Source organism: Psychrobacter sp. AOP7-C1-14, assembly GCF_052376135.1.
Taxonomy (GTDB): domain Bacteria; phylum Pseudomonadota; class Gammaproteobacteria; order Pseudomonadales; family Moraxellaceae; genus Psychrobacter.
Genome location: NZ_JBQSVH010000003.1, coordinates 1 through 210,982, shown reverse-complemented (window position 1 = coordinate 210,982; position 210,982 = coordinate 1). Strand labels below are relative to the sequence as shown.

Annotated in this window: 167 protein-coding genes and 7 tRNA genes; 87 read left to right on the top strand and 87 right to left on the bottom strand. The window is 42.5% G+C overall.

The window, feature by feature from the left end; translation table 11 throughout:
* Positions 1-70: 70 nt before the first annotated feature.
* Positions 71-274: a CsbD family protein gene (locus tag ACT3QN_RS04590; RefSeq protein WP_444519895.1), complete on the bottom strand. Its 204-nt coding sequence runs from the start codon at positions 272-274 to the stop codon at positions 71-73.
* Positions 275-709: 435 nt separating this feature from the next.
* Complete coding sequence (locus tag ACT3QN_RS04585; RefSeq protein WP_444529073.1) at positions 710-1,951, bottom strand: NADH:flavin oxidoreductase/NADH oxidase family protein; 1,242 nt, start codon at positions 1,949-1,951, stop codon at positions 710-712.
* A gap of 210 nt (positions 1,952-2,161) precedes the next feature.
* On the opposite strand from ACT3QN_RS04585, the gene ACT3QN_RS04580 reads away from it, so the two are divergent.
* Together ACT3QN_RS04580 and ACT3QN_RS04575 are read left to right on the top strand one after the other, a co-directional pair.
* Positions 2,162-2,860, top strand: a complete 699-nt coding sequence (locus ACT3QN_RS04580; RefSeq protein WP_444529072.1) for a TetR/AcrR family transcriptional regulator — start codon at positions 2,162-2,164, stop codon at positions 2,858-2,860.
* Positions 2,861-2,924: 64 nt separating this feature from the next.
* The gene (locus ACT3QN_RS04575; protein ID WP_444529071.1) at positions 2,925-5,123 is read left to right on the top strand and encodes a molybdopterin oxidoreductase family protein; all 2,199 of its coding nucleotides are present in this window, start codon (positions 2,925-2,927) and stop codon (positions 5,121-5,123) included.
* 109 nt (positions 5,124-5,232) lie between these two features.
* Here ACT3QN_RS04575 and ACT3QN_RS04570 read toward each other — a convergent pair whose 3' ends face one another.
* Together ACT3QN_RS04570 and ygfZ are read right to left on the bottom strand one after the other, a co-directional pair.
* Positions 5,233-6,558, bottom strand: a complete 1,326-nt coding sequence (locus ACT3QN_RS04570) for a D-amino acid dehydrogenase (RefSeq protein WP_444529070.1) — start codon at positions 6,556-6,558, stop codon at positions 5,233-5,235.
* A gap of 93 nt (positions 6,559-6,651) precedes the next feature.
* Positions 6,652-7,404: a CAF17-like 4Fe-4S cluster assembly/insertion protein YgfZ gene (gene ygfZ, locus ACT3QN_RS04565; RefSeq protein ID WP_444529069.1), complete on the bottom strand. Its 753-nt coding sequence runs from the start codon at positions 7,402-7,404 to the stop codon at positions 6,652-6,654.
* A 299-nt stretch (positions 7,405-7,703) separates the two neighbouring features.
* Between ygfZ and ACT3QN_RS04560 the strand changes: the two genes are divergently transcribed.
* The 3 genes from ACT3QN_RS04560 to ACT3QN_RS04550 all read left to right on the top strand — a co-directional run bounded on the left by ACT3QN_RS04560 (position 7,704) and on the right by ACT3QN_RS04550 (position 11,482).
* The gene (locus tag ACT3QN_RS04560; RefSeq protein WP_427566095.1) at positions 7,704-8,057 is read left to right on the top strand and encodes a zinc ribbon domain-containing protein YjdM; all 354 of its coding nucleotides are present in this window, start codon (positions 7,704-7,706) and stop codon (positions 8,055-8,057) included.
* A 137-nt stretch (positions 8,058-8,194) separates the two neighbouring features.
* Complete coding sequence (gene hemL / locus ACT3QN_RS04555) at positions 8,195-9,496, top strand: glutamate-1-semialdehyde 2,1-aminomutase (RefSeq protein WP_444529068.1); 1,302 nt, start codon at positions 8,195-8,197, stop codon at positions 9,494-9,496.
* 264 nt (positions 9,497-9,760) lie between these two features.
* Entirely contained in the window at positions 9,761-11,482 is a 1,722-nt protein-coding gene (locus tag ACT3QN_RS04550; protein WP_444529067.1) for an AMP-binding protein, read from the top strand.
* 120 nt (positions 11,483-11,602) lie between these two features.
* On the opposite strand, the gene ACT3QN_RS04545 is transcribed toward ACT3QN_RS04550, so the two are convergent.
* Entirely contained in the window at positions 11,603-11,938 is a 336-nt protein-coding gene (locus tag ACT3QN_RS04545; RefSeq protein ID WP_444529077.1) for an Mpo1-like protein, read from the bottom strand.
* Between the two features lie 459 nt (positions 11,939-12,397).
* On the opposite strand from ACT3QN_RS04545, the gene ppx reads away from it, so the two are divergent.
* From ppx to ACT3QN_RS04520, 5 genes are all read left to right on the top strand, one after another.
* Positions 12,398-13,963, top strand: a complete 1,566-nt coding sequence (gene ppx / locus ACT3QN_RS04540; protein ID WP_444529066.1) for an exopolyphosphatase — start codon at positions 12,398-12,400, stop codon at positions 13,961-13,963.
* Between the two features lie 177 nt (positions 13,964-14,140).
* Positions 14,141-14,944: an acetyl-CoA carboxylase carboxyltransferase subunit alpha gene (locus ACT3QN_RS04535; protein ID WP_444522629.1), complete on the top strand. Its 804-nt coding sequence runs from the start codon at positions 14,141-14,143 to the stop codon at positions 14,942-14,944.
* 231 nt (positions 14,945-15,175) lie between these two features.
* Entirely contained in the window at positions 15,176-16,753 is a 1,578-nt protein-coding gene (gene tilS, locus ACT3QN_RS04530) for a tRNA lysidine(34) synthetase TilS (protein ID WP_444529065.1), read from the top strand.
* A gap of 177 nt (positions 16,754-16,930) precedes the next feature.
* Positions 16,931-17,764: a pyrroline-5-carboxylate reductase gene (proC, locus tag ACT3QN_RS04525; protein ID WP_444529064.1), complete on the top strand. Its 834-nt coding sequence runs from the start codon at positions 16,931-16,933 to the stop codon at positions 17,762-17,764.
* Between the two features lie 119 nt (positions 17,765-17,883).
* On the top strand, positions 17,884-18,453 hold the full coding sequence (locus ACT3QN_RS04520) for a YggT family protein (RefSeq protein WP_444529063.1): 570 nt from the start codon (positions 17,884-17,886) through the stop codon (positions 18,451-18,453).
* A gap of 108 nt (positions 18,454-18,561) precedes the next feature.
* Here the strand turns inward: ACT3QN_RS04520 and ACT3QN_RS04515 are convergent, their stop codons facing one another.
* Complete coding sequence (locus tag ACT3QN_RS04515; protein ID WP_444529062.1) at positions 18,562-19,356, bottom strand: hydroxymethylpyrimidine/phosphomethylpyrimidine kinase; 795 nt, start codon at positions 19,354-19,356, stop codon at positions 18,562-18,564.
* Between the two features lie 351 nt (positions 19,357-19,707).
* Between ACT3QN_RS04515 and ACT3QN_RS04510 the strand changes: the two genes are divergently transcribed.
* The 3 genes from ACT3QN_RS04510 (at position 19,708) to ACT3QN_RS04500 (ending at position 20,962) form a co-directional block, all read left to right on the top strand.
* Positions 19,708-19,797 (top strand) — tRNA-Ser (locus tag ACT3QN_RS04510).
* Between the two features lie 181 nt (positions 19,798-19,978).
* A tRNA-Arg gene (locus ACT3QN_RS04505) sits at positions 19,979-20,055 on the top strand.
* Between the two features lie 244 nt (positions 20,056-20,299).
* On the top strand, positions 20,300-20,962 hold the full coding sequence (locus ACT3QN_RS04500) for an RDD family protein (RefSeq protein ID WP_444519881.1): 663 nt from the start codon (positions 20,300-20,302) through the stop codon (positions 20,960-20,962).
* 61 nt (positions 20,963-21,023) lie between these two features.
* On the opposite strand, the gene ACT3QN_RS04495 is transcribed toward ACT3QN_RS04500, so the two are convergent.
* The 10 genes from ACT3QN_RS04495 to ACT3QN_RS04450 all read right to left on the bottom strand — a co-directional run bounded on the left by ACT3QN_RS04495 (position 21,024) and on the right by ACT3QN_RS04450 (position 30,007).
* Complete coding sequence (locus ACT3QN_RS04495) at positions 21,024-22,049, bottom strand: calcium/sodium antiporter (protein ID WP_444529061.1); 1,026 nt, start codon at positions 22,047-22,049, stop codon at positions 21,024-21,026.
* Between the two features lie 188 nt (positions 22,050-22,237).
* Complete coding sequence (gene panD / locus ACT3QN_RS04490; RefSeq protein ID WP_010196068.1) at positions 22,238-22,618, bottom strand: aspartate 1-decarboxylase; 381 nt, start codon at positions 22,616-22,618, stop codon at positions 22,238-22,240.
* Between the two features lie 99 nt (positions 22,619-22,717).
* Complete coding sequence (pth, locus tag ACT3QN_RS04485) at positions 22,718-23,299, bottom strand: aminoacyl-tRNA hydrolase (protein ID WP_444529060.1); 582 nt, start codon at positions 23,297-23,299, stop codon at positions 22,718-22,720.
* A 176-nt stretch (positions 23,300-23,475) separates the two neighbouring features.
* Positions 23,476-24,159, bottom strand: coding sequence for a 50S ribosomal protein L25/general stress protein Ctc (locus ACT3QN_RS04480; RefSeq protein WP_444519878.1), 684 nt, complete (start codon positions 24,157-24,159; stop codon positions 23,476-23,478).
* A 420-nt stretch (positions 24,160-24,579) separates the two neighbouring features.
* Positions 24,580-25,527, bottom strand: a complete 948-nt coding sequence (locus tag ACT3QN_RS04475; protein ID WP_444519877.1) for a ribose-phosphate pyrophosphokinase — start codon at positions 25,525-25,527, stop codon at positions 24,580-24,582.
* 109 nt (positions 25,528-25,636) lie between these two features.
* Positions 25,637-25,712, bottom strand: a tRNA-Gln gene (locus tag ACT3QN_RS04470).
* A 239-nt stretch (positions 25,713-25,951) separates the two neighbouring features.
* Positions 25,952-26,027: transfer RNA gene (locus ACT3QN_RS04465), tRNA-Gln, on the bottom strand.
* Between the two features lie 151 nt (positions 26,028-26,178).
* Positions 26,179-27,159 carry a 4-(cytidine 5'-diphospho)-2-C-methyl-D-erythritol kinase gene (gene ispE / locus ACT3QN_RS04460; protein WP_444529059.1) on the bottom strand — a complete coding sequence of 327 codons (981 nt, stop codon included), beginning with the start codon at positions 27,157-27,159 and terminating at the stop codon, positions 26,179-26,181.
* Between the two features lie 82 nt (positions 27,160-27,241).
* Positions 27,242-27,874 carry a lipoprotein insertase outer membrane protein LolB gene (gene lolB, locus ACT3QN_RS04455; protein ID WP_444529058.1) on the bottom strand — a complete coding sequence of 211 codons (633 nt, stop codon included), beginning with the start codon at positions 27,872-27,874 and terminating at the stop codon, positions 27,242-27,244.
* 192 nt (positions 27,875-28,066) lie between these two features.
* Positions 28,067-30,007, bottom strand: coding sequence for a tetratricopeptide repeat protein (locus tag ACT3QN_RS04450; RefSeq protein WP_444529057.1), 1,941 nt, complete (start codon positions 30,005-30,007; stop codon positions 28,067-28,069).
* Positions 30,008-30,555: 548 nt separating this feature from the next.
* On the opposite strand from ACT3QN_RS04450, the gene hemA reads away from it, so the two are divergent.
* The 4 genes from hemA to ACT3QN_RS04430 all read left to right on the top strand — a co-directional run bounded on the left by hemA (position 30,556) and on the right by ACT3QN_RS04430 (position 34,655).
* On the top strand, positions 30,556-31,965 hold the full coding sequence (gene hemA / locus ACT3QN_RS04445) for a glutamyl-tRNA reductase (protein ID WP_444529056.1): 1,410 nt from the start codon (positions 30,556-30,558) through the stop codon (positions 31,963-31,965).
* A gap of 365 nt (positions 31,966-32,330) precedes the next feature.
* A complete protein-coding gene (locus tag ACT3QN_RS04440) occupies positions 32,331-33,467 on the top strand; it encodes an aminotransferase class V-fold PLP-dependent enzyme (RefSeq protein ID WP_444529055.1) in 1,137 nt (378 codons plus the stop codon).
* Between the two features lie 235 nt (positions 33,468-33,702).
* Entirely contained in the window at positions 33,703-34,140 is a 438-nt protein-coding gene (locus ACT3QN_RS04435; RefSeq protein ID WP_191114580.1) for a YeeE/YedE family protein, read from the top strand.
* Positions 34,141-34,235: 95 nt separating this feature from the next.
* Positions 34,236-34,655 (top strand): DUF6691 family protein, encoded by a 420-nt coding sequence (locus ACT3QN_RS04430; protein WP_444529054.1) that lies wholly within the window; start codon positions 34,236-34,238, stop codon positions 34,653-34,655.
* A gap of 109 nt (positions 34,656-34,764) precedes the next feature.
* On the opposite strand, the gene ACT3QN_RS04425 is transcribed toward ACT3QN_RS04430, so the two are convergent.
* Complete coding sequence (locus tag ACT3QN_RS04425; RefSeq protein WP_444529053.1) at positions 34,765-36,429, bottom strand: AMP-binding protein; 1,665 nt, start codon at positions 36,427-36,429, stop codon at positions 34,765-34,767.
* 391 nt (positions 36,430-36,820) lie between these two features.
* Here ACT3QN_RS04425 and ACT3QN_RS04420 point away from each other — a divergent pair, with 391 nt between their 5' ends.
* Positions 36,821-38,956 (top strand): FAD-dependent oxidoreductase, encoded by a 2,136-nt coding sequence (locus tag ACT3QN_RS04420; RefSeq protein WP_444529052.1) that lies wholly within the window; start codon positions 36,821-36,823, stop codon positions 38,954-38,956.
* Positions 38,957-39,101: 145 nt separating this feature from the next.
* Here ACT3QN_RS04420 and ACT3QN_RS04415 read toward each other — a convergent pair whose 3' ends face one another.
* The 4 genes from ACT3QN_RS04415 to ACT3QN_RS04400 all read right to left on the bottom strand — a co-directional run bounded on the left by ACT3QN_RS04415 (position 39,102) and on the right by ACT3QN_RS04400 (position 42,312).
* Positions 39,102-39,959 (bottom strand): lysozyme inhibitor LprI family protein, encoded by an 858-nt coding sequence (locus ACT3QN_RS04415; RefSeq protein WP_444529051.1) that lies wholly within the window; start codon positions 39,957-39,959, stop codon positions 39,102-39,104.
* A gap of 34 nt (positions 39,960-39,993) precedes the next feature.
* Positions 39,994-40,410, bottom strand: a complete 417-nt coding sequence (locus ACT3QN_RS04410) for a VOC family protein (protein WP_444529050.1) — start codon at positions 40,408-40,410, stop codon at positions 39,994-39,996.
* Positions 40,411-40,619: 209 nt separating this feature from the next.
* On the bottom strand, positions 40,620-41,624 hold the full coding sequence (locus ACT3QN_RS04405; protein ID WP_444529049.1) for a lipoate--protein ligase: 1,005 nt from the start codon (positions 41,622-41,624) through the stop codon (positions 40,620-40,622).
* A 274-nt stretch (positions 41,625-41,898) separates the two neighbouring features.
* Entirely contained in the window at positions 41,899-42,312 is a 414-nt protein-coding gene (locus ACT3QN_RS04400; protein WP_444529048.1) for a hypothetical protein, read from the bottom strand.
* A 605-nt stretch (positions 42,313-42,917) separates the two neighbouring features.
* On the opposite strand from ACT3QN_RS04400, the gene ACT3QN_RS04395 reads away from it, so the two are divergent.
* Together ACT3QN_RS04395 and ACT3QN_RS04390 are read left to right on the top strand one after the other, a co-directional pair.
* On the top strand, positions 42,918-43,847 hold the full coding sequence (locus ACT3QN_RS04395; RefSeq protein WP_444529047.1) for a DMT family transporter: 930 nt from the start codon (positions 42,918-42,920) through the stop codon (positions 43,845-43,847).
* Between the two features lie 244 nt (positions 43,848-44,091).
* On the top strand, positions 44,092-45,195 hold the full coding sequence (locus ACT3QN_RS04390; protein ID WP_444529046.1) for an alkene reductase: 1,104 nt from the start codon (positions 44,092-44,094) through the stop codon (positions 45,193-45,195).
* A gap of 85 nt (positions 45,196-45,280) precedes the next feature.
* On the opposite strand, the gene ACT3QN_RS04385 is transcribed toward ACT3QN_RS04390, so the two are convergent.
* Together ACT3QN_RS04385 and ACT3QN_RS04380 are read right to left on the bottom strand one after the other, a co-directional pair.
* On the bottom strand, positions 45,281-46,282 hold the full coding sequence (locus tag ACT3QN_RS04385; protein ID WP_444529045.1) for a pirin family protein: 1,002 nt from the start codon (positions 46,280-46,282) through the stop codon (positions 45,281-45,283).
* A gap of 241 nt (positions 46,283-46,523) precedes the next feature.
* The gene (locus ACT3QN_RS04380; RefSeq protein ID WP_444529044.1) at positions 46,524-47,807 is read right to left on the bottom strand and encodes an NAD(P)/FAD-dependent oxidoreductase; all 1,284 of its coding nucleotides are present in this window, start codon (positions 47,805-47,807) and stop codon (positions 46,524-46,526) included.
* Positions 47,808-48,261: 454 nt separating this feature from the next.
* On the opposite strand from ACT3QN_RS04380, the gene acs reads away from it, so the two are divergent.
* From acs to pgsA, 3 genes are all read left to right on the top strand, one after another.
* Positions 48,262-50,223, top strand: a complete 1,962-nt coding sequence (gene acs / locus ACT3QN_RS04375) for an acetate--CoA ligase (RefSeq protein WP_444529043.1) — start codon at positions 48,262-48,264, stop codon at positions 50,221-50,223.
* Between the two features lie 274 nt (positions 50,224-50,497).
* Positions 50,498-51,694: an NAD(P)/FAD-dependent oxidoreductase gene (locus ACT3QN_RS04370; RefSeq protein ID WP_444529042.1), complete on the top strand. Its 1,197-nt coding sequence runs from the start codon at positions 50,498-50,500 to the stop codon at positions 51,692-51,694.
* Positions 51,695-52,232: 538 nt separating this feature from the next.
* A complete protein-coding gene (pgsA, locus tag ACT3QN_RS04365) occupies positions 52,233-52,916 on the top strand; it encodes a CDP-diacylglycerol--glycerol-3-phosphate 3-phosphatidyltransferase (RefSeq protein WP_444521132.1) in 684 nt (227 codons plus the stop codon).
* A gap of 133 nt (positions 52,917-53,049) precedes the next feature.
* On the opposite strand, the gene ACT3QN_RS04360 is transcribed toward pgsA, so the two are convergent.
* Positions 53,050-53,544, bottom strand: a complete 495-nt coding sequence (locus ACT3QN_RS04360; RefSeq protein ID WP_444529041.1) for a pyridoxamine 5'-phosphate oxidase family protein — start codon at positions 53,542-53,544, stop codon at positions 53,050-53,052.
* A 127-nt stretch (positions 53,545-53,671) separates the two neighbouring features.
* Positions 53,672-54,166, bottom strand: a complete 495-nt coding sequence (locus tag ACT3QN_RS04355) for a pyridoxamine 5'-phosphate oxidase family protein (RefSeq protein WP_444529040.1) — start codon at positions 54,164-54,166, stop codon at positions 53,672-53,674.
* A 393-nt stretch (positions 54,167-54,559) separates the two neighbouring features.
* On the opposite strand from ACT3QN_RS04355, the gene purL reads away from it, so the two are divergent.
* Positions 54,560-58,570, top strand: coding sequence for a phosphoribosylformylglycinamidine synthase (purL, locus tag ACT3QN_RS04350; protein ID WP_444529039.1), 4,011 nt, complete (start codon positions 54,560-54,562; stop codon positions 58,568-58,570).
* 221 nt (positions 58,571-58,791) lie between these two features.
* Here purL and ACT3QN_RS04345 read toward each other — a convergent pair whose 3' ends face one another.
* The 13 genes from ACT3QN_RS04345 to ACT3QN_RS04285 all read right to left on the bottom strand — a co-directional run bounded on the left by ACT3QN_RS04345 (position 58,792) and on the right by ACT3QN_RS04285 (position 75,445).
* The gene (locus ACT3QN_RS04345; RefSeq protein ID WP_444529038.1) at positions 58,792-60,987 is read right to left on the bottom strand and encodes a DEAD/DEAH box helicase; all 2,196 of its coding nucleotides are present in this window, start codon (positions 60,985-60,987) and stop codon (positions 58,792-58,794) included.
* Positions 60,984-62,444, bottom strand: coding sequence for a Hachiman antiphage defense system protein HamA (locus ACT3QN_RS04340; RefSeq protein WP_444529037.1), 1,461 nt, complete (start codon positions 62,442-62,444; stop codon positions 60,984-60,986). The genes ACT3QN_RS04345 and ACT3QN_RS04340 overlap by 4 nt, the downstream gene beginning before the upstream one ends.
* Entirely contained in the window at positions 62,441-63,574 is a 1,134-nt protein-coding gene (locus tag ACT3QN_RS04335) for a ComEC/Rec2 family competence protein (RefSeq protein WP_444529036.1), read from the bottom strand. The genes ACT3QN_RS04340 and ACT3QN_RS04335 overlap by 4 nt, the downstream gene beginning before the upstream one ends.
* 273 nt (positions 63,575-63,847) lie before the next feature.
* Positions 63,848-64,873, bottom strand: coding sequence for an L-threonine 3-dehydrogenase (tdh, locus tag ACT3QN_RS04330; protein ID WP_444529035.1), 1,026 nt, complete (start codon positions 64,871-64,873; stop codon positions 63,848-63,850).
* 58 nt (positions 64,874-64,931) lie between these two features.
* Entirely contained in the window at positions 64,932-66,122 is a 1,191-nt protein-coding gene (kbl, locus tag ACT3QN_RS04325) for a glycine C-acetyltransferase (protein ID WP_444529034.1), read from the bottom strand.
* Positions 66,123-66,515: 393 nt separating this feature from the next.
* Positions 66,516-66,707 carry a hypothetical protein gene (locus ACT3QN_RS04320; protein ID WP_444529033.1) on the bottom strand — a complete coding sequence of 64 codons (192 nt, stop codon included), beginning with the start codon at positions 66,705-66,707 and terminating at the stop codon, positions 66,516-66,518.
* Positions 66,708-66,736: 29 nt separating this feature from the next.
* Positions 66,737-67,612: an N-acetylmuramoyl-L-alanine amidase gene (locus tag ACT3QN_RS04315; RefSeq protein WP_444526672.1), complete on the bottom strand. Its 876-nt coding sequence runs from the start codon at positions 67,610-67,612 to the stop codon at positions 66,737-66,739.
* Between the two features lie 94 nt (positions 67,613-67,706).
* Positions 67,707-69,071 carry an APC family permease gene (locus ACT3QN_RS04310; RefSeq protein WP_444529032.1) on the bottom strand — a complete coding sequence of 455 codons (1,365 nt, stop codon included), beginning with the start codon at positions 69,069-69,071 and terminating at the stop codon, positions 67,707-67,709.
* A 156-nt stretch (positions 69,072-69,227) separates the two neighbouring features.
* On the bottom strand, positions 69,228-70,004 hold the full coding sequence (locus tag ACT3QN_RS04305) for an MOSC domain-containing protein (protein WP_444529031.1): 777 nt from the start codon (positions 70,002-70,004) through the stop codon (positions 69,228-69,230).
* A gap of 209 nt (positions 70,005-70,213) precedes the next feature.
* Positions 70,214-70,627 (bottom strand): ribosome silencing factor, encoded by a 414-nt coding sequence (gene rsfS, locus ACT3QN_RS04300; RefSeq protein ID WP_444521143.1) that lies wholly within the window; start codon positions 70,625-70,627, stop codon positions 70,214-70,216.
* A 131-nt stretch (positions 70,628-70,758) separates the two neighbouring features.
* A complete protein-coding gene (locus tag ACT3QN_RS04295; protein WP_444529030.1) occupies positions 70,759-71,718 on the bottom strand; it encodes a nicotinate-nicotinamide nucleotide adenylyltransferase in 960 nt (319 codons plus the stop codon).
* Positions 71,719-71,926: 208 nt separating this feature from the next.
* Positions 71,927-74,074 (bottom strand): phosphate acetyltransferase, encoded by a 2,148-nt coding sequence (gene pta / locus ACT3QN_RS04290; RefSeq protein WP_444529029.1) that lies wholly within the window; start codon positions 74,072-74,074, stop codon positions 71,927-71,929.
* 138 nt (positions 74,075-74,212) lie between these two features.
* Positions 74,213-75,445 carry an acetate/propionate family kinase gene (locus ACT3QN_RS04285; protein WP_444529028.1) on the bottom strand — a complete coding sequence of 411 codons (1,233 nt, stop codon included), beginning with the start codon at positions 75,443-75,445 and terminating at the stop codon, positions 74,213-74,215.
* 809 nt (positions 75,446-76,254) lie between these two features.
* Here ACT3QN_RS04285 and lptM point away from each other — a divergent pair.
* The 4 genes from lptM to ACT3QN_RS04265 all read left to right on the top strand — a co-directional run bounded on the left by lptM (position 76,255) and on the right by ACT3QN_RS04265 (position 80,394).
* Positions 76,255-76,569, top strand: coding sequence for an LPS translocon maturation chaperone LptM (gene lptM / locus ACT3QN_RS04280; RefSeq protein ID WP_444529027.1), 315 nt, complete (start codon positions 76,255-76,257; stop codon positions 76,567-76,569).
* A gap of 212 nt (positions 76,570-76,781) precedes the next feature.
* Complete coding sequence (lysA, locus tag ACT3QN_RS04275) at positions 76,782-78,158, top strand: diaminopimelate decarboxylase (RefSeq protein WP_444529026.1); 1,377 nt, start codon at positions 76,782-76,784, stop codon at positions 78,156-78,158.
* Between the two features lie 279 nt (positions 78,159-78,437).
* Positions 78,438-79,325, top strand: a complete 888-nt coding sequence (gene dapF, locus ACT3QN_RS04270) for a diaminopimelate epimerase (RefSeq protein ID WP_444521149.1) — start codon at positions 78,438-78,440, stop codon at positions 79,323-79,325.
* 46 nt (positions 79,326-79,371) lie between these two features.
* Positions 79,372-80,394 carry a tyrosine recombinase XerC gene (locus tag ACT3QN_RS04265; protein WP_444529025.1) on the top strand — a complete coding sequence of 341 codons (1,023 nt, stop codon included), beginning with the start codon at positions 79,372-79,374 and terminating at the stop codon, positions 80,392-80,394.
* 33 nt (positions 80,395-80,427) lie between these two features.
* Here ACT3QN_RS04265 and ACT3QN_RS04260 read toward each other — a convergent pair whose 3' ends face one another.
* Positions 80,428-81,297 (bottom strand): nitrilase-related carbon-nitrogen hydrolase, encoded by an 870-nt coding sequence (locus ACT3QN_RS04260; protein WP_444529024.1) that lies wholly within the window; start codon positions 81,295-81,297, stop codon positions 80,428-80,430.
* Between the two features lie 287 nt (positions 81,298-81,584).
* Between ACT3QN_RS04260 and rpoN the strand changes: the two genes are divergently transcribed.
* On the top strand, positions 81,585-83,210 hold the full coding sequence (rpoN, locus tag ACT3QN_RS04255) for an RNA polymerase factor sigma-54 (protein WP_444529023.1): 1,626 nt from the start codon (positions 81,585-81,587) through the stop codon (positions 83,208-83,210).
* Between the two features lie 358 nt (positions 83,211-83,568).
* Complete coding sequence (gene hpf / locus ACT3QN_RS04250) at positions 83,569-83,949, top strand: ribosome hibernation-promoting factor, HPF/YfiA family (protein WP_444529022.1); 381 nt, start codon at positions 83,569-83,571, stop codon at positions 83,947-83,949.
* A 206-nt stretch (positions 83,950-84,155) separates the two neighbouring features.
* On the opposite strand, the gene thiS is transcribed toward hpf, so the two are convergent.
* The 4 genes from thiS to ACT3QN_RS04230 form a co-directional block, all read right to left on the bottom strand.
* Positions 84,156-84,356, bottom strand: coding sequence for a sulfur carrier protein ThiS (gene thiS / locus ACT3QN_RS04245; protein ID WP_444521154.1), 201 nt, complete (start codon positions 84,354-84,356; stop codon positions 84,156-84,158).
* A gap of 128 nt (positions 84,357-84,484) precedes the next feature.
* Positions 84,485-84,859 (bottom strand): DUF423 domain-containing protein, encoded by a 375-nt coding sequence (locus tag ACT3QN_RS04240; RefSeq protein ID WP_444529021.1) that lies wholly within the window; start codon positions 84,857-84,859, stop codon positions 84,485-84,487.
* Between the two features lie 24 nt (positions 84,860-84,883).
* Positions 84,884-85,747, bottom strand: coding sequence for an RNA polymerase sigma factor RpoH (rpoH, locus tag ACT3QN_RS04235; protein WP_444521199.1), 864 nt, complete (start codon positions 85,745-85,747; stop codon positions 84,884-84,886).
* 239 nt (positions 85,748-85,986) lie between these two features.
* Complete coding sequence (locus ACT3QN_RS04230; protein ID WP_444529020.1) at positions 85,987-86,442, bottom strand: sulfurtransferase TusA family protein; 456 nt, start codon at positions 86,440-86,442, stop codon at positions 85,987-85,989.
* A 549-nt stretch (positions 86,443-86,991) separates the two neighbouring features.
* On the opposite strand from ACT3QN_RS04230, the gene ACT3QN_RS04225 reads away from it, so the two are divergent.
* A complete protein-coding gene (locus ACT3QN_RS04225) occupies positions 86,992-88,563 on the top strand; it encodes a M48 family metalloprotease (RefSeq protein WP_444529019.1) in 1,572 nt (523 codons plus the stop codon).
* A gap of 150 nt (positions 88,564-88,713) precedes the next feature.
* Here the strand turns inward: ACT3QN_RS04225 and ACT3QN_RS04220 are convergent, their stop codons facing one another.
* Both ACT3QN_RS04220 and rpsU read right to left on the bottom strand, forming a co-directional pair.
* The gene (locus tag ACT3QN_RS04220; protein WP_444529018.1) at positions 88,714-89,163 is read right to left on the bottom strand and encodes a GatB/YqeY domain-containing protein; all 450 of its coding nucleotides are present in this window, start codon (positions 89,161-89,163) and stop codon (positions 88,714-88,716) included.
* Positions 89,164-89,366: 203 nt separating this feature from the next.
* Positions 89,367-89,582 carry a 30S ribosomal protein S21 gene (gene rpsU, locus ACT3QN_RS04215; protein ID WP_010195908.1) on the bottom strand — a complete coding sequence of 72 codons (216 nt, stop codon included), beginning with the start codon at positions 89,580-89,582 and terminating at the stop codon, positions 89,367-89,369.
* A 371-nt stretch (positions 89,583-89,953) separates the two neighbouring features.
* On the opposite strand from rpsU, the gene ACT3QN_RS04210 reads away from it, so the two are divergent.
* The 4 genes from ACT3QN_RS04210 (at position 89,954) to crcB (ending at position 92,685) form a co-directional block, all read left to right on the top strand.
* Positions 89,954-90,328 carry a hypothetical protein gene (locus ACT3QN_RS04210; protein ID WP_444529017.1) on the top strand — a complete coding sequence of 125 codons (375 nt, stop codon included), beginning with the start codon at positions 89,954-89,956 and terminating at the stop codon, positions 90,326-90,328.
* 109 nt (positions 90,329-90,437) lie between these two features.
* On the top strand, positions 90,438-90,968 hold the full coding sequence (locus ACT3QN_RS04205) for a c-type cytochrome (protein WP_444529016.1): 531 nt from the start codon (positions 90,438-90,440) through the stop codon (positions 90,966-90,968).
* A 242-nt stretch (positions 90,969-91,210) separates the two neighbouring features.
* The gene (gene tsaD, locus ACT3QN_RS04200; protein ID WP_444529015.1) at positions 91,211-92,269 is read left to right on the top strand and encodes a tRNA (adenosine(37)-N6)-threonylcarbamoyltransferase complex transferase subunit TsaD; all 1,059 of its coding nucleotides are present in this window, start codon (positions 91,211-91,213) and stop codon (positions 92,267-92,269) included.
* Positions 92,270-92,313: 44 nt separating this feature from the next.
* Complete coding sequence (gene crcB / locus ACT3QN_RS04195; protein WP_444529014.1) at positions 92,314-92,685, top strand: fluoride efflux transporter CrcB; 372 nt, start codon at positions 92,314-92,316, stop codon at positions 92,683-92,685.
* A gap of 177 nt (positions 92,686-92,862) precedes the next feature.
* On the opposite strand, the gene ACT3QN_RS04190 is transcribed toward crcB, so the two are convergent.
* The 5 genes from ACT3QN_RS04190 to potA form a co-directional block, all read right to left on the bottom strand.
* Positions 92,863-93,243: a hypothetical protein gene (locus tag ACT3QN_RS04190; protein ID WP_444529013.1), complete on the bottom strand. Its 381-nt coding sequence runs from the start codon at positions 93,241-93,243 to the stop codon at positions 92,863-92,865.
* A gap of 261 nt (positions 93,244-93,504) precedes the next feature.
* The gene (locus ACT3QN_RS04185) at positions 93,505-94,395 is read right to left on the bottom strand and encodes a LysR substrate-binding domain-containing protein (RefSeq protein WP_444529012.1); all 891 of its coding nucleotides are present in this window, start codon (positions 94,393-94,395) and stop codon (positions 93,505-93,507) included.
* Between the two features lie 104 nt (positions 94,396-94,499).
* On the bottom strand, positions 94,500-95,306 hold the full coding sequence (potC, locus tag ACT3QN_RS04180) for a spermidine/putrescine ABC transporter permease PotC (protein ID WP_444529011.1): 807 nt from the start codon (positions 95,304-95,306) through the stop codon (positions 94,500-94,502).
* On the bottom strand, positions 95,306-96,184 hold the full coding sequence (gene potB, locus ACT3QN_RS04175; protein WP_444529010.1) for a spermidine/putrescine ABC transporter permease PotB: 879 nt from the start codon (positions 96,182-96,184) through the stop codon (positions 95,306-95,308). The genes potC and potB overlap by 1 nt, the downstream gene beginning before the upstream one ends.
* A complete protein-coding gene (gene potA / locus ACT3QN_RS04170) occupies positions 96,184-97,425 on the bottom strand; it encodes a spermidine/putrescine ABC transporter ATP-binding protein PotA (RefSeq protein ID WP_444529009.1) in 1,242 nt (413 codons plus the stop codon). Before potA ends, potB begins: the two co-directional genes overlap by 1 nt.
* Before the next feature lie 390 nt (positions 97,426-97,815).
* On the opposite strand from potA, the gene ACT3QN_RS04165 reads away from it, so the two are divergent.
* From ACT3QN_RS04165 to ACT3QN_RS04155, 3 genes are all read left to right on the top strand, one after another.
* Entirely contained in the window at positions 97,816-98,454 is a 639-nt protein-coding gene (locus ACT3QN_RS04165; protein ID WP_444521168.1) for a carbonic anhydrase, read from the top strand.
* 172 nt (positions 98,455-98,626) lie between these two features.
* Positions 98,627-99,190: a lactoylglutathione lyase gene (gene gloA, locus ACT3QN_RS04160; protein ID WP_444529008.1), complete on the top strand. Its 564-nt coding sequence runs from the start codon at positions 98,627-98,629 to the stop codon at positions 99,188-99,190.
* A 72-nt stretch (positions 99,191-99,262) separates the two neighbouring features.
* Positions 99,263-100,240, top strand: a complete 978-nt coding sequence (locus ACT3QN_RS04155; protein WP_444529007.1) for a mechanosensitive ion channel family protein — start codon at positions 99,263-99,265, stop codon at positions 100,238-100,240.
* 144 nt (positions 100,241-100,384) lie between these two features.
* Here ACT3QN_RS04155 and ACT3QN_RS04150 read toward each other — a convergent pair whose 3' ends face one another.
* The 3 genes from ACT3QN_RS04150 to ribA all read right to left on the bottom strand — a co-directional run bounded on the left by ACT3QN_RS04150 (position 100,385) and on the right by ribA (position 102,997).
* Positions 100,385-100,861: a c-type cytochrome gene (locus ACT3QN_RS04150; RefSeq protein ID WP_444529006.1), complete on the bottom strand. Its 477-nt coding sequence runs from the start codon at positions 100,859-100,861 to the stop codon at positions 100,385-100,387.
* A gap of 389 nt (positions 100,862-101,250) precedes the next feature.
* Positions 101,251-102,261 (bottom strand): oxygen-dependent coproporphyrinogen oxidase, encoded by a 1,011-nt coding sequence (hemF, locus tag ACT3QN_RS04145; RefSeq protein WP_444529005.1) that lies wholly within the window; start codon positions 102,259-102,261, stop codon positions 101,251-101,253.
* Between the two features lie 7 nt (positions 102,262-102,268).
* Complete coding sequence (ribA, locus tag ACT3QN_RS04140) at positions 102,269-102,997, bottom strand: GTP cyclohydrolase II (protein WP_444529004.1); 729 nt, start codon at positions 102,995-102,997, stop codon at positions 102,269-102,271.
* A 633-nt stretch (positions 102,998-103,630) separates the two neighbouring features.
* On the opposite strand from ribA, the gene dxs reads away from it, so the two are divergent.
* Positions 103,631-105,700 carry a 1-deoxy-D-xylulose-5-phosphate synthase gene (gene dxs / locus ACT3QN_RS04135; protein ID WP_444529003.1) on the top strand — a complete coding sequence of 690 codons (2,070 nt, stop codon included), beginning with the start codon at positions 103,631-103,633 and terminating at the stop codon, positions 105,698-105,700.
* Positions 105,701-106,054: 354 nt separating this feature from the next.
* Positions 106,055-106,882 (top strand): inositol monophosphatase family protein, encoded by an 828-nt coding sequence (locus tag ACT3QN_RS04130; protein ID WP_444521175.1) that lies wholly within the window; start codon positions 106,055-106,057, stop codon positions 106,880-106,882.
* Between the two features lie 100 nt (positions 106,883-106,982).
* Here ACT3QN_RS04130 and ACT3QN_RS04125 read toward each other — a convergent pair whose 3' ends face one another.
* Both ACT3QN_RS04125 and ACT3QN_RS04120 read right to left on the bottom strand, forming a co-directional pair.
* Positions 106,983-108,410: a WS/DGAT/MGAT family O-acyltransferase gene (locus ACT3QN_RS04125; protein ID WP_444522232.1), complete on the bottom strand. Its 1,428-nt coding sequence runs from the start codon at positions 108,408-108,410 to the stop codon at positions 106,983-106,985.
* Between the two features lie 173 nt (positions 108,411-108,583).
* Positions 108,584-109,405, bottom strand: coding sequence for a thiazole synthase (locus ACT3QN_RS04120; protein ID WP_444522231.1), 822 nt, complete (start codon positions 109,403-109,405; stop codon positions 108,584-108,586).
* A 328-nt stretch (positions 109,406-109,733) separates the two neighbouring features.
* Between ACT3QN_RS04120 and gspE the strand changes: the two genes are divergently transcribed.
* Positions 109,734-111,287 carry a type II secretion system ATPase GspE gene (gene gspE, locus ACT3QN_RS04115; RefSeq protein ID WP_444529002.1) on the top strand — a complete coding sequence of 518 codons (1,554 nt, stop codon included), beginning with the start codon at positions 109,734-109,736 and terminating at the stop codon, positions 111,285-111,287.
* 104 nt (positions 111,288-111,391) lie between these two features.
* Here the strand turns inward: gspE and ACT3QN_RS04110 are convergent, their stop codons facing one another.
* Together ACT3QN_RS04110 and ACT3QN_RS04105 are read right to left on the bottom strand one after the other, a co-directional pair.
* Complete coding sequence (locus ACT3QN_RS04110; protein WP_444529001.1) at positions 111,392-111,865, bottom strand: RidA family protein; 474 nt, start codon at positions 111,863-111,865, stop codon at positions 111,392-111,394.
* A gap of 43 nt (positions 111,866-111,908) precedes the next feature.
* Complete coding sequence (locus ACT3QN_RS04105; RefSeq protein ID WP_444529000.1) at positions 111,909-112,634, bottom strand: DUF4442 domain-containing protein; 726 nt, start codon at positions 112,632-112,634, stop codon at positions 111,909-111,911.
* A 427-nt stretch (positions 112,635-113,061) separates the two neighbouring features.
* Here ACT3QN_RS04105 and ACT3QN_RS04100 point away from each other — a divergent pair, with 427 nt between their 5' ends.
* The 22 genes from ACT3QN_RS04100 to ACT3QN_RS03995 all read left to right on the top strand — a co-directional run bounded on the left by ACT3QN_RS04100 (position 113,062) and on the right by ACT3QN_RS03995 (position 137,261).
* On the top strand, positions 113,062-114,579 hold the full coding sequence (locus tag ACT3QN_RS04100; RefSeq protein WP_444528999.1) for an McrB family protein: 1,518 nt from the start codon (positions 113,062-113,064) through the stop codon (positions 114,577-114,579).
* Positions 114,580-114,594: 15 nt separating this feature from the next.
* The gene (locus tag ACT3QN_RS04095) at positions 114,595-116,124 is read left to right on the top strand and encodes an McrC family protein (RefSeq protein WP_444528998.1); all 1,530 of its coding nucleotides are present in this window, start codon (positions 114,595-114,597) and stop codon (positions 116,122-116,124) included.
* Between the two features lie 238 nt (positions 116,125-116,362).
* Positions 116,363-116,439 (top strand) — tRNA-Pro (locus tag ACT3QN_RS04090).
* 105 nt (positions 116,440-116,544) lie between these two features.
* A tRNA-Arg gene (locus tag ACT3QN_RS04085) sits at positions 116,545-116,621 on the top strand.
* Positions 116,622-116,662: 41 nt separating this feature from the next.
* Positions 116,663-116,738, top strand: a tRNA-His gene (locus tag ACT3QN_RS04080).
* A gap of 436 nt (positions 116,739-117,174) precedes the next feature.
* On the top strand, positions 117,175-118,110 hold the full coding sequence (locus tag ACT3QN_RS04075; RefSeq protein WP_444528997.1) for an AraC family transcriptional regulator: 936 nt from the start codon (positions 117,175-117,177) through the stop codon (positions 118,108-118,110).
* A gap of 321 nt (positions 118,111-118,431) precedes the next feature.
* Positions 118,432-119,493: a hypothetical protein gene (locus ACT3QN_RS04070; protein ID WP_444528996.1), complete on the top strand. Its 1,062-nt coding sequence runs from the start codon at positions 118,432-118,434 to the stop codon at positions 119,491-119,493.
* A gap of 97 nt (positions 119,494-119,590) precedes the next feature.
* Positions 119,591-120,793, top strand: a complete 1,203-nt coding sequence (gene gspF, locus ACT3QN_RS04065) for a type II secretion system inner membrane protein GspF (RefSeq protein ID WP_444528995.1) — start codon at positions 119,591-119,593, stop codon at positions 120,791-120,793.
* A gap of 515 nt (positions 120,794-121,308) precedes the next feature.
* Positions 121,309-121,746, top strand: coding sequence for a type II secretion system major pseudopilin GspG (gspG, locus tag ACT3QN_RS04060; RefSeq protein ID WP_444529076.1), 438 nt, complete (start codon positions 121,309-121,311; stop codon positions 121,744-121,746).
* Positions 121,747-121,991: 245 nt separating this feature from the next.
* Positions 121,992-122,540, top strand: coding sequence for a protein-disulfide reductase DsbD N-terminal domain-containing protein (locus tag ACT3QN_RS04055; RefSeq protein ID WP_444528994.1), 549 nt, complete (start codon positions 121,992-121,994; stop codon positions 122,538-122,540).
* A 47-nt stretch (positions 122,541-122,587) separates the two neighbouring features.
* A complete protein-coding gene (locus ACT3QN_RS04050; protein WP_444528993.1) occupies positions 122,588-124,717 on the top strand; it encodes a cytochrome c biogenesis protein CcdA in 2,130 nt (709 codons plus the stop codon).
* A 385-nt stretch (positions 124,718-125,102) separates the two neighbouring features.
* Entirely contained in the window at positions 125,103-126,551 is a 1,449-nt protein-coding gene (locus ACT3QN_RS04045) for a phospholipase A (protein WP_444528992.1), read from the top strand.
* A 58-nt stretch (positions 126,552-126,609) separates the two neighbouring features.
* Positions 126,610-127,446, top strand: a complete 837-nt coding sequence (locus ACT3QN_RS04040) for a ComF family protein (protein ID WP_444528991.1) — start codon at positions 126,610-126,612, stop codon at positions 127,444-127,446.
* Between the two features lie 325 nt (positions 127,447-127,771).
* Complete coding sequence (locus ACT3QN_RS04035) at positions 127,772-128,254, top strand: pilus assembly FimT family protein (protein ID WP_444528990.1); 483 nt, start codon at positions 127,772-127,774, stop codon at positions 128,252-128,254.
* Positions 128,254-128,817 carry a type IV pilus modification protein PilV gene (pilV, locus tag ACT3QN_RS04030; protein ID WP_444526629.1) on the top strand — a complete coding sequence of 188 codons (564 nt, stop codon included), beginning with the start codon at positions 128,254-128,256 and terminating at the stop codon, positions 128,815-128,817. Before ACT3QN_RS04035 ends, pilV begins: the two co-directional genes overlap by 1 nt.
* An 11-nt stretch (positions 128,818-128,828) precedes the next feature.
* Positions 128,829-129,920, top strand: coding sequence for a PilW family protein (locus ACT3QN_RS04025; RefSeq protein ID WP_444528989.1), 1,092 nt, complete (start codon positions 128,829-128,831; stop codon positions 129,918-129,920).
* Positions 129,921-129,964: 44 nt separating this feature from the next.
* A complete protein-coding gene (locus ACT3QN_RS04020) occupies positions 129,965-130,906 on the top strand; it encodes a pilus assembly PilX family protein (protein ID WP_444528988.1) in 942 nt (313 codons plus the stop codon).
* Between the two features lie 41 nt (positions 130,907-130,947).
* Positions 130,948-134,934: a PilC/PilY family type IV pilus protein gene (locus ACT3QN_RS04015; protein WP_444528987.1), complete on the top strand. Its 3,987-nt coding sequence runs from the start codon at positions 130,948-130,950 to the stop codon at positions 134,932-134,934.
* Positions 134,927-135,529: a type IV pilin protein gene (locus tag ACT3QN_RS04010; RefSeq protein WP_444528986.1), complete on the top strand. Its 603-nt coding sequence runs from the start codon at positions 134,927-134,929 to the stop codon at positions 135,527-135,529. The genes ACT3QN_RS04015 and ACT3QN_RS04010 overlap by 8 nt, the downstream gene beginning before the upstream one ends.
* A 2-nt stretch (positions 135,530-135,531) precedes the next feature.
* Positions 135,532-135,978, top strand: a complete 447-nt coding sequence (locus ACT3QN_RS04005) for a type IV pilin protein (protein WP_444528985.1) — start codon at positions 135,532-135,534, stop codon at positions 135,976-135,978.
* Positions 135,979-136,271: 293 nt separating this feature from the next.
* Positions 136,272-136,727, top strand: a complete 456-nt coding sequence (locus ACT3QN_RS04000) for a pilin (RefSeq protein WP_444528984.1) — start codon at positions 136,272-136,274, stop codon at positions 136,725-136,727.
* Between the two features lie 132 nt (positions 136,728-136,859).
* Positions 136,860-137,261, top strand: a complete 402-nt coding sequence (locus ACT3QN_RS03995) for a pilin (protein ID WP_444528983.1) — start codon at positions 136,860-136,862, stop codon at positions 137,259-137,261.
* A 100-nt stretch (positions 137,262-137,361) separates the two neighbouring features.
* Here ACT3QN_RS03995 and fdxA read toward each other — a convergent pair whose 3' ends face one another.
* Together fdxA and mutS are read right to left on the bottom strand one after the other, a co-directional pair.
* The gene (fdxA, locus tag ACT3QN_RS03990) at positions 137,362-137,685 is read right to left on the bottom strand and encodes a ferredoxin FdxA (RefSeq protein ID WP_131656275.1); all 324 of its coding nucleotides are present in this window, start codon (positions 137,683-137,685) and stop codon (positions 137,362-137,364) included.
* 205 nt (positions 137,686-137,890) lie between these two features.
* The gene (mutS, locus tag ACT3QN_RS03985) at positions 137,891-140,992 is read right to left on the bottom strand and encodes a DNA mismatch repair protein MutS (protein WP_444528982.1); all 3,102 of its coding nucleotides are present in this window, start codon (positions 140,990-140,992) and stop codon (positions 137,891-137,893) included.
* A 453-nt stretch (positions 140,993-141,445) separates the two neighbouring features.
* Between mutS and secA the strand changes: the two genes are divergently transcribed.
* Both secA and ACT3QN_RS03975 read left to right on the top strand, forming a co-directional pair.
* On the top strand, positions 141,446-144,229 hold the full coding sequence (secA, locus tag ACT3QN_RS03980; RefSeq protein ID WP_444528981.1) for a preprotein translocase subunit SecA: 2,784 nt from the start codon (positions 141,446-141,448) through the stop codon (positions 144,227-144,229).
* Positions 144,230-144,458: 229 nt separating this feature from the next.
* A complete protein-coding gene (locus tag ACT3QN_RS03975; protein WP_444528980.1) occupies positions 144,459-144,989 on the top strand; it encodes a hypothetical protein in 531 nt (176 codons plus the stop codon).
* Between the two features lie 135 nt (positions 144,990-145,124).
* Here ACT3QN_RS03975 and ACT3QN_RS03970 read toward each other — a convergent pair whose 3' ends face one another.
* The 5 genes from ACT3QN_RS03970 to ACT3QN_RS03950 all read right to left on the bottom strand — a co-directional run bounded on the left by ACT3QN_RS03970 (position 145,125) and on the right by ACT3QN_RS03950 (position 151,122).
* Entirely contained in the window at positions 145,125-145,727 is a 603-nt protein-coding gene (locus ACT3QN_RS03970) for a YsnF/AvaK domain-containing protein (RefSeq protein WP_444528979.1), read from the bottom strand.
* Positions 145,728-145,968: 241 nt separating this feature from the next.
* The gene (locus ACT3QN_RS03965) at positions 145,969-146,817 is read right to left on the bottom strand and encodes a DUF2382 domain-containing protein (RefSeq protein WP_444528978.1); all 849 of its coding nucleotides are present in this window, start codon (positions 146,815-146,817) and stop codon (positions 145,969-145,971) included.
* Between the two features lie 401 nt (positions 146,818-147,218).
* A complete protein-coding gene (locus ACT3QN_RS03960; protein WP_444528977.1) occupies positions 147,219-148,400 on the bottom strand; it encodes a thiolase family protein in 1,182 nt (393 codons plus the stop codon).
* 110 nt (positions 148,401-148,510) lie between these two features.
* Positions 148,511-149,866, bottom strand: a complete 1,356-nt coding sequence (locus ACT3QN_RS03955) for a homoserine dehydrogenase (protein ID WP_444528976.1) — start codon at positions 149,864-149,866, stop codon at positions 148,511-148,513.
* Positions 149,867-150,267: 401 nt separating this feature from the next.
* Positions 150,268-151,122, bottom strand: a complete 855-nt coding sequence (locus ACT3QN_RS03950; protein ID WP_444528975.1) for a DsbC family protein — start codon at positions 151,120-151,122, stop codon at positions 150,268-150,270.
* Between the two features lie 405 nt (positions 151,123-151,527).
* Between ACT3QN_RS03950 and ACT3QN_RS03945 the strand changes: the two genes are divergently transcribed.
* The gene (locus tag ACT3QN_RS03945) at positions 151,528-152,460 is read left to right on the top strand and encodes a DUF808 domain-containing protein (protein ID WP_444528974.1); all 933 of its coding nucleotides are present in this window, start codon (positions 151,528-151,530) and stop codon (positions 152,458-152,460) included.
* 168 nt (positions 152,461-152,628) lie between these two features.
* On the opposite strand, the gene ACT3QN_RS03940 is transcribed toward ACT3QN_RS03945, so the two are convergent.
* Complete coding sequence (locus ACT3QN_RS03940) at positions 152,629-156,690, bottom strand: Rne/Rng family ribonuclease (RefSeq protein ID WP_444528973.1); 4,062 nt, start codon at positions 156,688-156,690, stop codon at positions 152,629-152,631.
* A 1,189-nt stretch (positions 156,691-157,879) separates the two neighbouring features.
* On the opposite strand from ACT3QN_RS03940, the gene ACT3QN_RS03935 reads away from it, so the two are divergent.
* Both ACT3QN_RS03935 and ACT3QN_RS03930 read left to right on the top strand, forming a co-directional pair.
* The gene (locus ACT3QN_RS03935; RefSeq protein ID WP_444522199.1) at positions 157,880-158,890 is read left to right on the top strand and encodes an RluA family pseudouridine synthase; all 1,011 of its coding nucleotides are present in this window, start codon (positions 157,880-157,882) and stop codon (positions 158,888-158,890) included.
* A 126-nt stretch (positions 158,891-159,016) separates the two neighbouring features.
* Complete coding sequence (locus ACT3QN_RS03930; RefSeq protein ID WP_444528972.1) at positions 159,017-159,724, top strand: HAD family hydrolase; 708 nt, start codon at positions 159,017-159,019, stop codon at positions 159,722-159,724.
* A 124-nt stretch (positions 159,725-159,848) separates the two neighbouring features.
* Here ACT3QN_RS03930 and yihA read toward each other — a convergent pair whose 3' ends face one another.
* A complete protein-coding gene (gene yihA / locus ACT3QN_RS03925; protein ID WP_444528971.1) occupies positions 159,849-160,604 on the bottom strand; it encodes a ribosome biogenesis GTP-binding protein YihA/YsxC in 756 nt (251 codons plus the stop codon).
* A gap of 404 nt (positions 160,605-161,008) precedes the next feature.
* On the opposite strand from yihA, the gene ACT3QN_RS03920 reads away from it, so the two are divergent.
* The 4 genes from ACT3QN_RS03920 to ACT3QN_RS03905 all read left to right on the top strand — a co-directional run bounded on the left by ACT3QN_RS03920 (position 161,009) and on the right by ACT3QN_RS03905 (position 164,163).
* Positions 161,009-161,344: a c-type cytochrome gene (locus ACT3QN_RS03920; protein WP_444528970.1), complete on the top strand. Its 336-nt coding sequence runs from the start codon at positions 161,009-161,011 to the stop codon at positions 161,342-161,344.
* A gap of 307 nt (positions 161,345-161,651) precedes the next feature.
* Positions 161,652-162,320: a c-type cytochrome gene (locus ACT3QN_RS03915; RefSeq protein WP_444521019.1), complete on the top strand. Its 669-nt coding sequence runs from the start codon at positions 161,652-161,654 to the stop codon at positions 162,318-162,320.
* A 350-nt stretch (positions 162,321-162,670) separates the two neighbouring features.
* Complete coding sequence (locus ACT3QN_RS03910; RefSeq protein WP_444521018.1) at positions 162,671-163,804, top strand: hypothetical protein; 1,134 nt, start codon at positions 162,671-162,673, stop codon at positions 163,802-163,804.
* The gene (locus ACT3QN_RS03905; RefSeq protein ID WP_444521017.1) at positions 163,792-164,163 is read left to right on the top strand and encodes an RnfH family protein; all 372 of its coding nucleotides are present in this window, start codon (positions 163,792-163,794) and stop codon (positions 164,161-164,163) included. The genes ACT3QN_RS03910 and ACT3QN_RS03905 overlap by 13 nt, the downstream gene beginning before the upstream one ends.
* 34 nt (positions 164,164-164,197) lie before the next feature.
* On the opposite strand, the gene ACT3QN_RS03900 is transcribed toward ACT3QN_RS03905, so the two are convergent.
* Entirely contained in the window at positions 164,198-164,617 is a 420-nt protein-coding gene (locus tag ACT3QN_RS03900; RefSeq protein WP_444521016.1) for an outer membrane protein assembly factor BamE, read from the bottom strand.
* A 317-nt stretch (positions 164,618-164,934) separates the two neighbouring features.
* Between ACT3QN_RS03900 and fur the strand changes: the two genes are divergently transcribed.
* Entirely contained in the window at positions 164,935-165,369 is a 435-nt protein-coding gene (fur, locus tag ACT3QN_RS03895; RefSeq protein WP_444521015.1) for a ferric iron uptake transcriptional regulator, read from the top strand.
* 151 nt (positions 165,370-165,520) lie between these two features.
* Here the strand turns inward: fur and ACT3QN_RS03890 are convergent, their stop codons facing one another.
* Together ACT3QN_RS03890 and ACT3QN_RS03885 are read right to left on the bottom strand one after the other, a co-directional pair.
* Positions 165,521-166,642, bottom strand: a complete 1,122-nt coding sequence (locus tag ACT3QN_RS03890) for a PilT/PilU family type 4a pilus ATPase (RefSeq protein ID WP_444521014.1) — start codon at positions 166,640-166,642, stop codon at positions 165,521-165,523.
* Positions 166,643-166,769: 127 nt separating this feature from the next.
* Positions 166,770-167,825, bottom strand: a complete 1,056-nt coding sequence (locus ACT3QN_RS03885; RefSeq protein WP_444521013.1) for a type IV pilus twitching motility protein PilT — start codon at positions 167,823-167,825, stop codon at positions 166,770-166,772.
* 338 nt (positions 167,826-168,163) lie between these two features.
* Here ACT3QN_RS03885 and ACT3QN_RS03880 point away from each other — a divergent pair, with 338 nt between their 5' ends.
* Complete coding sequence (locus ACT3QN_RS03880; protein ID WP_444521012.1) at positions 168,164-168,880, top strand: YggS family pyridoxal phosphate-dependent enzyme; 717 nt, start codon at positions 168,164-168,166, stop codon at positions 168,878-168,880.
* Between the two features lie 46 nt (positions 168,881-168,926).
* On the opposite strand, the gene ACT3QN_RS03875 is transcribed toward ACT3QN_RS03880, so the two are convergent.
* A complete protein-coding gene (locus ACT3QN_RS03875; RefSeq protein WP_444521011.1) occupies positions 168,927-170,201 on the bottom strand; it encodes a hemolysin family protein in 1,275 nt (424 codons plus the stop codon).
* 214 nt (positions 170,202-170,415) lie between these two features.
* Positions 170,416-172,107, bottom strand: coding sequence for an NAD+ synthase (locus ACT3QN_RS03870; protein WP_444528969.1), 1,692 nt, complete (start codon positions 172,105-172,107; stop codon positions 170,416-170,418).
* A gap of 882 nt (positions 172,108-172,989) precedes the next feature.
* On the opposite strand from ACT3QN_RS03870, the gene ACT3QN_RS03865 reads away from it, so the two are divergent.
* The 3 genes from ACT3QN_RS03865 (at position 172,990) to epmA (ending at position 176,428) form a co-directional block, all read left to right on the top strand.
* Positions 172,990-174,117, top strand: coding sequence for an AI-2E family transporter (locus ACT3QN_RS03865; protein WP_444521009.1), 1,128 nt, complete (start codon positions 172,990-172,992; stop codon positions 174,115-174,117).
* 66 nt (positions 174,118-174,183) lie between these two features.
* The gene (locus tag ACT3QN_RS03860) at positions 174,184-175,335 is read left to right on the top strand and encodes a 4-phosphoerythronate dehydrogenase (RefSeq protein WP_444529075.1); all 1,152 of its coding nucleotides are present in this window, start codon (positions 174,184-174,186) and stop codon (positions 175,333-175,335) included.
* 49 nt (positions 175,336-175,384) lie between these two features.
* A complete protein-coding gene (gene epmA, locus ACT3QN_RS03855; RefSeq protein ID WP_444528968.1) occupies positions 175,385-176,428 on the top strand; it encodes an EF-P lysine aminoacylase EpmA in 1,044 nt (347 codons plus the stop codon).
* Between the two features lie 157 nt (positions 176,429-176,585).
* On the opposite strand, the gene ACT3QN_RS03850 is transcribed toward epmA, so the two are convergent.
* The 6 genes from ACT3QN_RS03850 to ACT3QN_RS03825 all read right to left on the bottom strand — a co-directional run bounded on the left by ACT3QN_RS03850 (position 176,586) and on the right by ACT3QN_RS03825 (position 181,862).
* On the bottom strand, positions 176,586-177,227 hold the full coding sequence (locus tag ACT3QN_RS03850; protein ID WP_444528967.1) for an NAD(P)H-binding protein: 642 nt from the start codon (positions 177,225-177,227) through the stop codon (positions 176,586-176,588).
* A 235-nt stretch (positions 177,228-177,462) separates the two neighbouring features.
* Complete coding sequence (locus tag ACT3QN_RS03845; protein WP_444528966.1) at positions 177,463-177,912, bottom strand: YaiI/YqxD family protein; 450 nt, start codon at positions 177,910-177,912, stop codon at positions 177,463-177,465.
* On the bottom strand, positions 177,912-179,276 hold the full coding sequence (locus ACT3QN_RS03840) for a 5-(carboxyamino)imidazole ribonucleotide synthase (RefSeq protein WP_444528965.1): 1,365 nt from the start codon (positions 179,274-179,276) through the stop codon (positions 177,912-177,914). Before ACT3QN_RS03840 ends, ACT3QN_RS03845 begins: the two co-directional genes overlap by 1 nt.
* Before the next feature lie 197 nt (positions 179,277-179,473).
* Positions 179,474-180,025, bottom strand: coding sequence for a 5-(carboxyamino)imidazole ribonucleotide mutase (gene purE / locus ACT3QN_RS03835; protein WP_444522186.1), 552 nt, complete (start codon positions 180,023-180,025; stop codon positions 179,474-179,476).
* 99 nt (positions 180,026-180,124) lie between these two features.
* Positions 180,125-181,090, bottom strand: a complete 966-nt coding sequence (locus ACT3QN_RS03830; protein WP_444528964.1) for a metallophosphoesterase — start codon at positions 181,088-181,090, stop codon at positions 180,125-180,127.
* Positions 181,091-181,253: 163 nt separating this feature from the next.
* Positions 181,254-181,862: a rhomboid family intramembrane serine protease gene (locus ACT3QN_RS03825; protein WP_444522184.1), complete on the bottom strand. Its 609-nt coding sequence runs from the start codon at positions 181,860-181,862 to the stop codon at positions 181,254-181,256.
* A 420-nt stretch (positions 181,863-182,282) separates the two neighbouring features.
* Here ACT3QN_RS03825 and ACT3QN_RS03820 point away from each other — a divergent pair, with 420 nt between their 5' ends.
* Positions 182,283-183,905 carry a hypothetical protein gene (locus ACT3QN_RS03820; protein WP_444528963.1) on the top strand — a complete coding sequence of 541 codons (1,623 nt, stop codon included), beginning with the start codon at positions 182,283-182,285 and terminating at the stop codon, positions 183,903-183,905.
* A gap of 285 nt (positions 183,906-184,190) precedes the next feature.
* Positions 184,191-185,777 carry an OmpA family protein gene (locus ACT3QN_RS03815; protein ID WP_444528962.1) on the top strand — a complete coding sequence of 529 codons (1,587 nt, stop codon included), beginning with the start codon at positions 184,191-184,193 and terminating at the stop codon, positions 185,775-185,777.
* A 128-nt stretch (positions 185,778-185,905) separates the two neighbouring features.
* On the opposite strand, the gene nagZ is transcribed toward ACT3QN_RS03815, so the two are convergent.
* A complete protein-coding gene (nagZ, locus tag ACT3QN_RS03810) occupies positions 185,906-186,997 on the bottom strand; it encodes a beta-N-acetylhexosaminidase (RefSeq protein WP_444522181.1) in 1,092 nt (363 codons plus the stop codon).
* Between the two features lie 448 nt (positions 186,998-187,445).
* Between nagZ and ACT3QN_RS03805 the strand changes: the two genes are divergently transcribed.
* Complete coding sequence (locus tag ACT3QN_RS03805) at positions 187,446-189,656, top strand: carboxy terminal-processing peptidase (RefSeq protein WP_444529074.1); 2,211 nt, start codon at positions 187,446-187,448, stop codon at positions 189,654-189,656.
* A gap of 495 nt (positions 189,657-190,151) precedes the next feature.
* Here ACT3QN_RS03805 and ACT3QN_RS03800 read toward each other — a convergent pair whose 3' ends face one another.
* Positions 190,152-190,637: an FKBP-type peptidyl-prolyl cis-trans isomerase gene (locus tag ACT3QN_RS03800; protein WP_444528961.1), complete on the bottom strand. Its 486-nt coding sequence runs from the start codon at positions 190,635-190,637 to the stop codon at positions 190,152-190,154.
* A 324-nt stretch (positions 190,638-190,961) separates the two neighbouring features.
* Here ACT3QN_RS03800 and ACT3QN_RS03795 point away from each other — a divergent pair, with 324 nt between their 5' ends.
* Entirely contained in the window at positions 190,962-192,992 is a 2,031-nt protein-coding gene (locus ACT3QN_RS03795; RefSeq protein WP_444528960.1) for a M61 family metallopeptidase, read from the top strand.
* 148 nt (positions 192,993-193,140) lie between these two features.
* Here the strand turns inward: ACT3QN_RS03795 and copM are convergent, their stop codons facing one another.
* Both copM and ACT3QN_RS03785 read right to left on the bottom strand, forming a co-directional pair.
* Positions 193,141-193,986 (bottom strand): CopM family metallochaperone, encoded by an 846-nt coding sequence (gene copM / locus ACT3QN_RS03790; RefSeq protein WP_444522179.1) that lies wholly within the window; start codon positions 193,984-193,986, stop codon positions 193,141-193,143.
* A gap of 212 nt (positions 193,987-194,198) precedes the next feature.
* A complete protein-coding gene (locus ACT3QN_RS03785) occupies positions 194,199-194,813 on the bottom strand; it encodes a pseudouridine synthase (RefSeq protein WP_444522178.1) in 615 nt (204 codons plus the stop codon).
* Between the two features lie 437 nt (positions 194,814-195,250).
* Here ACT3QN_RS03785 and icd point away from each other — a divergent pair, with 437 nt between their 5' ends.
* A complete protein-coding gene (gene icd, locus ACT3QN_RS03780) occupies positions 195,251-196,510 on the top strand; it encodes an NADP-dependent isocitrate dehydrogenase (RefSeq protein WP_444528959.1) in 1,260 nt (419 codons plus the stop codon).
* Between the two features lie 248 nt (positions 196,511-196,758).
* Here the strand turns inward: icd and ACT3QN_RS03775 are convergent, their stop codons facing one another.
* Positions 196,759-198,978, bottom strand: coding sequence for an NADP-dependent isocitrate dehydrogenase (locus ACT3QN_RS03775; RefSeq protein WP_444526589.1), 2,220 nt, complete (start codon positions 198,976-198,978; stop codon positions 196,759-196,761).
* Positions 198,979-199,585: 607 nt separating this feature from the next.
* Between ACT3QN_RS03775 and ACT3QN_RS03770 the strand changes: the two genes are divergently transcribed.
* The 4 genes from ACT3QN_RS03770 to ACT3QN_RS03755 all read left to right on the top strand — a co-directional run bounded on the left by ACT3QN_RS03770 (position 199,586) and on the right by ACT3QN_RS03755 (position 205,194).
* Positions 199,586-200,935, top strand: coding sequence for a GNAT family N-acetyltransferase (locus ACT3QN_RS03770; RefSeq protein WP_444528958.1), 1,350 nt, complete (start codon positions 199,586-199,588; stop codon positions 200,933-200,935).
* Between the two features lie 86 nt (positions 200,936-201,021).
* On the top strand, positions 201,022-201,522 hold the full coding sequence (locus ACT3QN_RS03765) for a chorismate--pyruvate lyase family protein (protein ID WP_444528957.1): 501 nt from the start codon (positions 201,022-201,024) through the stop codon (positions 201,520-201,522).
* A gap of 449 nt (positions 201,523-201,971) precedes the next feature.
* Positions 201,972-203,228, top strand: coding sequence for a serine hydroxymethyltransferase (glyA, locus tag ACT3QN_RS03760; RefSeq protein WP_444520992.1), 1,257 nt, complete (start codon positions 201,972-201,974; stop codon positions 203,226-203,228).
* A gap of 430 nt (positions 203,229-203,658) precedes the next feature.
* A complete protein-coding gene (locus ACT3QN_RS03755; RefSeq protein ID WP_444522172.1) occupies positions 203,659-205,194 on the top strand; it encodes an alanine/glycine:cation symporter family protein in 1,536 nt (511 codons plus the stop codon).
* Positions 205,195-205,308: 114 nt separating this feature from the next.
* Here the strand turns inward: ACT3QN_RS03755 and ACT3QN_RS03750 are convergent, their stop codons facing one another.
* The 5 genes from ACT3QN_RS03750 to ACT3QN_RS03730 all read right to left on the bottom strand — a co-directional run bounded on the left by ACT3QN_RS03750 (position 205,309) and on the right by ACT3QN_RS03730 (position 210,174).
* Positions 205,309-206,007 carry a ZIP family metal transporter gene (locus ACT3QN_RS03750; RefSeq protein ID WP_444528956.1) on the bottom strand — a complete coding sequence of 233 codons (699 nt, stop codon included), beginning with the start codon at positions 206,005-206,007 and terminating at the stop codon, positions 205,309-205,311.
* A 201-nt stretch (positions 206,008-206,208) separates the two neighbouring features.
* Positions 206,209-207,483, bottom strand: coding sequence for a sodium/glutamate symporter (locus tag ACT3QN_RS03745; RefSeq protein ID WP_444520989.1), 1,275 nt, complete (start codon positions 207,481-207,483; stop codon positions 206,209-206,211).
* A gap of 162 nt (positions 207,484-207,645) precedes the next feature.
* A complete protein-coding gene (locus ACT3QN_RS03740) occupies positions 207,646-207,996 on the bottom strand; it encodes a barstar family protein (protein ID WP_444522169.1) in 351 nt (116 codons plus the stop codon).
* Position 207,997: 1 nt separating this feature from the next.
* Positions 207,998-208,750, bottom strand: a complete 753-nt coding sequence (locus tag ACT3QN_RS03735; RefSeq protein WP_444528955.1) for a ribonuclease domain-containing protein — start codon at positions 208,748-208,750, stop codon at positions 207,998-208,000.
* A gap of 122 nt (positions 208,751-208,872) precedes the next feature.
* Complete coding sequence (locus tag ACT3QN_RS03730) at positions 208,873-210,174, bottom strand: glutamate-5-semialdehyde dehydrogenase (RefSeq protein WP_444528954.1); 1,302 nt, start codon at positions 210,172-210,174, stop codon at positions 208,873-208,875.
* Between the two features lie 424 nt (positions 210,175-210,598).
* On the opposite strand from ACT3QN_RS03730, the gene ACT3QN_RS03725 reads away from it, so the two are divergent.
* Positions 210,599-210,904: a hypothetical protein gene (locus ACT3QN_RS03725; protein ID WP_444528953.1), complete on the top strand. Its 306-nt coding sequence runs from the start codon at positions 210,599-210,601 to the stop codon at positions 210,902-210,904.
* Positions 210,905-210,982 lie beyond the last annotated feature (78 nt).

The window sequence follows — 210,982 nt, the reverse complement described above, 5'->3', positions numbered from 1 at the left end:
ATAAAAAAGCCGCATATGTTGTTATACGGCTTTTTATTCCACTCAATAAGATAGGTGTTAAACAAGCCGATTAGTATTTATTTTCTACACGCCAATCATCTACTTCACGCTCTGCGTCTTCTTTGCTATGACCATAGCGTTCTTGTACGCGGCCTACTAGTTTATCGCGGCTACCTTCGATGTGAGTGAGATCATCATCTGTAAGTTCAGCCCATTTCTGTTTAACTGAACCTTTCATTTGGTTCCATTCGCCTTTTAGAGTATGTTCGTTCATTATATTATTCCTTTTGTTGAACTTGTTGCGTGTGGTTTATTTCTTAATAATTATCTTAGTTTCTATTTCGCAATATCAACTAATAGCAATACTATTTAATTTTTATTCTGTTCATATTACACAAGGATAATTAATTAGTTCTCAATTCCTTGTGATATTAAATATAGGATTTTTTAATCTAGCTGTCTGTATATGCTATGTTTATAGTGTTACTTAATTATAGTGAGCGTTTACTAAGTGTTATATATAGAGCTACTGTAGTAGTACCACGTAAAACGCGTTTGCTATATGTGATAGTAATTTCCTTTAGCTAGTTGTTTTCTTATAAATATTAAGAAAATATATTATTTTATAAAAAGTATTTAGAAAAATAAAAAAGCAGATACTCAATTTTTGAGTATCTGCTTTTTTATTAATTTTTAAATCAGTTAAAATTCATCTCGCTGAATATTTATTTAAGTAGTAATGATAGCGCTTAGTCAGTTTTCTTATTCGTATACGATCAGAAATTAGTGAGAAAATTGGTGAGGTATTTGGTTTAGACGATTTTCCTTGGCCCATATGCTGTAGTTGTCGTTTGATGACGGCCATTGTAGCAACCGCACTTAAGGTCTTATCCTTCCAGCGTACCACAGGGTTATGAGCACTGAGCGAACTATCATTCTTCCAGTCATTTGGTAGAGAAGGGTTCATGGCCAATGCTGTTCCCATACCGACCACGTCAACTCCTTGAGATAATACTTCTTCCGCAACAGCCAACCGTCTAACGCCACCTGTCGTCATGATAGGCATGGTAGCGACTTGAGCAATCTCTTTTGCAAAGTCTAAAAAGTACGCTTCTCGTTGCAACGTGCGACCATCTGCTGTACTTCCTTGCATGGCTGGGCTTTCATAGTTGCCACCTGATAGCTCAACCAAATCTACCGCTAATTCATTCATCGCTAAAACAACCACTTTAGCATCATCTGCATCAAACCCTCCACGCTGAAAATCTGCTGAGTTTATTTTCACAGCAACTGCAAAGGTAGGCGCAACTTGAGCGCGAATGGCTTTGATTACTTCAATCAACAGTCGCATACGATTTTCGATTGAACCGCCGTATTCATCTTTACGTCTATTGGTGAGCGGTGATAAAAATTGAGAAATCAGATAGCCGTGGGCTGCATGAACTTGCACACCATTGAAGCCAGCTTGTTCTGCTTTTACTGCGCTATCAGCGAACCGCTGTATCAGTTGCTCGATATCTTGCCGTGTCATCGCACGTGGTTTGCCGAATAGACGAGAGTGCTTGCCCAAGTCGACAGCCACATCTGAAGGGGACAGCACATCACCGCCCATGGCAGCATACACTTGACGGCCAGGATGGTTAAGCTGCATCCAAACCTGCGTATTATTATATTTGGCAGCATTTGCCCATGCCTTAAAAGGCGCTATCTCACTGTGTTTGTCTAATACGACACCACCAGGTCCTGTCATAGCACGGCCATCGATCATCACGTTTCCAGTGATTAACAGACCTGTCCCGCCTTTTGCCCAGTTTTTATACAGACGGAGTAGAGTAGGGCCAGGGATTTGACCAGCATCCGCCATGTTTTCTTCCATAGCAGCTTTCGCTAAGCGGTTGGGTAATATGGCGTTACAAGGCAGCGTTAAAGGGGAAAAAACAGGTGAAGTCATGATAGCGGCCTAAAAATTATTGTTTTGTGAAGCACGAGTTCTACTATGGGTTTGGCTATAGACATATGGTTTAAATGACTATAACCTTATAGCTAAGATGATAGCTGTCGTTAATTGACCGTCATCATCACATTTTTTTGGCACAATAGCACCTAAGGTAAATTACTGGTGTGTCGATTTAATTATCTATCGAATAGGAACATCTCTGCATTGAATGTATTGACGCAAAATTTGACAGTCCCAGTAGAGTCCAAACGTGAGATGGCGAAGGCCAAGACTCGGCGTGCGTTGTTAAAAAGTGCCTTGCGATTATACAGCTTGGAAGGTGCTCAAGGCATGAGTATGAATAAAATTGCCAAAGGTGCAGGTATTGCACAGCCGAGTTTTTACAATCATTTTGAGAGTTTAGAAGCGTTACAGAATGAATTGAGTGCCCAACTAAAAGACAACTATCTGTCACCGATGCGACTGGCATGGGTCAATATGCTCAAAGATTATGATGTCTTGAGTAAAGATCAGTTTAATCAGCAATGTCGACAATGTCTGATTATGATTTTTGATTCTGCATTTGAGAATATCGCGCTGTTTCAGCACTTGCTTGAAGATCGTCCTAGGTTTAGTGACAGTATCGAAAGCCAGTCTTCACTAAACAATGGACTGGGCAATCTGATTACTGAAATACAAAAAGAATGGACAGAGATATTTATTCAAGGATTGCAGTTATCTAATCGTTCTTGCGAGCGCAGTGCTGTCAATCTATGCGTTGACATGGCGGCAGCACAAGTACATGAGTTGATATTGGGCTGTCATCAGCAGCGTTACTCAAGACAACAAGCGATTGCCACATTGAGTATCAGCTTTGATGCACTGTTCGCCAATTTTTTGCACGGAAGCAATACTGGTCAGTAGTGATAATAAGTAAAAAATATTGTCATGAAATCTAGAATTAAAAAACAACACAGGGAGAGTGACTATGGCCACAACCACGGCTGCACCAACGTTAGGCGAAACGCAAACGCATTTTAGAACGTGTACATTGTGCGAGGCAATGTGCGGTGTCGAAATAAAACATGATGGCGAAAAAGTCTTGTCGATCAAAGGGGATAAAAATGACCCCTTTTCACAAGGTTATATTTGTCCGAAAGCCACCGCTCTGCAAGATTTGCATGAAGATCCTGACCGTTTACGTCAGCCTGTAGAGAGAACGGCAGATGGTTGGAAGTCTATCAGTTGGTCAGAGGCGTTGGATAAAGTTGCTGCAGGTATTCAGTCCATACAGCAAAAGTACGGCCAAAATGCGTTGGGCGTTTACTTGGGTAATCCTAACGTACACAACATGGGTGGTATGTTGACCATCAAACATCTGCTTAACAGCTTAAAGACGCGCAGTCGTTTTTCTGCCACCTCCATTGACCAGTTGCCACATCATATTATTAGCATGCATCTATTTGGTCACATGCTACGTATTCCAGTTCCTGATGTAAACAACACGCAATACATGCTTATCATCGGTGGCAATCCGTTGGCTTCTAACGGCAGTATTATGACTGCGCCAAACATGCGTCAAAAGCTAAAAGATATCAAGGCTCGCGATGGTAAGGTGGTAGTAGTTGACCCAAGACGCACAGAAACCGCAGACATCGCTAGCGAACACCATTTTATTCGTCCAGCGACAGACGTATTGCTACTCTTGGCTATGCTCAATGAAATCTATGCGCAAGGCTATGCCCAGCTCGATAGCAGAGCGGCCGCCTTGGCACCAGAGATAGATAGGCTTGCTTTGTTCGCTGAACAATATACGCCTGAGTCAGTAGCAGATATCACGGGCATTACCGCAGCCGAAATCAAACGTATCGTCAAAGAGTTTTGTGAAGCAGAAAGCTCAGTTTGTTATGGCCGTATGGGTATTTCAGTACAAGAATTTGGTTTGCTTAGCCAGTACTTATCTATGGTCATTAATATCGTCACGGGCCGTTTAGATGAAGTGGGCGGATTGATGTTCCCTAATCCTGCTGTCGATGTTGTGAATAGCTCAGGCCCAGGCTATCTGGGGAAACGTCATAGCCGCGTGAGTAACTTGCCAGATTTTAATGGTGAATATCCAGTGGTAGCGATGGCGGATGAGATGCTGGTAGAAGGGGAAGGCCAACTAAAAGGTTTTGTCACAGTCGCAGGTAATCCTGTCCTTGCGACGCCAAACGGTGAAAAGCTGGACGAGGCATTATCACAACTAGAGTTTATGGTTTCACTGGATTACTTTGTGACTGAGACCAGCCGCCATGCCAATATCATTTTGCCACCTGTATCACCATTAGAGCGTGACCATTATGACATTACCTTTAACGGTTTTGCTGTGCATAATGTCGCCAAATACTCTCCTGTTTTGTTTGATAAAACAGACGATACCAAACATGACTGGGAAATTTATCTAGAGCTGGCAGACCGCTTAGACAAAGATGCGCCAGAAGCAACACAAAAAGAGCGTGCCGCGACAAAAGCATTTGGTCCTAAATTTTTGTTAGAGCAAGGTCTAAAATATGGACCTCATAAAGATGTGACATTTGAAGCACTTGTCGAAAATCCGCATGGTATCGATTTGGGTCCGTTGCACCGTATGTTGCCGAAGGCTATCAAGCACGCCGACAAACAAATTCATCTTCATGTTGATTTTTATCAGTCAGATTTGGTTCGTGTTAAAGAAATGGTGCAACAGTACAATAGTGATGAGATTTTGCTAATTGGTCGTCGTCATGTACGTAGTAATAACTCATGGTTGCACAATAGCCATCGTTTGGTAAAAGGTAAGTCGCGCTGTACGTTGATGCTGCATCCAAAAACGGCAGCGCAACATGGCATTGCAGATGGTCAAGATGTTAGAGTGACTTCTCGAGTGGGTAGTGTTGTCGTTGCAGCAGAAGTGACGGATGAGCTGATGCCAGGCGTGGTCAGCATCCCGCATGGTTTTGGTCACGGACGCAAAGGGGTTAAACAAAAGATTGCCCAAGCGCATGCAGGTGTCAGCGTTAATGATTTGACCGATGAGACGTTAATTGACCAATTGAGTGGTAATGCTGCAGTCAATGGTGTACCTGTACAACTAGAAGTATTGAATATGAGTGCAGATAGTGTATCTGCTGCTACAGAGACCATAGCGGAAGGTGCACTAGCATAAAGGTAAATTAATTTTTGAGAAACAAAAAAGAAGGTGCTTATATAAAGTGAGCGCCTTCTTTTTTATAGATAATCTTAGAGTATGTTGTTTTCTCTACTATCTTATTAGATTAAATACTCGTACCCACGAAATCAAAATCCACGTTAGGGGTTTCACCTTGGATTAACAAGCTCAGGGCTTTTGCAGAGCCGCAAGAATGCGTCCATCCTAATGTACCATGCCCCGTATTGAGCCATAAATTGTCAAAAGTGGCTGAAGCGTTATGACTACCGTGCTTGACTTGACCGCAGTGTGCGCGACCAATCAAGGGTACGTTTGACGGGGTCATAGGGCGCAGTCCTGTCCAGTATTGCACAGAGTTTGCGATGATGCCTTTTGGAAATAACTGCTGCACACGGCGAGTAATGGCCTCACAGCGTGTGGTATTTAAGTCTAGGTTATAGCCATTGAATTCTGCTGTACCAGCAACTCGCAATTTGTCACCCAGTCGTGAAGTGACCAGTTTAAACTCATCATCAATCAGACTGACAAAGGGTGCTAAGTGCGGCGCACGCGGATTTACCGTATACGTAGCCGAGTAACCTTTTGCTGGAAAAATAGGCACATGGATGTCTAATGGTCTTAGTAGAGGTACGCTATAGCTGCCAAGCGCGACCACATGGCTATCGGCAGTAAAGGTCTGCGCGTTTTCACCTTTTGGACGGATGGTAATGCTATGTACATGCGGACGGGCAGAGGCAGCATCAGTATTGAGCGCTAAAATCTCGGTATCATATAAAAACTGTACGCCAGCATCAATACAGCGCTGTGCTAAACGCTGGGTAAATAAATGCGCATTGCCAGATTCGTCACGGCTGGTATAGGTCGCTCCAGTGAGCTTATGCGCAATTGGGTAGAGCGCTGGTTCTAAGTTGACAGCATTATTAATATCAATCACATGACGCTCACAACCAAGCACTTGCATGCGTTCAGTTGGCTCGATAGCGGCATTAAACTCTGCCTGATTAGTATAAAAATGCATAATACCGCGTGTTTGTTGCTCGTAGTCGATACCGATATCCGCGCGCAGTTGTTGTAAAGTATCTCTGGAATATAGACCTAAGCGCACCATTTGTACGAGATTGGCATCGGCTCTATCAGCGCGGCACTCTTGCAGAAATTGCATGGCCCATTTGAGCTGTGCTTTATCTGCCCGCAATCGGTAGAGTAGAGGAGCATCTTCTTTAAACAGCCATTTGAGCGCTTTCATCGGGGTCGCAGGATTGGCCCAAGGCGTGGCATGTGAAACAGATACTTGACCGCCATTGGCAAATGACGTCTGCATACCTGCTGCTGACTCACGCTCAATCACAGTCACATCATAACCTGCTTGACGTAGATACCATGCGGTGGTTACGCCCACCACGCCTGCTCCGAGTACCGCAATATGTGCCATAGGATTCTCTATGCTCATGTTAATTATGACGGTAGCTCTATATTAAACTACCCCCACCTTTGCTGCGTCACTTGCTTGATTTGATTTCTATTTTTACTTAGGACGCGCAACATCTACCTGTAGAGCAGCTGGCAAGTCCAATATGCTCAATTCGCTTTCTGCCAATTGTTCAGGACGTGCCACGACCAAAGCGGTGAAGCCTTCATCATTTTTCATCGCATTGACCACTTGGATTTTATCGATCTTGTCACCTGCGCTTGGTGCTTCACCGGTGCCTTGCACATAATGCAAAAATGCTTTGGGCGCAGATTTAAAGTAGATGCGAGCGATGACTTCTTGACCCAAATAGCAGCCCTTATCATAGTCCATACCGCCGCGCTGATGTAGACGCAGCTCTTGTGGTTGGAACTCGCCTTGAGTCGCGGCCACGATCCAATAATTACCAGTGGCTAGGCTGCACGCTATCCAAGCCTGTGTATCTTCATCGGTATTATGGTCATCTTTATGACTAAAAGTTGGCTCATCTGCTAGCACGCAAGGATAAATTGCTGCTGGTGCACTGGTTTTAAATTTAGAAAACGCTCCGTACTTATTAAGATGTGCTTGTAGAGAATCAGCACAATCAGCACTAATAACCACATCATAATGTTTTTCTGCCCGTTTTTTGATCCAGATACCAAACTCGATACGGCCTTTTAGGTTACCGATGGCGGCTGCCTGATAGCTGAGCCCGAGCTTGGTAACGTCACAAGTTAATTGCCCTTGCAAGAATTTTTCGGCGTCCTCGCCTTGGATAGTTAATTGCGAAAACTGCGGTACGGCTGATAGATTTGAAGACTGAGTCATTGTTATTATCCTTCTGATAAGAGCTTACTTATTAATAATATAGTGGGTAAATCGAAGTGATAAAAATTTATATGGTCGCTTTTATCATTGACAGTATTTATGTACATAAATCTAAATGAGGCTAAGAAGAGTACCACAAAAAACCCTGCCATAAAAAACGTCACTAATAAGCGATGAGTTAAGTGTTAAATTGGGCATAGGGTTTGATTTTCAACCGTACAAATTGGTTAAAGATGGTGAGTTACGGTACAATATCAGCTCTACAATGAACTTAATATACAACGGCTGCCGAGGAAATAATGAGCTTACCAAATTGCCCTAAATGTGATGCTGAATATACGTATGAAGATGGTGCGTTACTAGTATGTCCTATGTGTGCTCATGAATGGACGGCGGCTGAGACTGATGCAGCACTAGCTGAAGAGCAAGATGCAGTTATACGTGATGCCGTTGGCAATGAACTGCAGGATGGTGATGCGGTGACTGTGATTAAGGACCTAAAAGTCAAAGGCTCTTCAATTGTGATTAAAGTAGGGACAAAAGCGAAAAGTATTCGCTTGTTGCCAGATGCGACTGACGGTCATGATATTGACTGCAAACTTGATGGCTATGGCCCAATGAAGCTTAAATCGTCTGTCGTCAAAAAAGCTTAATAGCAAAACCTGCTTGAAAGATTTGATAATAAACAAATATAAAATCAACGACAGTATAAAAATACATCAGCTATAAGATATACAATTTAGCAAACATAGCGTTTATAAAACATATAACCTACAAGTAGAGAATAACTATGAGCACTAAAAATGACCAGCTCTTTGCGCAAGCCCGTAAACATATCCCAGGTGGTGTCAACTCGCCAGTTCGCGCCTTTGCAGGAGTTGGTGGTACGCCAATCTTTATGCATCGTGCCAATGGCAGCAAGATTTATGACACCGAAGACAATGCCTATATCGATTATGTTGGTTCTTGGGGTCCAATGATTTTGGGTCATGCGCACCCAAAAGTCATCGACGCGGTAAAAAAAGCAGCTGATGACGGTTTGAGCTTTGGCACACCAACGCCGTTTGAAACGACTGTCGCTGACAAGATTTGTGACATCGTGCCGAGCGTGGAAATGATTCGTATGACCAGCTCTGGTACAGAAGCAACTATGAGTGCGATTCGCTTAGCACGTGGTTATACTCAGCGTGACAAAATCGTTAAGTTCGAAGGCTGCTATCATGGGCATTCAGATAGCCTGCTCGTAAAAGCGGGCTCTGGCATGCTTGATATTGGTGAGCCAACGTCAAAAGGTGTTCCAGCTGACTTTGCCAAACACACAATTACGATTCCTTATAATGATCCGCAAGCGATTAAGGACTGCTTTGAGAAATGGGGTGAAGAAATTGCCTGCGTTATCTTAGAGCCTATTGCTGGTAACATGAACATGGTTATCCCAACACAAGAGTTTCATGATACGTTGCGTGCAGAGTGTACGGCTAATGGCGCAGTATTGATTTTTGATGAAGTGATGACAGGCTTCCGTGTTGGTCTGGGCGGCGCACAAGCCCACTTCGGTATTACTCCTGACTTGACTTGCTTTGGTAAAATCATTGGTGCAGGTCTACCCGTTGGTGCTTTCGGTGGTAAAAAAGAAGTCATGTCTTGCATCGCCCCACTTGGCGGTGTCTATCAAGCTGGTACGTTATCAGGTAATCCGCTAGCGATGCGTGCTGGTATCGCCATGTTTGAAGACTTAACCGCAGAGGGTTTCTACGATAAGTTAGCAGCGAAAGTTGATCGCCTAGTAGACGGTTTCCAAGCAGCAGCTGACAAACATGGTATTCATCTACGTACCAATAAGCTTGGCGGCATGTTTGGCATGTTCTTTGTTAAAGACAGCGCAACCGAAACGCCAAAAAACTTCGATGACGTGACAGAGTGTGATATGGACGTATTTAATACTTTCTTCCACGGTATGCTAGATCGCGGTATTTATTTGGCACCGTCAGCTTATGAAGCGGGCTTTATGTCTATCAAGCATAGCGATGAAGATATTGATGCGTCAATCAAAGCAGCTGATGAGATATTTGCAGAAATGGCAAAAGCATAGCTTAGCCACTTAAGCTATTAGCTCGTTGAAAAGTTGCAGTCTAAAAAACCAGCAAGATCTTCCTGTGGTCTTTGCTGGTTTTTTTGTTTATTGATCTCTTGTTTATAATCATATTAGAAATGAGATAAAGTATTTTCGAAGATTGTTTGTATAGCGTTTAACGTGACTGATACTTATACAGTTCTTGCCTGGGCGTCCGAAAAATAGACAATAAGTTATGATATTCTGAGATAAACTCGGACAATCAAGCAAGGATGCAAACGAATGAATACCAGCACTTCTAGCAGTACCACGCCACTATGGCAAGCCACTTACGACCAATACGGCCTAGACAACAATTTAGATGTATTAGACGGTAAGCAGAATCTTCTTGACCTGCTGCAACCAAAGATTGAGCAACATAGTGAGCTACCAGCTTTTAGTATGGGTGCGGCGACGCTCACTTTTGGGCAGCTAGATATTGCCAGTCGACGTTTTGCTGCTTTTTTACAAGCGCAAGGTATCGAGAAAGGCGATCGCATTGCGGTACAACTGCCAAATATATTGCAGTATGCCGTAGTGCTATTAGGTTGCTTACGTGCAGGTGTGGTACTGGTCAATGTCAATCCCATGTATACCCAATACGAATTGGCACATCAGCTCACCGACGCTCAAGCCTGTGGTCTAATTGTGCTAGATGGTATGAGCACTGCTTATGAGCAGCTAGATAACACAGTTAAAGCGCAGTTAAAATGGGTGGTCAGATGTTCTATAGATCCTAGCGTTGCTGGTAATGACATTGCCTTGCTTAGTCAAATTGCCTCAGTACAATCTGCGAACACAGATGAGCAAACACGTGCTTCAGCTGAATCGACAACTGAGTCATCAAAGCACAACATAACGTTTGCGCATATTATGCAAGCTTATGACTCAGAAGCGTTCAAAGTCGTTACGATTGAACGTGAAGATTTGGCTTTATTGCAATATACAGGCGGTACCACTGGTAAGCCAAAAGGCGCCATGCTTACTCATTACAATGTCATGGCCAATGTCTGCCAGTGCTATGCGATGTTTGGTACAACGATTGAAGCCAATCGTAGCGAGCAGATTAAAATACTCAATCCTTTGCCGCTTTATCATATTTTTTCATTTACGGTCTGCGGCTTGCTTGGTCTTTATGGTGGCTGGGAAGATATCTTGGTCACCAATCCACGCGATATCGATGGTTTAGTAAATACCATTGAACAGCACCGACCTCACATTATCCCTTCAGTGAATACATTATTTATTGGCATGCTGCATCATCCAAAATTTGCTAGTCTAGATTTTAGTCGTTTAGCCTTATCTATCGGTGGCGGCACAGCAATTATCAAAGCAGTCTCTGATCAATGGCAACAAGTCACTGGCATGATTATTAGTGAAGGCTATGGAATGTCTGAGACGGCGCCCGTTATTTCTTTTAATCCGTCTGGCATTACAGAGTTTAATGGCAGCGTTGGATTGCCGCTTGCTTTGACAGATATTCATATCATTGACGAAAATGGGAACACGTGCCCAACAGGTACACCGGGTGAGGTCTGTATAAAAGGGCCGCAGGTCATGCAAGGTTATTGGCAGCGAGATAATGCGGATACTTTTACTTCAAATGGTTACTTTAGATCAGGTGATATTGGTGTTATGAATGACGAAGGTTTTTTGACGCTCGTTGACCGCAAAAAGGATATGATATTGGTGTCAGGATTTAACGTATATCCCAATGAAGTAGAAGCTGCGTTGACTGAACATCCTAAGGTGCTCGAAGTCGCTGTAATCGGGGTAGCAGATGACCATAGCGGAGAAGTGCCAAAAGCATTCGTAGTAAAAAAAGATGCGAATCTCACCGTAGAAGAGCTACAGGATTTTGCGAGCAAGCGTCTAACTGGTTATAAGCGTCCACAGTCCTATGAGTTTATCGATGAGCTCCCTAAGACGGCGGTCGGCAAAATTTTGCGTAAAGAACTGCGATAAATGAGCAGTGTATTTCACTTATAAGAGTGACATCGAGATAATTCTTAAAATAAACAAAAACAGGGCTGCTATTTTTAGCAGCCCTGTTTTTGTTTATTTAACTTATATGATGGTTAATTTTTATCGCGCTTTATCAAATTTACGATCTCGCAAGCTTAGATTGCCTCGTAGCACATCGCTATACATACGAAAATCGCTGATAAAGCTTTTCAATGGAAATTTAAAAGAAGCGGGTTTGTTCTTTTCAAAGAAAAAATGTCCAACCCATGCACAGGCATATCCAGCGGCAATGCCCTTTACCAAAGGCTTAGCTGAGCCAGCTTTGACAGACTTTGCCAGTCCTAATAAGCCAAAACTACTGCCTGCGAAGTGCAATCGTCTGCAAGCCATATTTTGATGCTCATCTAAGTAAAAATCATAAAATGCTTGCTTAGACGATGTTTCAGTTTTTATCATGTCTTTTTTAGCGCTACTGGTAGGGGTTTCAGTATTTTGGGTAGCGTCTTTTGTGGTGGTCTGATTCATGTGACTAGCTTCCTTGCTGGTGAGTTTAAGAGCCATCAATCACAGATATTTTCAACCAAATAGTTAACGGTTTATAAGGTCAGCTATACGGGTAAAAATTCTGTAAATAACGGTTTTTTATGATGATATTGACAGCTTTCAATGTAGCAAACCGATATGAGTAACACAAGCGCTAGATGCTGAGGTGATGCCTGTCAGCTCATAGGTTACTTCCTGATGTTTCCGCTACAGTTTTGCATTGCTTGCGAGTGGTTGGTATAAATGCTTTAATGACGAAATTGCCCTGATTTTTGTGGTTACTACTTTTTTCTATACATGTGATTTTATAACTATATAGCACGTGATTTTGGTAAACTATCCACTCTCTCTAACACGGTGACGACTTGTCCTATGCCTATTGACTACCTTACGAATCCGCCAATTGGCGATGATGAAATGATGGCAGCCATCGATATTGGTTCCAACAGTTTCCATTTAGCTATTGCTCGTCTTGACCATGGGGAAGTGCGAAAAGTAGTCTCGATGTCTGAAAAGGTACAGCTCGCTGCAGGCTTAGATGAAAATAATATTCTAAGTGCAGCCGCTGAGCAGCGTGGTCTCGATTGTTTGAGCCGCTTTGTAGCGCGTTTGGATTCAGTACCACCAGAGCGTATTCGTGTGGTCGCGACCAATGCGTTGCGTCAAGCCAAAAACGCCAACGACTTTATTTCTCATGCCAATAAAATTCTACCAAAACCTATTGAGATTATCGCTGGACGTGAAGAGGCGCGATTGATTTATTTAGGTGTGTCGCATACCAATGAGAGTAGTGATAAACGCTTGGTTATGGATATTGGTGGCGGTTCTACAGAGTTCATTATTGGTCAAGAGTTCAACCCATTATTGACTGAAAGCTTACAGATGGGCTGTGTTTCTTTTACGCAGAAATTCTTCGCTGACGGCCTGATTACCAAAGAAGCTTTTAGTAGCGCGATTTCAGGTGCGCGCAAAGAAGTCTTAGCAATCAATGGCCGCTATCAAAAGACGGGCTGGAGCAGTGTGGTTGGCTCAAGCGGCACAATCAAAGCAGTGCGTAATGTCCTCGTATCTAAAGGTTGGGCTGATGAGCAAGAACGCATTACTTATAAAGGCGTTAAAAAATTAGAGAAATTGCTGATTAAGATTGGCAATATTGATGACATCGATTTAGAAGGCGTCAAAGAACATCGTAAAGCGGTATTTCCTGCTGGCGTGGCAGTACTGCGCGCGGTGATGAAAGTGTTGGGCGTTGAAACCATTACTTATTCAGATGGCGCGTTACGTGAAGGTGTTATGTACGATATGCTTGGCCGTTTTGCTAGCGAAGATGTGCGTGACCGTAGTGTATTGGCACTAATTAAGCGCTATTCAGGGGACAAAAAGCAAGCCAAACAAGTGGTAAAAACCAGTCGCCATTTATTTGAACAAGTGAAAGATCAGCTGAGGCTAACCAATGATGATTGCGACTTGCTCAGACGTGCTGCCTTTTTGCATGAGATAGGGCTAGCGATCAGTCATAGCAGCTATCATAAGCATAGTGCGTATTTGCTTGAGTATTCTGATATTCCAGGATTTTCGCAAGTCGATCAAAAACGTATGGCGCAACTGATGCTTAATCATCGTCGCAAGCTCAAAGCCGATATGTTAGATCAAACCTGTCAGATCGGTGGCGATCAGTTGGTTTATCTCTGCTTGCTGTTGCGTCTCGCTGTACTGGCACATCATAGCCGCAGTGATTATGCGCTACCAGAGCTAGAACTAAAAGTAGTTACTGAAAACAGCTGGCAAATAACTTTAGCCGATAGTAGTGAGCATTACGCGTTCTTGCTCGCAGATTTGCGCACTGAGATTGACCAGTTTGCCAAATGGGGCATACAGCTTAGCGTTATTGAAGCTCAAGAGGCTGAGTCACAAGAGGTTGAGCAGTTACCATTGTAAGTATCGAGTTAAAGATTAACGTAACAAAAGCGGCGTTGTCGATAATGTCATGCCATATAAGATGTGCTACTATAGCTCCTATTGAGTTTACAACTGTACTTTCATTATCTGAACACGGATAACGATATTATTCTTAAACATAAATACATTAAGTATAATTATTAAAGGGAAGCGTCTATGAGCACTGTCTGGGATAGTGTGCAGCTTGCACGACACGCCAAGCGTCCATTATTTATGGACTATGTTAATCAGCTTTTTACCGAATTTGACGAGTTGCATGGCGACCGTGCTTTTGCCGATGACAAGGCCATTTTAGGCGGTCTTGCGCGTTTTGATGGTCAGCCTGTAATGGTAATTGGTCAGCATCGTGGTCGTAGCACCCGTGAGCGTATTGCTCATAACTTTGGTATGGCCAACCCTGAAGGCTATCGTAAAGTGATTCGTTTGGTCAAAATGGCTGAGCGTTTTAATATTCCGGTGATGACCTTTGTGGATACCCAAGGTGCTTATCCTGGTATTGGTGCAGAAGAGCGCGGACAAGCGCAAGCGATTGCAGAGAGCATCGCTGTATTCTCTAGCCTGAAAGTGCCTGTGATTGTGACTATCATTGGTGAAGGCGGTTCAGGTGGCGCATTGGCAATTGGTGTTGGTGATAAAGTAAATATGCTACAAAACAGCATTTACTCAGTGATCTCGCCAGAAGGCTGTGCTTCTATCCTATGGAAAACCGCTGAAAAAGCGCAGGATGCCAGTGAAGCGCTGAAACTAAACGCCATTAACCTTTATGAATTGGGTTTGATTGACGCTGTTATCGAAGAGGGTGAGGGCGCACATGTGCAGCCACAACCTGTGATGAATGCCTTAAAAGCACTGATTACTGAACAACTTGATGAAATCAAAGATTTAGACCCTCAAGAGCGTTGTGAGCTACGCTACGAAAAGCTAAAGTCTTTTAACTCAGAAGTGATGTTGCCTGCTTAATTAGTTGCTACGGCGCCTTTATTGTTAAGCCACCTAATAATGGACTTTTCATATTAGAGTCTAAATCTTAATGCTAAAATAAAAACGTGTCATTTAATGGCGCGTTTTTTTATGGCTGTTACTATGTAAAGCTCTTAATATAAAACTTTTAACGCAAGGCAGTAATTAACACAGGTGCTCACACATCGGCATAGTAATGAATATATTATCACCTAATGACTAAGGTTAGTTATGACCAGCAGTGCAATCATTTCACATCCTATTAAATCAATTGCCGATTTGCCAGTTGATGAGACACTAGCAACCGCATTGTTGAGTAGTATGTCTGAGTATATTGATCAGATGCATGGTCGTCGTCTTTGGCTAGCATGTAGTGGTGGGCGTGATTCATTAGCGCTTGCGGCGCTGTGTGTGCAGCTCTATCGACAAGGTAAATTACTATGTTTGCCGCAGCTGTTACATGTCGATCATGGGCTACAAGCGGATAGTCAGCACTGGGCCAAGCATGTTGCCAATTGGGCGCAAGCGCAGCAGATATCTTGTCAGATTTTACAGGCACAAGTGAACGGACATGATGAGCAGGCCGCTCGGCAAGCACGCTATAATATTATGCGGGCTTATATTAACCAAGACGATGTATTGCTATTAGCACATCACGCTGATGACCAAGCCGAAACGGTGTTAATGCGCTTGATTCAAGGCGCTGGGGTTAACGGTCTTTCAGGTATGCAGACATGGCGAGTGCAAACGCAAAGTGATCGGCGCAATGTGCTGTGGCGACCTTGGCTCACTGTCAGGCGCGCCACTATCAGCGCCTACGCCAAGCGCTTAGAGTTACCTTATATAGATGATCCTACTAATGACAGCGGCGATAACGTACGTAGCGGTTTACGCCGCGATATTATGCCGGTATTGGCTACGTATAACCCCAATGCCATTGACAATATTGCTCGAAGTGCGCAGCTATTGAGTGAAGCACAGTCAAGTGTCAGCGCTCAAGCCGCTACAGATTTGAAGCAGACAGCAGTTATTTCATTACAGTTATCATCTGCTCAGCAAGTCCTAAATATTGATGAGCTACACAAACTACCACTGTATCGTCAACGTCAATTATTACATTACTGGCTCGGTCAAGATGAGCCGTTACCACCGACTAAGCAACTCGTCGATGACGTACTAACTCTCAGTCAACGTGATGACCAAGATCATCAAACAGAACTGTTTTGGCAAGGTCGCAAGCAATCCTATACCGTTCGTCGCTATCGTCAGAAGCTCTATCGTCTGAGCAGCGAGTGGCTATCTTGGCTCAACGTACCGCTGATCGAGCAGGTGCTACCATTATCTAAACTGACTTTATCTAACAATTTATTTAGTCATTCAGCTGATAATAGTCCAATCTCACTCATCGTACGTAGTAGCGATCGTTATATTTGGAACTTGCAAATAAAAGCAGGTGCGCTGAAACAAGTGCTAGAAAACAGGGCGGACGGTATAGCACAGCAGGCAGTGTTGAAAATAGCGCCGCTAGACCGTACGCAACGGTTAAAAACTGAGATGGCTACGCGCCCACAAGCAGGTAAGAAGCTGTATCAAACGCTCGGGATTCCATTATGGTTACGAGACAGCTTAATGGTGGTCAGCATCGCTTTTATAAACGACTTCGAGGGTGAAAGTGACATACAAACTGATACTCCTCTGTTAATAGTATCGCCATTTGAAAGTTGGCTTTTGAATTCTGAGCAGATGGATAGCCATATTAAAAACGAACAATTGGCTGAGTACATTAAGAGCGAGCTTGCTCTAAAATAGAAAGTATCAAAATTTTGATATTTGTTTACTGACTCATTGATTTTTATCAGGTTGATGTCAGTTATGACATTTTGAATTTATCAAACGGCGGTAGTAGCAGTATGATAAACTGAGTGTCGTTTTACATATCAGTATGTTAAGTTGAATACCTTTGAATTTTGTGACTAGGAGACAAGTATGTCGGTATTAGATAATAAAAAAATCAGTTTTATTGGTGGCGGAAACATGGCACAGGCGCTCATTAGTGGGCTTGTGGGTTGTGACATCAAGCCAAATCTAATCACGGTCGCCGATCCTAGCAGCGATGTACGTGAGCAATTAGCTGCCAAAGGTTTAAATACTGTTGATCCAATGGCTGATCCAAAATCTGCTGTAATCGATGCGGATATCGTGGTGCTAGCAGTCAAACCACAGATGATGAAAGTGGTGGTAAGTGCTTTTGCTGACGTACTAGACACTCAATTGGTCATTTCAGTAGCGGCAGGCTTATCGACTGATCTTTTGTCAAACATGTTAGGCGGATATAGCAATATCGTCCGTGCAATGCCAAACACGCCTTCTATGATTCAGATGGGTGCGACGGGCCTTTATGGTACAGATAATATCTCAGCAGAACAGAAGCAGCTAGCAACGGCCGTTATGGAAGCATCAGGTTTGGTCATGTGGGTCGATGATGAAGAGCATATGCATGCAGTCACAGCCGTCTCAGGTTCAGCACCAGCGTATATGTTTTACTTCATTGAATCGATGGTCGATGGGGCAGTTGCACTAGGGCTAGATAAAGAGCAAGCTTCAGCGCTTGCTATGCAGACTATGTTGGGTGCTGCAAAAATGGCGATGAACAGTGATGATGCACCAGCTGAACTGCGCCGTAAAGTGACTTCACCGAACGGTACGACTCAGGCAGCAGTTGAGTCAATGCAAGCCAATGAAATTGGTCGTCAAATCGGCGAAGCCATGCAAGCTTGCTATGATCGTAGCCAAGCGTTAAGTGAAGAGATGAGTAAGTAAACACTGACAAGGTGTGTTGTGAGTGATAACTGACGTCACGCCTTATGTAATCATCAGCATCTGATAATGACATTTGTCATCCTAGAATCTGTTAATATTGTCACATTGAGTAGCACTTCATGAACAACATGTTATTTCAAGTTTTTGATCTGGTCACCACATTCGCTATGATGCTGGTGTTTATTCGTTTTATGTTGCAGTTTGCGGGAATGGATGCGAGCAATCCGATGATTGCGCCTGCTTATAAAGCGACGCATATTGTCGACGTATTCGGGCGTATTTTTCCGACTGTTGCACAGGGCCGTATTAGTATTGCTGCTATCGTGCTGATGTTTTTGATTCGTCTGATTGATATTTCTGGAAAGGCAGCCTTGACGCATAAAGGTATTGCGCCTGTACCGCTATTTTTTACAGGTACGACTAGCCTATTGTTAGACTTTTTACGCATGTGTCGCTATTTGGTGATTGGTTCTATCATCGTTAGTTGGATTGTGGTGTTTACCAGATCTGAGCATCCGATTATTGGTATCATTATGAGCTTAGCAGAGCCGATACTAGAGCCGTTTCGTCGCATTACCCCAAATTTAGGTATGCTCGACTTATCACCAATGGTTGCTTTCTTCGCATTTTATTTACTAGAGATATTCATCGGTGGTTTGGCTGCGAGTGTGTTACCAACGTTGGGTTAAGCCTAATATAATCAAATTTAAACACTGTCACAAAAAAGGCGTTCTATAAAAATATAGAGCGCCTTTTTTGCATCTGCTACTTAGGTAAGCTATAGCTTGTTAGATATGCTAAAAACGAACAAAGCGATTGGGTATGAGTTGAGCTTGCGCATCATCAGGATGCGGTATATCAGCTGCCCGCAATGTTTGGATAATCCAACTATCTGCCGCTTGTACAGCATCGATAAGAGCATCGCCCATTGCCAAGCGTCCAGCGATAAAGCTGGCGAGTGAACATCCTGAGCCATGGAACTCACCATCTAAGCGCGGCAAGGTACTTTTATGGACCATTTCGCCCTGTATATATAAGTATTGCTCTATGTCACCACTATCAAAATCATGTGAGGTTTTTACCAGTACAGCATGAGCACCTTGAGCGCATAGCTTTTGTGCACCAGCATGTAAGTCTTGCTCTCTGCTTAGGGCACGTAGCTCATGAGTATTTGGGGTGACTAAGGTAGCATAGGGCAGTAGTTTCTTGAATGCGCTAACTAGCGTCTCTTCATCGCCCAAACTACCACCGCTATTCGCGACCAATACAGGGTCTAAAACAAATGGCGTATTATTATCGATGATTTGATCAGTAAATAGGCTAGTCAACATTGCAATGTTATCAGTGGTACCGAGCATACCTGATTTGATAACACTAACAGGCAAGTCATCAAGGACTGCAGTAGCTTGAGCTTTTACCAATGATGCCGCACAAGCCTCAAAACCAAACACCTGCTGTGAGCTTTGGATAGTGACTGCCGTACACGCGATGGCCGCATGTGCCCCTGACTGTCCAATGGCCTCGATGTCTGCTTGTAATCCAGCACCGCCTGAAGGGTCTAATCCTGAAAAACATAGTGCGACAGGTCGCATAACAGCTCCTTTTGAGAGATTTTAAAGTAAGTGATAAATACTATAGCCACCTATTACTAAAAAATCTATCATAGTCTCATACTTGTGGATTGGGTATAAGACGTCAGAACGAGTAGGCCTAAACTTAATAAGCAGTTTGATCACTATATTTAGCAATAATATGACGCAATTTCCCATATAAAAATGCAATATAAGTGCTTGTATCTATAATTTTGATAAAAGCCGCATTAAATCTGTAGACAACGCTTGCAATTCGTTTTGGCTTTGTTATAATACTCGCCCACGACATGAGACGTATTGTTAGCATCAATACTATGTTTATAGAAATTTTATAAATGTCTTGAATCGTTAGGTGAAGTGGGTGAGTGGCTGAAACCAGTTCCCTGCTAAGGAACCATACGTGTAAGCGTATCGAGGGTTCGAATCCCTCCTTCACCGCCATTTATTCAGTTGTTATTAGAGTAGTAACGCAATATTCTGCGTTAAACATTTTAATAATTAATTCAAAAAATAATTTGTTTTAATTAAAAAATATGTTGACACAAGCGATATTATCTATATAATGACCAACCTAATTTACTGTAAAAGATATTATCTTCGCAGTGGATAAAGTGCAAAATACGCGCCTGTAGCTCAGTTGGATAGAGCACTTGGCTACGAACTAAGGGGTCGGGAGTTCGAATCTCTCCAGGCGCACCATTTGCATAATAGCTTAATATAAGCTAAAAATTATTAAAATAATCGCCTGTCTTATGACAATTGGCGGTTTTTTTATGTCTATAGCTTTTACCCTTCTACTTATCTATTCTACGACCAGCTCTTATGTTTACTATGATTGGATAGTCATTCATGATATTGGATAGTCATCTAGGATAATGTACGATAGCCCCACCATTTACGGTACAATAGCGTTACTATTCACTGCTTGCTATGAGCTTGTACCATGTCAAAAAGTCCATCTAAACGCCCGTCAAAAACGACTCATAAATCAAAATCTCAACCGAGTACGCCTGTACAGACAGATCCTAACGAAGAACCGACCATCGCTAAGCCTATGATTCGTGTCGTGGCGATTCTGTATGATGGTATGCTGATTTTAGCGTTATTATTTTTGGTAGGAACGATACTAACTGTAGTTGGTACGCTGTTGACTATGGAGACGGGTACTGAGTCCTCACAAGCACAGTCGCTGCCGCTTTGGTATCAGAATGTCATCATGACGCCGTCGTTTGTACTGACACTGGTAGCATTCTATGGGATATTCTGGCGCCGCGGTGGTCAGACATTGGGGATGCAGACGTGGCGATTAAAAACGATCAATGATGCGGGTCAGTGGCTAACGTGGGGACAGTCGTTTAAGCGTATTTTGGCTGCTTGTTTGATGCCGCTGATTTTCGGCATTATTGGCAGTCTTATTGATGGATCACGCGCCGCCTTATTGGCCAGTGCATTTCTTGGTTTGGTATTCAACTATGTGTTCTGTCTGTTCAACCCTCGCGGTCTGGCAGTACAAGACATGCTATCCAACACCATTACCCTAAAAATGCCGAAAGTGGCACATGAAGGGCTATGGCGCGGTTTTAAAAATCGTAAGAAAAAATCGTAGTCTGATCTTAGTTAGGTAATCATACAGCTGTATCATTACCTAACTGGCTCAACTCACACAGTTACATACTAACGCTTTGAATCAGCCATGCGGTATAGCCCACAAAAAACAGTACCAATGTGGCACCTGACGTACGACCGAATTGACGTTTTGTTGCAAAGGCAAACACGCACAGTGCAACCAGCAATATCGTTAATAGTCCCATTGCCATCACATCACGCGATAGAATGACTGGGTCAGCGGCAATAGGAGCGATAACGGTTGCCAAACCGACAACTGCTAAAGTGTTGAAAATATTAGAGCCGATGATATTACCAAGTGCCATATCATGCTCGCCCTTACGGGCTGCTGACAAACTCGATACCAGCTCGGGCAATGATGTCCCAATTGCGACAATCGTTAGACCAATGATTAACTCACTAAGCCCCCATAGCGTCGCCAACTCGACAGCGCCCCAAACGATAGCGCGTGAGCTGACTACTAGCATCAGCATACCGATAAATAAGCTCACCAGACCACGCGTTACGCTTGGTTCTAGCTTTTCTAAGCTCTCTGAGTTATTTAAGTGCTCTAAGTTATTTAAGTGCTCTGAGTCAGCATTAACCACGACCACATCGTCTTCGTGCTCATGATAGCCTTCGCGTATACTCATGATGATCTGTAGCCCTAAGACGGCGACCAATAATACTAATAGTACGATACCATCAGTTTGGCTCAACGTCCCATCACGTAGCTGCCAAGCGGCGATGACAGTAATCAGCAGTAGTAGAGGTAAGTCACGCTTTACGATGCCTTTACGGATGATAATAGGGCTAATTAATACAGTTGCACCGAGTACCAATGCGATATTGATGATATTTGAGCCATAAGCGTTGCCTAGGGCCAGCTCAGGGCTGCCTTCTAGCGCTGCTAGTACCGATACCACCATCTCAGGCGCTGACGTGCCTATACCTAGTATTAAAACACCAATTAGGAAGCTGGGCACACTAAACTTCTTTGCTAGTGCTGTCGCTCCATCAATGAAGACATCGGCACTCCAAACTAAAATTGCTAACCCAATCAGTATTGCAAGCGCGGCCAACCACATCAGTATGTTTCCTTGTATATGATGAAAAATGCGAATTTGATAAATAAAAATGGCATAAAAAAAGCCGAATCTTAATTTAGATTCAGCTTTCCCTTTAGCATCGAGATTTTTAGTAATAATAGCAGCTAATTCAAAGATGTAACTTTGTGTTTATCTTAAATTTACCAAAACCTCACCATCCTGTCATATTAAGCAACTTGTACAGGAATGATATTTGCTGTGTCTTTAACGGTATTGTCTTCGTTGCAATAGACCAGTTTTGGCTGATACGTTGACGCTTCAACTTCATCAAAATGCGCGTAAGCACAAATGATAACGATATCGCCCAAATCTGCCATATGAGCCGCAGCACCATTCAATGAAATAATACCAGAGCCCGCCTCAGCACGGATAGCATAGGTGCGAAAGCGCTTACCATTAGTCACGTTATAGATATCAATAGATTCATTTTCGCGTAGACCAGCAAGATCTAATAGATCACCGTCGATACCGCAAGAGCCTTCATAATGAAGCTCAGCGTGGGTCACACGAGCACGGTGTAATTTGCATTTAAGCATATTAAGTAGCATAGGTTGGTTCCTTGGCGTAACTGATATTAATTAACTAAATCAAAAGGTTAATGGGGATAAAACTACCAAAATAAAAGGTGGTTATAATTGACCATCATATTATTCTGGTAATTTAAAGCCATTAATTTGTGAACGTGCTTTTTCGACATCACCATCTAACAATAATGGGAGTGCTTCAAAAGCAGTTGTCAACGCGCTATCAATCGCAATCTGCTCATCAGGAGATGCTTTCGAGAGAACGTGTCCACTAACTTTAGACTTGTGACCAGGATGGCCGATACCCACACGCAGGCGATGAAAATCATTGCCAATATGCGGCGTGATATCACGTAGGCCGTTGTGACCACCATGTCCACCGTCTGTTTTGAGTTTGATACTACCAGCTGGAATATCGAGCTCATCATGAGCAATCAACAATTCATCATTTTTGATGCCATAGAAATTTACCATAGGCACCACTGACTGACCAGATTTATTCATAAACGTCAGCGGCATAAGTAAACGCACATCAGACCCATGAATCTGCCCACGCCCTGTCACTCCATGAAATTTCTTATCAGCGGAAAGCGTGATATTAAACTGCTGAGCCAAATGATGGACAAACCAAAATCCTGCATTATGACGCGTAAATATATACTGCTGACCAGGGTTACCAAGACCGACAATAAGCTTTATGGCCATAAAAACACCTTGCTTGAGTTTGATAAATAGGAGTAGGGTTTGAGATACTGATAGACAGTTTATTTTCAAACCTTACTTACAAAAACAGCAGGAGATATTCATCACCTGCTGTCTTATTGACTAGACGAGTGTGTCGATACGTGACATCAAATCAGATGCGACGTACCGATGGTATATTACTCGCTGTCTTTGTTTTCTTCAGTACCGTCGTTTTGCTCAGTAGCTGGTACTTCATCAGCATCAACATCGTCAGCATCTTCATCAACTTCTTCTACTGTTGGTGGCTGCATGTTAACGATAGTACGGTCATGGCCGTCTTCTAGCTCAAGCTCATGAATTACTACGCCTTCAGGAAGTTTGATGTCTGATAGACGGAACAAATCACCGATTTCCATGCCAGATACATCTACTTCTAGGTATTCAGGAAGTAGTGATGGAATGCAAACGATTTCGATATCAGATACTAGCGTAGATAGTACACCAGCAGCAGCAGTACCAGGCGCATCTTCACGACCAGTGAAATGCACAGGAACGTTCATGTGGATTTTCTGACCTTTTACAATGCGCTGGAAATCAGCATGCATTGGGAAGCCTTTAGCTGGATGGCGCTGCAAGTCTTTGATAACTGCTTGATGCTCTTCACCGTCAACATTGATAGTCAAGACGTGTGAGAAAAACGCTTCAAACTCTAGTGATTTTACTAGTTCGTTAAGCTTGATAGAGATAGCTGTTGGCTCTTCGTTACCACCATAGATGATAGCAGGAACTAAGTTCTGCTTACGTAGGCGGCGGCTCGCACCTTTACCTTGTAGTTCAGCAGCACGATCAACGGCGTTTAGTTCAAAATGATTAATGCTCATGGATATAATCCTATAAAAAAAATGATGAAGTGTCTGGTCATAAAAAAGTGGATTTGCGACCAATCCACTAATACGTGATGATAGCTAATATTATGGTCACGAATAAAACTCGCAATGTCTAAACTTAGCCATTTGCTTATAGCAGCGCTCGCTATGATAATTACCATAACGATGATTGCTTTTAAGCATGATCAGCACTTTTGATAGCGCTAGCCTAATAAAAACCACTAAAAGGTCAGCACAGGTGCGCATTATACGTGATTCTGTAGCAATAATAAAGACCTACGCAAAATGCCTACACAAAACAAAGCGCCAAGTAAGAATACTTGACGCTCTTTTTTTAACTATCCAAGATGTCTTACTACAGTCATTGCTATTCAAAAATACCGCAACGGCTGTTCAAAAAATAACCGTATCAAATTAGGCGTCAAACATTGCACTAATAGATTCTTCGTTATTGATACGGCGTAAGCTCTCAGCAAGCATCGGTGCAATACTTACCTGGCGAATTTTGCTACAAGCTTGAGCTTCGACTGATAATGGAATCGTATCCGTAACAACCACTTCATCCAGTGCAGATTCGCTGATGTTTTTCAGTGCGTTACCTGATAGAACAGGATGTGTGATATAAGCTAAGACGCGACGGGCACCGTTTTCTTTTAGTGCTTCGGCGGCTTTACACAATGTGCCTGCAGTATCGACCATATCATCAACAATAACGCAATCACGGTCACGAACATCACCAATAATGTGCATGACTTGTGACTCATTGGCACGAGCACGGCGCTTATCGATAATTGCCATGTCAGTATCGCCTAATTGCTTGGCCATCGCACGTGCACGAACCACACCGCCTACATCAGGTGAAACAACCATGATGTTGTCATAGTCTTGCTTTTGTAGGTCGTTTAGCAATACAGGTGTGCCGTAGATATTGTCTACAGGGATATCGAAGAAGCCCTGAATCTGATCTGAGTGCAAATCAACAGTCATTACGCGATCGATACTGACGATGTTTAGCATATCAGCGACCACTTTAGCCGAGATAGGTACACGAGCTGAGCGTGGACGACGATCCTGACGAGCATAACCAAAATACGGCATGACAGCTGTGATACGGCCAGCACTAGAGCGACGCAAAGCGTCAGCCATCATCATGATTTCCATCAAGTTGTCGTTGGTCGGTGCACAAGTAGGCTGCATGATAAACACATCTTTACCACGTACGTGTTCTTTGATTTCCACGGCAATTTCGCCATCAGAAAAACGCGTGATGTCAGCTTTACCAAGAGGTATGTGAAGATGATCGGCTACGGTTTTTGCTAATTCTGGGTGGGCATTACCCGTAAAAATCGCCAAATAAGGCATGACAGAAGTCCTATTGATTGACTCAAGCAGCGACCGCTAAGCAGTGACAAACTGCTCAAATTAAGAAAAGAGTGGTGAAGGTGTTGAAGTATACTATTAAAGTAATAAATGGCAGGGGTAGCTGGACTCGAACCAACGGATGTCAGGATCAAAACCTGATGCCTTACCAACTTGGCTATACCCCTGTAATGTCTAGATTGTGAACAACCGATAGCTAATAACAACTAACGAGCTGTTTTTAGCATGCTGTCACGACCTGTCAGTTATCTAAAAACGGATAAACCGTTTAAAACATAACTTTTCCCTAGCGGTGTCCATTGCGAACTATACCGAAACTGGGATAACGTTGTCAATGACAATAAGATAAGTGGCTGTTTATAAACCGCTTATGCTCAATGTATCTCTAACGCTTCGTACTAAAAAATGGCAGGGGTAGCTGGACTCGAACCAACGGATGTCAGGATCAAAACCTGATGCCTTACCAACTTGGCTATACCCCTATTGTGGCGACCTATTATAAGTAAATTTTCAGATTTTGCAAGTCATTTGCAGCTTTTTCTGGTATTTATTCATCATAGGTTGATGCTAGCGCTATTTTAACAAACTAAAATAGGCGGTCATACCGTTATCATTGTTTAGATAATAAGAAATTTAAAGGTCATATGTCTTTTTTAAGTTGCCAACGATATACCCTGAACAAGGCGCATCTTCAATCCATTTTGCCAACAGCTTTTTATCAGTGATAACGCTTGCATCCAATGGCAAAAACACTGCACTACCAGAGCCAGTCATGCGCGCTGTGCCCATTGCTTTTGCCTCTAACCCCTGTAAGTAACTCAAAGCATCTGTAACAGCAGGAGCAAGGCTCGTGACTACAGGCGTAAAGACATTATGATAGGGTGCAGTGAGCGTTTGTACATAATCAGCGTATTGGCTTCGAATAGTATCAATCGACAGGGGCGTGATATCTCGCTGTAGTTTTGGATGCGCGAAGAGCTTGGCAGTACTTACATGAGCGTCAGGTGTTAAAACTAAATAGTGCTGGTCAGGCAGCTCAATCGTAGACAGTTCCTCCCCAATACCCATGGCAATAGCGTCTTGACCAAAGATAAATATAGGTACATCGGCACCTACAGTCGAGCCAATCTTTATAAGCTCATCAGAAGTAAAATTAAGCTGCCAAATCTCATTGAGCACAAGCATAGTCGTTGCTGCATTAGATGAGCCACCACCCAATCCTGCGCCCATTGGCAAGTGCTTGTCTAAAGTAACATGCACTTGTGCTAACTGCTCAGGTAAAGGGTTTGACTGTATGGCAGACGCTAGCAGTGCGCGCGCTACTTTGAAGATTAAATTGTCTTCTATACTAGCAGTGATAGTTTCTGCACCATCTAGTATCAGTAATTGATGACAAAGTCGATCTGCATTTGAATCGTTATCAACCGTAGAAGTCACGGCGTTAACGCTGACCGAAAAATGTAAGTAGTCACCCCAGTTGAGCAGGCGGAAGACCGTTTGCAAATTATGATAGCCGTCGTCACGTTTGCCAGTGATGTGCAAAAACAAATTGAGTTTTGCAGGTGATAAACGGGTAATCGTAGAAGCAGATGATGCAGCTATGTTTTTAGTCATATTTTTTCATCGTAAGGTACAGTCATAAACAGCTATTTTAGCTAACACTGATGAGCAATTACCGATATTAATAAAGGACAGTTTAGTGATTAATGGTCATCACCACTTTATTGCCTTGAGGCTGTACGGCGCTGATTTTACTAGGCAGCTTGTCAGTACCCTTATAGGTGAAGCTGGCTGTCCACTCACCATTGACTGAGCTAATTAAGCGGCTTTGATCATCTAATTGTGGCGCACTGTCTGAAGGTGCTGGGCGACCAGAAATCCAATAAGGCATTTGTGAGATTGGTGCTTGCCAACCAGTTGCTTTCTTTAGCAAATTTTCGGGATCGTCAGCGGTCAATGTGCCTGTTTTTTCGCTGACTAACGTTGCTGTTTGACCATTATATTCGATGTTTGTTTTACCAATGCCGAGTGCTCCAATGAGCTCAATAGCAAATCGGTCGTTTTGCTGCCCCCATGCATAAAACGCACTACCACCTTGGGTACCTGTTGAATCATTCGCAGGTGTTGTTACCCCAATTTTACCCGTGATATTAAAGCTCTCTAGCTTTTTAGGTTGATCAGCGTTTTGACCTTGTACAGTAGACGTTGGCCGGTTGGTCGCGTTGGCTGTTTTTAATGACTGACAGCCAGAGGTGATGACCATCGTTGCAGTTATAGCAGTAAACAGAGCCAATTTATTTGGTTTATAAGAAGCGATTGATACTGACATGAGAGTTCCTCAAAAATGGAAATATAAACAAAGATATTAGCTTAAGCGTTATTTGTTGCTCGGTTATGCACGGCTGTTAGCTTCTTATAACGACCTTGTAATTTATAAATGCTTCGTTATTTATGGGAACCTTGTTACTCATCATGTCTCTATAATAACAAAGCCTAAATCGCAGCTCCAAAATAACTACCATCAATACAGCTGTATGCGATCATTGATATTATGCTGTCCAAACGAGAAGCGCTGCTGTAAGTCGGCGAGCAACGTCTCAACTTTATTATTATCGCCTAATCCTTGATAGCCGCGCAGCAAGAGCGAGCCTGAACGTAAGGTCGGTAGCACATCATAAGGTGTCTGTAGGTAGTCGATGACCTGCTGATAGTTTTCTTTGGCCAGCGCATTACTTGCCAACACATTTAGTGCTTGTAGATGTAGGTCGTTATCATAACGTGGGTCATCATAGCGAATCTGAATAATCGCTGTCGCCAATGCCAGACCCTGCTCTGAGCTGCGCTCATTTGCCAATAGCAATTGTGCATAGCTCAATTGATAGGACAAGTTGCTAGGATCCAATGCTTGCAGGTGGTTGAGCAAAGTGCGTTTAACGACATAGTCTTCTTTATCATCTAAAAGCTGAACTCGTGCAAAGAGTAGCATCTCATTATCAGGATATTTACGAGCGGCACGTGTTAGTAGACGCAGCGCTTCATCAGACTCGTTTTGCTGCCATAAGATATCGGCTTGCATAACAAAAGTATCAGGCGCGAAAACAGTGAAGTCTTTACGCAGCTTTTCTAAAGTCGTCATTGCAGCATCAACATTGTTATCAAGCAGTTCAAATGCCACTACTTTTCTACGTGCCTCTAACACCAAATCCTCTTGCATAACACTATTGAGATAGTATTTAGCTTGATCGTATAACTGCTGACGCTCAGCACTGATACCAAGGTAATAATAGGCTTGGTCAAGATAAGCTGGGCTCTTGGCAAGCATATTGAGTAGCTCATCGGCACTAGCGTACTCTTCAATATCTAGACTGACTAAGGCTGCGAGTAGAGTAATTTCAGAATCATCACTAAAGCGGCTATGCGCCTCAAGCAGTAATTCCCAAGCTTGCTCGCTTTGCTTTAAGTCTAATAGATATCGAATTTCGTACAGATATAAACTTTTGCTATCAGGGTTACGCAAGCGAGCTTGACTGACATAATTGATAACAGTCTCTGCGGTCACGATTTTGCGCAATATATCTGCTTTTAATGTAATAAAAGGCACATAGTCTGGCTGACGCTCTAGTGCTCGATTGATATGAACGATAGCGACTTCAGGTTCATTAAATTGATAGAGTAAACCTGCTTTTAATACCGACAATGAAGCATTTTGCTCGCTATCTAGTGGCTGCAACGCGGCAAGAAGCTCACGTTTGTCGTCATCGTTATTTGGATAGATACCTATGAGGATTTCGCTTAGGTCCGCACGTGGGTCATAACGTAAGATACGGTTTAGAGTTTCACCTGCTAATATATAGTCATGGGCGCGTAAGGCCAAATGCGCAACATAAAACCAAGCAGGCACGTGGTCAGGGTTTTGATCCTGCCATGTCTTGGCAAATTGCAATGAGTCTTCAACCCTTTCATTACGCAAAGACAAACTAAGTGCCCTCTCAAACACTGCTGTGGCATCTTCTTTGAAAGACTGCTGCTTATAGATAGTGACCGCACGCTGTTTGTCATCGCGATCGGCAGCAAACTCGGCATCTAATAGAGCATATAAACTTGGTTCGCTAAGTTCAGTCTGCCATAGGCTGGCTGGCGCTAAGCCATTAATGTTTTTTACGTTCTCTATGGTAAGTGTATCTTCGTTATAAGGTGTCTCAGTCTCAGCACTATTAATATTTGCTTTGTTATCAGCTACCTTATTATCAGTAGTAACAGACACTTTAGGAATCTGTGCTTCCAACAATGTGTCAGGGTGACTGGCATGAACAGGTGTCGTCAAACACAGGCACACGGCTAGAGACAATGCTAGTTTGTACCGTTGACGTAGGCGCTCAATAGCGACATGCAATAAAGCACGCAAGCTAGAGTATTCGCTATAGGAATGTGGTGACTGAGGTAATGAGCCAAAAAAAATCATAGATAGCCGTATTCGCCCGTGGTTTACCTACACAGATAAGGCAAGTTTGTTTTAATCATTGTAAGTTAGATACTGGCATATGTATCCATGACAAACATTATAAGAGTAGACGGATGATATAAACAATAGCATCCGTGTTACTCAGATATTGGCATGTCTGTTTTTAAGGACATGCTACTGGTAACGGTTATGTCGCCAAAGAATGATACTAAATATGATTAAAAGTAGATGTGTATGTTGAACTGAATATTATAGAAATATAACAAGTTAAGATAGAGTAAGCGAGTGATTTAACGTCGTATTGTTGATGATAGATCAAAATTCAGCTATTGATTTTATAAATCATATGAGTAGTTGATTTGTTACATTTTCGACCAGATACAGAGATATGGTTATCATAGATGGGTGAGTGTTAATTAAAGCCCGCAATAATGATATAATAGGCGGTTTTTAGGGTCTTCCTTTTTAGCGCTGTCGTCAAAAACTGTCTTTTAAAAAATAAGATAGCGTAAAGGGCAACTGAGCGTCATGTTTATGGTCTATCGATAATGAGATTAGTGGTCATTGGGGTCAATCACAAAACTGCACCAGTCGCTCTGCGAGAGCGCTTGGCACTTGTGGGTGACGATGTAAATGTCGCACTCAACCAAATAGAAGCCTTTACTGATGGTAGCGTGATTGTCTCTACTTGTAACCGCACGGAAATCTATGCGCTAGTGCCGCAAACATCAACGTCTCAGCACGCTAATAGCCAGTCATCTAATTTACAGTCACCCACTATGCAGGATGTCAAAGCTGCAGGACAGACATCCAACAATGCTTTTAGTAGTAGCATGAATATTTCATCTGCTGCGTTTAGTGCGCATATTACCAAAATCAAAGCGTGGTTAGCTGACTTCAAGCAATTGCCACTTATTGATATTGATCCTTATCTCTATGTACATCGTGACACTCATGCATTGACCCATTGGTTAAGAGTAGCTGCTGGTCTCGACTCTATGATACTGGGTGAGCCGCAGATTCTTGGTCAAATTAAAAACTCTGTGCATCTGGCTCAAGACCAAAAAGTACTCAGTAATCAGCTAGGCTGGATTATCGATCAAGTATTCGCTGCTGCCAAACGAGTGCGTAACGAGACACAGGTTGGTGCACAAGCTGTGTCGCTCAGCTTTGCCGCAGCCAAATTGGTCACACAGATATTTGATGATTTACCCAGTCGCACTTTATTGGTCGTTGCAGCAGGCGAGATGAATCGCTTAGTTGCCACCCATATCGCAGGGCTAGGGGTAGGGCGAGTCATTATCTGTAACCGTAACCCCGAACGTGCCGAAGCGTTAGCGGCTGAGCTACGTGGCCCTAATCGCCGCGTAGACGTTAGACCCTTACAAGAATTACCGCAAGTATTGGCAGAAGCCGATATTGTCAGCAGTTGTAGTGGCAGTATGAATTTGTTGATCGATAAGACAATGACCATACAAGCGTTAAAACGTCGTCGTTATCAGCCAATGCTTATGATAGATTTGGCCGTACCGCGCGATATCGATTCGGCCATTAGCCGGATTGATGATGTTTATCTGTATTCTGTCGATGACTTGCAGCATGTCATTGCAGGTAATATTGAGCAACGTCGCCAAGCCGCAGTTGACGCTGAGCTGCTAGTGAGTCAACTGGTTGTTGAAATAGATCGCCGTTTTCAGGTTCGCCAAGTCGGCAAAGACATTCAGCAGTACCGCGCGTGTACTCAGGGTCAAGTCGATAAATTGCTGCATGAGTCTATTGCCAAACTGCAACAAGACGATGTCAGTCCAGAAGATATCATCACTGAGCTATCACGACGTCTGACTCAAACACTGACCCATGCACCTTCAAAACTGATGCGCAAAGCCGCACGCGAAGGCGATAGTGAACTGCTAGACTTCGTGGTGTCAGGGTTACAGGATGCTCATCGCGGGCATTGATGTTTTTATCATGACTTTATAAATCAAAACTTATCAATCAATCTATATCAGTAAATCTATACCAATAAACGCTCGATAGCACAAGTCATATCGTTGCCTGAGCGTATCGTTGTCAACCTTCAGTATCAGTGCTAATATCGAACTCTCATAGATGGCTTAGGTCAGGATATGTGCTGGTGTTTGCTCGTAATATGACTATAAATATATTAACTTAATGTTAGTAAACTTCATCAGTGTTCGTTGTTTGTTTCAAAACAAGAAAATTCTAGACAGCGCAAGACCTCACCATCACAAATAATAGCATTTGATTATAGTGCTATCTAATCAATGCTGCATATTATCTAACCATACACTAGGAGTGTTCAATGCCTGCATTACGTCAAGATATCGATCCAAACGGCTTATTAGAGTATTCAGTGGTTTACACCGATCGCGCGCTGAACCATATGTCAAAAGCCTTTCAGCAAGTGATGAACGACCTATCTAGTGACCTAAAATCTGTGTATAACGCTGACGCAGTGGTGATCGTTCCTGGTTCTGGCACTTATGGCATGGAAGCAGTCGCCCGTCAGTTGGCAAATGACGAAGACTGCCTAATCATTCGTAATGGTTGGTTCAGCTATCGTTGGACGCAAATCTTAGAAAAAGGCAAAATCGCCAAATCATCTACAGTACTCACGGCTAACCGTGCCGATGATAGTGAGTCGCCGAAGCCGTTTGCACCAGTCGATATCGATACGGCTGTTGCCAAAATTAAAGAAGAAAAGCCAGCAGTCGTATTTGCGCCGCATGTCGAAACCTCATCGGGTATTATCTTATCAGACGACTATATCAAAGCGTTGGGCGAAGCTGTACATAGCGTTGGTGGGTTATTAGTCATTGACTGTATCGCTTCAGGCTGCGTATGGTTAGATATGAAAACATTGGGTGTTGATGTGCTGATTAGCGCACCACAAAAAGGCTGGAGCAGTACACCGAGCGCTGGATTGGTCATGCTCAGCGATGCTGCTATCAAAAAAGTAGACAGCACTGAATCTGATAGCTTTAGTATCGATCTAAAACAATGGCTAAACATCATGCGTGCTTACGAAAATGGCGGCCATGCGTACCATGCGACTATGCCAACAGATAGCTTGCGTCAGTTCCGCGATGCTGTGAATGAAGCCAAAACAATCGGTTTTGATAAATTGTGTGACGCGCAGTGGACACTTGGTAAACGTATCCGTGAAGTACTAGAAGCCAAAGGCGTTGAGAGCGTTGCTGCTGAAGGTTATAAAGCGCCTGGCGTTGTCGTTTCTTATACCGATCGTGATGACATACATAAGGGTAGTGCGTTCGCTGAAATTGGTGTGCAAATCGCTGCTGGCGTGCCATTAAAAGTAGGTGAGCCTGATAACTTTAAAACCTTCCGTTTAGGTCTGTTTGGTTTGGATAAATTGACTGATATTGATGGCACAGTAGAACGTTTTGAAGCGGCGCTTGATAAAGTGCTGAGCCAGTAATCATAGCAATTAAGAGGGCTGATAAAGATATTGATGTGATAGTTTATTAAGTATTCTTCAGCTTCCTTTTTAAAGCCTCTGCAGTACAGTCTTTACAGTTATAAAAAATACTGAATCACTAGTGTCATGCTAGGTTCAGTATTTTTTTACCCTTTTATTATATTTTACAATATAATGTATTTTTATAATATAATACTTAAGCACGTATTCAATGAACTTAATTAGGTAGTCCGTTATGAGTATACAAATAGACTGGCAAGCATTTACGCCGATTTCCTTAGTTGGGGGTCTAATGTTAGGTGTAGCGACGGTTATCTTACTGCTGGGTATCGGTCGTATAGCAGGCATCAGTGGTATTTTTTCAAGCTTGCTAAAACCTAAGCGTGTAGAGATGTGGCAAGTGCTATTTATACTGGGCTTGGTCATCTCACCGCTACTATATCAGTTGGCAAGACCGTTACCTGAAGTAGCTATTAGTACCTCTTTGCCACTATTGATTGGTGCAGGGTTGTTGGTCGGCTTTGGCACGCGTTTAGGTTCAGGATGTACGAGTGGACATGGTATTTGTGGTAATGCACGCCTGTCTCCACGGTCATTGGCAGCGACCGTCACCTTTATGCTGTTTGGGATTGTGACCGTTTATATCGGTCGTCACGTACTGGGCTTGCTATAGCTCATTCATGACAAATTGCGGAATGAAGACTGATAGTCGGGCTACTGCGCGAACAACATACAATGGTTAATAGAAGATAATAGCGAGATACAACGATGCTAAAAAATATAATCGGGTTACTAGCAGGATTGCTGTTTGGACTTGGACTACTGGTGTCAGGTATGACCGATCCTGTGAAAGTACAAGGGTTTTTGGACGTATTTGGCAAATGGGATATCTCCCTTGCACTGGTGATGGGCGGCGGTCTGATAGTCGCGTTTTTCGGTGTGCGATTGGCAAAGCGTCAACAGAGCAGCTGGATTGGCACACCGATTGATATGCCAAGCAAAACCGTCATTAATAAAAAGCTGCTTATTGGTGCGATGTTGTTCGGTATCGGTTGGGGGCTGGTTGGTATTTGCCCGGGACCGGGAATTGTATTGCTCGGTACGGGCCAGTGGCAAGCATATGTGTTTATTCCTGCTATGGTTATAGGGATGCTAATTTATCAGTGGCTTGAGCCTAAGCTTGGCTAATATGATTGGCTCTCTATAAATAGAAGAGTGCTCAAAAAAAAGGTCAGCTACATATAGCTGACTTTTTTGATGGATGGTAATTGATGATAAGACTTAATAAATCGCCGCTTTATTTGGCACTGGCGGTTACTTTCGGCGTTTCGTGTGCCAATGATTTAGCCGCTTGGCGTAGCTCAAACTTTTGCACTTTACCGGTACTGGTTTTCGGTATTTCGGCAAAGACAATATACTTCGGCACTTTAAAACCTGCTAGGTGCTGACTGCAGTGCTCCATCACCGTGTCACGTTGCAGGGTGCTACCAGCGTGAATCTCGATAAAGGCAACGGGCATTTCACCCCATTTGTCATGTGGCGCGGCGACGACAGCACAGCTCTCAATCGCAGGTAGTTTATATAAGACGTTTTCTACCTCGATACTAGAGATATTCTCACCGCCTGAGATGATAATATCTTTTAGTCTGTCCATGATTTTGATATAGCCATCAGGATATTTGACACCCAAATCGCCCGTACGGAACCAGCCATCAGCGAATGCTTCTTCGGTAGCTTTGCGACTTTTTAGATAGCCTTTCATCACCATATTGCCACGTAGCGCCAGCTCACCCATCTCTTCTCCATCAGCGGCAACGGGTTCAGTCGTACCTTGCTTAAATACTTCAAACCCTGCCATCAAATGAGAAGTCATACCTTGACGTGATTTCATTTGAGCGCGTGTGGCCACATCGAGCTCATTCCATGCTTCTTGTTCAGCGCAGACCGTTACTGGCCCATATACTTCAGTGAGACCGTAAACATGCGAGATATAAAAGCCCATCGCTTCCATCGCTGCCAACATGGTCTCAGACGGCGGTGCACCAGCGACCCAGCCTTTGACTGTATGGGTAATGGCTTCTTTATACTCTGGTTTGCCGCCAGCAATCATATTGTGCACGACTGGTGCAGAGCAGTAGTGGGTAACTTGATGCTTGGCAATCAGCTGCAATATCAAATCAGCATCAATCTTTCGCAAGCATACATTGACCCCAGCACGCTCGGCGATGGTCCACGGAAAACACCAGCCGTTGCAATGAAATAGTGGCAGCGTCCATAGATACATGGGGTGTTTTGGCATGTCCCAATCTAAAATATTAGAGACAGCGTTAAGGGTTGCGCCGCGATGGTGATAGACCACACCTTTGGGCTTGCCTGTCGTACCAGAGGTGTAATTCAGCGCAATAGCGTCCCATTCGTCCAATGGCATCTCCCAGTTATCTAAGCTGTCTGAACTGGCTACCAATGCTTCATAACTCATGTACCCAAAGCGCTCGACATCGACAGCCTTGTCTGTTGAGTGGATAACAATTAAGTCTGGAAAAGTCTCATCAATAATCTCAGCATGTTCAGCAAACTCGCTATCTAAGATTAAGACCTTTGCTTCGGAATGCTGCAAACAAAAAGTGAGTGCATTGATATCAAGTCGCGTGTTCAAGGTACAGAGTACGCCGCCTGACATCGGTACACCAAAGGCGCATTCGACCATCGCCGGAGTATTCGGTAGCATCACGGCCACCGTGTCGTTTTTATCGATGCCCAGTTTGCGCAGGCCGTCAGCCAGTTGGCGGCAGCGAGTATAGGTTTGTTGCCATGTCTGAGTGAGGCTATTGTGTTCTAGGTCGTCATAAATGATGGCAGTCTTGTTAGGATAAACTTGAGCGCTGCGAATGATAAAATCAATAGGGGTAAGTGGTTGATGATTGGCGGCGTTTTTGCCAAGACCTGTATGGAAATCTGTCATGATGATAGTCCTTTATCGTATTTCTAAAATTCGTCAATACATTAGCTTAGTACAGTAATCTAGCATAGAAGTTACAGGTATAAGTCGATATTTATCGATTTATACCGTTAGTCTAATCTCTAAATGATATTAAGCTAATGGTATACAATCTACCTCAAAAGTTGGCTAGGTTTTGTGGTGTTTGCTTAACCATATACCGCAGTACAGCCTGATACACCGTACCGCTCGTGATAGCAATTAATATAGTGCTCACTCATCAGTCGCTTGTCTGCATAGCTGACAATAATGGCGGTGTGTTACGATATCGATGATGCTAAATCCCGTAGCACCACTATTTATAAAAAGCCGCTTTTAAGAAGCTGTCTCAAAAACTATTCATAAGGAAAATGATATGTCTGCCAGCCACAGTGCCAATACGATCCAAACCGCTAGCACCAATGAACACTATCCGCATTTATTTGAGCCGCTAGATTTGGGCTTTACTACGCTAAAAAACCGTATGGTTATGGGCTCGATGCATACCGGGCTTGAAGATCGTTTTTATAATTACGGTAAGCTGGCAGCGTATTTTGCAGAACGTGCCAAAGGTGGCGTGGCAATGATGATTACTGGCGGTATCTCGCCTAACCGTGAAGGTTGGTTGTTGCCTGCTGGCGGCACGATGAATACCAAAGCTGACGTTATTAACCATCAGCGCGTCACCCGTGCCGTGCACAAGCACGATAGCAAAATCATCATGCAGATATTGCACAGTGGTCGCTATGGCTATCATCCGTTTGCCGTATCATCTAGCCCAATCAAGTCACCAATCTCACCGTTTAAGCCACGCAAGATGAGCATCAAAAACATCGAGCAGACGGTAAAAGACTATGCTCGCTCAGCGAAACTTGCCAAGCAAGCAGGCTATGATGGCGTCGAAATCATGGGTTCTGAAGGTTATCTACTTAATCAGTTTTTATCAAGCCATGTGAACAAGCGTAAAGACGTTTATGGTGGTGACATTCATGGTCGTATGAAATTCGCTGTCGACGTGGTCAAAGCGGTACGCGAAGCGACTGGCGAAGACTTTATTATTCTATTCCGCTTATCAGTGATTGATTTGGTCAAAGACGGTAACGTCATGGATGAAGTAATCACCGTGGCCAAAGCGCTAGAAGAAGCGGGTGTAACTATCATGAACACTGGTATCGGCTGGCATGAAGCGCGTGTCCCGACTATCGTGACTAGCGTGCCACGAGCAGCTTTCGTTGATTTCACTGCTGAAATCAAAAAACATATTAGCATTCCGATGATGGCGGCCAACCGTATCAATATGCCAGAAACAGCAGAAGAGATCGTTGCGACTGGTCAAGCTGACATGATTCAAATGGCACGTCCATTCTTGGCTGATGCGCATTGGGTTAATAAAGCCAAAAATGGTCAGACAGATCGCATCAATACCTGTATCGCTTGTAACCAAGCATGCCTCGACCATACGTTCGAAAACAAACGCTCGACTTGTTTGGTCAATCCGCAAGCTTGTTATGAGACTGAATTGGTCTATAAGAAAACTAAAAAGCCGAAAAAAGTCGCTGTCATCGGTGGCGGTGTCGCTGGTATGTCAGCCGCTCATGTGGCTGCTTTACGTGGTCATGACGTGACTCTGTTTGAAGCAAAAGACGTGCTAGGCGGTCAGTTTAACTATGCCAAAGTCATCCCTGGTAAAGAAGAATTCTTTGAGACCATTCGTTACTATATTAATGAGCTTGAGCATCTAGGTGTTAAGATCAAACTAAATACCAAAGTCGATAAAGACATGCTGGAAAAAGCTAAGTTTCATCATGTTATTGTGGCAACGGGTGTCGTACCTAGAAGTCTAGAAGGTAAGCTAGAAGGGGCTGAGCTGCCACAAGTCATGAGCTATGCTGAACTGCTGTCTGGCGAAAAAGCAGTGGGTAACACAGTCGCAGTCATCGGTGCTGGTGGTATTGGGTTTGATGTAAGTGAGTATCTCACAGCCAATCACGGTCAGTCGCTGGACGAAATCGGCCCTGAAGGACTAAAAGATCCAAGCTATCGTCCTGAGCCGCAGTCAATTAGCGAGTGGCGTGAAGAATGGGGCGTGACCAATGATACTGACTATCAAAGTGATGGTGGACTGGTCAGACCACACGCAATCAAACCGATTCGCCAAGTATATTTAATGCAGCGTAGCAAAGGTCGTTTGGGTAGTGGACTAAACAAAACCTCAGGCTGGGTACATCGTGCGCATATCAAATCTCATGGTGTCATCCAAGTCGCTGGCGTGCAATATGACAAAATCACAAACGAAGGCATCTGGGTCACTAACCCACAAGGTCAAAGCCAGTTACTACGTGTCGACAGTGTCGTTGTCTGTGCCGGTCAAGAGTCAGTCGTTGAGCTGATGCCAAACGTTGGTGATGCGCCAGACGCGCAATACCATCTAATTGGCGGTGCAAAACTGGCAGCTGAGCTAGATGCCAAACGTGCGATTCGTGATGGCGCTGAAGTCGCTGCTCAGATCTAGACTGTTTAGCATTAGCGTTAAATAATGGACGGCGAGAGGATATCTCTTGCTGTCTTTTTTTATTTAGAATGAAAATTTGACTTATTACATTGGATATTCAGTTCAGCTTATGTTTGTTCTGAGAGAATCGAGAGATTTTGTTCACTTATTCACGCTCTAATACAATACCATCAAAATAACCACGCACTCCGCAACGCCCCCACCTAAATTGATTGTCAATATCTCTTAATAGTAATTGATATTTGCCTTTATAAGCTGCCGGATATAATCGTAGTTCTAGGGTTTCATCTGTCTGATTACTATCGTTAATGACCCAGTGGTTTTGTGACCACTTTGCGATACTATCTCCAATACTACAACTATGATAGTTAGTAAAAATCAAATCACTTTCAATCACAGAAAGATAAGGTTTGTTATTAACCTCATTGATCGATAAAGTATTTTTTGCGTCTTGCAAAGTATTTTTGCGCTTACCATCTACGTTATAGATTGAAAGCTGGAAGTTCTTAGAAAATTCTCCAAAGGCACTTTTACTCGGTAAGTCAGAAGAACTTAATTCATCTGAAAAATTCCAAGCCACACCGTAATTGGTTTGCTCTTCGATGTGCTCTGTATACTCACGGATGAGACATTCGGTATCTTTACAAGTATTGCGCTGAAAAGTTAGCCATAATTTCTGATCTATAATCACATTGTTTTTGTAGACTTCACTGTCTTCGTTGTTAGCTGCATTGTTGATATCTTCTCTATATTTTTTTGCCATAGCTTTGTCAAGATCAGACAATTCAGTGTTCGTACAAATAGTTTTTTCTATCCAAGTAGTCGCTTTATTGCAATCGAAACTTGCTGAATTTGCATGAGTGGAGAGCAGGCAAGCGCCTAAAATATTGATTGTAGTGACGCATAACCTTTTCATATTACCCTCGTTTTTTAGAGCTTGATTGTATTTTAAGAAAGCTATAACGGTGATATACGTGTCACCATCACTTTCTGCAAAAAACAAATCAGTCCATACATCCTAGCCCAGCCAGCCTCACTTACCAACTGCCAATATTTTCCATCGAAATCCAAGGCTCAATAGGTTTTAAGTCTTCGCCATTTTGTAGCAGCTCAATTGAAATATTATTAGGGTCTTTAACAAAAGCCATATGGCCATCTCTAGGCGGTCTTAATATCTCGACCCCTGCCTGTATAAAGGTGTCGCACTGCGCGTATATGTTGTCGACTCTAAAGGCAAAGTGCCCAAAATTATCGCCATTGGTATATTCTCTTTCATCCCAGTTGTGTGTCACCTCAATCTCTGGCGCACCCTCATGCGTTGCTAAAAAGTATAAACTGAACCTTCCTGACTCAGAGTCTCTTTTTCTTAGCAACTGTAAGCCCATAAGGTCACAATAGAAAAATAACGTTTCTTCTAGTTTGTTGGTTCTAATCATTGCATGTAAATACTTCATGAAAATACCTTAGTATTGATGAATCATAAAAAATGGAGTAGTGGCAAGGTGCTGGTTATGCATCATTAATATACAAAATCTCAAATGGCGTATGTATGAAATCAACATCATTCACTATATAAAGCGCATTTATATTAGTAAGTTTTTATCAAGCAGTGTAAGCGGCATACCTTGCAATACTTGCTAAATTAAATCTGACGTCGCAAAACCTAACTTTCCATCTCACCAGCCAACCATTTTTCAAAATCACTAATTTGCGCTGCTAATGCAGGTTGCGAGTTAGCCAGTTCATCGAGTTTGTTTTTAATCTCAGGCTTACTATATTTAACACCAGTCAGTGTATCTTTGAGTAGGTCTATGAGCTCAATATTTAACGCGTCGGAGAAAATGACAACTTCGCGAATTATGGCTTGCTTCACATCCATGTGTACATCCATTATGCCCCAATCGAAGCGCGTCTCGATATGATGAGTAAACTCAGGCGTTTTACCAAAGCGCCAGTCCCAGTCTGCCATTTGCTGATAGTAGGTATTTAGTGTCGGCTGCTTAGCAAGGCTGGCTTCATCTAATTGCTCAACCTGTGCAGTCTCTCCATAATACTCACAAAACGCTTCAATAATCGCATCAGACAAGATTTGATGATTGATAGTCTCATTAAAATCTATCAAGTTTGCGACGCGTGCGCGTACAGACTTAATACCTTTGGCTTTAAGTTTTAATGGATGCGGGTTTAGATAGTCGCCAAGCTTTTGCATGTTGGCATTGACCAGTAATGTGCCATGATGAAAGCTGCGATCGGCTGCGTGCTTAAAGGCACTGCCTGATATTTTGCGGTCGCCGACCTGCATGTCGTTACGTCCAGATAGCGTGGCTTCGATGCCTAATTTTCTAAGCGCATTGATGATGATAGTGAAGTTTGCTTCTTGGTCGTAATCGTCTTTAGGAGATAAAAAGGTAAAGTTGGTATTACCCAAATCATGGAATACTGCGCCGCCACCGCTCTGACGCCGCGCCAAAAATACATCGTCTGCTTCCATTTTATCGGTTTTGCACTCTACCCATGGGTTTTGAGAGCGTCCAATAACCACGGTCTCAGAGTTACGCCATAAAAATAGAGTATGCGAGTCGGGGTTGAGTGTGTTAAATATCCAATCCTCGGTGGCAAGGTTAAACCAAGGGTTAGTCACGGCAGATTTTAGGATGCGCAGTTTCATGTATTTGACTCTTTGATAAACTGGGTTGGTGAGCAGGTTTTATAGATGGATACCATTCTTACCGATGCAAGGTTGTAATTCAATGGCTGTGTGATAAGGAGGGTGGTTTTAGGCTTAGAAGGAATTGAGTTTATTAATAAAGTGTTTGATAGAATCCCATAAAGACTAGCACTCAGATCAATATAGTCGAAGCCCTAGATTTTAGCGAGCAGCACTAAAAAGCTGAGCAATACGCTCAGTTCTATCACACTGCAAATTACCAACGCATTCAGCTCTATTTAGCACAGATTTCCCACTGCGATTTTGTACTAAGATAACATTGCATAACTGCTTTACCAGATTGCGCATAGGCATCACTGACGACACGCTGATTGGTTGGCAGACGATATCTGATGCTCGCAGGCTCGTCATTGACAGTGGTCGTCCAGCCAGTCACTTCATTACGGTCATTATAGTTTGCACTGGTAGAAGTTGCCATTTTGCCAAATCCTGGCAGGTTATAGGAGACCTGCCTAAAACTATAACTCATCGCTGCACCCTCAGCGCCCTCATACTGACAGTTGAGCTTTTTTTGCAATTTATCTTGTTTATAAATATAGCAAGTGGTCTCATCTGAGAACTGACCAACCCCGCAAAAACCTGCCGTTGCAACTGAGATCATACCGATAAATAACGCTATCCTTTTCATAATCATTCCTCAATAATTGTTAAATCCTACTAATGATGTTTGTCATCTGTTTTTTATATTGCAACATACTAACCGATACCTTTTAGATAGTAGAAAAATAGTAAACAAATATCAACTAAAATATTTTAAGTAAAAGTTGAATTGATTTATAAAGGCTACTTTAATATCAGTATTATTAAGATCAGCTGTCGTAGAGTAGCGCTATCAGGAGAATTTAACATGACTGTGAATCTATTTTTATAGATATTGATTTGACGACTTACTCAAGGATGACTTTAGAGTTCTTTAGTATGTGCGTAGAAAGGCACTGGAATAGGCTAAAGTACAAGAGCTATAGGATAAGCACTGCTTGCTATACGGTGCTCATTAACAGCAATTTGTCCAACTTTGTAGGTTTTAGAAAAGATAAAAAGGTTCATATTATTCCGAAAAAACTCAATGGATGAGTAAAAATTTAATCTAAATTCTATAAAAAATTACCCATCAAACCATTAAAAAGTTATCATCATGAGTTTTTAATCATATGATAATTTTTACAACGTATCAGACGCTCATGACCGACACGAGTTGGCAAATGCAGTCTAAGTGCTTAATAGGATTACCCAATGACCAACCGTGACCTCATCATCTTTGTGACACTCTCTTTTATGTGGTCACTCTCTTTCGTCTTTTATCGTATTGGCGTGCCTGAGTTTGGCTCATTGGCATTTGCTAGTTTGCGTGTGATATTTGCCGGCTTGGTCATGTTGGTGTTTGTCTTACTCAATAAGAAAAACAGAGTCGGCATCAAAGAACATTGGAAAATGTTAGCGCTTGTGGGACTGTTTTCAGCAGCACTACCTTTTGTGTTGTTTTCGTTTTCCGCGCAGTCAGTGAACGCAGGCGTGCTAGCCGTACTAAATGCCTCTGTACCGATGATGAGCGGTTTTATCGCTAGAATATTCTTCAAGGATAGGCTATCAAAAAAACAAGCACTCGGTTTGGTGATTGGGGTGATTGGGGTAGTTATATTGATGAGCGAAAGCCTGTTTGGTGGCGGTGAGCCAGGCAAAGGATTGGTCGAAGGGTTGCTGCCAATGGGCTATGCACTGTTGGCTTGTGTGGGTTATGCGCTTGGGGCTAACATCACCAAAAATTATCTTTATGAGGTATCGCCAGTTGCCATCACGGCAGGCTCGCTTATTATCGGTAGTATTATTATGCTGCCTGTGGCGTTTAATGAATTTCCTTATGGTAAAGATATCAGCATAAAGGCGTGGGTATCCGTGATCTGTATCGGTGTGTTTTCGACTGCCATTGCCCTTATCTTTATGAACCAGCTGATTAAGAATATTGGCCCGACGCGCGCCACCAGTATTACTTTAGTTATTCCGATTTTTGCCATTATTTTAGGCTATCTACTTCTTGGTGAAGCTCTAAATATTCAGGCCATCATCGGCTCAATGGTGATATTGTTTGGCACGTATTTATCGTTAGAGTTGTCTATTAAAAAAATGCTACAACCAAAAAATTCCACTCGGGCGACAAGCGTTTAAGCTACGGTAAACTGTCTTCGTAGCCTTGAATCACAAAGATTCGAATATCTAAATATTAGTGTTTCTGTTTGTAAATATTATTTGGAATAATCAGATTTGCCCCTTATAAAGAACTCGGCTTATGAGTAGCGTACTTCGCAAATTATAGAACGACAGCTAAGTGCTGCCTACTAATATAAGTGCTATTTATTACCAATAATAGTAAACCTGATAGTAAGGTTTAAAACAATAAACAGGGCTTTTTATGGCACACGATAATTTATTTGAAACCGTCAAGATGGGTACCCAAACCCTAAAAAACCGCATCATTATGGCACCATTGACGCGTCTGCGTTCGGTTGAACCAAGTGATGTACCAACAGCACTTGCAAGCGAATATTACTCACAGCGCGCAAGCTCTGGCTTAGTGATTACTGAGGCGACACAAGTGTCTTTCCAAGCGAAAGGCTATGCTGGCGCGCCAGGCGTTCATACCAAAGACCAAATCACTGCGTGGAAAACCATCGTAGACAATGTCCATGCTAAAGGTGGCAAGATCGTCGTGCAGCTATGGCACACTGGCCTAGTCTCTCACGAGAGTGTACAGCCAGATGGTAAAGCGCCGATTTCTGCTTCTAATGTTGATGTTGGTGTGCGTACCTCACTACGTGACAGCGACAACCAAGCTATTCGTGTAGATGCAACGCCGCCACGTCCAGCCACGCTTGAAGAAATCAAACAAGTTATCACTGACTTTGGTCAAGCAACTAAGAACGCTAAAGAAGCGGGTTTTGATGGTGTAGAAATCCATGGTGCTCACGGTTACCTATTACATCAATTTTGGGTTGAGCAAACCAACCAGCGTGATGACGAATACGGTGGTAGCCGCGAAAATCGTGCACGTTTGACGCTTGATGTTATCGATGCGTGCGTAGACGCTTGGGATGCAGATCATGTTGGTATTCGTATTTCACCACTTGGTACGTTCAACAACGTAGAAGCTGGTTATAACGAAGACGAAAACATCTGGATGATCGAGCAGATCAACAAACGCGGAATCATGTATCTGCATCTGTCAGAGCCAGATTGGGCAGGTGGCACGCCTTATAGCGACGACTTCCGTAAGCGCGTACGTGCTACTTTTGATCAATTAATCATCGCAGCTGGTGGCTATACTGCCGAAAAAGCAGAGCAAAACGTAAAAGCGGGCTATATCGATGCTGTCGCCTTTGGTCGTGACTATATCGCCAATCCCGATTTGCCTGAGCGTATCCAACAAGGCGCGCCGCTCAATGAGCAGCATCCAGAGTCTTTCTATGGTGGTGGTGCTGAAGGTTATACCGACTATCCATTTTTAGACCAAGCGTAATAGTTAGTTTTTAGCTAAATAATGCAATATAAAAAGGCCGCTTAACTAGCAATAGTTGAGCGGCTTTTTTATGCATAAATTTTAGTTATTTACCGAAATTGCCTATTTGATAGTCTCGGAAGGTTTGACGTAGTTCTTCTTGAGTATTCATAACAAAGGGGCCATGACCGGCGACTGGTTCACCAATTGGCTCACCGCTTAGTAGTAGCAATTTGATAGGCGTGTCTTCATTGGTAGTTGCAAGGTAGGTCAATTCAATAGTATCGGTAGCAGGTAACGATGAATGTTCAGTTTGAGCGTCTACATGATCTGGGATAGGCGCTGAAAATTCTATCAAACTCCCTGCACTGGCAGCTGTACCGTTGACCAATACTTGACCTTCTTGTACTAGCAGTAGAGTGTTGTGCGTTTCCGGCACTTGTAGCGTGGTTGAGCCTGTTGTATACAGCTCGATATCCCACATATTGACTGGCGTAAAAGTCGTTGCCGCTCCAGATATACCATGCCAGTCACCGGCAATAATGGCAGCGTGACCGATGACCGTTTGATAGTCACTATTTTGACAGTCAGTGTCTTGATAGCCAGCGTCGCTATTATCTATCAAATCGACGATAGGCATATCAGCACGTTTGATAGATTGATATTTCGGGTCGGTCAGCTTATGAGTGCTTGGTAGGTTGACCCACAATTGCACCATACTAAAGACACCGCCGCGCTGCCCAAAGGCCTCAGAGTGAAACTCTTCGTGTAGAATACCGCGACCAGCCGTCATCCACTGTACATCACCTTCTAATATATCACTGCGTCCACCTGTCGAGTCTGCATGGCTAATCTCACCTGAATAGGCGATGGTGACAGTCTCAAAGCCTTTATGTGGATGCAGTCCGATGCCGTGCGGATGCAATTTATAATCAGGATTGGGTGAAAATATCGTGGGCTTACCATAGTCAAATAATAAAAAGGGATCAGTGTGGCTATAGTTAAAGTCAGGATTATCCTCAAGATGATTGATTAGGGTTTTTACAAAAAAACCGTCACCTACCCAATGCGGCTTTTTATCACCATGAATATGTTTGATTGGTCGCATGGATTACCTCATAAATCTAAGTGGCATTACTATCAATGGGATGAATGCCTTACATCAATTCTACTATGAAAATAGACTTATGTTGTGTTTATTCTCATCGATTTCTAAAACGACTATCTAAGGTCACTCAGTTGTCATCAGTCATACTGCCAGCAACTATTTGAATACTGGTCAATTATTTAAATGCTGATAACTATTTAAGCTACTGTTATCGCTATAAATAGCGAGGCCATTGAAGTTATTAGACGACTTCACCACTGACAAAACCGCTTGCCCACGCCCATTGAAAATTATAGCCGCCAAGCCAACCAGTTACATCGAGTACCTCACCGATAAAGTACAAGCCATCTTGCAAGTTGCTTTGCATCGTTTTTGAAGAAACCTCGTCGGTCGTGACACCGCCGCGTGTGACCTCAGCAGTGCGATAGCCTTCTGTACCAGAAGGCTTAAGCTGCCAGCCATTTAGCGTAGCCCCAAGTTCTGTAAGTCGCTCGTCTTTGATATTGGCAAGTTCCGTATCTTTGATTTCTTCCCACAGATGCATCTGAAGCGCTGCTAACAGCTTTTTGGGTAGCGCATTATCTGTGTTTTCTGCCAACACCGTACGGATCAGCTGGCGGGGATGTGATTTTTTGCGAGCAAGTAGCAGCTCAGTAACGTCTATCTCAGGCAGCAGATTGATACTGATGGTTTCGCCAGTCTGCCAATAGTTGGAGAGCTGTAGCATGGCAGGGCCAGAGAGACCACGATGGGTAAATAGGACAGGTAATTTAAAAGAAATACGCTCGTTACTGGCAATAACTGGCAAACTGATACCAGCCAGGGCGCGGATAAGCTCACCTGTTTTGTCAGTGAAGGTAAATGGTACAAGACTGGCATCAGTAGGTACGAGGGTGTGGCCAAACTGCTGTGCCAACTCATAGCCGATACCACTTGCTCCCATAGTTGGAATAGACAGGCCACCAGTAGCGACAACTAAAGACTCACAGTTATAGTGTGTTTGCGAAGACTGAGTACCGTTTGCTATGTCTTTTTTACCGAGTTTCTTGCTAGTCGTTAGATAAAAGCGTTCGCCTTTATCATGAGCAGCAGTTTTGACATGCTCAATCTGAGCATTCAGCTTTACTTGTACCCCTACAGCCGAGCATTCATCTAAGAGCATGGACAAGATGTCTTGTGCTGAGTCATCGCAAAATAGCTGGCCGTGCTCACGCTCATGGTAGGCAATCTTATGCGACTCTACCATACCGATAAACTCCCAACTCGGGTAGCGACTCAGCGCTGATTTGCAGAAGTGAGGATTAGCACCGATAAAATGCTCAGGCTCTACAAAGTAATTGGTGAAATTACAGCGACCTCCACCCGACATCAAAATCTTTTTGCCAGCTTTGTTGGCATGATCTAGTACCAAGACACGGCGACCGCGACGACCAGCCGTCAGTGCACAGTACAATCCAGAAGCGCCTGCGCCGATGATGATGACATCGTAGTGAGTATGGTGTTGTGCCTTGCTTTGATTCGTCATTGCGGTCTCGTCAAACGATGGGTGAAAAAAGGTTAACCAAGCCGAGCGCTGATTTTTATTAAAAAACACGGCTTACTGTCATTAAATAATGCAGCGGCATCTTGAGTGTAGTTATTGTCCATATTCCATCCAAGGTTACAAGGATTAAATGTCATAATTCATACGCTGTTACAGTGTGATCGCAATCATTTGCTATTTCAGTATTATCGTTATCATAGCTGGCTATATAAACAGTGACATAAACAGTGAAGTACGTTTTAATATAATTATCTAAACATACAGATGTACAGTGAAATTGTTATGTTTGGGTTTTGATGTCTTGCAACCGTCCCGCTTATTTGTCAAACTAACAATGAGTGTCACAGATTATGGAAGATGACTCTTATCGCTTACATGGGGCGCGTCGTAGACGTTTATCCGTGTAGGTCATAATAATTAAAAGGGACCCAACACTATGACTCAGAAATCATTTCCTATCTCAGCCGAGTTTATGGCTGCTGCCAATACTACACCTGATAAGTACCTTACAGACTACCAGCAATCTATCGAGTCAACCGAAGCCATTGATGCTTTTTGGGCGAAGCGATCTGAACTCATCGACTGGATAAAAAAACCGACCAAAGTCAGTAACGTCAATTATGATTTAGATGATTTTCGCATCAAATGGTTTGAAGATGGCGAGCTAAATATTTCAGTCAACTGCCTCGACCGTCACCTCGAAGATAACCCGTACAAACCCGCTATCATCTGGGAAGGTGATCATCCTTCATTGCACAAAATTATCTCTTTTAAAGAACTGCACGAAGCCGTCTGCCGCTTAGGTAACTCATTGCGCAAGCTTGGGGTCGGAAAAGGTGACCGCGTCACGTTATATATGCCAATGATACCAGAAGCCATGGTATCGATGCTGGCATGTGCGCGCATTGGTGCAGTGCATTCAGTGGTTTTTGGCGGATTCTCTGCTGAGAGTCTAGGTAATCGCTTGATAGACAGTCGCTCAAAAGTTGTTATTACCGCTGATGAAGGTTTACGCGGCGGCAAGCACACACCGCTAAAAGCCAATGTCGATCATGCACTCGACATGGATGGTACTGAGAGTGTTGAAAAGGTCATCGTTGTGCATCGTACAGGTAACTCTATACCGATGAGCGGACGCCGTGATGTGTGGTATCACAATTTGGTCGATGGACAATCAGATATCTGTGAGCCTGAAGTCATGAATGCCGAAGACCCGCTATTCTTATTATATACCTCTGGTTCGACTGGCAAGCCAAAAGGTGTCGTGCATACTACAGGCGGCTATATCACCTATGCTGTCTCAACTTTCCGTGACGTTTTCGATATCAAAGAAGATGATGTCTATTGGTGTACGGCAGATGTGGGCTGGATTACCGGTCACACGTACTCAACCTATGCACCACTGGCCAATGGTACGACAACTGTCATGTTTGAAGGTGTACCAGAGTATCCAACATGGGCGCGTATCGGTCATATTATTGATAAGCATGATGTGACTATCTTATACACTGCACCAACAGCCATTCGCGCAATGATGAAAGAGGGCGATGCTTTCGTTCGGGAATCGGACCGTTCAAGTCTACGCTTACTTGGGTCGGTTGGTGAGCCGATCAATCCAGAAGCATGGGATTGGTACTACAATGTCGTCGGTGATGGTAAATGTCCTATCGTTGATACATGGTGGCAGACCGAGACAGGTGGTATCTTAATGGCGCCAATACCGGGTGCAGTTGACCTCAAGCCAGGCGCAGCAATGACACCGCTATATGGCGTCAAACCAGAAGTCGTCGATAGCGAAGGTACGACTTTAGAAGGCCCTGCAGAAGGTAACTTGGTAATCAGTAGCGGTTGGCCGGGACAAATGCGTACTATCTACAATGATCATCCACGATTCTTAAAAACGTATTTTAGCGATTATCCTGGTCGTTATTTTACAGGGGATGGCGCTCAACGTGATGAAGATGGTCACTATTGGATTACTGGCCGTGTCGATGATGTGCTTAATGTCTCTGGCCACCGTTTGGGTACAGCAGAGATCGAAAGTGCAGTGGTTGCGCACCCATCTACTGCCGAAGCGGCCATCGTTGGGATGCCGCATGAGATACGCGGTACAGGTATCTGTGCATTCATTATTCTAAAATCGGGTGAAGAAAAGACCGACGATCTAAAAGCAGAATTGAAACGTCATGTACGTGCTGAGATTGGGCCTATTGCTACATTAGATGCCATTTATATGGTTGATGCATTACCAAAAACGCGTTCAGGGAAAATCATGCGCCGTATCTTGCGTAACCTTGCAGCAGGGCAATATGTAGGACTAGGCGACCTGTCTACGCTGGCCGATAGCTCAGTGATCAATGACTTGGTTGAAGAGGTAAAAGCGGGCCGAGGAGAGTAGGTCAGCCTGACAAAAAATCTGTGCTATTAAAAATAACGATTCAGTAATAGTCATTAGTATTTGCACATCAAAGTCGAATAAAAGCCATGTTATCGAGAATAGCATGGCTTTTTTACGTAGATGATATTGATATTGGCTCACTTTGGAGGTTCAATAATGTTAACAAGACAAAATCGCTACCCTATTAATTGATGAGCTACTCGGCATATATGAGAGGAGACCATCAGTTAATAGGATAAAGGCTCATAAATACTTTATAAGGTCTACTGTCATCATGACTGATCCTGCTTTGTACTCAAATGAAATATCTGCTCCAAAAGTCGCTATCATCGGTGGTGGTTTAACGGGACTGCTCACAGCAACACTATTAGAGCGCGCGTCAAATCAAACAAGCACGCCATCCAACCCGCCACAAATTGCAATATTTGAAAAATCACGTAGCGTGGGCCGTCTAGCGACCCGTTATCGCAGCGATAGTAAGACTGGCAAAAACTGGCAGTGGTCATTTGGTGCACAGTTCTTTACTGCGAAGACTGCTGACTTCCGACAATTTATCGCGCCTTGGTTGGATAGCGGATTACTACAGCCATGGTGTGCCGAAGTAGTCGAGTTAACGCCACCGGATGACAGTGGCCGATCACCTAATATCCTAAGCAAGGAACAATGGGACGCGGTGTATGCACGCTATATCAGCACACCAAAAATGACCAGTTGGGGCCGTGAACTAGCGGCTGCACTCCAGCACACGACCATAGTATTTAAGACACGTGTCGCACCGCTTGCTCAGTATTTACACCATCAGAACCCGCAGCAGTCTCAGCACCAAACCCAAACCTATAATCAAAACACCAAGCAAACGGAGCTGTTCGACGAAACTGGAGCCAGTCTGGGTTGGTTTGATTGGGTAATTTGCACAGCACCAAATGGTCAAGCAGTAGAGCTGATGGCAAATAGCGGTTTTGCTCAACAAGCTAAAATTGCCAAGCCAAACATGCAAGCCTGCTATACGCTGATGCTTGGTTGGAATGATGTGCAAAAGCTACCTGAGACATTAAAGAGCCAACTAGTGCCGCAATGGGATGTCGCTTATGTAAATAGTCCTGTTCTTGATAGGGTATTTATTGAGCATCAAAAACCTGCCCATGATGAGCTACTACCAAGTGTCACCATTCACGCACGTAACGACTGGTCAGAAGCGGACGTTGATGAAGGTATGGAGTCAGTTAAAGAAAAATTATTACAGTCGGCAAAACAAGCATTAAACTGGGGCGATGATAGCGCCCCTAGTCAGACAGATTGTCATCGTTGGCGCTATGCAGCCACTATCGTAGATAGGGACACAGAAGAGTTAGGCATCTTGATAGATGAAACTAAGCAGTGGATTGTCAGTGGCGACTGGTGTGCTAAAGGTAATATTGAAAGCTGCTATCGAATGGCGCAGCATACCGTTGAGGCAATATTTAAGCAGTGAGAAAACTTGATATTTAGCAAACCGTAAGCAAAAAAAAGGCCCACAGAGGAGGTGCTGTGGGCTGAGGAAAACGGATTATGTATGAGCTACACAGACCGTGGTCAAGAGTTGTTGTAATTATTGGTGCTCTCTACTGTTATTTATAAGGGTAGTAATTATCAATACAATAGACAGAGATATCTAGCCATCTATATTTACTGATTTAAGTGTACAAGTGTTTTGGTGCATTTGTTATGATAGCGCAGTTTAATGCTGTCTGGCGGTTTTGGTTACAGTATATTACGTTGTAAAAATCCGAAAGATACCAAGATTTGTATGAAGTACCGATATTTAGAGTAAGTAGCGTAGCTTTATGATGAAGTCATTGATAAAGGCTTCCAATAATTTCAATACGTTATGTCGATAGGAAATTATAGAAGGTCACCTAGTCAATTTTGGTGCCTTTGATAACTCAATCACTGTAGAGATGGCATGACGCCTTGCCCGAAAAATGCTAAGCTATCTGCCATTATTATGTTCACATTAAACTGGGTTTGCCATGACTGACAGCACGCATTTGCATACGCAGGAAGAACCGCCAAGTTCGCAAAATACCAAAAGTATTTTTAACTTGCCCAACAACCTTACGATTGCGCGTATCCTAATGATCCCGCTATTTGTGGCGATTGCTTATTGGCCGCCAGCTATGGGTATTGGTATGCCAGCGATTTCAGACAATGTCATTGCGCGCGTTGGAATGAGCGAGTTTAGCGATAGCTTGTTACGCCATTTATTATTGACTAGTGTTTTTATCATTGCCGCGATTACTGATTGGCTCGATGGGTATTTCGCTCGTAAACTGAATGTCATGTCAGCCTTTGGTCGCTTTTTAGATCCTGTTGCTGATAAGTTAATGGTGGCTGTCGCATTGATCGTTCTCGTACAGTGGCATCCTAATATCATAATGGCGATAGCGGCTATCGTCATTATCTCTCGTGAAATTGCAGTATCAGCACTACGCGAATGGATGGCGGAGCTAGGTAAGAGCACTAGCGTCGCAGTCTCCTATGTGGGCAAACTAAAAACGACGTTTCAGATGGTGGCAATTACGGTACTACTGCTTAATTGGCAGTCGCTTGAAACCATCGGCTATGTGCTAATGGTCGCTGCTGTGATTCTTACTTTATGGTCAATGATGATTTATCTAAGAGCCGCTTGGCCTTATTTAAAGCAAAGCGGTTAGCATTAAAATAAAGAAACAGAATATATAACAGAGAGCATAAAACACAAAAAACGCCAGTAACAAGTGCACTGGCGTTTTTTTAATGTTTGGTTCCGAGCTGTCAATAAACTCGAGATGCTATCGATCCTAAAAATTATAGTTCTATAGAGAAATTGTCACCTAAGCTTTTTTCTATGGCATTGTCTGTGACCGCTGCCGCTGTCATTTTGACTGCGCTAGCAATAGCATTACCGTTTGCCCAGTATTCAGCACCTTGCGGAACGACTTTGATTAATTGAACTTTTGGATCTTCTTTGCCTTGTTCAAAATAGGCGTTGTACGCCATTGACCATAGCTCATCCAGTTTGTCTTTATCTTCTACTAGCTCTGCCTTGCCTGTGATAGATAAATATTGTTTATCATCTTGACTGACGTAAGCCAAATTTACTTGTGGGTTCTTTTTGATGTTGTCCACTGTTTCAGAAGGACTGTGTCCAATGAACCAAATTTCCTTGGCACCAATACTGGTCTCAGTCGTATTCATTGGGCAAGAATGTAGATGGTCCTCGTGAGTGCGCGTGGTCAACATGGTGTATTCGATTTCGTTTACCATCGTTTGGACTTTATCCATTTGTTGTTGTTTGCTCATAATAGTTATCCTTTACTATCTAGAATGTATGGGAGGATTATATTTAAAATAATTATTAAAAAACGCCAATAAACTGCTGCCTACTGACGTTTTAAATCATTAAATCTTATGGTTAGACTATTAAAAACTACAGCGTGATTGAAAATTGTTCACCAATATCTTCAGCGGTTTTACCGTCTTGTACTGCTGCTGTTGCCATCTTAAACATATTGACAGTTGAACTGCCACTTAACCAACACTCGACGCCATGTGGTACGACTTTGATCAATTGTACATTTTCATCCTCTTTGCCATGCTCAAAGAACGCATTGTAGACAGGTGACCATAGTTCATCTAATTTGTCTTTATCAGTTGGCAACTCTGCATTGGCACTAACCGATACATAGTCTTTTTCATCTTGGGTAGCATAAGATAAACCGACTTTTGGATTGTCTTGGATATCCTTAACCACGTCAGATGTCTTGTCACCAATGAACCAAATCTCTTTGCCACCGATACTGGCTTCGCTGGTAGTCATTGGCCATGCATGGAGGTCACCCTTACTGTTTACCGTGCTCATCATGGCAAATTTTACATCTTTGATGACTTCTTGAATTTTATTGATCTGGTCTTGCTTGCTCATAAATTATCCTTATTGCATTAGAAGTTGCGTTAGAATTATTTGAATTGTTATTGGTATTTGTTTTTCTTATCTGCATACAGAATAGCGATAGACCATGACTCGTTTATATAGTTTGACCGTAATGCGATGTTAGTGTTTGTAAGGTATATAAAAGTTAGGTAAAAATTGTGACAGTGCAAATTTTTACCGTTTATGTTTGGGTAAATTATTTAGAAATAATCAAAAAACTTGCTTTGATAGCTCATTGATTCACAAATAATAAGTGGTGATAGCACGCAACTTATCGGCAATTTATCTTGGTTTAGACCTGCTTATTACAGGGCTTCTTGTTATAATACCCAGACCATTTACTTAGCATGGCAGAGATGCCTTGATCTTACGGATTATGCCTTTATGATGACCATCGCCGGACAACCGTTTCTTACCGATTTTCAGACGCAGCAACTCATCAGTCAGTTCCAGCAAAAAACCGAGCTAAATGTCAGTCAAATAAGTACACAGCAAGTGTATGTGCTATCACGAGAGCTATCTGGTGATGAACATAAAAAAGCGCTAGATTTGCTAGCGGTTGACCAGTCAACAACGCTCAATGCGCCGCAAGACAACCAACTACAAGTCATCGTTGGGCCACGTTTTGGTACGATATCGCCATGGGCAAGTAAAGCGACAGATATTTTTAATAACTGTGAAATCGAGATCAATCGTGTTGAACGTGTCGTTGTTTATACGTTGACAGTCGATGGTGAGGCAAGCACGACTAATAAGCTACCGACTGCTGCCGAGCAGCTGTTGTTTGACCGTATGACTCAGAGCTTGGTTTATGACTTAAGCGATGTGAGCAAATTGTTTGACGATCAAGCGCCAGCATCACTGAATCATATCGACGTGATCGGACAGGGTCAGGCAGCATTAGAATCAGCCAATACAGATTTTGGCTTTGCATTGTCGAGTGAAGATATCGACTATCTGATGAATGCCTATGTCAATGAGCTAAAGCGTAATCCAACTGACGTTGAACTGATGATGTTTGCACAGGCCAACTCAGAGCATTGCCGTCATAAGATATTCAATGCTCAGTGGACAGTCGATGGCGCAGTACAGCCAAAATCACTGTTCCAAATGATTAAAAATACTTACCAGTCGAATCCGCAAGGTATTTTGTCAGCGTACAAAGACAACGCCGCGGTAATGGCTGGCTCTGATGGTATGCGTTTTTATCCTATTCCAACCGATGCAATGGATGTCAACTCAATTCATCCTTACGACTTCCATCAAGAGAACATCGATATCTTGATGAAAGTTGAGACGCACAACCACCCAACAGCGATCGCCCCTTATTCTGGTGCGGCGACAGGTGCTGGTGGTGAGATTCGTGACGAAGGTGCGACTGGTCGTGGCGGTAAGCCAAAAGCGGGTCTAACAGGTTTCCACGTGTCGCATTTGCATCTCCCAGAGCTCGCTGAGAAGTGGGAGCAGTCAGGGCAATTGAGCACGCAGGATTATGGTACGCCAGATCGTATGGCAACCAGCCTTGAGATTATGACTGATGCCCCATTAGGCTCAGCCAACTTCTCAAACGAGTTTGGTCGTCCAAATCTATGCGGTTATTTCCGTAGCTTTCAGCTAGATACGTCAGCGGCAAAAGACGGTAGCGAAATGCGTGGCTATCATAAGCCAATCATGCTGGCAGGTGGTTACGGCAATATCAAACGTAACCTGATTGAAAAAAATGCAATCCAAAAAGGCGATTTGCTAATCGTTCTTGGTGGCCCTGCGATGCAAATTGGTCTGGGCGGCGGTGCAGCATCGTCGGTCGATAGTGGTGACCTTGATGAAGGCTTAGACTTTGCCTCAGTTCAGCGCGATAACGCTGAGATGGAGCGTCGTTGCCAAGAAGTCCTTGATCGCTGCTGGGCACTAGCTGGTGATGATGTCGATGTAAGCAATAACAGTAAAGACGGCAACCCAATCGTCTCACTACATGATGTAGGGGCAGGTGGTCTGTCTAATGCGATGCCAGAATTGGTTAATGACCATGAAATGGGTGCGCATCTGAACTTGCGTAAGATTCCATCGTTAGAAGCTGGCATGTCGCCAATGGCCATCTGGTCAAACGAAGCGCAAGAGCGTTATGTGCTGGCGATTCGCCCAGAGAGTAAAGATCAGTTCGATGCTATCTGTGCCCGTGAGCGCTGCCCATATGCCATCTTGGGCGAGGCGACGGATATTCGTCAGCTAATCGTTGATGATGAGCTATTGGACGAGCAACCAGTCGATATGCCGATGCAAGTACTGCTCGGCGGTACACCAAAAATGCAGCGCAGCTTTGAGCGTACTGATAGCACGTTACCATCATTAGAGCTTGGTGATGTGAATCTAGCTGAATCAATCACCGATGTATTGCGTCACCCAACGGTCGCTAGCAAATCATTCTTGATTAGCATTGGTGACCGCTCTATCACAGGTATGGTCGTGCGTGATCAGTATGTGGGTCGCTACCAAGTGCCTGTATCAGACTGCGCGGTGACCGCTTCTGGCTTGGTGGCGCTAGATGGTCAGCCAATGACTGGCGAAGCTATGAGTGTCGGTGAGCGTACGCCTGTTGCGCTTATCAGTCCAAAAGCCTCTGCGCGTCTAGCGGTCGGTGAAGCGATTACTAACATCGCTGGTGCGCGTATCGCTCAATTGTCTGATATCACGATGTCAGCGAACTGGATGGCCGCGTGTGGTGATGACGTAGAAGATGCTGCGTTGTTCGACGCGGTACATGCCGTTGGCGAAGAGCTATGCCCAGCACTCGGTATCGCTATCCCAGTCGGTAAAGACTCGCTATCGATGCGTGCTAACTGGACAGATAACGCCAACGACAATGGCGACAACCAAGATAAGTCAGTTGTGTCGCCAATGAGTTTGGTGGTGACAGCGTTTGCTCCTGTCGTTGACGTGGCAAAAACGCTAACCCCTGAGCTAATCAATGGCGATAGCGCGTTCTACCGTATTGATTTGTCTAAAGGTAAATTGCGTCTAGGTGGTTCAATCCTTGCGCAAACGCTTAGCCAATTAGGTAACGACTGCCCAGATCTAGCGCAGCCAAGCGACTTAATCGACTTCTTTAACTTTATTCAAGCGGGTAACGCGCAAGGCGTCATCAGCGCCTATCACGATATCGGTGATGGTGGTCTACTAGCAACTATCGCAGAGATGCAGTTTACCAGCCGTCAGGGTATCAAGCTGTCATTAAATGATGATAACTTACTCGGTCAGCTGTTCAGTGAGGAACTGGGTGCGGTCATCCAAGTATTGCCAGAAAACGTCGCTAATTTGATGGAGCTAGCAGATCAGCATAACGTGAGCGACATGCTAAGCCTTGTTGGTCAAAGCTCTGAAGAAGACAGCCTGCTGATCCAAACGCCAACGCTCATGGGTGCCGACACCTTATGCTTTAGCCGTGCTGAATTACAGCAAGCATGGACGCAGGTCAGCTATCAAATCGCGCGTCGCCGTGATAACCCAGCCTGCGTACAGCAAGAGTACGACTTAATTGCTGATGCGAGCCATAAAGGTCTGATCGCTGCGCCAAACTTTGATCTCAATCAAAAAGTCGAAGAGCCGTACTTGGCTAGCCGCGAAGATAAACCAAGAGTCGCAATCCTGCGCGAGCAAGGCGTCAACGGTCAGACAGAGATGGCAGCAGGCTTTACCCAAGCTGGCTTTGAAGCGGTCGATGTACACATGAGCGATCTACTCAGTGGCCGTATCAATCTACGTGACTTCGACGGTCTGGTAGCTTGTGGTGGCTTTAGTTATGGTGATGTACTCGGCGCTGGCTCAGGCTGGGCGAACTCTATCTTGTTCCATGACGAGCTACGCATGCAGTTTGTGCGCTTCTTTGCCCGTCCAGATACCTTCTCACTAGGTGTCTGTAACGGTTGTCAGATGATGGCTCAGTTAAAAGACCTCATCCCAGGTGCAGAAAACTTCCCACGTTTCGTCGCTAACAAATCGGCGCGTTTTGAAGCGCGTACGGTCAACGTAAAAGTCGAGCGTACCAAGTCTATCCTGTTCAAAGGTATGCAAGACAGCATCTTGCCAATCGCTGTGGCGCATGGTGAAGGCTACGCCACGCTAGATAATACCGAGATAGACGGTATGGCAAACCACGGTCAGCTGGCCATGCGTTATGTCGATAGCCAAGGTCATCCAACTGAGACCTATCCGCTCAATCCAAACGGTTCGGTCGGCGGTGTCACGGGTCTATGTAGCACTGATGGTCGCGTCACTATCATGATGCCGCATCCTGAGCGTAACCTAAAAGCCTACAACCACAGCTGGAAACCAGAAGAGTGGGATGAGGACGGCGCGTGGATGCGTATGTTCCGTAATGCTCGTGCTTGGTTTAGATAGGCTAAGTTGGTTTAGGGTATTGTTGTAAGCATAAAAAAAGGTGGGCGCAAAGCTCACCTTTTTTGTGTCTGGGGTTTGATGTTTTTGAAGGTGTGGGAGCTGATCCTACTTTTCGCTACTATCTTGTTTTCAGGATTACTAAAATCTATAAGTCATCAAATTTGTACTTCATGAAGATAACTTTAATATAAAGAAATGGATTTAAGATTCTGACTGTCTTTTTACATATAGGATATAGCATTTTTAACAAAACTTGCCTCAATATCTGTTAAAAAACCTAATGAGCTATCATCAATCTTAGTTAACCTTTCCATAACTGAATCAATACTTTCTGCATTTTCAAACTCAATATTATCTAATAGCTTCTTAGATATTTGGCTAGGAATACCAAATTCTTCTAATGAGTTTATAGCTGATGGATAATAGAAGTTTTCTAAGGTTGATGCAAACACTTGGTAATCGCCAAAATTAAAACTATATCTATTAAATATTTCCTTTTGAATATCACTGATAGCATATATAATTTTTGGTAAATTATAGTTAACTACATTCTTCTTGAATTTAAAAATATTATTTACGGAATCGTCTACGCTGTGTTCAGAGTCTACTTTATTCCAATATGTGAAGTCCGAAAAAATAAGATCTTTATCTTCTGCTTGGCGAATAATATCAATAAGTTTTCGGTTTAGTTGTTCTTTTGAACGTACAGTTCCTCCAGCCATTCTAGAGACATTGAAGTAATCAAATAAAATCATACAAAGGTGCTTTAACTGTGCATTTTCTAAAAATGCACTATCCCAAAGCATAAGACTATTCCATGAATCTCTATTACTTGTTAGATCTTCAGCGAACTCAATTAACTTATTAGGATCAATACCTTGATGTTTCATCAGTAGAGATATTGGCAATATCTCTTGATCATAAAATTTTTGAACCTTACTCATATTCTTTTCGCTTATGTCACTTCCAATTTGTAATAATAATGCTTCGGAAGTATTATCACTTTGAGTAATAATAGGTATATCTATATATGGTAGTTCATCTTGAGGACTATCACCTAAAATAAATACATTTCCTATAAAGTGCTCAAACATCCTACCTGAACGACCTGATATATTATTAAATGTAAACATATCTAGCTTTGTTTTACGAGTAATACAATCATCATATATGATAATATTTTTTGCATTCGTATTCACACCTTCAATAAGTGTTGAAGTGCAAATTAGGAGATTGATCTTAGAGTTATTGAATAGTTCAACAATCTTTGCTCCTATAGCTCGTGGTAATTGAGCATGATGATATGCAACCCCATGCTTTAACCCTTTTATCAAAGACCATTCAGGATGAAAATTTTCAGAAAGCCATATGGATAGTTCATCATTATTATTATTTGACTTTAATAAGCCAGAATATATTAATTTCCGCATTAATATACTAGTTCTTTGAGGTGATTTACAGTAAATTACGGTCTGTTCATTAGGTGGTATGGACTCTATTAAAGGATACAATATTGCATCCCTTTCAACGTCTATATCAGAATCTTTACCAGTTGTAGTTAAGGGGTAGTATTTTTCGTTGGTTGCGACGGTTATGTAAGAATCGAATTTTAAAAAATTAGATCTTAATTCTTCTTGTATACCTGATACTAAGCCATCAATATTCGGACCAAGCATATAGAAGCGTTTACACTTAAAATACAACACCTTCAAAGCTAAATTCAAACGATCACAACGCTCATCATTCTTATTAGTTGGTGCAAGCTTATAGAATTCATCAATAATGAAGAAATTGACTAATATATTCTCGCCATACTCTAAAACCCTTTCTTGAGTAAATATATAGAGATTTCTTTCACTAGATGCTTGACTGACTTGTGTTATAATTTTATAGAATTCTTTATACTTAAATAGTTTCTTTTTTAACTCATCTATTAGAGCGATTGTAGGAACAACAATTACTATGTTGTCGAATTCGTTACTAGCGACTAACGCATCTATTATAAGGCTTTTACCAAAACTAGTAGGAGCACTTAGAATAATATTTTCACCATTCATTATCCTATGAAAAACTTCTGCCTGACGAATATGGAAAACCATATCCTCGTCTTGAGGAGTAGTGAAGATACTACGTCTTAATTTATCTTTAGAGCTTAAGTTATTTTTTATGTAAGGAAATAGCCCTAGCTCACCAAGCAAATGGTCTAATATAAAATCTTTGCTTATTTCATCTCTTCTTTCCAATGCCCGAATTACAATATCTTGAACTAAATACCTGTTGGTATGACTGTTAAATTCATTTATCAATGATATTAAGAAAGTGTCCCAATTTTTAAAATTTTGGTCACTGACTTGTCTAGTAGCATTTGTATACCAAGTATTACCGACTTCTGTATGTGTCATATTCCCATAACTCATGAGTATAATTCCTTTAGTAAAGCAGTATTAAGTGTATTAATATCTGATACTGGGAAATAGAATACTCGTAAGTCAATTATTCTTATCTGGTCCTCTTTAAAAACTCCCTTTAGAAGTTCTCTACATGTTTGAATCTGCTCATTAAATAAACCAATGAATCTATCTTTATCATAATTAGTTATTAAATCACTATCATGCATAATAAAAACTGGGACTATAATTTTATCAAATCTTTCTTCTAAGTCTAAACTCGAATCAGATAGTCTTTTTAATTTGTCCTGATGAGGCCATGAATTATCAATTTCTGAAGTTAACATGAATAATCTATTTGTAAGAGATTGTATTTCTCTAATGTAATCTATACTGTTGATTGCTATTTGAACTCCATCTGCGATATTTGAACTGACTGAAGATGCGCCAATCCATAATTCTAATCTATCAAAATTCAGAACAGCGTGTGTACATGAGAATGTTTTATTGTTGATATCAAATACTTTATTTATTATAGGTATAGTTTTATAAGATTCTCGAATAGCTATATGTAAGCATAAATCACCTAGGGCGTCTAAATTTTCGTTTGGGTAATTTGATCTGGCTTGCTTAAATAGACTTCTACGACTACCTGAAAAATTTACTTGTTCTTTCAGAGTTAAACAGTAATCAATAATCCAGTCATGCACCGTTTCTGTGAAAGAACCAATATTCCACTTTTGAAATGTAAATCCAATATCAATCCCTTTAATACTTGGATGCTCAGCATCACCATTCAAACAATATTTGAATGGTGATTTTGGATGTTCTGGAGGCTGATAGTCTATGCCTTCTTGAATACTTACCTCTATTTGGTGTTCTTGAAAAATATTCAAAAGTAAAGGATCGTTTAATAAGTCCTTGATAGATGTCGTATATAAGGTATTATTTCCCTGTTGTATCCTTAGTATTCCAATACAACTATTGTTATATATTATTGGAGATCCAGACATTCCACCATATTTACTGACGGTGTTTGATTGTGATATTTCAAAACTATATTCTCGGTTATCAACGTTTTCATAGTTATTAGTTATTTTTGCATTCATTGGTGCGTGATAATGTTCTTTTTCAACAGGATAACCACATACCTTCACATCACTATCTAAACCCACACTCGTAGAATAAAGTGTTATGAAATTATTTAAGGGCTCATCTGATATCTCTAAGATGGCTATATCGTATTGTTCATTAAAATAGGTACAGTTAGTAATGATATATTCCTCCTCGACATAGGAGTCACTGGATGTATATATCCTTAAGTCAGTTGAACCTCTTATTACATGGTACGCTGTAAGTAGTAAGTTCTTAGAAATTGAAAAGCAAGTACCTCTTTTACTTACTCTACCTTCATCTGATTCAAACCATGATTCTATAATATGTATAGAATCGAGTTTATACTCTTCATTTAGCTGCTGTTCACTCACAGTTCAACCTCACCGGTATCCATACATAAATTAATATTTTCATAACTTCCATAAAGTTCATGCGTAAACCAAGTTGGTATATTTTTTAAGTCATAATTAAAGTAAATATTAGTTTTAGTATGCTGGTTAATTACAGCAATTCTCGCAAGTGTTTCTAAATGGGGATGACCATGAGATTTGCCGTTTGTGCTAATAAGGTATTCCTGACAGTCGATTCTTTCCAATAGCGCGAGACTAGTATTGTTTCTACTACCATGATGAGATATCTTGACGGCATCAACTTTTATCTTATCTATCTGGTTATTATCAAGCCAAGAAATGACTGTTTCAGCATGACAGTCCCCAAGATAAAGTATTCTCTTATGATTATGTTCGATTAAAAAAGAGAAACTACTTTTATTCGTTAGAGAGTTATCAGGAACAAAAGGTTCGTTGGCTAAAGACGCAATACTATTAACCTTAACCGAAGATATTAGAGTCGTATCAGCTGTTGAATTTTCAAAACTTTGAATATATGCTTCGAAGCTATTAGCAAAGGATTTATTTATAATTTTAGGTCTTATACCTCTTTCGTCAAGCTTATACTGCCAGTTATTCTTGAGTTCAGACAATGTTGCCGAGTCTGGGCCAATAACCTCAAATTTCAGAGCTCCAATGTCAAACTTCTTAGTATTTTCTATAAATATAGCTTGGCCTGAAATAAGCTCGTTGCACTTTAGTGATTGTTTATTAAGAATATATGATAATGAGGTACCCTCAGAATAACCTATATTTTCTTTATCGCTTGAGGGCATACATTCATTAGCTAAAGCATTGAGCTTTATGTCAACACGCCTATCAGGTTTATCCGTATCATCTAATGCACTAAATAATTGTTCAACCCCGTTAAAATATACTTGTTCAATTTCAGGGCATCCTTCTGCTTCAAGCAACTTAATAATTCCATTAGTATGATCGTTATCAATATGCGTAATGATTAATAAGTCAATTTTTTCGAATTGTCCAACAATACTTTCTTTCCATGTATCGAAAGATTGAGCTGTTCCACCATCAATTAAGACAAAAGTATTTTCTGTCTGTATTGAAATGCAGTCGCCGTTATCAGCTTTGTACATTGTTATTTTGAACATACTTTTACATACGATGAAAGATTAACTAATATTAACACCAAACTTTTATTGAAGTATGGATATTATTACATAAGCTGCTACTTCTACTTTATTTTTACATTTCATATTTTGGTTTGTTTGCCCATAAGTGTATTTATAATTAACACGCTTTTAAGCCTCAGCAATCAATTCGCTTTTTAACATCAAAAAAAACGGCACTGAAATCAGTGCCGTTTTATAAGTCATGACAATCTAAAACCTAACCACGACTGCTCAAATATTAAATTACCAAAATTAATCCCAGCTTAAAATAACCTTACCGCATTGCCCACTTTCCATGATATCAAAGCCTTCTTGAAAGTCATCAATGTGCATGCGATGAGTAATGATTGGTGTCAAATCAATACCGCTAATCAGCATTTGCTCCATCTGATACCACGTCTCCCACATCTCACGGCCATAGATACCTTTTAGGGTTAACGCCTTAAAGATAATCTTGCTCCAATCCACCGTGGTGGTATTAGGCAAAATGCCCAACAGAGAGATTTTAGAGCCGTTATACATGTTATTGATCATCGAATCGAAGGCCTGCGGCGAGCCTGACATCTCAAGCCCAATATCAAAGCCGTGCATGTTTAATTCATCGATAGCACCTTCGATGGTTTCACCTTTGGCTGGGTTGATAGTCATCGTCGCGCCCATTTTTTTGGCAAGCTCTAGACGATAATCACTGATATCACTGACCACAATATTACGTGCCCCTGCGAAGCGGCAAATCGCTGTTGCCATTGACCCAATCAGTCCCGCACCCGTCACCAGCACATCTTCACCTAGTACAGGAAATGATAACGCGGTATGCGTGGCATTGCCAAACGGGTCCATAATGGCCGCCATCTCATCGCTGATGCGATCATCGAGTTTGATGGCATTGTCAGCAGGTATCACCAAATATTCGGCAAACGCGCCATCGCGGTCGACGCCCACGCCTATAGTGTTTTCGCACACGTGTAGCTTACCACGGCGGCAGTTACGGCAATGTCCGCAAGCGATATGGCCTTCGCCTGTGACGCGATCACCTACTTCTAGATGCTTGACGCCATCGCCCATTTCACTAATGATACCGACGTATTCATGTCCGATGATCATCGGCGTTTTTATGGTTTTTTGTGACCACTCATCCCATTTATAAATGTGCAAATCTGTGCCACAAATGGCGGTCTTTTTGATTTTAATTTTAACGTCATTGATACCGACCGTTGGTTCTGGCATGTCTTGCATCCAGATGCCTTTTTCGGCATGGGCTTTAACCAGTGCTTTCATACTTTTCTCTTGTTTAACTGCATTTTATTGTTGAATTTAGATAAATACCGAACGACGCTTAATCGATCACTTTCATTTGCTTGGCGACTTTGATAAAGGCAGCGATACACTGATCGAGCTGCTCGCGAGTATGAGCAGCAGAGAGCTGCACACGAATGCGAGCCTCATTTTTGGGTACGACAGGATAAAAGAAGCCAATCACATAAATGCCTTCTTCAAGCAGTGCGTCTGCCATTTGCTGCGAGACATTGGCGTCATAGAGCATAACCGCACAAATCGCCGATTCGGTAGGCTTGATATCGAAGCCTGCATCTTGCATTTGCTTTACAAAATAGGCGGTATTTTCATGCAATTGGTCTTGTAGGGTATTGTCTTGCGATAGCATCTCAAACGCTTTTACCCCAGCGGCAGCGACCATAGGAGGAATAGAGTTTGAAAACAAATACGGGCGTGAGCGTTGGCGCAGCATCTCAATCATTTCTTTTTTGCCAGTGGTAAAGCCGCCAATGGCGCCGCCAAATGCCTTGCCTAAAGTACCAGTGATCAGCTCAACATCGCCACGTAGGTCAAACAATTCAGTCACGCCGCCGCCAGTGCGACCGACCACGCCTGCTGAGTGTGACTCGTCAATCATCACCATGGCATCATATTTCTGTGCCAACGCATAAATCTCATCCATCGGCGCCACGTTGCCATCCATAGAAAACACACCATCGGTGACAATCAAACGAAAACGCTGTGCTTGTGCCGCTTGCAATTGCGTTTCTAAATCTTGCATATCTGCATTGGCGTAGCGGTAACGCGCGGCTTTACACAGGCGCACACCATCAATGATCGACGCATGATTTAACGAATCAGAAATAATGGCATCCTCAGCAGTTAGCAGTGGCTCAAAGGCACCGCCATTGGCATCGAAACAGGCCGCATAAAGAATGGTATCTTCGGTATTAAAAAACTTAGAAATCGACGCTTCTAATTGCTTATGCAAATCTTGCGTACCACAAATAAAACGCACCGATGACATACCATAACCTGAGTTTTCGATGGCTTGGATCGCCGCCTTTTTAATCTCAGGATGGTCAGACAATCCAAGGTAATTATTGGCACAGAAGTTAAGCATCTCACGGCCATCGGCGATCTTGATGAGCGCATCTTGCGGAGAAGTGATAACGCGCTCGTTTTTATACAGCCCTGCCTCGCGGATATCGCTGATTTCTTGTTGTAGGTGTTTTTGAAAGGCTTGATACATAAATATTCCTTTTTTAGTATTATTGGTGTTCGTTTGATAATAAAGATATTGGGACTGGTCATAGAACTAGGCTATCAAAGCCAAGTTATCAAATCTGCGTATCATCCTAGCCATCATTAAAACCAATGATAAAACCAACAATGCGGGAAGCCAATGAGATGGTGCGAGCAGTGATACTATCTATAACCCTGTGAGCGGTGATTTTATCATTAGCCCATCGCAATAAATAGCCTAAATAGTTGGTAGATAGGCCTTCTTTTATAAAGTGATATAGCGTTGTTTAGTTGTGGTATTGGTTTTATAGCGGCTTAGCTATGTCTCAAAACATAAGACATCAACTTGCGCATTTTTATAATCTTGAGTGGTAAGTATTGATAAGTACTGTCTATCCAGTTATTCATTTTTGGGATGCTTCTGAGCCTCAGCGATCAATTCATGAATCTTGGCGCTTTCCTTTAGTACACAAGCATCATAGGCAGAGAGTGGCTCAGGTTCTTGTTCCTCTTTCTTTTTCTGCTCCTGCTTGGCTTTTTCTTCTAAATACTTTTGCAGATCTTCTTGCTCATCTTGTTGAGAGTTGTTCATGGCTTATGTCTCCTTATAGTCTGTATTCTTTAATAAAAATCATCCCGACCAGCATATTTCTTATTTAGCGCCTGCAATATCGCATAGGTCTCGCTATCCATGTTTCCGGTTGGCTGCTGCGATCTGAAGTGCAGCTGAAATGCATAGACGACATCGCGACTGGCCTTGTCCCACGTATCGGTATCGTTGATTTGATAGCCGTATTTGCGAAATGCTTGCTTGATCTCAGGTATCGTTGCCGACGCAAATCCATCTTGATTTATAAAGAACTGCTTATCAAATTCATTATACCAAGCGCCGATACCGTAATCGAAATACAGCTGCTCCCACGGAAACTTTGCACCGGGATCTATCTTGCGCGAGGGTGCCATGTCCGAGTGACCGATGATGTTTTTTGGTGAGATGTCATAGCGCGTGGCGATATCTTGCACCAGCTCTGCGACCTTTTTAATCTGCAACTCATCAAATGCCACATAGTGCTCATAAGGATGATAGTCGAGCGTGCTATCTTTCAATGCGTCTCGATATTCAAGTTTGATACCACTATTGACGATCTCGATGCCGATAGAGGTATCGTTTAATATCGTCCGTCCTGCAAAGCCACCATCCCCTGCATGCCATGCGCGCTCGTTCTCTGGTACTAGGTTATAGATTTTATTGTCATCATTGTCTAATACCAGATAGTGCGCGCTCACATTACCCGTGGTCAACGTCTTTATCGAGCGTTCATTATCCGAGACTGTATAGTGCAAGACGATGGTTTTGACGCGCTCGCTTTTGCCAGAGGCTTGGTAGGTTTTGCTATCCACGATGTAGCTGTCAGTAGTCGCTATTGGAGAGGTAGTCGTGACGCAGCCAACCAACGGCAGTATTAGGCCAAACGCTAAGAAACTATTTTTTACCATGAAGTACTCTGTATGGGAAAGTTGCGGTTATAGCATCGTTTGCATTTGATACTACTGATATTTATTTCGCTCGACAGGTAAATGCTACTTGTCGTTAATTAGCATTAGGATTGACGTTAGGGTTAACCGCGATTTTTTTATAACCAATCGCCCCAAGTAGAACGAAAATTCCTAGCAAGATATAAGCGTTGAACGATAGCGCTGCTGGTGAAAATGGTAGCAGCAACAGCGATATAAAGACTACACTGATTAATACAGAGAGATAATTTAGCAAACCCGCTTGTTTCTTTTTTCGCTCATTGATGAGGTCGGCGGTCGTGACATAAGCGAAGCCAACCGTGATGCCCAAGGAAGCCATCGTTACGATATCGAGTAGGTAGTTTCTACCCAGCCAAGGAGAGAGTAAGCATACCAAGCATATCAATATAATGGTCTTTTGCTTACTAAACTGATTGTTTTTATCTGTAAATACGCTAGGCAATAACGACGTGTCACCCATAGATTCTAAGAGCTTAACTGATGACAATATAAAGCCATTGATACCGCTCATTATCGAGCCAATCATAGCGATTGACAGTAGCCAGATGCCGATACTACCAATCCGATTGTCTATGCCTTCACCTGTTGCCCAGTGGCTGTCTTTAATCGCTTGATAATCAAAGCTCATGTTTAACGCGGTAAAGTAATTGATTAAAAAGTAAAACAACACGCCGGCGATGAGTGAAATTAGGATAATACTTTTGGTCTTGGTTTTCGAATCGCTAATGGCTTTTGAAATCTGTGGTGTGGTCTCAAAACCGACATACGCCCACGGCATAACAGCCAAAATAGGCAACCATGCCAAGCTTGTGACAGAGCCGCTAGACATATCAGCTGGCAAAAATGCTTGGGTCGTTGGCGTCATCCAAAGCGACGCAAAAAACAGCGCAGTGACTGATAGAATCATAAAAAGGGCGATATAGAGCTGGATTTTTGCGCCAACTCGTACACCTTTTAGATTGATGTAACTGAACAGAATAATAGCCGCGCTGCATAGGAACACCTCACTGGCGTAGACTTCCCAACCAGCAATCGTATACAGATAGCCTAATTGTAAGCCACTAGGCAATAGATAGCGCAGCAGCAACGCAACGGCTGATATATTAAGCGCGATAATAGAAATATAGCCTATCGTAACGCCCCAACCATAGATATAGGCATGTTTGCGATTGATGTATTTTTCAATCCAATAGATACCGCCTGACTCGTTCTCTGGCGTTTGGGTCAGCAAATTAATATAGGCACGTGCCACCATATAAATGGCTAAAGTACCGATAATAATAGCGACAGAAGAGCCCAATAGCTGTGACTGCGGCAAAAATAAATCGCCTGGCATGACATAAGCACCCCAGCCGATAATTGCACCGACGCTAATCGCTATTGCTTGTAGATAGCTGATACTTTCTGTCTGTTCACTCATGGATTGCTCCTTCACGATTATAGATAGAGAAGGAGGAAGTGTTGATTATAGAGCTGACATAGAACATGAAAAACCTTTGATGCCATTACGCAAGGTATTGGCTATCTCTTATAAATAGAAAAGTCATACTAAAGGTTTTTATCGAGTGTTACCTTTTCAATCCTGTTGGATTTTTTTAGCCAGAACCTTTTTCCAACTGTCCTCTAAACAGTCAATCGCAAGCCAAGGTTCAATAATGTCTGCATGATATTTTTCTTTTGAATTAGATAGCTTCCACAGCTTTTCTAACGTAGCAAACGGATAAGGGCGCTCAACCAAATACACAGGTAAGTCAGCATTTATAATGCCATCTTGAACGACTTTGAAATACCAGCCAGAGATACCTTGCTTGCTGACCCATGCTGCGATATTTGGCACTTTGGTAAACTGGCCGATCTGATCGTTAATTTTGTAGCAGGGACGGCGCGGCTGGACGATACGTAGCTGGACGTTATTATCATTATTGCTATCTTGACCGTTTTCAACATGCCCACCATATTGGAAAACGTCACCAATACAAACGGTAGATTCGGTCATTTCAGGCAGACCATTGACGGCTTCAGTAGTGAGATTTTCGCCGAGCGTACCGACTCGTACCTTTAGGTCAAATTCTGTATTGATTTTCTCATAAGTTGCAGGTGCCAGTTGATGTACAGCTTTTAGTGGGCCACCATGATGTTTGCGATCAGCTTGCTCATCAGTGGTTAAGCCCATAAAGTTGACCGCAACAGGTGATTTGACTGGCGCTTTATCAATGGCGCTCATTTCTTCACGAGCGAATGGCATTGCTTTGCCAGCGCGAACACAAGTGAGGGTAGCGATATGTTGAGGCAGGTCTTGATTAAAGTCTATTAGAGTTTGCTCAGATGATGAAATTATCGATTCTTCGTTCATAAGATTTCCTAGTAGGTAGAATGAATAGGCGAGGGTTGTTCAGTTTGTACAGCAGATAATTAATACACGGTGGTGTTATTTTGGCTTATCTATTTATCTGATTATACTGGTTCATGACCGTAAAATTTATATAAAAAAAGGCCAGAATAAATATTCTGGCCTTTTCAATCTAGTGCTTCTTATATGACGCAATGTTGTAACAAATAGTCTTATTTATTTTTGTTACGACGACCCGCGGTTTTCTTTTCGCGCGGTGTGGCAACCAGCTCAGCCAATTGGTCAGGTGATGACCATAGACCTTCTAAGTCATAAAACTCACGTGCTTGCGGGGTCATGATGTGGACGACAACCGCGCCTAAATCAATCAATGTCCAGTCAGAGTCGATACCACCTTCACGTCCAAGCGGCATAAAGCCCGCTTTTTTAGCATCAGCGCCAACGCTATCAGCCATCGCACGTACATGGCGTTTTGAGGTACCATCAGCGATGATAATGCGCTCTGTTACGTCAGTTAATTTTTCTACATTCATTACAGTGATGTTCTTTGCTTTCATATCATCTAGAGCATTTTGTACTAGGGTCAAGCATTCTGTTAGGCGTTCTTCAGTCATGGTATTGGTCATAAATTTTAATCTCTTGAATCATAAATATGTAAAATAAAGGGGTAAAACGTCAATTTGTCTTATTCAACTGATTATAGGTTGTCAGTCACGCATAGAAACAGGATAGGCAAAAAGACACAGATAAGGCGATTTTAACGGAATTGGGCAGCAGAATATAGCTGATGGGCGATAATATATTGATAAACAGCAGGATTTAGCCATTTAGCTAATGGATTCGATTCAGTATTGCTAATGATATCATTTATTGGTGCTATAGATGCGATTTGCCTCTCAGCGACTGGTATTTTATTTGTTCGATGCTCTAACTTCTGCAACTGCTCGCGTATTTGTGTGCTCGATACAGCAGTAATAGGTCGTGTATCTATATAAATGTGTCCTTGATTGGTGTTTTTCAAGTCAGCTTTTAAGCCAGTACTATTTGGATCATTGCTATTTGCGTTCGAGCTATCTGTCGAGCGCTGAGTAGGTGGAACTAATAGCTCGATCATTGATTCTGTTGTATGTGGTTGCAGTGACAATGGGAGTTGCGACTTTAAGAAAGCAATATCTTGCGCGTTCGCTGTATGGTTTTTAGAGGGCATAGCGCTGACAGAAAATCTTTCGCTAACGCCAACACTCACATCGGTACTGCTCTGACGATTAAAAACCCATAGATTGACATGATCAGTGAGACGTAATCCATCTTTCCATTTATCCAAACTGTGGGCGCTGTCCATACCCATGATAAATATCAAGCTATCATTAGGATATTGCTGCCTCAACGTACGTACGCTATCGATCGTATAGACAGGCGGCGCTTGCCACAGCTCTAGCTCGCTAATTTGTATCGGCGTATTTTTTGTCGCTAGTCTTAACATAGTCAAGCGATGATTAGGATCTGTACTCTGTGTCTTAAATGGTGAGCGGGCATTGGGTAATAAAGACACATGTAGGGGACGCTGTTTCTGCTTGGCGATTGGCAGTAGGTGTTGATAGACAGACATCACTACTTCTAGATGACCATTATGTACAGGATCAAACGAGCCGCCAAGATAGGCACGAATGGCAGGTGCAGATGTTGTTTCTTGAGGGTTGTTGCTCGTATTTGGCATAAATAAATGTATAAGAGTAGGTATGGCGCACGTAAAGGTTTCTGCACCTTGCTCTTTTACTGGCTGACCTTTTCAAGTTGAATGATTTGATGATAGCGATATTGTAGAGGGCACATGAGCATCTGTCACCAAGATGCTAATAAAAAAACCGACCATCATAGTGACAGTCGGTTTTGTATAGGACTTTAATTAGCGAGTTTTACAGCAATTAAATCAAATCGCTGTACGCTTGGATAGCAGTCAGCGCGATGGTATAGACGATATCATCGACCAAGGCACCACGTGATAAATCATTCACTGGCTTATTCAAGCCCTGTAGCATAGGTCCGACACTGACGACGTTGGCACTACGCTGTACCGCTTTATAAGTGGTGTTACCTGTATTTAGGTCAGGGAAGATAAAGACGTTGGCTTGACCTGCGACAGGTGAGTCAGGTGCTTTTTGTTTACCTACGCTCATGACCGATGCTGCATCATATTGCAGTGGGCCATCGACTTTGAGGTCTGGTGCGCGCTCACGAACGATTTGAGTCGCACGAGCGACTTTTTCGACATCAGCGCCAGCACCTGATGAGCCAGTAGAGTAGCTAATCATCGCAACTTTTGGATCGATACCAAAGGCAGCGGCAGACTGTGCTGATTGAATGGCGATTTCAGCCAACTCTTCAGCGTTAGGATCTGGGTTAATTGCACAGTCACCATAGACGACCACTTGCTCAGGCAATAGCATAAAGAATACTGACGACACGAGTGAATACTGCGGCGCGGTCTTGATTAGCTGGAATGCTGGGCGTACCGTATTGGCAGTGGTATGAATCGCACCTGAGACCAGACCATCCACTTCGTCTAGCTGTAGCATGATAGTACCTAGATAGACGGTGTCTTTTAGATATTCAGCAGCGACTTCTGCAGTGGTTTTTCCGTTACGGCGATCTACAACAGCAGCGACATATTTACTCATATCTATGTTGTCAGGATCGATAATTTCTAACCCTTCAGGCAGCGTTAGATCACGGTTTTTGACAACCTGATCGACTTCACTACGCTTAGCAATTAGTACGCAGTTGGCGATACCGCGACTCTGACAGATACAAGCAGCTTCGATCGTGCGTGGTTCAGCACCTTCTGGTAGTACGATACGTTTTTTAGCATGCTGTGATTTTTTAACCAATTGATGGCGAAACGCTGATGGTGACAAGCGCGGTTCATGGTCGCGACTGAAGTATTCTTTAATCCAGCTCAGATCCAAATGCGCAGCCACATAACGAGCGACTTCATCAGCACGTTCTGTATCATCACTTGGAATCTCAGAGCTCATATGCATCAGGCTTTGTACCGTTTCATAACTGTCATTTTCGACACTCATAACTGGTATGCCAGTTTTGAGTGCTGACTGCCAAAGCTCAGCAACTGTTTCACTCGGCGTGACACCACCGGTCAATACCAGACCTGCCAATGGAATCCCATTAATACAGGCCAACCCAGCAGCCAATAGCAGATCATCACGATCGCCAGGCACGACGACTAATGTACCACGCTTAAAGACTTCGTTGACGCGTGCCACGGAACGAGCAGTTAGGCTAATACGATTAATACGACGTGTTTTTGCTTCCCCAACATTTAGCCAAGTAGCATCAAGCTCTGTTGCGATATCCCATGTGCGAGGTACAGACAGTGAGTCACTAAAAGGCACAACACCAATGAGACGGAATATTTCAGTATTGAACGAAGGCGATAAGCGCTGAACTTCCTGTAGGAAGTTTGGATCTAAGCTGACAACTGCCTCACCAGGTGCGACAGGCTGGTTATCAAACGTGTTGGGCACGTCTTGTACACGCATCAATATTACACCAAGAGTACGTGAATTGACAATACCACCGAAATCACGGGCATGGACGTCCAGTTTGTCTGCTAAATAAGCAGGCTTACTGATATCAGCAGTACTGACAAATATAACCTTGGCATCTAGCGCGTGAGCAAGAGCACCGTTGACCTGCGAGGCATAAGAAGTCTCAGTAGTCGGCACTAGACCTTCACAGATAATGACGTCATGACCGTCATCGATGGTGTGATAATTGGCAATCACTTCTTCCATCAAGTCATCGAGATTGTCATCACCTAGCATACGCTCGACGTGTTGACGGCTGATAGACTCGGGCGGCTTCAGGCCAAATGCATGCATGGTCAAGGCACTTGAGCTGTCTAAGCTGTGCTGTTTGTCTAGCGTATCGTCTTGCAAAAACGGCTTCATAAAGCCTGCTTTACTACCGTTATAGTCAAAGGCACGGATAAGGCCCAGTGCAGCTGACGTCACACCGATACCGCGACTAATGGGAACAAGTAAAATGGTTTGCATAATATGTCCTACAATTTATTTTATTTTAGGCTTCAAATCATTCTGAGCAGCATAAAAATGCCAAGCGCTTCACTTTATACCTTCCAAACGCTTTATAAGCGTCTAGAAGATAAGCGCAAGGCATGATAGTCGATAGGCTTATACTAATTTTAATGCGTCACGAGTTTCTTGGGCAATGCGGCACTCTTCGTCGGTTGGTACCACCCATAGCTCGATGCTGCTATCGTCTGCGTGGAAACTGCCTTCGCCACCACCAAACAAGCTTGCATTCTTATCAGCGTTTACTTTGATACCGAAATGACGCATCACTTCTAAGATACTGGTACGAGTAGTGACTGAGTTTTCACCGATACCTCCCGTAAAGATAATGCCAGTAAATTCTGGCAGTGCGCAGCTTAAGCTGGCAAGATATTTACCGACGCGGTAACAGAACATCTCGATAGCGAGCTTGGCATCTGCATGACCTTCGTTTGCTGCTTGTTCGACCGTACGCAGGTCGTTAGACAATCCTGAGATACCCAATAGACCGCTTTCACTATTGAGCATGGTATCCACTTCTTCCAAGCTCATACCAAGCTGGCGTTTTAAGTGGATGTGAAGGCTTGGGTCAACATCGCCACTACGTGTACCCATCATGAGTCCCTCAAGCGGGGTTAGACCCATACTGGTATCGAGACTCTTACCGTCATAAATAGCAGTTGCTGAGCAGCCATTACCCAGATGGGCTGTTAGCCAGCCATGAGGCCCTTTTGCCTCAGTGATTTCACTGGCGCGCTCTGAGACATAGGCATGAGACGTACCATGAAATCCATAACGGCGAATTCTGTGTTCTTCGTACAAGGCCTTTGGTATTGGATAGCGGAAAGCAACAGGAGGCATGGTTTGGTGGAAAGCCGTATCAAAGACGACAACTTGAGGGATATCAGGATAAATCGCTTGTACCGCTTCGATGCCTAAAGCATGGGCAGGGTTGTGTAGAGGTGCGAGTATTTTTAAGCGTTTTACTTCGTCCAGTACGTGTTCATCAACACGAACCGCTTCAGAGTACTCACGGCCACCATGAACCACGCGATGACCAACTGCGATAAAATGATACTGTTCTAATAGCTCAAGAATTTTTTGTAGTGCTAACTGATGACGACCACCTGAGATAGGGATTTCTAACTTCTCACCATTTAATGTCGTGTGTTTGATACGGGCGGTATCGAGTCCTAAGTTTTCGGCAAGACCAGTGATACGAGTAAAGTTGTCGTCACTAATCAACGCGTATTTGATAGAAGACGAACCGCAGTTGAGAACTAAAGTGGGGTTGGTTAGGGTTGATGTTTCACTGTTCTTATCATCAAAAGTGTTACTTAGGTTGGCGCTCATACTCTATCCTTAGATTGGTTTTTATAAAGGGCAAATCAATTATATCGTTTGCTTGATATAAAAAAGACGTCTATTGCCACGTCCTGTTTTACGATCATCAAGTTCTACATCGCTGATATCTCAAGTGCTGCAGTGAACAGTCACAGCTGAGATAAAATGTTATTACTATATGGAATTGATGAGGCTGATAACCGTTAGATAAATAAAAGTCAGCCATATCCATGCTGAGCATATCAAGCAAGGATGTTGCTGATTCTATTTATATTGGGGTTACTATTTCTGACATTGCTATGCATCCATGCTTATGAATTAATGCGTATACATTTCAGGCTAGCATCCTATTGCCGCCGCAAACTGGGAATATAATGTAACACACTTTTGTTTCTACACCATGATAGGGGTAAGGTTTAAAGTGTGTGATTAATAAAGGGCTAAAAGAGAGATAAACTAATTGTAATCAGTAGGTTGTAGGTATGTTAAGGGATGAGTTGAATAGATGGTCGTGCAGTACTATTACAGATAAAATTGTAAGAAATATTGTCAAGACATCCCGATGTCATGCATTCATCTCTAAACCTGCAAACGATATTACTATAAAAATTCGAATGATGTTTTAGAAAATATCCAACATCACGCAAATTTATTCACCAATCATATTCAGTATCCGTACAGCTTTATGTAATAATGCTATGATTAAAATGGTCATAACGTCAGCACGGTAGCTGTGGATTTGACCATTTGTTTGGTTTTTATTTATCACGATTTACTATCGCCATTATGCCGTTGTAAGCTCATAGGTTATCTATTATATGTCTACTACACACCGCCCATCAGCAGCTAACCATGCTAGCTCATTCGTTCGTACCAGTTGTCAGATTGTCGCTACTTTGTTTATAGGTAGTGCGATTATTGTAGGATTGTCAGGCTGCGGGCAAAAAGGCGATCTGTATCTGGCAGACTCCAGTAGCCAAACGATAGAAGACAATACGTCTGTACTGGATAGTACTAGTCATCCACAAGATGCCGCCTTTGCGGGCATCGATGATGATAACTACCAAAAAACTCGCTATCTAGAAGAGCAGATGGTGCTACCTGAACCTAGTACTGACCCTAACGACTACTAATTGCTTAAGCCAGTAATTGCTAAGCTAATAATAGCTAAACTGAGCTAATAGATAGCGGTTAAGTGCTTCTTAGTTAAACTGTTTAATCAACGGTTTAACTAACTGTCGATTTTTTACTACTGAATGGGTTAAATAGTTTTTCTAGCCAAACCCTATCTCCACTGTTATTTTATTTCCACCCTTGATAATCTGATTATATTAGAGATGTTTATATGAGTCTTTCTGAATTACCTGCTGACTTGAGCGATTCTACCACTGGTGAATCTGTTACGACCCAAACTGAGCAAGGGCTGTATGTGAACCCTAAAGCGTTGACTGCTCACTTGCCAGCGCTAAGCTATCGCGACGATGCGCTGTATATGGAGCAGGTTAGTATTGATGAGTTGGCGAAACAATATGGTACACCATGCTACGTGTATTCAAAGCAGGCAATATTAGACATTTATCAAGCCTATACTGATAGTTTTGCCAGTCTGAATCATCAGGTATGCTATGCCGTAAAAGCAAACTCTAATCTTGCTGTGCTTGGTGTCTTAGCGCAGGCAGGTGCCGGGTTTGATATTGTCTCTCGCGGTGAGCTGATGCGCGTGTTGGCAGCAGGTGGCGCAGCAGCACGCGTGGTATTTTCAGGTGTTGGCAAAACGTACAGTGATATCGAATATGCGTTGACTCAAGGTATCGGCTGTTTTAACGTCGAGTCTATCAGCGAGCTGACTTTGATCAATGAAGTCGCAAAGTTACTTGATAAGCCTGCGCCAATCTCATTACGCGTCAATCCTAACGTCGATGCTAAAACCCATCCATATATCTCGACTGGTCTTAAAGACAACAAGTTTGGTATCACTCACGAAGACGCACTAGCGGTCTATCAGCAAGCGGCTGACCTATCACATATCAACATCGTTGGTATTGATTGTCATATCGGTTCGCAGTTGACAGAGGTAGAGCCATTTGTTGCAGCATTAGATAAAGTTATTGAGCTGATACATAGCTTGCGATATGCTGGCATTGAGTTACAGCATATCGATTTGGGCGGCGGCTTAGGTGTGCGCTATATTGATGAGACGCCTGTGTCTATCGATGAGTTTGCCCAAGCATTATTGCCGAAGCTTAGCGAACTTGGTTTGACTGTGTTCTTTGAGCCAGGTCGTAGTATCGTTGCCAATGCTGGCGTGCTGTTGACCCAAGTGGACGTACTCAAGCCGACTGAGCATAAAAACTTTGCTATCGTTGATGCCGCTATGAATGACTTGATTCGTCCTGCTTTATACCAAGCTGAAATGGCAGTGATTCCAAGTGTATCACCTAGTGCTGGTATCGATACAGATGGTACGCAGCCGTGGGATATCGTTGGCGCGATTTGTGAAACGGGTGATTTCTTGGCAAAAGATCGTTTGTTATCATTGACCACAGGCGATGTATTGGCTATTACTGGTGCAGGTGCTTATGGCTTTACTATGAGCAGCAACTACAATTCACGCCCGCGTGCTAGCGAAGTCATGGTGTCAGGTGATAGCCATCAACTTATTCGCAAGCGCGAAACGATTGAAGCGTTATATGCAGATGAAACGTTGTGGCAGGATAAATAACATTATAGGCAGTATTAATGTTGTTATAGTCATCGACAGCTATATTTAATGACTATTTTGATGAGCTCGTTTTTGATTATAGCTGTGTTGACGAGAGAAAACCCACTGTGACGATAACAGTGGGTTTTTTTGTGTCTAATGCGAAGCCCAATACCAAGCAAGCAGGTTAGTTATAAGATATACATATAACTCGATATTTGATGGTGGTGATAATTATGATTGTATCTGACAGCGTGCTAATATAAGGCATACATAAAAATAGGATAGGACATCAAAGATATGCTAATAGAGTTTACTAAAATGCATGGGTTGGGTAATGATTTCATGGTCATTGATTTAGTGACCCAACGCCTCGATTTGACCAAGGATTTGGTGCAGTTATTGGGCGATCGCCACCTAGGTATTGGTTTTGATCAATTGCTCGTGGTCGAGCCGCCTATGCGCCCTGATGTCGACTTCAGTTACCGTATTTTTAATACTGATGGCACCGAAGTCGAACAGTGCGGCAATGGCGCACGCTGTTTTGCGCGTTTTGTACAAGCACGTAAACTATCATTCAAGCAGCGTCTACGCGTTGAGACAGCTAGCGGTATCATCTCTCTAACCACTGATCGCTACGGTTGGGTAGATGTCGATATGGGCAAGCCTAAGTTCGAGCCAGATGAGATTCCATTTAGCCCAAGAGCGACGACCAAAATCCAAAACACTTATCATCTCGATGTAAATGGTACGCCTGTACAGCTATATGTTGCCAATATGGGCAACCCGCACGCTGTAATAAGAGTCGATGACGTACTTGATGCAGAAGTTGAGACTCTAGGCAAGGCAATCGAATCGCATCCTGCATTCCCAGACCGCGTCAATGTGGGCTTTATGCAAGTGATGAATCAGCGTCACATTCGTCTACGTGTGTACGAGCGCGGTGTAGGTGAGACACAAGCTTGCGGTACGGGCGCTTGCGCAGCAGTGGCCGTTGGTATACGTGAAGGTTGGCTTGATGAGGGTGAAGAGGTCCGCGCGCAGCTATATGGTGGCAGCATGATTATCAAGTGGCAGCCAGGCTATTCGGTCACGATGACAGGCCCGACCGCTTTCGTTTATGAAGGCGTGTTTAGTCCAGATGGCCTGATGGCACAAGCGGGTCTCAAGCCTAATGCTGAAGGCTAATACCTGTTGCTAGGTCAATGGTATAACTGCCAAGGATGGTTCTAATATGGTTATGTCTGCTAATAAAGAAAGCCAGTCGGCTAGTTCATTACCTTGGCTATCTACTGAGCTGGCCACCACTATAGAGTCCGATGCTGCATTACAAGAGCTACTCGCACCTGTGAATCGTTGGCTCAATACGCTGTCTATGCGCAATCATTCATCGCATACTTTGATCGCTTATTTCGCTGGTTTGAATCAACTGGCGTTATTTTTACGTGGGAAGCGTCTAACGTGGACACGCTGTGATAAACGTCAACTTGCTCAACATATCAGTCAACGCCTTGATGAAGATAAGCTAGCGCTTGCCAGTGTTCAGCAAGAGCTGTCTGCGATTCGGCATTTTTATGGCTGGATGATTGAAGAAGAACTAGCACGTATCAACCCAACCACTGGCTATCAGCTCAAGCGTAGTCCTAGACCGTTACCTTCTATCGCTGATGTCGATTTACTGACTCAACTACTCGATCAAGAGATTCCTGATATACCAGAGCAAGCGCGCCTATGGTTACGTGACAAAGCTATGTTTGAATTGCTTTACAGTAGCGGCTTGCGTGTTGGCGAGTTGGTCGCACTCGATATAGCAGATATAGATTTGTCTGACTTACGGGTACGAGTTACAGGTAAAGGAAATAAAACACGTCTAGTGCCATTGGGGATAAAGGCAGCAGCAGCGATTAGACACTATCTACCACATCGTAACCTGTGGGTAGAGCAGATGGATGATGCATTATTTATCAGTGAGAAGCTAGGTACCAGACTATCAACACGGGCAGTGCAGCAGCGCTTGAAAGTTGCTGCTACTCGCGCAGGTATTGCACAGAATATGTATCCACATTTGTTGCGTCATTGTTTTGCATCACACATGTTGTCTGGCAGCGGCGATTTGCGCGCCGTGCAAGAGATGCTCGGACATAGCGATATTAGTACCACGCAAATTTATACCCACGTTGACTTTGCAAAATTAACGCAGGTTTATGATCGCGCCCATCCACGAGCATCTCTTGCTCAAAATGAAGACTCGCCCTAGCACTTAGGCATTACATCCATTGTATTCCATCATCTACGCCAAACGATGGCAATCAAAAATAGGTAGTTTTTGGCGGCCTTGCTCTTGCGCTTGCTTGTCTAATGAAGCCATGACGATGGCATATTGTTTATCCAGTTCACTATCGTCATAGCTTGCGATAATACTACTGTCAAATGCTGTAATGGCTGCATGTCCCCATGTCTGGCGCGTGCTACCATCTTTGTATAGATGATCGCCACCTTGTGCCGCGCCAATGACCATGCATTGACTATCTAGCGCGCGAGCCTGTAACAGCAGTGACCAGTGTGCTTGTCCTGTCAAGTAAGTAAAGGCAGAGGGTGCACTCAATAGTTCAGCACCGGCTTGTCGCAGACGCTGCGCCAATGCTGGGAAACGCAAATCGAAACATACCATCATGCCGAGGTGATAGACTGCATTATCTACTGCTAGTGGCGCAATGACAGTCTGCGTACCCGGCTCAAAAGTAGCCGCTTCGTTATAGCTGCCATGCTTATCAGCTACAGTTGCAGTAAACAGATGAATCTTGTCATAACGAGCAACACGTGTACCGTCTGGTGCAAACAGCTGACTCACTTGGCGTAATCTACCGTCAGGAACGACAGTACCATCAGGGCGATAATGACAGGGTAACGAGCCTACTAGTACATGTATACCGGCAGTGCGTGCGTAGTCTGCTATCGTCGCTGATAAGTCATCAAAACGCTCGGCAGTAGCGGATTGCTGACCCATGCTACAGCAGTTCTCAGGTAATACAACGAGCTCAGCCCCTTGAGCTTGTGCGTCTGTAATGGCGGCTTGGATATCTGATAAATTATTCTCAACATTCTGCTGACTATTCATTTGAATAGCAGCGACATTAAGTTGATGGTTGTTTGGATTCATGAAAATATTCCTATTGGGTGTGAGCTGTGTTGCCCATTCATCGTCGCTTATTTATTATAATATTTACGTGGAAATGAAGAGACTGCTCGTGTTTATAGATTGGTTATACTTATTAAGATAGTAGTCCGCTGTAGATAACTAATCAAACGTATCCGGACAGAACATAAATTATCATAGCAAAATTGTGACAAAAAATGCTATCGTCATGTCCTGTTAAGATTTAAGTCGTTACCTTAAATGACAGAATAAACAAAATATCACCAAAGTCGGAGTGCAATAAGCCGCCCATGAGTATGTCGTTCGGATTGGCGACCACGCTGAGCAACTCACAAAAGCTAACCCCGCAGATGCAGCAAGCCATAAAATTGCTGCAGCTCTCTAGTCTTGAGCTTGCACAAGAGGTTCAGGCAAAGCTGGATAGTAATCCATTGCTTGAACGTATTGAAAACGATGACGAATACGATAATGGTAATGATGAAGCAGAGGAATGGAGTGAGTCATTAACGCTAGATAGCTGGAATCAAAGTAGCAGTACTGACTCGTTTGACTCAGCGCCGGATACCAGTGCAGAGTATAGTGGTGACAGTTTAGATAAGCTTCAGCAGTCTAATATCGATGATAGTGCGATAGATATGGATGGCTACAGCAGTTTCAATACTGATAGCTTTGATACGGGTAACTATGCTTCTGCTGCAACAGGAACTGGTAATAGTAGAGTGGCTGAAGATTTTGATAGTGATCAAGGTGGTACTTCGTCTACCATTCAAGATCATGTGCGTTGGCAGCTGAACTTTAAACGCCTCTCAGAAGCTGATACGTTGATTGCAGAGTATTTGATAGATTCCATGGATGATATGGGCTTCATTCGAATCGACATAGATGAGCTGCTGCAGAGCTTTGATACGATGGCAAATTTCTATCAATGGGATGAGCGCGTTGAGAAAGAAGAAGTTTTAGCAGTATTACGTATTATTCAGTCCTGTGATCCAGTTGGTGTAGGGGCGCGTCATCTAAGTGAGTGCTTATCGATTCAGCTATCAAAGCTAGATACTCACACCGAATACCTACAAGAAGCCCAAGCGTTGCTATCAGCAAGCGAGCATTTAGTCAGCAACAATATTAAAGCACTAACAGAACGCACAGGGCTTGCACCAGAATACATTACACCTGCTCTAACGCTACTACGTACCTTAAACGCGTCACCAGGGCTACTGTTTCAGTCAAGCCAGCCCGACTATGCCCAGCCACCTGAAAGCTACGACATTCCTGATGTTTTAGTCACACCTGTCAGAAAAAATAAGACGACAAGCAACTCTGAAGCAGTAGAAGATGGCTGGTATGTGCGTCTCAATCCAGATACTTTGCCAAAACTACGCGTAAACCAAGAATATGCCAACTTAGTCAAGCGCGGTGATGATAGCCCTGACAATCAATATCTGCGAGAAAATCTTACCGATGCTAGGCTGTTTATTCGTAGTATCGAAGAGCGTAATCAAAACCTATTAAAAGTAGCGACCAGCATCGTACGTTATCAGCAAGAATTCCTGCAGCATGGTGCAACAGCCATGCAACCTTTAATATTAAAAGCAATTGCTGAAGAAGTTGATCTACATGAATCTACGGTCTCACGCCTTACCACTAGCAAAACCATCTTGACGCCGCAAGGGCTATTTTCTTTGAAACACTTCTTCTCATCTCACGTGAGTGGTGCGGATGGAGATATCTCGTCGACTGCTATCAGTGCCATGATTAAAAAACTTGTCGCTGATGAAGATCCTAAAAAACCCTTATCAGACAGTCGTATCAAAGATGAGCTGTTAACAGATGGTATCGATATAGCCAGAAGGACTGTCGCCAAATATCGTGAGGCGATGAATATTGGCTCGTCTACTCAGCGCAAACAGAAATACTAACTATATAAGACGATTTTTTATAACGCTAATGACGATCTGTCTATACGATATAAGTGAGATATAAAAAATAAAATTTTTTGATTATATAGAAACCTAAAAGAAACAACAGTTTTTGTTACACTTAATTACAATTAAATGGCTTGCTACTGGACGACTTTCATGACAAATTAGAGTCATACCAACAACAAAAACCAAGTGCCGATTTGTAGTATTCATTCACAACTAACAAAGGAGACGATAAAGGAATACGTCGACACATTACTATAGGCATCGGCATAGTTGATGGTAAGGCAGGATGACAAGAGCAAGAATGCTACCTCATCTGTTGATTGTAAGTCATGAATAAAAGGACAACAATATGAATGTTTCTATCAGTGGTCATCATATCAGCGTTACCGAAGCTATGGACACAGCAGTACGCGAAAAGCTTGAAAAAGTAGAGCGTCACTTTGATCAGATACAAAGTATTCAAGTGATTTTATCGTTAGACAACAGCGGTGCTAGTGACGGCGGTAAAAAAAGCCATAAAGCTGAAGCGATTATGCGTGTCTCGGGTCAAGAGATGTTTGTCCAAGCGTCTGAAGATGATATGTACAAAGCCATTAACGAGATGGCAGACAAGCTAGATAGACAAGTACGTAAGTACAAAACCCGTCAAGAGCGCAAAAAGACTCAGGGTGCAGGACGTGATAGTCGCTATCAGGATCTAACCCCTGCAGAAGCAGTACCAGCTGCATAGTTCAAGTTTTAAACTTTGAACGTTATCGTTACAATCTAGTGAAAGTAGACTAAGAGAATAAAAAATTTATAAGTAGCTGCTGCATTAGTTTGTAATTGACATAAAAAAGACCTCTAACGTGTGATGCGTTGAGGTCTTTTTTAGTATTAAGGAATGTAAATGAGTAGAGGGTTGCCGTTTGCTTAAATTTAATTATCTAAATACTATTAACCACCACCAACAGCTTGTACTACTTCGATATCCATACCTTCTACCACACGTAATTGAGCAAGTTCACTTTTTGGCATCAACTCACCATCTACTTCTACAGCATAACGGCCTTGACTAAGCCCAAGTTCATTAATAACTAGCTGCACAGTTTGATGGGTGGTTTGTAAGCTCTTACCATTGACACTGATAGTGCTCATATTAAATACTCCCTAATATTTTAAAGTTCCTGTTTATCTATTATTTGCTACGTATCTTTTGACTAATAATACTTATTTTATAGCTAACTAAGACTAAGGGCTAAAAACAATAATAAATTCTGAACAGCTCAGCTAGCTGAATCTTTTAGTCGAAATGCAGAAACGGCAAGCCATAGCCAGCCTACAATCATAAGAATGCCACCAATAGGCGTAATCGCACCGAACCAACGCGGTGCACCAAGCGTCATCGCATACAAGCTACCAGCAAAAATAATAATGCCAATTTGCAACAACCATGCTGTCGTCTGAGCAATATGTTCTAAACGAATTAGTAAACCGACAAATAATAGTCCAAGCGCGTGTACAAACAGATACAGCGTTGCCGTATGCCACCATTCGAGCTGTTGGATGCTGACACGACCCTCTAGACCGTGTGCACCAAACGCACCTAGGGCCACGGCGATAGCCATATTAACTGCTGCAATACCGATCCAATTTAACATGGCACAACTCGTACTATTTTGAGGCTACTGAATATCATCTGGCAAAATTACACTATCGATGGTCATGGCATCACGAATCTTGTCCATGGCATTTTTTTCAATCTGACGGACACGCTCAGCTGAGATAGAGTAAACTGCTGCTAATTCATGCAAGGTGGATTTTTGCTCAGAGAGCCAGCGCTGTTCGACGATATCGCGTGAACGATCATCTAAAGTGCCCATAGCAGCGATGAGTGCCGATGAGTTGTTTTCTTCCCAATCCTCTTCTTCTAATTGCTCAGCTGGATCGATACCATCTTCCAAAAATAGCTGAGGGGCGTAGCGACCATCATCATCGTCGCTCGACTGCGCTTCAAACGAAGCATCATAAGATGTTAGACGTGATTCCATCTCTAACACTTGTTTGCGCGTGACATTTAAGTCATTAGCGATAGCATCTGCTTCTTCTAGTGTCAGCTGGTTGTTGGTCTTCTTGAGGCTGCGTAAGTTAAAGAACAATTTACGATGAGCCTTGGTAGTTGCAACCTTGACAATACGCCAGTTACGAATCACGAACTCATGAATTTCAGCTTTGATCCAATGTACAGCAAATGACACTAAGCGTACGCCTTTATTTGGGTCAAAGCGTTTGACCGCTTTCATCAATCCTAAGTTACCTTCTTGGATTAAATCTGCTTGTGGCAATCCGTAACCTGAATAGCTACGTGCAATATGAATCACAAAACGCAGATGCGACATCACCAATAGGCGAGCAGCTTCAACATCACCCTCATCATAGTAGCGATGCGCTAGCTCTTGTTCCTGTACTGTTGTCAAAATAGGAATTTGATGGACAGTATTGATATACGCGCCTAGGTTAACCCCTGGTGCTGACAGATGAGTTGGCATAGCAGGTACTAGGTCGCGCGTACTGGTATTACCTAATGTACTCGCATCATAAGGTGGTCGCTGGGCTGCGACTTTTAATGCAGCATCGCGTGCATCGTTTTTTATAGGAGCTGCGTCATCTTTTGTATTTGTATTCACAGCATCAGTAGAATTATTAGCCATATTCTTGACCTTGGTTAAATAGTTAAGCAAATAGTCAGATAAAATCTTTATGATTTAATTGTAAAGGATAGCAGCGCTTAGTTGCTATCAGTTTTGGTAATGATGAAGTGATATATTGTAGCGAAACGCTGTAATGATTTGCTATCACCTGACGAGTGGTCAGTAACTTCATTAATCATCAAATCCAAACAGTCTGCCGTCTGTGATTGTCGGCTTTGTCTACAAAACGCTGCAATATCAGCTTGCGAATTAGGGTCGGTTGCAACCACATATAACGACTCACCAGCTACTACATCACGTAGTGCGACTTTGGTTTTTAACAGTGGCATCGGGCATGCAAGACCGCGTCCATCAACAAAGTTTTTTATATTTAGTTCAGACGGCTCTGCGTTTACACTATCTGTTTCGTGACTTTTAGTCGGTAGCAGCTTTAGTAAACTAGCAATATCGTTCTGCTGTGTATCAGGCAAGTTCGCTGATAGTCGGATAAAATGCGATACACGTTCGATGACTGGTTCACTATCAGCGGACATAACTTAAACCTTGTAGATATCTATAGTTTAATTGGTAGTATTGGCAATAGGCTTCGATATTAAGCAAGAACATAATCTATCAATTATAAATTACGAGATTGTTATAACAGTCATCTAGACCTACTATCATTGTTACTCATTATACCAAATAGACAATGTATAGTTGCAGTTGAATATAATCAACGCTGCGTTCGGTTCACTAGAATCATCTGGCCAAGAATTACACAATTGGCAATTATCCGACTAAGCGTCACACGGTTAAGACTGATCTAATAACCTAATAAATAGTTACCTGACGAATAATTACATAATCATGTTGCGCAATCGTGACGGTTGGCTAAGTTATTGGTAGTTAAGTGCATTGTAGAATTGACCTTATATAAACAAGCTCGTATAGTCGAAAAGACGTCGTCAATTATCTTATAGGATATGCACTTGTACCACGCTAATAGAACGAAGCGACCTGACAGCAACAATAAACCTTTAATAGCCAAAAATTCCGTAGACTTGCCACTTATGTTATCTAAGCAAAAAGGTAATCATCACTTTATGAGTTTAGCTTTACCAAATAGTATCAAAGTAGGGTTATCAGTGATGCTACTAGCCATAGCTAGTGGTGCGCATAGTCGTGATAATCAGGCGCAACCATTTGCTGATAGTTCGTGGCAAGTCACAGATTCGCAAGCACTAGATTTACCAAATTTGCGCGGGCAGAGATTAAGCTTTGCTGAGCAATACCAAAACAAAATGCTTGGCGAGTGGTCATTACAGAATATCAATGGCCGCGTCAAAATGGAACATGATCCTTGGGTGCAGGAAACGATAAAAAATATGACGTGGCGTCTCAATGCTCAAGTCCGCCAGCAAGCACCACTTGGCGTCGTCATACTCGATAACCCTAGTATCAATGCTTTCGCAGCGCCTGGTGGCGTAATTGGTATCAACACAGGCACGATATTGGCTGCTAGTAGCATGGATGAGCTGGCAAGCGTCGTTGCGCATGAAGTTGCGCATATCAGTCAGCGACATTATGAAAGTGGCGTTGACGAACGTAAAAAGGCCTTGCTGATGCAGATAGGCGGTATGCTAGCCGCGATTGCTGCCTCAGCAGTTGATGGTGATGCAGCAGCAGCGGTAATGGCGGGCAGTCAAACAGCCTCTATGAATAGCAGCATGTCGTTTAGCCGTAGTAACGAACGCGAGGCTGATAGAGTAGGTATGCAGATTATGACTCAAGCAGGTTACGATCCTCGTGCGATGCCAAGATTCTTTGCGACGATGAATCAACAGAGTCAGTTAAACCAAGTTGAAAATCAGTTTTTGCCGAGCTTTGTGCGCTCGCATCCGTTGAGTAATGAGCGACTGAGTGAATCGCAAAGTCGCGCCCAGCGTTATCCATCGCTCTCATTGAGCCAACAGCAGCGCCATCAAGCACTGTTTGATTTGTTATATTGGCGCGTGCAAGTGACTGGTAAACACGCCTCTGAAGTCACACTGACAACGGCTGCCAAAAACAGCCTTGGGGCCAAACTTGCGCTAATGCATTGGTATGGAGAGCAGCAGCGCTTTACAGATGCCAATAAAATACTGGCTGAGATAAAAGCGTTATCAAGTACGCAACGTCAGAGTTTGGAGCCGCTACTGTCGATTACGCACAGTCAGCTATTAAGTGAGCAGGGTAAGTGGCAACAAACCGTAGACGTATTAGAAAGCCAGCAGCGTCTATACCCTGAACGCCGTGACTTACGCCTTTATCTGGCTGAAGCGCTGACTAACAGTAATCAGCCGATAAAAGCTCAAGCGTTGCTAAAGCCACTAACAGAACAGCATTTAAGCGATCGTTATGCATGGCAAAGTTTGCAACTCGCCAACGAAAAACTTGCTAAGACTACCACGTCACCACAACTAGCCAATATCGCGACGATTAATGCATTACGCTATCGCAGTTATGATCAGTTATGGAATGGACGCTATGAGAGTGCGCTGACCTCTTTGACGCAGGCCAAACAGTTGACGAAAGATCTGCAAACCATGGAACAAGCCAATAGTGCGCGTCCATTACTAGCGAATATTAATGCAGAAATCAAAGCAATAAAAACCGCCAGAGACTTTAAGCCCTAAGCGGTTAATTGAATAGACGGTTAATTAAATAGGCGGTTTTTTAGCAGCCAATCGTTTATACGTCAGACAGCTAACTTTACGGTAGCAGTTTAGCTGTTGATGAATCACACAAACGCTATCGTCTGATAATCAAAGAGTATCTATCAGAAACTAGCCTTGTAGCGCGTCTTTAACCATTTTAGAAATCAAGGCAGGATCAGCACGGCCAGCTGTTTTGTTTTTGAGCACACCCATGACGCTGCCCATATCGCGCATAGACGTAGCACCTTGCTCAGCGATTTCAGCATTGACCAATGCCATAATCTCGTCTTGACTCATTTGCTGCGGCATGAACTCGTTAATGATATCAACCTCAAACTGCTCTTTAGTAGCCAAGTCATCACGGCCGTTTTCTGTAAAGATCGTAAGTGACTCTTGACGCTGTTTTAGCTGCTTTTGCAGAACTTCTAGTACTTGTGCATCATCAAGTTCTGTCTGACGGTCAATCTCGATTTGTTTCACTACTGACTGCACGTTGCGCAATACTTTAACGCGCTCAAGATCACGAGCTTTCATGGAAACTTTGATATTGTCTGCTAACGTCTGTTTAATTTGGCTCACTGCTATTATCCTTATCGATCCATTAAATACTATTCGGTAGATGTTGATTGTTAAATTTATAGAATTGAACCTGCTGATGATGGCTTTAATAAAAATTATGTCAGCAGTAATAACAAAAATTGTAGCATAAAAAACGCCACTGATATCAATTGATAACAGTGGCGTTAGTGTAGCGCTTGTACGTAGCTAAATCAGATTACTGATTAGTACATACGAGTGGTACGAATAGTTTCGCGTTGTAACTTCTTTTTATAACGCTTTACGGCAGCAGCTTTTTTACGCTTGCGTACTTGCGTTGGTTTTTCATAAAACTCACGCTTACGTACGTCTGACAATACACCAGCTTTTTCACAAGCACGTTTGAAACGACGGATAGCGATATCAACTGGTTCGTTTTCTTTAACCTTAACTGCAGGCATGAAGACTCCTCGATTAGGATGAGATATAAGGGCATTAGTTTGGCTGTGTATTAGTATTTAGCCGTAATATCTCAAGATTACAGGCATCAGCTCAAACTAGGACAATTCTCACGCATTAGCGTAAGGGCAGGTATTCTAATAAAAAATACCAACAAAGTCAATGATTTTAAGGATTTATTGCCGATAAGTAATTCAATTAGATAACAATTTGAATTTAGCTATCAATCTATGAATTCAATATATATACAATGCTTTATCAATAAAAAATCCCTACCGTCTATAACGGTTTGATTGGAGTTTATGCTATGATAATTCCCATATTATAGTAAGCCTATTAACCGTTTTGTGTGTATTTTATTGAGGATGTTGGAATGAAAAAAACAGTATTTAACACGGTATTAAGCACGGCACTTATCGTCGCTTTAGGTGTGAGCGTGAGTGCTTGCGGCGGTGAAGAGCATGAAGAAGTACTAGCAATCGATCGCGTTGATGAAGCTGCTGAGCTTGCGATCAAAAATTCGCCACCAGTTGAAGAGATGGATTTCCCAGAAACAGCACCAATGCCAGCGGCTGATGCAGCTGGTACAGAAGCTGATGGTACAGCTACTGCAGAAGCAGGAGCGGCTGACACTGAATCTGCTACTGCAGAAGCAACAGCTACCGATAGTGCGGATGCCGCTGCTGCTCCTACTGATAGCGCTGATATGGCGACTACTGACGATACAACGGCAGCCACTGCTGAGTAATCTAGTGCTGAGTTGGCTATTAAACAGTCATTAGTAGTATACGTAAGTATTTTAAGCCTATATAGCGCATTATTCACTGATTGCAGACTGACTAAGTAAGGGTAAAACCATGATTGATATACAACCGTATATGAACAAACTGAAATTGTCTGCAATCGGCATGAGCGTGGTATTTGCCGTGAGTGCGTGTAGTGGCGATAATACAGCGACTGAAGAGGCTGCATCAGCCAATGAACCAGCTACCGCTGTGGAAGAAACAACTGTAGCTGAGGATACGATGCCTGAGCCTGCGGTTGAGCCGGAAACAGAGTCAGAACCAAAAACAGAAACAGAATCTGCTGATGTGATAGGTGAAGAGGTGGCGACACCGGAAACCCCTACTGAACCTGAAGTGTTGGCTGCAGATGCGGGTGCCAAATTGTATGAATCAAACTGTCAGGTTTGTCATGCTGCTGGCTTACTCAATGCACCAAAATATGGCGACTCGGCGGCTTGGGCGGCTCGTCTGACCAAAGATAAAGAAACGCTGTATATGCATTCGGCGAAAGGTTTTAAGAAAATGCCAGCGCAAGCGGTAAATGGTGTCAGCGAAGCACAAGTTAAAGCGGCTGTTGATTACATGCTAGCGTCGGTAAGCTGATACAGTATATTAGAACGTGTCAGCTATTGAAATTTGCTAAACTGGCCGTCATTGTGACTGACAATGACGGTCTTTTTATACACGTTTTTTGTCATGCCAATTTTAAAAATATGACAGCTGTACTAAGCGAATTTGTGATACTAGTGCTAGGCTGGTTGTATTCGCTACCCAATTTCTCAAATTGATGTAAGATAAAAAGTGCGGTAAAAATAGCAAAAATATGAAAGTATAAAGGCAAAAATATGAAAGTATTGGGCTTAGAGACCTCTTGTGACGAGACGGGGTTGGCGATTTTTGATAGCGAGCAAATAAACAGCGACAACCAAGGTTTGGTTGGGCAAGTGCTGTACTCTCAGATTGAGCTGCACGCACTTTATGGTGGCGTTGTGCCTGAGCTTGCTAGCCGCGATCATATTCGTAAGCTAGTGCCGTTACTCAATGAGCTGCTAGAACAATGCGATATGAAAAAGAGTGACATCGATGCTATTGCCTATACTAAGGGTCCTGGCCTGATTGGTGCATTGATGACAGGCGCGTTATTTGGTCGTAGCTTGGCGTATGGCTTAGATATCCCAGCGATTGGTATTCATCACATGGAAGGGCACCTGTTGGCGCCGCTGATGGATGCGAACCCTCCAGCCTTTCCTTTTGTCTCGCTACTGGTATCTGGTGGACATACGTTACTTATTGCTGCTCATGGTGTTGGACAATATGAGATATTGGGTGAGTCAATAGATGATGCTGCAGGTGAGTGCTTTGATAAAGCCGCTAAAATGTTAGGTTTGCCTTATCCTGGTGGCCCTAATATTGCCAAACTGGCAGAAACTGGCAATCCCGACGCTTATGCACTACCAAGACCGATGCTACATCGAGGTCTAGACTTTTCATTTAGCGGTATGAAAACAGCCGTGCATAATCTTATTAAAGATACGCCACACTCGGGAGGGTCTGGTAATGGCGCTGATAGCGATCCACAGGTTCGTGCTGATATTGCCGCCAGTTTTCAGCATGCAGTGGTCGATACGTTAGTGAAAAAATGTGTCAAAGCACTTAAGCAAGCAGATATGAGCCGCTTAGTAATTGCAGGTGGCGTCAGTGCCAATACTCATCTGCGAGAGACGCTAGAGGCTGAACTGGCTAAGATAAATGCGATGGTTTATTATGCACCGCCTGCGCTATGTACTGACAATGGTGCGATGATTGCGTATGCAGGTTTTGAGCGTTTGCAAGCAGGACAGTCTGATGATTTGGCCGTTAGCTGCATTCCGCGTTGGCCAATGACAGAGTTGCCAGCTGTATAATTGAGCATTTGGTCCAACATGCCTACATGAATTAAGGACAGTCTATGCAGTGGCTTGCTATTGGTTTGGGCGCAGCATTTGGTGCTTGCATGCGAGCGTGGCTATCGCGTTTCAATGCTATACATGGTTGGGTGCCGCTCGGTACACTAAGCGCCAATATCCTAGGCGGACTACTGATAGGGCTTGCGCTAGTATGGTTTGAGCGTATGGGTAGCAACCTATCCGATCATGTACGCGTGTTTGTGATTACCGGTTTTCTGGGCGGATTGACTACCTTTAGTACGTTTAGTGCAGAGGTGTTTGGCTTTATCCATGACGGACGGTTACTAGCAGGCTTAGCGCTCATCGGCTTGCATGTCGGACTAACCTTACTGGCAACCGCGCTTGGATTTTATTTCTTTAAGCTAGTTTTGTAGGCGTTGATAGATATTAATCGTTTAAGAAACTGTTATAAGTGGTTCCATGATATCAGTCTATTTTAAGTGGTCTATTAATAGGTTTGAAGGAAGTAACTGGTTCCGTTGGGCTATACCGTTAATACTTTAAGAGTATATTTTCTGATTTTCTAGTTGATACCTGCAAATCTCCTTGATCTAATTTTTTAAATACGCGTAATTGTTTCCAAAAGAGATAATGTGTGCCTTAAACTCTTTAGGCAAATCTATGCGGTATTTTTGAACTAGATAAATGTGCATATCATACCAGAAAAAAACTCCATCCGAGTACTCACCTGTACAAACATTATACTTACTATCAATTGGATCCTTTACAAGTCCCATCCATGCATAAACTAATTCTCCACTTCTCATATAATTTGAAAATAAGCTAGCCTCTGCTGAGGTTAGCTTATTTATATGATTTAATACACTTGGAAACTCTTTAAGCTTATCTTTACCTAAGAAGTATTTAGAATCTTGACTTGTATATTCAGTACCTAATTCTTCGATAAATCGTGGCAACACTTTAAATGACATACTCATGACCTCTAATGTGCTAAATAGTCAGCGATAAATTGCCTCTATGATAACCTACTCGAAGAGCAATCAAGCCTAGGTTGTCAAGTACACTCGGATGTACACTAATGCGATACAGGAGCTTACGTTAATTGAAATCACTTGAGCTACAGCTAAAGATTCAAGTCCTCACTAGGGAATCATAATTTTCCCCAACACCTATCGTAACGTAAGAAAGCGAACGATATTTTATAATCAAAAAATGTAATAAACAGTGTAATATTAAACTGGCTTTACAATCCCTTCCAATAAACTGGCAAATCCCTGCATGTACGCTATATCTTGACTTGAAGTACGCGTCGCTGCATATAGCTGACAATGCACACCCTTTCCCAATGGTCGTGATACTACCCAACCTTTTTTCTCGTATTCAGCAACCACCCAATCAGGCAATGCTGCTACGCCGCGTTCACTAGCAACCAGCTGAATTAGCATCGCGGTTAGCTCTGTTGTACGAACACTATCAAAGCTTACTTGTGCTGGCGTCATAAAATTAGCAATGATATCGAGACGCTTGGCTTCTACCGGATAAGCAATTAATGTCTCGTTAATCAAGTCATCAGGGACAATAAATTTCTGAGCAGCTAAATCATGTGTTGGTGACAGCACCAAACGACTCTCGTACTCAAACAATGGCTGATAGCTGATACCGTCAAGCGGTAAATCACTGGTAGTAATAAGCAAATCGATATCGCCCTCCATCAGCAGATGATGCGGCTCAGGCTCAAACCCTGTGGCAAAGTCTAGCTCAACATCCGACCATTCACGGCGATAGTGGTTAAGTATCGGCATAAGCCAATCAAAGCAGCTGTGGCACTCTGATGCTAGGCGTAATCTACCTGCTTGACCGTGTGCTAAGCGTTTAAGATTAGATTTGGTACGGGTAACTTGCGGTAGGATATTGTCTGCCAATGCCAATACTACTCTACCTGCTGGCGTAAAGCTAAGCGGGCGAGTCCGGCGATTGACCAAGCTGATGTCGTAATAGTTCTCAAGCTCTTTTAATTGGTGCGAAACGGCGGAAGCAGTAACATGCAGCTCATCCGCCGCTGCTGCAAGTGAACCGTGCGCTCGTAGCGCGGTTAATGTATTGAGATGACGAAGCTCAAGCATAATAGTACCTAACCGCTAAGGTGAGAAAAATTCATTATAGTTGATATGGCGCTGACTTACACTCATAGTCCATTATCAATGATCAGTTAGCAAGCAATCAACATCTAGCGCTTACGTAACAATAACTGTGAGATAACGACCAATACTAGTGAAGCAACCAGCAATAACGTACCAATCGCGTTGACTTCTGGCTTGAGTCCTACGCGCACCATAGAGTAAATTCGCAGCGGTAAAATCTCATAGCTAGGCCCTGTGACAAAGGTCGACACTACTACATCATCTAGCGATAAAGTGAAAGCCAGCAACCAACCTGCCATGACCGCAGGCAAGATAACGGGAATCAATACGGTGCGCACCATGGTTGATTCATTGGCACCCAAGTCACGTGCCGCCTCCATTAAACGCTCATCTAAACTACTTAATCGTGCAAAGACGGTAATCACAACAAAAGGCAGGCAAAAAGTAATGTGCGCCAATAGCAGTGAGACAAAGCCCAATTGCAAACCAATCAATAAAAACAATGCTAGCAATGAAATAGCCAATACAATCTCAGGCGACATCATCAGGACAAATAGTAGCCCGTTTAGTAAGCCTTTGCCGCGGAAATTATAACGGTGTAGCGCCAGCGCGGTGAGCGTGCCGATCAAAGTTGAAACAGTGGCTGCCACCAAGCCTAAGACAATAGAGTGCCAAAACGCATCGAGCATCGCTTGATTGTTAAATAGTGACTCATACCACTTTAAGCTAAATCCGCCCCAGTTGTAGCCAATCTTTGACTTGTTGAAGGACATCACCACCAAAACAATGATGGGCAGGTATAACAAAGCATAAATCAGTCCGAGATAGCCTTTGGCGGTGATACTACCAATCTTGAGCGTACGATTTTTTTTATTCGATGAGCTATAGGACATTAGGCCACCTCGTTAAAATCGGTTTTGCCAATGCGGCGGCTACTGGCGCGGTAGGCAAGTAATAATACCGCCATCGCCAGTGTCAATAATACGCTTGCTGCTGCACCAAAGGGCCAATCTCGTGCATCCAAAAATTGGTTTTTGATGATATTACCGACCAATAAGTTACGCGAACCACCCAAAATGTCCGCCACATAAAACATGCCCATTGCAGGCAATAGCACTAACAGTACTCCAGAGATAATTCCAGGTGTCGTTAATGGCAGTACCACATGCCAAAAAGTCTGTGCTCTAGTTGCCCCCAAATCTTGCGAGGCGAGCAGCATATCATTGCGCAAGTCAGTAAATACTGCATATAGGGGCAGTACCATAAACGGAAATAATAAGTAAGTTAGCCCTGCAATCACCGCGCCTTGAGTATATAAAATATCGATAGGAGTATCGATTACGCCAATTGCCAGTAGCAATTTATTAATCAAACCATTGTTAGCAAAGAGCAGCTTTAATGCATACGTTCGTACCAAAGAATTGGTCCAAAATGGCAGTATTAGTAGCAGCATCAACAATGGCTGCCATCGCACCTTTACTTTGGAGATTAGCCATGCAAAAGGATAGCCAAGCAGTAGGCAAATAACCGTAGTGATACCTGCCATCCACAGTGAATGGACAAATACTTCAAAATACAACGGATCAATCATACGTAGGTAGCTGTCGATGCTGACAGGTAAGCTGATGAATGCGCTGCTATCGCGGGTCAAAAAACTAACAGCGATGACTAATATATTTGGCAATAGCGCAAATATCAGGAGCCAACCCCAAATTAGCCAAAGCGTGACGGTACGAAATGGACTTTTACTACCTAAGTGGTTGTGAGCCATCAGCTACCATCCTTTTGTACAGTCGTGTCTGAGACAGTTTTAGAGTCTTCTGGCAATACCCATTCCCAGCCATCTACCCATGAGACTTTGACACCTTCGTTTAGTTTGTAATCAAAGCTCGGGTCGTCTTCATCGAAAAACTCAGAAGCCTTAATAATATGGCCATTTGCCAATTCGATAATTGAGTCCAGCGTACTGCCTTTATAGTTACTCTCGATGACACGGCCTATCAATCCACTATGTTCATTATCTTTTGGGTCATATATTCGTAAGTCCTCGGGGCGCAGTAATAAATTAACGATATCGCCCACTTGCACGTCATTGGCAAAGCTGGGACGACGTAAGTTACGCAATGTAGTTGGCCCTTCTTGCGCCTGTGCTTCGCAAACTTCGACCTCGATGCGTCCGTTGGTCACTTTACCATCGCGATCTGGCTGGTTTGGGTAAACACCTTTTACCTCAGCTCTAAACAAATTGGTCTCGCCGATAAACTTGGCAGTAAATAGGTTGGCAGGGGTTTCATAAATCTCGATAGGCGTGCCGATTTGCTGGAAGGTGCCGTCTTTCATCACGGCAATACGATCTGACATCGACAGCGCTTCTTCTTGATCATGGGTCACGAAGACAAAGGTAATGCCCAGCTCACGTTGCAGGCGCTTCAGCTCAGATTGCATTTGTAGGCGCAGTTTATGATCGAGCGCAGATAATGGCTCATCAAGCAACAGCAGTTTAGGACGGTTAATCACTGCGCGTGCAATAGCAACTCGCTGCTGCTGACCGCCAGATAAGTCTTGCGGCTTTCGGTTGGCTAGATGCTCTAGTTGTACCATCGCTAGCATCTCGCTGACGCGTCTTTGGATTTCATCTTTCGGTACTTTTTTTAGCTTTAGTCCATACGCTACATTTTGAGCGACGCTCATATGAGGGAACAATGCATATTGTTGAAATACGGTATTGACTGGACGCTTATCGGCGGGCAACCCTGCCATCTGTACACCGTCCAAATATATTGCCCCAGCATTTGGCTGCTCAAAGCCGGCAATCAAACGCAGTAACGTCGTCTTGCCGCAGCCTGATGGGCCAAGTAGGGTCAAAAACTCACCATGTTTGATATCGAGATTGATGTCTTTTAGAACTTCGGTTCGATCATAAGTTTTTTTTAGACCAGTCAATTGCAGCAGCACCTGATCATCATGAGATGACGCAGAGGTGTTATGTGTACGTTGAGATAAATCGGTCATAATATCTTTTCCTAAGCGTCCAATATCTATATACAGCTGACTGTCATCAAAGGGATTGGCATGAGCGTAAGCATGAACTGAATGCTGCCTGAATGCTGCGTATTATAACAAACCCTTGATATAAGTCAGTGCAAGTTCGTTATAAATTACGCGACTCATACTGTCGTAGCAGCGATATGGACAGCTGTATTTTTAGATGTGATTGCATTCACGCAGCGATATTTAGACAAATTTTTTTACCGTTTTTTGGTTTTTATTCCTATACAATCACGTTATAGCTGACAAACATGGCTAGCCTAATATTTTGGCGATGATTAGCCAGTCTGTGCTTAAGTACATTTGTACAAAACAGCTTATAACCCTAATATTATTGATGATAAAGGATCTCTCATGCCTACCGATATACGTCCATCCACAGGTCAAGAAGCGCTTGAGCTTTTAAAAGCAGGTAATGCACGCTACGTTGATAGCCTCACCAGTACCGATCAATATATGCAGCGTCGTCCAGAGTTGGTCAAGGACCAAAATCCATTGGCCATTATTTTGGGCTGCTCAGATGCACGAGTGCCCGTTGAGATTGTGTTTGATCAGGGTTTGGGCGATTTGTTCGTTATACGAGTGGCGGGTAACGTCGTTGCACCATCACAGATTGGCTCAATCGAATTTGCCGCTGAAGCTTTTGGTACACAGTTGGTAGTGGTACTTGGACACTCAAATTGCGGCGCTGTCACTGCTTGTGTTGAAACGCTGATTAATCCTGAGCAGAACTATTCACCTAATTTGCAATCTATCGTTGATCGTATTCGCCCAAGCGTTTACAACTTGCACGAACTGGCAACTGCCAATGGTCAAGACGTCGATGCGGATGCACTGGTCGATCGCTCTATTCGCGCTAACGTACGTATGTCAGTCAGTCAGCTAAAACATGGATCACGTGCACTAGAAGACCTGACCAATAGTGGTCAGCTACTTGTTGTCGGTGCTGAGTACGACTTAGAGACAGGAAAGGTGCGCTTTTTGGATAGCTAGGCAGTTTTAGATAGCTGGTCGGGGCGTGGAGAAGAACATACCTTGTTCATATTCTTACAAAACGCTATCAGTTATTTCGCTGTTTTTTATTATGATAAGAGAACGACGCAAATTGTGACGATCATGATTTGCGTGTTTATGCATTTATTTTTTGAATTATATTAGGATAACTATGTCTACTTCATCTAACAACAATAATGACGCAATAGAACAGCCTGCTAGCAGCGTTAGTACGGATGGTGTCCAGCCAATTTCATCACAGACTACAGGCTTTACCTTTAATCACACCATGCTGCGTGTCAAAGATCCTGCTAAATCATTAGCGTTTTACACTGGTGTCTTAGGTATGACCTTACTTGCCGTCAAAAAATTCCCTGATATGGGGTTCGATTTATATTTCTTGGCTAAATTGTCCGAGAGCGAGCGCGAAAATTTGCCAACAGGTGACGACCTAGAAATATTTGCCTTCCGTCAGCGTGGGATTTTGGAGTTGACGCATAACTACGGTACTGAGACAAAAGCTGATTTTAGCTATCATGACGGTAATCAAGATCCACAGGGTTTTGGTCATATTTGTTTTAGCGTTCCAAGTTTGGATGAAGCGGTTGCTTGGTTTGATAAAAATGACGTCGAATTCAAAAAACGTCCAGAAGATGGCAGCATGAAAAACATTGCCTTTATCAAAGATGTAGACGGCTACTGGATTGAAATCGTTCAGGCTGATTTGATGGGTTAATTGTTCAAACGACCGCATCCATTGAGATAAATGTACTGATAGGAATAAATAAAACAAAGGAGTATCACCTAAATGCCTACTTCTGAGGCAGAAACAACGCTGAGTGCTGAGAGAGCTGCGCAGTCTACGACGAAAGATGGAATAACGTATCAAAGCATCCTTGGCTCAGCAAACGATATATGGGTTAGCTTTGTTGAACGAATCCCATATTTTGTTGCATCAATCATTGTTGTCCTAATTTTTTGGTTTTTATCCATTGTCTTCAAAAAAATCGTCCACAAATTATTAGGTAGCCGTAGCCGACATCAGAACTTGGTGAAAGTATTTCAGAGGGTAGGTGGTGCACTCATTTTCTTTATTGGTTTTATGATAGCGATGGTTATTGCAGTACCAGGATTTACCCCTGCTAAGCTGATCGGAGCGCTTGGTATTGGTTCGGTCGCTATCGGTTTTGCTTTTAAAGATATTTTTCAAAACTTGCTCTCTGGTATTTTGCTATTGATCTCAGAGCCGTTTCGTATCGGTGATCAGATTGTCTCAGGAGAATATGAAGGAACGGTCGAAGATATCAAAATACGGGCAACCACCATCAAGACCTATGATGGCAGGCAAGTAGTGATTCCAAACTCAGATCTTTATACTTCGGCGTTAACCGTCAATACCGCTTATAAGCAGCGCCGTCTACAGGTTGCAGTGGGTATTGGTTATGAAGATGATATCGAAGCTGCCAAAGCTGAGATTATAAAAGCATTAGATAAGATAGAGAGCGTCTCAAAGAAAGCAACGCCAAGCGTGATTGCTACTGGTTTTGGTGGTTCGTCCATTGACCTAATGGTACGCTGGTTTATCGAAGACGGGACACAAGCTCATAAGGTCGCCTCGATTCATCAAGTAATTGTAGGTATTAAAGATTCGTTGGATGCAGCGGGTGTAAACATTCCATTCCCAATACGTACGATTGATTTGAGTGATCCTTCAGTAGGTGCTATCGTTAATAAAATGAACGAGCAGCAAGAAGCTGTGAATATGAATAAAACAGTGGCAGAGTAGTGCGCTTATTAGATGTTCAGTTGAGATCAAGAGTTCAATTCCTATAATAACTCAGACAACTAAAAAACCGCCATACCTAGTGGTATGGCGGTTTTTCGTATTTATCTATCTACTAATTTATCTGTCTACTATAAGTATAAAGACTTATTCAGATTTTGCTCTAAAGTCAGTATGGCATGATTTACAGCTTGCACCAACTTGTCCAAAGGCAGGTTTGACGTCGTCCATGCTTGTAGCATTTTGTGCTGCAGCATTTAGCTCAGCCGTGACTTTTTGGAAGTTTTCAGCTTCGGCACTGAAGCCGTCAGCATCAGACCAAACTGCTTCGGTAGCATTGCCTACCGCTTCTGGGTCTTCAAAATGGCTCCAAGGTTTGGCAGCATCTTCTGCCAAGAACGCGGCTTGCTCTTTAAATACTTCAGCATCAAAGGTATCAGGTGCTTTTGCCATATCACCCATAACGCCCACCGCGTCGCCCCAGTTTTTCATGCTGTCTTGACGCGCTTGTACATCAGGGTTAGTCCCTGTTGACGTGCTACAGGCCGTTAGACCGAGTGCCGCCGCCATCAAAGTAACGCTAAACAGAGACTTGAAAGATTTGTTGGTATGAATCTGTGCCATATGACTTACTCCTTTAAACTTGGCTAATAGTAAGCGCAATTAGAAACGCTCGCTTTGACTTAAAATATAGTTATACAAGATACTGCCTAAAATTCTTTTGAGCACAGTTGCTAATAAAGAACGTCTTCTATTGTAACGGTTATCTATGCAATGAGGATGATATAGTTGTTATATCCTCGTAATATTTTAAATAAGCATAACTTAACATGGTTATGGCTGGTTGTGGTGTTTGTTTGATGGTTATGCAGCGTATTTCTGTACGATAACAGTGCGATAATGCTTCGTTTAAACAGTGCTGACAATGAAAAAGGTCAGCGATAGAGGCTGACCTTCCCAAAGTTTTCAGAGATATCAATATCGCGATATTGATAAAACCTAATTTACAAAACCTACAGTGCTAACCAATCACGCGGCTTTAAATAATAATCAGTCAACTCAAATTCAGGCGTTCCTTCAGTAGGCTCAAAACGATAATGCCAGCTGGCAAGCGGCGGCATACTGACTAGAATAGATTCGATACGCCCATTGCTCTGTAGCCCAAATAGCGTGCCACGATCATAGACCAAATTGTATTCGACGTAACGGCCACGGCGATAGAGCTGAAACTCGCGCTGCGCTTCAGTATAAGGCGTGTTTTTACGTTGTTCAAAAATCGGCATGATACCGTCAAGATAACCATTGCCCACTGCTTTCATAAAGTTAAAGCAAGTCTCAAAGTCCCAGCCGCGACTTTCAGTACTGACATCATCATAAAATAGACCGCCAATACCACGCTGTTCATCACGATGGCGCAGATGAAAATACTCATCACACCACTGTTTAAAGTCAGCGTAGATATTATCTCCGAATGGTGCGCACAGGTCATGACAGACTTGATGCCAATGTACGCAGTCCTCTAATACCGGATAAAAGGGCGTTAAGTCAAAACCACCACCAAACCACCAGATCGGCGCTTCGCCTTCCGCTTCTGCTACGAATAAACGCACATTGGCATGGCTCGTAGGTACATTTGGATTTTTGGGATGGACTACCAGTGACACGCCCATTGCTTGAGCTTTGCGTCCAGCGATATTAGGGTGACGTGCAGTAGCAGAGGCAGGTAAATTATGTACATGAATATGGCTGAACATGACGCCAGCTTTTTCGATGACTTCGCCATCTGCCAATACGCATGACCGACCGCCGCCGCCTTCAGGACGTTCCCAGTCATCAGGAATAAAGGTCGCATGCTCGTTGTTATTAGTGCCGCCATCGCGCTCTTGTGCTTCTAGTGCTTCACAAATACGCGCTTGTAAATCAACTAAAAACTCGCGCACTCTCATAATGTCATCATGGGTTGGCATCGTCACTGACGCTGCCATTGATAAGTCTGTTTCGTTATCTGTATTTGCAATACTCATATGATATCTATTTATTCAGGTGTATGGCTGTATTAAGGTCTGTGTCGTGAGAGACATCTTTATCAAGATTGATATTCTTATCAAACAAGTGGCCCATGCGATCACGTTTGGTTGCTAGATACTCAGCATTCATATCGTTGACACCGACCAATAATGGCACACGTTCAACAACATTAATACCATGCTCAGTCAGATAAGCAACCTTGTTTGGATTGTTGGTGATGAGCCTGACGGCATCAACCCCAACATGGGCAAGCATCGGACTACACATGTCGTAGATACGTGCATCAGCAGGCAAGCCTAACATGAGATTGGCATCCAATGTATCATGGCCTTGATCTTGTAGGGCATACGCACGAATTTTGTTGGTCAAGCCGATACCGCGACCTTCTTGACGCAAATATAAAATCGCACCGCAACCTGACTCTTGAATGGCTTGCATGGCAGTATTCAACTGCGGTCCGCAATCACATTTCAATGAGCTAAACGCATCGCCTGTTAGACATTCAGAATGAATACGAATGAGCGGTACTTGCTTTGCTACTGATTCGTCTTTTTGGCTCAATATTGTGTCGTCTGAAGATCGGCTAGCCATATCAACTGTCTTTTGGTCGACCACAGGCAGACCAACGGTCAGCATAACATGCTCTTGACCTTCGCTATTTTCGAAGATATGAATATCAAACTCGCCATGACGAGTGGGTAATTTGGCACTAGTGATAAATTGATATGACATTGCTGTCCTACATAAGCCTAAAGTTGTGGCGGTGAAAAGTATGTTATTGCTGTTTAAAACGAACGCTGTTTGAGATAGTTACTGTTCGAGATAACGACTGTTTACGAGATAAATATTAGTCGAGATAAGTATGTCACCTCAACTTTACTGCTAATACCAAGATAATACCAGTATAACCTGCTCACAAGGACAGCGTGCTCATTGTGTTTGTTATAAAAACACACAAAGTTCACAGACGACGCACGATGATTAAAGCGACAATTAAAAAAAAATGCTATTATGCCATACTATTTTGACGGATACAGTGACAAGTCTTTACCCTTACATTACTATGTCGTCACTAACATTCGCTATTGATGCGAAATAATAGGGCATAATGTCACCCCTCAGTAGTTAATAACGTAAACGCATCAATATTTTGATATCAAAAGGGCGGTGTTGACGCGTATTCTATTATGATAGCGTGTCACCTGTCGTAAGTAGCGCAGCTATACAAATACGAAAGTTGCATGAATAATTATATGGTCGATTACATCAATAATGATGTAGGTATTATTGACGTCTTTTAAATATAGTCATCGCTATATTTAAAAGACACGTCTTGTCAGCAGATTGGTAGGTATCGTACGGTTTATGCAGCAGTCACCTCATTCTCCAAAGTCTCAGTTCCTATCTACATCAGTGCTGGATTCTGCTGCTCAGCTATCGAGCTTACAGCAGACCTATACTGTGATTCCACGTGTGCGTCCTCATACGCCATTGCTTGATGCAATTGATACACCCACTGGACTTAGCACGCTTTCAACGGCCAATCTTATTACGCTGGCTGATGAGTTGCGCCTTTTTTTATTGTATTCAGCTGGTCAGAGCGGTGGGCATTTTGGTGCTAATTTGGGCGTGGTTGAACTGACAATCGTTTTGCATTATTTGTTAGATGCGCCGCAAGACCAAATCGTTTGGGACGTGGGTCACCAAGCCTATGCTCATAAAGTATTGACAGGCCGCCGCGAGCAGCTAGGTACGATCAGATCTAAGGATGGTCTGACAGCATTCCCTGAGCGCGCAGAGTCTGTCTACGATACATTCGGTGTCGGACACTCATCGACCTCTATTTCAGCTGGTCTGGGCATGAGTCTTGCATTGCGTTATCAAGGCCGCGAGCAAAATGTTGCCTGTATCATCGGTGATGGTGCGATGACAGGTGGTATGGCATTTGAGGCGATGAATGATGCAGTACAGCAAGATGCTGATTTGCTAGTTATTCTAAATGACAATGATATGTCGATATCTTGCTCTATTGGCGGATTTTCAAGACATTTGGCAATGCTTTGGGAGTCAGGCTACCAAGTGGATATCTCTGAGTCAGGCGAGCCAGTACTTTGTCACCGTCCTGATATGCAAGCGTTTGATCGCCGCAAGCGTCACAAAGAGATGCGCGACGTTCCGCAGCTAGAAGATAATTTATTTAAAGCCATTGGTTTTACCTATTTTGGACCATTTGATGGTCATAATATCCCTGAACTACTGCGTGTATTGTCACTGGCAAAGCAAGTAAAGGGTCCAGTATTGGTACATATCTATACCACTAAAGGTAAAGGGTTTGCATCAGCAGAGTTGGATCCAGTGGGCTATCATGCAATCAGCAAATTACCAGTCGAAAATCATGAAGAGCATAAAAGTTCTAAAGCTGACTCTATAGAGCAGCCGAAGAAACAACCAAATACAAAGCCAGCGTTAAAATATTCGCAAGTGTTTGGGCAGTTTCTATGTGATAAAGCGGCTGAAGATGATAAGTTGCTAGCCATCACACCAGCCATGGAAGAAGGCTCAGGGATGACTGATTTTGCTCGTCATTTTCCAGAGCGTTTTTTTGATGTGGCCATTGCTGAGCAACACGCGGTCACGCTAGCGGCTGGGATGGCGACTCAAGGCGTCAAACCTATTGTCGCGATTTATTCAACGTTCTTGCAGCGCGGATATGATCAGCTGATCCATGACGTGGCTTTACAAAACCTCGATGTTATGTTTGCCATTGATCGAGCGGGCTTAGTTGGCGAAGATGGTGCTACGCATGCTGGCGTGTTTGATTTTGGATTTTTGCGTTGTGTGCCTAATATGGTGATTGCAGCGCCGAAAGACGAGAACGAATGCTACCATTTGCTCAATACTTGCTATGAATATCCAGGCTGCACGGCCGTACGTTATCCACGTGGTACAGGTACAGGTGCTGATATTAAGCAGCCAGCCCAAACTTATAAAATTGGTGAAGCGGTCGTTGAGTCAATATTAGGTAAATCTGATGCGCCTTACAAACTGGCATTATTGGCTTTTGGTACAATGGTAGCAACTGCTCAGCAAGCCGCAGAAATCTTAGCGGACGATTCAGCGTTAGAATGTCAGATACATATGGTCAATATGCGCTGGGTAAAACCGCTAGATACAGCAATGCTTGAGACGTTACTGGCACAAGGAGTCACTCATATAGCAACCCTAGAAGAGCACATGATTATGGGCGGCGCAGGTAGTGCGGTAAATGAGTATTTGCTCAACGAGTCGGATGCCTTTAAGAAAAATCGTCCAGCTATTGCTAATATCGGTATTCCTGATCGCTTTATTGCACATGGCTCCCAAGCAGAGCAGTGGGCCGACTGTGGTTTAGATGTTGAAGGCGTGCTCAAACAGCTTAAGATGCTGTTATCGTAGATACTGTGTTTAACGTTACAATATTATTTTAAAAATTAATGCGCTAAAAAGGTATTAATAAAAACAGATATACGCTCTTTAAACAGAGCAAACGCCTGCTAGCCGTAGGTGCTAACTTTTTTACAATTTGCGCAGTTTAGATGATCGCCAAAATACGGGCGTGGTCAGCGTGACGGTTTTTTCGTTTTTATCGAACAATTTTAGTATAATGCGGTTGTCGTTTATAAATTTTTACGTATAAAAGACACGTTTTTAATCGCATAGATGTGGTGTGATGCGGCGGCTGTTTGGCATGTTGTGGGCACAGAGTTGGTCTTATTTTTTATATTCATTCATTAAGCAAATAGGTTATTTATGGAACCCATGGTCGTCATCGCAGCGCGTACTGCTGAAAAAGTTGGTAAAGAGATTTTATATGCGCATCAAAACCGTCACAAAATCGAGTTAGATATTGAGTCTAAAGGGCTTGATGGTTTGGTTACTCGCATCGATCGCTTTAGCGAAGAGCTTACCATTGAGACGCTAAAAGCCAGCTATCCTAATCATTCATTTTTGGGTGAAGAGTTTGGTATGCAAGAAGGTCGCGGCGAAGATGCTGACTGGTGCTGGATTATCGATCCGCTAGATGGCACTAAAAACTTTGTTCATGGTGTACCACAGTTCTGCGTATCCATCGCTGTACAGCACAAAGGCGTTACCCAGCATGGTGTGGTTTATGATCCTGTTCGTGATGAGATGTTCTCAGCGAGCCGTGGTAAAGGCGCACGTTTAAATAATCGCCGTATGCAAGTGAGCGAACGTAAAACTATCGACGGTGGTTTCTTTACGACAGGTCATCCGCTTGAGCGTAAGCGTAATGGTGAAGTAGTTTCTTTTGCCAAACAGCACTTTGAGAGCTTACAAAAGGTCTCTGAAGCAGGTGGTCAGGTTCGTCGTATGGGTTCAGCAGCGCTTGATTTATGCTATGTGGCTGCTGGTCGTTTTGATGGTTACTTTGAAATGTCAATTAAGCCGTGGGATATTGCCGCAGGTGAATTGATTGTGACTGAAGCACGCGGTGTTGTAGTGGATCATACTGGCGCACACAACTCTATGACCTCAGGCTCGATCTTTGCTTGTAACGTTAAGCTACTAAAACCATTGATGCAAATGGTTGTGCCAGCTTGGGGCGACGTTATTTAAAAGCGGCGTATCAAAAAGAAATATTATCTAAAGCTCATACAACTAAAAATGATTACAGCTGGTAGTCGCTTTTAGAACATATACTGAAAAGCTGGTTCCATTATGGAGCCAGCTTTTTTGCTTTTTGACGTGTCTTATCTTTTACCGTGATACCTTGAAACTCAAGCTCTTTGCTGGTTGTCTCTAACAGGTCGAGCTCTTCTTCTATATGCATCAGCATGTCTTGCATATGTGGTAGTGCTTTACTACACGCTGTGATGCCAAACTCTATCTTATCCAAATAACTGGCTAAAGTGATGTTCATCGCTTGACCATTAAAGACAATAGAAGCAGGGTACAAAGACTGCAGACGTGCGCCATTCCAGTACAGCGGCTTTTCAGAGCCAGGTACGTTTGAGATGATGAGGTTAAAGGCTTGTTTTTTAGGAAACAGACCCGTAGCCAAATTGATTCCCTGCCACAGATAGGAGACGACACTGTAGTTGATTACTTGCGCTTGATTCATGCGGCGAAAGCGACGTTTACCGTTATTCATGCTACGGTGAATAAGTTCCATTCTGCGTAGTGGGTTGTCTAAATGGGTGCCCAAATTCGCTAAAACAAATGACAACTGATTACCAGATATACTATTGTCGGTACGTAGCGACATCGGAACAAAAGCAATAAGAGGCTTGGTTGGTAACGAATCCATCGCGATTAAGTAACGACGAATAGCGCCTGCACATACCGCCAGTACCACATCGTTCCTACTAATTTTGAGCCTTTCAGCGATATCGTTAAAACGCTGTATGTCATAAGACTGAGCAGCGACTCTTCTTGAAGCCGATATGCGTCTGTTCAAAATACTCATTGGTGCATCAAAGGTACTAACATACCCTTCATCGCCGTAATTTTTTATATTGTCGATCACTTCTGCAAAGACAGGTTTGATGGTTGATATTTGTTCTTTTAAGATGCGTCTAAACGATCTTTCCTTGGGTAAGATAGCGTTTACTTGGTTGCGATGGCGTGCCATTAACGACCAGACAGGCAAAGTAACCGGTTCAGTCGGCGACTGTGACAGGGATTTTTTGACTAGACGCATCGCTGCGATGCCATCAACCAAAGAGTGATGAATCTTAAAGTACCAAGCAAAACGTTCAGGTCCACCTTCAACTTCTGGCTGAATACCTTCAATAACGTGACATTCCCACAAAGGCATGGCGCGATCTAATAAACGCCCATGCTCTCTTGAGACGTACATCATTAGCTCGCGAACACGCCCAGGACTTGGCAAAGCGACATGATGTAAATGATGCTCAACATCAAAGTCTTTATCTTTTTTCCAAAAAGCTAAGTGTTCAAGTACCTGATTAAAAGGAAAGCTGGGCGGCACATCGGATTCTTGCATTTGTTTTACCAATTGATAGACAAAATCGCTATCAGCATTATCTGGTAACTCAAAGACAAACAGTCCACCAACGTGCATGGGCTGTTTACGCGACTCAAGAAGTAGGAATAACTGGTCGACTGCTGTGAGAAGTCGCATAATAAATCCTTTTATGACGATAAGTGTTATACGAAAACTATAACAAGTAGATATTCAATGAAATAACATTTTTATTATTTTATAGAGCGTATTAAGTAATCAAACATAGCACTGACAGCACTATACGTAAATAATCAATACGCTCTATTATGACATGTCATCCATACTTCAAATTATTGAAAGAAGTAACCTGTCTGAGGTGAACTGGCCGTAGCCATCTTACGCATTGGCATACGACCTGCCAAAAACGCAGCGCGACCTGCCCACATAGCATGCTTCATTGCGTGTGCCATCATTACCGGGTTTTGTGCGTTGGCAATGGCTGAGTTCATCAGTACACCATCACAGCCAAGCTCCATGGCAAGTGCAGCATCAGACGCAGTACCGACACCAGCGTCAACCAATACTGGTACCTTGGCATTTTCAATTATGATACTAAGCGTGTGACGATTGAGTAGACCGAGTCCTGAACCAATCAAGCTACCAAGCGGCATGATAGCGACACAGCCCATGCTTTCTAATTCTTGTGCGACGATAGGGTCATCTGACGTATAAACCATTACTTCAAAACCATCATCGATCAATACTTTAGCCGCTTTTAGCGTTTCCATAACGTTTGGGTATAGGGTTTTTTCATCACCCAATACTTCAAGCTTAACCAAATTGTGACCGCCCAATAGCTCGCGAGCAAGCTTGCAAGTACGAACGGCAGTTTCGGCGTCAAAGCAACCAGCAGTATTAGGTAATATCGTATATTTATCAGGTGAAATTACATCTAATAAGTTGGGCTCATCACTATTTTGTCCAATATTGACACGGCGAATAGCAACGGTCACGATTTCGGCTGCTGAAGCGGCAATAGCTTCTCCAGTCTCTGTCATATCTTTATATTTACCTGTACCGACCAGCAGACGCGAAGAAAAAGTACGGCTACCAACAGTAAAGGTATCTTGTAGAAGTGGTGTTGGATTAGTAATGCTAATGTTCTCTGACATAACGGAAAATCCTAATATCGAGCGGGAGAAGGGGACAGATAAAGTATGATGGGTAATCTAAGCGATCTAAAAATTGTAATAAACAATGGCAAGCTGTCTGCAAAAAAATCGCATGATATGCTAACTCTTATAGCCATAATATGTGATAGGCGATAGGTATAAAGTACCAATCACATAAAATAATACCCGTCTAAAACAAAATGCTATTATAACAAACTCATGCAACCTTACTGGCAGTCTTTTTTGATTCGAACTGTTAAGGACAAGGCATCCATCATGTCTTGGCGTGCGTTCTTTTTATCTTATCTTCATTTATTGGGCCGTCTTTATGATGCAGTTGCCATACAGTTTTGCAAAACGCCATCAGGTTTTGGCCATACTTGCGATAGATCCTGAGTTACCACCGACATTGGTACTTACTAAAGCGACCCCATTGTCAGCGATCAATGAAGCGGTGCGGTTTTTACAACAGCAAGGCATTCGTAGTGTACCCACTTACGAAAGTGTCAGCGCCGATGATTTTGAAAAACGTATGAATGCGGTTTATGCTGGCAATACAGGAGAGTCACAGCATATTGCTGCTGGACTTGAAGACCACCCTGATCTCGACAGCTTGGCAGATAGCGTTCCTGAAACTGAAGACTTGATGGATCAGCAGGACGATGCGCCTATCATTCGCTTGATCAACGCATTGTTGTCAGAGGCCATTCGCTTAAGTGCCTCAGATATTCATATCGAAACTTTTGAAAAACGCTTAGTCGTCCGTTTCCGAGTTGATGGTGAGCTAAAAGAAATCATCGCACCAAAACGCCAGCTGGCTCCGCTGCTAGTATCGCGTATTAAAGTAATGGCCAGATTGGATATCGCTGAAAAGCGGGTACCGCAAGATGGTCGTATCAGTTTAAGATTGGCAGGGCGAGAAGTCGATGTACGTGTATCGACTTTACCATCGAGCTTTGGTGAGCGTGTAGTGATGCGTCTATTAGATAAGCAGGCGGGTCGTCTTAATATGACGTATTTGGGACTTTCTGATAATGACTATACTGAGCTAAAGCGCTTAATTCATCGTCCGCATGGCATTATTTTGGTGACAGGCCCGACTGGCTCGGGTAAAACCACGACGCTATATTCTGCATTGACCGATTTAAATGATCAAACTCGCAATATTTTAACTGCTGAAGATCCGATTGAGTTTCAGCTTGATGGTATCGGGCAAACACAGGTCAACAATAAAGTCGACATGACGTTTGCTAAAAGCTTGCGCGCAATGCTGCGCCAAGATCCTGATGTGGTAATGGTTGGTGAAATTCGTGATTTAGAGACAGCAGAGATTGCCGTACAAGCTTCTTTGACAGGGCACTTAGTATTATCAACCCTACATACCAATACTGCTATCGGTGCGGTTACTCGATTGCAGGATATGGGAGTTGAGCCGTTTCTGTTATCGTCGTCGCTGATTGGCGTAGTAGCGCAGCGTTTGGTGCGTACTTTGTGTTCACATTGTCAAAGCTGGCACGATGCCGATACTGAGCAAGCCAAAATTTTTACCGAAATTGGCATTGGGTCAGTGCAAAAGAATAATGTCGAACCTATAGCAAAAGAGTCGATTCGTTTGCCGAAACCAGTGGGCTGCGATAAATGTAATCAGTCAGGGTTTAAAGGACGTACCGCTATATATGAAGTCGTGCCAATCGACGATACATTACGCCGTATGATTCATAGCAATACAGCCGAGTATGAACTAGAAGAGTATGCACGCCAGCAAACCCCATCGATTCGTGCAGATGGTTTACGTAAAGTCATAGAAGGGCGCACGACATTGGAGGAAGTGCTGCGAGTGACGAAAGAAAGTGCGTTAACGGACGACACGAGCTTGGTATAAATGCTTGTAAGAAATATATGCATAACAGATAAAAATAACTGACGTTAGTAGTCAGTTATTTTAATATTTTTCTGATTTTAAAGCTTTAGCGTTTTTAACCACTATTATTTTGCAGCCATACATTCAATTTCAACGCTTGCGCCAGCGGCTAGTTCTGATACAACAAAAGCTGAGCGTGCAGGATATGGTTTCATCAATTCAGCCTTGTAGACTTTATTGAAGTCATCAAAGTCATCCATGTCGGTCAGCATGACCATACATTTAACGATATCAGATTTCTGGTAGCCATATTTTAATAACGTACTGTGGATATTATCTAGCACTTGCTTGGTCTCAGCTTTGATACCGCCTTTGACCAGCTTGCCATCTTTAAAGCCAATTTGCCCCGACATATATAATGTATTGCCCACGCGTACGGCTTCTGAAAAAGGATAAGTACCGCCATCACCTAAGAAAACAGGGCTAGAGTTAGCAATGCTAACAGCAGTCGTCGTGTTGGCATTAGCGCTATGAACAAAACCCAATGAGCACATAGCGACGAGCGATAGCGTAGATAGGGAAGTACTAAGTTTAGACATACTGTTTCCTCATTGGATTTGTTGGTTATCAGTTGTGTATCAACTACTGATCATCACTATCATGTTGAGTAGATGATACATCGCTTTCTTCGATGGGTGCCTCGGTCTTAGTGTCATCTTCTGCGATTTTTTCAGACGCTTTACCTTGGCGACGTGCCTCTAGTTCAGCTTTTGGTATCCATGCCCAAATCATCTCAACCACAATTGGGTCGCGGTCGCTGTCAGACTCACGATCTTTGATGACACAAGGGATAACCATCTCACCTTTTGGTGTGTTTAGGATATCCAAACGCTGTTCGTCAGACAAACTTGCCACAGCAGCAATTTGACCTTTTTTGATCGGACGATGGAAATTTACTGAGTAAGATTTAATCAGTAGGATACGATCAGAGGGCAAGTTTAAACCCAGAATAAACCCCGTCGCTGTTTCAGCCAGTAACGTGATGGCGACTGCATGGATAGAACCGATATGGTTTTGGACAGCTTTATTGTTGTTGAGACTGACGACGACTTGGTTTGGTTCTACCGTCTCATAATAAATGCCAGTGGTGCCGACATATGGGACAACTTTGCCAAAAGCTTTAGATAAAATACTTGAGCGTGCACCAGCAGGCAGGTATTTAGTGACGGATAACAGTTTAGTAAACTGATTACTAATTGGTTTTAGCGTGCTACTGGGTTTCTCAACTGATGATTTTGTGCTGTCAGATGCTTTGGCTGGCAGTTTATTGGTCAACTTGGTGGGTAGTTTTTTTAATAATCCTGGCATACAAAATTCCTTGACGTAAATGAGTTGAATGACATTCTTAACACGGCTTTTTAGGATAGTGGCGAAAAATATAGATTATAAAAGCCGCTGCAAATACTATGTTACATCAACCATTGTCTTCCTACTATTATTAGCATGAACTGCTGCGCTTATAAAACAATAGTAGCGTGGCTATGTTGCTAGGTTATGTCATCAATTTAGATCACCACTTAAAGTAGCTTAGTTATCTTATATATCAGTATTATTTGGACATTAGCATTATTAAGTGATTGGTATAGGCAGTTCAATATAACTTAGATACAAGGAAGCTGAGTGAAAGTGCTACAAATAGTGGATTAAGCGAGACTGATACCGTATCTAATTTATAGAGGGTTGACTATAGTTACCATGCCAATAGACAGCCACGTTATAATGACAAAATGTTAGCATGTCTATTTCAAACCTGTTTTCAATGCCGCTGGATAACGTTATGCCTGATATGTCTGCTCATGAACCGACCAATATTATTTATACGGGCGTTGCTGGTACAGGTAAAACCTATAGATTGCTGCAAATTGCGAAGCAATATACCGACTATCTACCCAAGACTGAAAATGAAGACTTATTAGAGCAGCTACTACAAGGTCTAAGCTGGCGCGAAGTATTATGTTTGGTATTCTTAGATCTACGTGCTGAACAACAGGATTTGTTAAAGGTTCGAGAAATTATTGATCATCCTTTTTTTATGACGAAAGCTGCTCAGAACTCACGTGATAAAAATTTGGACAGTACAGCTTGGTTAGAGTTACGTAGACATAGTCCTACGAACTCTCAAACAGTCAGTTTTGATAATCGCGCTAGCCAAGCTTATTTTGATAAAGACAATAGTGGATCGTGGTATTTACTGCCTGAGAGTATGGAGTTATTACAAGACTTATCGCAGCAATTAGTAGAGTTTCAGCAGGCACAGCGTGACAACCAAATCCATCAAAATCAAAATATTGCTCAGCAGCGTTTTAGTATGGTGAGCTTCCATCAAGCCTATGGTTATGAAGAGTTTGTAGAAGGTATACGACCTGTCATGAGTGGCGCCGCTCAAGCAAATAATAGCTCCCCTAATCAAACTCAAATGAGTTACGCGGTGCAAGATGGAGCATTTCTAAGACTATGTCAACGCGCAGCTCGTGACCCTCAGCAGCGTTATGCAATGCTGATTGATGAGATTAACCGTGCTAACGTATCACGAGTGTTTGGCGAGCTTCTTAGCTTGATAGAGCCTGATAAACGAGCGGGCAAGCCGAATGCGATGACAGTGAGTTTGGCGTATTCTGGGCGTGCTTTTAGTGTTCCTGCCAATATGGATATTTATGCCACTATGAATACCCAAGATCATTCTTTAGCGCCACTTGATATGGCATTACGCCGACGTTTTCGCTTTGTGGATTGTCCACCGCAGCCTGACTTACTATCAACAATTCGAGCCAGCAATGACACCGACACTGGACTGTCTGAAGACTTAGAAGCAGCTATGATAGATTTGAGTAAATTACTAACAGGCTTGAATAGGCGTATCGTGCAGACATTGGGAGTAGAGGCGCAGTTAGGCCATTCGTTTTTATTTGCAGTCACTCAGTTAGAGCAGTTACAAACGGCTCTCGTTGAACAAATTATTCCTCAATTGGCTCAAGCAGCTGGTGGTCAAATGACTGTGCTGCAGTATATCTTTAGGGATGAGCAGCAACCAACGAGCAAGCAGTTCGTACAAGACGGTCAAGCATGGATGAGTGACGACTTGTATAATCCGATGAGCCACCAAAACAACGCTTCTTCTGAACACCAAATGTTTGCAGGGCAGGGAGCTTTTCTTAGTCAGTCTATGAGTATGAATAGTTACACTATCAATGCTGATTTGATTGCTAAAGATGGTGAGTTTAGTAATGCTGCTATCTATCAGCGTTTGTACTAGCAGGGTGGCTGTTCAGTGATAACGAATAATCCATATTACGCCAAAAAACACGCTATTAGGGCAGTTAGTCGTCAGACTCGTATCCCTAATAACAATGTGGCCACCACGAACGTTGTCACTGTTTTTGAGCATCAACGTCTGACCGTGCAGGATTTTTTGCAAGCATCTGATTTCGATTGGCTAATAGCGCAAGAGTTTGCAGTATTTACTATCAAGCGTAAGCAAGGAATATGGCAGCTTAAAGTTGGGCATTATATCGGGATTATTCTACTACCCAGTGGTATGACGCTTGAGATATTGCCAAAGCTAAACCAGTCTACTCAGACCAGCGATATTGTCCAGACCCGTCACTGGGTACAAGGTATGCTATCGGACTTAATACACCTTGATACGAGCAACAATCGTAAACTACCCAATACGAAAAATTTTGGTCAGTTTAGTTCTCAGTCCAATCTTTTACCATTAAAAGTATTGCCTATATCAGACTGGCTGATTGAGCAGTTTTTGCAGCGTTTGATTGATTATCAACCAACCAAGCATTATCAGGCTCAGATTGAAAATCAGGCATCATTGCAAGGTCGACTGCTCATCAAAGAACAACTGCGTCACAATAGTATGCAACCGCATAAGTTCATCTGTGAAAGTAGTGTATTGAGTCACGACATATTGGCCAATCGGTTGATTAAAAGTGCATTGGTTTACTTGATGCCTTTATTGCCCCAGCTTGTTTCTTCAAAACTGTTGCAGCCGTGGCAGCAGGTGTCTACGCTAAACAACCGTGAAATGCAGCAGATAGCAGTAATATATGCTCAAGAAAAGCGTCAGCTAGACGTTCAACCACTTCAAAAGCAAGAACTGCATGCCGCGCAGCAGTTAGTAGACCTAGCATATTGGCTATTGAAACAGACGACGGCTGCGACAGGCAACGGTATCGATCCAGGTAGACAAAATAGCTCTCAGCTAAGATTGTGTTTGTTGATTGATATGAATCAAGCTTTTGAACAATGGGCAAGTCAGCGTATCGCGTCAATGTTTCAGCAGATTAGTAGCAACTATCGTCCTTTGTATCAAACCAAAAGTGTCTGGCTAAACGATGCTGAGGGGTTGGCGTGCTTATCTATACGGCCTGACTTACTGATATTCAAAACTGTATCTGATGACTGTCAAAACCAGAGTAATACAGCAGCGAGTCAAATTACAGCTCAAGACAAGACCAGAGGACGCTACAGTCACGTCATCGATATTAAATGGAAATATTTACCGCATGCCGCTGCAATTAGTGCGAGCGACGCTTATCAATTGACCTGCTATGCACAAGCTTACCTAGCAGGACAGGTCTGGTTGGTTTATCCAGTGCTAGGAGGTGATAGGCAGCCAGTGGCACTCAAGCAACAAATTCACTGTGGCAGTGGTGATAATAAGAGTAACAGTAGCGATAATATTAAAAGCGGTGAATCAGCTGATGCTCATTTATGGTTAATACCGTTTGATGTTCTGACGGGTACACTCAACGGTGACGTGTTGCCACATCTGGATAAAATATAATACGATTATCAATGACAGCTTGAATGACTGATAAATAAAGGGTCTTACTACCGCTATTTTGGCAAAATTGACGTAATTTTAAAAAAAATTGCGATTATTTTAAATTAATTGAAAATAGGTGTTGACACAATCGCCTTTACCCCTTAATATGTGCACCTCGATAGCGAGGAACATTAACAAGTTAGCGGCATCGCCAACAACGAGTTAATCAACAAACTATCGTGATAATAGAAAATTTCGGAGTGTGGCGCAGTTTGGTAGCGCATCTGGTTTGGGACCAGAGGGTCGTAGGTTCGAATCCTATCACTCCGACCATCTATTTCAAGAGCCTTACAGGCTTTTTTTTATGTATAACGATTTAGTTTTTGATATAGTAAAATATATCGTAAATTAAGTTTAGTATATAAAAGTCCTCTAAGAGCGCCTGTAGCTCAGCTGGATAGAGCATCTCCCTTCTAAGGAGGTGGTCGCAGGTTCGAATCCTGCCAGGCGCACCACTTAGCCTGCGAATCTTGCCTCTTCTTTGGCAATAATTATGGCGGTTGTAGCTCAGTTGGTAGAGCCCCGGGTTGTGATCTCGGTTGTCGTGGGTTCGAGTCCCATCAGTCGCCCCATATTTTGTTTTATCTACATGTAAATCCTACTTTTATATAAAAATATAAATAATAGCACTCGCCCTTGATGGCGATTTTTTTGTGTCTATTTGATTTTAACTCTCTATTACTCCTATAAGAGTAAACATATCAAATTTAATAGTACTTTCAATACTAGATAAACTCCTACCCTTTTATTAAAATTTTATACAGACTTTCCTTAAGGTTTAGTATGACCGTGTCTACTTTATCACTATTTAGTAATGCTAATAAGTAATTAGACATGAAATTCTAAATCGTGCATCATATTTAAGTATTATTGCGCCATTGTATTGACTAGCAAATATCTATTGGAGTGAGCACTGGCATATGGCAAACCGACAGAGCATGATGTCGGGAACGTTATTACCTTTTTAGAATAAACCGTTATTAATCTGTATTGTTGAGGAATTGATTGATGGACGCACTAAGTGTATTGCTGCAAAACGTACATTTATTTGAAACTAAGTATTATCGTCTAAATGGTACTGGCAATTGGTCTTATTCTATCACTAGAAAAGACACTATTTTATTCTACTTAGTAATGTCTGGCGGGTTTTGCATCGATGTTGGAAATGGTCTACGAGAAGCTCACGCTGGTGACATGATCATGATTCCGAATGCGCACAAACACGTAAGCTACGCACTCAACTACCATGGTGAAGTTGCCGAACCGCTCGATAATCTACTAAGCAATTGCAAAGATGGTACGCTTGATATCAATGGTGATGGAGATCCCAATTCATCTTTGATACTGATTGAATGCAAATACGACAAAGAGATGATTAATCCTTTACTGTCGGTGCTGCCATCGATATTACCTGAGCTTAATGATGCCGCTGATGGTCGGTTTGAAGTGATTGATGTAGAGATTAAGCTGCTAACCCTAGAGTCTGAGCGTGAGCGTATGGGAAAAACGGCTGTGATCAACCATTGGGCAAGTATTATGATGATTGAGTGTTTGCGCGTATATATTGAAAGCTTGCCTGAAGCCACAGAAAACTGGCTCAAAGCTATGAAGGATCCGTTTTTGACTAAGGCGCTAGCCGCGATGCATGGGGCACCGAGTGAAAGCTGGAGCATTCATCAGCTTGCCGAAGTAGCAGGAATGTCGCGCTCCAGCTTTGCGCAGCGTTTCAAAGATACTGTCGGTATGCCACCACTGACTTATCTGATTGATTACCGCTTACGATTGGCCGCTCGCTATTTACGCTTACAGCAAAACAGTATTAGCCGTATCAGCGAGATGGTGGGTTATGCTTCAGATTCGACCTTTAGTCAGGCGTTCAAACGTGTATATGGTGTCTCGCCAAAAGCATATCGTCAGCAGTATCGACAGAACAACCTTGCATAGCTCTAGTGGCTGTTTATTCAAGTTATCTAAGTAGAATCTCGATTAGAAGCGCTAAGGTCATTTATATGTCCTTGGCGCTTTTTTTTAACTTGTGAATACATATCATTTATAAATGTTGAATCACTTATAGATACAAGACCTCTGGTAACTTGCTATGGCTATTTTAGTTAAGGGCAGCTGACAATGAGTCTGTGTTCAGGTACTATGGGTTGATGAGTCGTCGAGACAGAAACGTTGATTTTATAACGCATTATATGTCCTTATACGATGTGCATATATAAGGATCGAGACGATGTTTATTTTCGCTGCTGATGGTATGTTATGACTGAACCGACCGCAAAGCTAAATGTAGGAAGCAAGGGCCAACAAGAGACTACTACAACTGCTAAAACAGAAAGTAATGTTGATCGAAACACTGCTATAGAGAACCTGAATGTTGACAAAGACATGCCAAAAAATGACACGGTAGAGACACTTGATAAAGCGGCACTATTAAAGATGTTTACCTTGTCAGATGCCGACGAGGCAACAACTGAATTAGTAACGTCTGAAACATCCGATAGGCTTGCTGTAGCTGCAAAACCTGCTGCTCAAGAAACCGATGTCGCTACGCAGCGTATTACGCTTTATAATACTCAGCATGAGCGTACTCGACTGTTATATATGGCATCTGCCAATACGCGTCCTACTTATTTAGTACAGACCTTGAAGCCGCAATTTGCAGAATATCAGCAATATTTACTGGCGCAGCAGCTTGATAAACGTGGGCTGATGGATACAGATAAGCTCGAAAGACTCTGGCAACAGCTACATGTGGTTGATGACATCATTGCAGATATCGTGCGTCATATGCCTGCACAGCAGCCCGCTGGGTGGCAACTGACGACTCAAGATGGTCGCAACCCATTGTGCTTTGCTACGGTTGGTAAGTTAAAGCACGGCAAGCCGATTCGCGACCAAGGCAGCCTCAACAGTTATGTACTTGGACACTTTGGTGTGAGTAGTTTTACTTACGATCGAGGCTATTATATCGGTCATGTGGTTGGTTATTTATTCAGTTGTTATTATTGTGCCCATCTGTCGATCACTTATGGCGTTACAGCCCTTGGACAGCAAGTCATCGCTGATTATAATTATGCCAGTCTTGAGACGCCGCATATGGTCAGACTATTACAAGGTTTAGACGGTTATTGCAAAAAACGTATTTATCAGTTGGCTGTCATCTGTGCACGCTTGAGCGTTTTTGCAAGCGATAAACGCATTGAAAGAATGCTGATCGCTGAGGTTAATGATTTTGATAAAAAACTACAGCAGCAGCATTTGGATGTTTTGTTACTACAAGGTTTGATGCCTGATAGTAATGATTCAACACCATTGTTTTGAAATCAATCTATTAAGCTCATAGATTGCTGTTAAATCATAAATCATAAATCATAAATTATAACTGTCTACCTGTAAGCCCCTTAGGATATCTGCTGCCATGCCTGCCTATCATTTTAAAGCACTTGATGACCACGGTGTTGTTCAAAAAGGCTTGCTAGAAGGAGATTCTGCAAGGCAAATTCGCCAGCAGCTGCGTGATAAGCAATGGACACCAGTTGAAGTCAACCCTGTCAACGACAAACAGAATCGAAGTAAAAGCCGCTATAAAAAACCGTCCGCATACGAGTTAGCATTGCTAACACGTCAGTTATCTGTATTATTGGCAGCGGGTATCCCACTCGAAGAAACCTTAGCCGCGGTTGCTAAGCAATCACCAAAGACTCATATCAAATCCCTAATGCTTGCAGTGCGCTCACATGTCTTAGAAGGGCTGAGTTTAGCGCGTGCTCTACAACAAGCTACTAGCTTTCCGCCGTTATATATCGCTACGATCGCCGCAGGCGAAAAATCTGGTCATCTTGATCTTATCCTCAATCAGCTAGCAGACTACACCGAAAACCGTTTTGCCCTCCAAAAGAAAATCCAAGGGGCAATGGTCTATCCGATTGTCCTAATGGTTATGGCAGTTGCGGTAATTATGGGACTAATGAGTTTCGTTGTGCCCAAAATTGTCAAAGTTTTTGAGCAGTCTGAGCAAGCGCTACCTCTCATTACCCAAGTCGTTCTCACGCTATCGAATATTATTACTCAGTGGTGGTGGTTGATACTATTGGTATTGGCAAGTACCGCATTTTTATTCTACCGTTTTGCCCAAACACAGGCAGGCAAATTATCAATTGATAGTGTGGTGCTTAGATTGCCTATACTAGCCAGATTGTCCAAAGGACTGAATGCCGCACGATTTGCTAGTACCCTTGCGATATTAGTACGTTCGGGAGTACCGTTAATTGAGGCATTACATATCGGTGCCGCGGTCACGACCAATTTACATATTCAAAAAACCATTATCACTGCTGCTGACAGGGTGACAGAAGGCTCTAGCTTATCTAGTCAACTAGAGAAATCTACTTATTTTCCGCCGATGATGGTACAGATGATAAAAAGTGGAGAAAACTCAGGCGAGCTTGAAGATATGCTTAGCCGTGCCGCCAATATGCAGGAGGCAGAAGCAACCAATTTTATCAGTACCTTATTATCACTACTTGAGCCTCTAATGCTGGTACTAATGGGCGTAGTAGTCATGATTATTGTGATGGCGGTTATGCTACCCATCGTCAATATGAATGATTTGGCAGGCTAGGTTCATGCGCTAGCCAGTGAACTATCATATTCTTTACTTATAGCTAACTTTCAATCTCCAAAATCTCTATCTAACTATTTTTTATTCTATTCTGATCACTTAACTTGCTTACTAAACCTTGGATTAGCTTTCTTAAGGTTTGCTTACTGTTGTATATTGTTGACCAGACGATATTTTTACTATGGTGAATAAGCGCCCCGCGCTATAGTAAGCGCGAGTTAATAATCGCGCATTTGGGTCAGCCAACATTTAGCTTTAGTCAAAATAGTAAACCCAAACTCAAACTGAGCGCAGCGCTGGATAAAAATAAAACCATGGTTTATAGTGACGATAGTTTTAGAGCTCATTGATGAGAGCCACGATAGAACGCCACTTTTACTGTTTACATAACTGCAATGACCAAAGCGATGATTATGACTAATAAATTCCAAGTAAATATGACGCCAAAAAGTGCTATTCAGGATACGCAATCCCATTCAAATATTGCACATAACCACAAGATAGCTGCTTCAGCCATGCACTGCAGTGCAGCGAGAAAATCTGGTCAAGCAGGGTTCACTCTTATCGAGATTATGGTTGTTATCGTTATCCTAGCCATTCTTGCCGGCTTGGTGGTACCAAAAGTAGTCGGTCAAAGTGATAGGGCTCGTGTTAAAACAACTGAGACTGCGCTTGCTACTGTCTCAAACGCGCTAGATATGTATAAGGTTGATAATTCGCGCTATCCGACAACTGCTCAAGGTTTAGAAGCGCTTACGACACCGCCTGCTGATGCAAAAAATTATCCTGAAGGTGGATATATCAAAGGTGGCTATCCAACCGATGGCTGGGAAAATGAGATGCAGTATGTTGCACCAGGTAGTGAAGGGCGACCTTATGATTTGTTTTCGTTGGGTGCTGATGAGCAACAAGGTGGCGAAGGGCAAGATACGGATCTTTATGCTCAGCTATAAAGCGTAATACTATGCGTATATAGAACAAACTCTGATACTGATATAGCTTTGTAGAATGAAACATTCATTCATCTATGCGCTTTCAATAATCTATAAATATCAACCAATACCTCCCTATTGGTTGATATTTTTTATCAGTAGAAAAACTGCCTACTGTCCAATACAAGTTTGATAGTCAGTGCTATAAATATATCTATATGTTCAGCAAAACAGTCATCGCAAACTGCAATTAAAGGTAATCATCTATGTCGATTCAAAAGCCTAATAAATACTTCTCTAAAAATCTTTATAAATTGGTTCTAATCGTCACAAGTACTTCATTAGTAACGGCCTTGTCAATGACGTCGATCAATGCACAAGCAGCAGGGCTAAACGACTTGTTTAAAAGTAGTTCCTCAGCAAAATCAAAATTCCTACCAGTGGATGAAGCCTTTCAGGTGGTTAGTAATACCAAAGCGACTTCCAAAGGTACACGGTTGTCAATCAGCTTTGAGATTACGCCAGGGCATTATGTCTATAAAGATAAGCTTACGTTGAGCTTCCCTAAAGGGATAAGCGCCACGCCGTTCACTTTTAATCAAGCGCCAGTATCAGTCGATGATCCGACCTTTGGTCAAGTTCCCGTATTCACGCAAAGGAGTGTCATTGTAACCACGACGTTGACGACGAGTAATGGTAAGGGAGCCAAAAACGCACCTATTATTATTGGTTGGCAAGGGTGTGCAACTGCTGGACTATGCTATCCACCAGAAAAAGTTAAAACCAAGATAGATATTGCAGCGACACGTAGATAAATATCGAGCAGATTGATCCATATATCGGTAATAATAGGTAGCCATTCATGTCCATCAAGACATCACGAAAGTCCTCATCATCTAGCGTATCTACTCATTCAAAAAAATCCCGTATCTTAGCCCTTGCTATCGCTAGTGGTTCATTGCTGACAGGTTTATCAGCGACATCAACGGTACAAGCAGCAGGGTTAGGTGCCCTTTTCGGTAGTAGTGAAAGCTCATCAAAGTCAAAGTTTTTGCCAGTAGATCAAGCGTTTCAGGTGAGTACGAATAGCACCCCTGTCCAATCTGGTACGCGGTTGGCTATTAACTTCGATATCACTCCTGAGCATTATGTCTATAAAAAGCAAATCAAGCTTACGCTACCCGCTGGCGTGACGGCTGCACCTTTTACTTTTAGCCAGACACCTTATTCAATAGATGATCCAACCTTCGGTCAGGTGTTGGTATTTGACCAAGCAAATATGGTCGCTACCACCACACTGACGAACAACAGTGGTAAGAATATAGAAGACGCTGCTATCGTTGTCGGTTGGCAGGGTTGTGCAAAGGCAGGACTGTGCTATCCGCCTGAAAAGATTAATACGACTGTCAGTATTGAAGCCGCCTCGGCACAGGCAACGGTAAATAGCGATAGTACTGCGAGTACAACTAATTCATCTGCAAATGCTACCGAGACACCAGAAGAGCCAAGTACAGCAGTTCTTGATAACGCTGTACCTGATGATGCGCAAGCACTGACAGAAGATGGCGCTATTGATTACGATTTAATAGATGAAAGCGCTGTAGAGTATGATTCTTTAGACAGTAGTGCGGCGATGAGTACGATTTCTGCAGCAGACAGCAACGTATCAGGTGAAATGACTAACGGCGCAAGTGTCTCAGGAAATAGCTTTGTCGACGGCGATCCTTTTGGTTTGGCCTCTCATCCATGGCTAGCATTAGCTTTATTGTTTTTAGCAGGCTTAGGCTTAGCTTTGACGCCGTGTGTTCTACCGATGCTGCCTATTGTGGCGAATATTGTCGCCCGTGAAAAAAACCCAACGGTCAAACGTGGTGTCGTCTTGACCACCAGTTACGCGATCGGGGTCGCGACTGCTTATGGTATTTTGGGCGCTGTCATTGCAGTCTTTGGTGAATCTTTAGGTATTATTGGTTGGCTACAGAACCCTGTTATTCTCATTAGCTTTGCCATTGTATTTGTACTGCTTGCGCTATACATGCTGGGTCTTTTCAGTGTGCGATTGCCGCAAGCAATTAATCAAAAAATGCAAGGATTAAGTCAAGCAGGCGACAGTAAGCTTGGTAGTACAGGCGGCAGTTTGATCGCTGGGTTTTTATCAGCGTTAGTCGTGTCGCCTTGCGTTTCCGCACCATTGTTTGGGGCATTATTAGCGGTTTCTACCATTGGTAGCCCTTTGCTCGGCTTTGCCGCTTTATTTATGCTTGGCTTTGGTTTGTCAGTGCCACTTATTTTGATTGGTGCTACCCAAGGTAAGATTATGCCAAAAGCGGGCGAGTGGATGAATTGGGTTAAACAAGGTTTTGCTTTATTACTATTTGCTGTAGCCTTGTTATTGATTGAACGTGTCTTTATATCGCCAGTTATGCTTATGGTATGGGCGTTATGGTTTATGGTTGTGGCAACATGGGCGTGGAGTTGGCTGGGTAAAGGTCGTATGCTGACCCAAGCATTGAGCCTTATCGCTGGTATTTGGGCAGCCTGTTTAATCGTTGGCGCTGCACTGGGCAATGACGATAGCTTGCATCCATTAGCGTCATTGGGTGCAGCACCGATGATGGTACAGTCAACATCTGGTCAACCAGTAAATAATGGTAGCACCACGGATAAGACGATCACTACGTTGGTTGAGTTAGATGCCATTGTGACAGCCAATCCAAATGTGATTGTCGATCTGACAGCAGAGTGGTGTATTGAGTGCCGCATTATGGATAAGAACTTGTTTCATAATCGTCCAGCTCAAATGCAAGATTGGCAACTAGTGAGGCTTGATATCACAGAGACAACCGAAGACTCAAAAGCCATTTTGTCACGTTATAAACTGTTCGGACCACCCGCGCTGCTATACTATCAAGAAGGTCAGCTGATACAGCAACAAGTTGGTGAAATAGGTCGCGTAGAGTTTGAGCAGACATTGGATGCGCTGAATGATTAATGTTTAACAACTAATGCTTAAAAAGCCAGTATGATTTATTGAAAATTCTTAAGAGTGTTAACAAGGCCAGTATACTAAGACAGAGTATGCTGGCTTTTTTAATGTCATTAAATTCATACGATAGAATATTTACTAAGTACTTGTTATACAGGTGATTATATAGATAGGTGCTTATTTTAACTATCGATAAAGCTAGTATCATGCTTATATTTTCATTACAATAAAGAAACAATGCAGCAGGGGCAATCATTTTCGCTTTTTCTGCTCCTAATATCTGCGATTAACTGACATACTTAGTTAATTCTATTTTAGCGATAACGCTAATGGCTATATTAATTACCTCATATACTCTGCTAGCACTATGCTAGTTAGATAAAGGACACTTATGTTTGCCCATACTATTACTCAGCGTCACCAACAACCGTCTTACCAGAATGCAAATATGCCTCTTCGTATTGCAGTTGCTCTTGCGTTGGGTTGTACCGCGATACAAGTACAAGCTGCTGATGACTCTCAAACATACAACGAACTGCCAGCACCCGAAGCTGCGTTTGAATATGAGGATCTTGATCTATCACAGGATCTCGATAACAATGCGATATCTTCTAATGTGAGCACACAAAGTGACAATATAATCAGCAAAGAATTTATTGCTAAGCAAGCCGAACTATTTTCTGAATGTACTCAAGTACAATCTAGTGCGGCCCGTTTGGCCTGTTTTGACAAGGTAGCTGAGCAAGGTAAAACGCCAAGTTATACTACAACCAAACAACCTGTTGATTTGGCAAAGACGTTTCAAAGCACGATCTCAGGTAACCCAAAGGTGGTCTTGGCTGAGTCTCAAACGGCGATGAGTGGTACAACAGTTGAAAATGCAGACACCATCTTAATGACCAATCAGCAGTCCGCAGTCAGCAAACTACAAGAAAGTGATAGCGTAGAAGTAAATACTGAAATAAAGACTGACGCACAGATTTTAGAAAATGTCGGTGTTACTCAAACAGACATCGAAAAATTCTCACCACTCAGCTTATCTTATGACTTAGATCAAAACAGTGAGCGTGGTACTTGGACAGTAAGGCCATATCGACCAACATATTTATTGCCGTTATTCTATACCTTAGATCCCAACTTAAATCCAAGTACACCATCACAAGAAGCAGAGCCTTTTGATTCTAATGACATACGAGAAACTGAGCTAAAGTTCCAGTTATCTCTAAAAACAAAGGTTGCAGAAGACTTATTCGATACCAGTGCTGATTTATGGTTTGGTTATACCCAAGAATCACATTGGCAAGTCTATAACGAAGATAATTCACGTCCGTTCCGTGCTACCGATTATCAACCTGAAATATTCCTAACTCAACCTGTGACAGCAGATCTGCCTTTTGGTGGACGTTTGCGTATGTTGGGCGCAGGTGCTGTCCATCATTCGAATGGACAAGATGATCCGTTATCACGTTCATGGAACCGAGCTTATCTGATGGCGGGGGCAGAATGGGGTAAGCTCTCAGTTATACCGCGCCTATGGACTCGAGTAAATAACGAAAGTAGTAGCGATGATGACAACCCAGATATCGAAGATTACATGGGCTATGGTGATATCAAATTTTTATATGACTTATCAGATCAGCAAAGTATTAGTGGTACGTTGCGTTATAACCCAAGTACCAATAAAGGTGCGGCGCAAATCGACTATATCTATCCTATATCAGAGAACGTTAATGGTATGGTGCAGCTATTCCAAGGATATGGTGAATCGATTATTGATTACAATCATGAAAACACCTCTATCGGCTTTGGTATCGTACTCAATGATTGGAAAGGGATTTAATTTGAGAAAGGCATTAATATAGGTGAAATTTATTAAAAGTTATGACAAATAATAATTTATGCGCCGTTTAGCGCCTTATCAAACTGGACTATGGTTGGCAGAGTATATAGATATGCGCTGCCAACTATGCCGTATTTATCATAGTACACCACAATCTAAACTACTGCAGCATCAAGCGCCGTCTAGCCTACAGGGTATAACGGGTACGCCGCCCACACGGACAGCCTTAAAGAAACACTCTTTTCTGACTGATATCATCCATCAAGCGAATAGCTATTTGAGCAGTGGTTTATTTTGTGCTCACTGTCACAACGATATTACTTGGTTACCAAGACCTTTTGAAGTTGATATCGCTTCTAGCGTATCTCTATCTATTCAAGCCTCTACTTACTACGAGTATCCAATACGTCAAGCTATCCGAGCATTTAAGCACCAAGAGGATATGACAAAATTGCCGTTATTATTACATGCCATACGTCAATTACCGCGTCCACACGGTTGTCATCGCAATAACAGCGTGATTGTTGCTATGCCAACGACAAATCAACGATTGGTCAAACGAGGGTTCGAGCCTGTTAGTATCTTATCTGCCCAACTATCTAAACATTGGCAAATCCCCTTATGGCAAGGTGTTAAGCGTATTGATGATACAGTGAGTCAGCAAGGACTGACTCGTGCTGAGCGACTTAGTAACTTAAATAATGCCTTTGCACTAATCAAAAAACCTCCTGTAAAACGCTTACTACTATTTGATGACGTATCTACCACAGGTGCGAGCTTACAAGCTGTAGCGCGAGCGTTCATTTCACCTACAGCAGTAAAATCAACAACTGATAGCAGCCATAATAGTTATCAAATTTCTGCTTATGTATTAGCGCATGGCAGCAAATCCTAAATCCAATATATCTGTGTCAACAATATCCAATTATTGCTAATATATTTTCCTAACGCTATCTTGTTATAGATATGTATACTAATTTGTTATTCTGAGCTGGATGTCGAAATCATTTTTTAGGAAATTAGTTTATAAATCAGGTGCATTAGATACTGTCTGTAGGTTTTACTAGCTAATGTTAGCTAGATATCCTGGAATGAAAATTGCATATCACTAGAGAAATATATGTAGAAAGTTATATTAGTCAGATAGAAGCATAAGATAATCATAATCAATACGTCATAAGTAAAAGACAGATAATTGTAGTTTTAAATAGGAACACGATGTGAATGCATCTTTGAACACTCTATTACCTAAGCTGAGGAACGTCAGTTCAGGTTTTACCTTGATTGAATTGATGGTAACCATTGCTGTGCTCGCCATTATTGCAGGTATTGCAGTGCCTAATATTAGTACTCAGCTTGCAAACCAGCGGGTTAAATCGACGGCGGCTACGCTTGCTAATGCGTTAAAAGAAGCTAAAGTTGAGAGTGTTATTCGTCGTCAGCCAATGGAATTAAGTGTTGATACTGACACTCATACCTTGATTATAGAGAGTGATAACTCAGTTGAAATTGCAAGCTATGGCTATAGTGGTAACAGCAATATAAAAACGGATGAATCGACGACAACAGTAATATTTAGACCAAGTAAGCGTGCTAATGAAATAACATATACTATTTGTGACGATAAAAATTCATCTACTGCAATACAAGTTTTTGTCAATGAAGTAGCTAGTATAAGTACTGCAATTGGAGGAACGTGTTAATGATTAGGTTGAATACTCAAAAGGGAGTCGGCTTAATTGAGGTGATGGTAGCCTTGTTATTATTAGCTGTTGCTGTTTTAGGCTTTAGCGCTTTGCAAATAAATGCGTTAAGTGCTACAGACGAAAGCCTAGTACGTAGTCGTGCTATGAGTATGTCAAAACAGCTATCAGAAAACATGCGATTGAACACTTTAGCTACTGATGACTTTATGACAGAGTTAAACACTTTGAATCAAGGTACAAACAATATCACCGAGTATTGTGCAAAAGTGGCAGAAGCAAGCAGCGGTTTTGATCAAAATAGCTGCAAATCAGATGCTTGTGGTCCGGAAGAAATAGCAGCATTGAACACATGGCAAGCAGCCAACTTAGGCTGTGAGCAAGACATCATGCTAAATATGACAGCTTGCCCAGATATGGCTGATATAAACGCTAGACAATGCATTATTACTTCGTGGGGAATGACAATACCTGTTTTAGACGACAATGAAGATAATGCTTGTGGAGATAGTAATGGTTCTTACAAAGCAGGGTCTCACTGTTTAATAGTGGAGGCCTATTAATGAGAATCTCAATGCTTCAGAATTATTCAAAACGCCAAATGGGATTTACATTAATAGAACTCATGGTATCGCTGTTTTTAGGTCTGCTTGTATCTGCTGCTGCAGTACAAGTCTATATGATCAATGCGAAAACAGCAGGCATACAAACAAGCGCCTCAGAATTAGTCGAAGATGCTGCCTTTAATTTACCTATAATAGAAAGAAAAGCCCGTCTTGCAAACTTGGGCTTAGCAGATGAAGTTGCAGCCGATCAGCCTGGTTCAGGCATTGTACTAACCAGTGCTGACAATGCGTTAGAAGATGAAGAAGGAAACAATGCATTAGATAATTTCCGTAATCCCAAAGACTTAGGTGGTGATCCAAAAACACCCAAAAACATTACTTTAAACGGCTCCCCTGTAAAAGTGTCCTTATTAACTCGTACTGGTGATCAAACGGTAAGTACGGAGAAAAATGAATGGTCTGGAGCGAGCAATATGAGCTCGAAAAGTAGCCAGCTGACCATACAGTACCGTGCGCCACAAGACATGTATGACTGTGAAGGTAAGTTGGCGCTAGGCCCAAGAAAGGTCACTATAGGTGGAGTAAAGGAAGTCATTGACGGCCAGATTATTGTAGAGCGTTTCTACCTAAAGGCACCTGACGCAGCAAAACCTACAGAGCTCTCTTTGTATTGTGATGCAGGAAAGTATATTACCGAAATAATGGATGATTATACTGAACAAAGCAGGCCAGATGAAAAGCTATCCAAATCTGTTGAATTTACTGCAAATAATTCAATTAGAGATTTTGGCGATGCTGGTCAAGAGGTCATGACTCATGTGGATTACTTCGATATATTGTTGTCGACTAGAAAGGGCAGTCAGCTACAGTATTATACGGTAAAAGATTACTTGGCTTTAGACCTAGATGATCAACCACCAGTTGTAGGTATAAAATACGGTTTGATTTTGCGTTCTGATAATGCAACGTTGAATGAAGAAGGCGCATCTGAATTTACCGTATTAGGCAAAAAACTTGATATGAATAGTAGTTTGAGTAAAAAATACTTGCGTACAGTAGTAGAGTCATATGTGACATTAAGAAATATTGTAGATGAATAAATAATACCTAATGTGTAAATCGCTCTCGCCTTGGTAATAATACTATGAATAAATATCCTAACCGTCAGTTATCGACTTCACAAGGTGGTGCTACATTAATCGTGGTTCTCATGTTTCTGCTATTAATTATCGTTGTAGGTGTCATTGCTGTACGGAATAGTATGACGTCGTTACGTCTTGCAACTAGCGAACAGGTTGACACTCTACTTTTGAATACTTCAGACACTGCGAATAAAAATGTTGAAAATATCATTAATGACCCAGATTACAATAGTGAAAAAGCTAATATCCTTGGATCGCTTGGATTTTTTGGTTATTTTTTGAATACTGGCGCTACTTCAAACCGTGGTGACCAAATTATTTTTTGTTATCGTCCACGTCAAAACTATTTTTTTAAAATGTCTGAAGCGACTGTCATAACTGCATCTGGACAAAGCAAGTTAATAGGTGGAGCAGATTTATCAGGAGGCTTTTGTCGGCCTAGTCAAGCTAGTGACTTTGTCAATGCCCGTCAAAACGTTATGACTCAGGTTTCAGTCACCAGACCTAATACACAGTCATTGCCTGTGACACCTTTTGGAAATGTGCCACTAGAGATGACTATCAATTCAGACGATGCAACTAGTAGCTCACCAAGCTTCCGAATACATTCCACGTCGTTTTTGCCAGCACTATCAAACGTATCAGATTCAGAGATTACTGAGTGTCTCAAAAAACCTAGCGAAAATGCTGCGTCATTTGTAGCTGGAGTTGATGAAGATGATGCTACTCAGAATACGTATTTTGGTGAGACCCGTAATCAATGCTTGGCTAAGATCGGTGTGCCCGCTAAGGTGCTGGTTAAAGAAGCAAAACTAGAGAATGATGTAAACTCAGAAAACTGTATAGATGAAGGTTATGGTGAAGGTGATGGAACAATTTCTCAAGATTGTCAGGATTTATTAGGCTTAACGCCGAATGGCAATATCGCTCAATCAGCAAAGTAACGTGGCCAATATCTATAATTCGCATATAGCAGGAACTAAATATGAAACTCATTCAATCGACCTTTGCCTCATCACCACAGTTTCGTCCTGCTGCTATCACGTTGGCAGTAAGTGCGCTTATGGTATCATCAGTAACAACCCACGCCGGTACCTCTTATGATAGCAGTGGCAATGCAAGCTATAACAAGCTTGGCGATCTGACTATATATCAACCTAGTAGCGAATCAAACAAGCCGACGCTGACTCTGATGCTGGATAAGTCAGGCAGTATGGGTGGGAGTGTAAGCTTTCAGGATGATGAGCAATATGAGAGGAGAACCGTATATGAGGCTTATACAAGAGTTTGTAATAGAAGTAGGGGATGCGACTATTATCAATATGATTACACTTACTACTACTATCCTAACCGTAGCAATATACCATCTGATAAGACGTATAGCGGATACACATATACACGGTATACAGCGCCAGAATTAGTAGGAGCGGATGGTCAAGTATGTATCATGAGTGATAGCTCTAACGATGTATATTCTGACATATATAATCCTATAGTTGAAAGTCCAAATGGTATTCGCTTAGAGTATTGTCTAAAAGGCACGGAAAAAGTATATGACCGTATGTCAAAGCTGAAACTGGCGATGATAGAGTTACTTGAATTTGAGAGTATCAATGAAGATATTATCATGGGTGTAGGTGCTTTCGGTTATGGTAATAACAAACAGGGTCGGATCATAGTCCCAGCTAAACCTCTAGATGTCACTCAAAAATATAAAATTAGAGAATTCTTAAAAGGGTTGAGTCCCTCGGGCGGTACGCCGTTGGCCACAGCATTTACTGAAGCGGGCGCTTATATGCTTGGTAACAGTACGCTAGGAGGTTATAGCTATAACTCCTACAGTGGAATGATGGATACTTCTGATAATGATATTGTTAGTGGGAATGGTACTAATAAATCATATATTGCGCCAGAGACTCAGCAGTGCGGTGCAGAAGGTGTTTATCTGCTGACTGATGGTTTTCCTAGTAATATGGATAATGAGACGGCGCTAAAGAACATGATGGGTACCGCTTTAAATACCTCAGCACCATCTTGTCCCAGTTCAGGAGGGCTATTGGAGGGTGATAGCGAGGATAGCAGATGGGAGTGTATGGGCGAGTTTGCCAAACAGCTACGTACTAAACGAGATGTAACTACAGCGATGGTCGGTTTTGGCGAAGCTTTTAGTGCAGTTGATGATGAAGATAGTTATCAGGTTAAGAGTATCACACTCAATAAGTTTACAGACAGCGATGGTGCACCATATAATTATGAAAAAAAATTCTATGACTGCTCTGCAATATCTACGAGCAACCCCGATGCACGTAATGCTTGTAATATAGGTATGGAATCTGGCATTTACGATGGTGTCGGTGGCTATGGACAAGGCGGCTTTTATTTTGCTAAAGATACCAAGGACATTGTCGGCAGTGTGCTATCGGTCATCGAGGATCTAAAGGCAGACTTACCAAGTACTCCTGCAGGTACTATAACGGTACCTGCAGATCCGCTTAATAGTTTGGGCGTAAAGCCCTATGCTTATCTGCCAATGCTTGAGCCAAAGGTAGGCAGTGACGCAGCAATATGGTCAGGTAACCTGAAAAAGTACCATGTCAAGCAAGCTACGTTATTTGGACAAGATAATAGAAGATTATATATTGACGAAGATGGTGATGGTTTCCCTGATGACTTGAACCCAGACGCTCAAGATATTTGGAGCAAACAAAATGAGACTATTGTGAACGATGCTGGCGTCAGTATCAATGTAAACAATAGAATCGCTGCGGGTGGCTTTTATGCTCAATTAAAAACACCAAAAACCAGTGACAATACTACTCGAAATGTTTACGTCGAAAATACTGTAGGTAGCAAAAAACAACTCCTTAAAGTAGGCGTCACGAACGGTGTACTACAAGGGTTCGGTAACCTTGATGAGTCATACACTACTTTAAGTAAATTATACTTACTCAGCTTTCTAGGCTATGATGCCAAACCGACTCAGACTGAAGCAGATCGTATAAATGATACAGGCGACGTGCAGACAGCACTTCAGAATATCATTGCCAATCCACTAGGTGATGTAAAAGTGCTAGGCGGTGTTATTCACTCTAGACCGACGCTCATCTCTTATGGAGCCAATATCAACGCAAACGACAAAGACGCTGATGGCGATGGTGAAGTAGATGCCGATGCAGGCATGGTGGCGACCGATGAGAGTAGCCGAGATGACTATGTGATGTTTGGCTCTATGGAAGGCGCCTTGCACATTGCTTCTGCAGATAGTGGGCAAGAAAGCTTGGCATTCATTCCGAAAACTATCCTCAACGAGCAAATTGAAGCATTGCAACCTGAAGGGACTGTCGTCGATGCACCTGTGTTTGGTGTTGATGCACCGTGGTCAGTACAAGGTAGCTATAAGTATGACTTTAGCTCTGCCACATCTGAATCGTCTGGTAAAATCGTTGCTGACAAAGTTTATGCCTATGGTGGTCTGCGTCAAGGTGGTAAAGGATTGTATGGTCTAGATGTTAGCAACCTAGACAGTCCAAAAATGCTCTTTAGTCTCGCTGCAACTGGTGATTATCAAGCATTAGGTAAAGTGTGGAGTGAGCCAGTATCAGGTAAGATCAGAGTTGGCACAGGCATAAATAGTATCAAAGATGTGATTATATTTGGTGGTGGTTATGATGAGTGCTATGAAGACCCGACATTCCGTCTTGATGCGTCTGACAATGCATTTGTAGGTTGTAACAAAGAAATGGCTGATGGTAATGCTGTCTATATTACTGATGCCAAGACAGGTGATGTGATCTGGTCAATATCAGGTAGGGACTCAGGGGCATCTGGTAAACATATACAAGTGCCAGCAATGAAGCACAGTGTCGTAGGTAAGATTACGACCCTAGACCGTGACGATGACGGCATGATTGATCATTTATATTTTGGTGATTTAGGCGGCCAGTTATTTCGCGTAGATTTGCGTAATGGGCAGACTATTAGTGGTAGTGCAGGTATCAACAACTTTACTCGTCGTATCGTAAAAGTATTAGATGGTAATTCAGGTACACTGGTAGAGAAAGGGCTACAGCGCCGGTTCTATGGTCAGCCGTCTGTGAGTTTTTATAAAGATAACAGTGTCCTGTTTGCATTAGTAAATATTGCCTCTGGTGACAGAAGTAACCCCATATCACGGCTGCGTAATGATATGCCTAATGAGTCCGACCGACTATTTGGTATTATAGATCGTGACATCGCCAGCCCAGGACTATATGGCGAAGATGCAAGTGTCACGCTAGCGACTCAAAACCTTACTTCAGATGCGTTGACTGAACTACCCTTTAACCAAAATAATGCAAGTGCAACTAAATCAGGGGTAAAAGCAGCTATGCGTCCAAATGTCGCTACCTCACAAGGTTGGTATTACCCTCTAAACCAATTTGACGGCAATAATAAAGTCAAAAACGTCAAATCTATGGGTGATGGTATGGCTATTGGCGGGCATTATTATATGACTGCATATAGCCCAGAGATGAAATATGATGAAACCAGTGGTTGCGCTGCCCAGATTGTCGGTGGTTCAGAGCGTCAAATATACTGTCTACCTTATGGTATTTGTGAACAAAAGGACGCTACAAAAACGGATCATTCATTAAATGGTACTGCTGGGTTTGTACGCGCAGGTAAAGGTATTCAAGAGTTGGCATTTGGTGCCTTTAATCCAGAAAACCCGACAACACGCATCATGCTAGGCACTCAATCGTTCAGTGAGCTAGTCGACTCCAAAAACCGTATCAAATTTAATGATTCTTGGTCAACAGATCAGGCGTCAGGACTAGATACTAGTTGTCCTGGCGGTAGTTGTGCTGGCTCAAGCACGAATGCTGATAATGAAAATTCCAGTGGTTCAGGTGGTGGTAATGTAAATGTTATGGACTATCGATTATTTACGACTAGATGGTATGAGCAGCTATCGGAGTCCGTTAATGACTAGGTATAGTAACTGTGTGCAACCTTTCTTAAGTGGCATGTTAGCAGGCCGCTTAAGAAACCCAGCTAATCAAAAGGGGTTTACACTTATTGAGGTAATGATTGTTGTTGTCATTTTAGCCATTTTGGCCGCTATTGCAGTACCTAGCTATCGTCGTTACGTTATCGTCAATGCTGAACGTGACACCCAAGCTAAGATGCTACAATTGCAATTAGAATTAGAGCGCTGGCGTGCTAGTGCATTGACTTATAAGGGTTTTATTCCACAAATCGTAGATGATGATGGCGATACTGATTATAGCTATGCAGATACTAGTAATACGATCATCAATGTTCCCGCGGGTAGTGGCGATGATTATACTTATCGCATCACTCTGGTCGATGGGTCGACGACCGTTGCGCCTCAGAGCCTAGTGACTGCAACAGGTGTAGACAATGTCACAGGACGTACATGGAAAATGGTAGCAGTGCCCAATCCTACCCGTTACATCAAGAACGGAAATAAAATCCTCCTAACTAGCATGGGAGTTAGGTGTATGACTAAAGACAATCTCACTTTCAAATCAAAGGATTGTGGTAGCGATGCGCAGGTATGGTGATTATGACCAATATTCATAAACAGATAGGTTACAGTGGCTATAGTCACGATAATAGAGGGTTTACCCTGATAGAGCTGATGATTGTGGTTGCTATCATTGGCATAATTGCTGCCATCGCTATCCCAAGCTATCAAGGTTATATAGAGAAAGGGCATCGAACCGATACGATGAGTGAACTACAAAACATCGCGGCCACTATCAAGAGTCGGAAGCTGGCGCAAGGTCGCTATGGTAATTCATTGCTCACTGATTTAGGGGGCAGCTTCCCAAGTCAAGGTACTGCTCTCTATACTATTAGCTTTAGCCCAGATCCACTGACCGCTGAGTGGACAATTACGGCTATACCAATAGCAGGCACAAGAATGGCAGGTGATGGTGCTCTAACTTTTGATCATCGTGGGTTAAAATGTAGAGACGATAAATGTGGTATGAATGATGAATGGAAATAGGCATAGATATCAGAATAGTTGACAAAAAACGTCAGTACAATTTACTACTCACTATTAAAAACGACGTAAATTGACAATATCTAGTAGGTTAGCCGTAACAATTACTGTCATTTAATATTAGAAAGTAAGCTGTTGAGCTTAAATAGTAAGATTTATTGAATATTAAGCTGAAACTACTATTAAGAATAATGATTTGGCACACTATATGCAGTATCTATGATAAGAAATAATCAAATTTATAACTGTCAGCTAGATAAATCATCTGCTGATAAATTATCCTAAAGGACAAGTCTATGAACGCTCAAAAAGGTTTTACCCTAATCGAACTAATGATCGTGGTTGCTATTATTGGTATTCTAGCAGCTATCGCTATTCCTGCTTATCAAGATTATACAGCTAAGTCTAAAGCCTCAGCTGCATTAGCTGATATATCTGCACTTAAAACAAACTATGAAATCGCTTTCAATGAGAAAGGTGCTTCAGGGGTCAGCTTAGCAGCCCTAGGAGCAACTGCAGAAACGGGTAACTGTACTCTTACAGTAACTGCTCCTTCAGTAACAGGCGCTACAGGAGCGACTACTGACACGAACGATGCAATCAAGTGTGCAGTCAAAAACTCTGGTCGTTTAGGAGAAAGTTCTACAATCCAATACGATAGGAAAGCAGCTGGTAATTTTGAATGTACAACTACTAACATTGCATCTAACTTTATTCCATCAGGCTGCGAAAATAGAACTAGCGGCGATTAATGTAAATATTTAATACTGTGTAATTCTAAAAAAGCCAAACGCTCTGTTTGGCTTTTTGTATTCAATAAGTCTAAATCTAACTGGCACAATCTCTGCATTGTAGCCTATAGACTCATTATCGACGATAATGATATGAAACCTTACCAGCCAGCATTCCAAAATCATCATGCATCATACGGTAATGCCGCTCAATCTGGCTATACTCTGATAGAGTTAATAGTAACCGTTGCTATAATCGGTATACTTGCCACTATAGCCATACCTAGTTATCAGTCATATGTGAGTAATACTAAGCAAGCAGCGTGTCTTTCAGAAGCTAAAAGCTATAGTAATAACGTATTTTATTTAATCAATGATCAAGATAATACTTCTTTGCCAACTGCACCCGTAGTAAGCGCTTGTGAATCAATAACTGATGCCACAGGCTGGACGTCAGAAACGCAACAAAAAATTGTAGCCGTCGCTAAAAAGCCTTCTAATGCACGTATAGAGTGTGACGTTCCCGATGGTTCATCTTGTCGTGTATTATCTTAATTATATGTATCTTACAAGTCAATAAAAACCACCTAACAGCACATTGCTATTAGGTGGTTTTTTATTAACTCAATGTATTGAGAAACGCTCAAAGAATTATCTACCTCTCAAGATATTGAATCTTACCTTCCACGCCATCCCACTTAGCTGCTTCTGGCATTTGCTCTTTCATTTCAGTAATGTTTGGCCACTTTTGTGCCAATTCTTCGTTGAGCTGAGTAAACATTTCTTGGTCTTTCGGCACTTCATCTTCTGAGAAGATCGCGTTGGCGGGACATTCAGGCTCGCATAGCGCGCAGTCGATGCACTCATCAGGATCGATGACTAGGAAGTTTGGACCTTCATAAAAGCAGTCCACAGGACAGACTTCTACACAGTCGGTGTATTTGCAAAGAATGCAGTTATCTGTAACGACAAAGGTCATAGTGAGGTCTACCTGTTATTGGATTGGCTGATATAGTCAATCTCTTTTAAAAGAGTCATGCGTCAGCCTGGCCTGAAGTATTATTTATAACTCTGCGCTCAGCTGCATTATAATTCTTTTAAATTAAATCAACTATAAGGGCTACATAGAATAGTTGGAAAATAAAGCGTATTTTAGCGCCTTTGCTACTATTTGACAATTCCCTTTAATGACTAATGATTTTCTTGAGATGATAAAGTAAATCATGCGCTTGCTTGGGCGTTAGACTATCAGGATCAATCATGCTCAGCTCATATTGTAGGCTAAATAGCTGATTTTGTTTTGGATTATCCAATGTATCTGCCGCTTGAGCAGTAGGAGTGATTTCTTGACTTAGAGTAACGTCATTATAACTCTCTTGCCGTTTATCCTTTACTGACTTAGCTAATTCATTTTTATCATCAATAGTTTTTGCGTTATCTACGGCTAAACTGTCTAACCGTAAGTTGTCTGCTAAATAGCGCTTAGCATCCTCTAGGACTTGAGTAGGGATGCCAGCCATTTTTGCAACATGAAGCCCAAAGCTAGAGCTTGCTGCACCTTCTTTGATCTGATGAAGTAGTAGCAATTGACCATCAACTTCACTCGCTGCGACATGAACGTTACGGATATTAGCATGGTGATTACTATTACCATTTGTCAATTGGGTCAGCTCAAAGTAGTGAGTGGCAAATAATGTTAGGCAGCCAATCTCAGTTAGGCGATTGACACAGGCATGGGCAATAGCTAAACCGTCAGTGGTGGCAGTACCGCGTCCGACTTCGTCCATTAATACCAGTGATTTATTGGTGGCTTGATTTAAGATATTGGCCGTCTCAATCATTTCTACCATAAAGGTTGATTTGCCACCAGCCAAGTCATCCGCTGAACCAATACGAGTAAAAATACGATCGATATCACCTATATGAGCACTAGCTGCTGGCACAAAGCTCCCGCAATGCGCGAGCAGTACAATCAGGGCGGTCTGGCGCATATAAGTAGATTTGCCACCCATATTAGGGCCAGTAATTAGAAGCAATCTTTCAGGGTGTCCCTCATTAGCATTGGTACTACCTAGCACGCAGTCATTAGCAACAAAGTGGTTTGTACTTAAGGAATGACTATTCCTGTTATTCGCGTTCGTTTGATTTAATGCCGCTTCGACCACAACGTGACGACCTTGGCGAATATCAATGTTGGTTTGGTTATTAACCACTGGCTCTCTTTGGTCGTCCGTATGTAAGCCCATGATCGGGCGCTGCCAGTTATACATCATGGCAAGTTGGGCCCAATTGCTTAGCACATCTAATTGGGCGATAGCCGCGCTAAGCTGTTGTAGGTCAGCCAAGTGTTGGTTTAATTGAGTGAGCAGCTCTTGATACAGATGCTTTTCACGCGCCAATGCTAAGGACTGAGCACTTAGATATTCTGTCTCGACTTCCTTCAGCTCATCAGTGATAAAGCGCTCGCTACTCTTAAGCGTTTGCCGACGAATAAAGTGGGCTGGGGCATTTTTCGCCTGCATTTTGGGTAGTTCAAAATAGAAGCCGCTAACTTTATTAAAGCCCACCTTTAGACTCGGTAGTTGGTTATCTTGACGTGCGCGCTCTACCATCTCGTCCAATGTCACTTGAATATTATCGTGAAGGTGAGTGAGGCGATCAAACTCATCGTCATAGCCCGCTGCCAACATTCCGCCATCACGGATATGGGCGGGTGGTTCTATGACAATAGAACGCTCGATTAGCTCAGCAACGGATTTAACAGCAGGTAGTTGCGTTGGCAATTGCTGCATCAGCATTGGCAACAGGCCAGCGTCTTCATGGTTGATACCCGATGCTGTCAACAGAGTAGTAAGCTGAGCACTACTAGCAATACCATCGGCAAGCTTACGTAAGTCGCGGGGTTTGGCGCTCATTAGCCCGATTCGACTGCTGATTCGCTCAATATCGCCAATAGTATTCAGCGTTTCTCGTAAACGTGTCACCAGTGAGCCATCTTTCACATTTTGATTTGACTCAATTGAGTCACTCTCTGGGGCTAGCAAACAAGTTATCGCATCTAGACGCATATTGATACGTGAATGCTGCCGCAGAGGACGCTTCATTTGCTGTACCAGTAGGCGTTTACCCATCGGAGTCTGACAGTGATTCAGCACAGATATCAAAGAAGTACCGTTGCTACTAACAGGGGTAAAGAGCTCAAGGTTTTGTTGGCTATTGGCATCGATAATTAGGTAGTCATCGCTGTACTCAACGATGAGTTGGTTCACTTGAGGCACATGACGTTGCTGAGTTTGACGCGCATAGTGGATCAATGCAGCACAGCTTGATTGAGCTAATGGAGCTTCATGAATACCTAACCCGTCGAGACGCTGAACCTCGAACTGTTGACAAAGCGTGTCACCAGCATGTTCACGATGAAAGTCATTGGCAGCGACTTCTATAATAGGGCAGTCCAGATTTTGTCGTAACCACAGTAGCCACTCTGTATCAGTGCCGCCAATGCTATCGCTGAGTGCTTCACTAATGATACATTCACTGGGCGCAAAACGCGCCAACACAGTAAGCATTTGAGTTTGCAAATTATCTATATCGTTTTTATCTGCTATCAGTGTCTGGGTAGTCAGTGTACCAGCGGCCAAATCCATTTGGCTAACGGCTGCTTGTAAGGTCTGGCTATTATCTTGTGCTTTCATAGTCGCAATATCGATGGCGACCACAGTCGGCGTATGATTAGGCCCAATCAATGCGTCATCAGTAATAGTGCCTGCTGTAAGCGTTTTAACCACTTCACGGCGCATGATGCTACCAGCAGCAGATTTGCTTTTGTCTTTCTTCTGCTTGTCGCCCATCGCAGGAGTATTGGATTTATTGCTAGCATTGCCAGTTGACGATTCGTCAATTTGTTCACATACAACCACCGTCTGACCAGCAGCGATCAATCGTGCCATATAGCTATCAGCTGCATGAAATGGCACGCCCGCCATTGCGATTGTATTACCTGCTTTATCCGTACCACGGCGCGTTAATGTGATATCTAATATTTGTGCCGCACGCTTAGCATCATCAAAGAATAGCTCATAGAAGTCACCCATCCGGTACAGGAGCAATGCTTGTGGATAGTTGGCTTTCATGGTTAGATATTGCACCATCATTGGCGTATGGTCTGCTAGATTATAGACAGCATCGCCTATGTTTAAGCAGTCAGAGTTCTCTTGTTTTGGTAAGGGTTTTTCTGATGAGTTAGGATTGGACGACTGATTTTGTACAGATGGCTTTACGGTCATGCAGAGTCTCTTATAGTACTTTAATGAGTGGTAATAAATAGTTTTTGATAGGAGCGTTAAAGAGTCGTTTTTCTTATGTATGAGCTTGATATATCGCTTTGGCTTTACCAATAAGCCAGTCACCTGTAGATAAATGGTTCAACAATAAATATTGAGCCAATATGTAATGATAGCAAGGTATAAGAATCAAACGGCGACAAATAAAAAAGTCGCTAAAAAAGCTAAGAAATTTAAGAAGGTATTCGCTATTTTAACACGTCATACTGGGTTTTTACCGTAGTAAATATCTACTCGTTGCCCTTGTATCCATCAGCGCCATAACCATATATAATGACGGCACACTTAATTGGGCGATACTAAATTAGGTAGTACTTAGTCGAATGAGGACAAGGCCGTGAGCTAAGCTTTGGCTAATGCGTACTAATTATCGAATATTCCATAGGTCAAAAAATTATGTTATCAAAGATTATAGGCGGTGTGGTTGGCACCAAAAATGACCGCGAATTGAAACGCATGCGTAAAGTGGTCAACAAGATCAACGCACGAGAGGCTGAAATTCAAGCCCTGTCTGATGAGCAACTACAACAAAAAACCGAAGAATTTAAAGCCCGTCATCAAAAAGGCGAGAGCTTAGATGCGTTGTTGCCAGAGGCATTTGCTGTCTGCCGCGAAGCATCATTACGTGTCAACAACATGCGTCACTATGATGTGCAGCTGATCGGTGGTCTCACCCTGCACGAAGGTAAAATCGCTGAGATGAAAACTGGTGAAGGTAAAACCCTGATGGGCACCTTGGCCATGTATCTAAACGCTATCAGTGGCAAAGGGGTTCACCTGGTCACGGTAAATGACTATTTGGCTGCGCGTGATGCTGAGCTAAACCGTCCGCTGTTCGGGTTCTTGGGTATGACCGTTGGTGTGATTTACTCACAGCAGCCGCCGCAAGAAAAGATCGAAGCTTATCAAGCCGACATTACCTATGGTACTAACAACGAATACGGCTTTGACTATCTGCGCGATAACATGGTCTTTAGTCTTGCTGAGAAAAAGCAACGCCCGCTAAACTTCTGTATTATCGATGAAATTGATTCAATCTTGATTGATGAGGCTCGTACACCGCTCATTATCTCAGGGCAAGCCGAAGATTCTTCGCGCATGTACGCGCTGATTAATACGATTATCCCTGTATTGATCCGTTCGAAAGACGAAGAAGCAAACAAGAATAATGAAGACGAAGATTTCTGGATTGATGAAAAAAATCGCCAAATTGAGATTAGTGAAAAAGGCTATGAAAAAATTGAGCGCTTCTTAATTGAAGTAGGCGAGCTTGGTGAAAATGAAAGCTTGTATAGCCCAAGTCGCCTGCCACTATTAGCACATGTTCAAGCAGCCATTCGTGCGCATCATGTATTTGTCAAAAACGTTCACTATATCGTGGATGAAGGCGAAGTCATCATCGTTGATGAAAACACAGGCCGTACTATGCCTGGCCGTCGTTGGTCGGAAGGCTTGCATCAAGCAGTAGAAGCCAAAGAAAACGTCGAAATTCAAGCAGAGAACCAAACGCTCGCCACAACGACCTTCCAGAATTACTTCCGCCTGTATGAAAAGTTGTCTGGCATGACAGGTACAGCTGATACTGAAGCTTCCGAGTTCAAATCTACTTACGATCTAGATGTTATTGTTATTCCAACGCATGAGCCAATTGCTCGTATCGATATGGATGACCAGATTTTCTTAACTAAGTTAGGCAAATACAAAGGTATCATCCGCGAGATCAAAGAAATCCAAGCCAAAGGTGCGCCAGTACTGGTTGGTACAGCGACGATTGAAGCCAGTGAAGAGTTGTCTTATTTACTCGACCAAGAAGGCGTGAAACACAATGTCTTGAATGCTAAGCAGCATGAGCGTGAGGCAGAAATCATCGCCCAAGCGGGTAGTCCAACATCAGTCACTATTGCGACTAATATGGCAGGTCGTGGTACGGATATTATCCTTGGCGGTAACTGGCAGTCGTTTATCGAAGATATCGACGCGGTCAGTCCAGAAGAAATGCAGCGCTTAAAGAACCAATGGCAAGTCAAGCATGACAAAGTGGTTGAAGCTGGTGGTTTGCATATTATTGGTTCTGAGCGCCATGAATCACGCCGTATTGATAACCAGCTGCGTGGTCGTGCCGGTCGTCAAGGCGATCCTGGTATGTCGCGCTTTTTCTTATCGCTCGAAGATGACTTAATGCGTATCTTCGCAGGCGATCGCGTGGTCAATATGATGCGCGCGATGGGTCTTAAAGAAGACGAAGCCATCGAACATAAAATGGTATCCAAATCGATTGAAAACGCGCAAGGTAAAGTTGAGAGTCGCGATTTTGACGCACGTAAAAACCTACTGAAATACGATGATGTGGCTAATGAGCAGCGTAAAGTTATCTATGGTCAGCGTGATGATCTACTAGCAGAGATGGACTTGTTAGAAGCCATCGAGGTGATGCATCACGAAGTATATAACGCGATGATCAATCAGTTTATTCCACCTGGCTCTATTGATGATCAGTGGAATATTGACGGATTAGAAGACGAACTAGAAGACGAGTTTAAAATATCAATGCCAATCAACGATTGGTTGGATGAAGATCGTCGTTTAGATGAAGAAGGCCTGCGTGAGAAAATCGTTCAAACAGCGATAGATCGCTATCACAGTCGCCGTGAACAGATGGGTGAAAAAGATGCCGCCCAGCTTGAGCGTCATTTCATGCTACAGAGTTTAGATAAGCATTGGAAAGAGCACTTAACGCAAATGGACCAGCTACGTAAAGGAATTCATTTGCGTGGTTATGCACAGAAAAACCCTGAGCAAGAATATAAGCGTGAGTCGTTTGAATTGTTCCAAATGATGCTTGGTGCGATTAAGTCTGAGACCGTACAAGACTTGTCACGTGTGCATATTCCAACTAAGGAGGAGCTAGAAGCATTAGAAGCTCAGCAACGTGAGAACGCTGCCCATATGCAAATGCAGTTTGAGCATGACGATGTAGATAATTTAGACAGTGGAGCAAGTAACTCAGCTGCACAGCCGCAACCTCAAAATCATTCTGTAGCTAGCGCAGCAGCAGCGGCTTCAGTAGCAGGTAGCGTAGCCGGTGAGCCAAACCCATACGCAGGTATGAATATTAGCCGTAATGCGCCTTGTCCTTGTGGTTCAGGTCTTAAATACAAGCAATGTCATGGTAAAATCTAGTCATTAATCATGGCGAGATGATAGCTATGTACTAAAAAAGTTCTTGTTTGAAGAAGCCCTTATCTAAAATAGATGGGGGCTTTTTTATATCTGCTAGTTAATTTATCCAATGTTAAAATTTGCTAGACTAAGACCCACAAACACTTTGTATTGATTACTTACAAATTCAACATAGGCGTGAATTTATGGACACGCTATAGTGATTAACATATTTATTTGGGAGAGTGTTATGAGTGTAGAATTCTTAAAAAAAGTACGCAGCTCAGTAGTTTTAACAAGTTTGTTGGCTGGCGCCTTGACGGTTAGTGCCTGTCAAGAGCAACCAGAGCCAGAAGCGGGTATGGAAGGCGTCAATACAGAAGAGTCTGTTCCAATGTCAGCGGAGCCTGCTGAACCTAATGATGTCGTCGTCGATACCGAAGACGCTTCGCTTAATGAGGTAGAAGGTGATACGACCGCTTCAGTAAACAGCGGCGTCATGCAGATGTCATATCTATGTACACCCGAACTAAAAATTGAGGCGACTTATAAAGAAGATACCAACCAAGTTGTTGTCGCAACTGATATGGGCACAGTCACTTTGAATCAGACCAATGAAGGTAGTAATCCTGAAGCGTTTGAAGTAGCAACCGCAATTGATGGTGGTCAAGGCTTCACACAATGGCGCGTAGGGCACGAAGATCGTAAAACTGGCGTTATGCGTACCGCTGGTGCAGATGAGTCAAATGTTAATACATTCGAGTGTAATGAAGCTTCATAACTGGTCTGCAATACATTGTCTGCAATAATTGGTAAATAGTAAGTGTAAAAAAAGCAACGCTAAGCTAGCGTTGCTTTTTTATTTTTCAGAATAGTTTTCATCAATATAGGCTTGTAGTGGCTAAGCTATAAGCGCTTATTTTAACTCAGTCTTATCAGAGCCATGAGCTAGCAGACCTTCTTCCATTACGTCTAACTCTTCATGCTTGAGCTCCATTTGAATACTATCGGTATGTATATGGGTGCTTTTACTTATTTCGATATCTTGAATAGCATAAGTGTCTTTGGTAATAGTGGCTACCTGACGTGATAGTACGATCTCTATAGGTTCATCGCCCACTTCTATTTGTTTACCATTAATAGTAACCACAGCTTTGCTATCAAGCGATGGCTCTACATGGCGTAGAATATCTTTTTCATCATAGTTGCCAGATAGCAAGTCTTGACTCTCCGCATCGTGATAGTCGGTGCGTACAGTGATATATTCTTCTATCAGCTCGATAGGTACATCGATGGTTTTAGTACGAGCATGTTTGGTAACAGTAACTTTACCAACATCCAAACGCTCTTTGTTAATAACAGGTCGCTCTTCTAATAATTCAAGATGACCAACGTTGACGGTATTCTTAATATCGCCTGCTACCTTTCTTCCTTCTACGCTACTATCACCTGTATGATCTAAATCATCTCTGTATAGGCTACCATTATTATCAGTAATTTTATTGTCGTCAGTAGACATAAGCATTTCCTTATTATATAGGCATCATGGATTATAAATTTTTAAAGCTATCTATATGGTTTAAGATACTAAATATAGTGACCGTTTATCAGTATGAATCATGCAACAGAATGCATTCAGTTACGTTAAAAAATACCGATCAATAAAAAAGACCAGAGAAAGTCTCCAGTCTTTTTTGTTAGATAGCAGTATTTCACTATCTCTTATCTAGTACGTCATCAGGTTACGTTGCTTCGATAGATTACATACCACGAGCATGTCGTACATCGTCTGCTGTAATACCATCACGATCTACCAAATTACCTTCACGGTCAACCACGTTACCATCGTTGTCTACATCTAGCTCTTCACGCTGAATGGTTTCAACCAAAGTTTCTGTGTGGTGTTCAGTTGTTTTACCAACGCTCACTTCTTCAGCAACATAGGTATCTTTGTTTACACGAGCACGTTCAGCTTCTAGCTCTACTTCGACAGTTTCGTTATCGCCTAAATCACCAATACGGCGCTCTGTCGGACGATCTACAGTTGTACGCTGAATATTGGCATGTTCTTCTTCTAAATCTACATTGACATTGCGCTCTTCAGTCACTACATGTTTGCCTACTTTTACCAAACCAGCAACAATACGGTCTTTATTTACAGTAAGTCGCTCTTCTAGTAGCTCCAACGTGTTTGGCGCTTCATACGCATTGTCTGTGATATCCATACGCTCTTCAGCTGGTAAAGCATCTGCAGTAAAAGCTTGTTGATCTTTTTCGTACTGCTCTTTGTAGCTGTACTGGTAATCATGATCGTATACATCCATAGCTTCTACTTGTGTTTTGGTTAAGCTATCAAAGAATACATCATCTCCTACAATACGCGCTAGACCAGCTGGTACCAACACCTCTTTTGAACTAAACCAGCCACCAGCATCGACGATCAAGTAACGGATACGACCAGTAGTGTCTTCTACTAATGCACCCTCGATTTTACCGATTTTTTCTTCATTGATACCATAAGCTGTTTTGTGTGTTGGATCGTAATAATCATCACCAATGAGTTCTTGATGAGTTGCTTGAATGTCTTTTAAACGGATTAGTTGACTCATTATTGTATTCCTTATTCGCGAGTTTATTTTTTATAATTTAATAGTTAATGTCGTTATTAATTTTTTGCAAAATAATATGTACTACAGTTAACGGTGGACCAGGTAAATAGTTTCCCTATCAACTTGTAGCTATCCTAACATCGTGATTTTTGATGAGATATAGAAGCAAGGTAGCAAAGTGTGCACTTGCCGTAATGGCATGTAAGAGGCTGTAAACGGTATAACAGAATCAAGGGTGCAAATTAACGTCATCTTACAAAGTGCAATATTTACTATATATTTCAAGCAGATAAACATAAAAAACCGCTTGGTATGATACCAAGCGGTTTTAGAAAGTCTTCAATTAAATTGTTTAGACGGACTGTAGTCTGATGACTAGATGCTTATCTAAGACTGCGCTATTAGAGCAGTTCGATAGCTACTGCCACCGCTTCACCGCCGCCAATACATAGCGTGGCAATACCTTTTTTACCGCCAGTACGCTTTAGAGAGTTGATAAGCGTAATAAGGATACGAGCACCTGAACAGCCTACTGGATGACCAAGCGCACAGGCACCGCCTTCGATATTGACTTTAGCATGATCAATTTTCAGCTCGTCCATTGCAGCCATGGTAACCATCGCAAAGGCTTCATTAATTTCCCATAGGTCTACGTCTTCTACTGACCAACCAGCACTTGCTAATACTTTTTCAATTGCACCGATTGGCGCGATGGTGAATTCGCTCGGGTGACGTGAGTTTGAGGCAGTAGCGACGATGCGAGCTTGGTAATCAAGACCTTCAGCTTTTGCTTGTGACTCTTTCATGACCACGACAGCTGCAGCACCGTCTGAGATTGAGCTAGCGTTTGCGGCAGTAATGGTACCGTCTTTAGCAAATGCTGGGCGCAGCGTAGGAATACGATCAGCGTTCGCAAGGGCAGGCTGTTCATCGGTATCGACAGTTTGCTCACCTTTACGAGTTTTAAACGTGACAGGTTCGATTTCATCTTTGAAATGATTGTCTTTGATAGCAGTCAAAGCGCGGTTTAGCGATTCAATAGCAAACTCATCCATTTGCTCACGTGTATAACCTTTTTCATCTGCCATTTCTTGAGCAAACATGCCCATAAGCTTACCAGTATCAGCATCTTCTAGACCGTCCAAGAACATATGGTCTTTGACTTCTTTGTGGCCCATACGGTAGCCGCCACGTGATCCTGGCATAATGTATGGTGCATTGGTCATTGACTCCATACCACCTGCAACAGCGACGTTGAAGCTTCCAGCTTTGATACCATCATGCGCTTGCATGACTGCTTTTAGGCCTGAGCCACAAAGCTTATTGATCGTAACAGCACCAGTTGCATCTGGTAGACCTGCTTTACGCATAGCTTGACGCGCTGGGCCTTGACCCAGACCTGCAGTCAAAATACAACCCATAATGACTTCATCAATACTGTCAGCGCTAACACCTGAGCGTTCAACAGCCGCTTTGATAGCAGCGCCGCCCAGCTCGGTAGCACTCATGTCTTTTAGTGCACCTTGAAAGCCACCCATTGGTGTACGTGCGCCGTTTAAGATTACAATTGCATCATTTGACATCGTTATTATTCCCTGTTGTGTTTTTTGATTAAGTATCTACCCAAGAAATCAGATGCCAATTGGCTAGCTTCTGTTTATATTATAAGCATCTGTCTTCTTCAGTGTTTGGTTTATGCTAGCTCATCTAATCGTATGCGTACTACTTTATCAGTAATAGTTTCTAATTTTTCAATTTTTTCGATAGCAAGATTCATCTGACTCTCGACCACAGGTAGCGTCAGAATAATCACAGGCACTTGACCTACTTTATGCGCAGGCTTTTGCAAGATGGCATCGATATTGATACCAGCATCACTTAGGATGCGAGTAATATCTGCCAGTACACCTGGGCTATCATAAGCATGCACCCGCAAATAATATCCAGTCACCATCTGATCGGCGCGTAATATAGGCGTGTCTGATAGCTGTTCAGGAATAAATGCTAAATGCGGAACATGATGACCATGGTTGTTTTGATCGCTGTTACTCTGATCGTTGCTGTCTTTGCTACCGAGCACACGAATCAAATCCATGACATCAGCCATCACAGCAGAGGCTGTTGCACCAGCACCGGCACCATCGCCGCAATAAAGCGTTTGACCAAGTGGGTGTGAGTTGACCAGTACGGCATTTTTCACGCCATTGACGTTAGCCAGTAGCGCATCTTGTGGAATAAGTGTCGGGTGTACCCGTAATTCAACACCTGCGTCACCAGATTTTTCACTATCTCGGCGTACGGCAAACCCTAAATGTTTGATGCGGTAGCCAAGCTCTTCAGCGTAGTTCACATCTTGTAGGGTAATACCAGTGATACCTTCACAGTAGACTTTATCAAACTGTAGCGGAATACCAAAGGCGATAGAGGCGAGTAGTGCTAATTTATGAGCAGCATCGATACCTTCAACATCAAAAGTAGGATCTGCTTCTGCATAGCCTAACTCTTGCGCTTCGCTTAATACATCGGCAAAAGGACGACCCTTGTCACGCATTTCTGTCATGATAAAGTTGCCAGTACCATTAATGATGCCAGCGAGCCAGTCGATTTTATTGGCAGCAAGTGCTTCACGCATCACTTTGATGATTGGAATGCCACCTGCCACCGCTGCTTCATAAGCGACGTGTACATTATTTTCTTCAGCGAAGGCAAAAATTTCATTACCATGTTCAGCCAGCAAAGCTTTGTTTGCCGTGACCACATGCTTGCCGTTTTTGATGGCCTGCATAATGACGTCTTTTGCTAAGGTGGTACCACCAATCACTTCGATAACAATATCAACGTTATCGCTTGCGGCAATTGCCATCAGATCGCTGTTTTGCATGATATTGGCATCAATATCATCACGCTGACGACGCGTACCAACCTCGGTAATAATAATGTCGCGTCCGCTACGGCGTTTTAGCTCATTTAAATTGTCATTGATCAGATTGATCACGCCCGTTCCGACGGTGCCCAGACCAAGTATCGCTAGTTTGATGGAATTACTCACAGTATCCTCAAGAGGTTAAATACAATAAAGTAAGTATAAGCGATGACAGTATCAAATGAGTCTGCAACATCAAACATAGAGTCTGTGTGCATTGTCTAGTCTTGTCTGCTTATTTACTTCATCATAGTTGAATAAAAAAAAGCTCAAATAAAAGGGTGTTACTCATTTTGCATCGTGCTTTATCGTATCATACCGATAAGGCGTTGTGACGTCTACAAATGTCATAAAGACCATGTCATAAATATCAATGTTATAAAGACGACATTATCAAGGTTATATCAGCTTACGATTGTACAAAAGTATTAGCTTCAATCTTGCTTGGCATATGCATATGTCATTTATGCTTTGTGGCTCATATTAGTCACTTTAATATGAGTAACTAATATTAATAACTCAAGTTGTTAGTTAGCGCCTACGGCTTGTGCCAACTCTGCTGCAGGTAGGTAGCCACCTATTTGCTGTCCTGTTTCGGTAAATACAGCAGGGGTGCCGCGCACACCAAGTTTTGACCCTAGAGCCATATGCTCTTGGACAGGATTGGCACAGCTAGGGGCTTGAACATTGGCGCCGATTTTTGCTTGATCCATCGCCGCTTTACGATCCTGACTACACCAAATAGCTTCCATCTTTGGAACAGACTGTTGACTGCGTGGCCAAGCTAAATAACGAACTTCGATACCACGCGCATTGATATCATCCATTTCTGAATGTAGTTTGCGACAGTAGCCACAGTCTGCATCGGTAAAGGCGTAAATGACGGCTTTGGTTTCACCTTGAGCTGGATAAATTACCATGTCTTTTTTATCGACAGCTTTTAGTGCTTCTTGTGCGGTCGTAGCAGTTAAGGCGGCACTGATATCGACCGGAGCGGCATCACCCACAGCGATAATCTGACCTTGAATAATATGCTTACCCGCTTTATCAGTAAAGAAAGGAGGTAGGCCTTCAGCAGTCACCCAATAAATGTCATCCATATCTGTCGGTACAGCTGAAACGATAGTTTCCTCAATACCAGAGCTTTTTAGATTCGCCTGTAAAGCTTGTACCACAGTTGCATCATTATCAGCTGAGGGCTTAGTAGTTGTGGCTTTTGTCTGTGCAGCGTTTACAACGCTGGTATTGTTGGTTGCGTCAGCGGCATTGTTTGAGCAGCCAGCAGCGATACCAACCAGTAGAGCACTCATCATAAAACGAGATAGAACGGTACGAGAAAGAGGGTTACGTAAGGTGGTATTTTTGATAGTGGGGAACGGCATACGGGTTTCCTATAGGCGTCTCGCCTAATCATGAGTTCGTTATAAAAAGCGCTGTGAACTTTTCTATATAGTAATGTGTCTTAGTACTGTTTTAAAGGTTTAACATTAAAGAAGTTTTTACAACTTATTGATAATAAAAGATAGGTAGTAACAGCCTTCATATTACCATATTTGTGCTAAATAGTAGCGAAGGGAAGGCAGCCAAGAAGTATAAGTCAGGCCAACTTTAAAGAATAGCTATCAGCATAAATTAAAAAAATAAGATACATTTGTGCTATTTAACATAGTTGCTTGAACTTGTAGTCTAAAGCTAATTGCATTATTTTTATAAAAAATTATATAAAATGCTTTTTACGAACCATTTGAGAACGACTCACTTTAACAAATTTGCTTTAAGGAGCACGCATGGCAGGTGCCAGTTTATTAACCTTACTCGATGACATCAGTATCTTAATGGATGATGTAGGCGTCATGACCAAAATCGCCGCCAAAAAAACCGCAGGCTTAGTTGGTGATGATTTGGCACTCAATGCAGAGCAGGTTACAGGGGTTAAGCCAAGTCGCGAACTTGCTGTCATTTGGGCGGTTGCCAAAGGCTCGGCCGTGAATAAGGTGATTTTAGTACCAGCGGCGCTCTTGATCAGCTATTTTATTCCGTGGTTGATTACCCCGCTGTTGATGCTCGGAGGACTGTATCTGAGTTATGAAGGGGCCGAAAAGGTCATTCATAAATTTTGGCCAAAACTGCTGCCTCATGATGAAGAGCAAAACGCCCGCCTAAAAGCCAACGCGGATGATGATATAGACTTAGTTGCCTTTGAAAAAGACAAAATCAAAGGTGCGATACGTACTGATTTCATTTTATCAGCTGAGATTATTGTTATTTCCTTAGGCGCGGTCACAGCTGCTGGTGGCGATATTGTCCAAAAAGGTATCGTGCTCTCGATTGTAGCCGCTGTGGTAACGGTCGGTATTTATGGATTGGTTGCAGGCATTGTCAAGATTGATGATGCAGGTCTGCATCTGATCGAGAACTCTCAGTCAGGTGATAGTAAGCGCAAGTTTGGTGAGTTTATGCTTGCAGCTGCACCAAAGCTTATGAAGTTCTTATCGATAGCGGGTACGATTGCGATGTTCCTAGTTGGCGGTGGTATTATCGTTCATGGCATTGGCTTTTTACATCATAGTGTAGAAGATATTGCTCATCTTACTGGTGTGTTTGAAGGGTTGACCGCTTCGTTATTGAATGGGCTGGTCGGACTGATTGTTGGTGCTATTGTAGTGGCCATTATTACAACCATTGGCAAAATGCGTGGTAGTGATTCTACTGCGCACTAAGTCAGGATAAAAGCGCCAAAAAGTATAGGCGTCAATAATAGACTGGTTAGCGTAACATTACATCGTCAGTTACCTATCACTATCAAGCCAATAATATAAAAAGCCCCGATACTTATAAGTATCGGGGCTTTGTCTTTTGTATTCTTACCTTTTTTATATTATGGCTTTTTAGCTATCGTCGCTGGTAACATCAGTTTCCGATTTTTCTACTTGTGTCGGTTTTTTATGATCTGACTTAGGCTTACGACTGCGCGCTTTTGGTACTTTTGGAGTAGTCAGATTAAACATACCAGTCTGTGGTAGTAATTGCTCAGCCACATTTTCGATCATGTTTTTATAGCTGGCGATGGTCGTCTTAGACTTAGCTGCCTGACTGTCATCTTTGTCCGCTTCTGTAGCAGTGTCTTCTACTGCTGAGTCAGTCATTTGCTCAGTTTCTGCTGCTATGTTCTCTGAATCCTTAGCTTCTGACTGAGCACGCTCGATTTCTAGCAGTTGCTCACTATCAGAACTGATATCATCAGTTTGAGCCTGGTTCGCAAGGGCAGTCGCTTCAACGTCATGCGCATCTACTGCGCTATCAGCTTGCTCCACGTCACTTACCTGTACTGCAGGTACGCTCAATACAGCTGATTCCTGATAGTCAGGGTGCTGACCTCGTGGATCGTTGCTGGCACGCTTGGTGATAGCACGTGGCTCAACGTCTGTCTTTCCCTGTGCTGCTGCAAACTGACTGACGGCTTGCGTCATTACTTCAAAGCGTGTGAGGTAATCGGCAGCCAATGGTTGATAGCCATAGTTGCTAAAGTCAAAGCTCTGGCTAGCAGCATCAGAACTATTATCAGCGTTCTGAACTTGCTCGTTATGCAACGCAATGGTCGCGATAAAGCAATTGATAACACCTTCTTCTGCTAAGCGGGCTTGTGCTTCTGGTAGCGTTGCACGAATGAACTCGCCAACCGTACCGCGTACTGCTGGTACACTGGCAGCATCTGGTTCATCCACTTGAGCGGATTGTTGACCAAGTACTGCTCGTGGATCGTTACTCGCTTGCCCAAATTTTTCTGCAGTCACGTAACGTGCACCAAACAATGCTTCATGTGTCAGCTCAAGTGCTGAGTTGCTCACATTACTTGCGTTCGCGCTATCACTATCAGACTGAGTTTTTTCAGTTTCACTACTCTCACTTACATCGTTAGCAGTCTTAGTTTCCTGCTGTTTCGAAGTCTCTGTAGCTTCTGCTACATCAGCTGCTACTGACGTGGGTGTTTCTGACTGATTCTCTGTATTACTTGTAGAAGTCGATGGTGTTTCTACAGCGCCAGCCGCTTCTTTAGCTTCAGCAGCCTGCTCATGCTTAGGTGCATCCTTTTGCACTTTAGCTTGTTCGGTAGATTTATGCTTATCATCATTTGCCTGACTAGCATGGGGTTCTACCGTGCTCTTGTCGTTGTCAACTTTACTATCAGCGTTCTGAGCACTAGTTGTTTGCTTATCAGTGTTCTGCCCATGGCTACTGCGCTTATCAGAACGCTCATCTTTTACCACGTTGTTTATCGCGCTTTGCTTCTCACTAGACTGAGTCTTAGCCTGCGTGGACTTGCTATCATCTAAAGATAGATGAACCACTTCAGAAGCTTTTAGCTCAGTTGGCGCTTCATTAACTTGTAACACAACTTCGTTAGGGTCTTGGTTACGGCGTGCGCTAGATTGATTTTTACTATTGGTAGTATCATTATTTCTAGCATTCTGCTGCTTGCTGTGTTTGACGTTGTCAGCCGTTAGTGTCTCACCGCGCTCTAGTTTACCGCGTGAGCCACGTTGGCTATGCGATTTACGCTTAGAACGGGTTTGCTCACTTGCTGTAGAGCTATTTTCATCATCAGTATCATTACGCTCGCTTGCATTACGATTACTGTTCTGACGGTTATTACGATTACGCTCGTTTGTACGTCTACTATCGTTTTGACGCTTGTCTTGCTGTTTTTGGTCTTGGGTACCAGACGGTTTGTTATCAGCATTTTCTGAGCTACTGTTTACGTTGCTAGTCGTGTCGTCAGTTGCTTCTTTTCTCTGACGTGGTTTAGAAGATCTAGATTTACGCGGCTTACGTCTTCTTCTATCTTCATTGTTGCTGTCGTCAGTATCGCTGTCATTGCGACGTGCTTGCTGACGATTAGCGTTGTTATCTGACTGTTGGTTGTCGTTTCTCTGGCTGTTGTTTTGTTGAGTTGACTGCTCACGGTTTGAATCAGTGTTATTCAGTGCATTGCTATCAACTTGACCAAAAGAGCCTAAACTTTGCGCACCAGTATTTACGATTGCTTCGATTGCTTCAGCAGCATCTCGGCTAGTAACACTAGGTGTTGTAGTCGCCTGCGGTGCCTGGGCAAATAGATTTGATAACCATGCAACGGCTTTCGGTTGAGCAGCAGCTTCGACACTCTGTGTTTGCGATGCTACTGGTGCAGCAACACTAGCGGTTTTATTGGCTTGCGGTGCATTCGCAGGCAAAACGTCGTTGGTGTTTTTATGATTACGACGGTCATTGCTATGATTTACTGTATCGTTTTTCGTTTGCGCAGCTGCATTCTGCTGTGTGTTTGAGCGGCTGTGCTTATTATTACCATTTGCTGTTTTACGAGGCTGACGAGTAGGTTGCTGCTCTGGACGCTCTTTTTCAGCAGTTTGCCAGTCAACGTTGTAGCCAAGGTCACTATGCTCTTGTTGCTGTGTATCCGTGATACGCTCATAGCTCGATGGAGCAAAGCCATCACGATTGAAATGCAGCTTGAAGTTTGGGGATTCTAAATGTGCGTGTGGCAAAATCGTGATGCGCGTGCCACTGTCTTGCTCAAGATAAACCAAGCTGTCGCGCTTTTCGTTTAATAAGAATGCGGCGATGTCTGTTGGAACTTCAGCTTGGACTTCACCTTGGCGTTCTTTAAGGGCGATTTGCTCAATTTGACGCATGATAGATAGCGACAATGAACGCAGGTCACGAATCATACCATTGCCATGACAACGTGGGCAGATATAACCAGTTGACTCTTCTAAAGAAGGACGTAGACGCTGACGGCTCATTTCCATTAGACCAAATTTAGAAATATCACCAAACTGGACACGTGCACGGTCATATTTGGTCGCGTCGATTAGACGTTTTTCTACTTCTTTTTGGTGCTTGTTATCATTCATATCAATGAAATCAATAACAATCAAACCACCCATATCACGCAAACGTAGCTGACGAGCAATCTCATCAGCTGCTTCTAAGTTGGTATGGTAAGCGGTCTCAGCAACATCTGAACCTTTAGTCGACTTAGCTGAGTTAATGTCGATAGAAACCAACGCTTCCGTTTGGTCAATAACGATCGAGCCACCTGATGGCAGACGAACTTCGCGCTGATAAGCGGTTTCGATTTGTTTTTCGATATTAAAACGCGAGAACATCGGCTCATAATCGGTATATTTGCGTAGCTTTTCAGCTTGTTTTGGCATTACTGCATCGATAAAGCCAGCCGCTTCGATATAAGCGTTTTCGTTATCAATCCAAATCTCAGCGATATCGTCACGCAGATAATCACGAACCGCACGTGTGACAACGCCAGCTTCTTGGTGCACCAAGCGCGGTGATGGGTATTTTTGGTTTTGTTCTTGAATTGCTTGCCAAATGTTAAGTAAATGATTCAAGTCGTGCTGCAAGTCTTCTTGGGTTTTACCAATACCAGCAGTACGAATGATGACACTCATGCCTTTTGGTAGATCCAGATTTCCCAGCATGCGTTTCATGTCTTCACGTAGCTTGCCTGAGATTTGACGTGAGATACCACCGCCGCGAGGATTGTTTGGCATCAATACTAGATAGCGACCAGCTAACGATACATATGTTGATAGAGCAGCGCCTTTGTTGCCACGCTCTTCTTTTTCAACTTGGACGATTAGCTCGTCACCTTCTTTAATCAATTTTTTAATGTTTTCGTCACGTGGATTGCCGCTTAAGTATTCGGCAGAGATTTCACGAATTGGCAAGAAACCTTGGCGCTGTGAGCCATATTCGACAAATACCGCTTCAAGCGATGGCTCGACACGGGTCACATGACCTTTATAGATGTTAGATTTTTTTTGCTCGCGGGTACGGTTTTCTAGGTCGAAATCGTACAGGTGATTGCCTTTACATAAGGCGACACGAATCTCTTCGTTTTGAGTTGCGTTGATTAAAATGCGTTTCATATTTGTATCCTATGAGTACGCATGACAACAATAAGACAGTCTTTAAGACATAGTGGCAAGTGTGGCTAATATTGTGATTAGCATGTGTAGATGTTTATTAACGATAGAACGTAAATCGTGGGTTTCATAAAGCGCAGGGGCTTTTTCAATGGCTTCTTTTTTACCTGAAGTAATGAGCAGTGCTCATGTTAATATCAGTAATATAGGGCGTAAGGCTATGGTACGTATATCTTATCATTAGTAAACTTGGTACATATATGACTGTGTCAGCAAGTCAAAGCGCTCTTATTCTCAGTACGTTCTATTGGCAGTGATTTCAGCGCACGTTGTAGGCGTGAGCGAGGGTCATTTACAGTTCTAAAAAATACTGATAATAAAAAAGCATGGTGCTGTTGCCATTTATCCATCAAAGTCTAACAATAATATCGCGGTCATGATTGCTACTATATAGTGGCGTTATTCAGCGATTGTTTGTTCAGGCTAAGCAATTGGTTACTCTTTGTTTATCGTTCTTTGTATAACGTCAATAATATCTTGGGTGTCTCAAGGTTAGGTGTTGCAGCTTTTGTTATCAGCGGGGCGTACTTGGCAAACAGAGTAATGGACCAGCTTGTCAGCGTGGTATCGTATTTACATTGTTATCGTCATCTGTTTGACCACCAATACTTAGGCAGCTATCGAGTTACTTTTCGATCCTAACGCTAAACTACCCATACTTGCTCAACTATGCGGGCATAAAGAACCATCAGATAAATAGTCATTAAATAATGATTGATTATCGAGTACGGTCGTTGTCATGCAATTAGTGAGTCAGTGTTGTGTTGTAATCGGTTAATAAGCTGATTTATTATCAGAGTTATTAGCGCGATGGTATTTAGTGTCACTATTTATTTTATGGTACCGAATAACATTCAGTACAGTATTCTTAATTTACAGGGCTATATTTGGTAAGTAATACCTCTAAGTAAATAATGTGCCTTAAAATTAGATGAGACGTGTCATGTCAGCAGGATAAATAGTATCAACCTCTTTGCTAGCAAGTAGTAGTAAACTGACAAGTAGTAAAACGGTGGTCAACTATTTGTAACAACAATGATTATTGCTGTCGCATCTGCTTAATTGTCGCTCAACATGCTAAACTATAGCAAATCTTTGTGTAAATACCTAACTAAAAATGACAAACTCAAAAATGACTGACGACGCTCCTACCCATGAAGCTCCTGCTATTTTCAATAGCAAAACACGCCCGCAAAGCGCTGATGATGAGATTAGCAACTTCGGTAAGGTGAACTATCTTGAAGTAACGCGCCATCAACACGATCAGCGTTTGGATAATTTTTTGTTAAACCGCTTAAAAGGTTTGCCAAAATCGCATATCTATAAAATGATTCGCTCAGATGAAATACGCGTCAATAATAAGCGCTGCAAGGCACACGATAGAGTGCAGCGTGAAGACGTGGTACGTATTGCCCCTGTAGAGCTAGCAACGCGCGAAAAACCGATTATTAGTACCGAGTTTGCCAACAGCCTGCTGGCTCGTGTGGTCTATGAAGACGATGGTTTGCTTGTATTAAATAAGCCGTCTGGCATCGCCGTACATGGTGGCAGTGGTTTAGACTTTGGGGTTATCGAAGCGATGCGTGAAGTGACAGGTAAAAAATACCTAGAGCTGATACATCGCATCGATAAAGATACATCAGGGCTGCTGATGATTTCCAAAAAACGCTCAACGCTTAAAGTATTGCAGCAGCATTTGGTAGATAAGACCATTCAAAAGCACTATCTATGTCTTGCCAAAGGACAACCTGCGCTTAATGAGCAACGTATCAATGCGCCGTTGCTACGTTATACGCTTGCTAGCGGTGAGCGCCGAGTTAAAGTCGACGCTCAAGACGAACAAGCAAAGGAAAGCCAAACCGATATCATTATCCATGATCGTTTTACGATTAATGATCAGCCAGTAAGCTTAATCGAAGCCAAGCCATTAACGGGTCGTACTCATCAAATCCGTGTACATTTGGCACATATTGGTCATGCTATCCTAGGTGATGATAAATATAACGTTCATGATAAATCAGGCGTCCATCGTCTATGTCTACACGCATGGCGCTTAGATATTCCAGGCTACGAAACTATTACTGCACCATTACCAGACGACATGGCAGATTGGCTACCAGAAACAACGAAGTTACCTGAGTAGCTGTTAAAAACAAACTCTCAAACCAAACTATTTTATATACTCCTAAACGTCACGAACTCTTATTTTTACGAATAAGTCGCCGTGACGTTTTAGTATCTGCTATTTATTATTCATTAAGGTAAATTCATGATTAAACCAACGACAACTTCAGAGCGCATTATAGAGGCTCAACCATCAGCAGAACATCGTTTGTCAGATAAGACATTGATTATTTTTGATTGGGACGGCACGCTAATGGATTCAATTGGTTTAATCGTTGAGTCTATGCATGTGGCTGGGGAGGCACACGGGTTTAAGACGACTGATAAAGCTGTAAAAGATATCATTGGTCTGAGTTTAATGAACGGAATTAGAATTTTATATCCTCAGGCAAACGATGTGCAGTTGATTGCCATTCAGCAAACCTATGCAGAGCACTATATTGCCAATAGTCACAGCACGCCACTTTTTGAACCGATAGAGCATATGTTACAAACTTTGCAACAGCAGGGTAAAACGCTCGCTGTAGCAACTGGTAAAAAAAGAAAAGGGTTGGATCGTGTATTAGATGCCTCAGATAGCCATGATTATTTTGCGATTACGCGTTGTGCTGATGAGTCAGGATCAAAACCTGAACCGCAGATGTTGACTGATATCTTGGACTATACGCAGAAGCAGATTTCTGACGCCGTGTTTATTGGCGACAGTATCTATGATATTCAGATGGCAATAGCATTAGGTATGACTAGTATAGCGGTAGACTATGGTACGGCAACAAGTGCAGAGCTTGCTGCGCAAAATCCAACCTATCAAGTGGATACTCCGCAAGCGCTAGTTGATTTGTTATGCAGGTAGCGCTATTTTTATGATCCTCATTGTTTTATTAGCATACTGATAATAATAATGGGTTAAAAAAAGAGACAACAAAAAAGGGTTTATCGTAAGAGCGATAAACCCTTTTGATTAGAGAGTTTAGTAACTATTTGCTCTCTTTTTCGCCGCTCTCTTTCTCAATAGCGTCTTCTAACTCAGCGCCTTCTAGCAACGCAAAAGATGACTCAACGATTTTGTCTGCATCAAGTTTATACTCATACCAGCGGCCCATTATCCCAGCCAATTCCTCGAGACCTTCTTTTTTAAGGGCCGAAAATAACTGAATGGTACAATTTAAGCCCAGTTTTTTCAGACGTTTACGAGTTTCAAGTAGGGCGTTTTTGGAAGCACCGTATTTTAGCTTATCTGCTTTGGTCAGTAGGATATGCACTGGTAGCTCACCATCTTTTGCCCAGTGTAGCATCTGCTCATCAAAAAACTTAAGCGGATGACGAATATCTGTCATCAGTACCAGACCTGCAAGGCTTGAGCGTGATACCAAGTATTCTTCTAGCTCAACTTGCCATTCTTTTTTCATCTCTAGCGGGACAGCTGCATAGCCGTAACCAGGCAAATCGACCAAACGTCTGTCAGTATCACCGATACTAAAAAAGTTAATCATCTGTGTGCGTCCAGGTGTCTTAGACGAGCGAGCTAACTGACGCTGATTGGTTAAGGCGTTGATGGCTGATGATTTTCCGGCGTTTGAGCGCCCTGCAAAAGCAACCTCCAATCCCATGTCAGGTGGACAGAGACGAAAAGTAGGTGCTGACATCATAAACTCAGTTTGCTGAATTTTCTGACGAGATTTGGTATTGAACAAGGCATGTTCAGCGGCGACATCGTTAAACGGGGTACTCATAAATGGCTCATTAATCTCAAAAAATTGGATGCGATTATAAAATTTTAGTCAGCTGATGATTCAAGTCATCGGTGTGGTCAAGTAATTAGTAAAGCAATAGGTAAAACAAAGTAAAAGGCTGTTTTTCATTGATACAGTTATATGAAAATCATAAACGTAGCTATTTAATATTACTGGCTATTCTATACTATTCCTTGTCTTACTTATTGAAATAACTGCGATTAGCATCATATAAATAGTAGGATAACATTAAAGTTGGCTAGTCATTAAGACAAGTTCTCAGCTTTAACAAAGCTATATCCAAATCATCTATGTTTATATGACATATATTGTTACAATGTTTAATGAAAGACGTTTAATAGAACGATTGATGAGACACGTGAAATATCACGAGGAGGTGCTCTATGTTTTCAATCAGTAAACTTCTTAGCACGAGTTATCGCGCTATAACGGCTAGCAGTGCTGCACTATTACTTAGTGGCATTATGATTAGCAGCGCAGGTGCGGCGGATATTGCCACAACCTATGATAACTCATGTGCAGTCTGTCACGATAGTGGGGCGCTAAATGCCATAAAAAAAGGTGATAGTGCTAAATGGCAACAGCTAATTAAACAAAAAAGCATGCCGATGCTTATCAAATCTGTTAAAGGTGGTATGCCGCAAATGCCAGCAGGTGGACTTTGTGACAATTGTAGTGATGACGACTATCGCCAACTTATCGAGTACATGAGCAAATAATTAGCTCATGAAAATATAAAGTAAAGCGCTGGGTTAACAACCTATCTGCGCTTTTTATTTTTGCGTCATATTGTGTATTGTGTTGCCAGAAAACTGATGGATACTATGATTAAGTAGGCAAATGATACAAAGTCTTGCTATAATAATCGAAAATAAACCCTGATGTTAGTAAGTACTTTCAGACTGCTTGTGTCCAAGACCTTAAAATATATGCTACTCTCATAATTAAAGAGATGGCTATATCAGGTATCTTACCCGTGCAATCACTCTAAATAATGCTTACGCCGAGCTAGTAGGATTTGTATCAATGAAAAAGTTAATCGCTGCTGCCAGCTTATGCGTTGCAAGTTTCAGCGTACAAGCTGCTATTATTGTTCCTGAATATGACGTCAATGCAGGTCAAGAAATTGCAGAAACCGTTTGTGCTGCTTGTCATGGTCTTAATGGCGTCAGTGTTGTTCCTGCACAGCCAAACCTTGGCGGCCAAAATGTAAAGTACCTGTATAAACAGCTAGTCAACTTTAAAGCAGGTTATCGCAAAAACGGTATCATGCAGTCACAAGTTGCTAACCTATCTCAGCAAGACCTAGCTGACGTAGCAGGTTATTATGCTACTCAAGCGCCTTGGGGTGTTGGCTATGGTAATCCTGTGACCAACCAAGAAGCGACTAAGCTATTCTTGGGCGGTGATAAGTCACGCGGCGTTATTGGCTGTGCAGGCTGTCATGGTCCAGATGCTGCAGGTAACACTTGGGCTGCATTTCCAAAGTTAGGCGGTCAGCATGCTGAGTATATTTCAACTCAGCTAAAACTATTCCGTGCCGCTGGACGTGTTGATGATATCGATAGCGATGATCAAAAACGAGTCAATGACGCAGCCAAAGAAGGCGAGATGGGTATGATGCAAACGGTTGCATCAAAACTGTCAGATCGTGACATTCGTATCCTGTCAGACTATGTAAGTGCTATTCACTAATTGAGTCGTACTGATTCAAGACCTGATACTTTGCTTTGCACAGAAGATCATTAAGTAAAGCCACTGAGTACTGAACCGCGTATTGATTTATATCTGAATGACTAAACCCCGATTTCGGGGTTTTTTTATAACTGTTTGTCCCTTATATTAAGACATTGTTTAGATGAATTCATTTACAGAAGCCAGTCGTTGCTCTGTATAATTACAAATTATCGTTATTCACTTTATACCAACCTCAAAACACGATCAGCTGTGTCAAATATGTTCAATCTACTATGCGTAGTATTAGCACTTGTTTGGTTTGCTGAGCTAGTTTTTGTGAATGGTATTAGATCGTTTGGATTGAAATTATGATGATCCGTTATGCCTCTTATTTTATCGCGGCGATACTACCACTATTGCTATTTCGTTGGTTTGCACCTGCGTCAATTGGTGAGATTGATTTTTGGTTGCTATGGCTATTAGCCATGGTATTGGTTGCGCTACCTGTTGTTTATGCTGAGATAGCATTGGCCTATCGTAGTGTCGAAGGACCTCTAGCAGGCATGCAAAAGCTTACTCGTGAGGCAGACGTCAGTCCGATATGGCGCAGCTTTGGTTGGTCGGCGGCGTTAGTCTCTATTGTGATTGCAGCGTTGGTGATATCTGGCGCAAGTACGGGGATATTGTCTGCATTAACTGAGCTAAATAGCGTACCTGATGTACCTAACTTCGCGGTTGCTGCAGGCCTAATGGTCATTGCGGTGCTTTTAAGCTTGCTAGGTGGTGCGCCTCTACCTATTGGTTTAGGACTAATGGTAATAGGACTGCTATTAGGGCTCGCAAACGGTGTGCCAAATACTGGTTTCGCCATGACTGATGTCAGTTTGATGGAGTGGGCACGTGCAGTTGCGTTAGCATTAGTGAGTGTTGGTGCGGGTACAGGACTATACTGGTTCGGTCAGAACTTGGTGAGTAAGCAGACAGTCACAGCTGTAGAATCAAGCAATCAGCAAGCAAAGAACAGAGCTGCTACTCGTGAGTACCATGCAACCAAGCTAGTATTACCGATTTGGGTATTGCAACTGCTGATAGGAGTGGTGGCTTTATTTACTAGTGGTCTGTCATTGCCACCAATTGGACAGTTACTATATTGGGGCGGGGTATTGTTTGTAGCTAGCTACTTGCTACATTATAGTATTCAACAGTTAACGCATAAGTTTGGATTGTTAGTTAGTTTGATAATCACTTTTGCTGTGGCGTTATTATTAGTAGTTGCGATTCCGACAGCATGGCTAGTAGGTATCTTGGTCATTATTAGTAGCATCGCTGTACTAGTATTATCAGTATTTACCGGTTGGCAGATGAAAATCAGTCATTTGCGTAAATCACTAAATTTTAGCAATGAAGCTGTTTATAACTTGTGGCGAGTTGCGATACGTTTAGTCGTACCATTAGCATTGCTATTAGCATTGATAGGTTGGGTGATGCAGTGGTTGAGCTAACAGTTAGTGGCCGTGACAGCAGTGTGCTACAGGCTACTCAAGCTAAGTTAATGACGGTATATCTGGCGTATGCTGAAGATGAGCAGCGCCAGCATTATGTAGCTTTGCAGGTTAAACAAGGTGTTAGTTTGTATGAAGCATTGGTACAAGCGGGATGGCTTGAGAAGTTTGCAGAACTGGCAGAGTGGTGTGAGCAAGTCATAGATATTACCACGCCAACTGCAAAACGTTGGCATGTGGGAATTTACGCACAAAAACAGCCATTAAGCTATTTGCTACAGCCTTTTGACCGTATCGAGGTGTATCGCAGCTTAAGCGCTGATCCTATGTCTCAGCGCAAAAGTAAATCTCGCAGCTAAACCATTAGCTATCTAGACCGATAGGGTTTACTGACTATGACGTTGGCAGACTCTCAATACCTTCGATACGCGTGACCAAACCATTATCATCAAAATAAATCACTAAATGCTGGCTAGCGTTTTTGACATCTGCGATACCTTTACGGCTACCTTCAGTACCTGCTTTATAGTCATAGATGTAATCCCAGCGTTTAGGCTCAAGCGTATCTCGAATTGCAGGGCTACCAAGCGCATAAAGAACTTGGTTTTGATTCATACCTACTTTTAGCTTCTGGGCTTGGTTTTGAGTAATCGCTGTGCCTTGTGGCAAATCAATCTTATAAACACTCAATAATGAGCAGCCAGACATAGCAACAGTAGCGCCAAGCATACTGGTGATAACGATCTTACGTAATGCGCTTGTGGGGCTTAACGGACGGAAATTTAATGTCTTTATCATGGTAAGATGACTCATAAGAAATGAATTAGGTGTGGCCAGCATTAGGTCGTACCAGTCTGACCGACAATCTTGGACAAATGATACGTCATTTACTTGCAATTGCCTACCACTTACGACATTATTTACCAAACACAATCTGAAGAGTGATATTAATTATATTTTAAATTCATAGGCTTGCATCTCGATAATTATAAAATAATAAGCGTGATGTCTGCGTAAGCTCAGTCAGTTTGTTATGAATCATTTACTCTACATTTTACGAAAATAATCATCTTTGATTATTTATCACATATTTTTTATTTGCTAAGGCTTCCACAGTCAAGAGGGATATTATGGCTTCTTTTACCAATCAAGATTTACGTAGAGCAGGACTCAAAGTCACGTTGCCTCGTATCAAAATTTTAGAACTATTAGAGCGCGCAGAGCTGCATCACATGAGCGCAGAAGAAGTATATAAAGCACTTATTGACCAAGGTGAAGACGTAGGTCTTGCCACTGTCTATCGTGTACTGACACAGTTTGAGCAAGCGGGTATCGTTGAGCGTCATAATTTTGAAAACAATCTATCTGTGTTTGAAATTACACAAGAAGAGCATCATGACCATCTAGTTTGTGATGTATGTGGCAAGATTATAGAGTTTCATAATGAAGTCATCGAAGAAGAACAGCTGAAAGTAGCAGAAAAACATGGCTTCAAACTATCTGGGCACTCTCTTGTGCTATATGGTATATGTGCGGAGCAAGCTTGTAGAGACAGTGCGAAATAATTATCTAGTGTGTAAACAAAAATGCTTATTTCTGCTAATAATGTTATAGCGAACCACTGACAATGCTGTGTCGACCAATAAAAAAAAACCCTCGTTATTTATAACGAGGGTTTTTTTTATATGTTTACTCTGTATGGGAAGCTGAAGAATATTAGCTAACATCTAACGATAAACTATCGGCACCTTCATCTAAATTGGTATTACCGTTTTTGCTGCTGAGCTTGATTTTAAGGCGCAGATCGTTAGGAGAGTCAGCATGTAGAATCGCTTCTTTATAGGTTATCTCCCCTTGTTCGTACAAATCAAAAAGCGCTTGATCAAAGGTTTGCATGCCACTGTCTCGTGAGCGTGTCATTACATCTTTGATTTCATGGACTTCCCCTTTACGGATATAGTCACTGATCAGCTGCGAATTTAGTAAAATCTCGATCGCAGCGCGTCGTCCTTTACCATCAGGCGTGGGGATAAGTTGCTGAGCGATAATTGCTTGTAAGTTCAACGACAAATCCATAAACAACTGATTATGGCGATTGGTTTCGAAGAAATGAATAATACGATCGATTGCTTGGTTGGCATTGTTTGCATGCAATGTTGCAAACACTAGGTGGCCTGTTTCTGCGTACTGGATAGCATAGCTCATCACCTCACGGTTACGAATCTCGCCGATTAGGATGACATCGGGTGCTTGGCGTAGCGTGTTTTTTAGGCCTGCTTCAAATGAATGGGTATCGATACCAACTTCGCGTTGGGTAATAATACAACCACGATGTTTGTGAACAAACTCAATAGGATCTTCTATCGTAATAATATGACCATGAGAGTTTTGATTGCGATGTCCTATCATTGCTGCAAGAGTGGTGGATTTACCCGTACCCGTTGCACCAACTAATAGAATAATACCGCGTTTTTTCATAGCCAATTCTTTTAGCGTTGGCGGCAAACGTAACTCTTCGACCGTTGGAATATTATTTTCAATTTTCCGTAAAATCATTCCTGCCATATCACGCTGTACAAACGCACTGACTCGAAAACGAGCTTGCTGTGCTTCATCAGAGATAGCAAACTGACACTCATTAGTATCTTCAAACTCCTTTTGCTGGCTTGGCGTCATTACACCTTTGACCAGTCTCATGGTTTGCTCAGCACTTAAAGGGGTTCTACCGACCGGTAAAATTTTTCCATTCACTTTCATGGAAGGTGCTACGTCAGCCGTAATAAAAAGGTCAGATCCATTTTTGCTGATCATTAACTGTAATAGTTTATCAATGTCCATATCGCACCTGCACTAGAGGTAACTCAATTAAGAAAATATTTAAAATCATACTGTAAAGTTCGTCAGTAGATTGCTACTAGATAATAGTGGATATCACCAATTATTCATTTCTGATGGTCTATATATACTATAGAAACGCTTCAGGCTGTTTTGCATAAGGACGCGCAACATCTTTGCTAATAGTTCCTTTGCCTACCAAGTTCTTTAACGTCTGATCAAGGGTAATCATGCCATCGCCAGCACCCGTTTGAATAGCAGAGTACATTTGAGCGATTTTGTTCTCACGTATCAAATTACGGATGGCAGGTGTACCTATCATGATTTCATGAGCAGCCACACGGCCACCTGCTTGACGACGTAACAGAGTCTGTGAAATAACGGCTTGTAACGATTCTGATAGCATCGCGCGAATCATGTCTTTTTCAGCAGCTGGGAATACATCAATGACACGGTCAATCGTCTTAGCGGCTGAGCTGGTATGCAAGGTGCCGAATACTAAATGACCAGTTTCTGCCGCTGTTAGAGCCAAGCGAATGGTTTCAAGGTCACGTAGCTCGCCAACCAAGATAACATCGGGATCTTCACGTAGGGCAGAGCGTAATGCTGGCTCGAAACCTAAAGTATCACGGTGGACTTCACGCTGGTTGATCAGACTTTTCTTTGACTGATGGACAAATTCAATCGGATCTTCGATAGTTAGAATATGCTCTTTACGGCTTTCATTAATGTAGTCAATCATCGCCGCAAGTGTTGTCGATTTACCTGAACCTGTTGGACCTGTCACCAACACCACCCCACGTTTAAGGTCTGAGATACGTCGGAATACATCGCCCATACCTAAATCTTCCATCGTTAATACTTTGGAAGGAATGGTACGAAATACAGCACCTGCACCGCGGTTTTGATTAAAAGCATTGACACGAAAACGTGCTAAATTAGGAATTTCAAAAGAAAAATCTGTTTCAAAAAACTCTTCAAAGTCGGCACGCTGCTTGTCATTCATAATGTCATAAATAAGCTGATGCACGACTTGATGAGTCATCTCTGGCATATTGATACGCGTCATTTCACCATCGACACGTATCATTGCTGGCATGCCCGCTGAAATATGTAAATCTGATGCCTTATGTTTAACCGTAAAGCGTAGCAAGTCTTCGATATTGAGGTTGTTTTTTGCAGCCATAATTTGATATTCCTATCGCTTAGTCTAGGTCAGACAAAACATTATAAAAGTACGTGGTAAACTATCTATCAATAATTTCACAAATAGCGATGAAAGGCTGGCCCGTACAGATCTTTGCCATCGCGAGCATATTTAGCAGCATACGTTAAAGTATGTAACAATATCATAACAAGACTGTGTGTATTTAACCATCTACTAAATTGAGAAAAGTCAGCACTGTATCGTTTTAAAATAACTCTTATAAGAGTTATCCCTGATTCATTTCAGAGAATTGGATGATTGCGTTCTTTTTATAATAAAAATTGCAGAAAAAATAAACCAAGTAATAAGGGTTGAGTATGAATGAAATAAATGACAATATCGATGAAATGACACTTATCAATAACTGGCAACAAGTTAGTAAGCAAATGAAGCAAGCATGCGCTCATGCTGATAGACAGGCTGATGATGTTATGTTGTTGGCTGTTTCGAAAACAAAACCTGCCGATATGATTACAACTTTAGCAAAGCAAGGACAGCGTGATTTTGGTGAAAACTATCTACAAGAAGCCATTGAAAAAATCACCGCACTCAAAATGCAACCTGTAGGTGAGAATATTGTTTGGCACTATATCGGTAGTATCCAACGTAATAAGACACGTGACATTGCAGAGCACTTCGATTGGGTACAAACAGTTGAGCGAGATATCATCGCCAAACGCTTAAACGACCAAAGACCAGATGAGCTACCACCATTAAATGTGTTGATCCAACTTAATATCGATAATGAAGACAGTAAGTCTGGGTGTCTACCATCTCAGTTACCAGAATTAATAAAGACAATGAAAGAGTATGAGCGTTTACAGTTACGGGGTCTGATGATTATCCCCGCTAAAGCCAATACAGATGCTTTTGCACGTACTAAGCAATTGTTTGATGAAGTCAAAGCAGACTATCCAGAGTTAGAACATTGGGATACGCTTAGTATGGGCATGAGTGGTGATATGACAGAGGCGATAGGAAATGGCACAACGATGGTACGTGTCGGCACTGCTATCTTTGGTCAGCGTGCTTGATATGTTGCGAATAGGCTAGTTAAGAATAATTTAACTGGCCTGTAAATTAAAGGATATCTTCTAATTGGGTTACTAACATCTGCGTAATTTTAAGATTGTCAGTCGCAATAATTTCAAACCGATAATTAGCATACTCAATTGTGTCGGTTTTTTTAGGGATTTTTCGGAGCATATACATCATAAATCCACTGATAGTTTCGTAATTTTGACTGCGTGGTAAGTCGACAATATCTAATGCACGAATCACATCTTCAATAGGCGTCATGCCATCGATTAGCCACGAGGTGTCAGTGCGCTGGACAATAGGTTGTTCCTCTAACGTTACCAGCTCACCCATTACAATACTCATTACGTCCTTCAGCGTGATAACGCCAACCACTAGTGCATATTCGTTCACGATAACCGCAAAGTCAGCACCAGTAGACTTGAACATCTCTAACACTTCAAACAAAGACAACGTATCAGGAATGAAAAGTGCTGGTTTCAATAGAGCTTTGTTCGTTAAGCTAACTTCTTGTTGGTTCAAAACCAAAGCTAGAAAGCTACGAGACTCCACATAACCGACGATATGCTCTAAATCATCGTCATGGCAGACCAAAAATTTATTGTGTGGCTGCTCAATCATGATATTTACGACGTCTTCGGTACTTGTTTTCGTATCAAAATAAACGATATTTTCGCGAGGGTTCATCACTGAGGTGACGGTACGCTCCTGCATATCAAATATATTTTCGATCAAGTGATGCTCTTGCTTCTTTAGTACACCTGCTTCGGCACCAGCATCCATCACTGCATAAATATCTTCTGGTGTCATATCATCTTGGCGTATGGTTGAAATGCCAAAAAGTTTAAACAGGATATTCGCGGCTCCATCGAACACCCATATAATGGGCTTTAATATAAATATTAACAGCATCATTGGGCGTACGAGTCGTACCGCTATCGTTTCAGTATTTGACATGGCCAAACGCCTAGGCATGAGATCAGCGAGTAGTGAAAACAAACTTGTGATCAGTACAAACGATATAACCGATGCTACCGTTTCATTATTAAATAATTGCTTGAGATAAGGACTGATGGCTGACTCACCCACGGCACCAGCTGAGATAGCGACCGCGTTTAGCACTATTTGTACGACAGTGATAAAGCTACCAGGATGGTCTTGCATATTAAGAATATCAAGTGCGCGAACATCGCCTTCTTTTGCCATAATTTGGAGCTTGATTTTACGTCCTGCGGCGATGGCAATCTCAGCAGCAGAAACAAAGGCACTTAAGGCAAGCAATAAAAGAAGAAAAACACTAGCGGTTAGCAAACTCATGACGTACTCGAAAAAGAAATAAAGATAATTAAGGCAAAATAATTATTGAAGCTGTGTGGAAAAGAATAGGGTTAGGTATAAGCTTTTTTGGTAGATAAAAACCAAAAAAGCTGGGCAAGCACCCAGCTAATAGTAAAAAATTCGATATCTTTTAAAACTGGCTAACTAGTACCTCTCAAGTTATAACTAGTAGAAATCGAGAGGTGTGTAGTAATTAACCTTTGATTGACCACTTATTAACCAATGGGTAACGGCGTTCACGTCCAAAAGCTTTGTGGCTAATCTTTGTGCCGATAGGGGATTGCAAGCGTTTGTATTCGGTGTTGTCTACCATTCTAATGACTTTGGCAACCATCTCAGCATCAAAGCCTTTATCAATAATCTCCTGATAGCCCATATCTTCATCGATATATGACGTCAAGATACCATCTAACACATCATAATCAGGCAAGCTGTCTTGATCTTTTTGATCTGGACGTAATTCAGCCGATGGCGGACGAGTAATAACACGTTCAGGAATAACAGGGGTGTCTTCTAAACGGTTACGATAGCTTGCCAATTTATAAACTTGAGACTTATATACGTCTTTTAATACGTCAAAGCCGCCAGCCATGTCGCCATATAGCGTTGAATAACCAACTGCCAATTCTGACTTGTTACCAGTCGTAATGACCAAATGACCAAATTTATTAGACAATGCCATCAAAATAACACCACGAGCGCGCGCTTGGATGTTTTCTTCGGTCGTGTCCGCTGGCGACTTATTGAATAACGGTGCTAGCGTATGACGGATGCCTTCGACAGCGTCAAAAATAGGGCAGACGGTGTAAGAAACATTTAAGCGACGTGCCTGTGCTTGAGCATCTTCTAGACTGATTTGAGAAGTATACTCATATGGCATCATGACTGCATATACCTTGTCAGCGCCTAACGCGTCAACAGCGATACAGAGTGTTAATGCTGAATCAATACCACCTGATAACCCGACAATAATGCCAGAGAACCCTGAATGGTTGACATAGTCGCGTAGACCGACGACTAACGCCTGATACATTTCAGATTCGCGGCTCAAGGTTAGAGGAGCTTTGGTCTGATCGTTAAACTTAGCAGTTTTTACATCTAAGGTGGTCATTAGTAGTTGATTCATAAAGCGCGGCGCTTCATGAGCAATGCTACCGTCAGCTTGTACCGCCATAGAGCCACCATCAAACACTAGATCGTCTTGCCCGCCAACAGCGTTGACATAGACGATTGGTAGCTTGTTTTCACGGCTACGCTTGGCCAGCATGGTTTTGCGGTTGTCTTGCTTTTCAATCTCAAAAGGTGATGCATTTAAGCTTACGATTAAATCAGCACCTTGTTTTTTAAGCTCAGAGATAGGACCTTTTTCCCACAAGTCTTCACAGATAAGCAGACCAATGGTAATGCCTTTATAGTCGAATAAAACTTGATTACGACCTTTATCGAAATAGCGACGTTCATCAAACACGCCATAATTCGGCAAAATCTGCTTATGGTAAAAGCCTTTTTGATGACCGTTATGTAGGATGGCAGCAGAGTTAAAAGTACCGTGGTGATCGACATGCGGATAGCCGACAATCATGACGATATCATCAATATCACTCAAAGTAGACAAAGCGCTTTTGACACGGCCAGACAAGCTTGGACGTAGCAATAAATCTTGTGGAGGGTAGCCTAAAAGAGCCAACTCTGGGAATACGATAACGTCAGCACCTTGTTCGCGTGCTTGTAATGCTAGGGTACGCATTTTTTCAACGTTGGTTGCGATATCACCGACTAAAAAATGCGTTTGGGCTAGGGCAAAAGTGACAGTATCTTGTGGTTTGTTGGTATTACTAGCTTTGTCTGAGGTGTTAGAGTTGGGGTTATCAGTGTCTTTTGACATTGTTATTGTTCCTATCGATATATTATTAAAATTTGGTGTGTCTGTATTGATTTCAAATAAAATCAAAGTAAATCCGAAATTAACTCAAAATTGCGCCCTTACATATAAAGCTCAAATATTGAGCTGATATGCTGAGTCTAAGTCTCATATAAGCCTTTATAAAAGACTTATTGTTTTATTCAAGTAACTCACTCTAAGTGATAGCGACACTCTAAAATTAGAACTTATGATAGTCTAAAAGAAGACGATATAAGTGAGTATTGAAATCTGGCTCAGAAGATTAGATGTCTGTACAACGATGTAAATAAATCTGTGCAAATAAACTTAACTACACTGAAAAGCTTAAAATAATTGCTTTAGTATAACATCAATTGTCGCGACAAATAGAACGCACCAGTGGATTCCCTTATAAGATAGCAGTTTAAAAGCTGAACATAAAAGCAGTTTGCAATACATCATTTTTACACACTAAATTCATGCATTATGCGCTAGTTATTATCGTCGCCATCTAGTAAGCTTGCATAGACAAAGTTGTAAGTAAAGGTTACAACAACGCGTTATATAACTTACATGCTTTATTGCATAATAAGGCGTGCTAACTGCACTTTTATTATTCTATTTACAGTAATAAATGGCTATGAATTCACGGTATGGAGCTGGGCACAGTCATACTATTTAACTGTCATACGGTTTAATTGCTATGTTATTTAATCGTCATACGACTTCGTAAGTCCGAAATCCGAAGCAATGCTTTTTTGTATGACTCGCAACTCTCGCTAATGGATATGGCTGACAGACAGTGTCTAAAAGCTAATATTCATCACACATTTATAAACTCGCCAGCAACTTTATCGTTTGCTGTCCGCTTTTGGTTTATACGCTATGATTGAAAACTGGACAAAAGAATTTATTATTCAGCGCTTATTGGCAATTACGTTGCTAGTAGTGCTGTTCGTATTGTGTTTTCAAGTGGTGCAGTTTTTTATTGTACCAGCGCTGTGGGCAGCAATTTTGGCCTATGTGACTTTTCCTATCTACAATTTTTTCCATGAAAAGGTGAAGCTGAGCCCAGACTTTAGTGCCGCTATTATGACGGTGAGCATCTCATTGATAATTGGTGTACCACTGGTCATCGGTGTATTTATCTTGCAGCAAGAAGCTTTGAGTTTAATTAGTAATCTAATTTACCGTATCAAGGTAGGTTACTTAGATGTACCTGATTCTATTAAAGATTTGCCTATTATTGGCCAACAAGTCAAAGACGTACTGTGGCGTATCAATAAGAATCCAGAAGGAACGTTGGAAGCTTTTCGCATTTGGGTTCAGTCGCATTTATATTATGGCAAAGTCGCATTTGATGTGGTGTTCAGTAGTTTGGCTAAACTGGGTATGGCGTTAATGACGCTATTCTTCTTTTATCGAGATGGCACCAGTTTGATTCGCCAAATTCGCCAAGCGCTTCGCAATATTATTGGTAATCGTATTGATGGCTATATTGATTCTGTAGGTACAACCACACGTGCCGTGGTATATGGTATTGGCTTGACGGCGTTGGCACAGGCGACATTGGCAGGTATCGGGTATTACTTCTCTGGTGCACCAAGCCCTATCTTATTAACCATCGTTACTTTTATTATCGCTTTGATTCCTTTTGGCACGCCATTTGTTTGGGGCGGTGTATCGATTTGGCTATTGAGTCAAGGACATACTGCAGAAGGTATTGGCTTGGCACTATGGGGTGTATTAGTAATTAGCTGGGTGGATAATTTGATTCGTCCTATCGTCATTAGCGGCGCGACCAAAATCCCTTTTATCATTATTTTTATTGGTGTACTGGGTGGTCTGACAGCGTTTGGCTTTGTTGGTTTGTTTATCGGGCCTGTCGTACTGGCTATCGGACTTGCGGTTTGGCGCGAGTGGATATCCCAACACAAAAATGAGATATTTGCTCAGCAAGAGGTGATGCTTTCTGACCCTCGGGCTATAGATCCTATGCACGAACCAGAGTAACGAGTTATTAGCAAATATGATGTAAAAAATTATCGATAGAGATGATGAATAATGGCAAATAAAAATATGGTAGAACCGACGGATAATAAGACCGATGAAACAAGTACGGTTAAAAATATCACTATTTTAGCGGACAGCAATATCGCCAGTCTGCATGATTTTTTTAATGATTCTACGCTTGGTCAGCTGACTAAGCATACAGTTGATATTGTTACTGTTGTTGGTCGAGATATTGATGCAGCGCTACTTGCCGAAGTACAGCCGGATGTGCTGCTGATACGCTCAGTGACGAAAGTAGGCGAAGCGCTATTAGTTGATAATAATAGTGTGCAGTTTGTTGGATCTGCGACTATTGGTACTGACCATGTAGATCAAGGTTATCTAGCGTCTCGCAATATCACTTTCGCTAATGCAGCTGGTTGTAGCAAGCACTCTGTGGCTCAGTATGTGTTGACAGCTATCTTAACGTTGCGCCCGCAGTACTGGCAGCAGTCAAGGCCTTTAACATTAGGTATCATTGGCCTTGGTAATATCGGCAGTACGCTGGCTCAGTATGCCTATGACTTGGGTTGGCAGGTGTTAGGTTATGATCCTCTGTTACCAGCCTCTAACACTAACAATGCTAGCCTTGAACAGGTACTTAGCAAAAGCGACGTAGTTAGTTTGCATGTGCCTTTAACCAATGAAAAGAATGCGATGAATCCTAAAGGTAGTGATTATCCAACACGTCATCTTATCAACGTCGCTGCACTGGCAATTATGCCTGCCGATACGATGCTAATCAATAGCGCGCGAGGACCTATCATTGAGGAAAGTGCGCTTGAAGCAGATATTGAGCGTACTGAACGTCAGGTGGTGCTAGATGTGTTTGAGCATGAGCCAGAAATCGCAGCAAGCTTACTATCTAAACTTGCCATTGCCACACCGCATATCGCTGGCTATACGCTAGAAGGTAAGCTGCGTGGCACACAAATCATTTATGATGCACTGTGTGAAAAACTAGCGATACCTCCAGCGCAATCTATGTCCAATCTGCTACCGCTAAATATGTTTTTATGGTCTGAATTAAAATCACATCCAGACAGACTGCCAAAATTTTATGACATTATGCAAGATGATACCTCGTTGCGAAATAAAGCAGTTGATAAGCAAGTGAATGGTGCTGACTTTGATGGTCTGAGACGTGATTACCATTTGCGTCGTGAGTGGCAATTTTGAAAAACAAAATACCGAGCAACCAATTATTCATCAGTCGCAGTAGAGCACAATGACTCAAGCAAACAACACTTCTTCGCAGCCTATTACTTCTAAGCCTATTATTTCCAAGCTTAGCTACGCATCAACCATGACATTTGCGATGGCACAACAACGCGCGCAATTCATCAGTAATATTCGACAGTTTTTTACCAGCCGACAAGTACTGGAAGTGCAGACACCGCTATTATCTCAAGCAGGTAACACAGACACTTTTTTGCAGTCTGTCGCAGCCCGTGTGACCTATCAAGACCGTCCGCGCACTTATTACTTGCATACCTCGCCTGAATTCGCAATGAAGCGTTTATTAGCCAGCTGGCGAGTGCCTATTTATCAAATTTGTCCTGTCTTCCGTGATAACGAAATAGGTACGCGTCATAATATTGAATTTACGATGCTTGAATGGTATCAACCTGATTATAGTTTAGACGAGATAGCAACTGAGCTTAATGAATTGTTAGAGGTGCTGTATGGTCACTCAATTGTGATGAGTCATTATCGTTATGTCGATGCCTTTATGGATTTTGTGGGTATACATCCGTTGACAGCAAGTTTAACTGCATTACAAGCCGTGGCAGAAGATATAGGTTTGGTAGGATTTGATTTTAACAATGCTGATGATAGCGAAGAAAGTCGTCGTCAGAGCTGGTTAGATTTGTTATTTAGTCATGCCGTAGAGCCAAACCTAGGCCATGATTTGCCGACATTGATTATAGAGTATCCACCTGCGACCGCTGCACTCGCGAAGACGGCTGTGGACAAAGACGGTAATAAAATAGCAAAACGTTTTGAGCTGTATATCAACGGCATTGAAATTGCCAACGCTTATGATGAGCTAGCGGATGGTCAAGCATTACGAGACCGTTTCGAACAAGACAATCAATTACGCGCGCGTCATGGTCTACCTCAAATGCCAATTGATGAGCATCTAGTAGCTGCATCTGATGACTTGATGCCATGTAGTGGTATTGCAGTCGGTATGGATAGATTGCTAATGGTTTTAACAGGTGCAAGCAGCTTGGACGAAGTCATTTCTTTCCCCAGTGGGCAAGCATGATTGAAAGAGCTTTTTTCGATTAGTTGTAATTTAAATACGTAATAAAAAGGTCGTTGCCGATTTACCAATTAGATATTGGCGAATCGATAACGACCTTTCGTATTGGCTGCTTTTAAAATCTAGCAGACACAACCAATTCTGCTAATGCTAAATTTATTTATACCGTAGCAACTGCTTCATTGATATCGATATCACCATTGTGTAGATTAAAGACTTTTCCTATCGTGTTATCTGCAGTTAATACTGCTGCTAACGTTGTCGCTACATCTTCGATGGCATTCTCACCAGAACTGGTATCATCAATAGTGATTTTGCCCGTACCAGCGCGTTCTTTTAGTGCGCCTGGCTGTACGATAGTGTAGTCAAGCGAGCTGTTATTCACTAACCAGTGATCAGCGTAGTGTTTAGAGATATAGTATTCTTTTAAGTCTGCAATACTAGGGTTTTCATCCCATTTGTCAGTTTCTAATGAGAAGACCGAGCTCAGCATAATATAACGTTTGATACCTTTATCTTGTGCAGCCTGCATCGTTTTCACGGCACCGTGCAAGTCAACTTCTAAGACGTTTTTACCACCAGATCCTGCAACGAAATAAACCGCCTCAATATCTTGATCTAGTTGTTTTTCAATAGAGTCTTTACTAGCTGTAATGTCTAAATCTAGCTGGATATAATTGTCATTATCGAATAATTTCTCTTTCTGACGAGTCGTGCCAATAACTTGATGATCATCAGCTAGCAATTGCTCAACCAAATCACCGCCCACTCGACCACTTGCACCAACGACTAAAATTTTCATAATCATTCCTATTTTTATTTAAATTATATTGTTTGAATTATTCAGTAAGTTTATTTATCTTAAAAACCGAATATAGAGTAACAAAAATAGGCAGCACGCTTCGTTATAAAGCGTGCTGATTGAATAGTGTTTGGTTATAGAGTGTATACAGTTTGCAAGGAAACAAATGCTGCTCAGATGCCAGTATGTAATAGATAGCAGAATAGATAAGCGTCAGATAGAACCACAAAAAGCACTAACGAACCAAGCAATTGAGACCGTCGGCGAAGGCTTTTTTATCACGATCGCCGTAAGGTTTTTGACCGCTCATTTCCTGCAACTCTAGGACACCAGTACCGCGCATGGTGTCCATAAAGTCGCGCATATTGAGCTTTTGCTTGATATTGTTTTTGTCATAGACCACGCCACGTGTCGTCAAGACCATACCACCTTTGTCCAATATGTCATTGGCTAAGGGAATGTCGCTAGTAATAGCCAAGTCACCAGCTTGTATCTGCTCGACGATATAATCATCAGCTTTGTCAAATCCTGACGGCACGACAGTCATGACAAGTAGGGGCGACTTGCGTAGCTTAATCGGCTGATTGGCCACAAATATAGCCATGGTCTTAGTGCGTTCAGCTGTTTTGATAATCAAGTCTTTGGCAATCAATGGAACCGAGTCTGCGTCCACCCAAATCTGCATTATTTTTTGGCCTTCTCAGATTTTGATGAAGGAGCAGTCAGGCTGTCTGTTTGGCTGTCTTTGTTGCCTAGATCATCAGCTGTGGCATTGTTCTGAATATTGCTCTTAGTACTATCTTTAACATCGACATCCGCTTTATTAGATTGAGTATCTATACTGGCATACTCTTTATCTAGACCAACCTTATTTGGTAAGACAGCAACCAGTTTTGCCATAGCAGGCTCTAAATCAGTCACATCGTTAGGCATCAAGGTGATATGAGCAATCTTGCGATCGTCACGTTCAGCTTTATGATAGCTATGATAATGAGCGCCATCGATGTTTAACACTGCACTGATATCAGGATATTGACCAAGTACATTCACCATAATTGCAGGATGCACGTTATCTGTATCGCCTAATGGTAAATTGACCACGGCACGGATATGGTTCTCAAACTGACTGGTAGTAGCGCCTTCGATACTCCAGTGTCCAGAGTTGTGTACACGTGGTGCGATCTCATTCGCCAGTATCGTGTTGTGACCGCGAGCATCTTTGGTGACGAACAACTCAAGCGCCATAACGCCGACATAATCTAAGTGGTTCATGACTTTGGTGATGGCGTCCATTGCTTGCTGAAACAGATGGCTCGTACCAACAGCAGGCGCTTGAGTTTTGGCCAAAATACCATGGTGGTGATGATTTTCGACCAAATCATAACAGCGTACCTGACCATTTTGCGCTCTTGCTGCGATGATAGAGACTTCACGGCTAAAATTAATAAAACCTTCAGCGATCAATGGCGCAGGTGTTGGCGTAAGTGAGCCTTTGCCGCTGACAGCGTCTTTTAGATCTAGCCAAGCAGCTTTAATATCACTGTCCTGCTTGATAACAAACTGACCTTTGCCATCGTAACCACCGCGGCTAGTTTTTAGAACAATAGGCAGTCCCAATTCTTTGCAAGCATGCTTGAGCTCAGCCTCAGAATTGACTTCCATAAATGGTACGGTTGCAATATCAAGCGTATTGAACATTTGCTTTTCTTTTAGACGATCTTGAGCAATATCAAGCGCAATCAAAGGTGGGAACATACCTTGCTTGCTACCAGCTTTTGATAAAGCGGTAAGCTGTTCGACAGTAGACGTGGGTGTGTTTTCGAACTCTAACGTAAATACGTCCGCTGCTGCGATAAAGTCTTCTAATTGATCACTATAAAAGACACGGCCATATAGGCTAGCAGGACATTCTGAATTGTCTTCCAAAAATACACATTGGTAGCCCAATGGCATGGCGGCTTCGGCAAGCATCATACCAAGCTGACCACCGCCTAAAATACCGATGGTACGAATGGTTTGGGTAACAGGATAAGCGTTTGCTGTAGTCATGGCAGGCTCTTTGAATAAAAGTGAATAAGGTGTTTGGTCTATTAAAGTTTAAAATTCAATGGGTGAAAATAGGAAAAGGTGCACTGTATGCACCTTATCTTTAATCGAAATTGCTTGAAAATATACAGTGATAGTTTCAGTCGTTAAGCGATCAGCATAAAAGACGCTGCTGTAAAAGCAGGTCGATTTATATTTATTTAAGGGTTAATAATACCTGGTGTTGGGCTAGCGAGAATGGTCTCAGTCTGAGACTGGCGCATCTGATCGAGCTTAGTAGCAATCGTATCATCATGCAGTGCCAATACTTGAATTGCAAGTAGGGCAGCATTATAAGCACCGGCTGTACCAATCGCCAAAGTGCCAACAGCAACGCCTTTTGGCATTTGTACGATAGACAGTAGACTGTCCCAACCGCTTAGCATAGATGACTTTACAGGGACACCAAAGACAGGTAGAGGCGTTTGACTGGCACACATACCTGGCAAATGAGCGGCACCGCCTGCACCAGCGATGATAACTTGTAGACCATTGTCTTTTGCGCTTTTGGCATAATCAAACAATCTATCAGGCGTACGGTGTGCAGAGACAACTTCACAATCAAAAGCAATGTCAAAGTCTGCAAGCAACTGTGCAGCAGCACTCATAGTCGCCCAGTCAGACTGCGAACCCATGATGATGCCAACTTTTGGTTGACCAGCAGGGGAAGTGATTGGGCCGTTCTGGTTAGCAGCAGTGTTCGTGTTGCTCATGATTGGATATCCTCAAAAAGACCATCATACAAAAATTTTGCTACATTCGTAAAGCCAAGTTTGACTTTTAATATATACATGGTATTAATCGCATTGATATCATGACTTTATATCTACTTTTTCATCGTGATAATACTGAACAAAATGATTGGCAGTCAATGGTAATGGTTGTTCAGTATCTAGCTGATAGCAGGTCAGATAGCCGCTATCTGCTGCTGCAGAGTAGTCAGTACAGGCAACTTGTGGACTGAGCGGCTCAGGCGTGCCAGTGAGCCAATAGTGACCCACAAATACAGGTTTATGAGTTTTTAGTGCAAAGTCAATATTTTCAGCCAACGCATCAGATGGTATCTGTGCCAATGCAGATGATGGAGCACGTGATACTTCACGAAGTGTACGCGTATTTAGCCCATCTAGCCACCAGCGTACTCGTACTCGCGTACGCTCGGTACCTTCTTTGTCTACCATCACAATGCCATCAGGTAAACCCGTTTCAACTCCTTTTAATACCTGCTCTAAAGCGTCAAAGGCAACGGTATCTTTTTTGGCCGTTTCGATTAAGCCTGCGGAGGTCAGACAGTTATTATCAGTCAATAGAGGCTTTAGTATTGCCATACTATCCGTATCCCAACAAGCATGCACAAAACAGGCATAGTCGCTCTCAATCCATAACGGGATTTCGTATAGACGCTGCAACCAATACCCATGTTGTTCTGAGCCGAACGGTATCTCTGCTAAAAACGCTTCATGTTGGCGTTTATGGACATCATTGTGCGAGCGTAAGTACTGGCTAGTATTATCAGGGTCACGCGTGGCATATGCCAACGCATTATATTCGTGATTGCCCATTACTGCATCGGCTACATCAGCATCTAACATTGCAAAGACAATCTCTAGCGTAGCTAACTGCTGCGAACCACGATCGATCAAGTCGCCGATAAACAAAGCCCTATGACCTGTCGGTGGTACAAAGTGCTGACCGTTATGCTCATAGCCTAACTGATGTAGCAGACCGACCAGTTTGTCTGCATAACCATGTATATCACCGATAATATCTATAATCATAATGTATTACTAAATCTCAAATGTATAAGTGTACCGTACGCAAAATAGAATTTATAAAGTATCGTTATCTTTAAATTATTAGCTTCATTAAATTGTCGTTACGAACAAACTCTTGAAGCTTTTCTATCAAGAATTTTATCAATTACCATGAATGTAAAGATATCTAAAAACCCGGTGATAGCAAAGCATTAACAAAGTGAAGTAGTACTCTTGGCTCTAAAACGATTGTAGCGATAACGCCAAATGCGCCGCCCCACATATGCGCCATATGGTTGATGTTTGAGCCACCGCGTTTATCAGCGTAGATACTATAAAATATATAAGCCACGGCAAATAGTATCGCAGGAATCGGAATCACGGCAAAGAGGTAAATCCTCTCCCATGGTGCTAGCAAAATGAACGCAAATAGCACAGCGGATACGCCGCCCGAAGCACCCAGACTCAAATAACTGGCGTTATTCTTATTTTTAACGTAGCTTGGAATCATGGCAACGATAATAGCCAATACATAGAAAACCACAAAACCGTAACCGAACACAAACGGCCGATACAGTCCTTCGATAGCCCGTCCGAAGAAATATAAAGTAAACATATTAAAGAGCAAATGCATACTATCGGCATGAATAAATCCGTGGGTCACAAAACGATCCCACTGCCCATTGTTGACTGCTGGCGGATAAAAAATCAATCGATTGAGTAGCGTCTTATTTTGCCATGCTAATAAGCTGACAATAACTGTAATAATGATGATAAGCGTTGTATGGTTTAACAAAGGAAAATCCTTAGGCCGTGCCTGATATGTGACAATGCAACAAGTGACAATATTCAAAGCCTAAGCGTTACGGCTGAGTAAAAATAAGTGTGACGTCTGATCCGTATTAAGTACTAACCATTAGCAATAGATCCATACTAACAGCAGTTGAGATGATACGAACGCCTATTATGTGACAAAAAGATGCTTTTTTACGCTGTTATAGTGAATAATGTAGCAGTGTATCATGCTATACAGGTGAAACCTTTAGAGCGAAGCTAATGAAGAGACCAGTGACTAGAGTATGGCCTAGGCTTGCTACCTAGATACGCTATGAGTGTGCTCTTAGATAAAAAATGACATACCTCAGTACCGTATATAGAAATAAAATAAATACTTGATTTTTGCACATTCGAATAAGGCTGATAGAGGCAGTGAACCATGAATATTATTGACCAGCTAGAACAAACGGTAACCCCAGCCGTAATGGGTAATGATGATAGCAATAATATCGCCTATGTCAGCTTACTTGAACAGTTTTACGCTGTTTTGGCAGCGAGATTAGCGGGGCCTCAAATTTATTCACAGCTGCTACGCAATGATCAAATCACTACCAGCAGTATTAATGAAAGCTCTCTATTTGAACAACTATGGCAAGATAAAAATCTTCGAGAAACTATGGTTCAAGAGTTGGCAGCCTCTCACCACATTGATGCACAGACAACTGAGCAATTACTCACTAATGCTGCACCATTGGTATATCGTGAGCTAAAAATATTGGCCAATGGTCAGTTTTTGCCAGCATTTTTGCAAGAGAAGCAAGCTACCCTACGACCATATCTACCTATTTGGGCGGCGGTTGTGATTACGGCTACTCAAGACATGCATCAGCAAGTACAAACAAGCTTCAATTCAGATGATGACCATGTGCCAGTAAGTGACGTTGTATTGAATAGACTTGATGACTCTACTATAGAGGATCGTATAGTCGGACCAGTAACGAACACTGATGCAGAAAGTATAGAGCCAATATCAATTGCTGAGCGCGCAAGTACTGAAGCATTGGGTGACGATACGATTGCCAGTAGTGATGCTATTCATACCAATCCAGCCGCTTATCTTTCGGCAGGAAATAGTAACTTGAAGCGTGTGCAGGTACGCACTCGTAATCAGCGAAACGATTTGCTAATACGTGTGTTTTTATTAATAGTAGCTTTGGCTGCACTTGCATTGGCAGCATGGGCGTTATTAGTGAAACCCAATAATGAAATACCAGTAGAACCTGTGGTCACAGCACCTGTTGAGTCATCACCAACGCCCGAGCCTCCGATGCCAACTACCACTCCTGTTGAGCTGATTGTCGGTGTAGATAACGGTGGCAATTTGTACACGTGTAGTGCGACCGTTGGCGATGCTGCACTGCAAATCACGTTACAACAGGCGCTTAATACAAGCTTTGGTGAGCAGGCAAGTATTTGTGAATTGAACATACAGGATGGGGTGGCAAGCACAATCGCTAATATGCCTGCGGAGGTATTGCCTAATGTCTTGACGATGCTCAGATCAACACCATTTGCACGTTTGCATGTGCAAAACGATCGTCTCACACTGGAGGCGCCAGACAGTATGCTACTGCAAAAACTGGCTATAGAAATACGCAACTTGGCACCAGCAATGGTAGTCGAAAGTACAGCGCCATTACCTTTACCTGATAATAGCGATACTGGTAATACTACAAACAACATGGCAAACGAAAATAATCAGTTTGCAGATTATGGTGAAGAGGTCAATAATCAATTCAACAATAATGGGGCAGATAGCAACTCTGTCGAGTACCAAGCATCAGACGATGATACTGGAGATGGACTGATACCAACTCCTTTACCTAATAATAATGGCTTTAGCAATACGCCCAACAATCTGCCTGCTAATGGTGCAAGTAACATTCCCAACAACTTTCCTTCGAATAACCGAGCGACCAGACCGCCAGGACCTTTTTCACCTTCCGAAGTAGATGAGATGGCAAACACGGTCATCGTTGCTGAACCAGCTCAAGTTCGGTAACTGTTTGTACGGCATGCTCTCTTGTACGGCGTGTCCTTTTATATGTTCTAGACTATGGTTACGTGAGCCAACCGAAATATTACTTACTGTATCATTTACACAACAACGAGATGACTGTGAACGTTGTCTTAATGGTCTTATAATAAATAAAAATAAACGTAGCGAAATAGGAGTCTTGGCTAGATCTGTAGCTAATATTGGATCTATAACTGATCACCTGCAAAGACCTTGTAAAATGAACGCTTAAATAATTGAATAAGAAATAAATCAGGAGAGGGTTACATTATGGATATTATTAGTCATTTGACACGTACCGTTAGTCCCGCAGTATTAGAAGATGGCGGAAGTCCTGCTAAGAAAAACTTACTAGAACAATTTTATGCGATTTTTGCGGCTCGTCTTGCAGACAACGATACTTTTAGCCGTTTTGCCAATGAAAATATCGCTCGTGATGACAATGCCTTTTATGACCGTGTATGGACAGAGGGCGCACACCGCGACCAAATCTCTCGTGAATTGGCAGGGAAACATAACGTCGACGCAACCGCATCACGTGGTTTGATTACGATGGCAGCCCCACTGGCTTTTCATGAAATCAAAAGTTTAGCTGGTAGTATACCAGTACCGCAGTTTTTGAGTAATAATTTAAATAGCTATCAGCACCATATCCCTGCATGGGCAGACAGAGTATTACCAGCTAGCGCAGCTGCTGCAACAAGTACCCCTCTTTCAGATACTACCAGTACTGCACCGCTACAGAAAGAGGAAGAGGAGCAGGGTAGCTTCATGAAAGCGCTATTACCGATTATTGGTTTGATTATCTTAGGGGCATTGGCTTGGGCGCTGCTAAGAGGCTGTCAAGAAAACCCAGAACCTGTGGCAACGCCTGCCGTGGCAACGCAACAAGCAGCTGCCACTGATGGATCGGCATCAGTCATTGGAGATGTAGAGCCTGCATCGTTAAGCATCGCAACTGGTGAGAATAGCCAACTGTATGCTTGTCGTATGAGCGTTGGTGATGAGACACTACAAACCAACGTAATGAATGCATTAACTGGGGCGTTTGGTGACGAAGCAAACAAGTGTCGCGCTGATGTTGACGATAACTTTGCAGTAGATATGCCAGCATCCGCTCAATTGGCCACGATACTACCAATTGTCAAAAATGTACCGAATGCGAGCATGATTATCAAAGGCGATAATATAACTGTCAATGCGCCTGACAAAGATGCACTGGATAAGCTAGTTACTGACTTGCAAGCAGCTGCTCCTGCTATGACAGTCCAAGCTGAAGGCCCATTAGACATACAAGGCGAGATTGATGATAGTCTTGCTGCTGCCGATGTTGCGATGACCAATCTTGGTGAAAACCCAGACCCACGTGATGTTGCCCGCGCTTTGAGTATTCAAGTGATTAATTTCCAAGTAGATGAATCGGTTATTCCTGAAGTCAATAAGGCACTATTGGACCGTGCTGCAGAAATTATCAATAATGTACCTGACATGAAGCTCATGATTGTCGGTCACACAGACAGCCAAGCCTCTGATAGCTATAATATGGAGCTGTCTCAAGAGCGTGCCGATTCAGTAAAAGCGTATCTGGTATCTCAAGGAGTTGATGCAGCTAAATTAAATACTAAAGGTATGGGCGAATCAGAACCAATCGCGGATAATTCCACCGAACAAGGTCGCTTCCGTAACCGCCGTATTGAGTTTTTAGTTAATGACGAAGTTGTCGATGCAAAAGATGGCATAATGATAGATGGTGATTCGTTAGATCCAGATATGAACCCATTAGATAGTAATAACGATGATTTGTTGCCAGATGGCGATGATGCTACCCAAGGTACTGCAGTAGACCCAACCAACTAATCTATATGTTTCGATTTTGAACATAGCTAGTTTTGAACATAGTTAGACAGTAGCAGCTAAATAATAAAAACCGCATCTAACAAAGGTGCGGTTTTTTGTATGCTGCTTAATGACAACTGAACAAGCTACTATTTATACAGCGTAGGATCTGTTGATTCTTTAGTAGTCTGAACATTGAGAGTCTGCGCATCAGTTTGAGCGCTAAAAAAAGTTTGAGTAACATTCTGTTTGGCTTGCTGCCAGTACTCAAACTGCTGGCAGGTAGATTCAAGATCACCCTGCCATGTTGGTACAGTGCCGCACATGGTTTTGATACGTTGCTGATTAGGGTAAGGTAGATCTTGCGCTGCTTTAGCAGCCTCATGAGCAGCCACACGATCGTTGCATACCAGCGCAATATCACAACCAGCATCAATGGCCGCTTTTACGCGAGCACTGACATCACCAGCCGCCTTTGCACCTGCCATTGACAAATCATCAGAGAAAAGTACGCCATCAAATTTGAGCTTATCTCGAATGATATCTTTTAGCCAAATTTTAGAAAAACCAGCTGGCTTGTCGTCTACTTGCGAAAATATCACATGTGCTGGCATAAGTGCGTCCAGATGATGTAGCGTTTGGGCAAAAGGTTGCATATCGCTATTGATGATTTCATCTAAGCTACGCGTATCGATGGCTTCTGATACGTGAGAGTCAGGAGCGATGGCACCATGACCGGGGAAGTGTTTACCAGTCGTTGCCATGCCAGCTGCTTTCATACCGCGCATAAACTGTGTTGCAAGCGCAGTGATAGTTTGCGGCTCATGATGAAAGCTGCGGTCACCGATAACTTGGCTAATGCCGTCTCTATCCAGTACGGGTGCAAAACTCAAATCGATGCCTACAGCCAATACTTCAGCTGCCATCAGATAACCGCAATCATAGGCGCAGCTAAGTGCCTGATTTGGATCTTGATTGAATAGTTCACCCAGTCGACCCATAGCGGGTAATGGCGTGAAACCTTCACGCAATCTCGCGACTCGTCCGCCTTCCTGGTCCACACCGATAAGTATGTCTTGATTGTGATAACGTATATCGTCGCACAGTGCTCTAACTTGGGCGGCGTCTGTGACGTTGCGACCAAACAATATGACTCCGCCGACCTGTGCTTGTTTAATCAAGCTGACATCTTCAGCGGTCAAAGCGGTACTATCGATATCTATCATTAAGACGCCGTACATTGCGTAATCCTTATTGTTTTATACATCGTTATATTGTGAGGGTGACTGTCGATATATGGCTATCTTATCGCTTATCAGTCATTGTTCAGATTTCTTATTATGACAGCTATTATTGATTGAGCATAATGCGGCAGATTATTGGGGGCAAATAGACATTAAATTTAGTCATCATATCGATGGTGATAGCCTTCAATTACTATATGCGACAAAAGTGATAGAAAGATTGGTATGTACAGACGTAGCGTGTAAGATTGCTTATACAGTTTGAGACAGTTCAGTATTCATGTACGTGATAATATTGATTGATTTTTGACTATATATCAGTATTTAATAATGTATAAAGTATAAGAATAAAAAACACAGCATTTATAGATCATAACAGATTCAAGTATTTTTGATTCTGATGAATTATCCAATACTATTAACTTCAAATAACTAGGTACATATGATGAAAAAACAACCAGCACAGTGGTTACTCAGTGCAGCGTCAGTGGGCATCGCTGGTATTATCCTGACCCAAACCTACAGTACTGCAGTCGCAGAAACCAATACGGGAAGTTTCGTTCAGACCCCTGAGCAAAAGGTTACAACCCGTCAAGTAGCGGCTTTGCTGGACCGTAGTCATTACCTCAATCAGCCTTTAGATAGCAAGACTGGTAGTGAAATTCTATCAATGTATATCGATACTCTTGACCCAAACCATACGCTGTTTTTACAGTCTGATGTCGATGAGCTTAAGAAAAAACACGCTGAAGACTTTGGTGCTCGTCTAAAACAAGGTGATCTGTCTGCAGGGGTAGAAGTGTATGATCGTTACCGCAAACGCTCAAACGAGTACTTTGCTATGGCCACCAAGATGCTCAAAACAGATATTGATCTGACAGGTGATGACACAATTATTCTTGATCGTGAAAAACTTGGCCATTTCAAAACTAAAAAAGAGCAGCGTGATTATTGGGAACGTCAGCTAAAGTTCCAGTTGATGAGTATTACGCTCGGTCAAGAAGACGAAAAAGCTAAAGAGAAAGTGTTTTTAAGCAATCCTGATATTACTCGTGGACAAGACTTGGTACGTAACGATGAGCGTACGCCAAATGAGATTTTACAAAATCGTTTATCACGTCAACAAGAACAGTTTAAGCGTCTCAAAGATGATGAAATAATGGAGACTATCTTAAATACGGCGATGCTGACTTATGATCCGCACAGTAATTACTATGCACCGATTCAAGCGACTGAATTGCAAATCCAGTCCAGTCTTCAATTAGAAGGTATCGGTGTCTCTATTCGTCCAGACCGCAAAAATCCCGACTATACTCGTATTGTGACTTTAGTCGATGGTGGTCCAGCCGCCAAGTCGGGTCAAATCAAGCCCAATGATTTGATCGTTGGTATCGCCAAAGATGGTGAAACTATGACGGACGTGGTTGGTTGGTCAACACGTGAAATTGTTAGTTTGATTCGCGGTAAACGCGGTACGTCGGTCACGCTCAAACTACGTCAGCCTAACACGCCAGATGCTAGCGCCCGTACGGTCACGGTGGTGCGTGATATTATTCAGCAAGAAGAATCAGGCGTTACTCAGCGTGTGGTAGAGGTTCAGCGTCCTAATCTTGATAAGATGCCGAAGCGTATTGGCGTACTTGAGATTCCAAGCTTTTATCTCAACTATCAAGCACGTCGTAACGGTGAAGATTATCGTAGTGTCAGTATCGATACCGAAAATGCGCTAAAAGAATTGAATAAACAGGATATTGATGGCCTAGTGGTTGATCTGAGAAACAACCCAGGTGGTTCATTGGATGAAGTTGCCAAGATGCTAGGTTTCTTTATCAAGAGCGGACCACTAGTACAAATTCGTGATAATCGCGGTAATATTCAAGTATACCGTGACAATGATGGCGGCGAGCAGCTGTATGATGGCAAAATGTCCGTCATTACCAACTTAGCATCGGCATCAGCCAGTGAGATATTTGCTGCTGCTATTCAAGACTATGGTCGTGGACTAGTGGTTGGTAGTACGACGACTGGTAAAGGCTCTGCACAGATACAGCTCGATAGTTTAGCATTAGGTTCTGCCACTTTAACTCAGCGTAAGTTTTATCGTGTCACTGGCGGTAGTACACAGAATAAAGGAGTCGTACCGGATGTTGAGCTAGTCAATATCTATGATGATGCAACCTTTGGCGAGCGCGCTCAGAAAAAAGCATTACCTTGGGATACGATCAAAACAGCGCCGTATAAGCCTGAAGGGAAGTTCACCAGTGATACGTTGGCGACGCTCAATCAGCAGTCTAAAGTTCGCCAACAAAAAAATCCACAGTTTACGTATCTGTCGACGTTGAATGATATTCGTGATATGGAAGATGAAAAGAAACCTGTGCGTTTAGATATCAATAGCCGCCGAGCGAAAATGCAACTAATTGAAAAACGCTCGCTAGAAGCAGAGAATAAACGTCTTATCGCAACTGGTGAGCGCCCGTACGCTAACTGGAATACTTATCAGGCAGCGATGGACGCAAAATTTGAAGAGCGTAGCCGTATGAAAGCCGCTGAGCGCCCAGAACTACCAGAGGATGAGGCGTTTATCAATGAGGCTGCTTATCTTATGCTTAGCGCGGAACCTAAAACAATGCTTAGCCCTGAAGAGCAGCTATAATGTGAAGTTATTATTGCGTTACGTAATCTATGTAAGCATATGCTTACATAGATTGACGCTTAGACCTCTTACTAATGATGGGTCAATCTGCGACTATAACTGTACGGCACGATTGAACGAAACGGTTCATTGATACTAGGGATTGGTATCTTAAAGGTCGCACTAGGGATAAGTAGTTTGCTGATTAAGGATGATAAGGCTGGATGCCTGTCAGTTATGAGATGCCCCGGGATTAGGTGTCACGTAACACTAACATGGATAGTTGGTAATAAAAGCCGCATGACGCTTGTCGTTATGCGGCTTTGTTACGTCTGGACATTAGTGATTTTATAGCAGAGTCTTTGGTTAAGCGGATGTGTTTAAATTGAATCATAATGTATACGTAATAAGTAAGCATAAAAAAGGCCAGTAACCTTATCGGCTACTGGCCTTTTAGTTTAGATGATAAATTTAATAACTTATCATCTAACTATTTTAACTCTTCTCTAAAAGAGATTAGTGCTCAACGCCACCTGCGCCATGTACATGGCCATGGTTTAGTTCGTCTTCAGTTGCTGCACGTACTTCTTGGATTTCAACATCAAATGTCAAACGCTTACCAGCCAACGGATGGTTTGCATCAACAGTAACTTCTTGATCATTTACAGCAGTTACCGTAACCAACATGACTTGGCCGCCAGCTTCTGACTGAAACTGCATACCAGGCTGAATGTCTTCAACGCCTTGGAAGTTTTCGCGTGGTACATGCTGTACTGCTTGCTCTTGATACTCGCCATAGCCGTCAGCAGGCTCAACAACTGCATTGACTTTCTCGCCAGCAGACTTGCCTTCTAGTTGTGTTTCTAGACCTGGAATGATGTTGCTGTGACCATGTAGATAAGCAAGTGGCTGACCTTCTGGTGACTGGTCAAGGATATTGCCTTCGTCGTCTTTTAGTGTGTAATTGAATTTGACGGCAGTGTTTTTTGCGATAGTAGTCATAAAATATCCTAAATATATCTATGTAAAAAATTAAATACGGTTGCAATAAACCTAAAAAAGCCAATCTATAAGCCAAAAGGCCACGTCATTAGTCAATTATCATCAGTTTATTAAAGTAACTTTAGCAGTTAGCATCTTTAATTGAGATGGCATATATAACTTTCAAGGCAAAAAACATAAAAAATGCCAATTAATGCCACAATTTACAATAATAACTGCTATTTTCTATAGTTAATGCATAGCTATTGGCTATTCCTAGTTTAAGAGTTGCTTTTTTAGAGCAGGACTTCTAGCATAATTATAAAAATAAGGACGAGAGATACGATGACTGCATTTGCTAATACCATTGATAAACAACTAGCGAGCAATGTTTCAACTAATTATGATGATGCTAAAGCTAAAACGATGGCTAATATAAGCTATCAATTTAATTTTGCCCGTTTCTACGAGCATTTAGTCGACGTATCACTGAGCTTTACAGCAATATCTGATGCTCCGCAGCTTTGGTTACCAGCGTGGATACCTGGCAGTTATTTGATGCGCGAGTTTGCTCGAAACATCACCGCGGTACATTATCAAATAGTAGAGGCTCAAACAACAGATAGTGATAAGCAGTCAGAGACTTATCGTGCGCAAAAATCGGACAAAAACACTTGGCAGCTACCAGTTTTACAAGCAGGACAGACGGTTATCGTCGAGTACGAAGTCTATTGCTATGATTTGTCTGTGCGTACGGCCTATGTCGATCAGAAACGTCTTTATGGTAATTTCACCTCACTTGCGCTAGCTGTCGAAGGACAAGAGCAAGCGCCTGTTCAAGTCAGCTTGATTGTGCCTGATACCTTTTTTGTAGATAAAGAGAGTAGTAAAGTACTATTGGCTTGCGGTTTGGACGCTACGTATCTACAGTCTGATGAACAGAATAGAGACAGCAAGCAAGTGGATAATCAGCACGTTTACAGATTACAGGCGGTTAATTATCACGAGTTGATTGACTATCCATTCGAAATCGCAGAACAAGAAAAATTTGATTTTATTATTCATGATAGTGAGCATCAGACGATACATCATAGTTTTTATCTATCAGGTAAGCAGAGTGCCAATCTAGGTCGATTGCAGCAGGATATTACTCAAATTTGTCAGTCCTACGTAGATTGGTTAGGCGATACGCCATTTGATGATTATACGTTTATGACCTTTGCTAGTGGTCAAGACTATGGCGGGCTTGAGCATATCAATTCTACTAGCCTTGTTACCCCGCGCAATGACTTACCAAGTACCAGTGAGCCCAAATTACCAAGTACAGATTATCAGCGATTTTTAGGCTTATGTAGTCACGAGTATTTTCATTCATGGTGGGTGAAGACGGTGCGTCCTGATGTTATGATTGATGTTGATTTGCGCCGTGAGGCCTTTACACCATTACTTTGGGTATTTGAAGGGTTTACATCTTATATCGATGATTTTATGTTGCAAGCATCGGGTGTGATTGATAAAGCCAATTATCTACGACTACTAGCCGAGCAAATTAATCGCTACTATCAGACTCCAGGGCGTGGCAATCAAAGTGTGGCAGAGTCAAGTTTTGATGCTTGGATTAAGCTGTATCGTACTGATGAAAATACAGGTAATGCGGGAATTAGCTACTATAATAAAGGGGCGTTGGTAGCCTTATGTTTGGATTTAACCTTACTTAAAAATAGTGACGGTCGTTATCGCTTGTTTGATGTAGTCAAAGCTTTTTATACTCAAGCTAAGCAGAACGATAGTAAGCGAATTGGCATCAGTAGTGCCGATATGGGCTCAGTTATTGAGCAATTTATGCCGCTAGCAGAATGGGAAAATTTTGAACGTCGTTACGTCAATGGGGTAGAAGAGCTTCCAATTGAAGCGTTACTAATGGCAAACGGCGTCAAAATACAGGAGAATACGAAAGAAACCGCTGACAAGCATGTACCATGGGGTATGCGCTGTAATGAAACGCCAGCTGGGCTCAAGGTAAACCGTGTGGTGCGAGATAGTGTTGCGGCTAGAGCTGGTATTTCAGCACATGACGTTATTATTGCGATTGATGGTATCAAAGCGGATACGAAACAGCTTACTGCCTCGGTCAATGAAGTACACTCTGTTGAGTGCTATTTGTTCCGTCGTGATGAGCTAATGTGCGTTCAGATTCAACCTGAAACGACGACTAAAGCCAAACCACAAGATGAAAAAACTAGCATGACTGGAGCAATATCTCCTCATAAAGTAAGCCTACGCTTAGCAAAAGGAGATAAGGTCCTAGAGAATGATAATGAGCAGTTAAAAGGTAATGCAGGTTGGGAGACGTGGCTTAATGTCATGAAACGGTAGCTTTGATAATATGGTAGATACCAAGCCATATAAAAACCCTCTTCCGAGCAACAATGCTTAGAAGAGGGTTTTTTAATAATCTACAATATTGTCTATGTGTTTGAATAATTTAAATGATTGGAGCGGCAATAGTTGGCGATCTATACGCTTACTGCTCTTTAGCCTGGTGCTCTGGGTCTTCATCGTCAGTGACATCATTTTCAATATCGTTTGTGACAGAGCTATCATATTCGTCGTGATTTGTGGCCTCAAGCGCAGCAATCCAGTTTTTCATCATATCAATTTCAATTTGCTGGGTATCAATAACGTCTTGCGCTAACTGACGCATTTCTTCATCTGTTCCGTATTCGAGCTGAACTTTTGCCATATCAACAGCAGCAACATGATGCGGTAGCATGCCGCGTGCGAATGCCATATCAGGTACGGGATCAGATACGCCCAAAGTCATTTCGCCATGCATGTTTTCCATGCTGTTGGCATATGCTTGCTGCATCGCTATAGTATTTGGCTTAGGTTTGGCAGTGTCAGGATGACTAGCTAGCCATTTGTTTAAAACATCGATTTCAGTTTGCTGCGCCGTGATAATCTCTTGAGCAAGTTGGCGCATCGCTTCGTCAGTGCCATACTTGAGCTCTATTTTTGCCATTTCTACCGCGCCGCGATGATGTCCTAGCATACCTTTAGCAAAGGCAGTATCAGGGTCGTTGTAACCCATACCAATCATCATCTCATCATGCATTCTAGTCATTGATCTCGTATAGTCTCTGAGCATGTCGCTCATTTGAGGCTCATCATTGACACTGCCATCGCTATCATTGGTCGCAGCCTCATCTACCATATCATCATGTTCGGCATGGGATATGTCAGTAACTGGTGGTAACGTCTCTTCTTCAGGAGTTGATTGGCTGTTCTCTGTCGTTGGTTGACAGGCACTCAATACGAGCGCCGCAGAAATACTAGTGACCAACGAAAAAAAACGATGAGAAGCAATCATGACATATCCCTATTGTGAAAAAACCAAACGATAAATGGATAATACTTATTATACATAATCAATTACGTGCTGAATGTTAGCAGATAAACCTTACTCATTCGAGACACTATGTTTAATAGGTCGTAATATATTACTGTTAGAGCTTGATATTCACAGTTAAGCAGCGCGAACTACTAGGTAATATTTGAACCCTAAAGCATTTAAACTAGAACCTAGCTAGAAATACCTAGCTGACGACAGTGATCACTATTTAGATGAACGCGTACAAAATCTCCAACAGCTAACCCATCTAGCTCAAACCCTGCCACCGACCAACGTATCAAACGCAGACAAGGTAGACCGACATGCGCGGTCATACGTCTAACTTGGCGGTTTTTACCTTCATAAATAGTCATTATCAACCATGAGTCCGGCACGCTTTTACGTTCACGTATTGGCGGATTGCGCTGCCACAGTACCATCGGTAGTTCTTCTTCACTGACGTGTTTGACCTCAGCAGGTAGCGTTTTACCATCTTTTAAAACCACGCCACGTTTGAGCTTACTGAGTTGCTCAGCAGTAGGGATTCCTTCTACTTGCACTAAATAAGTTTTACCTTGTTTGCGCCCTGCATTTGCTTTTGGCGGATGAGTAATTGCTTTATTAACGCGACCATCGTCGGTCAAAATCAGTAATCCCTCTGAAGTGGCATCTAGCCTACCAGCGACTCGCAAAGCCTTGTCAGTAAAGTATTGCGATAGGGTGGTGTGGTCGTTATTACTATCATCTCTAAACTGACTTTGTACGCCGTAAGGCTTGTTGAATAAAATGAGACTAGAAGTAGACATAAAAAGGTGTTTCCTAGTTTTTAATGGACAATGAATCATTGTAGCGTATGTTTTGTGATGCCGAGCTAGGATTAAGCAGCAAGACTACGGGCGATATATTTAATGTGCTGTATGCTACATGACCTGCTACAAAAGTAGGACAGCGCTTGTATAGATTTGCTGTTATCCTAAATCCGTATTCTGATAGTGGTATTTATGTTTTTAATGGGAAAAAATCTACTGTCTGCAAGCGACAAACATTAATTGAGTCTTTATTTTGATTTTTTAACGTAAAACTATCTTCAATATTGTTAAAATCAATGTCGCAAGTATCGTACTCATCAAAGCTTTGCTTGTCTGGTAAGCGCTTAGAGCGTTACAACTACAATAAAACGGTTAGCATAATAAAGTGTTAAGTTCACTTGCGACGTCCAACATACAACCAAGGAGTATCATCTATGTCATATGATAAGGTTATCGTGCCAAGAGACGGCGAAAAAGTGACCGTAAACGCAGATCTCACATTAAATGTTCCTAACCATCCGATCATTCCGTTTGTGGAAGGTGATGGAATCGGTGTAGATATTACACCTGTCATGATAAAAGTAGTCAATGCTGCAATTGATAAAGCATATCACGGCAAGAAGTCTATCATTTGGATGGAGACTTATCTTGGTGAAAAAGCAGCAAAAGTGTATGACGGCGATTATTTGCCAAGCGAGACGCTAGAGATTCTAAAAGACTACGTCATTAGTATCAAGGGTCCATTGACCACACCAGTAGGTGGTGGCTTTAGTTCATTAAATGTCGCGGTACGTCAAAACCTTGACCTATACGTATGTCAACGCCCCGTACGCTGGTTTGAAGGCGTGCCAAGTCCAGTACAGCATCCAGAGCTGACGAATATGGTTATCTTCCGTGAAAACACAGAAGACATCTACACGGGTATCGAGTGGAAAGCGGGCAGCGATGATGCCAAAAAAGTTATCAATTTCTTAAGAGAGGAGATGGGTGTGACCAGCATCCGCTTCCCTGAAGAATGCGGTATCGGTATCAAGCCTGTCTCAAAAGAAGGCTCGCAACGCCTAGTACGTAAAGCGATTCAGCATGCCATCGATAATGATCTACCAAATGTGACCCTAGTGCACAAAGGTAATATCATGAAGTTTACAGAAGGCGCGTTTAAAGACTGGGGCTATGAGCTGGCAGCAGAGCGTTTTGGTGCAGAGCCATTAGATGGCGGTCCATGGATGACCATGAAAAATCCAAAAACAGGTAATTATATTATTATTAAAGATGTCATCGCTGATGCATTTTTGCAGCAGATTTTGATGCGTCCTGCAGACTATTCTGTAGTGGCGACGCTCAATCTAAACGGTGACTATATCTCTGATGCATTAGCGGCTGAAGTAGGCGGTATTGGTATTGCGCCAGGTGCAAACAAGGGTGGTGCAATCGCTGTTTATGAAGCGACACACGGCACTGCGCCTAAATATGCGGGTCAAAATAAAGTAAACCCAGGCTCATTGATATTGTCTGCTGAGATGATGCTTCGTGATATGGGCTGGACGGAAGCAGCTGATTTAGTCATCAGTGGTATCCAAGGCGCGATTGCTAATAAGACAGTCACATATGATTTTGAGCGCTTGATGCCAGATGCTATTTTACTAAGTACTTCGGAATTTGGTAAGGCGATTATTAAGCATATGGAAGCCTAAGACTACTTAAGCTCTAAGCATTTTATTTTATTACTCTGTACCAGTTATTATGTATTAAAAGCCATCTACTCACATAGGTGGCTTTTTCATTTCACTCTTTATAAAGCTTTTAGACATTACATAAAAAACACCTCAACGTTCTAAGACGGTTGAGGTGTTTTTTACTTAGATTTAAACTCGCATAATCGCTTCTAGCTATAAAAACCAAAAGCGATTTTGCTTAATGGTTTAAGAGCCATCACTTAAAACTATAGTGATGCTAGTGTCTCGTTGAACAAAGCGCTTGGACGCATTGCTTTCTTAGCCAATTCCTCATCAGCGTAGTAGTAGCCTTTAATATCTACTGGCTTGCCTTGAGCTTGGTTAAGTTCTTTAACAATAGCTTCTTCGTTTTCTTTTAGCTTTTGCGCGAATGGTGTAAATTGCGCTTTTAGCTCGCTATCTTGGTCTTGCGCAGCAAGCTCTTCTGCCCAGTACATTGATAGATAGAAGTGGCTACCACGGTTGTCCAATTCACCCGTCTTACGTGATGGTGATTTGTCGTTTAACAGCAGTTTTTCTGTTGCTGTATCTAGCGTGTCTGCCAAGATTTGAGCTTTAGCATTGTTGTCGTTGTTTGCTAAATGTTCCAAAGATACCGTCAAGGCCAAGAACTCACCGAGTGAATCCCAACGTAGATGGTTCTCTTCTGTAAGCTGCTCAACGTGCTTCGGTGCAGAACCACCAGCGCCAGTTTCAAACAAACCGCCACCTTTCATTAATGGTACAACTGATAGCATCTTGGCACTGGTGCCTAGCTCTAGGATAGGGAACAAGTCAGTTAGGTAATCGCGTAGGATGTTACCTGTGGCAGAGATAGTATCTAGACCACGAGCAACACGCTCTAGAGTATAACGCATCGCACGAACCTGAGACATGATTTCAATGTGCAAGCCTTCAGTGTCATGGTCTTTCAGATACATTTTAACTTTTTTGATCAGCTCATTTTCATGTGGACGATATGGGTCTAACCAGAAGATAACAGGCGTATCTGATTCACGAGCACGGCGTACGGCAAGTTTTACCCAGTCTTGGATAGGATCGTCTTTGGTCTGACACATGCGCCAGATGTCACCTTTCTCGACACGTTTCTCAAGTAATACTTCGTCAGTATCTATATCGACAATACGTGCAATACCAGCATCACTAGACTCAAACGTTTTGTCATGTGAGCCATATTCTTCCGCTTTTTGAGCCATTAGGCCAACGTTAGGAACAGTTCCCATTGTTTTTGGATCGAAGTTACCATGCCATTTGCAGAAGTTGATCATTTCTTGGTAAATACGAGCAAAGGTAGACTCTGGCATTACTGCTTTACAGTCATACATTTTGCCATCAGCGCCCCACATTTTACCACCAGAACGAATCATTGCTGGCATAGAAGCATCAACGATTACGTCGCTTGGTGAATGGAAGTTGGTGATACCTTTCGAAGAGTCAACCATAGCCAGACGTGGGCGATGCTCTTGGCATGCATGTAGGTCACGCTCAATTTCTTCACGTTTTGAAGCTGGTAGCGTTGAAATCTTGTCGTATAGATCCGCCATACCGTTATTGACATTGATACCTAGCTCATCAAAGAAATCGCCATGTTTTTCAAAGGCTTCTTTGTAGTAGATTCTAACTGCATGACCAAACACGATAGGATGCGAGACTTTCATCATGGTCGCTTTTACGTGTAGTGAGAACAAAATACCGGCTTCGCGGCAATCTTCCATTTCACGCTCATAAAACGCTAGCAGTTCTTTTTTGCTCATGACCATCAGATCGATGACTTCTTTATCAAGCAAAGCAAGTTTAGGCTTTAATACTTTTTGAGTACCATCATCAAGCAACAACTCCATACGTACAGTACGAGCTTTGTCTAACGTCATAGATTGCTCGCCATCGTAGAAGTCGCCACCATGCATGTGTGATACGTGCGTGCTTGACCATTGCTTCCATTCACCCATAGAGTGTGGATGCTTACGTGCATAGTTTTTGACGGCTTTAGGAGCACGGCGATCTGAGTTACCTTCACGAAGTACTGGGTTCACTGAACTGCCTAAGCTTTTGCCATAGCGCTTGCGTAGCTCTTTTTCTTCATCAGTTTGCGGATCTTCTGGGAAGTCAGGAATTGCGTAGCCTTTACCTTGTAATTCTTTGATAGCAGCTTTTAGCTGCTGTACAGAAGCACTGATGTTTGGCAGTTTAATGATGTTGGTATTTGGATCTTGAGTTAAACGACCTAGCTCAGCTAAGTTGTCAGGAACACGTTGCTCTTCGGTCAAGTATTCAGGGAATTCGGCCAATATACGCGCTGCAACAGAAATGTCGCTGGTTTCAACTTCAACGCCTGCCGTTTTAGTGAACGCTTCGACGATAGGTAAGAACGACAGAGTCGCCAGCGCTGGGGCTTCATCAGTTTTTGTATAAATAATTTTTGACATTTTAGTGAGATCTTCCTTTAGGCTGTAGTTAATAATAAAGCTCAAATATAGTGCTGAATATGCGTCAATGATACTATGCAATAATCAATGATATGGTTAGAACAAGTACTTCATATGTAGCTTCTTAGAAATTTTTAAGACAGATAAGATATTTTCTTTTAATAATATTCATGAATAAAGCATTTCAAGGCAACAGGTTAACAGTCAGTGCAAAATTGCCTAAAAGTGAGTCATTGACGCTACATTATAACCAATCCACTATAAATCTGATAGGATGTCAATCGTATACCATGAACTAAGTATACTGTTTTAGCTCGTATCCTACGGTTTCGAATTATACTAAGCTAATAACGACCTTATTCTATCAGTCATCGGCTTCGATATCATCTTTTCCATACAACTACTGTTTTTTCATGACGTTTTATATTGTTTTTTCTGCTCATGAGTGCAGTCGTACAAACCACCTGCGTTATCGTTGGTGGTTTTTTGTTGGGTGCAGATAAGTTTTTGCAAATTGTGACAGCAATGTCGTAAAAATTTGCTAGTCTAGGTCATCAATAAATTGGTTATCGATAAATATATAGCGATTATAATAGTGGCGGTGAATATGAGTTTAGAGTATGCGCTGATTAATGACACCAGCTGGCAGAGCCAAACAGAGTGGCAGACGCCAGATACTCCTTTTATGTCATTCGCTTTTTGGCAAGCACTGACTGATACAGGGGCAATTGGTGAGCAAGCAGGGTGGCTACCAATATTTATTTTGGTACATCGTGTCGACGACACTACTGATAGCACCGATACGCTAGTAGCTAGCGCGGCAGAAGATACATTGCAACCTGTGGCTGTCATGCCAGTATTTATAAAGGGTCATCATCGCGGCGAATTTGTATTTGACCATGCATGGGCTGAAGCTTATGCGCGCTACGGTGTTGATTATTATCCGCGATTGGTCACTAGTTCACCATACACACCGATTACTGGTCAGCGAATTTGGCTGGCAAAAGGTGAAACTTTAAGCGAAGACATCCTAAAAATTGCCATGGCAGGTATCGATGATATCGCTCAACAAGTAGGTGCTTCAAGTTGGCATGGACTGTTTGTGACACCTGGTTTAGCTTCTATTGCCACTACATCTATGTCAACTGAAATTGATGTGGAGCTTGCGATAGCTGCTCAAGAAAGCGGCGTAGAGTCAGCTGCTATTGAGCTACCGATATTTGAACGACAAGGCTGCCAGTTCTTATGGCAAAATAAAGACTTACTTAATGACAGCAAGCCATTTGCAGATTTTGATGCGTTCTTAATGACCTTAAGAGCCAAAAAGCGAAAAACCATTCGGGCTGAGCGCCGTAAAGTTGCCGAGCAAGGTATTAGCTGTCAGCGAAAATGCGGTGATGCTATTAGTGATGCTGACTGGAAGGCTTTTTATCATTGTTATGTGATGACCTATGCAGTACGCGGACAACAACCTTATTTGACTGTAGACTTTTTTATGGCATTGGCAGCGAGCATGCCTGAGCATATAATGCTTGCGCAAGCACTCGATGCCAGTGGTGAGATTATCGCGAGTAGTTTGTTCTTATATGATAAACCTGATAGCGATAGTATTGATGTTGATAATAATACCACCTTGTATGGTCGTTATTGGGGTGCGCTAGGCGAGTATGACAGCTTGCATTTTGAGCTGTGCTATTACCAAGGTATTGAGTTCGCTATTGAGCAAGGATTAATGTCTTTCGACCCAGGTACGCAAGGTGAGCATAAACTGGTACGTGGTTTCATTCCAACGACGACACACTCTATCCACCGTATCTATGATCCGCGTTTTGTACCAGCGATTGGTGATTTTTGTACCAGAGACCGGATGCATATGGCGCAGTATCGTCAGCAGGCATTCGAAGCTTTACCTTTTAATGCAGACAACATGCCTGAATTTGATGGCAAGGACTCATAACGGTAATCAGCTTTTATTAACTTTGCTTCTATTTGCAAACATCTTCTAACTATCAAACAATCATTAAAGAATACTCGCCATAAACTATGACCAGCAACTCTTTCAGCTCCATTAGCGATCTACCTCCTACTGAACTTATACCTTGGCTAAATGCCGAAGGCTCTCTCACTGCTATATTAGAAGAGAAGGCAGGGCAACCGCTGCGTGTAAAACGCAGCTTTGAAGGCTATCGTTCGTTAAATTTAAGACAGAAAAGGCAGCTGGGCGTACAAGGTATGATGCTCAATCGTCCACTGCTAGCATGGGTACGTGAAGTTCAGTTGTATGGCAATGATGAAGCGCCGTGGGTGCAAGCACAGAGTATCTTTCCTTTGAATAGCTTAAAAGGTCAATCACGCCGTCTGCAACATTTGAAAAATACGCCTATCGGCTACGTGTTATTTAAGCGTAAACGTACTTTGCCAAATGAGCGTTTTATCAGTCATATGAGTGACGGTTGGCAACGGCAAACGCGTTATGATTGGTATGGTCGCACGCTCATGATTAGCGAAACGTTCTTACCTACCTTTTTATCTAGCGGCCTGTAAAAATATTTTATGCCTAAATCAGCACAGAAAGGGAAATTAGCGAAAATTTTAAGCAGGTAAATACTTTATTTTATTGGCTATTTATCTATGTTATATGGTCATTTAATTCCCTCATCTTAAGGTGAGGTTTTTTTGCGTTCGCAGTACAAATTTTCATGTTACACTTGAGCTTTCGTGATGATATCGACGTAAATGTACATCGGTTTTATTGACGAATCAGTAAAGTTGATAACAGGTCACTCGTCTGTATTTATTCTTATTTTAATCTTTGCTAATAGACTCCATTCACAATAATGGTCATACCATAAAACAGATTACAGAAAAACAGCGTGCAGAGGTATCAAGCATACTTCGAGCGACGTTGACGCAGTAGTTGTTTTATTGTGGGCAGGCTATAAGCTTCTTTTCAATGACGTTTTTTAATGACAGTCACTACTTAGGACATCACTATGTTTAAAGATATTTCTATCAAAGATTTTGATCCAGTACTTGCTGAAGCGATGGCCGCTGAAAGCGTTCGTCAAGAAAACCACATCGAGCTTATCGCCTCTGAAAACTACTGCTCACAGGCAGTAATGGAAGCTCAAGGTACTGACCTTACCAACAAATACGCAGAAGGCTATCCTGGCAAGCGTTACTACGGTGGTTGTGAGCATGTGGATGTGGTTGAGCAATTGGCGATTGACCGTGCTAAAGAGTTGTTCGGTGCAGAATATGTGAACGTTCAGCCACATTCTGGTAGCCAAGCAAACTCAGCGGTATTTCTAGCATTGCTAGAAGCAAATGACACCGTACTAGGCATGAGCCTAGACGCTGGTGGTCACTTGACGCATGGCGCGCACATCAACTTCTCGGGTTTGAACTACAATGCGGTTCAGTATGGCTTGGTAGATGGTACTGGTCTTATTGATTATGACCAAGTAGATGCTCTAGCACGTGAGCACAAGCCAAAAATGATTATTGCTGGTTTTTCGGCATACTCACAAGTAGTCGATTGGCAGCGTTTCCGCGATATCGCTGACGAAGTAGGTGCGTATTTATTGGTCGATATGGCTCACGTTGCTGGTCTAGTTGCGGGCGGTGTGTATCCAAACCCAGTACCATTTGCTGATGTGGTTACAACGACGACGCATAAAACTCTACGTGGTCCACGCTCAGGTATGATTTTGTCTCGTGATGAAGTACTTGCTAAGAAACTAAACTCTGCTGTGTTCCCGGGCAACCAAGGCGGCCCATTAATGCATGTTATCGCTGCTAAAGCGGTTTGTTTCAAAGAAGCGTTAGAAGACAGCTTTTCTACTTATCAGCAGCAAGTAGTGAAAAACGCACAAGCGATGGCAAAAGTGGTTCAAGAGCGCGGCTATGAAGTTATCTCTGGCGGTACTGAAAACCATCTAATGCTGATTAGTCTCGTTAAGCAAGAAATGACTGGTAAAGAAGCGGACAAATGGCTTGGCGAAGCTCACATCACTGTGAACAAGAATGCTGTACCAAACGATCCAAAATCACCGTTCGTAACGTCTGGTATCCGTATTGGTACGCCAGCGATTACTACTCGCGGCTTCAATGAAGCACAAGCGGGCGACTTGGCAGGTTGGATTTGTGACGTGCTCGATAGCCGCGGTGATGAAGCGGTTGCTACTGAAGTACGTGGCAAAGTAGAAGCAATCTGCAAAGAGTTACCAGTTTACGAAAAAAACCAGTAAGTTTAATTTTGTACTGGTTTAGACGGCGTTGATTAAACGTTGTATAACAAAAAACCGCCTAGCTTCTGCTAGGCGGTTTTTTTTGTTGTTACTCTTTCTAAATATTAGATCAGTAAGCGCAAACCTGTGTTGGTATTGTCATTTAGCACTTTTAACTATATTTAAGTCTATTGTTTACACTAGGAAAAACGACCAAAATTTTTGATATATATAGTGAGCCTGACTCATTTTGGTTATCAAATTCAGAGCACTAAGTTGATATTCTTTTAGAAAAATATAAAAATATTTTTGTTTATGTAAAAGTATTAGTATATAGTCGATATTGAGAATTTAGTAATAATACTGATACAAAGTGTAATAAATAATTACACTTTGTATCAGTATCGCTGTAAATGATTATATGAATATTATTTTCAATAAAGGAATTTACATGAAAAGACAATATTTAGTTACAACGATGCTATTGCTCAGTACTACTTTTGCGCAAGCAGCAGAACAATCAGGTTTAGCCGCATTTGGTGCTGGCCTTGATGCCTTTATGGCCAATATATTTGGCTGGTTCGTCGATCTTATTTTCTTCTCAGTACCTCTTGGTGATGTCAGCTTTCCGCTCATTGTAGGTTGGTTATTAGTTGCAGCACTCATATTTACTTTCTACTTTGGCTTCATTCAGTTTCGTCTCATAGGACTATCTCTAGATATTGTCAGAGGTAAATATACTGATCCAAACCCTGCTACTAAAGAAGAAGGTGAAGTTAGTCATTTCCAAGCTTTAGCGACTGCGCTATCAGGTACCGTTGGTCTTGGTAATATTGCAGGTGTGGGTGCGGCACTCGCCATTGGTGGACCTGGTGCTACCTTTTGGATGATTATGGTTGGCCTGTTCGGCATGGCATCCAAGTTTGTAGAGTGTACGTTAGGTGTCAAATATCGTACGATATTGCCCTCTGGTGCTGTATCGGGTGGACCTATGTATTACTTAAGCCGCGGTATGGCTGAACGCGGTATGGGCGGGTTTGGTAAGGTGTTAGCCGTTGGTTTTGCACTCATGACTATATTGGCGACTTTTGGTGCTGGTAACATGTTTCAGGGTAACCAAGCCTTTGCAGTCATGAGCTCTACTTTTAGCATTCCAACGGATTACAGTATATTCTTTGGTATCGGTTTAGCATTTTTAGTTGGTATGGTTATCATCGGTGGTATGCCTCGTATTGCAACCGTTACCGAAAAAGTCGTTCCCTTTATGGCTTTATTGTATATCACAATGAGTGTCATCGTACTGGTTGCAAACTTTAATCATATCGGCGCCGCCTTTGGTGAGATTTTTACGGGTGCCTTCACGGGTGCTGGCGTGGCTGGTGGTTTTATTGGTGCATTAATCCAAGGTTTGAAACGTGCAACTTTCTCTAACGAGGCGGGTGTTGGTTCAGCTGCTATTGCTCACTCAGCGGTAAAAACGAAAGAGCCTGCTACTGAAGGTTTGGTAGCGCTGTTAGAGCCTTTCATTGATACGGTTATTATCTGTACTATGACAGCGCTTGTTATTACTATCTCAGGGGTGAACACTGCCGCAAACTTGCAAACGCAAGCTATTACTGGTGTGGATCTAACCCGTGCCGCCTTTATGCAAACAGCGCCAATTTTTCAGTACTTCTTAGCTATCGCTGTAATAATGTTCGCCTTCTCAACGATGATCTCATGGTCATATTATGGCCTAAAAGCTTGGACTTACCTCTTTGGTGAAGGTAAAGCTGGCGAGATAATATACAAACTTATCTTTTTAGTCTTCGTCATTATCGGTACCATCGTACAGTTTAGCTTTGTTATCGACTTCTCAGATGCAGCTTTATTTGCTATGGCTATCTTTAACATCATCGGTTTGTACTTCTTAATGCCAGTTGTGAAAAAAGAAGTTCAATCTTTCGTTGCTCGTGTGAAGAGTGGCGAAATTAAGAAGTATAAATAATGGGTTTGGTGGAACACTCTATTATAATTTGATAATCAAAAAAACCGCTTAGCTTTTGCTAGGCGGTTTTGTTATAGGGGTTTATAAGTAAGCCATCAAGCTGATAATAGAATATCAGCCACTAAGCTGGCTTAATGCCAATGCCAATATCAGGCCAATGGTTGCACTGATACCCGCCCAATGATTGCCTCGTTTAAAAGCCGTCGGAAATACTTCAGTCGCAAGTGACGCAATCACAGCGCCAGCTGCAAAACAGTCGATGGCACTGATCACACCTTCATCAACGTCTTTGAGCAGTACTTTACCTAGAATAGCTGCAAGCGACAATAAGACTGCCGCCCCAACCCAAAGCATTAGTATCTGCTTATGACTGTTGCCGTTTTTACGCATTTCTTTGGCGCCGCCCGCTGCCTCTGGTAGATTAGACAATAAAATAGAACCAGCCAATGCAGCAACTTGCATCACATTACCGCTTAGCAAAGACACTCCCAGCGCTAGGTTTTCGGGTACACCATCTAGGGTGATAGCCGCTAACAGCCCAGCACCGCCTTTCGAGTTCAGTTTTTCATCAATCAGATAATCAGTACCAGCAAACACCAGCGCACCCATCAGCGTAAAGGCTGCTGTTATCAAAACGCCGCTTTCTGTCACAGCAGGTTGTACCAACTCAATCACCACAGATATCATTAGCGCACCACCTGCAATAGCAAGCAAGTTGCCTTCTATCCAGCTAGGCAAGTGTCCGTATAAGCCCCAAAGAGCACCTACAATAAGTGCACCTGATACCACGATAATAACTGCAAATATCAACATAGTACGTTCCTTTTTTAGCTACACCTATTGATAACGGTTCGCGGTTCTTAAGACATTATAGTTTGCGTAACAGGCAGGTAGCGTTTACGTGCTGTGCGCGTTGGATAAAACTGCACGCAAAATAAAACCCCAACCATATAAGTTGAGGTTTTGAGTTTTTAAGTTCAACTAAATAGCTTCTGGCGTTACATAACCTGCATATTACATAAATGGCAACTTGGTAAATATCTGCAGTATCGTGGCATTAACGATATCCACAAAGAATGCACCTACCATTGGTACGATTAGGAACGCTTTAGGCGAAGGCAGATAGCGATCGGTGACCGCTTGCATATTAGCAATCGCTGTCGGTGTCGCACCCATACCAAAACCACAATGACCTGCCGATAATACAGCCGCGTCATAATCTTTACCCATAATTTTAAAGGTAATCAGATAGACGTAGATAATCATAATAATGGTCTGTACAACCAATATGATTAGTACAGGGCCTGCTAAATCAGTGAGCTGCCATAGTTTTAAAGACAGCAGTGCCATTGCTAAGAACAGACTCAAAGAAGCATTACCAAATACATCAATCGAACGGTCAAACATATCAAAATTGAAAACCATCGTTAGCACATTGCGAATGATGACACCGCCTGCTAGTGCCCATACGAACGTAGGAAGCTCAAACCATGTACCTTCAGCCACCATGGTCATCACATCGGCAAACGCCAAGGCCGCTGCAAATAGCGCCAAAGTCTCGATGGTGGAAGAAGCAGTAATAAAGCGCATGCTATCAGGTCTTTCAAAGATATCTTTATTGCTATTAGCAGACTCTTCATCATGCTTGGTACTATACAACGACTGCGCACCAGCAACTTTTTCGATATCACTAGGATCAGGATTGGCTGGCGTTGGTTTTAGGCCAAGTCGATTGATCAAGCGACGGGCAACAGGACCACCAACGATACCACCCGCGACCAAACCATAAGTAGCAACCGCAATACCAAGTGTCGTTGCACCGACCACACCATAGTCTTGTTCTAATGTAATACCCCAAGCGCCTGCCGTACCATGACCACCTGTTAAAGCGATAGAACCTGTAACCAAACCGAGCAGTGGGTCTAGACCTAACGCGCTTGCCATAGCGACACCAACGATGTCCTGTAAGACAATAAACAAGGAAACGACGATAGTGAAAATCAATAAAGGCGTACCACCTGCTTTCAATCGACTAAAATCAGCACTTAGCCCAATAGAAGCAAAGAACATCAGCATGGTAGCTGTCTGTAAACCTTGATGGAAATTAAAGCTATATCCCCAAACCATATTGAGAGCATAGACAACAATTGCCGCGACCAAACCACCAGCAACAGGTTCTGGAATATTAAAGTCTTCTAAAAACTTGACTCTTCTTACCAAAAAGCGCCCAAGCAAGAGCACCAAGGTGGCCAATATCAGAGTGTAATAACCGTTTAAGGTAATCTCCATAGGTTAATCCTTTCTATAAAATGAAGTAACCTGAATTCGGGATAAATGTGGCTTTATCTCGAATTCAGGTTGTTGTATTCATGATTGAGTATGTGGGTGTGTCAAACACTCGGCCAGTACACTGACAAGTAGCTATGTAGACAATACCTATGCAGACAGTTTCTATTCAAGCGGCACAATAATCCATAGCTGCGGCTTGCTAAACGTCTGATAAGCCTCTTCAATGATGTCTTTAAAGACATTAAAATCCTCAGTGTTTATTTTTTTTATAACTGTCAGATCTAGTATCAAATGACGGACATCACTATCAGTCAAACAGTCCCATGCACTGTCCCAGTTATGTGAAAAATAACTGGGGAAATCACAGGCTGTAGCCAGACTGGATAGTAAGGCAGTTTTATCAAGTGAATCACCCACGCGTATGGTAACAGCCTCAGTTGGAATGCTGGCATGAAGTGCTGTACCGTTTTGGTTAATGTGGTCTTGCTTAATATAATGTATGGCTTGGCTCATATTATTTTACGTCCAGTTTTTTGAAGCTGTCATAGTGGTCAACAGTTAGGTAATAAACGGTAGGTGGATAGCCACCAGTGACGATACGCCGTGCACCGCGATGTGATACGCCAGGGGTGGGTACGGTATATTCACGATAGTAGCCTTGAGACTGAGTAGGCAATCGGCCTTCACGATTATAAAAAGTCGTGCCGTCTTTGTTTGGATAAGGGAAGGGTCCACCTTGCTGGATCAGCATTATGGTCTTATCTATTTGTGCATCACCCGTGACGGAAGAGGCTGGCGCTTGGTTTGAGCTGCCTGATGAAGTTTGAGATATAGCGGTGGGCGTTGCGCCATCCGAAAAAGCAGTCGACTTTATATCATCAAAGAAATAAAACGCGACTGCGATAATAGCAATGAGGCTAAATAAGGTAGATAGCGGGCTTTTCTTGTTTCGATTGCTATTTTGACTGCTGCGGTTTGAGTTGTGAATGCTGCGATGGCTATTTTTGCTAGTGTGAGTAGGTGTATAGTTTGGAGCATTTGATGCAGTGTCTTGATCAAGGCTCAGCGAAGATGAGGTTACCTCAGTGGCTCTCAATTGATTTTTGTCATTACGGGTACTGTTGAAGTAGACGCCTTGTCCAACCGTTATAGGCTTTGCTAATCGTGCTTTGCTAATATGAAAGAATACATCTTCATTTTGATTATCTACATCGATAAATCCATAGCCTTTATCTTCATTCCAGTGCTTAATCTTGCCACTTTGCATGTTTGTAACGCTCCCTATAGTGTAAACGTCTATAACTCAAATACGTATGATTTAAACGAAGAAACGCCAGCATAATTGCTGACGTTTCTGATTACCTTTACAGATAGTCGATACTGGCGTAATTACGCACGAGTTTCGCCATGACCATAAACAATCCATTTTTGTGAAGTCAGACCTTCGAGACCAACAGGGCCACGAGCATGGATCTTATCCGTTGAGATACCAATCTCAGCGCCGAGTCCGTATTCAAAACCATCAGCGAAGCGGCTAGAAGCGTTAATCATCACACTGGCCGAATCCACTTCACGGATGAATCGTTGAGACTTGGTATAGTTATCTGTAATGATAACATCGGTATGATGACTACCGTGCGTATTGATATGCTCAATTGCTTCATCAATACCTGAGACTACTTTTACCGCTAGGATAGGGGCTAAATACTCAGTATCCCAGTCCTCCGTAGTAGCAGTTGATAGATGACCTTCAAGTTTGGCGTTTTCATTTAAAATGGCTTGTGACTGGTCATCGAGGCGTAGTTGCATGGCATCATCTGCTTCCACAATAGCTTCTGCAATTTTAGGCAATAGCTCATTAGCGACTGCTTCATCAACTAGGAGTGTCTCCATCGTATTACAAGTACCGTAGCGATGCGTTTTGGCGTTGACACTAACTTTGATAGCAGTCTCAGCATCTGCATCACTATCGATAAAGGTGTGGCAGTTACCATCTAAATGCTTAATCACAGGTACTTTAGCATCGTTACTAATACGTGCAATCAGACCTTTACCACCACGTGGCACGATAACATCGACATATTCAGTCATGGTAATTAGCTCGCCAACGGCCGCACGATCGGTCGTCTGTAGCACCTGTACGCTATGTTCCGATAGGTCAGTATGACTAAGTCCTTTGATAATGCATTTGGCAATCGCTTGATTAGATTCAAATGCTTCAGAACCACCGCGCAAGACAATCGCGTTGCCTGATTTGAGCGCCAACGATGCGGCTTCTAACGTTACGTTAGGACGTGACTCATAAATCATACCGACCACACCCAGTGGTACACGCATTTTGCCCAAATGAATACCAGATGGGCGATAGGTCATGTCAGTGACTTCACCAATAGGATCAGGAAGTCCAGCGACGTCTTTAAGACCTTGAAGCATACCGTTGAATCGCGCTTCGTTTAATTCCAAGCGATCGAGGAGTGCGCTATCAAGATTATTTTTTTGACCATTGTCCATATCGATTTTATTGGCAGCCAAAATGTCTTGTTTGGCATTGACCAGCTCATCATGAATTGCCATGAGTGCTGAGTTCTTATCACCAGTGTTGGCAGCAGCGAGTGCGCGAGAAGCAGCTCTTGCTTGCTTACCGACAGACTGCATATAGGTCGTAATATCCGTGGTATTTGATTGACTCATAAATTATTTTCCTTATGTAATACAGGTTTTCTTAAATAAAGGCGCTCAGTTTATATAGGTAAGAGTCCCTAAACAGGCGAAAAATGTCGCAAAAAGAAGTTTTGAATGCCTACTTAGATAGTGATAGGTCATTATGCTATTTAACATAGAGCAGATGAGGCCGATAGTAAAGTTGATTTTGTGAATAGAAGCCGCGTTGCAACAATCTTATACGTACCTATTGAAAGCATATTATTCATGTTAAATAGATTTTTTAAAGTAGGCGCGTTATCAGTACTACACTATATCTTTACGTGTTTTTAACAGAATTGCGATGTAAATACTAAGGTAGCTACAGCATATCCTCAGTATAGTAAGTACTAAAGCAGCAAGGCTATTTATAGCTAGTACTTAATCTTATTATAATGAATGATGGAGAGTGAACATGGCTACTACAAACAAGACAATTAAGAGTTGGATGACAGTTGGTTTGGTAGCAAGCGCACTGGCACTAAGTGCATGCGGTAAACAAGACGAAACGCCAATGGAGACTGAAACAGATACTACAGTGGATGCGCAAACTTCTGTAGAAGAAACTGCGTCAGCGAGTGAATCTGATGATGTGGCTGTGGCTAGTGCCGATGATGAGGGTATCGACGTTACTAATAACGACGATGTGGCAGTTGCAACAGCAGAAGACACAGATATGCTAGATGGCACCGAAGACTCAGAACACGTGTCAACGTACTAGTTGCATATTATAAAGCACATTAACTGCATACTTTAAAAGACAGTTATCAGATAACACAACGTCTCGTATTCTAAAGTG

What these genes read in the sequence shown, in the direction of transcription:
- ACT3QN_RS03960 (WP_444528977.1), bottom strand. Translation starts at nt 148,400, where the DNA reads ATGTCAAATGATGCAATTGTAATCTTAAACGGCGCACGTACACCAATG.
- ACT3QN_RS04230 (WP_444529020.1), bottom strand. Translation starts at nt 86,442, where the DNA reads ATGTCCGCTGATAGTGAACCAGTCATCGAACGTGTATCGCATTTTATC.
- panD (WP_010196068.1), bottom strand. Translation starts at nt 22,618, where the DNA reads ATGCTACTTAATATGCTTAAATGCAAATTACACCGTGCTCGTGTGACC.
- purE (WP_444522186.1), bottom strand. Translation starts at nt 180,025, where the DNA reads ATGAGCAACACGAACACTGCTGCTAACCAGAACGGCCCAATCACTTCC.
- ACT3QN_RS03910 (WP_444521018.1), top strand. Translation starts at nt 162,671, where the DNA reads ATGATGATCCGTTATGCCTCTTATTTTATCGCGGCGATACTACCACTA.
- ACT3QN_RS04120 (WP_444522231.1), bottom strand. Translation starts at nt 109,405, where the DNA reads ATGTCAGAGAACATTAGCATTACTAATCCAACACCACTTCTACAAGAT.
- potA (WP_444529009.1), bottom strand. Translation starts at nt 97,425, where the DNA reads ATGACCGATTTATCTCAACGTACACATAACACCTCTGCGTCATCTCAT.
- mutS (WP_444528982.1), bottom strand. Translation starts at nt 140,992, where the DNA reads ATGACCGTAAAGCCATCTGTACAAAATCAGTCGTCCAATCCTAACTCA.
- ACT3QN_RS04385 (WP_444529045.1), bottom strand. Translation starts at nt 46,282, where the DNA reads ATGCGACCAATCAAACATATTCATGGTGATAAAAAGCCGCATTGGGTA.
- ACT3QN_RS03845 (WP_444528966.1), bottom strand. Translation starts at nt 177,912, where the DNA reads ATGCAGATTTGGGTGGACGCAGACTCGGTTCCATTGATTGCCAAAGAC.
- ACT3QN_RS04560 (WP_427566095.1), top strand. Translation starts at nt 7,704, where the DNA reads ATGAGCTTACCAAATTGCCCTAAATGTGATGCTGAATATACGTATGAA.
- ACT3QN_RS03975 (WP_444528980.1), top strand. Translation starts at nt 144,459, where the DNA reads ATGAGTGTAGAATTCTTAAAAAAAGTACGCAGCTCAGTAGTTTTAACA.
- ACT3QN_RS04110 (WP_444529001.1), bottom strand. Translation starts at nt 111,865, where the DNA reads ATGTCTAAACTTAGTACTTCCCTATCTACGCTATCGCTCGTCGCTATG.
- gspE (WP_444529002.1), top strand. Translation starts at nt 109,734, where the DNA reads ATGATGCAGTTGCCATACAGTTTTGCAAAACGCCATCAGGTTTTGGCC.
- ACT3QN_RS04265 (WP_444529025.1), top strand. Translation starts at nt 79,372, where the DNA reads ATGGTTATGTCTGCTAATAAAGAAAGCCAGTCGGCTAGTTCATTACCT.
- ACT3QN_RS04045 (WP_444528992.1), top strand. Translation starts at nt 125,103, where the DNA reads ATGTTTGCCCATACTATTACTCAGCGTCACCAACAACCGTCTTACCAG.
- ACT3QN_RS03950 (WP_444528975.1), bottom strand. Translation starts at nt 151,122, where the DNA reads ATGCCGTTCCCCACTATCAAAAATACCACCTTACGTAACCCTCTTTCT.
- ACT3QN_RS04150 (WP_444529006.1), bottom strand. Translation starts at nt 100,861, where the DNA reads ATGGCACAGATTCATACCAACAAATCTTTCAAGTCTCTGTTTAGCGTT.
- ACT3QN_RS04315 (WP_444526672.1), bottom strand. Translation starts at nt 67,612, where the DNA reads ATGGTAAAAAATAGTTTCTTAGCGTTTGGCCTAATACTGCCGTTGGTT.
- ACT3QN_RS04260 (WP_444529024.1), bottom strand. Translation starts at nt 81,297, where the DNA reads ATGAATCCAAACAACCATCAACTTAATGTCGCTGCTATTCAAATGAAT.
- potB (WP_444529010.1), bottom strand. Translation starts at nt 96,184, where the DNA reads ATGGCTCACAACCACTTAGGTAGTAAAAGTCCATTTCGTACCGTCACG.
- ACT3QN_RS04430 (WP_444529054.1), top strand. Translation starts at nt 34,236, where the DNA reads ATGCTAAAAAATATAATCGGGTTACTAGCAGGATTGCTGTTTGGACTT.
- thiS (WP_444521154.1), bottom strand. Translation starts at nt 84,356, where the DNA reads ATGAGCACTATCAGTGTCAATGGTAAGAGCTTACAAACCACCCATCAA.
- ACT3QN_RS04390 (WP_444529046.1), top strand. Translation starts at nt 44,092, where the DNA reads ATGGCACACGATAATTTATTTGAAACCGTCAAGATGGGTACCCAAACC.
- ppx (WP_444529066.1), top strand. Translation starts at nt 12,398, where the DNA reads ATGCCTATTGACTACCTTACGAATCCGCCAATTGGCGATGATGAAATG.
- ACT3QN_RS04405 (WP_444529049.1), bottom strand. Translation starts at nt 41,624, where the DNA reads ATGAAACTGCGCATCCTAAAATCTGCCGTGACTAACCCTTGGTTTAAC.
- ACT3QN_RS04025 (WP_444528989.1), top strand. Translation starts at nt 128,829, where the DNA reads ATGCTTCAGAATTATTCAAAACGCCAAATGGGATTTACATTAATAGAA.
- ACT3QN_RS03970 (WP_444528979.1), bottom strand. Translation starts at nt 145,727, where the DNA reads ATGTCTACTGACGACAATAAAATTACTGATAATAATGGTAGCCTATAC.
- ACT3QN_RS04590 (WP_444519895.1), bottom strand. Translation starts at nt 274, where the DNA reads ATGAACGAACATACTCTAAAAGGCGAATGGAACCAAATGAAAGGTTCA.
- ACT3QN_RS04285 (WP_444529028.1), bottom strand. Translation starts at nt 75,445, where the DNA reads ATGAGCGCCAACCTAAGTAACACTTTTGATGATAAGAACAGTGAAACA.
- ACT3QN_RS04225 (WP_444529019.1), top strand. Translation starts at nt 86,992, where the DNA reads ATGAGTTTAGCTTTACCAAATAGTATCAAAGTAGGGTTATCAGTGATG.
- ACT3QN_RS03940 (WP_444528973.1), bottom strand. Translation starts at nt 156,690, where the DNA reads ATGAAACGCATTTTAATCAACGCAACTCAAAACGAAGAGATTCGTGTC.
- ACT3QN_RS03730 (WP_444528954.1), bottom strand. Translation starts at nt 210,174, where the DNA reads ATGAGTCAATCAAATACCACGGATATTACGACCTATATGCAGTCTGTC.
- ACT3QN_RS03725 (WP_444528953.1), top strand. Translation starts at nt 210,599, where the DNA reads ATGGCTACTACAAACAAGACAATTAAGAGTTGGATGACAGTTGGTTTG.
- ACT3QN_RS04450 (WP_444529057.1), bottom strand. Translation starts at nt 30,007, where the DNA reads ATGATTTTTTTTGGCTCATTACCTCAGTCACCACATTCCTATAGCGAA.
- ACT3QN_RS03920 (WP_444528970.1), top strand. Translation starts at nt 161,009, where the DNA reads ATGTTTTCAATCAGTAAACTTCTTAGCACGAGTTATCGCGCTATAACG.
- ACT3QN_RS03805 (WP_444529074.1), top strand. Translation starts at nt 187,446, where the DNA reads ATGAAAAAACAACCAGCACAGTGGTTACTCAGTGCAGCGTCAGTGGGC.
- ACT3QN_RS04125 (WP_444522232.1), bottom strand. Translation starts at nt 108,410, where the DNA reads ATGCGACTTCTCACAGCAGTCGACCAGTTATTCCTACTTCTTGAGTCG.
- ACT3QN_RS03870 (WP_444528969.1), bottom strand. Translation starts at nt 172,107, where the DNA reads ATGTCAAAAGACACTGATAACCCCAACTCTAACACCTCAGACAAAGCT.
- ACT3QN_RS04370 (WP_444529042.1), top strand. Translation starts at nt 50,498, where the DNA reads ATGACTGATCCTGCTTTGTACTCAAATGAAATATCTGCTCCAAAAGTC.
- ACT3QN_RS04190 (WP_444529013.1), bottom strand. Translation starts at nt 93,243, where the DNA reads ATGTCATTTAAAGTGTTGCCACGATTTATCGAAGAATTAGGTACTGAA.
- ACT3QN_RS04320 (WP_444529033.1), bottom strand. Translation starts at nt 66,707, where the DNA reads ATGAACAACTCTCAACAAGATGAGCAAGAAGATCTGCAAAAGTATTTA.
- gloA (WP_444529008.1), top strand. Translation starts at nt 98,627, where the DNA reads ATGTCTACTTCATCTAACAACAATAATGACGCAATAGAACAGCCTGCT.
- ACT3QN_RS03890 (WP_444521014.1), bottom strand. Translation starts at nt 166,642, where the DNA reads ATGGACATTGATAAACTATTACAGTTAATGATCAGCAAAAATGGATCT.
- ACT3QN_RS03865 (WP_444521009.1), top strand. Translation starts at nt 172,990, where the DNA reads ATGATTGAAAACTGGACAAAAGAATTTATTATTCAGCGCTTATTGGCA.
- hemL (WP_444529068.1), top strand. Translation starts at nt 8,195, where the DNA reads ATGAGCACTAAAAATGACCAGCTCTTTGCGCAAGCCCGTAAACATATC.
- purL (WP_444529039.1), top strand. Translation starts at nt 54,560, where the DNA reads ATGATGACCATCGCCGGACAACCGTTTCTTACCGATTTTCAGACGCAG.
- ACT3QN_RS03885 (WP_444521013.1), bottom strand. Translation starts at nt 167,825, where the DNA reads ATGGCTGCAAAAAACAACCTCAATATCGAAGACTTGCTACGCTTTACG.
- hemA (WP_444529056.1), top strand. Translation starts at nt 30,556, where the DNA reads ATGAGATTAGTGGTCATTGGGGTCAATCACAAAACTGCACCAGTCGCT.
- gspG (WP_444529076.1), top strand. Translation starts at nt 121,309, where the DNA reads ATGCACTGCAGTGCAGCGAGAAAATCTGGTCAAGCAGGGTTCACTCTT.
- ACT3QN_RS04535 (WP_444522629.1), top strand. Translation starts at nt 14,141, where the DNA reads ATGAGCACTGTCTGGGATAGTGTGCAGCTTGCACGACACGCCAAGCGT.
- ACT3QN_RS04585 (WP_444529073.1), bottom strand. Translation starts at nt 1,951, where the DNA reads ATGACTTCACCTGTTTTTTCCCCTTTAACGCTGCCTTGTAACGCCATA.
- ACT3QN_RS04130 (WP_444521175.1), top strand. Translation starts at nt 106,055, where the DNA reads ATGGAACCCATGGTCGTCATCGCAGCGCGTACTGCTGAAAAAGTTGGT.
- ACT3QN_RS04070 (WP_444528996.1), top strand. Translation starts at nt 118,432, where the DNA reads ATGACTGAACCGACCGCAAAGCTAAATGTAGGAAGCAAGGGCCAACAA.
- ACT3QN_RS04360 (WP_444529041.1), bottom strand. Translation starts at nt 53,544, where the DNA reads ATGAGCAAACAACAACAAATGGATAAAGTCCAAACGATGGTAAACGAA.
- ACT3QN_RS04305 (WP_444529031.1), bottom strand. Translation starts at nt 70,004, where the DNA reads ATGAACGAAGAATCGATAATTTCATCATCTGAGCAAACTCTAATAGAC.
- icd (WP_444528959.1), top strand. Translation starts at nt 195,251, where the DNA reads ATGTCATATGATAAGGTTATCGTGCCAAGAGACGGCGAAAAAGTGACC.
- ACT3QN_RS04475 (WP_444519877.1), bottom strand. Translation starts at nt 25,527, where the DNA reads ATGCCTTATTTGGCGATTTTTACGGGTAATGCCCACCCAGAATTAGCA.
- secA (WP_444528981.1), top strand. Translation starts at nt 141,446, where the DNA reads ATGTTATCAAAGATTATAGGCGGTGTGGTTGGCACCAAAAATGACCGC.
- ACT3QN_RS04015 (WP_444528987.1), top strand. Translation starts at nt 130,948, where the DNA reads ATGAAACTCATTCAATCGACCTTTGCCTCATCACCACAGTTTCGTCCT.
- ACT3QN_RS03765 (WP_444528957.1), top strand. Translation starts at nt 201,022, where the DNA reads ATGACCAGCAACTCTTTCAGCTCCATTAGCGATCTACCTCCTACTGAA.
- ACT3QN_RS03750 (WP_444528956.1), bottom strand. Translation starts at nt 206,007, where the DNA reads ATGTTGATATTTGCAGTTATTATCGTGGTATCAGGTGCACTTATTGTA.
- ACT3QN_RS04345 (WP_444529038.1), bottom strand. Translation starts at nt 60,987, where the DNA reads ATGAGTTATGGGAATATGACACATACAGAAGTCGGTAATACTTGGTAT.
- ACT3QN_RS04570 (WP_444529070.1), bottom strand. Translation starts at nt 6,558, where the DNA reads ATGGCACATATTGCGGTACTCGGAGCAGGCGTGGTGGGCGTAACCACC.
- ACT3QN_RS04410 (WP_444529050.1), bottom strand. Translation starts at nt 40,410, where the DNA reads ATGAAGTATTTACATGCAATGATTAGAACCAACAAACTAGAAGAAACG.
- ACT3QN_RS04335 (WP_444529036.1), bottom strand. Translation starts at nt 63,574, where the DNA reads ATGTTCAAAATAACAATGTACAAAGCTGATAACGGCGACTGCATTTCA.
- ACT3QN_RS04165 (WP_444521168.1), top strand. Translation starts at nt 97,816, where the DNA reads ATGCCTACCGATATACGTCCATCCACAGGTCAAGAAGCGCTTGAGCTT.
- ACT3QN_RS04020 (WP_444528988.1), top strand. Translation starts at nt 129,965, where the DNA reads ATGAATAAATATCCTAACCGTCAGTTATCGACTTCACAAGGTGGTGCT.
- ACT3QN_RS03740 (WP_444522169.1), bottom strand. Translation starts at nt 207,996, where the DNA reads ATGAGCCAAGCCATACATTATATTAAGCAAGACCACATTAACCAAAAC.
- ACT3QN_RS04055 (WP_444528994.1), top strand. Translation starts at nt 121,992, where the DNA reads ATGTCGATTCAAAAGCCTAATAAATACTTCTCTAAAAATCTTTATAAA.
- ACT3QN_RS03915 (WP_444521019.1), top strand. Translation starts at nt 161,652, where the DNA reads ATGAAAAAGTTAATCGCTGCTGCCAGCTTATGCGTTGCAAGTTTCAGC.
- ACT3QN_RS04355 (WP_444529040.1), bottom strand. Translation starts at nt 54,166, where the DNA reads ATGAGCAAGCAAGACCAGATCAATAAAATTCAAGAAGTCATCAAAGAT.
- ACT3QN_RS03995 (WP_444528983.1), top strand. Translation starts at nt 136,860, where the DNA reads ATGAAACCTTACCAGCCAGCATTCCAAAATCATCATGCATCATACGGT.
- ACT3QN_RS04480 (WP_444519878.1), bottom strand. Translation starts at nt 24,159, where the DNA reads ATGAGCATTAATCATTTTGAACTAAACGCCGTTGATCGTGCTGCTGAA.
- ACT3QN_RS03880 (WP_444521012.1), top strand. Translation starts at nt 168,164, where the DNA reads ATGAATGAAATAAATGACAATATCGATGAAATGACACTTATCAATAAC.
- pta (WP_444529029.1), bottom strand. Translation starts at nt 74,074, where the DNA reads ATGCAAACCATTTTACTTGTTCCCATTAGTCGCGGTATCGGTGTGACG.
- ACT3QN_RS04295 (WP_444529030.1), bottom strand. Translation starts at nt 71,718, where the DNA reads ATGCCAAATACGAGCAACAACCCTCAAGAAACAACATCTGCACCTGCC.
- ACT3QN_RS03850 (WP_444528967.1), bottom strand. Translation starts at nt 177,227, where the DNA reads ATGAAAATTTTAGTCGTTGGTGCAAGTGGTCGAGTGGGCGGTGATTTG.
- nagZ (WP_444522181.1), bottom strand. Translation starts at nt 186,997, where the DNA reads ATGTACGGCGTCTTAATGATAGATATCGATAGTACCGCTTTGACCGCT.
- ACT3QN_RS03900 (WP_444521016.1), bottom strand. Translation starts at nt 164,617, where the DNA reads ATGAGTCATCTTACCATGATAAAGACATTAAATTTCCGTCCGTTAAGC.
- fur (WP_444521015.1), top strand. Translation starts at nt 164,935, where the DNA reads ATGGCTTCTTTTACCAATCAAGATTTACGTAGAGCAGGACTCAAAGTC.
- ACT3QN_RS04000 (WP_444528984.1), top strand. Translation starts at nt 136,272, where the DNA reads ATGAACGCTCAAAAAGGTTTTACCCTAATCGAACTAATGATCGTGGTT.
- lptM (WP_444529027.1), top strand. Translation starts at nt 76,255, where the DNA reads ATGTCTACTACACACCGCCCATCAGCAGCTAACCATGCTAGCTCATTC.
- ACT3QN_RS03935 (WP_444522199.1), top strand. Translation starts at nt 157,880, where the DNA reads ATGACTGACGACGCTCCTACCCATGAAGCTCCTGCTATTTTCAATAGC.
- ACT3QN_RS04040 (WP_444528991.1), top strand. Translation starts at nt 126,610, where the DNA reads ATGCGCCGTTTAGCGCCTTATCAAACTGGACTATGGTTGGCAGAGTAT.
- ACT3QN_RS03860 (WP_444529075.1), top strand. Translation starts at nt 174,184, where the DNA reads ATGGTAGAACCGACGGATAATAAGACCGATGAAACAAGTACGGTTAAA.
- ispE (WP_444529059.1), bottom strand. Translation starts at nt 27,159, where the DNA reads ATGACTAAAAACATAGCTGCATCATCTGCTTCTACGATTACCCGTTTA.
- ACT3QN_RS04520 (WP_444529063.1), top strand. Translation starts at nt 17,884, where the DNA reads ATGAACAACATGTTATTTCAAGTTTTTGATCTGGTCACCACATTCGCT.
- ACT3QN_RS03830 (WP_444528964.1), bottom strand. Translation starts at nt 181,090, where the DNA reads ATGATTATAGATATTATCGGTGATATACATGGTTATGCAGACAAACTG.
- ACT3QN_RS03775 (WP_444526589.1), bottom strand. Translation starts at nt 198,978, where the DNA reads ATGTCAAAAATTATTTATACAAAAACTGATGAAGCCCCAGCGCTGGCG.
- gspF (WP_444528995.1), top strand. Translation starts at nt 119,591, where the DNA reads ATGCCTGCCTATCATTTTAAAGCACTTGATGACCACGGTGTTGTTCAA.
- proC (WP_444529064.1), top strand. Translation starts at nt 16,931, where the DNA reads ATGTCGGTATTAGATAATAAAAAAATCAGTTTTATTGGTGGCGGAAAC.
- epmA (WP_444528968.1), top strand. Translation starts at nt 175,385, where the DNA reads ATGACTCAAGCAAACAACACTTCTTCGCAGCCTATTACTTCTAAGCCT.
- ACT3QN_RS03930 (WP_444528972.1), top strand. Translation starts at nt 159,017, where the DNA reads ATGATTAAACCAACGACAACTTCAGAGCGCATTATAGAGGCTCAACCA.
- ACT3QN_RS03755 (WP_444522172.1), top strand. Translation starts at nt 203,659, where the DNA reads ATGAAAAGACAATATTTAGTTACAACGATGCTATTGCTCAGTACTACT.
- fdxA (WP_131656275.1), bottom strand. Translation starts at nt 137,685, where the DNA reads ATGACCTTTGTCGTTACAGATAACTGCATTCTTTGCAAATACACCGAC.
- ACT3QN_RS04425 (WP_444529053.1), bottom strand. Translation starts at nt 36,429, where the DNA reads ATGACAGATTTCCATACAGGTCTTGGCAAAAACGCCGCCAATCATCAA.
- lolB (WP_444529058.1), bottom strand. Translation starts at nt 27,874, where the DNA reads ATGTCAGTATCAATCGCTTCTTATAAACCAAATAAATTGGCTCTGTTT.
- ACT3QN_RS04495 (WP_444529061.1), bottom strand. Translation starts at nt 22,049, where the DNA reads ATGTGGTTGGCCGCGCTTGCAATACTGATTGGGTTAGCAATTTTAGTT.
- ACT3QN_RS04395 (WP_444529047.1), top strand. Translation starts at nt 42,918, where the DNA reads ATGACCAACCGTGACCTCATCATCTTTGTGACACTCTCTTTTATGTGG.
- ACT3QN_RS04155 (WP_444529007.1), top strand. Translation starts at nt 99,263, where the DNA reads ATGCCTACTTCTGAGGCAGAAACAACGCTGAGTGCTGAGAGAGCTGCG.
- hemF (WP_444529005.1), bottom strand. Translation starts at nt 102,261, where the DNA reads ATGAGTATTGCAAATACAGATAACGAAACAGACTTATCAATGGCAGCG.
- kbl (WP_444529034.1), bottom strand. Translation starts at nt 66,122, where the DNA reads ATGTATCAAGCCTTTCAAAAACACCTACAACAAGAAATCAGCGATATC.
- ACT3QN_RS04210 (WP_444529017.1), top strand. Translation starts at nt 89,954, where the DNA reads ATGAAAAAAACAGTATTTAACACGGTATTAAGCACGGCACTTATCGTC.
- ACT3QN_RS04500 (WP_444519881.1), top strand. Translation starts at nt 20,300, where the DNA reads ATGTCAAAAAGTCCATCTAAACGCCCGTCAAAAACGACTCATAAATCA.
- ACT3QN_RS04240 (WP_444529021.1), bottom strand. Translation starts at nt 84,859, where the DNA reads ATGTTAAATTGGATCGGTATTGCAGCAGTTAATATGGCTATCGCCGTG.
- potC (WP_444529011.1), bottom strand. Translation starts at nt 95,306, where the DNA reads ATGTCCTATAGCTCATCGAATAAAAAAAATCGTACGCTCAAGATTGGT.
- ACT3QN_RS03875 (WP_444521011.1), bottom strand. Translation starts at nt 170,201, where the DNA reads ATGAGTTTGCTAACCGCTAGTGTTTTTCTTCTTTTATTGCTTGCCTTA.
- ACT3QN_RS04100 (WP_444528999.1), top strand. Translation starts at nt 113,062, where the DNA reads ATGTCTATTTCAAACCTGTTTTCAATGCCGCTGGATAACGTTATGCCT.
- lysA (WP_444529026.1), top strand. Translation starts at nt 76,782, where the DNA reads ATGAGTCTTTCTGAATTACCTGCTGACTTGAGCGATTCTACCACTGGT.
- yihA (WP_444528971.1), bottom strand. Translation starts at nt 160,604, where the DNA reads ATGAGTACCCCGTTTAACGATGTCGCCGCTGAACATGCCTTGTTCAAT.
- dapF (WP_444521149.1), top strand. Translation starts at nt 78,438, where the DNA reads ATGCTAATAGAGTTTACTAAAATGCATGGGTTGGGTAATGATTTCATG.
- ygfZ (WP_444529069.1), bottom strand. Translation starts at nt 7,404, where the DNA reads ATGACTCAGTCTTCAAATCTATCAGCCGTACCGCAGTTTTCGCAATTA.
- copM (WP_444522179.1), bottom strand. Translation starts at nt 193,986, where the DNA reads ATGATTGCTTCTCATCGTTTTTTTTCGTTGGTCACTAGTATTTCTGCG.
- ACT3QN_RS04400 (WP_444529048.1), bottom strand. Translation starts at nt 42,312, where the DNA reads ATGAAAAGGATAGCGTTATTTATCGGTATGATCTCAGTTGCAACGGCA.
- ACT3QN_RS04440 (WP_444529055.1), top strand. Translation starts at nt 32,331, where the DNA reads ATGCCTGCATTACGTCAAGATATCGATCCAAACGGCTTATTAGAGTAT.
- rpoH (WP_444521199.1), bottom strand. Translation starts at nt 85,747, where the DNA reads ATGCCAACTCATCTGTCAGCACCAGGGGTTAACCTAGGCGCGTATATC.
- ACT3QN_RS04050 (WP_444528993.1), top strand. Translation starts at nt 122,588, where the DNA reads ATGTCCATCAAGACATCACGAAAGTCCTCATCATCTAGCGTATCTACT.
- ACT3QN_RS03745 (WP_444520989.1), bottom strand. Translation starts at nt 207,483, where the DNA reads ATGGAGATTACCTTAAACGGTTATTACACTCTGATATTGGCCACCTTG.
- ACT3QN_RS04420 (WP_444529052.1), top strand. Translation starts at nt 36,821, where the DNA reads ATGTCTGCCAGCCACAGTGCCAATACGATCCAAACCGCTAGCACCAAT.
- ACT3QN_RS04105 (WP_444529000.1), bottom strand. Translation starts at nt 112,634, where the DNA reads ATGCCAGGATTATTAAAAAAACTACCCACCAAGTTGACCAATAAACTG.
- ACT3QN_RS04435 (WP_191114580.1), top strand. Translation starts at nt 33,703, where the DNA reads ATGAGTATACAAATAGACTGGCAAGCATTTACGCCGATTTCCTTAGTT.
- tilS (WP_444529065.1), top strand. Translation starts at nt 15,176, where the DNA reads ATGACCAGCAGTGCAATCATTTCACATCCTATTAAATCAATTGCCGAT.
- ACT3QN_RS03785 (WP_444522178.1), bottom strand. Translation starts at nt 194,813, where the DNA reads ATGTCTACTTCTAGTCTCATTTTATTCAACAAGCCTTACGGCGTACAA.
- pth (WP_444529060.1), bottom strand. Translation starts at nt 23,299, where the DNA reads ATGGCCATAAAGCTTATTGTCGGTCTTGGTAACCCTGGTCAGCAGTAT.
- pilV (WP_444526629.1), top strand. Translation starts at nt 128,254, where the DNA reads ATGATTAGGTTGAATACTCAAAAGGGAGTCGGCTTAATTGAGGTGATG.
- rsfS (WP_444521143.1), bottom strand. Translation starts at nt 70,627, where the DNA reads ATGACCAATACCATGACTGAAGAACGCCTAACAGAATGCTTGACCCTA.
- ACT3QN_RS04010 (WP_444528986.1), top strand. Translation starts at nt 134,927, where the DNA reads ATGACTAGGTATAGTAACTGTGTGCAACCTTTCTTAAGTGGCATGTTA.
- rpsU (WP_010195908.1), bottom strand. Translation starts at nt 89,582, where the DNA reads ATGCCTGCAGTTAAGGTTAAAGAAAACGAACCAGTTGATATCGCTATC.
- ACT3QN_RS03945 (WP_444528974.1), top strand. Translation starts at nt 151,528, where the DNA reads ATGGCAGGTGCCAGTTTATTAACCTTACTCGATGACATCAGTATCTTA.
- ACT3QN_RS04380 (WP_444529044.1), bottom strand. Translation starts at nt 47,807, where the DNA reads ATGACGAATCAAAGCAAGGCACAACACCATACTCACTACGATGTCATC.
- glyA (WP_444520992.1), top strand. Translation starts at nt 201,972, where the DNA reads ATGTTTAAAGATATTTCTATCAAAGATTTTGATCCAGTACTTGCTGAA.
- crcB (WP_444529014.1), top strand. Translation starts at nt 92,314, where the DNA reads ATGCAGTGGCTTGCTATTGGTTTGGGCGCAGCATTTGGTGCTTGCATG.
- ACT3QN_RS03800 (WP_444528961.1), bottom strand. Translation starts at nt 190,637, where the DNA reads ATGACTACTATCGCAAAAAACACTGCCGTCAAATTCAATTACACACTA.
- ACT3QN_RS03840 (WP_444528965.1), bottom strand. Translation starts at nt 179,276, where the DNA reads ATGACTACAGCAAACGCTTATCCTGTTACCCAAACCATTCGTACCATC.
- hpf (WP_444529022.1), top strand. Translation starts at nt 83,569, where the DNA reads ATGAATGTTTCTATCAGTGGTCATCATATCAGCGTTACCGAAGCTATG.
- pgsA (WP_444521132.1), top strand. Translation starts at nt 52,233, where the DNA reads ATGACTGACAGCACGCATTTGCATACGCAGGAAGAACCGCCAAGTTCG.
- tsaD (WP_444529015.1), top strand. Translation starts at nt 91,211, where the DNA reads ATGAAAGTATTGGGCTTAGAGACCTCTTGTGACGAGACGGGGTTGGCG.
- ACT3QN_RS03815 (WP_444528962.1), top strand. Translation starts at nt 184,191, where the DNA reads ATGGATATTATTAGTCATTTGACACGTACCGTTAGTCCCGCAGTATTA.
- ACT3QN_RS03820 (WP_444528963.1), top strand. Translation starts at nt 182,283, where the DNA reads ATGAATATTATTGACCAGCTAGAACAAACGGTAACCCCAGCCGTAATG.
- ACT3QN_RS04545 (WP_444529077.1), bottom strand. Translation starts at nt 11,938, where the DNA reads ATGATAAAAACTGAAACATCGTCTAAGCAAGCATTTTATGATTTTTAC.
- ACT3QN_RS03795 (WP_444528960.1), top strand. Translation starts at nt 190,962, where the DNA reads ATGACTGCATTTGCTAATACCATTGATAAACAACTAGCGAGCAATGTT.
- ACT3QN_RS04515 (WP_444529062.1), bottom strand. Translation starts at nt 19,356, where the DNA reads ATGCGACCTGTCGCACTATGTTTTTCAGGATTAGACCCTTCAGGCGGT.
- ACT3QN_RS04205 (WP_444529016.1), top strand. Translation starts at nt 90,438, where the DNA reads ATGATTGATATACAACCGTATATGAACAAACTGAAATTGTCTGCAATC.
- tdh (WP_444529035.1), bottom strand. Translation starts at nt 64,873, where the DNA reads ATGAAAGCACTGGTTAAAGCCCATGCCGAAAAAGGCATCTGGATGCAA.
- ACT3QN_RS04310 (WP_444529032.1), bottom strand. Translation starts at nt 69,071, where the DNA reads ATGAGTGAACAGACAGAAAGTATCAGCTATCTACAAGCAATAGCGATT.
- acs (WP_444529043.1), top strand. Translation starts at nt 48,262, where the DNA reads ATGACTCAGAAATCATTTCCTATCTCAGCCGAGTTTATGGCTGCTGCC.
- ACT3QN_RS03965 (WP_444528978.1), bottom strand. Translation starts at nt 146,817, where the DNA reads ATGAGTCAACTAATCCGTTTAAAAGACATTCAAGCAACTCATCAAGAA.
- ACT3QN_RS04005 (WP_444528985.1), top strand. Translation starts at nt 135,532, where the DNA reads ATGACCAATATTCATAAACAGATAGGTTACAGTGGCTATAGTCACGAT.
- ACT3QN_RS04075 (WP_444528997.1), top strand. Translation starts at nt 117,175, where the DNA reads ATGGACGCACTAAGTGTATTGCTGCAAAACGTACATTTATTTGAAACT.
- dxs (WP_444529003.1), top strand. Translation starts at nt 103,631, where the DNA reads ATGCAGCAGTCACCTCATTCTCCAAAGTCTCAGTTCCTATCTACATCA.
- ACT3QN_RS03770 (WP_444528958.1), top strand. Translation starts at nt 199,586, where the DNA reads ATGAGTTTAGAGTATGCGCTGATTAATGACACCAGCTGGCAGAGCCAA.
- rpoN (WP_444529023.1), top strand. Translation starts at nt 81,585, where the DNA reads ATGAGTATGTCGTTCGGATTGGCGACCACGCTGAGCAACTCACAAAAG.
- ACT3QN_RS04185 (WP_444529012.1), bottom strand. Translation starts at nt 94,395, where the DNA reads ATGCTTGAGCTTCGTCATCTCAATACATTAACCGCGCTACGAGCGCAC.
- ACT3QN_RS04550 (WP_444529067.1), top strand. Translation starts at nt 9,761, where the DNA reads ATGAATACCAGCACTTCTAGCAGTACCACGCCACTATGGCAAGCCACT.
- ACT3QN_RS03735 (WP_444528955.1), bottom strand. Translation starts at nt 208,750, where the DNA reads ATGCAAAGTGGCAAGATTAAGCACTGGAATGAAGATAAAGGCTATGGA.
- ACT3QN_RS04575 (WP_444529071.1), top strand. Translation starts at nt 2,925, where the DNA reads ATGGCCACAACCACGGCTGCACCAACGTTAGGCGAAACGCAAACGCAT.
- ribA (WP_444529004.1), bottom strand. Translation starts at nt 102,997, where the DNA reads ATGTCATATCAATTTATCACTAGTGCCAAATTACCCACTCGTCATGGC.